Here is a 172,192-nt window from a genome sequence, read left to right as displayed (position 1 = left end):
TGATCCCGGCCGACCGACCGAACCCGACGGCGGCGTTGCCCCCTCTCATGCAAACCGAGGTGATCGGCTTCGGGCTACTCGGCGCGCTGCTGGTCAGCGCGCTGGTCTTCGTGACAACCCGGCGCGGTCTCGGAGTGCAACTACTCGAAGCCAAAGCCGCCGCGGAAAAACTGGCGGCCGGCGACTTGACCGCCCAGGTGCACGTCAGCCGGCGCGACGAGTTGGGCCAGTTGATGCAGGCAATGAACGGCATCAGTGTCGGTCTCGCCTCGGTAGTCGGTAACGTGCGACGTGCCTCCGACATGATCGCGCTGGGCGCACGCGAAATTGCTGCCGGCAACGCGGAGCTTTCGTCGCGCACCGAGGCGCAGGCTGGCTCGCTCGAGGAAACCGCTTCGACGATGGAGCAATTGACCGCGATGGTCCGCGCCAATGCTGAGCGCGCTACGCACGCCAACCAACACATCGCCTCGGCTTCCGAGCTCGCGGTCAAAGGCGGCAACGTGGTGGGCCATGTGGTCACGACCATGTCGTTGATCCGCGGCAGTTCACACAAGATCGTCGACATCATTAGCATGATCGATGCAATTGCCTTTCAGACCAATATTCTGGCTTTGAACGCGGCCGTCGAGGCCGCACGCGCCGGCGACCAGGGACGCGGCTTTGCGGTAGTCGCCGCCGAGGTGCGCAGCCTGGCCCAGCGCAGCGCCATGGCCGCCAAGGAAATCAAGGCGCTGATCACTGATTCGGTCGGCAACGTCAATGCAGGCGGCGAACTGGTCGACCAGGCCGGTCGGGACATGACCGAAATCGTCACGGCCGTCGATAGTGTGGTTTCCCTGATGGGTGAGATGACTCACGCGAGCAACGAGCAGAGTACCGGCATCGGCGAAGTCAATCGCGCGATCGGGCAGATGGATGAAATGACCCAGCAAAACGTTGCGCTGGTAGAGCAGCTGGCGGCCGCGGCAGCCAGCATGCAAGAACAGGCGAGCACGCTGGAAGATGCCGTGCAGGTATTTCGCCTGGTAAGCGACGTAAGCGACGCGCCAAACTGACATTCCGCTGAGTGAGCACGAGTCGTCATTCGAACAGATTCATTCAAAGGGAGCTTCATCGCGGCACGCGTGCGCTGAGGCAGAGCATCCCGCGTGAGACGTTCTCACGACGCGGTATTTTGTATTTCCGTCGCGAGGCTTGCCGCGAAGGCCGGAATGTTCGCCGCTGGCTGCGCCGCGGCGAAGTAATATCCCTGAACGACCTCGCAGCCGGCCTCGGCAAGAAAAGCCAATTGCTCTGCTCGCTCGACGCCTTCCGCGACGACTTCGAAGCGCAGGTTGCGTGCAAGTGCGATGATCGCGCCGATAATGGTCTCATCCGCAAGACTGCTGCCAATGCCCTGGATGAACGACATATCGATCTTCAAACGGTCCGCGTGGAAGGTGCGCAGGTAAGACAGGCTCGAGTAACCGGCGCCGAAGTCGTCGATCGCGATGGACACACCCAGGTCGTGCAGAGCGCGCAGGGTGGGCAGGGCGCCCGGTGCAACCAACCCGCCTTCGGTAATCTCCAGTTCCAGCCGGTCCGCGGCCAATTGCGATGCGGCAAGAGCGCGACGCACGACGGTGCCGAAATCGCTCGAAGCAAGCTGGCTGGGCGACACGTTGACCGACATGCGCAGCCCCGGCAGCACTCCCTCCCAGCGCTTTGCCTGCGCACAGGCCGTTTGCAGCACCCATTCTCCAATTGATGCAATCAAACCAATGTCTTCGGCCAAGGGTATAAACGTCGTTGGGCTGACTGTCCCGAAGTCCGCGTCGTGCCAACGGATCAGCGCCTCGACTCCAGTCAGACGGCAGCTGCGTATGTTCACCTGCGGCTGGTACGCCAGCTCAAAGCTGTTCTGCTCGACGGCGTTGCGTAGCTTGTGCGATAGCGCGATGCGCTGAGCCGCTGCATTCGCGAGCGCAGGGGCAAATCGTTCGACGCCGTTGCGCCCGGCTGCCTTCACCCGATACATCGCAAGGTCGGCGTGTTTCAGCAAGGTTTCGCAGTCCGTGCCGTCTTGCGGATAGCAGCTGACGCCAATGCTCATCTGGACTCGGAGTTGCATGTCGTCGATTTGCACGGGCTCTTCCAGCGTTTGCGTCACGCGCGCCAACAGCGCGGAAAGTTCTACATCGTCGGTTGAACCCTTGAACATCATCACGAACTCGTCGCCGCCATAGCGGGTCACCACGCCATCCGATCCGACTGACGCCGATAGCCGCCGCGCAACTTCCTGCAACAGGCGATCGCCTGCGCCGTGGCCCAGGCTGTCGTTGATATCCTTGAAATGATCAAGATCGATGAAGAGCAGCGCAAATTCACGACTCTCGATAATCGCCGTGTCGATCAGCTCACGCAGCGTCACGCGGTTCGGCAAATCCGTCAGCGCATCGCGGCGCGCCTGCCTGACCAGAAGATCGCGTGACTCAATGAGCTCCGTGAGGTCGCTAACCACGCTGATGTGATGCGTAAGCTTTTCCGACTCGTCGCTTACCGGCGCAACGTACAGCTGATACCAGAACTCTGTGCCGTTCGCGCGCCGGCTTTTCGTCAGCGTGGTTGCATCGCGTTTGTGGGCAATAGCCGTGCTGATCTGTTCCCACAATTCCGATGTTTCCGGCCATGCGAAGTGAGGACCTGCGATGTGCCGGCGCGCATAGCCGGTTATCTTTTCGAATGCCGGGTTCGCGTATTCGACCACGTCGCCGTTCGGATCGGGTCGCGTGATGAGCACGCCGTTCCCGATTGCGTCGAGTGCACGGCTTCGCAGCAATAACGCGAGCTCGGCCTTCTTTCTCCCGGTTACGTCGACGGCCGTGATGAAGCACGCCCGACAGCGGGCATAGCTGAGGAAGTGGTACGACAGTTCAACGTAGACGGGCGTGCCGTCGCGGTGTCGATGCCGGCACACACCGGCCGAGCCGCTCGTGGTGGCGGTGGCCAGCAGGGCGTGCAGATCGTCCAGAAATGACGGCAAGTCGGCGGGCGTGTACAGAGAGGCCATGTCGATCGAACATAGCTCACGGCGCGTACGTCCGTATTGCGATGCGGCGGCGCGGTTCGCCGCGAGAATCGATAATGTGTCGACGTCAAAAATCAACATCGGAAGTGGATGATGATCAAAGTACTGACGGAACCGCCGCTCGCTTTCTGAAGCAATGACGCGTGCGCGCTGCCGTGCGAGACGGGCACGATGGTGAGCAAGCAGTGCATAGCACAACAGAAAACATGCGACCAGCGCCGTGATTGCAAGCACGGTCCGCTCTATCACCAGGTGGCGCGTCGCGCTGTCGGATGCAGCCCTTAGGGAAGCGGTCTGCGCGTCGCGGAGGGTCACCAATTGGGCGACGATGTTCGCCAGCATACGGTTCGCTTCGAGCAGCTCGGGGCTATCGACCGAGGCGCGGCCATCCGCCACGCGCGCACGCACCGCGATGTCGGCCAGAAGCCACGCCCAGCGAACCGTCTCACCGCGCAGATGCCGTACCGCCCGTTCGCTTCCCGGATCGCTTGCGTAACTTTGTTCGAGGCGGTCGAAGCAGGTAGCGGCCAAAACTACGCGCGGCACCGGCCACGCGAAAGATGCCACCCGTGCACTGTCGAGCCCCAACAGGAAGTCGGCGTTCGCCTGGATGTGCACCGCTTGCAGTGTCTCGATGTCATCGCGGGCGCGCAGAGCGTGAATGCGCTGCGCGTCGGACCGCTCGTGCCATATCAGCGTGTAACCCATGCCGAGAGCGAAGATGACGAGGCCCGTCAGCACCAGTACGACGGTGATGATCAGTTGCCGGTCCACGCCATGTCGCCGCCTCCAGCGGTCAATGGCACCGGCGATGCGTAAGCTCGAAATATATTGCATCGATTCAAATCAGCGCGCGCGTGAGCACGGAACATGGATACTCGACGGCGGCATGGCGGTGCATCAGCATCTTTTACCTGCGCGCGGTAACCGGGGGGTATTGTCTCCTTGATGGAATATCGGCAGAAACGCGAAGGACTTGAGGAACTGATGGTGTGTCGCTCGCCGGACACACCGACACGTCCAATACTTGCTGATTCGCATTAAAATATCATCATGTGATGGAAGTTTTTGCTAGGGACCCATCACGGAGTAAGCCTGCGACTCAGGAGCACTTATAGGCGATTTTCTGGCGAGATCCCGGCTCGGTCGCAGCCCGATTTCGGCATAAATTTTGCATGACTTACGCATTGGGTCAGAAAGGATGGACGCGCTTCGGCGATCCGTCAAAGAACGCAGACCCTTCAATAGGAGACGATGATGAATCATCCTGAAAATAGCCACCCGCAGGAGGTCATCAAAGAGGACGTGGATGCATTGAGCGGGATTTATACACCGTCCTATCAGTTGCTCATGCACGAGCCAACTGTGTTGCTGGCCGGCAATCCCTACGACAGAACTGACGTCGCAACCGCGGCGATTCTGGGCTACAACTGACAGCGGCGCATCCCGTTGATTTGAAGTTGGGCAGGGTTGAATAACACGCGCGTTTTCACGGGCGGAGCCATCGTTCGGGCGTTGGCAGAAGATAGCGCCGCGCAACTTACTACCCAGGCCGCGCGGGCATGCGTGCTGTGCACAAGCTACGCATCATCGCCGCAGACCGCAACGGCACGGGCTGAACGACGATGTTGCTCAGCAACGGCTACCGGTGGCTGTTCGCCCCTGCGGTCGACCATTTACGTGTCGAGGTGCCGACGGTATCATGAGGTATCATCAGTTTTAATACTTTTCATTTTTGATGAAACCACATGAAACGCTGGAGCCGGACCCATGGCATTTCGCCCGGCCCGAACTCGCCGAAGCCTATCTTCAGGCCTTCAGCCTGAAGCTCTCATCGGCGCGCGGCCTGTTTGCGCGCCGGCGCATGGGCAAGACGGAGTTTCTGCGGCGTGACCTGCTGCCGGCGGCACTCGAGCGCGGGTACCTCGTGGCCTATACGAACCTGTGGGACAACCGCTCTTCGCCGGACGCCGCGCTCATCGCCGCACTGACAGAGGCGCTCGCGCCGCAAGGGGTCAAGGCGGTGCTCACGAAAATCGGCAAGCCGGTCCGCAAGCTCAAGGCGAGCGCGAAGGTCCCAGGCGTGGAAGGCTCGCTGCAGGCGGAACTCGGGTCGGCCGACGCGGACAGCGCGACCGCGCTGCGAGCGGTGCTCCGCCAGCTCGACAAGCAGAAAAGGTCGCTGCTTCTCGTCATCGACGAGGCGCAGGTTCTCGCGCGCGCAGACCACGGTGATTTCGCGCATGCGCTGCGTGCGGCGCTCGACATCCGCAAGGACCGCATCAAGGTGATATTCGCGGGTAGCTCTGAGACAACACTGCGCGAGATGTTTGCGCGCGCGTCCGAACCGTTCTACAACTGGGCTGCACTCGAGCCGTTCCCGCTGCTGGGAGACGAATTCGTCGCCTTCACCATCAAGTTGATGAACAGCATGGCGCGTCAACGGCTGACGCTGGAGCAGGGCAAGCTCGCGTTCGACGAACTGCATCGTACGCCTGAATTTTTCAAGCGCTTTGTCGAGCGATACATGCTCTACCAGCCGCACGGCAATGAAGCCGCGCTTGCCCATACCAAAGCGTCCGTCTTCTCGGATGACCATTTTCTGCGGCAATGGAGCGAGTTGAATCTGGCGGACCAGGCGGTGATCACCATGCTCGCGCGTGGCGAAACGGACCTGCACGGCGCGGCGGGCCTCGCGCGGCTGTCCGCGGCAACCGGTAAGTCCGCCACGAAAAACACGGCCGCCCAGGCGCTGCGGCGACTGCAATCGCAGAGCTTCGTCACGCGGCTCGCCGTCGGCGATTACCGTATCGAAGACGAAGCCTTCGCGGAATGGGTACGCCGCCGGAAAACGTCGTAGCCGGCAGCGGCGGCCATTGTCGACGGAAAAAGTGCCATGCGCTGCGCGTTGGCTCCGCTGGGATTTTTTGTCACCGCGCTGTGAGAAAAAATCGCAGTGACGCGGTGTTTACGCCTATGTCGTCGCGCCCGCTCACGATGGTCTACTCATCACACCAGTTTGACCATCCAGCACAGCGGGAGGACACGTGAGCGTTGCAGATCCGGCGGCCATCGAACGGTCGGCCATTCGAAAGGTGTCGTGGCGACTCGTACCGTTCGTCGCTCTGATGTTCTTCATCAACTTTCTCGACCGGACCGCGATCTCGTTCGCCGGACCCAACGGGATGAGCAAGGATCTCGGCCTGAGTGCTGCGCAGTTCGGTCTCGCGGCGGGCGTGTTCTTCATCGGCTATATCGTGCTGGAGATTCCCAGCAATCTCGCGCTGCACAAGTTCGGCGCCCGGCGCTGGCTCGCCCGCATCATGGTGACGTGGGGCATCGTGTCGTTGCTGTTCACATGGGTCAGCAGCGTGAACGGTCTGTATGCGCTGCGCTTTCTGCTCGGCGTGGCCGAAGCGGGCTTTTTCCCGGGCGCGATCCTGTTCCTGAGCATGTGGGTGCCGGCCAGGCACCGCAGCCATATCCTCGCGCTGTTCTATCTCGCCCAGCCGCTGACGATCGTGATCGGCGCGCCGGTCGCGGCCTTGCTGATCGATGCACACGGTCTGTTCGGACTGGCCGGCTGGCGCATCATGTTCTTCGGCGTCGCGATCCCCGCGATTCTGATTGGCGTGCTCGCGTGGTTCTATCTGACCGACAAGCCGTCGCAGGCTAGCTGGCTGAGCGCCGCCGAGCGCGACTGGCTCAGCACGGAACTCGAAGCCGAGGAACAGCAGAAAGGCGCAAGAGCCGCGCTCGCGCGGCACGGCAGTCCGCTCGCCGCGCTGACCGACGGCCGCGTGTGGATGTTCTCGCTGATGTACTTCGGCCTGATCTACGGCCTGTATGCGCTGGCGTTCTTCCTGCCGACCATCATCGGCGGCTTCGAGACGCGCTTCGGCACGCACTTCAACGTGTTCCAGAAGGGCTTGATCACCGCGATTCCGTATCTGCCGGCGGCGTTCGTGCTGTTCCTGTGGAGCCGTGACGCGACCCGGCGCGGCGTGCGCTCGTGGCACATCTCGCTGCCGTCGCTGATCGGCGCAGTGAGCGTGCCGCTCGCGCTGCAGATGGGCTCGCCGAGCGCGAGCATCGCGGTCATCACCGTCACGGCGTGTGCGATTTTCGCCGCGCTGCCGAATTTCTGGGCGTTGCCCGCGCGCTTCCTGTCGGGTGCGGCGGCCGCAGCCGGCATCGCGCTGATCAATACGGTCGGCAACGTCGCGGGCTTTGTCGCGCCGTACGTCACGGGCGTCGCGAAGGACGCGAGCGGCTCGTATCAACTGCCGATGCTGATCGTCGGCGCGATGATGCTGATGTCCGCCGTGCTCGCGCTGGCGATCGGCCACACGAGTACCCGCGCGTCGCTCGAGCCGGCGCAAGCGCACTGACGTTGCACCCATCGAGATTCGCCGATCCACGTTGCCGGGGCCACGGGTTCCGGCTTGCATCGACTGCTGAAGGAGAGCTGGCATGAAGGAGAAAATCGCATTGTTTGGCGCGGGCGGGAAGATGGGCGTGCGCCTGTCGAGTAACCTGCTGAAGTCGGACTACCGTGTCGCGCACGTCGAGCCAGGCGCGGCGGGGCAGAAGCGTCTGAAGGACGAACTCGGCATCGACGTGGTTGCGGCTGACGCCGCGCTGGACGGCGCCGACGTCGTGATTCTCGCGGTGCCCGACACGCTGATTGGCAAGCTGAGCCATGAAATCGCGCCGAAGCTGCGCCCCGGCACGATGGTGATGACGCTCGACGCGGCCGCGCCGTTCGCCGGCCATCTGCCGGATCGCAAGGATCTGACGTACTTCGTCGCTCATCCGTGCCATCCGATCATCTTCAATTACGACACCGACGAGAAGTCGCTGCACGACCACTTCGGTGGCGCGCACGCGAAGCAGTCGGTCGTGAGCGCGCTGATGCAAGGCCCGGAGGAGGCGTTCGATCTCGGCGAAGCGGTCGCGAAGGTGATCTACGCGCCGATTCTGCGTTCGTATCGCTTGAGCGTCGATCAGATGGCGATTCTCGAACCCGGTCTGTCGGAAACGATTTGCGCGACGCTGCTGCACGTGATGCGCGAGGCGATGGATGAAACCGTGAAACGCGGCGTGCCCGAGCAGGCCGCGCGCGACTTCCTGCTCGGCCATATGAACATTCTGGCCGCGGTGATCTTCAACGAGATTCCCGGCGCGTTCTCCGATGCATGCAACAAGGCGATCGAGTTCGGCAAACCGCGTCTGATGCGCGATGACTGGAAGAACGTGTTCGACCGCGCCGAGATCGCCGACAGCATTCGCCGCATCACGTGATGAGCGAAGGCACCGACGCCCGCTGGCCGGACGGCCTGCTGCTCGCCTACTACGGCGACGATTTCACCGGCTCGACCGACGCGATGGAAGCCATGAGCGCTGCCGGCGTGCCCACGCTGCTGTGCTTCGAGGTTCCGACGCCCGAGTTGCTCGCGCGCTTTCCCGGCGTGCGCTGCGTGGGGCTCGCGGGATCGTCGCGCGGGCGCAGCCTGCAATGGATGGACGACGAGTTGCCGCGCGAGTTCGCGAGCCTCGCCGCGCTCGGTGCGCCGATCCTGCAATACAAGGTGTGCTCGACGTTCGATTCGTCGCCGGAAACCGGCTCGATCGGGCGCGCGATCGATATCGGCGTGCGGCAGATGCCGGGCAGGTGGTCGCCGATGGTGGTCGGCGCGCCGCGTCTGAAGCGCTATCAGGCGTTCGGCAACCTGTTCGCGGCGGTCGACGGCACCGGCTATCGGCTCGATCGTCATCCGACGATGTCGCGCCATCCGGTCACGCCGATGAACGAAGCGGACCTGCGCGTGCATCTGGCGCGGCAGACGCCACGCGAGATCGGACTGATCGACTTCGTGCAACTCGCGTCGCCCGATGCCGCCGCCAGGCTGCACACGCTGCAGCGCGACGATCCACCGGTCGTGCTGATCGACGTGCTCGACGAAGCGTCGCTCGCCGCCGCCGGACGGCTCGTCTGGGAGCAGCGCGGCGCGGGCGTGTTCAGTGCGTCGTCGTCGGGCTTGCAGTATGCGTTGACTGCGCACTGGCGCGCGCTCGGACTCGTGCCCGCATCGCCGAGTCTGCCAGTGGCCGGTCCCGTCGAAGCGATCGCCGCGGTCAGCGGCAGCTGCTCGCCGGTGACGGCCGGGCAGATCCGCTGGGCGCGTGACAACGGCTTTCGAGTCGAGCGGCTCGAACTGCGGCGTGCGCTGGACGCGGACACGCGCGAGGCCGAAGTCGAGCGCGCGGTGCAGGTGAGCATCGACGCGCTATCGCGCGCTCAGAGTTCGCTCGTGTTCAGCGCGGAAGGCCCGGACGACCCGGACGTGCTCGGTTTCGACGACATCGCCGCGCGCGCGCGGCTCACCCGCGCGCAGGCCGCGCGCCGCGTCGGTGAGGCGCTCGCCGACGTGATGCTGCGCACGCTCGAACGCACGGCGGTGCCGCGCGTGGTGGTGGCGGGTGGCGACAGCTCGGGCGAAGTGGCGAGCCGGCTCGGCATCGCGGCACTGAGCGTCGCCGCGGGCATGGCGCCCGGCTCGCCGCTGTGCCGCGCATGGTCGGACGATCCGGCGCGCGATGGCCTCGAAATCGCGCTGAAGGGCGGTCAGGTCGGCGCGGCGTCGTTCTTCGGCTCGGTGCGCGCGGGGCGGCTTCTGGAATAATGTCGGTTTATTCGACGCGAGTCATTGACGCGAGCAACAGGAATGGCCGAAACGATTCAGCGGCGCAAGCTATATCAGGAAGTGCTGGACCGGCTGATGGAGCGCATCCAGTCGGGCCAGGTCGCGCCCGGCGAGCAACTGCCCTCGGAGCGCGAGCTGATGGAAACCTACGGCGTGGGCCGGCCGGCTATCCGCGAGGCGCTGCAAACGCTCGAACGCGCGGGCATCGTCGAAATCGCGCATGGCGAGCGCGCGCGGGTCGTCGTGCCGACCGCGCAAAGCCTGATCGCGCAGATCGCGGTCGGCACGATGCATCTGCTGCGCACGCAGCCGGACATGCTCGATCACTTGAAATCAGCGCGGCTCTTTCTCGAAACCGGCACGGCCAGGATGGCCGCCGGGTGCGCGAGCGACGCCGATATCGAACGCCTGCGCGCGAAGGTGCGGGAACAACGCGCGGCGCTCGCGGACCGCGATGCGTTTGTCGATTGCGATATGGCGTTTCATCGTGAGATCGCGTCGATTACCGGTAATCCGATCTATCCGTCCATCGTCGAATCGATTTTCCGCTGGGCCGCTGAATACTACCGGCCGATGGTGCGCGCGCCCGGCGCCGAGCAACTGACGCTCGCGGAGCACGAACGTATCGTCGAGGCCATCGCGCGCCATGACGGCGAGGCCGCCGCGCAGGCGATGCACGCCCATCTGAGCCGCGCGAACGCGTTGTACGGCAAGCTGATCCTGTCGTAACGCGGCGCGCTCGGCGCCGCGCTAATCCGACGCTCGACCCGCCGCGTGCCAGTGCGCGTCGCCTCGCGCGTCAGCGTTGTCTGTCGTCGCCAGAAACGCGGTCATCTCTTTCAGACTTTCGTTCATCTCCGCAATTCAGCCATTGCTCCAGCTGCTTGACCTCCGCGTGCGCGCGCAGATGCGGCGCGACCCATAGCACCAGCTGACGCGGCCCACGGACGAAGCCGAACGGCGCGCACAACTTGCCCGAGATCAGGTCGTTCATCACCAGCATCTGCGGCACGAGCGCGATGCCGAGGCCGCACACGGCCGCCTGAATCAGCAGATAAAAGTGATCGTAAGCGCCGGCCGCTTCCTGAGGCACCGCATCGAGTCCGGTCGCGCTGAACCAGTCGGACCACGCTTCCGGGCGCGTCCTGGTCGACAGCAGCGCGGCGCGTTCGAGATCACGCGGGGTCGCGAGGCCATGCGCCTGCGCATACGCGGGCGAGCAGACCGGGCCGATCCACTCGTCCATCAATTGGCGCGTGAGCGCGTCTTTCGGCGGTTCGATCGTGTTCGCGCGGATCGCCACGCTGATCTTGTCACGCACGAAATCGATCTGGTCGTAGTTCATGTTGAACTGCAATTCGGTCTGCGGATAACGCTGATGAAAGCCCGCAATGCGCGGAATCAGCCAGTACATCATCACCGACGTCGAGCACGACAGCGTCAGCGGCTCGGGCTTCAACTGCTCGATGCTCGCATCGATCAGGTTGAACGCGGCGCTCAGCCCCTCGGCGAAGCGCGCGCCTTCGGGTGTCGGATCGGATGCTTGCGCGGAGCGCACGATCAGCGTGAGGCCGAGCGTTTCTTCCAGCGTTTTGATCTGCCGGCTGATCGCGCCGTGCGTCACGCACAGCTCGTGCGCGGCGAGCGTCATGCTGCGCAGCCGGGCAACGGCTTCGAACGCGCGCAACGCGTTCAGGGAGGGGCGCGGGGTGTGCATGAATGTCTCCTTGTCCGTCGAGGAAAGCCCTGTCGGCACGGAACCCGAGTACGGGGTTTTCTCTGTCGCGTATGAGATTTTCTCACAGCTTGCCGAGAACAAATCGATTGTCCCACCGTTCCCGCGTGACTAAAGTGCATTCACAAACAAGACGAATGCACACATTCGAACAGTTCTCGCCGGGCATCGCCGACGGATCGAAAATCAGGAGACAGACATGCAACTCAGAACGCTCGCCGCCTCGCTCGGCGCACTCGCGCTCGTGTCAACGCTCGCGCCGAACGCCGTCGCGTCACCGGACAAACCGGTGATCGCGCTGGCCAATGCGTACTATGGCAACACCTGGCGGCATCAGATGGTCGACTCGTTCGACGCGGCCGCGAAGCAGGCGAAACAGGAAGGCAAGATCGCCGACTACATCGTCGTCAACGGCGACGGCTCGGTCGCGCAGCAGAACAGTCAGATCGCCGAACTGATTCTCAAGAAAGTCGATGCGATCGCCGTCGACGCGGCCTCCGAGACCGCGGTGAACGGGATGATCCAGAAGGCCTGTCAGGCCGGCATCAAGGTCGTGTCGTTCGACTCGGTCGCAAGCTCGCCGTGCAACTACCAACTGAACTTCGACTTCACCGGCTACAAGAAGCAGGAAGCCGAGTGGGTGATGAAAAAGATCGGCGGCAAGGGCAACGTGATCCAGGTGCGCGGCGTGAAGGGCTCGGCACCGGACAACGACATGTACAACGCGCAGGTCGAGGTGCTGAAGCACTATCCGGGCGTCAAGGTCGTCGCGACCGTGTACGGGCAGGCGACCGCTTCGGTCGCGCAGTCGGCGATCGCCAACGTGCTGCCGAGTCTGCCGCACGTCGATGCGGTGCTCGGCCAGGGCGGCAGTGACGACTTCGGCATCGCCCAGGCGTTCGAGCAGTACGGCGGCCAGTATCGCGACAAGATGCCGGTGATCGAAGGCGGCGGCAGCACCGACTTCATCAAATGGTGGGACGCGCAGAACAGGAAGAACGGCTACACGACGATCTCGATGAACACGACGCCCGGCATCGGCGCGGCGGCGTTCTATCTGAGCCTGTCGCTCGTGAAGGGCGCGCAGCCGCCGAAGAAGATGATCATGCCGGTGGCCACCGTCACCCAGGACAACCTGAAGGACTTCGTGAACAGCCCGTCGGGGATGATCATCAGCCCCACTTACACCCAGATCTGGGTCGACAAGAATCTGCTGGCCAGCAAGTAACGCGGAGCAAGCGTGATGAACCGCGAAGACACGGTGCAGTTGCAGAACCGCGCGCGGCTCATCGTCCGCGCCAGCAATCTGACCAAGGTTTATGGGCCGACGCGCGCCAACGACGACATTTCGCTCGCGGTGAGCTGCGGCGACGTGATCGGCCTGGTCGGCGGCAACGGCGCCGGCAAGAGCACCCTGATGCGCATGCTGTGCGGCACCACGCCGCCCGACTCGGGCACGATCGACTTCGGCGACGAAGCGTCGGCGGGCGGCGCCTACGATGCGGGAATTGCGCAGCAGCGCGGGATTCGCATCGTGCATCAGGAGCTGTCGCTGTGCTCGAACCTGACGGTGGCGGAGAACTTCTATCTGGAAGCGCCCGAAGCGGCGAAGCCGCGGCCCGGCTGGCGCCGCGTCTATCGTGAGCGGGCGCGCGCCGCGCTCGACGCGGTGTTCCCCGGCCACGGCATCGACGTGGACGCCGAAGCGGGGCAACTGCCGATCGGCGAGCGGCAGATGGTCGAGATCGCCCGCACGGTCGCCGCGCCTCACGTGAAGCTCGTGATCCTCGACGAGCCGACCTCTTCGCTCGGACTGGAGCGCAGCCGGCAACTGCGGGCATTCATTCATGCGAAGGCGGTCGAAGGGCTCGCGTTTATTTTTATCAGCCACAAGCTGCACGAAATCGTCGACGTCGCGACGCGCGTGGTGCTGTTGCGCAATGGCCGGCTCGAATGGCAAGGCCCTGTCGCCGATGCATCGGTGCCGGTGCTGATGCGCTTGATGGGCGGCGAAGCCGCCGCCGCGCTGCGCGAGGCGAGCGACGCGCAGCCCGCTGAGGGCACCACGGGTACGACCGCCGATGTCTGCCTGCGCCTTGCCGGCGGCGCGGCCGGCAGCAACACGATCGCGCTGCGTCGCGGCCAGATCGTCGGGCTCGCGGGTCTCGAAGGCAGCGGCCAGAAAGAGGTGTTGCACCAGATTTTCGCGGCCGCGCGACGCGATGCGCTGAAGGTCGAGCGCATCGGCGCGGTCAGCTTCGTGTCGGGCGACCGCCAGCGCGAGGGCGTGTTTCCGCTATGGACGGTGCTCTCCAACATTTCGATCGGCAGTCTTGCGGCGGGCTCGCCGTTTCGCCTCGTCACGCCGGCGGGCGAGCGCGATATCGCAGCTAACGCCGCGGCGCAGTTGCGGCTGGACGCGAGCCGTCTCGCGTCGGGCATCCTCGATCTGAGCGGCGGCAATCAGCAAAAGGCGCTGATGGCCCGCGCGCTGGTGTCCGACGCACCGATCGTGCTGCTCGACGATCCGACACGCGGTGTCGACGTCGCGGCCAAGCGCGACTTCTACCGGCTCGTCGCCGAGGTCGCGCGCTCTGGCCGGCTGGTGCTGTGGCACTCGACCGAAGACCTCGAGTTTCTCGAATGCGACCGGGTGCTGGTGTTCGCCGGCGGCCGCGTGGTGCGCGAGCTGGACGGCACGGCCATCAGCGAACAGGCAATCGTCGATGCATCGTTCGTGCAGCCGTCCGGCACGGCCGCCGCGTCCGCCACCTCGCGCGTGGGGACTGGCGCGCTCGCTCGCCGCGTCGTGCAGATGGCGCCGTTCATCAGTCTCGCGATCGTATTCGCCGCGATGATGCTCGCGAACCCGGCCACCGCCGGTGTGTTCGGCCTCGATCTGCTGCTCGGCCCGGCGTTGCCGCTGGTGCTGGTCGCGCTCGGGCAGATGTTCGTGGTCGGCGGCAGTGAGATCGACCTCGGCGCGGGCGCGTTCGCGGGGCTCGTCAATGTATTGAGCGCGACGCTGCTGTTCGACCAGCCGGCGCTCGGCGTGGTCAGCCTCGTCGCCGCGATGGCGACCTACAGCGCGCTCGGCTGGCTGATTCAGGCGCGGCGGATTCCGGCCATCGTGATCACGCTCGGTGCGTCGTTCATCTGGATGGGTATCGGCCACACGCTGCAACCGACGCCGGGCGGTGCGAGCCCTGAGTGGCTGTCGGCGCTGTTCACGTGGCAGGTGCCGGGCGTGCCGACTTCGCTGGTGCTGATCGTCGTCGCCGGTCTCGCCGCCTGGATGCTCGATCGCTCGCCGCTGGGCGTCACGCTGCGGGCGTTCGGCAACAACCCGGTCGCGATGGCGCGTGCCGGCTGGTCCGCGCCGCGCAATGCGGCGGTGCGTTACGTGCTCGCCGCCGCCTTCATCGTCACCGCGGGCCTCGCGCTCACCGCGATCAACACCGCGAGCGACGTCAATGCCGGGTCGAGCTATACGCTGCTCGGCGTCGCGGGTGTCGTGATCGGCGGCTGCAGCCTGATGGGCGGACGCATTTCGCCAGCCGGCGTGGTGGCCGGCTCGGTCGCGCTCGCACTGATCGGCGCGCTGCTCGGCACGCTGAACGTCAGCTCCGATTTCAACGCGGCGGTGCAGGGTGCGCTGCTGGTCGTGATTCTCGCGCTGCGTGCTCTGGTCAGCCGGAACGGGAGTGAAGAATGAAGCGCTCGACTTCGATACAACTGGCGGAGTGGACCGCGCGCAACCGCTGGGCATGGGCCGCGCTTGCCGTCGTGCTGCTGTGGCTGACGCTGTCGGTCGTGACCAGAAATTTCAGCGTCAGCTCGCTGTCGGGCGTCGCGGTGTCGAGTTCCTTTCTCGCGCTGTGCGCGCTCGGCCAGATGGCGGTGGTGACCACTGGGCGCGGCAACATCGATCTGTCGATTGCGAGCGTGATGACGCTGTCCGCCTATCTCGCGCTGATCGTGATGCGCGGCAGCGACGCGCAGCTGCTGGTCGGCGTCGCGGCGACGTTCGGACTCGGTCTCGCGGTGGGCGCCGTGAACGCGGCGCTGGTCGTGCTATGCCGGATTCCCGCGATCATCGCGACGCTGGCCACCGGCTATATCCTCGCGACCGCGACGCTGCTCGCCAATCGCGCGATCCCCGGCTTCAAGGTCGCGCCCGCGATTCACTTCATCGCGACAGGCCGGATCGGCGCGATGCCGGTGATCGTGCTGGTCGCGATAGGCGTGACCGCGCTGTTTTGCGTGACCCTCAGATACACCGCGTACGGCCGCATGTTGTCCGCGGTCGGACAGAACGTGCGCGCCGCGCGGCTCGCCGGCGTCCGCACGGCGCGGGTGACCGCGAGCGCGTTCTTGACCAGTTCGGTGCTGGCCGCGGTGGCGGGTCTGCTGCTGGGCGGCTATGTGGGCGGCGCGTTCCTCGAAATGGGCCAGCCTTATCTGTTGCAATCGCTCGGCGCGGTGGTGCTCGGCGGCACGCTGATCTTCGGCGGCTCGGCGACGCCGCTCGGCACGCTGATCGGCAGCATGCTGCTGGTGCTGGTCGTCACGACGATGCAGATCGCGGGTCTGCCGCCTGGCATCCAGGATGTGGTGCAGGGCGTCGTGATCATCACCGTGCTCGCGCTGGCGGGTGGCGGCGCGCTGCGCCGCTCGATCCGCAAAGCCCGCTCGGCCACGCCGCCGGCGAGTGGCGGCGTGACGCGTCCGGCGGCGTGAGCGGCACAACGGAGCGATCAGGCTATGTCAGAGCGTGACTTTGTCGAACTCGACGAACGCTTCAGCCGCTGCGTGCGGCGCAGCGAGAACGTGCATCAGCTATACAGCGGCTGCCGTTGGGCTGAAGGACCGGTGTACGTGCCGGCGGGCCGCTATCTGCTGTGGAGCGATATTCCGAATGATCGGGTGTTGCGCTGGGACGAAACCGACGGCAGCGTCAGCGTATTCGTCACGCCAGCGCGCTATGCGAACGGCCACACGCTCGATCGCGAAGGGCGTGTGCTGCGCTGCGAACACGGCTCGCGCTCGCTCACACGCACCGAGCACGACGGTAGTGTGACGACGCTCGCGTCTCACTGTCAGGGCAAGCGGCTGAACAGCCCGAACGACGTGGTCGTGAAGTCGGACGGTTCGATCTGGTTCTCCGATCCGGCCTACGGCATCGACGACGATTTCGAAGGCCATGCCGCGCCGTCGGAAATCGGCGCGTGCCACGTGTACCGGATCGACGCGCACAGCGGCGAATGCGCGATCGTCGCCGATGACTTCATCCGCCCGAACGGGCTCGCGTTCAGCCCGGACGAAGAGCGGCTGTATATCGTCGACAGCGGCGTCACCCATGTGAAGGACGGTCCGCGTCATATCCGCGCTTTCGATGTGAGTGGGCACGCGCTGCGCGGCGGTGAGGTGTTCGCCAACTGCACGAACGGCATGTTCGACGGATTGCGCGTCGATAGCGCGGGGCGGCTGTGGGCAGGCGCGGCGGACGGCGTGCATTGCTACGACCCGGACGGCACGCTGCTCGGCAAGATTCTCACGCCCGAACCCGTCGCGAACGTCGCGTTCGGCGGCCCGCAACACAATCAGCTTTTCATTTGCGCGACCACCTCGCTTTATGCGGTCAGGCTGCCTGTCACCGGGGCACGCAGACCAGCCGCTCCATCCGAACACGAATCATCAAGGAGCACATCGTGACCGAACGCATCCACGCGACCTACTGGCTGGAAACCGGCGTCGACCCGCAACAGGCCGCCGACGTGATCGCCGGCGAGCAGTCGAGCGGCACCTTTGTCGCGCTGCCCAACGAAACGCCGGAACTGAAAGCGCGCGCCGGGGCTCGGGTAGAGCGTCTGCAGGTGCTCGGTCACAGCGACACGCCCAGTCTGCCCGGTGGCGTGCAGGCGAAACGCTATACGCAGTGCATGCTCGAGTTGTCGTGGCCGATCGAAAACGTCGGCGCGTCGCTGCCGAACCTGATGTCGACGATCGCGGGCAATCTGTTCGAGTTGCGCCAGGTGTCGGGCTTGCGGCTCAAGGATCTGCAACTGCCGGCGCCGTTCGCTGCCGCCTATCCGGGGCCTGCGTTCGGTATCGACGGCACTCGCCGGCTGTCGGGTGTCACGCGCGGCCCGCTGATCGGCACGATCATCAAGCCGAGCGTGGGCTTATCGCCGCAGGAAACCGCCGAGCAGGTGAAGCAGCTGGTCGCGGGCGGCATCGATTTCATCAAGGACGACGAACTGCAGGGCGATGGTCCGCATTGCCCGTTCGACGAGCGCGTGCGCGCGGTGATGCGGGTCGTCAACGAGCACGCGGAGCGAACCGGCAAGAAGGTGATGGTTGCGTTCAACCTGACCGGCGAGCTCGACCAGATGAAGCGCCGTCACGATCTCGTGCTGGCCGAAGGCGGCACCTGCGTGATGGCGGTGCTCAATTCGATCGGCCTCGTCGGGCTGCACGAATTGCGACGTCATAGCCAGTTGCCGATTCACGCGCATCGCGCGGGCTGGGGTTATCTGACCCGATGTGAAGCGTTGGGATGGGACTACGCGCCATGGCAAAAGCTATGGCGTCTGGCGGGCGCCGATCATTTGCACGTGAACGGCCTGCGCAACAAGTTCAGCGAATCGGACGACAGCGTGATCGCGGCAGCGCGCGCGGTGCTCGCGCCGGCGCTGGACGCAGCGCCGATGCGCGCGATGCCGGTGTTCAGTTCGGGGCAGACCGGATTGCAAGCAGCGAACACGTATGCGGCAATCGGCTGCGCGGATCTGATCCATACGGCGGGCGGCGGCATCTTCGGTCATCCACACGGCGTGGCCGCGGGCGTCGAGGCATTGCGCGAAGCGTGGATCGCGGCGATGGAAGGCGTGCCGCTCGAGCGTCATGCGGAGCGCAGCCGCGCGCTGGCGGGTGCGCTGGAATTCTGGAAGTGAGCAGATGAGCAAGATGCAGTGCTTGATGTAGCTGTACCCGATAACGAAGTACACAGGAGACAGACCATGAAAGCATCGAAGCGGTTGTTCGCCCAGGCGTTGGTTGCGCTGGCGGTCGTCGGTACGACGAGCGCGCAGGCGGCCGGCCTGATCGCCATCATCACGCCGTCGCACGACAATCCGTTCTTCAAGGCCGAAGCCGATACCGCGGATGCCCGCGCGAAGGCGCTCGGCTACAGCACCATCGTGCTGGTTCACGACGACGACGCGAACAAGCAGTCGCAACTCGTCGACACCGCGATTGCGCGCGGCGCGAAGGCGATCGTGCTCGACAACGCCGGTTCCGAGGCGTCGATCTCTGCGGTCAGGAAAGCGAAGGACGCAGGTATTCCGGCTTTCCTGATCGACCGCGAAATCAACGCGACCGGCATCGCGGTCGCGCAGATCGTGTCGAACAACTATCAGGGCGCGCAACTTGGCGGCCGCGCGTTCGTCAAGGCCTTGGGCGAGAAGGGCAATTACGTCGAACTGGTCGGACGCGAGTCCGATATCAACGCGGGCATCCGCTCGAAGGGCTATCACGACGTGATCGATCAGTTCCCGAACCTGAAGATGGTCGAGCGGCAATCGGCGAACTGGAGCCAAACGGAAGCGTACCGGGTGATGGAAACGATTCTGCAGAGCCATCCGGACATCAAGGGCGTGATCGCCGGCAACGACACGATGGCGATGGGCGCATCGGCTGCACTGAAGGCGGCCAGGCGGCCGGACGTGATCGTGGTCGGCTTCGACGGCAGCAATGACGTGCGCGACGCGATCAAGCGCGACGAAATCCGCGCGACCGTGCTGCAACCGGCCGCGCTGGCCGCCAACGAAGCGGTCGAACAGGCGGACAAGTATCTGAAAACGGGCGCGACCGGCAAGCCCGAAAAGCAGCTGATCAACTGCACGCTGATCACCAAGTCGAACGCCGGCAAGCTCGACCTGTTCGCGCTGCGCTGATCGCGGAGCGCCGTGAGGATGCGGGTGAGCATCCCTCGCGGCGCGACATGCTGTTCCATCGGTGTGGCATGAGGTGAACCATGAGAGGTTGCATCCGCGGCGCGCTCATCGTGATCGCAATGAGCGGTGCCCTGACCGGTTGCAAGCTGGTCAAGCATGACGCGCAGGCGTCGAAACATTCGCGCGATGCGTACGCATCCGCGGGCTACGATCCGACCGCGATGGTCGCGTCGATGTGGTCCAGCAAGATCGTGCCCGATGTCGAGAAGCGCGCGACCGACTACCCGACGTTGCGCGACGCGATCAAGGCGGACCCGGACGCGGCGGGCCGCAAGTACGGCTATCGCGGCAAGGACGACAGCGCGCCGTGGAATTTTCCGACCAAGCTGCACGGCAAGATCGTCGAAGTGGACACGCAATCGAGCCAGGGTACCGTCGGCGTCGATGTCGATGGCGGCGGCAAGGTCGACGTGATCGTCGACATCGGCCCGACGGTACTCGGCACCACGCTGCGCGACACGCTCGATTTCCTCTCGTTCGAGAGCTTTCGCAATCAGATCGAATATGCGCAGTTCGGCACCGCGCTCAACAGCTATGCCGCGGCGCATGTGATGAAACCGCTATCGCGCGACGGCCTGAAGGGCAAGGAAATCACCGTGACGGGTGCGTTCTCGTACGACTCATCGGCGGAACAGCCGGAAGTCGTGCCGCTCGCCATTGCCGTCGGAGACAAGCCATGAGCGCGACGCAAACGCAGGACGAGGTGATTCTGCAAGTCGAGGCGGTGACGAAGGTCTATCCGGGCACGATCGCGCTAAAGGAAGTGAACTTCGCGGTGCGGCGCGCGGCAGTGAACGTGCTGGTCGGCGAAAACGGCGCAGGCAAGTCCACGCTGATGAAGATCATCGCGGGCGCCGAGAAGCCAACGTCGGGACGGCTGATGCTCGACGGCGCGCCGATCGAGCTGGAAAACAGCGCACACGCATTGCAGCGAGGCATCGGCATTGTTTATCAGGAGCTGAATCTGTTTCCGAATCTGTCGATTGCCGAGAATGTCTTCATCGCACACGAACTCACGCGTGCCGGTGTGCACATCGACATCGACGCACAACGACAGCGTGTGCGCGAGCTGCTCGCGCGTCTCGAACTCGACCTGAGTCCGGATACGCTGGTCGAGGATCTGCGCATCGGCCAGCAGCAACTCGTCGAAATCGCGAAGGCGCTCGCGTACGACGCGCGTGTGCTGATTCTCGACGAACCGACTTCGGCGCTGAGCGCGGCCGAAGTCGACGTGCTGTTCCGGGTCATCGCCGAACTGAAAGCGCAGGGCGTGGCGATCGTCTACATCTCGCATCGGCTGGAGGAGCTGGTCCGGATCGGCGACTACATCACGGTGCTGCGCGATGGCCGTATCACCGGCCATCAACCGATGGCACAGGTCGACGTGCCGTGGATCGTGCGCCAGATGGTGGGCCGCGACACCAAGGATTTCTCGCGGCCGATCGGACACGCGCGCGGCGACGAGGTGCTGTGCGTGCGAGACGTGTCGCTGCCGGGCAAGACCCACGGCTTCACGGTCGATCATGTGTCGCTGACGCTGCATGCCGGTGAAATCGTCGGCATTTATGGGCTGATGGGCGCCGGGCGCTCCGAGCTGTTCGAGTGCATTCTCGGCTGTCACCGCCAGGCGAGCGGCGAGGTCGTGCTCAACGGTAAGCCGCTGCAACGCACGCCGGTGGCGGGCCGGGTCGCGGCGGGCATCGCGCTGATTCCCGAGGATCGCAAGACCGATGCGCTGTTACCGGTGCTGTCGATCGGCGAGAACATGACGATCGCGAGCCTCGCCGAGTTTGCGCGCGGCTTTCATATCAATTCCGCGCGCGAGCAGCGCTCGATCGGCCAGTACATCCGCGAGCTCGCGATCAAGGTCGCGGACTGGCGACTGCCGGTCAGCTCGCTGTCGGGCGGCAATCAGCAGAAGGTGGTGATCGCACGGGCGCTGATGACCACACCCACCGTGCTGCTGATGGACGAGCCGAGCCGCGGCATCGACGTCGGCGCGAAGGCCGACATCTTCAAGGTGATGCGCGATCTGGCCGTGAAAGGGCTCGGCATTCTCTTCGTCACGTCGGATCTGGAAGAGGTGATGGCGCTGTCCGACCGCATTCTGGTGATGTCGAACGGGCGCCTGACCGCCGGGTTCGACGCCGCCGACGCGACCCAGCACGCGCTCGTCGCCGCCTCGTCGATCGGGCATCGTACCGCTCACGTCAGCGCATCCAACCACACAATCACTGCATGAGGGAGAACCGGATGGCGATCATCTTGAAGGGCGAGGTTTCGGGCGCGAGCCTGAGCGAGGCGCCGCTCCTGTTGCTGTTGAAACTGCGCACCTTCATCGCGTTGTTCGCGGTGGTGATTTTCTTCTCGTTCGCGGCGCACAACTTCGTGAGCTGGGAAAACCTGCTGATCATGTCGCGCCACGTCGCGCTCAATGCCTTTCTCGCGATCGGCATGACCTTCGTGATCGTGGCGGGCGGCATCGATCTGTCGGTCGGGTCGATCGTCGGCCTGTCGGGCATGGTGGCCGGCGGGCTGATTCTGCACGGCATTGCGCTCGGCGACGAATACACGCTTTACCTGAGCGTGCCCGAAGTGGTCATCGTCGCGCTGCTGACGGGTGTCGCGCTCGGCGCGATCAACGGGCTGCTGATCACGCGGCTGAACGTCGCGCCGTTCATCGCGACGCTCGGCACGTTGTATATCGCGCGCGGCGCCGCGTTGCTGTCGTCGAACGGCGAGACGTTCCCGAATCTGACCGGCGATCCGGACTATGGCACCACCGGCTTTCCGATCCTCGGCTCGGCGACGATCCTGGGGATTCCGTTGACGATCTGGCTGCTCGTTGCGCTCGGCACGATCGCCGCCTACATCGCCGGGCGCACGCCACTCGGCCGTCAGATCTACGCGGTCGGCAGCAACGAGCGCGCTGCGCAGTTGTCCGGCGTGCGAGTCAATCGCGTGAAGATGTTCGTTTATATGTTCTCGGGGCTGTGTGCGGCGATCGTCGGCTTGATCATCGCGTCGGAACTGGTCGCCTCGCATCCGATGAGCGGCGAAACCTTCGAACTCAACGCGATCGCGGCGGCCGTGCTCGGCGGCACCTCGATGTCCGGCGGGCGCGGCAAGATCGGCGGCACGATCATCGGCGCGTTCGTGATCGGGATCCTGTCGGACGGGCTCGTGATGATGGGCGTCAGTGCGTTCTGGCAGACCGTGATCAAGGGCGTCGTGATCGTCGCGGCAGTAGTCGTCGACCAGATCCAGCGGCGTGTGCAGCAGCGCTTCGCGTTGCAGAAGCAGGCGGCGACGGGGGCCTGAGCGATGAGCGCAGCGAGCATGCGGACCGTTTCCAACGGGGAGCAGACAGTGTTCAAAGGTGCGTTGATCGGCTGTGGGTTTTTCTCGCGAAATCATCTGCACGCGTGGCGCGAAATCGGGGAGGCGCGCATCGTCGCGCTGTGCGACGCGGACCAAACGCGGCTTCAGGCGGCCGGCCGCGAGTTCGGCATCGAGCGTCTTTACACCGATGCGGCCGCGATGCTGACAGCAGAGCAGTTGGATTTCGTCGATATCGCGACCACGGTGGCGAGCCATAAAGCGCTTGTCGAACTCGCCGCGCGGGCAAAGCTCGCAGTGATCTGTCAGAAGCCATTCGCGCGCACGCTCGACGATGCCCGCGCGATGGTCGAAGCGTGCAACGAGGCGGGCGTAGCACTGATGGTTCACGAGAACTTCCGCTGGCAAAGCGCGATTCAGTCGGTCGGCGCGGCCTTGCAGCGCGGCGAGATCGGCAAGCCGTTCTGGGGACGCGTGTCGTTCCGCTCGGGATTCGACGTGTTCAGCGGCCAACCGTATCTGGCCGAAGGCGAGCGCTTTATCGTCGAGGATCTCGGCATTCATGTGCTCGATATCGCGCGGTTTCTGTTCGGCGACGTGAAGCGGCTCTATGCGAGCACATCGCGCGTGAATCCGGCGATCAGAGGCGAGGACGTCGCGACGATCATGCTGAGCCACGAGCAGGGCGTGACCAGTATCGTCGATTGCAGTTACGCGACACGGCTGCCGCGCGAGCTGTTTCCGCAAACGCTGGTCGAAGTGGATGGTTCGACGGGCACGCTACGTCTGTCCGCGGACTATCGGTTGCAGATTCATACCGCGGCAGGAACCGAAATGCGCGATGCGACACCGCCGACCCTTTCGTGGGCGAGCGCGCCGTGGGAGGCGATCCAGGGCAGCGTTGCGAGCATTCAATCGCACTGGATCGACTGCCTGCGCCGCGGTGTCGAGCCCGCGACCAGCGGGCGCGACAATCTCGCGACGCTCGCGCTCGTCGAGGCGACTTATGTTTCAGCGCGGCAAGGACGCAGCATCGAGATGACGGAGATGCTCGGCGCCGCCGCGAAGGAGGCGCAATGAGCGTGGACGTCGCGATAGCCCGCTATGGCACGACGCAGAGCAGGGAACAGGAGCGGTGTGTGCGGGCCGGCCCGTGGTCGGCGCTGCTGGTCGACGGTGCGTTGCGCGAAATCCGCTATTGCGATGTCGAAGTGATCCGCTCGGTCGCGTTGCTGGTTCGCGACAAGGACTGGGGCACCTGCCGTCCGAAACTGGAGGGCGTCGAACTCGACGAGGACGAGCACGGCTTTCGCATCGCTTATCGGGCGCAGTGTGCGAATCCCGATGGACAGGTGCTGAACTACGACCTGCGCATCGTCTGCTCGGCTGATGCCGCGCTGCGCTTCGATGCGTCCGTGACCGCCCAAAATGATTTTCTGACGGCCCGCTGCGGATTCTGCGTGCTGCATCCGATCGATGGTGTGGCGGGCGCGCCCGCACGCGTCGAGCATGGAGACGGAACGCAAGAGCAATCGGCATTTCCAGAGCTGATCGATCCGTGGCAGCCGTTCAAGGACATCTGCGCGATCGAACACGATCTCGCCTGCGGGCTCACTGTGCGCTGCGCATTCACCGGCGACGTGTTCGAGATGGAAGACCAGCGCAACTGGTCCGATGCGTCATTCAAGACTTATTCGCGGCCGCTCGCGTTGCCGTGGCCTTACACGCTCCGGGCAGGGGCCGCGGAGCACCAGAGCGTGACGCTGAGTGTCGGAGCGCGCAGCGGGGCGGTATCGGGCAGCGCGGGTGTGCCGTCGATCCAGGCGCAAGACGATACTGCGACGATCACACTTGACCTGACTCAGGAAACGAACGAAACGATGCCGGCCCTCGGCATCGCGATTGCCGCTAGCGAGATCGACGCAGCGCTTGCGCATCCCGGATTGCTTGCCGAGCTGGCCCCTCAGCAACTCACGTTGAGCTTCGATCCCGTGGCGGGACACGGCATGGCCGAACTGGAACGGTTCGCGGCATTGCAGCGGCGCACGGGTATCGCGGCCGTGCTCGAATACGCGCTGCCCGGCATCGATGAACCGCGGTGCGAACTCGACGCGCTGGCCGCGCTGATCGAGGCGGCAAAACTGCCTATCGACGGGATCATCGTCAGCCCCTCCGTGCACCGGCAGTCGAATCCGCCGGGCAGCATCAGCCCGCCGTGCCCGGCGCTCGACGACGTGTATCGCGCCGCGCGCGCCGCCTTTCCGGGACGCAGGATCGGCGGCGGGATGCTGAGCTATTTCACCGAGCTCAATCGTAAGCGCCCGCCGCTCGCGCTTGTCGATTGGGTCACGCATGCGACGTGTCCGATTGTCCACGCGGCCGACGATCGTAGCGTGATGCAGACGCTCGAAGCCATTCCACACATCACCCGATCATGTCGCTCGCTGGTCGGCGCGCAACCTTACTCGATCGGGCCGGTGTCGATCGGCATGCGCCAGAATCCGTACGGCTCGCGCGTGATGCCCAACCCGCACCGCGAACGGATTGCGATGGCCGGCCTCGATCCGCGGCAGACCTCGCTGTTCGGCGGCGCGTGGCTCGCGGGTTACGCGGCGGCGCTCGAAGGTGCGCAGATCGACACCTTGACGCTAGGTGCGTTGACGGGAGAGCGAGGTCTCGCAGACGTCAGCGATGGCGTGACGCGATATCCGATGTTTGCAGTGGCCCGCGTGCTCGCTGCCATGTCGGGGTCGGACAGGCTTCCTGTCGCCGTCGCAGCGGCGCAGCGGTCCGCGATCGCATGCATCGCCGCCCGCGACACGCAAGGGCGCATTCGAGTCGTGGTAGCCAATCTGACTGACCGCGCGCACACGGTGCGACTGACGCTTGTTGGGGGGACCGCATCTTTCCACGCGTCTATCCTTGATGAAGAGACGGTGCGAGACACGGACGTCATGCCGTGTCCCGCGCGGGCGGAGCTTATTCGCCCGGTGTTGCTGCGTCCGTATGCTTTGGTTATCGCGGTGGCTGTTTGACTTTCGTGCATTGACTCGACGTGATGACGGAAATTGCGCGGTAGCGCGTCAAACATGTAGCCGCCTTGGACAACAGCGCGCGCGTCGCTGATTGCGCTCAGCCGGTTATCCCTTCTTGCGATCGAAAAGCGACGATTTTTGTCGCTCAGCCAGAGTCAGATATCTGCGCTCGCGCGCATTTGCCGCTGCTCCAGCCGTAACTTTTCGATACAACTCCCTACGGTCTTGGGCGCCAATGTCGAACAAATGTCTTTCCGCTTCTCTCTAACTGATAGGAGGTGAAAGTGGTGTCGGTGTCGGCTTCAGTGGCCACGGCGAGCACGGTGGACATGGCGGCCACGGCAGGTAACTTTAGGTAGCCCCGCGGTGAGATATTTGCCTGGAAGGTCATGCCGCACCTGCAGCATTCCGGCCGGAACAGGCATCGAACCGCACGTATTGAGCGCCTCCACTGTTGGACCGATGGAGAGGACGATGACTATGATCAGATGGACCCTGGCGGTTGGCCTGGTATGCGGATGCAGCCTGGCCGGTACGGGCAACGCGGGAACAAACGACCGGGCTTTAAAGCTGCTGCAGTTGCAAACCTTAAATCGTATAGCGTCGGAGAGCGCGCCGACGAAGAAGAACGCTTCGAGCGACAACAGTGCGCGCCAGGATCGTGGGGCAGGCCGTCCAGGGGGCCAGCCACAGCCAGACAATCGAGGCGCTTCCGGCAACGTGCCGGCGCGAAAGCCATAACGGATCGGCCGGGTACAGCGCTTGCTGCTGGTAGCGCACTCTGTCCGTGCTCCGCGAGGGATGAACAACCACGATGGTACGAGGATAGCTCCTTGCATAAGCTGACATTCCTCCGTTAAATCTTATGGAAATCTGAAGCACGACATCTACTACCTGGGAAAACGATAAGGACCGCTGTTTAACGAAATGCCTAAGCTATAGCAGCGTCCCTTTCTTCCGGCACGCGCTTGAGCCAGGTCTATTCCGACGACGATGATGGGAGGTGTACGATGCGGAGATACGTGTGGACGAATGCATTGGCGACTTCTGCGGCTATCGCGATTGCAGGTTGTGGTGGTGGGGATCATCTCAACACTAGCGGACCGCATCATGTATCGGACATCGCCATCCCAAACATCGCGGCAGGCGTCAACTTCTCATTCGATATCGGCACCGTTTCGGGTAGCCAATACTATTTCACCGACAGGAATAACGCATCTCTGGATCAAATCGACATACTGTCGAAGACCTTCGTCAAGTCCATCAAGGGAAGCGGCCCGCTCGCGTTCACGGGGCTTGGCCCGGGGCCGAATTCACAGGCCGGTCCGGACGGCGCGACCCCTGTCGGCGACCTCATCTACGTGGGCGACGTGAACTCCGTGAAGGTGGTCGATCCCGCTGCTGGCGTCGTGACAAGCAAAATCACGGTGAGCACGACGGGCCTGCGCGCGGATGAAGGTTGTCTGGATCCCACGCACGGCATCTTTATGATATCGAGCCCGGAAGAGACGCCGCCGTTCGCCACCTTCATCAACACGGCCACGCAGACCGTCGTCGCCAAAGTGACGTTCACCGACAGCGCAGGCAAGCCCACCGCGGGCCTCGAAGCCTGCCGGTACGATTCCGCCAGCGACAACTTCTATGTGAACGTCGACGGAAGCACGGCGAATCCTCATGGCGAACTGGTGAAATTGCCTGGGGCGTCCATTCGCGCGATACCGAAGGGTGGCACGCAGAACTACGCGACCCTTGCGGGCGTCGCGATGTACCCCGAAGGCAATTGTGATCCTACTGGGCTGGCACTCGGACCCGGAAACGATATCGCGGTCGGGTGCAGGGAAGGGACGACTGGCGCGCCCTTGCTCATGCAGATTTTTGACCGTTCGAACGGCGCGCTTCTGGCGTCCCTGAACGCAGGCGGCGGCGATCAACTCGAATATGATCCGTCCACCAATCGCTACTACAACGCAGCGAGCCGGTGGACGTCTTCTGGCAATGCGTCGACGAACGGCGCCTGCTCGACGGCATCTCCATGCACGCCTGTGTTGACTATCGTCGATGCCGGCAATCGCAGTGTCGTTACCCGCCTGAACGCGGGCAATAACGCGCATTCGGTTGCGATCGACCCGGCGAGCGGGCTCATCTTCGTTCCATACTCTTCAGCGACAGCGCCGGCGGGGTGTCCGAGTTGCGCGGCAAACGGGTTCGTCAACGGCGGGGTGTCGGTATTCGCCGCTAAGTGAGGCGCGGCACAACTTCGGGGTTCACTTGCGTGACATCTTGACGCGCATGTAATAGTAAGCTGGAAGGCGGCGCGCCGGCCTGGAGGTACGGGTCGCCGCCCAACCAGTCCCATCCGCACTCGTCGTATAAGGTCTCGAACCAGCCGGCGCACACGCGCCATTCCATCTCACATCATCCGACCTTAGCGGATCCCGCGTTTGATCAGTCGAGAGGACCGTATTCCAAACAATAAGGGCTTCCGCCCCTCTGCGCTGTCGAACTCAATCCTCACCGGCGTCATGGGAGCCCAAGCTATCGCTCTTCCCGATCAACTTTCTCGCGATGGTCTCCGCGCGCGTCATGTCATCGTCAGGCGCTGGTGCCGCGTTTGCATCCGCCCGCGCGGTGGCGCTGGTGCTTAGCGCTCCGTCGCGTTGATGCGTATCGACCGACACTGTCATCGAGAGGCCGACTCGCAACGGATGCGCGGCCAGTTCCTCGGGGTTCAGCGAAATGATGACGGGCACGCGCTGAACGACCTTGATCCAGTTGCCGGCCGCGTTCTGCGGCGGCAACATGGAAAAGGCGCTGCCGGTTCCCGGTGACAGTCCGCCAACCCGGCCATGAAATACCACGTTCGATCCGTAGAGGTCGGCGACCGCGGAAACTGGCTGGCCGATACGCAGGTTGCGGACTTGTCCTTCCTTGAAGTTGGCCTCGATCCACAACTGCTTGACGGGCACGACCGTCATCAGCTGTGCGCCGGCCGCAACCGGCTGGCCGATTTGCACCGAACGCAGGGCAACGGCGCCTTCGACCGGCGCAACGAGTGTCGTTCGCGCGTTTCGGACATACGCAAGCTCCACTTGCTGTACGGCCTGCATCACGGCCGGGTCGTCTTCGATTCGGCCCGAGCCGCTCGCGGCGAGTCCGCTGGCAAGCTGACTGCGGGCCGATGCAAGATTGGCCCGCGCAACTTTCACCGCTTCCTCGGCTCGTGCATACTCTTCCGCGGAGACCACTTCCACCGTTGCGCCCGAGCGCGCTTTCAGGCTCTGTTCGGCAAGCGCGAGCTCCGCGGCGCGCGCGTCGACGGCAGCCCGGTACATGGCGTTGGAGAATCTGGCGCTGCGCGCCTGCCTCACCGCGCGGATCAACTGTCCCTCGGCCTCTTGCAGCGCGATGCGCGCCTCGGTGTCGTCGAGCCGGACAAGTGGTTGACCGGCCTTGACGTACTGCGTATTGCCGACCAGCACTTCGCGCGCCGTGCCTGCAATCCGCGCGGCGATCGGCACCACGTTGCCGCTGATATACGCATTGTCCGTTTCCTCGACGTAACGCCCAGAGACGAACCAGTGCACGCCCGCCGCAACCGCCGCCACCGACACGACGCCGAACAGCAGCGCGAGCCGGCGGTTCCGGCGGCTGACCTTCGTTGTATCGCGCTCCGTCATCGGCACGCGTTCGCCAAGCAGATTTTCTGTACTCATGAGGCCTGGCTGGAGGAGGGAAGGAAAGAAGAGCGGCGATCGCGGCGGCTATCGCTGATGTTTTCGTGCGACCCCTGATTCGCGCGGCTGGCCGGCGAAGCGGCCGAGGGGCTGCTTGCGGTCGCATCGAACCCACCGCCGAGCGCCCGGATCAACGCGATACGAGCATCGCGTCGTTGCCCGTTGAGTTCGAGCAGACGCAACTGATCATCGAGCCGCATGTCACGCAGCGCCAGCACGTCCGCCTGCTGGACGAGGCCACGGCGTTGCCGTTCGGTGGCGACGGTGAGCATCCTGTCGCGCGCCGCGGCTATCTGTGTCTGTGCGTCGATGAGTGCGGTGACGTTGCGCATTGTCGCGATGGAATGGGCGACCTCGGCCAGCGCGCCGTCAAGCGTCTTGTTGTACAGCGCGATCATTTCGTCGGCTTGCGCGTAGTCGCCATGCAGTTGTGAGCGCAGCCGCGAGCGTTCGAAGACCGGCAACGAAACGGCAGGGCCCAATGCGAAGAAGAGCGACGCGCTCGAAAACAGCGAGCCGAGGCTAAGGGAGGCCACGCCGCCCGCCGCGGACAGATTGATGTTCGGATAGAACGCCGCGCGCGTTGCCGCGATTTTTGCGGTCGCGGCCTGCACGCGCAACTTTGCGGCGACGACGTCCGGGCGCCGGCCGAGCAGGTCGAATGGCAGATTCGCGGGCACGGAGATAGTAGCGGCGTCGGCGTTGGCAAGCGTGGGGCGCCGCAATGCGAGGCCGCGTTCCGGTCCCTCGCCAGTCAGGACGCCGATCTGCAATTGCGTTTGCGTGATCGCGTCGTCGGTCGTCTGCAATTGCATGCGCAGCGTGGCCTGCTCGATACGTGCCTGCTGCGCGGCGTAGGTGCTGTCGATTCCCCTTGCCTCGCGCGTGCGCCGGATCTCATCGAGTTGGTCCGCTTGTTGCCGCTTCGCCGCAACAAGATCCCGCTTTGCGTATTCGTCGGCAAGACGGCCGTATAGCGTGACCAGCGACGTGGTGATGATCAGGCGGGCCTGCTGTTCTTCGACATGCGCAGCGTCGCGTGCGGACACGAGCTCCTGGGTCACGGCACGGTTCCTGCCCCACAGATCCAGGTCGTAGTTCGCACCGGCGATAACGCTCGCGGGCGAGACCCACGGATCGCTGAAGAGATTGATGGGAACCGTGGTGCCCGCCACATTCACGTCCGCCGCGCCGTTGATGGCGGGCATGCGCGCTTTGTATGCCGCGGCCGCGACGCCGCCCGTGAGTCCCGTGCCCGAAGCGAACTGGTCGAGTTGCGATTGCGCCTCGGCCAGACGCGCGCCGACGGCCTGGATGTCCGGATTGCCGGCGCACGCCTCGGCGATCAATGCATCGAGCTGCTTGTCGTGAAACGACTCGAACCATTGCGCTTGCGGCCATGCGCCGTTTGCGGTCTGCGCATCCTGCGCGGTCCGCGCGAGCGCCTCGGGGCCCGGCGAATGCATCGCAAGCGGATGGTAAGAGCTGTTGTCCGCGCAACCCGCGACTGCGCACAGCGCGCATAGCGAAGCGGTGGACACGAACGCCGTCCATAGGCGCTTTCGTGCGAAGCCGATGCGGCAAGAATCGGTCGTCATCGGTCAGCCGTGTTGGAGGCGCGCCGCAAGCCGCGGGCGCGCCGTTTCGAGCGGACCGAGCCGGCCGAGAAGGCCGTCGACGATCCCGCAACCGATACTGGAGAGTTTCGCCAGCTTGCCGGACTCGAACAGCAGCACCTGGAAGACTTGCAGCAGCGTGATGAAATTGGGCACGAGCGCGACCGGCAGGGACGGGACATATTGAACGCACAGGTGCATGCCGTTACGCGCCATGTAATAGCGTCGAAAAGCCGGGTGATTCATCGACGTGATGCGCACCGGGCCGAGACGATGTTGCCGTTTGTGGCCGATGCGATGTAACAGCGTGAGCCGCGGCTCGACATAGAACTGGACGCCGCGCAGCAGTGCGCGCAATGAATATTCGGTGTCGACGTGATCGATGAACAGCGCTTCCGCGAACGCACCGAGGCGCTCGTACGCGAGGCGCGAGATCACGCAACCGGAGGACAGCAGAAAGGAGCACGGCTGCAAGGATGCGTCCGCTTCGAACACCAGCGTGCGGATCGAAAAGCCGTTGCTAACCATCTGCGGCAGGAAGTGCCTGACGTTCTCGTCGTAAATGCGCGGTCCGATCGCGAAAGCTCGTGGGCCGAGCGCCTTGCATGACTCGAGCATCAACCGGAAGTAATCGGTGCTCACCTGCGAATCCTGATCCAATAGCGCGACGGCGCCGAGGCCGCGTTCGAACATCCGCGCAAGGCCCCGGTTATAAGCACCGGCAATGCCGCCACGATTCGCGTTGCACAGATACTCCGCGCCGTGCGCGTTCAGCGCATCAGCCAACGCGCCGGAGGCCGCCGGCGAATTATCGACGACCAGCAACGGCGTGCCGTGCGCGCAGAGTTCCAGCAGATGAGTCAGGTGCTCCGAAGTTGGGCGGTGCAACACCACCAGCGCACCGAGCAGCGGCACTGCGTAACCGGCGCTGGCCGCAGCGCCGGAAGAGGAGATCGTCTGGCTCATGATCGTCACCCTGTCAGGAGTATTAATGTCCGGCGCGCTGGGCCGATACGCCGCGCCAGGGTTTGGTGGCCCACATCAGCGCCGCGAGCGCGAGGCACACGAGGCTCGCCACGTAAAACAGGTCGTTGGTCGCCATCATGTACGCCTGTTGTTGAACGACATCGCGGATGGCCGCTAATGGGTTGGCGCCGAATCCGAGCGTTTGCAGCGACCGCGTGAAAAGGCCGGTGCCCTCGGATGCCTGCGTGACAGATTGCGCGAGTGTGCCGTAGTGATGTGCCGCGCGGTTGTCCCACCAGGTCACGCTGAGGGCGGTGCCGAGCGCGGCGGACAGCGTGCGCAGGAAGTTCGACAGGCCCGATGCGGCAGCGAGCTTCTCGTTGGGAATGCGCGACAGAATCGCTGCGCTCAGCGGAATGAAAAAGCAAGGCAGGCCGATACCTTGAATAAACGTCGGCGTGACGATTTGCCAGAAAGACATCGTCAGCGTGAAGTGCGCGTCCCATGCCAGCACCGCGAAAAACACGAGAAAGCCGAACGATGTCACGACGCGGGCATCGAACCGGTCCAGAAAAATCCCTATCAGCATGGAAAAGACGAGGGCGAGGATGCCGAGCGGCGCAACGCTCAGTCCGGCCTGAAACGCGGAGTAGCCCATCACGGTTTGCAGCCACAGCGGAAAGATGACGCCGATCACCGAAAAGCTCACCATCCCGAGACAAATGATCGCGACGCCGAAAGAGAAAGTGCGGTCGCGAAACAGGTCGAGGTCGATGACGGGAAAAGGTTCAGCCGACTCCCAGATCAACAGGCAAACCAGCGCGAGCGCGGCGATCAACGACAGCGCAACGATCAGCGGCGAGTCGAACCAGCCGTGGTCGCGCCCGAGGTCGAGCACAGCCTGTAGTGCGCCCACGCCGACGACGAGCAGCACGATACCCATCATGTCGATCGGCGGCTGCCGGGTATCCGGACGCTCGCGCGGCAATAGCGCGGCGCAGGCCGCGAAGGCGAACAGGCCGATCGGCAGATTGATGAAGAAGATCCACGGCCAGGAGAATTGATCGATGATCCAGCCACCAAGCACCGGACCGAAGATCGGCGCGAGCAGAACCGTCATTGCCCACAGTGCAAGCGCGAGCACCCGCTTGTGCGGCGGAAACGAGCGCAACAGGATGGCCTGCGACAGCGGCACCATCGGACCTGAACAGAGTCCCTGCATGGCGCGGCATAGAACGAGCAGTTCCAGGTTGCCGGCGATGCCGCACAGCAGCGACGTCAGCGTGAACAGCAGCACTGACCAGACGAAAAGGCGTGCTTCGCCAATCCTCTGTGACAGCCATCCCGTCAGCGGAACCGCGATAGCCGCCGCGACCGAATAGGAACTGATGACCCACGTCGCCTGGGAATTCGACACGGCGAGGCTGCCGGCGATGGACGGCACGGCGACGTTCGTGACCGTCGAGTCGAGCACCTCGATGAAGGTGGCGAGCGAGAGCGCGAAGGTCAGCAACGCGAGCCACGCGCCGCGCAGTGGCGGCGCGTCGCGGCCGCCGACGTCCTGTATGACCATGCCGCTTGAAGTACTCATGTGGACGATATTTCCCGAAGCCGTTCAGGCGACCGAACGGATGCTGAGGTCGCCGCGCTGATCTGCGCAGCGTTCGATATATCGCGCGGCCGCCTCGCAGGCGTCGGGCGCCGCATCGATGAGCCGTTTGACGATCGAGCAACGGGCTGTCACGAGCTCGTCCGTGGTGACGCGCACGAGTGCCGAGGCCTGTGCCTTGCCGCTTGCGGGACTGTCGATGCGAAGGCCGCAGCCGCTTTTCGCCACGCGCTGCGCATTGTCGAACTGGTCGTGCGCGAACGGGGTGACGACCTGTGGAATGCCTGCCGCGTATGCGAGTGCCGCCGTGCCGATGCCGCCGTGATGGACCATGGCTGCGCAGTGCGGCAGCAGCATTCGCAAGGGTACGAAGTCGCGCACCAGCACGTCGCGGCGCGCGAGCGCCCGCGCTGCGGCGGTGCCGGCGAGCACGATCGCGCGGGCACCCGTGCGGCGCACGGCTTCGTCGACGGCGCTCAAATAGGTCCGCTCGTCGATCAGCGAGGAGCCTGGCGTGAACACGACCGGACGTTCGCCCGCGGCGATGTAGGCGCGCAGTTCGTCGTCGAAGGCGTTCGGCGCTACATCGTTGAAGAGGGGAAAGCCCGCCATGAAATGATTGCGCGGCCAGTCGGGTTGAGCAGGGGCAAACCAGTCCGGGAACAGACACAGCACGCCGTCGGGCGAGTGCAGCCACTCACCGAGTATACGGTTCGCGGGCGCAAGCCCAAGCTTTTCCCGGACGTCGTTCAGAGCAGGTCCGCACGCCTTGTCGAGCACGCCTTTTTCGATCATTTCCATGCACTTTGCCCTGACGCGTAGCGGCAGCCACATCGGCACGGTCAGACGCTTGTGCGTGGGAGGAGCGCTTGCGGAAAGCAGCGTCGAAGGCGACACCTGGACCGATACGTAGGGCGTGCCATGAACCTCTTGCATCAGACGCGCGGCGAACGCCCACAGCGAGCCGACCAGTATGGTGTCGGAGGTCGCTATCGCGGCGAGCGCATCGAAGTGAGGACGGATGGTCGGCGCGATGACGGTCCATAGCGTGCGAAACGAGGTCCGCGGATTCCACAGCGCCGGGCTTGCAATCGCCCGCGCATACTCGTCCCACGTTCCGATCGGCACGAACGCGAAGCCGTGTTGTGCCGCGAGCGCGGCGAACTGCGGATGCGTGCAGAACACGATCCGATGTCCGCGTTCTGCCAGCGTTCGCGCAATGCCGATGAACGGATGAACGTCGCCTGCCGAGCCGATTGCAGTAATGACGATTTGTGCCATGGTTTGCTCGTGGCTCCTCAATAGAGCCACGGCACGAGCGCCCGTACCTCCTCGCGATAGGCACGGTACGGCGTACCGAAATGCTCGGATAACCACTGTTCCTCGACGCGCACCTTATACGCGAGCGAAGCGAAGATCAGTATGAAGCCGATCACGCCGCGCCATTGTTCGTTGACGAGCGCGGCGCCGGCAATCGCCAGCAGGCAACCTGAGTAGATCGGATGACGCACGAGCGCGTAAGGGCCACTGCGGACGAGTTCGTGGTCGGCTTTCAGCGTGACCGACACGCTCCAGTTAGGCCCGAGATGGCGACGGCCCCACACTGAGAAAGCGAGACCGGCCACGACGATCGCGAGGCCGATCCATTGCTGCAAATCGAATTGAGCAGCCGCCGGACTCGAGACGGTGACGCCGTCCGGCAACACAACCAGCGCGCAGCCGACGATCAGCGGGATCGACTGAAGCGTGCGTGAAAGTCGATCCTCGCGTCTTAGGGTTTTCTTCACACCGGACGATGCTTTCATCCAGTAGGCGACCCAGACGGCCCATGGGCCGAGAACGGCAAGCGTGTGATAGATCGTCATTTTCCGCTCCCGAATTCGACGTTCAGTCCCGAGTGAGCAAACGTTTGCGCTTCTGCCGCGGACGACAGCGCGTCGAGCCGTGAACGATCGAACTCCTGGTTGACGCCGAAGAAGCCGAGAATCTCTTCGCGCATCGTGGAGGCCTGCGCCCGTCCTTCGAGTTCAAGGAAATGCCCGGTGTTCGGTGCGGTCGCGAAATGCGCGTGACGGACATAGCGCGCCATGGTGCGAATGTCGTGCGCAGTGGTGTATTCGTCGAGCTCGCCGTTGATGAACTTGACCCGGCAGCGAATGTTCGCCAACTGATCCAGATAGGTTTCGGGCCTTAACGTCAGTATCTGCTCGACGTGAAAGGCGACCTGGCTTTGCTCTTCCTTCGGCAGGCTCGTCAGATAGCGGTAATTCAGGAGTTTCAGTATGCGCGGCAGATGTTTGCCCACGGTGTCGTTCAGCAGTTGCGCGGCTTGCAGATTCTCGCCCGTATCGAGCAGATGCCTCGCTTGCGTCACATAGGCGACCATCGCATCGTTGAGAAACGGTGAGAAGGAGCCGATTACCGCCCGCTCGATAGAAGCAGGCTGCCGCGCCAGCGCGAGCAATGACGCGAGTCCTCCCCATGACACGGAATACAGGAAGCGGGGTTCGAAGTGTTGAATCAGGCGCAGCAGGATTTCGACTTCGTCCTCTTTCGTCAGGAGGGATCCGGCCCGATTGTGCTGCTTTGATTGCCCCGCATACGGCAAGTCGAAGCAAATGACGTTGTATCGCTCACCGAGATACTTGATTGTCTGTCCGAACGATGCCGTTGTTGCTAAAGCGCCATTGACCAATATTACGCTTTTACGACCGACTTCAAAAATGTGCGATTCGACTTGTACTTTAAGCGAGTTGGGTAAGCGAAAGATAATTTTCTCGACAGACATAGGTCCCCCTGCATTTGAAAATGCATGACGAATTGACGTTTATATGACGGCGACAATGCGGCAGACACGACGGGACACAGCGAGATAAGCTGCTGAAATCAATCGCATTTAACGGTGGTTCGGCGCAATGTCCGGCGAATGGATATTGTCTTAACAAATGTGAAAAATCAAGCATGTTTTTTCTGATTTTTTACACAAGCAAATTGAGTAAAAAATACTGCCTCATGCTTAATGGATTATTCTTCCAGTGATCGCCGATAAGCACCATTAGCGTGAAAATTCACGGCATCAGAAAAGCAAGGTCGGCCGCAGCGTACGCATCGACTCCGTTCAAGAGGCGCGAATGTCTGGAAACCAACCCCTGGGCTTCTCATACCTTCTGCGCGAGCAGATCAATCTGAAGCACCGGCTGGTGCGTCTGGCCGATCTGATCAACTGGGATCGGCTGAGTGTGTCGATGAGCGAAAGATTCGTGTCGCGCAAGGGTCGAAGGCAGCGGCACGGCATGGCCTGAAGCTGCGGCAGAACTACAACCGAGAGGCGCCGCGTCTGGGGCTGCAGATTGGCCGCTACGCTCACGCGAAGCAGTACAAACGCATGAGGAAAGCGTTGCGCACGCTACGCTCGCGCGTTGGGCGGGTGATGCGTGACGTGGAGCGACGGTCGCCCAGGTGGCAGAGTCAGGCCGTGCTGCATTAACGGAGTTGATTGGACGCACGAAGCGCATCCTGGCGCAGAAGCCGAAAGACAGGAACAAGCTTTACGCGCTGCATGCGCCGGAAGTCGAGTGCCTGGCCAAGGGCAAAGCCCGCACACCCTACGAATTCGGCGTGAAGGTTGTCGATCACGACGACCCACAAGGAAGGACTGGTCGTTCGCATGCGCTCGATGCCGGGCAATCCGTATGACGGTCATACGCTGGCTGAAGCGCTGGAACAGGGCGCGATCCTGAGTGACGCGAAGCCCGAGGTGGCAATCGTGGATCGTGGTTACAAGGGTGTCACTGTCGACGGCGTGAAGATCTTCCACCCGGGCTTGCGCCGGGGTATCACACGCGGACTACGCGCAATGAACAAACGACGCGGCGCAATCGAGCCGGCCATCGGTCACATGAAGACAGAGGGAAAACTTGATCGCAACTGGCTCAAAGGCGCGCTCGGCGCCTGTTCAACTGCTGCATTGCCGCTGACGTGCCGGCGTGACGCCGGCGGCACGTGAAGCGAATTGTTCAGGGGCGACCAAATAGTCGCCCGTATTACCTCGTCCAAACCACCAAGCAACGAACCGACGTCAACAAGGCAAAGAGAACAGACCGCCATAGCCGGCGCTCCGTTCATTCATGGGTTACAGCAGGCAGGCTTACTTGATCGCAGTCAGATAAGAGCCCGACAGGAAGCGTTGCGAACGCGGAATGCTCGCCGTGTAGGCCTGAATCGCGGCTGCCAGCTGCGGACGAATCAGGTTACGGTTGTAGTCGTAAATCGAATAGCCGTCGCCTTCGCCATTGCTCGGATCGCCGTTACGCACGACATACCAGAACGCCTTTGCCACCGAACCGTTGTTCATCAGGACCTTCAACTGGTTGAATGCGGCCGTTTGTCCAGCGTCCGTACCGCTGGTGCCATTGTTGGTCTCGGTCAGCCAGATCGGCTTTGCGCCACTGCTGGAGAGGTTGGACACCGTGGTCATGAATGCCTGCACCAGCATGTCGTAGTCGGCGCTGCTGAAGTACGGGTGAACGTCGACGACGTCGATCGTGGTGTTCAACGGGCTGGAAGCACTCTTCGTGTTGTTACCCATTGCCTTGATGTAGTCGGTCGCCTGGATCAGCTCGTTTCCTGCGGGCGGTTTCCAGCCGTTATTCGGGTACGCCGAGTTGTAGAAGTACGAAATGCCCTGAGTGTGCAGAACCGTTTTGTAGCCCGACTGGCTTTTCGTGTTCAGGATCTGCTTGGTTTCCGAATAGAGCGTCTTGCTGCGATTCAGAATGTATCCGGAGATACCGTTCGGATCGCCGTAAGACGGGTCCGAAGCGGAGAACGACCAGTTGGTCTCATTGAACAGTTCGATGTCAGCCGTAAAGGGCAGAACGACGTCCATGAGCGAGCCGAGATACTTCGTGAACGTCGCGTCGCAGAAGTCGAGCCGCGGTGACGATGCGCTCGGCGGATTCCGGGTGGCCGAGCATTGGTATGCGCTAGACGGCGCGTACATGCCCACCTGGAAAAGAATCTTCATGCCGCGCGTGCGTGCGGCGTTCAGAAGCGACTTCAGGAAAGCCACTTTGTTGGGGTCCAGTGTGCTGCCGTCGGCCAGCGTCATGAAGTCCCACGAAGCGCCGAGGCGAACCGTACCGACGCCCAATCCGGCAATCAGATCCAGGTCCTTTGAGCATTCGCTGAGCGCCGTCTGATTCGCACTCCAGAGATTGCAGTTCACGTCCATTGCAAAACGGTCGTTTCCGCTTCCGGTGGGCGGCGGCTGCAGCGCTGCTAGTTGCTGGGCCGAACTTGTCTGGGAGAACGCTGACATCGATTGCCCGCACAACAGGGCTAAAACGGCGAATAAGGAGAAGAGTCTTAGTTTCATGGCTTAGCTATAAGTTGCTACTGACTGGGGATGGTCCGAGAACGTTGAAGTTACGTGTGCCGATGAACATCAGTTGCTGAAGCGATGGCATTCGTAACGCAGATATGTCAAACGTGATATCAACTGTCGTTGACATCACATTGCGATTGCTCTTGCACTGCATATGCAGGCGTCGTATGCATCGTCGCGAAACCGATTCAGTCGCCTTGTCCCGCCCGTTGCACCACGGCGCGGCTATAAGGCTGACCGTTCGCTTGAACCGGCGGCGAACCATTGTCGGTAGGCACGACGCCGTTGCTATACGCATCCGTAGCCGCGTTCGCGACTGCGTCGACTGAGGGGGAGTTGGCGGTCACGGACGACGTGCTGCCATCATCGGTTGTTTCACCGCCACAACCTGCAAGCATTAGCACTCCTGCGCTAACTGCAAGCGCTGTGGCAGTCTTTGCAACCTGAGGGAACTGACGAAATGACGTTTCGAGTCTTGGAGGGAGTCTGCTGAAAAAGGACATCTGTCTGTGAAAGCCGATGGAACCTGGCCGCTAAAAAACGAACAAGTTTCGCGTGATAAGGACGTCGCCACGAAATAACTACGCAACAACACGAAGTAGAACGAATTAATGGTCCGGTCTTGTCAAGAGCGCCTGTTGCCGGGCCGGGCACTAATCGCGTTTAATCCTCATATTTAACGCGATGTACCAGAAATCCGCTTTCATCATTTAAATCGGGAGATTCGCTAATTAGTCGCAAATTGCGAAGTTTCGCCGATCAGAAACAAAATCCACCAAAGGTTTTCCCTGAGTGATCTGAGGAATACGAATGATACAGAGCTGAAACAAATCTTGCGACATTGGGCGTAACTAAGCGTAACGATGAGATTTGTGATAAGGGAGCCTACCGGTAATGTGTCGCGACTCCCTTCCTAGCCTTGCCCAGAGGCCTTCCGAGGCTGTAGTTCTGAATTCACAAAACAGCAAAATAACCGTTACAAAGTTGTTACGTGGCGCGTTTAGACAGGTCGAGCGCTTATTTCCTGCCAATGTATCGTTCTTGGCGGATGGCTGAGGACGTAATTAAATGCTTTAGTATGGTTTTAAAGAGAAAGGCCGTGCTGTCTAGGCATTTATTTGCGCCGCACCGGGCGCATCAAATAAATCGCGGAATGCGAATTTTGCCACGTTTCGCTTTTGCGCTTTGGAACAAAGGAGACGGCCGGGAGCTAGAGGCGCGGAACCTGCATATCATCGCCAGCGAAACACGGAACGCGTGCATTTCGCGGAACCGATGCGCCGGAGGCCGTCGCAACCAAGATTTTCGACTACACCATCACGAGTCTCGACTGGGCGCGCAAGAAGCTCGATTTCGAGGCGATCGGGCGGGCCATCGATCTGCTTGCAGCCGCCTCGCGAATTGAGTTTTTCGGCTTTGGCGCATCGGGCATCGTCGCGCTCGACGCCCAGCAGAAGTTTCCGCTCTTCGGCGTGCCGTGCATCGCGCATCAGGATTCGCATCAGCAGTTCATCTCCGCTTCGATGCTCAAGCCCCGGTGACGCCGTGGTCGCCATTTCGAATACGGGCGCGACCCGGTCGCTGATCGAGGTGGTGCGCACCGCGAAGGAGCGGGCCGCGTGCGTGGTCCTCATCACGGGCACGCACGGGCCGCTCCGTTACTGCGACGTGGCGGTCGTGACCGAAACGCTCGAGAACACGGACGTCTATACGCCCATCACATCGCGGCTCGCGGCGCTCGTGATCGTCGACATTCTCTCGACGAGTGTCGCGCTAAGGAAGGGCGAGTCTCACGTGCGCGATGTGCAGGGACATGAAGCGCCACCTGGCCGATATGTGCACGTCAGGCGTGATCTAAGCGCGGGGTTCGCCTGCGCGTTCAGGCTGTCCTAAGCCGACCGTTGGCGCCGGCGAGCTTGCTGTCGCTGAGCGGGCGCCAACGGGTTCTCTGGTGTCAGTCAAATCCCTCGCGATCGAAGGTGTGTGGTCTCCCGATTCGAAGCCATTCTCAACCGTCAATCTGGCGCACTCGCTAGCAATACGCCACCTGCGGCCCCGTTCGACCGCCTTAACGAAACACTCGACCCCGCGGCGCTTGAATTCAATAGTCCAAGTACTTACCCCTGAAATACCAGGGTCGCTGCCGCAGGAAATGCGCAGCGCTTTCTCAACGTTAGAGGGATACGAAAATGAAACTGACGACCAAGACCATCATCGTCGCCGCAACCGTCATGATTCCGGCACTCGCGTCCGCCGAAACGAATGGGCCGCTCGCGCGCGCGCAGGTTCGCGCACAACTCGTCGAGCTCGAACAGGCTGGCTACAATCCCGGCGCTGATTGCCCGGCCAATTGTCCGGAGAGTCTCCAGCACGCGGAGGCCGTTGTCGCGCAACAACAGGCCAACGCAAACGCAGCTTACGGTCCGGCTTTCAGCGGCACCGTGCAAGCCGGCAAACGAGTCGGTCACAGTTGGATCGGCCCGCGAAGAAGCCGTACCGGCCGATCCCTGTGCCGGCACGGGGCAACCGTCCTTTAACCAACCAGTCAAGCACCAGGCAAAATTTCTCAATAGACCGGTGGCCACGCGATAGTAAGAATCCCGCTGCATTATAAGAAAAACCAGCGAGACAACTCAATCCACCACCGGTGGCGAGATCGTCGAAGCCTGTGACGGAAAGTTGCCCGGGAATGGCGATACCCAACTCTTCCGCTTCCCGCAGAACGCCAAGCGCAATATGATCGTTGCCGCAGATGATCGCTGTCGGACGCGGCCCCGGCTGTTGCCAGAGCGAGCGCAACGCGCGCCGGCCAAAATCGAGCGTGGATTCACCTTCGACGAGATGCTCCGGCCGCACCGCGAGGCCATGACGCTCGAGCGCGATGCGGATGCCCGCGAGCCGCGCCTGCACACGGTCGTTGTCGCGCGTCGGTTGGATGCAGACTGCGAACGGGGAAACTCCCTAAACGATTCATCGGACCGGCGATCGCGCTCCGCTCGCCCGCAGGATCATGCTCACCACTTCTTCCGTCGTAGCCTCGAAGCGCTTCGTCGAGAGCGCGCGTTTGCCCGAGAGTGCGCATATTTGAGCCTCGAAATCCGCGTAGTGCTGCGTGGTCGCCCAGATCATGAAGAGGAGCGTCCGAGGGTCGACGGGCGCGAGCAACCCTTTGGCTATCCATCGCTCGATCAGCTTCACGCGTGTGTCCATCCACGGCTTCACGCGTTCGAGCAGGATCTCTTGCATGTGCAGCGCCCCGCTGATTATTTCGTTGGCCCACACCTTCGAGCCAAGTGGGCGGCGCCGTGACAGGGCCATCTTGGCGCGCACGTAGCCGCCAATCGCCTCGACCGGATCGTCGCTTGCATCGAACAGGTTGGCGGCGGCGTTCCATTCCTCGAACACATCGTCGAGTACGCGCCAGTACAGCGCCAGCTTGGTCGGGAAATAGTAGTGCAGATTCGCCTTCGGTAAGCCCGCGCGCTCTGCGATCAGCGCCGTGCTCGCGCCTTCGAATCCGCGTTCGGCGAACACGGCTTCGGCACAGGCGAGTAGATGGGATTCATTCGACGCACGAATGGAGGCTTTGCGCCGATGTGGCTTGTGCGATGTGTCGGCGGCTCGTTGCGCCTGCGCGGTGCCGCGCGTCGCGAGGGGCGCGGCTCGCGTGGTGGGTTCGTCGTCGCGCATGTTCGGTCCATTCGGAAGAGAAAAGGAGCGCGGCGGCCGCGCGCATGCCGGAACCATTGTAGCCACGATGCAAGTGCGCCGCGAATTCACCGACATCCGGACAAACGCGCAGCACGGACGCCTTGTTTTTTTCACGCACTGCAGCATCAATGGCACGCTTCTCGCTGGTAACTCCGCATTGAATTCGCGAGGTTTCTCGTCTAAAACCTGTCCAATCGGACAGGATTCGAAGGGCTGGGTTTCAGGGGCCGCGCAGTGCCATCGAGACGTGCACCGTCGTGATTCTTCGCGCCCCACACGGTGGCATGCATGCACGTTTGACAAGCACGGACAGGAGAACACGCATGAACGCAGTAAGCGAAGCCGCGCTGACGACCGCGATCCACGTGAACGGTCAGCGATTGTGGGACAGCCTGATGGAGATGGCCAGGATTGGCGCCACGCCCAAAGGCGGCGTGTGCCGTCTTGCGCTGACCGACCTCGACAAGCAGGGCCGCGATCTCATCGTGCAATGGGCGAAAGAGGCGCGCTGCACGATCACGGTCGATCAGATGGGCAACGTGTTCATGCGCCGCGCGGGGCGCAACAACGACCTGCCGCCCGTGATGACCGGCTCGCACGCCGACTCGCAGCCAACGGGTGGGCGCTTCGACGGTATCTATGGGGTGCTAGGCGGCCTCGAAGTGATTCGCTCGCTCAATGATTACGGCATCGAAACCGAGCGCCCTGTTGAAACGGTGATCTGGACCAACGAAGAAGGCTCGCGCTTCGCGCCGGCGATGGTCGCCTCGGGCGTATTTGCGGGTGTGTTTGCGCTCGAGTACGGGCTGTCTCGCAAGGACGTCGACGGCAAGACCATCGGCGAGGAATTGCAGCGCATCGGCTACGCGGGCGCGTTGCCGTGCGGCGGCCGCAAGATTCACGCGGCGTTCGAACTGCACATCGAACAGGGGCCAATACTCGAGGCCGAAAACAGGACGATCGGCGTGGTCACCGACGCGCAAGGTCAGCGCTGGTACGAAGTCGTGCTCACGGGTCAGGAGGCGCACGCGGGGCCTACGCCCATGCCGCGCCGCCGCGATGCGCTGCTGGGCGCCTCGCGCGTCGTGCAGCTCGTCAACGAAATCGGCCTGCGTCATGCGCCGCTCGCGTGCGCGACGGTCGGCATGATGCAGGTGCATCCGAACTCGCGCAACGTGATTCCGGGCCGCGTGTTCTTCACCATCGATTTTCGCCATCCGCAGGACGAGGTGCTGGCGCAGATGAACGCCGAGCTGCGCGAAGGCATCGAGAAGATCGCGGAACAGGGCAAGCTCGAAGCCGACGTCGAGCAGATTTTCTACTACGCGCCCGTGCCGTTCGACGAGGCGTGCGTGAAGTCCGTGCGCGCGGCGGCCGAGCGCTTCGGCTATTCGAATCGCGACATCGTTTCGGGCGCAGGTCACGACGCGTGCTATCTCGCGACGGTCGCGCCGACCTCGATGGTGTTCGTACCGTGCATCGACGGCATCAGCCACAACGAAGTCGAGGACGCGACGATCGAATGGATCGAAGCCGGCGCGAACGTGTTGCTGCACGCCATGCTCGAACGCGCGAGCGAGCCCGGCTGACGCAATTTCGATCGAACGCAAGCGGTCTCAGCGCCGCGCCGTCTTTCCAACGATTCCCCACGTACCGGCCGCGCACGTCACGCACACGGCCGGCGGACCCGTGTTTTGCCTCGCAAGGAGCATCCGGATGTCCCAGACCACCTCGAATGCCGCCAACGGCATCGCGCCAGGCCGTCTCAGTGCCGAGCAACTCGGCTGCAATTTCGCCGACGTCGCGCCGCCGCTTTCCGCGAATGCGGCCGTGATCGCCGCCGACCGCTGTCATTACTGTTACGACGCGCCTTGCGTGAACGCGTGCCCCACGGGCATCGACATTCCCGGTTTCATCCGCAAGATCGGCAACGGCAATCTCAAGGGCGCGGCGCGCGATATCCTCAGCGCGAACCCGCTGGGCGGCATGTGCGCACGCGTGTGCCCGACCGAGATTCTCTGCGAAGGCGCCTGCGTGAGAAATCATCAGGATGGCGAGCCCGTTAAGATCGGCGCGCTGCAACGTCATGCCACCGACTTCCAGATGGCGCGCGAAGCCGCCGGTGCCCCCGCGCTGTTCACGCGGGCCAGCGAAACAGGCCGTCGTGTTGCCGTGGCCGGAGCGGGTCCCGCGGGTCTCGCTTGCGCGCACACGCTCGCGCTTGCCGGGCATCGCGTGTGCGTATTCGACGCGCGCGAACAGCCGGGCGGCCTGAACGAGTACGGCATAGCCGCGTACAAGACTGTCGACGGCTACGCGCAGCGCGAAGTGCAGTGGCTTCTTTCCGTTGGCGGGATAGAACTGCGCCAAGGCCAGCGACTGGGGCATGACGTGATGCTAGCGGAGCTACGCGCGGCGTATGACGCAGTGTTCATCGGCGTTGGCCTCGGCGGCACACGTTCGCTGTCCATCGAAGGCGAACTGCTCGACGGCGTGCTCGATGCGGTGGATTTCATCGCGCGCGTGCGCGAAGCCGACGATCTTTCCAACCTGCCCGTGGGCCGCAACGTGGTGGTGCTCGGAGGCGGCAATACGGCAATCGACGCAGCCGTGCAAAGCCGCAAGTTGGGCGCGCAGCAGGTGACGCTCGCCTACCGTCGCGGCGCGGCACAGATGAGCGCCACCTGGGCCGAAAAAGAATTCGCGCGCAGCCAGGGTGTGGTGTTTGCCGAGTGGATGAAGCCGCTGCGAATCGTCGGCGACACGCAGTTGCGGGCCGTGGAGTTCGAGCGCACCGAGCTCGATATGAGCGGCGCATTGCGCGGCACTAGGGAGATCGTGCGCGTGGAGGCCGATATGGTGCTGAAGGCAATTGGCCAAACGCTGTTGCCCGAAGGCCTCGACGGGTTGCTACTCACCGAGGAAGGCGGGCGTGTCGCGGTGGATGCGAACGGCGCCACGTCCCTTGCGGGCGTTTTCGCAGGCGGCGACTGTGCCGGCCACGGCGCCACCGATCTGACCGTCCAGGCCGTGCAGGACGGCAAGCTCGCCGCGCACGCTATCGACCGCTTTCTTGCGAATCAGTCTGCCAGGGCCGCCTGAGCCGCTCGATAGCCACACCGAATCCAGATAAAACCAGGGAGTCGCATCATGGCCGACTTGCGCTGCACGATTGCCGGCGTTCAATCGCCTAATCCGTTCTGGCTCGCTTCCGCGCCGCCCACCGACAAGGCCTACAACGTCAACCGTGCCTTCGAGGCGGGTTGGGGCGGCGTGGTCTGGAAAACGCTCGGGCTCGACCCGCACGTGGTGAACGTAAGCTCGCGCTATGGCGCCACCACCTGGCGCGGCCAGCGCATGGCGGGTCTGAACAACATCGAGCTCATCACCGACCGGCCGCTCGACGTGAACCTGAAGGAAATCGCACAGGTGAAGCGGGACTGGCCCGACCGGGCGCTCGTCGTCTCGCTGATGGTCCCTTGCAACGAGCATGACTGGAAGTGGATTCTGCCTCAGGTGGCAGACACTGGCGCGGACGCCGTGGAACTGAACTTCGGCTGTCCGCACGGCATGAGCGAGCGCGGCATGGGCGCAGCGGTGGGTCAGGTGCCCGAGTACATCGAAATGGTCACCCGCTGGGTGAAAGAAGGCACGCGGCTGCCTTGCCTCGTGAAGCTCACACCGAACGTCACCGACATTCGTCACGGCGCACGCGCGGCGATGAAGGGTGGTGCGGACGGCGTCTCGCTGATCAACACCATCAATTCGATCGTCGGTGTCGATCTCGACGTGATGGCGCCGCTGCCCACCGTGGACGGCAAGGGCACGCATGGCGGCTATTGCGGTCCTGCCGCGAAGCCCATTGCGCTGCACATGGTCGCGGAGATCGCGCGCGACCCGCAAACGCACGGCCTGCCCATCTCTGGCATCGGGGGCATTTCCGACTGGCGCGACGCCGCGGAATTCATCGTGCTGGGAGCGGGCAGCGTGCAGGTATGCACCGCGGCGATGCACTACGGTTTCCGGATCGTCAGCGACATGATCGACGGCCTTTCCAACTGGATGGACGACAAAGGGTACGCGAGCCTCGACGCGATTCGCGGCCGCGCCGTGCCGAACGTCACCGACTGGCAATACCTGAACCTCAACTACGACATCAAGGCGCGTATCGATCAGGACCGCTGCATCCAGTGCGGGCTCTGCCATGTCGCCTGTGAAGACACCTCGCATCAGGCGATCACCGCCACGCGCGACGGCAAGCGCCACTTCGAGGTGGTCGATGCGAACTGCGTCGGGTGCAATCTGTGCATGCATGTCTGCCCGGTCGATCAATGCATCACGATGGAGCGAGTCGATTCGGGCGAGCGCTACGAGAACTGGACCACGCACCCGAACAACCCGGCGCGAGTCGCCGACCCGAAAGCCGCCTGACACTTTGAAGCTCGGATCGATCCAGACCCACGACAAGCACGGAGAACCCACGACATGAGCCAGCCCTTTGCAGTCGACGCAAATGCGCGCCGCGCGGAAAGCGAGCTATACAACGATGATCTCGCGCCCACTGGCGCTGCGCAGCGCACATGGCGCTGGTACCACTTCGCGGCACTATGGGTAGGCATGGTGATGAACATCGCCTCCTATATGCTCGCCGCCGGCCTCACCGAACAGGGCATGGCGCCATGGCAAGCCGTGCTCACCGTGCTGCTCGGCAATCTGATCGTGCTCATGCCGATGCTGCTGATCGGTCATGCAGGTACGAAGTACGGCATTCCTTATGCGGTGCTCGTGCGAGCGTCGTTCGGCACCCAGGGCGCGAAGCTGCCAGCCATGCTGCGCGCCGTCGTGGCGTGCGGCTGGTACGGCATTCAATCATGGCTTGGCGGCAGCGCCATCTATACGCTCATCAACATCCTCACGCACAACGCGCTGGTGGGCGACGCACTGCCGTGGCTCGGCATTTCGATCGGACAGGCTAGCTGCTTCCTGGTCTTCTGGGTATTCCAGCTGTACTTCATCCTGCACGGCACCGATTCGATCCGCTGGCTCGAAAGCTGGTCCGCGCCCATCAAGGTCGTGATGTGCGCAGTGCTCGTGTGGTGGGCATGTTCGAAGGCAGGCGGCGTGGGCTCGATGCTGTCGCAACCGTCACAGTTCGCTGCCGGCGGCAAGAAGGCGGGCCTCTTCTGGGCGACGTTCTGGCCGAGCCTCACGGCCATGGTGGGTTTCTGGGCCACGCTCGCGCTCAACATTCCCGACTTCACGCGTTTCGCAAAAACGCAAAAGGACCAGTTCGTGGGCCAGGCCATCGGCCTGCCCATTCCGATGGCGTTGCTCTCGGTGGTGTCCGTGGTCGTGACCTCGGCAACGGTTGTGATTTACGGAAGGGCGATCTGGGACCCGATCGACCTCACGAGTCGCATGGAGGGCGTCGGTGTGGGCATCGCGCTCATCATCCTCACACTGGACACGATGTGCTGCAATCTCGCCGCGAATCTCGTCGGGCCAGCTTATGACTTCTCGAGCCTCTGGCCCAAGGGTATCTCGTACAAGACGGGCGGTCTCATCACCGCGGGTATCGCCATCGTGATGATGCCGTGGAAGATCCTTGCCACCACGCAGGGCTACATCTTCACGTGGCTCGTCGGTTATTCGGCGCTGCTTGGGCCTGTGGCCGGCATCCTGATGGTCGACTACTTTCTGGTTCGCGGCACACGCCTCGACACGGCCCAGCTGTTCGAGGAAAACGGCGAATACGCCTACTCGAACGGCTGGAATCCGGCTGCCGTGATCGCGCTGATCGCAGGTGTGCTGCCGAACCTGCCGGGCTTTCTCAATGTCGCGTTCCCGAATGCGTTTGCCACCGTGCCCGATGCGTTCAAAAGCATTTACACCTATGCCTGGTTCGTGGGGCTCGCCATTGCGGCGCTCGTCTATGGCGTGATGATGAAGCTCGGTAAGAGCCGGCGCCCGCATGTTGCGAGCGCGTGAGCGTTTCAAGCGTGAATGTTCAACTGAAGGAGACTTGGCATCATGGCGATCCTGATTCGAGGCGGCACCGTCGTCAATGCAGACAAGAGCTGGCGTGCGGACGTGCTCTGCGAAAACGGCGTGATCCAGAGCGTTGGCGAGAACCTCGACGCGCCTGCGGGCGCGACCGTGGTCGATGCCGGTGGCCAATATGTGATGCCTGGCGGCATCGATCCGCACACGCATATGGAACTGCCCTTCATGGGCACGACCGCCAGCGACGACTTTTACACGGGCACGGCGGCGGGGCTTGCGGGCGGCACGACATCGATCATCGACTTCGTCATCCCTAACCCGAAGCAACCGCTGATGGACGCCTTTCGCGAGTGGCGCGGCTGGGCCGAAAAAGCCGCTTCCGACTATGGCTTTCACGTGGCGGTGACGTGGTGGGATGAAAGCGTGTATCGGGACATGGGGCTCCTCGTGAACGAGCATGGCGTATCGAGCTTCAAGCACTTCATGGCCTACAAGAACGCCATCATGGCCGACGACGAGATTCTCGTGAACAGCTTTGCGCGCTCACTCGAACTGGGCGCGCTGCCTACCGTGCATGCTGAAAACGGCGAGCTCGTATTCCAGTTGCAACGCCAGTTGCTTGCGCGCGGTTTCACGGGGCCCGAGGCGCATCCGCTTTCACGGCCACCCGAAGTCGAAGGCGAGGCAGCGAATCGCGCCATCCGCATCGCGCAGGTGCTCGGAGTGCCGGTGTACATCGTGCATGTCTCGGCGAAAGACGCACTCGAGGCAATCACGCGCGCGCGCAGCGAAGGGCAGCGCGTATTCGGTGAAGTGCTGGCGGGGCATCTCGTGATCGATGAGTCGGTCTATCGCGACCCGGACTGGACCCGCGCCGCCGCCCACGTGATGAGTCCGCCGTTCCGTACCCAGGAGCATCGCGACGCGCTCTGGCGCGGGCTTCAAGGCGGCCTGCTGCACACCACCGCAACCGACCACTGCGTGTTCTGCGCTTCGCAGAAAGCCATGGGCCGCCATGATTTCACGAGAATTCCGAATGGTTGCGGCGGCGTGGAAGATCGCATGGCGGTGTTGTGGGATCAAGGTGTAAACACCGGCCGGCTCACGCCGAACGAATTTGTGCGCGTCACCTCCACCAATGCGGCGCAAATCTTCAACCTGTACCCGCGCAAGGGCACGGTGGCCGTGGGTGCCGACGCCGATCTCGTCGTCTGGGATCCCGAGGCCACGCGCACGATATCAGTCAAGACGCATCATCAGAACGTGGACTTCAACGTGTTCGAAGGGATGACGGTTCGCGGCGTGCCAACACACACCGTCTCACAAGGCGAACTCGTGTGGGCGGGCGGCGACCTGCGCGCGCGGCGCGGCGCCGGGCGTTATCTGAAGCGGCCCGCGAATCCCGGCTATCTGCAGGCGTCGCGCCTCGCGAAGAGCCTGAAGCAGACGCAGCCGGTGCATCGCGAAGGTGACGCACCACAATAAACACGGCAACGCGTGGAGGCACTGCAGCGGATATCGGGGGCTCGACGCGACAGGATTCGCGTTGCGCCCCGGTAGTTCGAGTGCAAACCGGTCGGCGTTTTTTATCTGTGTCGGAGCTCGCCATTGCGCGATCAGATACAAGAAAAGCGCGAGCGATCCATGCGCTATCCGGTCGCTGTTCCAGTCAGCGATTCGCAGACCTGCCAGAGGCGTCTTGCATCGGTTCCGTTTCTTGCCTGACTGGCGACGTTCGCTGGTCCCACGACTCGACCACGTGTTTCGAACAATCCGAGCGGACCATAGTAGCCATTGGACTACGGTTGCGCCGCGCCGGGCGTCAGCAACGCTGAGCCGGGTCCATGGCACGCAGCGCAGGCGCCGCAACGAGTCGATGAACTCGTGCGCGGTTTGCGGCCCGTGCGTGGCAAGTGTCTCTTTTAGCAACACATCCGCGTTCGACTGCGCCAGCGTGCAACAACGGTGCTCACGTGACGCAGACCGCTTATCCGCACCGCCGCTCCGGTCCTTCCGGGTCTGCTGCGGCTCGCGGCGATCCGGCGGCCAATGGCATGCGATTTGCCTTGAATGGTCAGCAGCCAGACTGCGTTCACCAGACGATGGCGCCGCCGCACGGCCTCGCGTCGATAACTCAACAGGAGACAAGGATGAAAGCACGTTCAAGTTCGGTGACGCGGCCAAAAGCGCTTGCGATGAGCGTTGCCGCGGCCGTCGGTTTGATACTCGGGTCGGCTGCTGTAGCCGACGATTATCCGCCCGTCACATACGAGCGCCTGACGGCGGCGCAAAGCGATCCTGGCTGGCTCACGTACTACCGCACCTATAACGGTCAGGCACATTCGCCGCTCAAGCAGATCGACGCGGCCAATGTCAGGAACCTCAAACAGGTATGGAGCTACAAGTTTCCAGCGGACCTGCAGCAGGGTTTCGAAGCCACGCCGATCGTCAATGGCCGCTACCTGTTCGTGACCACGCCGAAGGACAATGTGTATGCGTTCGATGCGGCGAGCGGCAAGCAACTGTGGAAGTTCGAACCCAAGCTTGACGCCGAATCGTTCAAGACGGCATGTTGCGACGTGATCAATCGCGGTGTGGCCTTGTATGGCAAGCACGTCTACGTCGCAATGCTGAGCGGCGACGTCGTCGCGCTCGATGCGCAAACAGGCGCGCTGGCGTGGCGCAAGCAGATGTTCGAGCCCGGACTGGGTTATGCGTTTTCACTTGCGCCGCTCGCGCTCGACGGCGCGTTGGTGGTGGGCAGTGCGGGCGGGGAATACGGCGCACGCGGCTTTATCGCGGCGTTGAACCCAGACAACGGCAACGTGCTGTGGAAGCGGTTCACCGTGCCGGCGGCCGGCGAGAAGGGCGGCGAGACATGGCCGAACGGCATGCAGGAGCATGGCGGTGCGCCAGCCTGGCTGACGGGCACCTATGACGCCGCATCGAAAACGCTCTACTGGGGTGTCGGCAACCCCGGACCGTGGCTCGCCGATCTGCGGCCGGGCGACAACCTCTACTCGGACTCGCTGCTCGCGCTCGATCCGAAAACCGGCAATCTCAAGTGGCACTATCAGTACACGAAACACGACACATGGGACTACGACGGCGTCAACACGCCGGTGCTTGCCACGATCAAGTATCAGGACAAGGAATACGACGCCATCATCCATGCCGACCGCAACGGCTTCTTTCACGCGATCGACCGCGGTACGGGCAAGCTGATCTATGCGAAGCCCTTCGTCACAGCAAGCTCGGTAACGGGCTATACGGCGGACGGCTCGCCGATCCAGGATGCGTCGAAATACCCGAAGGCAGGCACGACCATCGAAACCTGTCCAAGCTTCCTCGGCGGCAAGAACTGGTGGTCGGTTTCGTACGACCCGGACAAGCATCTCGCGATCGTCCCCGCGTTGCATGCGTGCATGTCGCTGTCCGGCAAGTCGGTGAACTATATGGAGGGGCTGCCTTACCTCGGTGAAGGATTCGAGATCAAGCCGGAACCCGGCAGCAAGGGCTATGGCGAACTGCAGGCAATCGACGTCGACACCGGCAAGAAAGTCTGGAGTCACTGGAGCAAGCTGCCGTGGAACGGCGGCGTCGCGACGACCGCGGGTGGCCTCGCCTTTAGCGGCTCCCTCGACGGCCACCTGTATGCGTTCGATGAGGCGACCGGCAAGGTGTTGTGGCAGAGCCCGAAACTCGCCAGCGGGATCGTGGCTCAACCGTCGGTGTTCGAAGTCGACGGCAAGGAGTATGTCGCCATTCTCGCCGGCTACGGCGGCGCGAACCCCATCTGGGGCGGCCCGATGGCGAAGGCTGCGGACAAAGTTCCTCGCGGCGGCACGCTGTACGTGTTCGCACTCAACCACGGCTGATGTTCACGCGGTTGCCACGCCGGCCTGCTCAACGCGCATTCGCGTAAGAAGACGGATTGTGGCGGCCCCGCCTTTCCGGAAGCAAGACCATGAAGACTCGACTCAATTCGATTGCTCTCGCCAGTGTGTTGCTGGCCACTGGCGCGATCACGCCTGGCTTCGCTAGCGCTGGCGTGCGCGTCTGTACGTTTCCCGGCAGTCCGTCGACCGTGCTCGACGAGGCGGTGACGCGCGAGGCGTTTCGCACGGCGGGTATCGCGCTGTCGCTCGCACCGGGCGGTTTCGACGGTAGTGACGACGATGGCGTGTCGCTCAAAGAACTCAACAAGGCGCTCGCTCGCAAATGCGACGTCATCGCCGGCTTTCCGCGCTCGACGGTTGCCGATGGCTCGGGCAGCAAGCTAACTTTCTCGCGTGGCTACCTGCACTCTGGCTACGTGAGCGTGACTCTGCGCGAGCCGTCGGCACACCCCGGCAGTGCGGAAATCGTCGCGGCAACTTATGCGAGCCCCGCGCAGTTGATCGCCGTGCAGCAGCCCAACGTGAAGCTCGACCTGGAGAATACGGCGGAACTCACGGTGGATGCCGTCGCAAGCGGGCATGCGCAACGCGCGATCGTCTGGTATCCGGCAGTCGTGGCTTATACGTTCACGCATCCGGAGCAGCACTTCCAGATCGCGGACGCCGCCTCGGCGTATGCGGACTGGCATCTGGTGTTCGCGTTCGGGAAGAGCGGCGCGACGTTGCAGCCGCGTATCGACGCCGCATTGGCGAAGATGGCGTCCGACGGCAGACTGGCAGCGTTGACGCGCCGCTGGGCTTTGCCCGAGCCATCTCAGGCGGCTCGGCCGACCGGAGCCACGTTTGCCTATCGCGACGGCCCAGGCCGATCTGATTCAGCGTGGCAAATGACGCTGGCCGGCAGCCGGCAGCCACGGCAAGGCGGCTTCATCAAGGTCGATGCGAGCGCGCCAGCCGATGCTCCTGGCTTCGACCGCGCGCAGGTGGCGCACGGCAAGACCCTGTATTCGAGTTCGTGCGCGAAATGCCATGGTCCCGAACTGCAAGGGCTGAATGCGCCCGCCTTGCGCGGTCCGGCCTTCGCGCCGGCGGCCAACGCGAAACTCACCATCGGCGGCGTGTACGGATACATGGCGAACAATATGCCGGCGGACCGTCCCGGCAAGATGAAGCCGCAGGATTATGCGGACATCATGGCGTTCCTGTTGTATTCGAACGGCTACAGCGCCGGTGCGACCAAGCTGACCGACGACAACGCGAAAGCGTCCTCGACGCCATTGACCGCGCGGATGCCGAAGTAGTCAAAAAATAGCTAGCGACATAACAAGCGGCCCGGTGATCCCTCTTCGTTCATGAGGATCGCCGGGCGGGCGTTAGGGCGCTGGTAAGACACCGCGCTGGTAAGTCTTTGCACACACAGGGTCAGCGGCTGCGTCGTCTCCGGTCAGCAGATATGCCTGGCAGCGGCATCCTCCATGATCGGTCTCGCGCTCGTCGCAGGTCTTGCAGGGCCCGCCTCGAAGTAATCGGGGACCACGAACAGAATGCGGCAGCGATCGCCGACACGTTCGCGGTATCGGTTGACCGTCGCCTCGGCTTCCTGCAACTGTTCGCTGGTCGGCATCAACTGGTCGCGGTTGAGCATGGCCCAGCCGTAGTACTGCGTGTTCGCGAGTTCGAGGTAGTCGGCGCCGATCTCGAGCGCCATCTCGATGATCTGCCCGACGTGCGGCAGGTTATAACGATGCAGGACGCAATTGAGCACCATTGGATAACCGAGCGCCTTGATCAGGCGCGCCACGCGCTGTTTCAGTTCGAAGGTCTTCGTGCTGGATACGAAATCGTTCAGCTCGCGCGTCGAATCCTGAAACGAGAGCTGGATATGATCCAGGCCCGCCTCTTTCAGGCGGGCAATGCGCGTCTCATTGAGCCCGACACCCGAGGTGATCAGGTTCGTATAGAAGCCAAGGCCACGGGCATGCGCGACCAGCGTTTCGAGGTCGTCGCGCACCAGCGGTTCGCCGCCAGAGAAGCCGATTTGCGCGGCGCCCATGCTGCGCGCCTGCGTGATCACGTCGCGCCAGGTCTGAGTGTCGAGCTCCGCGCCATGGCTGGCGAAGTCGACCGGGTTGTGGCAGAACGCGCAGTGCAGCGGGCAGCGATACGTGAGTTCCGCCAGCAGCCACAACGGCGGGGAAGCGCGAGCGCGAGGGGCGCCGGTCACAGTGTCCATGTCAATCCAGCCAGCCGCGTTGCCGCGCATGGTCGATAAAACGATAAACGTCGGCGGCGAGATTCGACGCACTGAACAGATCTTCCAGTTCGTCGATGATGTCGTCGAGTTCGCGGGTTCCGTCGCAGCGCTTGAGAATTTCTCCCGCACTCGGATTGAGCTTGACCATTCCTTCTGGATACAACAAGACGTAGGCATCTTGCGCCACTTCCCATTGCAGGCGGAACAGGGAGCGCAAACGCGGCCGCAGGCTGGCGTAGTGGTCGGTGTTCGGGGCGTTCATAAGGGGTACGCCTTTTCGATGTCGATGGCATCGAGCGTCGACCACAGAATGTCGAGCTTGAAGCGCAGTATGTCGAGTGCGCGCTGTTGCGCGTCCGGTGTCCTGAAGTGGTTAAGCGTGACGTCGAGCCCGTGCTCGACATCGCGCTGGGCAAGCGGAATGCGGCTGCGAAAGTATTGCAGCCCTTGCGCGTCGATCCAGGGATATCTATCCGGCCAGCCAGCCGGTCTCGAAGAATCTGCGGCGCGAACATCTCCGTGAGCGAGGAGCAGACTGCCTCCTGCCATGGCGCCCGCCGCGCGAAGTTTACGTACGCGTCGACTGCGAAGCGCACGCCCGGCAGTACGTGTTCGAGCGACCACAGTTCCGCACGGGGTGCGGCTTCATCGTTGTTTCACCGATTGGCGATGTACATCGTGATTTCAAAGCCGAAACGCAGATTGGTATAGGCGGGGGTGGTCCATTGCATGGCTGTCTCCTTGGATACGACATGTGATTGAGGAACCGCATCGAGGAAGCGGTCACAGCATTCAAATGCAAGCTCCATGCCGATCGTGTCGTGCAGCGCTTGGGGCTCTGTCGAAGCGCGACGGGAGCGTTGTCTCCCGGCACGAGGCGACGTTGGACCGTCGTTGCACGTGAGCGCGCGTTTTACAGTGCGGTTACTGATCACCCGAGTGGCGCGAGCGTCCGCATGCTGTTCAATTGGAGAACACCGCTGTTGCAAAATGGAGCACTGCGGCACAGGCACGACACAGGCAGTCAGGCTGCGTCTTCAGAATTGTCGAGACCGCGCGCGGGCAGCTTGCGGTAGATCGTATTGCGCGAAATGCCGAGCGCGCGAGCGGCTGCCGACACGTTGCCACCATGCTGTGCAACGGCGTTGGCGATGACGCTGGTGGCGACGTCCTCGAGCCGCCCGCTGGGAAGCGGCACGGCTTCAATGATCCGGGCGGACGTTGTGGCGGTGCTGCGCAAGTCGTCGAAGAAGTCGTCGGGTAAATGCTCGCATCGGATCTGGCCGTCCGCATCGACCATGGCGGCGGCGGTGCGCAGAAGGTTGCCGAGCTGGCGAAAATTGCCGGGCCATGCGTATTGCTCAAACAGTCTCATCACGTCGTCCGCAACGCTGAGTCGTTGGCCGTCAGCGCTTTCAGACGACGCGCATTGCAGCATCTTTTGAATCACGGCGGACAAATCGGTGCGCTCGCGCAACGGCGGCAATTTCACCACCAGTCCGTTGAGGCGGTAGTACAGGTCCTCGCGAAAGCGGTTCTGCGCGATCATTCCACGCAGATCGCGATGGGTTGCGCAAATGATCGCGACATCTACCGAAATCGACTTCGAGGAGCCGAGCGGGTTAACCAGACGCTCCTGCAGCACGCGCAGCAGCCGCACCTGCAGCGGATAGGGCATGTCGCCGATTTCGTCCAGAAAGAGCGTGCCGCCATTGGCCTGCAGCAATTTACCGGCGGCGCCCTTGCGCCGCGCGCCGGTGAAGGCGCCTTCTTCATAGCCGAACAGCTCGGATTCGATCAGCGTTTCCGGTATCGATGCGCAGTTGACCGCAACGAACGCACCTGCGCGGCGCGGCGAGTCGTTGTGGATCGCCTGGGCGAGCAGCTCTTTGCCGGTGCCGGTTTCGCCCGTGATCAGAATCGGGATGTCCCTGCCGATCACCTTACGGACTTTGACGATCACTGCCGCGATCTGTGGATCGCCGGTATCAAGGTAGCTCAGTCTCGACAGCGAACTGGCGGCGGGTGAGGGTAGCTCGCCGCGGTGCGCCGGTCCTGGCTCGGGACGCACCTCCGGCGGCCGTCCGTCGTCAGCGAGCGTGGCGCGCCGGAACGCTACATGTGCGCACACCACCGCGCCGTTGCTCAGATTCAGCGACAGATGCCGGTCGCGGTTCGTGCGTAGGCGGTCGATCAGTTGCGCGCTGGTCAGGCCGAACAGGGATGACAGGGTATGGGCCCGCAAGCCGGTGAGCGGCAGGCCCAACTGGAACTGCGCACTGCGATTGGCTGACAGGAAGCGGCCATCGCAGGTGAACGCGACAATGCCTTCCATCAAGGTGCCGAGAAACTCGGGGCGGCCGTGAAAGACAATTTGCAAGGTCTCGCGGAAGGTATTGGCAAACAGATGATTCTCGATCATCTGGACGGACATCCTGGCAAGCGCCATGGTGTGCTGATGGTAGCTGCGATGGTCTCCGGTAACGTCGAGCACGCCGATCGGATCGCCGTACGGATCGAGAATCGGCACGCTGGAGCAGGTGAGAAAGCGGTTGGCTGCGAGATAGTGCTGCGGGCCATGCACGACGGTCGGGCAGCGCTCGGCGAGCGCCGTGCCGATCGCATTGGTACCTTGCCGCGCTTCAGCCCAGTTGGCGCCCGGACGCAGCGCGACTCTCTCGGCTCGCCGCAGAAAGTCATCGTCGCCGATCGAATGAAGAACCAAACCGTCGGCGTCGGTCAGCACGATCATGCTGTGCGTGTTGACGATCTGCTCGTGCAACGTTTCCATCACCGGCGTGGCATGCGCGCACAGGACGCGGCTTTGTTCCAGCTTCAGCGCAAGTTCGGCGGCCGGCAGCACGTCATAGTCCGGGCGCATCGAAGCACTCAAGCCAAAGATTTCCGAGCGTTCGTGGGATTTCTGAATCGACGGGGTGAGCCAGCCATCCTCACGAGGCGCCATTGGCCTTATAGCGTGATAGGCGTCATCGTGCATTGTCTCCTCCTGGTCGGGCCCCGGTCGTTTCGCCGGGATCGTGCTGGTACGGCAGCAAGCAGATTCCGCGCCAGGCTGTCGCGTCGACGAGAACGAGATGCCGGTAGCCGTTCAGCTGTTTGCCTTCCAGGATTTCTCAGACGCAAGACTGGCACAGCATGGCCACGCGCCTCGCGTAGTCACAAGCAAGCCGTGAGGGCAAAGCATTCGACGTGCCGCCACTTGCAACGCGCGCGACGACGACCCTTTGACCCACGCCAGGATTTCTACTCGCTGCAATTTGCCCGCCGCTTCCCTATAAATAAAAGAGGACGAGCGAGCAAACCGTTCGCGTCCTGATGGCCCATTGCTGGCAAACATGCTGCAGCCGAATCTCAAGCCGACTTTGATTCACGCGAGATCGTGTATCGGGTCGATCGCATCCCTGCGCGCGGAAACGCTGGAACGCTCGGCGCTACCACACGCGCGAAATATTTTCTTCACAGTGCAACGCATATTGGGGGGCGCTGTGTCTGACCTGACTCAATCGATCCGCTCAACTCGGGCTCGCATCTGGTTTTACGCTGCCGTGACAACGGCATGTCTGATCGGTTGTTCCTGCGCGGACGCAGCCGCAGTCGTCACTTCTCCGGCAACCGCTTCCGCGGTTGCGCCTGCATCGGCGCCACCATCGGCGCCTGCCACCGCGCCAGCGAAGGGCAAGCGCGCTGCAACCGGCAGCACGGCCGCGCCAATCGACTTTCCCGCGGTCGTCGAGCGTTATGGGCCGGCTGTCGTGAATATCCGCGCGACAGTGCCGGTGAATGCGCCCGCCAGCGCGATGCCCGCTTTGGGTCCCAGCGCCGAAGCGGTCGACCGCGACGATCCCATCTTCTCGTTCTTCAAGCAGGTCTTGCCACAATCGCAAAACGGTCAGGGCGCTACGCCGCGCGCGATGTCCGGCGTCGGATCGGGCTTCATCGTGAGCCCGAACGGTCTCATTCTGACAACGGCGCATGTCGTCGATCAGTCCGATGACGTGACCGTGCGTCTGACCGACCGGCGCGAGTTCAAGGCAAAAATCGTGGCCGTCGATACGCAAAGCGACATCGCCGTGATCCAGATCGACGCGACGGAACTGCCTACCGTCAAGCTCGGCGATTCGGCGCGCGTGCGCGTGGGCGAGCAGGTGCTGACGATCGGTTCGCCAGACAGCTATCAGAATACGGTCACGGCGGGCATCATCAGCGCGACGTCGCGCACGCTCGCCGATGGCAGCACCTTTCCGTTCTTCCAGACGGACGTGTCGCTGAACCCCGACAACTCGGGCGGCCCCGTGTTCAACCGCGCGGGCGAAGTGGTCGGCATCGACGTGCAGGTGTATGCCGATAGCGATCGCTTGCAGAGCCTGACGTTCGCAATCCCCATCAATATGGCGAACAAGGTGCGCTCGCAGTTGCAAGACGGGCAAGCCTCGCAGGACCAGCAAAGCGCGCAAAACGATGCGCGCAGCAATCTGGGCATTCAGGTACAGGACGTCGATGCGAATCTGGCTGGCGCGTTCGGCCTGCCGCGCGCGGCGGGCGCGCTGGTGACGTTGGTCGATCCGGGCAGTCCGGCGGCGGCGAGCAATCTGAAAACGGGCGACGTGATCGTGCAACTCGCCGACAAGCCTATCGACCGCGCGGCCGATCTAACCGAACAGAACCCAGCATTGCAGACCGGAACGAAAGTCCCGCTGAAGCTGATCCGCGATCGCAAGCCGATGACGGTGATGGTGAATGTCGGGCCAGCGTCGCAACAGGCGAACGCAGCTGCGGGCGGGGTTGCAGGCCCAAGCTCTGACGCAGGCTCGCGGCAGTTTCACGCGCTCGATCATCTTGGCCTCACGATGCATTCTTTGACCGACCAGGAGCGGCGCAGCATGGACCTTCCTCAAGGTCTGATGGTCGATGGCGTGTCGGGGACAGCGGCCGCTGCCGGCATCAAGCCGGGCGATGTCGTGCTGTCGTTGAACGGCACGCTGGTCGCGTCGCAGGATGAACTGGCGTCGCTTGCGGCAAGGGCTGGCAAGAAAGCAGCGTTGCTGATTCAGCGCAATCACGCACGAAGCTTCGTCACGGTCGAGCTCAAATAAAAAAGCGAGCAAGCGTCAGGCGCAGGCGGTGTTTCGCGAAGCACAAATTCGTCGTGACAACGGGATCGAGGAGATACGCGTGCGACGCGGATGACTCGACGAAAAATCAACGAACAAGCCGAAGCGCCTCGTTTAACCCAGAAGGAAATCCTGACACGCGAATCAGCCATTTCCGATGACACAATCCGTCGACACCGATGGAAGTCGGATCCACGGCTGCCTACGATGTCTTCAACAAGCGGCAGCGGCAATGGTGGAACTGAGTTCTTTGCGCGCAGCCGTCGGAAAGTGGCCATGACACACCCGCAGCACGGCTCGCTTGCTAACTGTGTATCGCTCCAGGTGCGTGGCCGCAGACGGCGGAAAGCCCCGGATGCGCTGCTTTTTTCAACGATGCCGATTGCGGCTGACAGATTGACACCTGAAGAGAGGGCGCGTGTGCTCTTTGGCGTCGTCCATTGAACGCACGCGATTCGGAAAAATGATCCGGATGATGCGATCAAGATCTGACGGAAGGGAATTGCAGCCCGCGGCAAGAAAAGATGGGTGCATAGTATGTCCGCATTTATACCACTGAGCGACGCGGACTGGGCGCGTATCGTCGACCTCTTCCGGTTCGATGAAGCAAGGCGTTTTGGAAAGAAACGCAGGCATCCGCGCGAAATATTGAACGCGATACTTTGGGTCTTGACCGAGCAAAAGACATGGAACTGTTTGCCGCCTGACATGCCACCTGCTCAGACCTGCTACATAAAGTGCCTTCAATGGCGCCGCGACGGGACCTTGAAACAAGTGGAAGCCATACTCGGGCTGCGCATGGATTTCCACTAACACTGGACCGTCGGCCGGAAGCTTGGATCAAGAACCCGCTGTTCGGCCATGCTCGTACCTACGCATTCCGCTCATGACTGCACGCCCGGCTACCACCACCACCTATTTCGGCGACCGCGATACGCGCGAGCACCGCTTCCGCATGATTGGCGGAATCGACATTGCCCTGTTCTATTAGAACCGACTCCTGATCAGGCCCGACGAGTATGGCGCCAAACGGGTGACGGCCCAACAGCATCGCACGTTCTGCGATAACGCTTGCATGACGCAAATGGCGGGCGATCTGCTCGCGTGTCGGCGCGAGCCCCTGCTCAGGGAACGCCGACGCGTTCTGTTTCGGTGAAATGGTAAGGCTCAACGTGTATCTCTTCCACGTTGGCTGAGTTACTTCGGTAACGTGCCCTCGACCCCTTGCACGAACCAGTTGAGCCGCAGCAATTCGGCGTCGGGCAGCGACGTGCCGGCTGCCACCTTGATCGCGCCATTCTGATCCCTGATCGGTCCGGAGAACGGATCGAATCTGCCAGCGATAATGTCGTCGCGCTTTTGCACCAGCGCCTTTTGCGCGGCAGGCGATACGGCTGCAGTGTTGATGTCAGCGAGGTCGATTGCTTTTTCCTTGAGACCCCACCACGTCGGCGCGTTGGTCCACGTGCCGGATTGCACCTGTTCGACCAGGTGAGAGTAGTAGACGCCCCAGTAGCTCACGCATGCGCCCAATTGGGCATTCGGGCCGAACTTCTTCATGTCCGAGTCCCAGCCGAACGCGTGCACTTTCTTCTGCTCGGCAGTCTGCATTGTCGCCGTCGAATCGGTGTTCTGGATCAGCACGTCGGCTCCCTGGCCAATCAGCGTTTCGGCCGCCTGTTTCTCCTTGCCTGGATCGAACCAGCTATTGATCCATATGACCTTTACCTTCGCATTCGGATTGATCGAACGCGCACCCATTGTGAAGGCGTTGATGTTGCGTACCACTTCCGGGACCGGCACCGAGGCGACGAAGCCGAGCGTATTCGTCTTCGTCGTATAGCCGCCGACGAGCCCAGCCAGATAGGCGCTCTGGTACGTGCGCACGTCATAGGTCGCAAAGTTCGTGGCCTTCTTGTATCCGGTCGCATGCTCGAAGACGACGTCGGGATAATCCTTTGCAGTCTTCAGTTCGAAGTCCTGGAATCCGAAGCTCGAGCCCACGATAATCTTGTTGCCCTTGTTCGCGAGGTCGCGAAACACGCGCTCCGAGTCAGCGGATTCGGGTACGTTCTCGACGCGCGTGACCTTGATCTTGTCACCGAACCTCGCTTCGATCGCCTTCACACCCTGTTCGTGTGCGTAGGTCCAGCCAGCGTCACCGGGGTTGCCGAGGTAGACGAACGCGACGCCCATCGGCACCGCGGCGGCGGCAGCGGGGCTCAACGCGACATAGATGCCAAGCGCGGCTAAAAGCGTAACCGCAGGGCGCAGTGAGCGCACCGCCGCGCGAGCGAAGTTTGTTCTCATGGAGTCTCCGAAGATGGGGAACCGGAAGGAGACGACGCCAGTCGGCGGACGACTGGCTGCGTCGCGTCAGCGATGATGGTGGTGAGTCAATATCAAGGCCGAAATTTTGATTCGTTATGTGTTGTATAACGGAATTGATATGAAGCCATTGGGAAATTGGCCTGCGGATCGCGGAGTTCGAATAGGAGACCGCGCCAAAACAGGGGCACTACGCCGCGGTATGGCGATCGCTATTGTTGGCCCCGAGCGTCGGATACCATCGCTCGAAGCATGATCGCAACGGTTCATTCAGGCCGGGTGGCCGCCTGCAATCGATCGAGACACCGGTTGGTCGGATGACGAACCGTCAACGCCTCCCATACTGTTTTCGCTGATCTACTCCGCGTGCCCGAAGTAGGTGCGATGCACCAACAGCAGGCGCATCAGGCACGTCAAAGGGGCCGGGCGTTTGAGCGCAGGCGCCCTGACTATTCGTCGTCACCGAGCGCAGTCTCGCGGAGCGCCGATGGCACATGTATTGCTCTCTTGAAAGTGTCGGGCCAACGGTGGCCCAATCAAACGAAGACCCCGCACAAAACGGCGGGTAGAGTTGATCATGCGGGGCAACGGCGTCCCGAAGTGACACTATGGGCATGGTTTCCATGTCCGGTGCGCTTCGGGACGCTTTTTTGTTTGCCCGAAGGGGGCACCACGCTTCGCCTCGCATATCGGACCATTCTCGGGATCGGGTGCGTTACTCATGATGAACAAGCGGGACCTTACAGATACGGTATCGGGGGAAATCGTTGGTGAACTCATCAACCTCGCGGGCCGGCAGCGCATGCTCTCGCAGCGCATCGTGCTGCACGTTCTGCTGAGCGTCCGTGGCGAAGCGGCGGCGCTTGCCGTCGCACGGACGTGCCTCGCGACGTTTGCGCAGGCGCACGCCCAGCTAGTCGACGGCGACGATCGTTTACCCGGCGCGTTCTCGGACGCGCTACGCGCCCTCTATTTTGGCTCGCAGAGGGCCGATGAGCGCATTCGTGGCTTCATGAGACTCGCAGCGGACGCCATCGAAGCGCTCGAACGGAATCCCCAACCGGTTTGTGTACTCCGCGACGAAGCCGTTGGCCGGCTCACCGACGAAGCCTCTCCGCTGCTGGATCTTCTGCAGGCCATTACGCAGGCGTATCAGGACGAAATGCAGAGTGTCGAGACGGCGGCGCGCCGGCGTCAGTTAGCCGTCGTCGACGAACTGGCAGCGATCTCCATGCGTGCAAACATCGTCGCGCTGAATGCGCGCGTTGCTGCCGCGCGCGCTGGGCAGTTCGGACGCGAATTCGCTGTGATTACGGGGGAACTGGCGCACGTGATCGGCGAAATGGACAACCTGGTGCAAAGCGCCGTCGGCGCACCCAGAGGTGTCGATGCCAGGGACGGCGCGGTAGCGCTTCGTCGAGGGCGAATCGACGGAGCCGGAATTCAACGGTTACATAGCCGTTACACGGGTTGAAATCCATTTACCCGGAGAGCCTTGTTCTTGTCGATGCACCGTTCAACCATTGACGTCGCCGACCAAGCGAGGATATGGCCACTGCCAGCCGACCGCCAGCCGAGCCGGATGGTTGGCTCTTTGTGACGCATTGACTCAGATTATTTGTTACCAGGCCGGGGTTGTTGCCTCATGTAATTTGCTACCTTCCAGATGTCTGGCGGGTGCGGCTTGAATATGCCGCGTCTTGCCCGCGCAGCGCGTATCACTCAGATCGGCTAGGCGGATTATCATGGTAGAAGCTGCATTCATCAGCGCAGGAGCACATCATGACCTCCAATCCATCCGCTGAGCCGACCGGCACCTCTCTCGACCCCGCGCAAACTTCCGCCGGCACGACTCGCCAGCCCGATCCGAAGGGCCTGCAAAATCCGGCCCGAGACGACCTTCCTAACGCAGACGCGGCAGAGCCCGAGCCTCACGAGCATCTCCCGTCCAGAAGCGACGACAACTGACTCAACACCGCAGGTGCCGACGTCGTCCGCATGACAATTTCGCATGCTTTCGCGCCGACGCCGTGAAGTCGGGGAGCACTCGCGGTTCACGCAAATGGCTCGATGCATTTCGTCAGACAAGGTCACGGCCCGGTTTGAACCGCACAGGAGCAGATCATGCAGAACGTGCTGGTAGGTTATGACGGGTCGGCGTCCGCGCAATATGCCGTTGCTTTCGCGGTCGATCTCGCGAAGCGTTTCGACGCGCACTTGCATGTACTCGTCGTCGCGCGCACGCCGGACTGGGGCGCGATAGAAGTTGAGCGAAAAAATCTGATCGATCTGGAAGTGCGCCATGCCACCGCGATCCTCGACGACATCAAGGCGAAGCTCGCCGCTTCGATCGGGGCCGTGGAGTTCGATCTCGTGGTCGGCCCGCCGGCGAAGGAGATCGTGCTGTACGCGGAGCGGCAAGCTATCGACCATCTCGTGGTGGGGCATCGCGGACATACGCCGTTCGATCGCTGGCTGATAGGTTCGGTCGCCCGCCAGGTGCTCGCCTACGCGCCGTGCGCGGTCACCATCGTGCGCGATCCGGCGACGATGAAAAAATCGCGGCATGAGAACTGAACACCATCGGCATAAAATCCGCACCTGGCCAATCACGCACACGGCCCGCGCGATTGCGACCACATATCTCGAGCACGGCACAGTCAGTCCGGCGATGCCATGCGGCGAGGCGTTCTTTGAGTATGACGCGATGAGGTGCCGCGTTCATCTGATAAGCCTCTCCGGACACGGACCAGGCCCTAATGCCGTTCAGTTAAGCAACTGAACGGCATTTTTGTTGTCTGCGCAAAGTGGTTGTAAACGAGGCGTGGCGATGTTAGCTTCCATCGCCATACTGGTCGATGATTTGCGCCTCCTCGTTGAATCACAGCCGCCGCTCGAATGGCGACGGCTGGGTCAGCATCTGCCGTACGAATGGAGCGCATTTAATGTGGTCGACGTGTATTTTCTGGACGCGGAAGGGGGTGAGGTCCAGATTACTGCGGTCATCCGGCATCCATCACAATGCACGTTTTGTCCGGGTGAACGTCGTCTCTGTCCATTGAGGGGAACGCGGCTCAGGCTCTAAATTGGCGTCATTAAATCCACCGGGCGCTTGCGAGAAACAAGGGCATCTTGCGCGCCACCCCGCCCGAGCAAGCCGCCAGCGCAGCGGTATGTTCGGGCGGCTCTAGAGGAGACACCGCCATGGCCCATCAGATAGCCCTCCGTTTTGAGGACGAAGTGACCCGCTTCATCGAGTGCGAGGAGGGCGAGCGCGTCACCGACGCCGCCATTCGCGCGAAGATCAATATTCCACTCGATTGCCGTGATGGCGTGTGTGGCACCTGCAAGGCGGACTGCGAGTCCGGCGAGTACGTTCTGGGCGACTGCGTGGAAGATGCGCTTAGCCCGGAGGAGGCGAGCGCCCGCAAGGTTCTCACCTGCCAGATGAGCCCACGTTCCGACTGCGTGATCCAGATCGCCACGAACTCCGATGTCTCGGGTACCGGCCCCTCCTCCCACAGGGGACGGATCGTCGCCTGCCAACGAGCGTCGGACACCACGATCGCCTTTTCGGTCGAGCTCGAGAACCGCGCGGATCTCGGCTTTCTTCCTGGGCAGTATGTCAACGTCCAGGTGCCCGGCACCGACCAGACACGGTCCTACTCCTTCAGCTCGGGGCCCTCCGAGCCGCACGTGTCCTTTCTTGTGCGCAATGTGCGTCAAGGGGTGATGTCGACCTGGCTCTGCGAAACCGCCAAAGTAGGCGACCCAATCGAGTTTCGCGGCCCGATGGGAAGCTTCTACCTGCGCGCCATTGAACGGCCGGTGCTGTTTCTGGCGGGTGGCACGGGCCTCGCGCCGTTCCTCTCGATGCTGGACAAGATCGTCGAGGACGGCGGCAGCCCGTATCCGATCCACATGATCCTTGGTGTGAACACCGATGAGGATCTGGTTCGCATCGACCGGCTCGAAACCTATGCGCAGCGCCTGCCGAACTTCACCTATGCCTGCACCGTCTCCAGCCCCGACAGTGCCTATCCCAACAAGGGCTATGTAACCCACCACATCAGCGCTTCCCAGCTCAACGGTGGCGATGCGGATGTCTACCTCTGCGGCCCGCCGCCGATGGTCGATGCGGTACGCGATTTTCTGTCGTCCGAAGGGCTGACGCCGCGCCATTTCTATTATGAGAAGTTCGCCGGTACAGGCCTGGTGGTCCAGACCGGCGAGGAGCGCATCGCTCCTGTCGATGTCGATGAAGCCTTCGACCTGCGCATGGCTCTCGAACTGGGGGCGGCTCAGCTGACCATGGGCCGGCTGTCGAGCGAGCAATTGATCACCTTCCGCCAGCTCGCCGAGGCGACGGCGCCGTTCGTGCGCGGGCGGCACTTTACGGACGTTCCACGCTACATCGAGGCGAACCACGCCTTCCACATGTTCACGATCGAAGCTTCCGGGAACGCACAGTTGATCGCGCTCTACCGGCAACTGGCCGTGCAGGACTACATCGCTCGCGCGCTGACCGACCAGATCGAGATCGTCGGCGATATCGTCCAGCAGCACCGGGACATTGTCGCCGCCTTCGAACTGGGCGACCTGAACGCGGCGCGGGACGTGATTGCGCTGCATGCGCTCCATTCCAAGGCTACGATGAGCCGGGCGCTGGAGCGCATGGCGATGGGCAAGCAGGCACCCGTTGCCGCGGCGGCCCCCGCTCTCCCGTCTGCCGTGCCGCAGAGCGCGCCGCAAGTCTGCCCATACACGGGCAGCACGCTTCCGTCCTATTCACACGAACTGGACTGGCCCGAGGGGTTGGAGCCATTCAAGGTGGTCGATGACGGCTCGCAAGGCGATCCTTACGAGCACTACCGCTGGATGCGGGAGCATGCGCCAGTGCTGCGTTGCCAGTCGTCGACTTCGGACGTGTGGTTCCTGTCGCGCTATGACGATGTCTACCAGGCGATCCGCAACCCGAAGCTGTTTTCTTCCGAGGTCGTCAGCCCGCCACCGCTGACGTTCCTGACGCTGTTCGATGCACCCGACCATTCGCGGTTACGCAAGGTCGTCCAGCCGTCCTTCCTGCCCTTGGCGCTCGATCCCTTTATCGATCAGATCGCGCAAAGGGCGGAGGACCTCCTCGACGCGATGATTGCCAAAGGCGGCGGTGATGTCGTCAACGATTTCGCGATCCCGCTCAGCATCTCGACCATCTCCACGATGATCGACGTGCCGAACGAGGATGAGGAAAAGATGAAGTTCTGGTCGGACGAGACCTTTAGCTATTTCGGGCGCCTCGCCCGCAATGCGCCCGGGACCGGCACCGACGAGCAGAGCGCGCAAGCTTTCTTCGCCTACCTGAAGAAAGCACTGGAGCGGCTCGCTCTCACCGACAGCCAGTCGATCGGCGGACATATCGCGCGCATGTGGAAGGACGGGCTGCTTTCGGAAAAGGAAGCGAAGGAGCTGTGCGCGTTCGTCTTCATCGCCGGGCACGACACGACGACTATCCTTGTCGCCAACGCTTTTCGCATGTTTGCCGAGCAGCCGGATCTCCTGGGACGTATCCGCGAAAACCCCGCCGACGCTGACCGGTTCGTCGAGGAGGTGGCGCGCTATCGCGGTACCGTCCAGCGCGTGAGCCGAATCACCACCGAGGCGACCACTATCGCGGGCGTCGATCTGCCCAAGGGCGCGGTGGTGCGCTTGCTGCTGTCGGCTGCGAACCGCGACAGCCGCAAGTTCGCCGAAGGCGAGACGTTCGACATCGACCGCGATTCCAGCGGCCATCTGGGTTTCGGCAACGGCATGCACAAATGCCTTGGCGCGCCGCTCGCCAAGCTGGAGACGCTGATCGCGACGAAGGCTCTGGCCCGCAAGATTGGCGCTATTGCGCTCGATCCGGCAAGGCCGATCCAGTATGTGCGGGGCAACAATCTGACCAACTCCGGGCCGGAGCACCTGTTCGTGAGGCTAGGTGGCTTGTCGGCCTGAAGCGGATCAGGGGGCGAGGGCGAGTCAGCCCGCTCTCGCCTTTTCTGGCGGCAAGGATCGATCGTGGGCTGCGGAGCGATATTCGGTTGGCCGGAGTCCCGTCTGTTTGCGGAAGAAACGACCGAAATAGGCCTCGTCCTGAAAGCCCAGTTCACTGGCGATCTGCTTCACGCTGAGCGTCGAATAGCCGAGCAGCCGCTTGGCCTCGTGGATCGAGCGTGCATCGATCGCCTCGATTGCCGAGACCCCGAACGTAGCGCGGCAGATGCGGGAGAGCTGGCCGGTGGTCACGCCCATCGCGTCGGCATAGCTGGCGACCGGCCGCCGCTCACGGCAATGTCGGTCGAGCAGGGCGCGGAACCGCTCTATCCGCGCGGCCATTGTCCGCTGCTCGGAACTGGCAGAAAGCCGCGCGCTCTCGCTGAGGCGCCCGATCCTGACGAACAGGGCGATCGTCAGTGCTGCGCCTGCGGTGAACTGCCAGCGCTCGTGGCTCTCCGCCTCGTGCCCGATCGACTGAAACAGGGTGTCCAGAGGTGTGCCGCGCTCGACGTCGGGATCGATCGACAGCACGGTCGGCGTGCGGATGAATTCCAGCAGCTCGGGCGCGGCCGTCATCGCCAGCGATTCCAGCGCGGACTGCGCTGCGGTGATGACGTGACCGTCGATGTCGCTGCGGAAGTGAAAGCCGTGGACCGAGCGCGCTGGAACGACGATCAGGCATGGCGCAACGACCGCCCAGGTCTTGCCGTCGATGAAGGTTTCGCCGCCCCCGGCGGTGACGTAGAGCACCTGGATCAGCGCATCGTGGACGTGCGGCTCGATGTCGAAGTCGAAACGGCCGGCACGCAGGGGAATGCGTTCGTAATGGACCATGTCGACCCAGGGTTGGTCCGCTTCCGCGCCATAGAGCGCGAAATGCAGCACGGTCCGGCGGCGCTGCTGGTCAGAGGCCATGATGCACGTTATGTCCTGCTCTATGTAATCTCTGTCCATTGTTCCATATGCGCTCGAGGCGTTCAATGGCGATACGAATTTCAGAGAAGCGCAATCGCATACAAATTTCAGGAATGTAATGACATGAGACAGGAACTTGAAAATCGCGCAGCTGCGTCGACCCCGTACGCGCTGAACCTGCACGGAAAGGTCTGCGTGGTCACGGGTGCGGGCAGCGGCATTGGTGCCGGCATCGCACGCGCCTTCGCCGAAGTCGGAGCACATGTGGCGCTTGTGGATCGGAATCTTGCCGGCGCTGAAGCGCTCGCCGCCGAACTTCGGAAGGCCGGTGCGGTGGCGCAGGCGATCGGCTGCGACGTGTCGGACGAAGCCTCGGTTGCCGCAGCTGCTGACCAGGTTCGCGCAGAGCTGGGGCCGGCCAGCGTGCTCGTCAACAATGCCGGGCTTCTGCGCGCCGGAACTCTCGAGACGGTCTCGATCGAGGACTGGAACCAGGCCATCGCCGTTAACCTGACCGGCTATCTCCTGTGTGCTCGAGCTTTCGGGCGCGACATGCTGGCGGCGGGCAAGGGCAGTATCGTCCACGTTGCCTCGATTGCGGGGCTCAATCCGCAGACCAATAGCGGTTCCTATAGCCCGAGCAAGGCGGGCGTGTTGTTGCTTTCGCGGCAGTTGGCGGCGGAGTGGGGCCCACGCGGGGTGCGCAGCAACTGCGTGCTACCCGGCATGATCCGCACCGCGCTGTCCGCGAAGTTCTATGAGGAGCCCGGCTTCGAGGCTCGCCGCGCCGCCGCCACCGCGAGCCGCCGCATCGGCGAGCCAGAGGACCTCGCCGGCCCGGCTATGTTCCTCGCCTCTGACCTGGCTGCCTACGTCAATGGCGCGGAGGTGCTCGTCGACGGCGGGCTCGATTGCATGCTGATGGACATGGTCCCGCGCCCCGGTTTCAATGCCACCCCGGCCGCGTGAGCTGGATCACACCATAACGACAAGGAGATTGGATATGACCAAGGAGATCACTTGCGATCTGGTCGTGGTCGGATCGGGTGCCGCGGGCCTCGCCACTGCGATCACTGCACGCAAGCGCGGCCTCGATGTGATCGTGCTCGAAAAGGAGCCCGTGTTCGGTGGTACGACCGCGCTGTCGGGCGGGGTCTTATGGATTCCGCTGAGCAAATACGGCCGACAGCAGAACCCGGCTGACACCGTCGAGCGCGTGCGCGAATACATGATGAGCGAGACGGGCAACAACTTCGATGCCGCCGCGGTCCAGTGCTTTATCGACAACGGGCCGGCTATGGTCGAGTTCTTCGAGCGCGAGACCGAGATGAAGTTCGTGCCCACGCTCTATCCGGACTATCACCCGGATGCGCCCGGCGGCGTCGACATCGGCCGCTCGATCCTTGCCGCGCCCTATGACATTCGCGGGCTGGGCAAGGACATGCGCCGCCTCAAGCCGCCGCTCGAGACGATCACGTTCATGGGAATGATGTTCAATTCCTCGAATGCGGACCTCAAGCACTTCTTTCGCGCGACCAAGTCCCTTGTTTCGTTCCTCTATGTGGCCCGCCGTCTGGCAACGCACGTCAAGGAGTTGGCGCTCTACCGGCGGGGGATCAACGTCACGAGCGGCAACGCGCTCGCCGCGAGGCTCGCGAAGTCGGCACTGGCGATCGACATTCCGATCCTCACGTCGACGCGTGTGAAGGAACTGCTGAGCGAGGACGGCAAGGTGATCGGTGTGCGCGCGACCGTAGCGGACGGCGACCTTCGGATCACCGCGCGGCACGGCGTCGTGCTGGCTTGTGGTGGCTTCCCGCACGATCTCAAGCGTATCGCGCAGGTCTATCCGCATGTGAAGCGTGGGGGTGAGCATCTGTCGCCCACGCCCGTCGGCAATACCGGCGACGGGCTGACCATGGCGGAGAAGGTGGGTGGTGCCGTGAAGCTCGGCTTCGCCGATGCGTCGGCCTGGATGCCTGTCTCAAAGGTGCCCTTCGGCAAGGGCCGCACTGGCGTATTCCCGCATCTGCTCGACCGCTATAAGCCCGGCGTGATCGGCGTGTTGCTGAGCGGTCGGCGCTTCACCAATGAATCGAATTCCTATCACGATGTCGGCGCGGCGTTGATGCGCGCCTGCGAGGGTGAGCGGGAGACGGCGATGTGGCTGATCTGCGACAAGGTGGCGCTGGGCAAGTATGGACTGGGATATGCCAAGCCCGCCCCGATGCCAGTGGGGCCGTTGCTGCGCAAAGGCTACCTGATCAAGGGCGAGACGATCGGCGAGTTGGCGCGCAATTGCGGGATCGTTCCCGATGCGCTTGAGATGACGGTCCATGCCTACAATCTCGATGCGGAGCGCGGAGAAGACCCGTCGTTCCATCGCGGTCGCACATCGTTCAACCGTTATCTCGCCGATCCGGACAACAAGCCCAATCCCTGCGTTGCGCCTATTGCGACCGGCCCCTTCTATGCGGTGAAGGTCGTGATGGGCGATCTGGGCACGTTCGACGGCCTCGGGACTAGCGTCACCGGCGAGGTGCTGCGGGCCGACGGCAGCGAGATCGAGGGCCTTTACGCGGTCGGCAATGACCGGCGCAGCGTGATGGGCGGCAACTATCCGGGCGCCGGTATCACCCATGGGCCCAATATGACGTTCGGCTATGTCACCGGTAACGCCATCGCGACCAAAGCCATGGCCTGCAAAGAGAAGGTGCACGCATGAGTACCCACCCAATGTTTCTGGCGAAGCCCCTCGTGGACTTCCGGATCTACACGATCGCGCTGCGCAAGATGCCCGAGTTTCTCGACGTGTTTGACAGGCTCGCCATGCCAATCCTGCTCGAGACGCTTGGACATCCGCTCGGTTTTTGGACCAGTCTGGTCGGGCCGCAGAACCAGTTCACCCACCTGTGGGGATATGACGATCTGGCAGACTACGAACGACGGTGCCTTGCACGCGATACGCATCCGGACTTCCCCGCCTATCTCAAGGCATCGGGCCATCTGATCACGGCACAAGAGACACGGCTCATTCGTGCCGCCGCGCTGGATAGTGTCGCAGAGTAGGCCGATGTTCGAGAGTTCTGCTGTGAGTTGACAGCCGAGCGTCGGATCGCGCTGGTCTTTGATACCTGCAGAGATTGAAACGATAGTGCGTCGGCTGCGGTGAGCAGGCGAACAGGCATTGCGGGTCCGTGTCGACGAAGGATGCGGTGAGCGATTGTCGACGAACTGGGCAGCACAGTCGACCGTCTCTTCATGGCCGACACTACCCTGTCAATCGCAGAGCCAGATTGCTGCCTTTTGAAGACACCGATGTCAGCTCCGCAGAACGCTTACGGAACCGATGCTGTCGGTTAATTTCGGCTACTCGGCGGAGCCATGCGATGGTCACTCGAACGGCTGGTCTGCTCGGAATCCGGCCCAATGCCCGAAACACGCATGTCTGCCGAAGCGGGCTCCCTCAGTGAGCCCGCGTGCTTCATCAATTGAGGGACCGGCTCAGGTCTGGTTGCCCCACAGATCGTCAATCGCGCGGATCGCTAGCAAATATCCGTTCGCTCCTGCCCCGCAGATCACCGCAGTGGCCGCCACCGAGATCGTCGAGTGACGATATTCTTCCGAACGCTTGTGGAGGTTGGTGATATGCAATTCCACTACCGGCCGGCGGATGAACTTGACCGCTTCTCTTGACCTTGGCCTTTCAATGGATGCTGTTGTGGCGGATGGCGGGCGCTCGTAGTGCGGTCTTCCGCAAGCGGCGAAGAGCGGCCCCTTGGCGGCGGAGTTACGGTCTGCGTTGAAATTTGACTCGCACAATAACTCGTCGCAAGGCGTAGCGGCGGGTAGAGCCGTTAGGCGGCAACGGTCCTAGAAGGCATTGTCGACCGGTTCCGGTGCGCCGTCGTTGGCTACAGAGCGGTATCCTGCCTCGACGACAGCGATCGCATGCTCTGCCTCGCGCAACCCTGCAACGGGAGGACAATCATTCGCCAGATCGGCCCAGCTGCGCCTTAAGAACACCGAATAAAACTCGTCCGTGTGTATTCCACCTTCGTGGCGCGCCCCTGCTGTTGGCCCCGCGCTTTGATATAAAGCTGGTCCGCGTAACCCCGTGCGTAGGCGGAGGTATGTGAGATGGAAAACGCGAAATCTCGCTGATCTTCCGCTGTTGATGGATACAGGTAGCCCGTTTCAATTACTCCGATTTGGCCCGCAGCGTTCCGGCAGGTGAAGACGGCTTGCTCTTCAACGGTCACATCAGGCCGATACGTTCGCATCTGCGCCGAGACGTGGGTGATTGGGCCGTTTGTCAGAGTTGAGATCAGGTCGATGAAATGAACCCCGACATTTAACGTGGACCCTCCACCTGCATGCCGTTTATCAAGCATCCAGCTGCACCCGCCGCGCTCATATCGAGCTACCGGGCCAACGATGAACCTGAACGAGAGATGCTGGTATCCCTCCGGCGTAAATCCCTCCGCGGGGGAAAGACGGGTAGCCAGATCGCTCACACGCATGATGAAGGGAACACTGACGTAAACGCCGTGCTTCTCGGCGAGCTGCCGGACCCGGCGGACCTCCTGGAGGTTAAGTCCGCAAGGCTTCTCGATGAGAAACGGAATCCCGCGGGCGATTAGCCGCTCGGCCAGTCCCGCCATTTCCGAGTGGCGGCTGAATACCAGAGCAAAGTCGAAATCCTCGTTGAGGAGCTCTTCGTTGGAGCCGTACAGCTTGCACTTCAGCTGGTCCGCGACTGTTGATCCAGCAAACGAGGCAGTGTCTGAAATACCCACAACCTGGACACCAGGATCTCGCAACGCAGAGAGATACAGCGGAAAGTGCCAGTGGCTGACGTCGAAAACAGCAATTCTCATAAGGGGCTCCACAGCAGTGCGATCATCGAGGCCATCAATCCATGTAGGAGCCGCCATTCACACTGAGTGTCTCACCGAAGATATAGCTTGCATCATCCGAGACGAGGAAGGCAGCGGCCCGTGCAATCTCCTCGGGGCGCCCAAGGCGGCCCGCGGGAATGTTAGAGATGGTCGTCGCCTTCATCTCGGGGCTCATCTCATCGGTGAGTTCCGTCGCGACGAGGCCCGGCGCGATTGCATTGACATTGATGCCAAAGGGTGCCGCGTAGCGTGCGAGCGATTTTGTCAGGCCGATGATTCCAGCCTTCGCAGCGGTGTAATGTGCGTTTCCACTGAAGTCGCCACGCTTGCCGGCCACTGAACTCACGTTGACGATCTTTCCATACCTTTGCGCCTTCATCGACGCGAGAACAGCCTGGCAGCAGATGAACGCGCCCTTGAGATGGACGTTAATCATCCGATCCCATTTCTCCGGGCTAATCTCGGGAAAACTGACGAAGTCGCCAATTCCAGCGTTGTTAATCAGGATGTCGACACGGCCATGGTCCGCAAGGAGCCGGCGGAAGGCCGCCTCGACCTGGTCCGTATCAGCCACGTCGAAAGCGACGGCGCTGGCGCTTGCCCCTCTTCGTCGAATGTTTTCCGCCGCCTCGGTTGCGGGTTCAAGTGTGCGGTCGTTGACGATCACATGCGCACCACGGTCGGCGAGAACATCGGCGATGGCGATACCCAACCCGCGCCCTGCGCCCGTGACCACGGCGATCTTGCCCGACAGGTCCTGCTGATTTAACGTCATGATCATCCCCGGTGTTGTTGGCTCGCGAGAACCTCGGTGCGCAGATGGTTTGCGAAGTCCTGCGAGTCGGCCGTTTCGGTTGCTCCCACCATCATCTCGGCACGCAGGCGATCGTAGTCGCCTTTCGGTACGGGGACCGCGTTGCGGTTGCCGAGGTCGTGGAGGCGGATCCGGTACGTCTCGCGCGTGGTGAAAGCGGCAATCGCGGCCACGACACAGATGCCGAATGTCAGGGCTCCGATCTTCAGCGGAATATTCGCGGAGCCGGGGGGCGCGACCGCGACAAAGAATGCCGGGAGAAGCGCGGAAAGCGTCGTCCCGACGTTCTGCCCGATGGCCATCCCGGACACGCGCACGCGCGTGTGGAACAGTTCCGGGAAGAGGCTTGGGAATACGCCGTTGAAGCCCTGATAGGCAATGCCCCACATGAGTACCGAGAGAATCATCGCCAGCCACAGGTTATGGATGCTGATCGCGTACAGATACACAAACGAGAGCAGTCCGGCGCTGAGCGTGCCGACAAGAACTGGCGGCCTGCGGCCAATCCTGTCTGAGAGGTTGCCGACGAAGGGAATCAGGATCACCGCGCAGATATTTCCCAGAACAGGAATCCACAGATACACGCCGGAAGGGAAGCCGATGCCGTACGCCGGCTGAACCGCGTAGGCGGCACCGAACACCGCGGCGACCAGGGCGATCACGGCGGTAAGCGCCATGCAAACCACGCGCACGATATCGTCCCAGCTCTGCCGGAATACTTCGACGACCGGCGAGGCGGGAACTTCGCCGTGTGCGCGCTCCTCGGCGAAGGCCGGGGTCTCGTCGACTTCGCGGCGAATGATGTAAGCCACAATCATGACGACGATGCTGAGCAGGAACGGAATCCGCCAGGAGCTAACGTCAAGAGTGGTGTATGGGCAACTTGAAGGCAGGCGCTTTCAGGCGGCGAGTTTCTGCTGAACCCGTTGATCGTCTTTCACCTGTTCGCCGTCCTTGAAGGCAATGCCCTCCAGCAGCAGCTTGATCTGTGCAGGGCCGTTGATACGGCGCCAGGTTTTCTCGGCTTCCTCGATCAGCTTGAATGCCAGGCCCAGGAAGGTCGCTCGCGACACGCAGTTGCGCGTACGCGTGGTGCGGTGGCGCACGGTCGCGAACGTCGACTCGATCGCATTTGTCGTGCGCAGATGCTGCCAGTGTTCCGCCGGGTAATCGTAAAAGGCCAACAGGCTTTCCCGGTCCTTCTTCAACGTTTCGGTGGCTTTCGGATACTTCGCCGCGTAGACCGTCACGAAACGATCGAAGGCGGCGTATGCGTCAGCGCGCGTCGCGGCCATCCAGATCGCCTGCAGGTCTGCTTTGGCTTTGCCTTGCTGCGACTTCGGCAGCGCATTGAGCACGTTGCCCATCTTATGGAACCAGCAGCGCTGGCCTCGCGTCGCAGGAAACACTTCTTCCAGCGCGGCCCAGAAGCCCATCGCGCCGTCGCCGATCGCCAGCAGCGGACCAGCCTGCAGGCCTCTCGATTTCAGGTCGAGCAGCAGTTCCTGCCAGGACGCCTTTGACTCCCGGTACCCATCGCCGATCGCCACGCGCTCCTTGCGCCCATCCGGCCTCACGCCGATGATCACCAGCAGGCACTGGCCGTCCGAATTCTCGCTTCGCAGCCCCGTGTGGATCCCGTCGACCCACCAATACACGTAGTGCGATTTCGACAGATCACGTTGGCTCCAGCTGGCATGTTCGTCGGCCCACTGCGCCTTCAGGCGGCTCACCACATTGGCCGACAGACCCTTGGCATCTTCGCCTAGCAGGACGCTCAGAGCCTCGCTCATGTCGCCTGTCGAGATGCCTTTCAGATACAGCCACGGCAGCGCAGCACTCACGCGTGGCGACTTCCTCACATACGGCGGCACAATCGACGAATTGAACTTCACACCAGATCCTGATCGATCGCGAACCTTCGGGACCTTCACGGCAATTGGCCCAGCCGCCGTCAACACTTCGCGCTCAGGCAGATAGCCGTTGCGCACCACGGCGCGCTGGCCGTGCAAGGTCTTGACGTTCTCGAACCGCTCCAGCAGCGCCGCGAGCTCGGCTTCGATCGCCTGCTGGATCACCTGCCGGGCTCCGTGCCGCACCAGTTCGTCCAGACCCAGACCGGCTCCCGATAGACCAACGACTTCTTTTTCCGTAAACTTGTTCATGGTGGATGGTTTGTTGTTTGCTGGTTTCCGACTTCGACAATCAGATTCTCAGCTGAAACCTCCACCGCCTACAATCTCCCGCCTCAACTCCCCCGTACACCACTTCCGACTTTAGCTCAAAAATGATGGACGCGCCGTCCAGTGTCAAAAGTTCGCCAGACCGTCACCTTTGTGGACGATGGGCCGGACTGGACCTGCGCCCGATGTTGCATGAATCCGTCTACAGCGTGCTGTCGCGTTTTGCACAGCGGAATGTGCTGGATTTCGGGACGCTCAGCTCCATTTTGCAGATGCGAGCGGCGGAAACCCAGAAGAATTGTTTCTATCGCTCGTCTGCCGACATTGAAAGGCCTATAAACTGCCTGACAGGCTGGAACTGGCGTTCTCACGAAGCTCGACTCGCGCGGGTCTCGGCGGCCTTCATCCACAGCTTGTGGAGTCCGATGCTGCGGCATTGTCCAGTGTGTCTTGAAGCCGGATTTCATAGCGTCTGGTACCAAGTCGATACATTATTCTGTTGTCCCATTCACGGATGTGAACTGGTGACTGTCTGCCAGCATGCGGCGCGCCAACCGCGAGGTACGGATTTTCGGAGGCGCTTTTTCGCGATCCCTATTCATGCTGGTTCTGCCGTGGTCCCGTAGCGGGCGCTGAGTTTGCTCTTTCCGAGCACCTTCTCCTTCGGTCTGACCAGGCGCTTATCGACGCTCGTCTGCAAGCGTTCCGAGAATGGTTCGACAGCGGAACTGAACGGTTTCATTGCCTGAATCAAATTGCACGTCGCCAATTGCATCCGGAGTTCCCCGGTTGCGGTCCGCGTCGCTTGCTCCGTCATTTGATGTCTGTGGTTCAACCGTTCTTAGGTGACCCGCCCGCACATGACAGCATTACGATACTGACATGGCGCGTAGCTGCTGGATTCAGAGCGCCTGTGTTGCCGTTAACGATTAAGAGGCAGGGATGGGTTCGCTATGGTCAGGCGCAGGGTGCATATCGCGCAACGCTGCGTTTGCTGCGAAGAGCCATCAGCGCCGAATTGAACGGGGTCGACCCGACTGTCTCCCTAGCCAATACCAGTCGGACCGCAACGGAGGTCTTCGAGCTACATCCGTACGTATTGGCTTATCTTCTTCTTCGCTTTGCGTTCGAGCGTACGCGAACATGGAGGTTTGACTGGTGCTCAGACCTTGCTGCGATATCGGATGAGCCCATCGCCATTGGGAAAATCGGGGAGCGACTGAGTCGGCGCTGTGTCCGGGCGATCGTGCTTGGGGCGTACGTGGGCATGCTTAATTTGGTCAAGCGCACGCGAGCGCGTGGAGAGGTGAGTTTGGGGGCGTTTTGCGTTGATATCGATGAGCTGGTGTTCCACTGCATCGACCGATACGGTGGGGTTGACTACGGGTTTGTCATCTTTCCGAAAGTGTCTTGGCTACCAACTCGCGGTCTGCGCACAGACAGATCATCTGTACTTTGTTCTGTCGAAAGACTCATTTTGGCGACCTCAGACGCCACGGTCATTGATTGACGGAAGAGGAGAATTGTCCAAGTTGTTGACGTGACGCTTTATCGGGGCCACCTATTGCCGACGACAACAGGCAAACATAGTGGATGCTCGGCCGATTGCCGATGTGATTTGCGGCTATATCGAGGACGAAAAGGGCTAGTTTGATCCACGGTGCTTCGTACAGCGTCGGCGAGCGATGGTCGGCCGCGCTTGAGCGTCGCGAGCGTCCAGCGGCAATACAGCGAGTGCCCGAGCGCGTGGGCCAGATACTCGAGCGCGGCGTCGACGGCGCCGGGCAGACGCTGCGGGGGCCGGCAGCCGGTGTCGAGCCAGTCGGACGGGTTCATCGCACTTTCCTCGCGGAGGCCGGCCTTTGTCCAGACTGGCTGGAGTGACCGGCGTGGACAGCTTTCGCAGGGGGGACGCGGCGGCCGGAAGAGGAAGGTCTGTTCGTCATCGCGCTGCCTACCAGGGCCAGCGTCTGGCGTTGCTGCTCCACGACCGTCACAAGGGCGGTGCTTCGGCCGCCGCCTGCTGCTGTGCCTGGCGCTGTTCGGCCAGTTCCGTCACCAGCCGTGCTTCCCTGCAGGCGCGAGTTCGGCTTCGAGGCGCCGCCGTTCAACGTGGAAGGTCTCGCGCTGGTGCGCGGTTTCGCGCAGCAGCTGTCTGCACAGGCCGTCATAACGCGCGCGTTCGGTGGCCAGTTCGCCGGCGTGCGTCTTCGCCGCCTGCGTGGCCGTCTCGTCGGCGGTGGCAAGTTGCGACTGCAGCGCCGTGCTGGCGGATTCCAGCAGGCGCGTTCGCTCCTCGAGGGCGCGGCTTTCGAGTCGGCGCTCCAGCAGCTCCGCGTCGCGGGCGGCGAGCTGGGTGCGAAGATCGGTGAGTTCGGTGCGGAGCATATCGGTGCGCAGTTCCGCTTCGTGGCGTGCGGTGTCGGCCGCTTCCTGGCTGCGTGCCGCATCCTGGCGCAGGCGCATGACGCCGTCGAGCTGGGTGGCGACGGCCGCTTCCCACAGCGCGCGCATCTGCGCGGCGATCGCGGGCGGCACGTCGGGCATCGCGAAGCCGCTTAGTCCCGCCTGCACGACTTCCGCCTCGATCTCATTGAGATGCCGTGACAGCGTGGCGGGTCGCCGGCGCCGAGTCGTGCGCGCAGCTTGCGCACCGACACGATCTTGCGGAAGCGGGCGTCGGACCTGGGGGCGGTGTCGCCGGCCTCGGCGAGCATCGCGAGGACGGCCGTGCGGATCGTCTCGGGGGAAACCGCGGCGGGGCGGGCCATGGCGGACTCCGGAAAGCAGCACTGCAACACGGCAGCGCGCCGGGGCGACGGGCAGAAATCCGCGGCCCGGGGCGCAGGGCGGGATTTCCACATTAGATTACGCACGGGCCTGACGCAAGAAAACCCTTTTTGGCGCGGTTAAAAATTTCGTTGCGGCGATAAACGCCCTATGGGGTGTCCATTTAACCGGAGTTAAGCGTAAGCTGGGGCAATGGAACGCGCCCACGCCAGCATCCACTACCCGAAGTCCCTTGGGGAGTTTCAGGCCTGGTTCCCGACTGATGCAGACTGCCTGGACTACCTCGAATGGCTGCGATGGCCTTGCGGCTTCGTCTGCCCGTCCTGTGGGCATCACGGAGGATGGCGACTTGGGGACAATCGGTTCATGTGTACTGGATGCGGTAGCCGCACATCGGTGATGGCTGGCACCATCTTTGACCGGACACGTACTCCACTCACGGTTTGGTTTTCGGTCTGTTGGCATTTTGCTACCGCTAAAGATGGGATCTCCGCGCTGAGTTTGAAGCGGACCTTGGAGATCGGCTCCTACCAGACGGTGTGGGCTATTCTTCATCGCCTGCGGTCTGTTCTGATTCGCCCCGATCGGGAGCGCCTTTGCGGGACGGTCGCGGTGTATCCGTCAGCGTAACCCGTCAGAAGTTGGAATATAGTACGAGACCAACAACGCCGCGAGAGATCAGGACGAGGTGAGCGAGATCCCGCTGCGACAGTGCGACGGCTCTCTGGATGTCAGAACGCGTAACCTTGATCGTGCCAGTAGTGCCAGTCAGCGACGGCGAGTCGTGTCGGTTGATCGCTGTTCACCGGGACGATCTGAGCCAGGGGTGCCACCACGTCACGTTGGCCCCACCGCGCCCAGACGAAGATGCCAACCCGACATAGGTCTTCATGAGCGAGTCCGGTGACCGAAACGTGTTCCCCCGGGTGCAGTGGTGAAGAGGCCATTGCCTGGCGAATGCCGGCCTCGAATGGAAACGAGAGCTGCTCTTCCAGATAGCAGTACCACGACATCGCCCGCTCTTCCTCGGTATAGGCGTCGACCACCACTTCCATCTCAATGCGATGTTCACGTTTTGCGTCGATCTTGGGCTTGGCCATGATGTTGTCTTCCGACCAGAGTTGATAGGGCTATAGATCGACGATACGCCACAGCAGACCGTAGGAAACACGCCAGTGACCCTCGGAATCTGTCACGGCAATCGAGGCCGTTTTCGAGTTGAGTCTGACGATGGTGCCGACACGCTCGCTCAGGTGTTTGTCGGTGAAACCGACGGTGTCGCCGACGAGGAACTCGTCGCGTTGTGCGCGCGGTGGCGGTGCCGGTTCAGGATGAATCGGGGCTGCGCTATCGGGAACGATCGCCGCGTACGGTAGCGCCCAGCTGCGCCGGCTCGCATTGTCCTGAACGACCGCCTGTGTTTGCCGAAGCTCAACGACGGTTCCCTGCAATGGAGGGGCCAGCGGGTTGTCTGGGATATAACTGATAGCCATGCCGAGGTGCAGGCGCTGCCGTACTTCCAGGATGCGTCGGGGATCATCGAGCATTTTTCCGACGGCGAGATAAAGGCGATAGAGTTCGGCGCTGGGCGCCTGCCGGAGTGAGTCGAGAATGTCCATGAATGTGATGGCGTTTAACGGGCGAGCGGCAACAGTTCGTGCACGCGATTGACAGGATACGATGGCAGCTTCTCGAGCGTGTCCTTGAGCCACGCGTACGGCTCGAAACCGTTCAGGCGAGCCGTGCCGAGCAGCGAATACATCGTGGCGCTCGCGCGGGCGCCGCGCGGGGAGCCCGCGAAGAGCCAGTTCGCCCTTCCGAGGGCAATGGGTCTGATTTGCCGCTCGAGAGCGTTGTTGTCCGGCAGCAGGATACCGCTCTCAGTGTAGCGAACGAGCGCCGGCCAGTGACGTAACGCATAGCCGAAGGCCTTTGCAAGCGGCGCCTGAGCCGGCAAGCCGATGACGTTGCCTTCCAGCCATTGCCGGAACAGCACGAGTAGCGGCAGTGCCTCAGTTTGCCGCGCCGCATATTTGAGCTCAGGCGTCTGGTCCTTGATCCGCGACTCGATCGCATACAACTGCGTGATCCACTGCAGCGCCTGCGCTGCAAGTCCCGGTTTGCTTTGCGCCTTCGCGATTTCGAAGAAGCGTCGGCGGCAATGGGCCCAACATCCAACCTCGACGATATCTCCGGTTTCGTAGAGTGCGCCATGTCCACTGTATGCGTCGGCCTGCAGATAGCCTTTGTACTTTTGCAGGTAGCGCAGCGGATGCGAACCGGAGCGCGACTCAGCGAATTCGAACACGACCGCCGGCGGGTGGTCAACCCAGACACCGTTCTCCTCGCGCTGCCCCGCGCCCAGGTATCCCCATAATCGTGCGGTGCGCGTCGCCGTGCGACCCTTCTCGAGTAACGGCAGCGTTGTGTCGTCCACGTGCATGCGCGGGGCCTGCAACTGGTGAGCCCGTAGCGGCGGCAGCAGCACTTCGAGCAGCTCGGCTGCCGCCAGCTTCCATTCACACAGCGTTGCCCGGGGCAGGTACACACCACGGCGCGCGTAGCGCGTCTCCTGGCGATTCAAGGGAAGATGATCGACGTAGGTATTGACCAGGATGTTAGCCAGCAGGCTCGCGCTCGCATTGCTCTTCGGCAGCGGTGAAGGCTGGGCGCTCGCCGTCACGATGGTCGACTCACCATCCTTCTTCGCCGCGTATCTGAAGCGGATGTGCTCAATGACGGTGAGCCTGGAGGGCTCGTAGTGCAGCGTCTCGCTGCGCTCTTCGCCGATGCATTCGAGTGAATCGAATGCCGCCTTCTGTTCGTCGCTCAGATCGTATTCAATGCGCGTGCGCGGCAGGTCCTTCGGCAGGGCAGGACGTCCCTTGCGGGTGTGGCCTGCAACCGGAACCTCATCCGGCTCGGGCGGAACCGGTAACTCCGTAGCGACATCGAACAGATCCGCCTGGGCCGCCAGCCGCTCGGAGCTGACCCCGAAGTGCGCGCGGTTCGCCTGGGCAATCTGGTGCTGCAGGATTTCCAACTGCTCCCACAGCACGCATGCCAGCCTGTTCTGTTCGAGCGCGAAGGCTTGCAGCGCATCGGGCTCGACCGGCAAATCCGCGACAGTGATGGCGGTGGGCGGCATGCCTGTCATGATGCCCAACTCGCGCGACGTTTACAAGATCGGAGAGCGTTGTATCTGCGCAGGCAATAGCCAGTTCAGCTCACGCGCTTCACTGCGACGGCACGATGCGGCTCGCGCGCCGGGATCTCGATGCCTTCCAGCCAGGCGTTGAGTTCAGCGAGCGTGAAGCCACGTTGGGCGAGTGACGACGGTGATGGAAAATGTCCGTGTTCAAGCCGCTTGTACCAGAGCGCGAAACCGGTGCGATCCCAATATAAGCACTTGACCTTCGTGCGATCCCGACCAACGAACACGAACAGATTGCCAGAGGCCGGCTTCTGGGCCAGAAGCGGTTCGACCAGATACGACAGGGTGTCGATCGACTTGCGCATGTCGACCGGATCACGGCAGATGTAGGCACGAACGTCGGCGGCGATCAGCAACGCGCACCTCCAAGCTGCCCGAGCACGAAGCGCACGATGCGCTCGGCGTGCGCGCCCGTCAGTTCGATGCGAACGCCGGCGAGGGACAGCGTCACCCGATCACGCGTAGACGACGTGTCCACTGTCGGTGATGGCACCGCTGGCGGCGCCCCGATGCCCGCATGGGCAACGACGAACGCCGCGTCAGGGGTGACCGCCAGCGGACGCTCGCTTTCATCCTCCAGGTTCGACAGTTTCTTGCGCCACAGATCGAACGTACTGACGGCAAGTCCCTGCTCACGGCAGAAGTGACGCTCGCCAAGTCCGCTTCCTTTCCATGCCATGACCATCTCTCGCCAGAACGCCTCGCCCCGCCGAGGCCGCCGCGTGCCCGTCGATACAGTCTCTCCCGCGGTGTTCTCCATCGCATTGCTCCGTCGTTACGATGGCTACACCTTCGCACCGCGCGTACGTGCGTTCAAGACGGGATGCGCTGACGGATACTGTCATTTCATACTGGATGATATGGAAGGCCCGAATAAAGCTCAGATCCTCAGGCGCGTGCCCAGCATCAAGCGCGGCTTTGGCTATTTCCAGACGGATCAGGTTGTAGGCGACCAGGGCGCCCCAAAGCTCCTGGTAGACCCCTTGCACAGTCTGACTGCGAAGCGTCAGCTCCATGCCCAGCATCGACTGCTTCAATTCATGATCGCATCTGGCCGTCCGGCCGCCCATTCCTTTACAACATTGGTTGAAATCGCTCAGCGAATAACAAAATTATTGAGACTTCCATAATTCATGACGTCACCACAGCGTAGCCTGCATCCAGCAAGCGGCAATGATCGAAGGCCGCTTTTGAGCGCTCTTGAGCTTGTTGCGGGCGCTCGCGCGCAGTTCGCCGAGATCATTGGGGCAGTAGTTGGCCAGCGCGTGGCGCTTCAGCCAGGCCCACAGGTATTCGACCGGGTTCATGTCCGGCGCGTACGGCGGCAGGAACGCGATCTGGATGTGTCCGTCCAGGCTGTCCAGGTACTCGCGCACCAAACGACTGCGATGCGCCTTCAGGCCATCCCAGATCACCAGCAGCGGCTGCTTCAGGTGGGCCTTGAGCGCCTTGAGGAATTGGACGATCTCTTCCTTCTTGATGCTCCCCTCGTGCAGCCGGAACAAACAGTTGGTGCGCGTGAGCCCGGCGATGACCGAGACGTGACTCCAGTTGAAGTGAAACTGGATGATGGGCGTCTGTCCCTTGGGCGCCCAGGTGCGGACTCTGGTCGGGCGCTCGCTGATGCCGGACTCGTCCACGAAGACAATCAGCCGGTCTTCTCGTCGGGCTTTTTTTTAGGTTCTGTTGCAGTAAGGCCGGTCCGCTATGATGGGCGGAACGACACGAACGACTGAAAGCTCGATGAAGACGATGAATCCGGCGGTGGCCCGAGTGCTCAAACGCCTGCATTATCCGCTCGACGTGATTCTGACCTGCGTGCGCTGGTACGTGGCCTATCCGCTGAGCCTACGCCACCTTGAAGACACGATGGCTGAGCGCGGCGTTTCGGTCGATCATTCGACTGTGCACCGCTGGGCCATCAAGCTGTTGCCGGTGCTGGAGAAAGCGTTTCGCCGCCTCAAACGGCCGGTGGGTAAGAGCTGGCGGATGGACGAAACGTACATCCGCGTCAAGGGGGAATGGCGGTATCTTTACCGGGCCGTCGACAAGGACGGCAACACCATTGACTTTCTGCTACGCGCCCATCGGGACAAGACTGCGGCCCGGCGTTACTTTGAGAAATCGATCGCCCAGAACGGTATACCCGAAACGGTAACCATCGACAAAAGCGGCGCCAATCTCGCCGCGCTCGAAGCGATCAATGCCGATCGTGAAGCGCCCATCAGGATCCGCCAGGTCAAGGCAGTATGACTTTCCGTGAGGCAGGGGCTGGCCAGCCGTGACGAATCAGACGCGGGTTAGCATTGCTGCCAGAGCCGCACGGTGTGGACAGCGCCACACCCGGCGATTTCCGGCACGGAGGCCAGCATGGAAAACGATAGCACGGTGTACGTCGGTCTGGATGTTCACAAGGATTCGATCACGGTCGCCTACGCGATCGGCATGGGCGAGGTGGAACTGCTCGGCAAGATCGGTACGACGAAGGCCGATATCGACCGCCTGTGCAGGCGCCTGCAGTCAAAGGGGCGACACGTACGCATCGTCTACGAAGCGGGTCCGTGTGGTTATGGGCTTTACCGGCAGCTCGTCCAGAAGGGATTCGACTGCATCGTGTGTGCACCATCGCTGATTCCGAAGAAGCCCGGCGAGCGCGTGAAGACGGATCGGCGCGATGCGATCAAACTGGTGCGAGCGCTGCGCGCCGGTGACCTGTCAGCGGTCTATGTCCCGGGCGTCGAGGATGAGGCATTCCGGGATCTGGCGCGGGCATGGGCCGGTGCCAGAGACGATCTGAAGCAGGCGCGGCAGCGGCTGAAGTCGTTCCTGCTCTCGCATGGCGTGCACTATACCGGGAACGCGAACTGGGGCGCCGCCCATCGGCGCTGGCTCAGCGCATATTCATTCGGGCACCCGTGGCGGCAACTGGCGTTTGACGAACACCGGCGCACGATCGAGGACCGACTCGCGCAGTGTGATCGCCTCGAAGCAGCGCTACGCGAGGCAGTCGTCAACTGGCGGTTTTATCCAGCCCTGCTGGGACTGCAGGCGATGCGGGGCGTGCAGTTCGTCACGGCCGTCGGGATACTGTCGGAACTGGGCGACCTGTCACGCTTCGAACATCCACGTCAACTGATGGCATGGCTGGGGGTGACGCCGTCGGAACATTCCTCGGGCGACAAGCGACGTCGGGGTAGCATCACCAAGACCGGCAACAGCTACGCCAGAAAGCTGCTGGTCGAGGCGGCCTGGAGCTACCGGCATCCTGCGCGCGTGAGCCGCGACATCCAGCGTCGGCACGAAGGTATTCCGAAGGCCATTATCGATCGCGCCTGGGACGCGCAGGTCCGGTTGTGCCGGCGATACCGGAAGCTGGCAGTGCGCGGCAAACACGTCAATATCGCGACGGTCGCCGTCGCCCGTGAACTAGCGGGCTTCATCTGGGACATCAGCCGCCTGGCGATGTCGCTTGCCACGTCACGCAGCGCACAGACCGCGTAAGCCGCCCGCCACTCAACGCAAGACAACAAGTGGAGGAGTTTCCTGAAGGCGGCGTAGCCCGGCACTCGAGTAACCCGCGAAGATATTTCGCAACGGGCATCACCAATTTGCGGCCCAAGACAGCGGCAGGCTCATGAGGCGGACCTCTGTAATGCGGTAGCCAATCCGCGGATATCAGTGTGATCCACCGTCGACCTTACTGCTACGCCGCCCTCAGGGAATTCTCGCGCCTATGAAAAAGCGAAAAATCAACATCGCGATTGACATGGAAAGTCATATCAATATCTAAATAACCTGGTCGAGCAGGATCATCGGGCGATCAAGCGACGAACGCGGCCCATGCTGGGGTTCAAGAACTTTCGCTGTGCCCGGATCCTTCTGGCCGGCATTGAGATTATGCACATGATCGCCAAAGGACAGATGAAATGTGCTCGCGGAGCCCATCCGTCCGCCGCTGATCAATTCTACGAGCTCGCAATATAAGCAGTACTTCGCATATCGATCTCGCTCGCTCTTTGATCCTTACTGCGACAAAGCCGTGATGGGCGCCGGAACAGGCTTCCATGCCGATGAGGCAAGGCGGCAGCTGGGCGATGAGCAAAATGAGTTGGTCCCGCATGACGCGCGGCCTAACCAGCACAACCTTGCCGGACTCGTCCACTCCGTGAATCGCAAACACGTTCTTGGCCAGATCGATTCCCACGGTGACAACAGGCATGGACTTCCCCTCTTGTTGGTGTTGATGAAGCTTCGAGACTCCATCATGGCACTGTGATACCAATTCGCAGCTTCCACCGCAGCCTCGGGACGGGGGAAGTCCCTTTCATTCGCTGAACAAGCCGCGAATTTGGCAGCTTGTCAGCAATTGAACGTCGTCAAGTCATGAAGCCGAGCTTGCGCAATTGCTTTTCGGCCCTCGCGGGCCTTGTAGGCGGGCGCGTTGCCCGCCTTTCGCCCACTATGGGCGTACCGATGCCGTCAGTTGCCTGCGCGACAGATAGACGTTGGCCAGCGCGAGCGCGACGAACGCCCGGTTGGCGTTCTTTGCCAACCCGCGATAGCGCACCTTCGTAAATCCCCACAGTCGTTTTACGACCGAGAAGACATGTTCGACCCGGGCCCGGATCTTCGACTTGTTGCGGTTCTTGCCCCGTTGCATTTCGTCGACTTCGCCGCCCGCACGGCGGGTGCGCTGATTGGTGAAGTCGCGTGCCTTGGGCGCCTTGCTGTGGATCAGCGCTTTCTGGCTCGCATAGGCGCTATCGCCGTAAACGCGCCGCTCGTTTCCGTGCAGCAATTGCGGTAGCGGGTGTTTGTCATGCACGTTGGCCGGCGTGAGCACCGCGCTGTGCGCCAAGCCGCTTTGGCTGTCCACACCGATGTGCAGCTTGGCGCCGAAATACCATTGGCGACCCTTGCGCGTCTGATGCATCTCGGGGTCGCGCGCCTTCTGCTCATTCTTCGTCGAACCCGGCGCGCCGATGATCGTCGCGTCCACGATAGTGCCGCTTTTGAGCTTCATGCCGCTGGCCTGCAGCACCCGGCCGACTTCGGCAAACAATTGCTCGCCCAGTTTGTGCGTTTCCAGCAGGCGCCGGAATTTGAGCAGCGTCGTCGCGTCCGGTACGGCTTCACAACCCAGGTCAATTCCGACAAAGCGACGCAGGCTGGCGCTGTCGTAGAGCGCCTCTTCGCAAGCGAAGTCGGCCAGATTGAACCAGTGCTGCACGAAATGGATCCGCAGCATGCGCTCAAGACCAATAGGCGGGCGGCCATTGCCGCGCTTCGGATAATGCGGCTCGATCACCGCGCACAGCTGCGCCCATGGCACGATCGCATTCATCGTGTCGAGAAACTCGTCGCGCCGCGTGCGTTTGCGGCGGGTCTCGAAACCCGCTCCTTGATCGGCTGCCATCGCCAGCGTCTGCTGCTTCATCCTGTTTCGCCTTCCTCGTTCAATCCGAGTTCTATAACGCTTGAGGTGCCGGATCGGTGGACTTAATCAGCATTGCCCTTACACATCCTGCGCAGAGCGCTGGATGCATTTGCGAGGACGGATACCGTTGCCGCTGCATAGATTGTCCGGGATGACGAAGCCATCGATAACGAGTTCCGGGCATTCGTGCGCAAGCTCGTCACATACATGACGGAAGACCCTCGAACCATCTCGATTGGACTGGACTACCTGTTCATTGCGAAGGCCATCGAGCGTATCGGCGACCACGCGAAGAACATCGCCGAATATGTGGTCTATGTTGCGAAGGGTGCCGATGTTCGCCACGTATCCCTGGAACAGCTTGAGCGCGACGCCTCGGGTAGTTAAGCCTCGGGAAGGAGGCGCGACGCTGGCTAGCGTTCTGATTTGCGGTCGTGTGCGCCAGCGTGGCGGTGCATCTAAACTTCAATGCGCCCGCTGTGGAACTGGACAGCACGCGACGCTCGGCTCCCGTATTGCTGACGCAATTGCAGTGGACCGATTCTGTTTCGAAGACCCCAGCGTGCTATCGCTCGGATATGGAAGGCGACCGGAAGTAACCGCTCACTCTGCATTGGTCTGCGCACGTCGACCAGGTAAGAAGTCAACTTCGAAGCCGTAGTTGGGTTGAGGGTTCCGACCAAGGCGGTGCCTGCCGCAACGATGCTCGTCCAAACAGCGGAGGCAGCGTCCAGAGGAAGCGCCTTTAGCGTGAAGCTCATGAGCCAGACGCTCGCTACTTGCACGACATGCCTCGCAAAAAGCGGGTTCTGCACTACGTCCGTCGGCTCGCCGTGGAGCGTTGGGTTGCGAAGAGCATGGACCCGCCACGCGTACAGCACGTCCGCCTTCAAAGCACTGGGCGAAAATAAAGCGGCCGTCCAGATTTAAACGGAGACCATGTCTTGAGTAGTTTTTGTATTGGATGTTAGTTATTTTTTAATGAACTTGTTGCACTGCCGGTGAATTGAGGTGATTTCAGCATTTGTGTGCTGATTCAGAATAACTGCCTTCAAGTCGGATTCTGTTCTCCCGCTCCCGAACAAATCAATTTGATAACCCGCCTGTGCCGCATCGCCAACATCAACGCTATCACCATCTTTATCCGCCTTGGTAAAGACTATGGTTTTCATTACACCGTCGGTCTGAGGATTTGCCGTGTTCGTGCCGGGGCACAGCGTTCTAGAAAACTGACCACCGAGCAACTCGCCTTGCATAGTGTACCGGGTGCGCCCATTTGGCTTGAGGGTATCGCGGTCGCAACCGCAAAAAGTACCCTGCGAATCAAAAAAAGCATATTCGAGCGTGAGCGTTAATGGCGTGGGATTGAGGAAGACAAACTCTGTGTTATCAGTCACTATCGGTGGTGCCGGACTATTGAAGTCCGTAAAGCTGTCATTGAGCTTCCAATGCCCTACCAGATAAGGGCCTGAGTCTGCCGCTGTTGCCAATCCTCCATACAATAATGTCACCAATAGTCCAGCCACGACTGATAGCTTTTTCATTTTAACCTCCGCATCTCCAAGGTATACAACTAGACCCTTTGTCTTTTAACAAGACAAAGGATGTTCGAGTTTGTCGGAGCCACAACTGAAATTCGTAAAGACTTAGTCGCGTCGAGTTACACCGAGGCCGGTTACGCGCCGGAACTCCTGCACTGTCCTTGCCCGAAAATTGTTTGGCGGGTTTAGCATGCGCTCGACTTTCGCGAGAATTCGCTTAGCCCTTATCTTAGGCAGCTGCGAGACGCTTTTCAAGCGTTACAGGCGGGTCTGATTTTTGCCGAATTACTTAGCCCGGTGGCGAGCCGGGGTTGGGTGCCTTTCGTCACCGGGCCAACCGGCGCCACCCACGAGCGCTACCGACAACGCCAAATGCAATAAGCAGCATCACGGCCCGCCCACACGGAGATGACGACAAGCTCATATGACTGGTCTTGTGAACGTTTGATGACAAACGTCCTCTTTATGCATAACGACGTGCCGTCATGCAACGCTACATCACCAATCAGGAACTCGTCTGACGTAGACACGGCGCGATCAAATTTGAAGTGCAACACCTTGCTCGTGTAAGGTGTGCCAATGCAAAAAAGAAGTTACCAACAACTGCAGCCTGAAGAACGCATGACGATTGCAAGCATGAAGCAGCAGGGTTCGAGCGTTCAGGTCATCGCCCGAACACTCGGGCGCGCGGCGTCAACCGTGAGCCGCGAGCTGACCAGGAACACGTGTTCTGCCGTGGGCTATGCGTCTGCACCAGCGCAGGCGCTCAGCACGAGCCGACGCGAGGCTGCGCGCCCGTGTCCCAAGCTGCACCCTCAAAGCGTGTCGTGGCGCGTGGTACTCACCCTGCTGGAATGGAAGTGGTCGCCCCAGCAGATCTCAGGTACCCTCAAGCGCATGTGGCCCAACGATCCGACCCAGCATGTCTCGCACGAGACCATCTACACCGCCATCTATGCCCAGCCACGCGGCGAGCTGCGCCGCCAGCTTATCGCCTGTCTGCGCCACGGCCACAGCACGCGTATGTCACGCAAGCGGGGCACTGACCGGCGCGGCCAGATCCCCGACATGGTGAGCATCCATGTGCGCCCGCCTGAGGTCGATGACCGGGTGATGCCAGGCCATTGGGAAGGCGACTTTATCAAGGGTGCCGGCAACCAGTCTTCCGTCGGCGTGCTGGTTGAGCGCACCAGTCGCCTGGTGCTGCTGGCGAAGATGGACGACGCCACCGCCGCCTCGGCCCTGGCCGGCTTCACTGCGAAGCTGAATTCGATCGCTGCGCCCCTGCGCCAGAGCTTCACTTACGACCAGGGCAAGGAAATGACCCGCCATCAGGAGCTCAGCGCCGCCACCGGCGTGCGCGTGTACTTCTGCGATCCGCACAGCCCCTGGCAACGCGGCACCTGTGAGAACACCAACGGGCTGCTGCGTCAGTACTTGCCAAAAGGCACCGACCTCTCGATCTACAGCCAGGACGAACTCGATGCCATCGCCGACAGCCTCAACAGCCGACCGCGTGCTACGCATGCATTTCATTCGCCATTCGAGGTGTTCGAACGTATGCTCGCAACCGCTTCCATAACTTCAGCTTCCGTTCATTAACCCGCTGTTGCGCTTCACCTTTGAAACCGCCCACCTAATCAGTGACGTCGCGCGTTGGTGCAAATGGATATCCAGAAGCTCGCTGACCAGGTCGCGGGGGTTGTGGTGCAATTCCGCTGCGTCGGTCTGTTACGCTTGAGATTTTGACGACCATGAGCCAATGAGCAAGCTGAAAGATCTCGAATGGTTGTTCAACGGGCGTCATTTCGACCGCGAAGTCATCGTCCTTTGCGTGCGCTGGTATCTGCGCTACAAGCTCAGTCTGCGCGATCTAGTAGAGATGATGGCGGAACGCGGTCTGTCCCTCGCGCACACGACGATCCTGCGTTGGGTGAAGCGCTACACGCCGGAGTTCGTCAAACGCTGGAATCGGGTGGCCACGACAGCCGGTCAGTCGTGGCGAGTCGACGAGACCTACGTGAAGATTCGTGGCAAATGGGCCTATCTTTACCGCGCTGTTGACCGGGCGGGAAAGACGATCGATTTTCGCCTCAGCGCCAGGCGCGATGTGGCGGCAGCAAAGGCATTCTTCGCGAAGGCGATCAGAACTCAGGGGCGCGCTCCTGGAACGATCACGCTCGACGGCTACGCGGCATCTCATCGGGCGGTCCGCGAGATGAAGACTGACGGGTCGCTACCCAGGCGAACGAAATTGCGATCCTCGAAGTACCTGAACAACCTGATCGAACAGGATCACCGCCACATCAAATCGCGGGTGAACGTGATGCTCGGGTTCAAGCGGTTCCGGAACGCGGTCGTGACCCTCTCCGGCATCGAACTGGTGCATCGCATTCGCAAAGGCCAGTTTGATCTCACCGGCGTGCACCTCAAAGATACCACTTCGCCCTCGATCTGGATGGCGGTTCTTTCAGCTCGTTGAGGTCCATGAAAAATGGGCGATTTCTCGCCCGCCTGCCGAATTTGCACCACAACCCTTCGGGGTAGAGCATCAGCCTCTGCGTCAATTCGACGGCTGATTGATACAAGTCCCTGTGTTCTGCGATCATTTTTCCAGCGAAATTCTGGATGCTTCTTCTCTGGCTTCGGCTTAGCGCGAGGTTGCCCGCCTCGATTTCGGCTCGATTCGCGACCATGAGGATGGCGGCGATTTGCTGGTCAGTGTGTTGCGCGTGTACGTCATACATGCGCAGCGACAATGCAGCGAGTAACACCAGCGCGGCGGCTTTGCGGCTCGGGATCATCTTTCGCCTCCGGTTCGAACCATTGAACGGACACGTCTGCTGCGGTACTGCATTGACCGGTTGCCGTACCGTTGTAGCCGTTGCTTTCCAAGGTCCCATTTTGCGCCCGAGACGCGCGATCGAGTGGCCTGTCTCAACGGCGGAGCCGACGTTGGAACGTCCCGGTCGTAGGAAGGACGAACGCCTCTTGATGGCCGAACTGGGAAGCTGGCGATCGGTCCATCGACCCAGCCTCGCGAAAGCGGGCAACGGGAAGCATGATTGGGGTAATCTCGCTCCCGCCGCGTCTAGAAATCAACTCGCGCGTTCTCTGCAAAAGAGGATGGCCATACAGAGGACGCGAGCCGGCCTAACAGCATCTCGGTCCGTTGCGACAGTATTTCCGATCGACGGCCCAAGTGAAGAACTCGCCGCGCGACATCAGCGGATCGCACGGATGACGGGAGGCCATGTGCTCGACATAGCGTTCATAGTCAGGCATGCCGAACATCTGCATGCACGCTCCGCGCATGGTGCGCGCAAGTTCCGAGAGCCGTGTCGCAAGTGCAGTGCTGCCGGGACGGTTGTACGTGCCCTTTCCCGGCATCGCCACAAGTTTGCCATTGAAGATCGTTTTCATGGTCAGGTCCCCTGAGCGCGCACAACAGCAGGCGTCTCGACGACGGTGGGCTGCGCCTGCCGCCGCGCCTGCAAGCAGATCTTGACAGCGAAGACGCACATTGCGATTACCAGCACGACAAAGAAGCCGCAGACAATTGCGTCCAGGTAGTTGTTGAAGGCCACCCGCTCCATTTCCGCAAGCGACTTCGCGGGAGCAAGCACGGTCCGCTGTGCGGCGGCATCGCTGAACTTGTGCGCCAGCGCAAGGAAGCCGATGCGCGGATCGCTGTGGAAGATCTTCTGGATGCCGGCGGTGAGCGTTGTAATCAGGAGCCACATAGTGGGCACCAGTGTCACCCAGACGTAGCGCTCGCGTTTCATCTTGACCAGCACACTGGTGCAGAGCAGCAGAGCGATGCCAGCGAGCATCTGATTGCCCACGCCGAAAAGCTGCCAAAGGGTATTGATGCCACCCAGCGGGTCGACTACGCCCTGATAGAGAAAGTAGCCCCAGGCCGCCACGCAGATACCGGTGCACAGCAGGTTCGCGGGCAGTAACTGGGTGTTGCCCAGCGGCCGATAGACGTGGCCTAGCATGTCCTGAATCATGAAGCGGCCGACCCGCGTGCCGGCGTCCACGGCGGTCAGGATAAACAGCGCCTCGAACAGGATGGCGAAGTGATACCAGAAGGCCTCCATGGCCTGGCCGCCGAGGGCCTGGCCCAGAATCTGCGCCATGCCTACGGCGAGCGTCGGGGCACCGCCAGCGCGCGACAGGATGCTGGTTTCGCCGATGTTCACGGCTGTCTGGTTGATCAGTTCCGGCGTGATGACGAATCCCCACCCGGACACGACTTGCGCCGCCTGTGCGGCGGTGGTGCCGATAATTGCCGCCGGGGCGTTCATGGCGAAGTAGATGCCCGGGTGCAATACGCAGGCCGCCGTCAGCGCCATGACTGCGACGAATGACTCGGCGAGCATGCCACCGAAGCCGATCAGGCGCATATGCGACTCGCGCTCGATCATCTTCGGTGTGGTGCCGGAAGATATCAGCGCGTGAAACCCCGAGACCGCTCCGCAGGCGATCGTAATGAACAGAAACGGAAAGAGCGCGCCGGAGAAGACCGGGCCGGTGCCGTCGATGAAGCGTGTGGTCTGCGGCATCGAAAGAGCCGGGGCGACGACGTAAATGCCCACCGCGAGAGCCACGATCGTGCCGATCTTCAGGAACGTGCTGAGGTAGTCGCGCGGAGCGAGCATCAGCCACACCGGCAAGCTGGAGGCGATGGCGCCGTACAGAATCAGGGCCCACGCCAGTTGCGGGCCAGTCAACGTAAAGATCGGTGCCCAGGTGGGATCGTTGGCTACCGTCTTGCCCAGGACGATCGAGACGAGCAAAAGCACGACACCGAACAGGGAGGCTTCGCCCACGCGCCCCGGACGAACGAAGCGCATGTAAACGCCCATCAGCAGCGCGATCGGTATCGTCGCCGCAATGGTGAACAGGCCCCACGGGCTGGCCGTGAGCGCCTTCACCACCACCAGGCTCAGGACAGCAAGAATGATGATCATGATCGCGAGCACGCCGACCAGAGCCAGCGAGCCTGGAATCGGGCCCAGTTCCATCTTGATCATTTCGCCAAGGGATTTGCCGTCCCGGCGCACCGACGCGAAGAGCACGATGAAATCCTGCACCGCACCGGCTACCACGACGCCTGCGAGGATCCACAGCGTGCCGGGCAGGTAGCCCATCTGCGCTGCCAGCACCGGACCGACCAGAGGACCGGCGCCAGCGATTGCGGCGAAATGATGGCCGAACAGCACCCACCTGTTAGTCGGCACGTAGTCCATACCATCGTCGTGGCGCTCGGCCGGGGTCTGACGAGTATCGTCGAGCCGCAGCACGCGTTCGGCAATGAACTTGCTATAAAAGCGGTATGCGATGAAATAAACGATGAGGGCTGCGGTCACCAGCCACACCGCGTTCACACTTTCACCGCGCCCAAGCGCGAGCCTGGCGAAAGCGAGAGCGCCAACAGCGGCCAGCACACCCCACACGAGAATGGACGCAAGCTTGTTCATGACGTTTCCCTCTTTCGAACAATGCGTGGCGAAACCGATGACGCGCAACTTTATGTACCGGCGCGCTTCAATGTTCCGCCGCTGAGCAGCAGGCCTGCTTCCCCGTTTTACCGGAAAACAGGCTACACCCAGCCCCGAGGTGGCCGCAATGCGCGATTCCCCGCTCGTGCCACGCCGTGCGGCACCGCGGGTGCGTCGCTCATATCGGGGTGCCAGATCTGTTACCGCGATTTTTTCCCAGCATTTGTCCAAACGTCCGCTCATCCGCCGCCCACTGCCTATCGTGACTGGCAACGGCTAAACTGGAACGGTCATCCTGAATCTTGACCCCGCAAGTCTGCGGTGCATAGGCGACAAAATGCGCAGTACGTTTGCGCCATAACCATTCCCGAATGGCGACCGCCACTTCACTTTCTTCGAACATCATGGCTCGAAGACCTTTACCTCGGGGCTATCTTCGATGATATCGAGCACGGTTATGAACTGTGCCCAGTTCCTGCTGCCGCCGCACTCGCGCGAGGGAGTGGCGACTCAAGTCTGCTGGTCTGTGTAAAAGCATTGCTGTCGCCGCTCTTGGGCGCTCGCTGCCTACCACGATGGGCAGCACCCGACCCACAAGAGTCAGTCGCCGCGTATCGGCGAATGTCCGAAGACGATCACATGAGAGTCAACTGGCGGGATTCGAAGCCTCCGCCTCAATCTTCCTTGCGCCCGTATGGTAATCGCGATCGACGATCATGTTGCCCCAAAGCGGCGAGTACAGATTGATAGCGCCCGGGCTACGTAGGGATAGACCTTAAAGAAAACCTGCCGTTGTGAAAGCTAACAGAAGGATTCAGCACACTAAGATCGTAGCGTCGATACGGAAGTGGCGGCAGATCGCTGCCACAACCGATGCGCGCCTAATTCTGCTATCGCGAGTGTCATGAGGTAGAAATTCGCATACAAACCTCTCTCCATGGTCGCAATCGATACAGTGTCGCAACGACACCCTATGAACCGTGCAAAAAAGTGATGTCCTCACGGCCTACTGTTTCTAGTTCTACGTAAATGTCTACATCAACGAGACAGAGGTTGAAGGAGACGGCGATGGGCGATGGATTCGGTGGACAGGTCTTCTTTGCGTTTGCTGATCGAAAAATGGATTGGACCGACTCCGGCGGCGCCGGTTCGGGTAAGCGGTTCGGTCGCATACCCTCGAGTCGGCGACGCTATGGATACGTCGAGGCATTGCTGCCGGCAGGCGCGTTGGCAATTTATTTCTTCCTCCACGATGACGGTACATGGTGTGTATTTCCGCCTGCGGTGGAACGTCCGGCGATGAGCGTTTTACGGCTTGCAGCCTGATAGCGGTACCTGTTGGCGAAAGCAAGCGACAACCCTTGGTTATGTATTGAATTTTTAACTCACTATTAGAGTGCAACCGCCTGATCGCTGCCGCACCGATCGAAGCTGACACTTCGCACTACATCGAGGGCGAGACTGTCGTGCTGGCAAAGACCGTTCCGCTTCTCAATACGTACCTGCCATCCTCATCGGATGACTTTTCCTCGGTCGCTCACCATTCGGGCACAACGTCGCGCCGCGCATGACAGGGTGATCCGCTACCACGCACCAATTGAACATGTGAACGATCCCACCAATACGGGCAACAGAGGTCACAACTATGTCGTGCATTGAGGGATCGATCATGAATCGACCTGTTGCGGATCACGCCCTTTCCACAGGTAGCAGCCTACAAAGCAGCCCACCTCCCTCCTTGTATAGCGGGCAGTGCAGTTTCGCGATCCAGTCGGTCTTCACGCATCGGATTTCATAGAGCGCACCCGAGCGCCGCATAGAGCGCGCGCCAACGACCGCGCATCTGTTCTGCACATACGGCGCCCGATCAATGGCTCGGCCGGCGGTTTGCCAATACCGGCGCCACACGAGCCGTTTTCCTTTTTATATCGCAATGAATTTCAGGAGACATTTCGATGCAAATTACCGGTATGTTGCACGGCGCGCGCCTGTTGCAATTCGTCGGATTCCCGGCGAGCGAGATATTGGCCCCGAGCGCCAGCGAGGACGAAATCAAGGCCTTGATCGACCGTCATCGCCAGATCTTCATCAAGCCCGTCTTCAAGGGCGGAGTCGGCAAGAAGGGGAAGGCGGGCTTACTGGGTCGCGCGACCGACCTCAAGACAGCGTTGGCCGAAAAGGAGCGTTTGTACTTCGCCGAGCATGCCGTCGGCCACATCAAGGCGAAGGCGAATGGCGTCACCTTCGAAGCCGGTGTGCCGGCCACGCACGAAGTCTACTTCTCGATCACGGATTCCACCCGCTTTCGTGCGCCGACCATGACGCTTTCGCACGCGGGCGGCATGGACATCGAGGAAGTCGACCCGAAGCAGGTGGCGATGGTGCCGTTCGATGCGCTGACCGGGTTGAAGGCGTTCGTCGTAGCGAATGCACTGAGCGAGATCGGCGCGCCGAAGGAGATCATTTCGCCGCTCGTGCAGCAGTTGCCGAAACTCTGGGAGCTCTTTCACGACTTCGGCATGACGACGCTCGAGTTGAACCCGATCCGCATGCGCGAGGACAGGCACGGTCGCCTTACGCCGGTTGCGTGCGACTTCAAGTGCGGCTTCGATCGCGACGATCCGCGCTGGGCGCGTCTTGGCCTGCCGCCTCATCTGTTCGCCGCCGATTACTCGGATTTCGAGCAGGAGATCAACCAGCTTCGCACCCACCAGGGCCAGAGCGACGTGTATGTCATCAACGAGAAGGGGACGATCCTCGCCCCCACCTTCGGCGGCGGCGCCAACTCGCTCGTCACCGAAATGCTGGGCGACGCCGCGATCATCTCGTCGGATTTCGGCGGCAATCCGCCTTACGCGAAGATGAAGGAAGTGGCGCGCATCTGCTTCAGGCACTGGCTCGAACAGGCGAACGTGCTCTTCATCATTGGCGGCAAGTCCAATAACACGGACATCTACGAGACGCTGCGCGCCATGGCCGACGCCCTGCGCGAGCACTTCAGCGAACACGGAGCGACGCCGCTCTATGTCGTGCTGGGCCGTGGAGGTCCGAACCTCGTGCGGGGCATGTCGGCGCTGAGGGACACATGCGACTCGCTGGGCCTGCCTTATCGGCTGTTCGGCTTCGACTCTGACATCAGCGAAGTGATTCAGTACGCACGCCGGGCGGACGCCTGGATGCGCGCCGGCGGCCGCGCCGAGATCGCTGCAAGGATCGGCGCGTCGGCGATGCAAACCGAGACGGCTCGTGCCTGAGGAGATCGACATGTACAAGCAAGGCAGCAATACGTTCAAGTATTTCGTTGGCGTCAACTCACTCGCACAGATCGCCACGCGCGAGGATCGCGTGTGCGTGCTCAATATCCTGGGCGGTGAATCGTCGGACGTGACGCCCGTGAGTCACGCATTCTCGGGCGGTAACGTCGTATTCGGCACGGCGCCGGGCAAGGGCGGGCAAGTGCTCGCGACGCCGGCCGGCGATATCCCCGTGTACAACAACGTCCGTGAGGGGCTGCAGGCGGGACACCGGTTCAACTGCGGCGTCGTTTACCTGCCGCCGTCCGCGGCCCGCGACGGCGTCGCTGAACTGATTCGCGTGAATCCCGAGTTGCGGAAGATTTTCATCATCACCGAAAAGATCGCGGTCCACGACGCCCGCGAAATTCGCGCGATGGGCCAGCAGGCGGGCATCGACATCTTCGGCGCGAACGGGCTCGGCGTCGCCGATTCGTGGAATCGCGTGAGGATCGGCGGAGCGCTCGGCGGCGACAATCCTGACGATTCGTTGCGCAAGGGCTCGATCGCGATCTTCTCCAACTCCGGCGGCTTCAGCACGACGATTGCGCAATACCTGCGCATGGGTGGCTGGGGCACATCGACGGTCATCTCGAGCGGCAAGGACGTCTATATCCACTATGCCGCGCCGGAATTCGCGTTCGCACTCGCCAACGATGTGCGCAGCAAGGCTGCGGTACTTTACTGCGAACCGGGTGGCTATTACGAGGCCGATGCGGTCTTCACGAAGCCAGTCGTCGCGTGCGTCGTGGGACGGTGGAAGAGCCGCCTCACGCGGGCAGTCGGTCACGCCGGCGCGATGGCCGGCGGCAACGACGATGCGCAAGCCAAGGAACGCTGGTTCATGCAGAAGTTCGGCGTCGAGCGCCTCTTCACGCCGGATGATCCATGCTGCTCGACGAAGGGTGCCGTGGTGACGAACATCGCGCACATCCCGGCCGCGCTGAGCGCCGTGATGCGCGCCAACGCGACGATGCCCGATTTCGAGTCGGAGGGCAGTCTCGCACTCAAGCCGTGGTTCGGCTCCGATCAGGGCATCGCGCTGCCGGACGGCCTCGCCATTCCGGTCGTGGAAGCTATTGCGCCGTATAACGAGCAGGTCCATCAGGTCAATCGCCAGATCGGCGTGATCGCTCCGCGCCAGGCGCTCAAAGACGCATCGGGCGCGTCGCAGATGGACGCGAAGACGCAAGTGAGCAGCCTGCACGGCGCGTCGATGCTGGAGGCCGCGACGCGTTCGCTCGAAGCGAACGTCGGCCTTGCCCTGCTGCACGAATTCGGCGGCGAGAATGACGAAAAACTCATCGATGTCGCGATCGCCGCATTCGTCAATCTGCACGGCAGGCCGGAACTCGCGGCGGCGCAGGCAGCACGCGAAGCGGACAACGCCCCGAATGCAATTCTCGCGGCTGCGGCGTCGATCGTCGGGCCGAAACGTCAGCGCGCGGCGCGGGACGTCACCAAGTGGCTGATCGATCGTTTTGCGGCCGCTGGTCTTGCCGACGCGCTGAATGAAACCTTCGACGTCGCACGCATCGACGCAAGCGGCTGTGAACAGTGCTTCGCCGACTCTCGCGATCCGCTCGCCGAAGCAATGCTCGCGGGACTCGCCGCGCGCGGCGCGAAATCGGCGTTCGTCCGCTGGCTGACGTCGCAGCCCGCTCACCCGACCGGCGACGCGGTGCTGGCCGCGATCACGACGACGCTGGCGTGGGGCCCGCTCATGCGCAAGCGTATCTCGCGCGTGACCGCCGAAAGCCTGCCCTGGTGGAGCATGCTATTTGGGACGCTCATCGGTGCATCGGCCGATGCGTCTCGGCATGGCCCGGACGGTTTCTGCGGCTTCTCCACCGACGAATTGCTGAACGAGCGCAGTCTCACCGAAATCGGCTTCGCCGCGCTGCTCAACCTGAGGCCCGGCCCCGACGACCTGTTCGCCTTCAAAACGCTCGTCGGCCTGCTGCTCACCAACGGTCCGGGTGCGATCTCGGCGCAGGGGGCGAAGGGCGCGGTATCCGCCGACGGTCCGGAAGGCCCCGAGCGCGTGCAGCTCAACAAGGCGCTTGTCGGCTTTCTCTCGCATACCGGCTACACGCACGGCGGGAACGGGTACGAGGGCATCGCGTTCCTGATGGATGCTTTCAAGGAAACCGCGCTGGACGATCCGTCGAAGCCCGGCCACGGCGTGGACCTGCGCTCGCTCGCCGAGCGCTCCGTCGAGCGATACGCGCAGTACAAGGCGCGGCAGAAGCATGCGGGCAGCCTCGACATCGCGAAGCTTCCGGGCGTGAATCATCCGGTGTTCAAGGACAGACCGGTCAACCACGACCCGCGCGAGGTGTTCATTGCGGACCTGTGCGAAAAGCGTGGGGAATACAACGTGTTCCATGCGTTCTATCGCGAGCTGGTGCAGGCGTTGTTCGAGGCAGGCGTCTCGCGCAACGTCTATTGCGTCAATGTCGATGCGGTGATCGCCGCATTGCTGCTGAAGATGCTGTGGCAGCCGCTGCGACGCGGTGAATTGAGCGAGTCCGATCTGGAGACTGCCGCGTTCACGATCTTCCTTTATCCGCGCATGCTCGGCTGCGCGGCGGAAATCGACGATCACCTCAACCGCGGTCGCAACATGGACACGCGCACGCCCGCGTCCCAGTGCCGCTTCGTGGCCTGAGCACGGGTCTTACCGGCGCGGGGCAAGGCAACCACGTGGCTGCTGTGCTTTAGGGCAGTTGCGGGCTTTCGCCCGCGTCCATTGATAACCAGCGGACATCGATCGTTCCGAAGACAACGCTCGCTCGAAATGCCGCACGCGGATTGCGTGCTCGAGCTTGTCGAAAGGGCGGCTCAGCGCCGGCCACAAGCTGACCGCCTCGACGGCCTTCCGGAAGCCGCCCAACAATACGACGGCTCGAAACGCCTGCAAATCATTCAGGTCGAAGTTGACGCCCACAGGCCATCCTCTGCGTAGTACAGCGGCTATTGTGGATGGTGCTGGCCAAAGTGCCCATCGGGACCAACGTTGGAGAGCGCCGACAATTGCTGCTGATTTGTCCGGTCGGATTGAGGACGTGGTGGATGTAACCGCGGGTAAATCTGAGCCTGGATTGGCACGATCGTGGCAGCGACACGGCGGCGGGTCGCTATCGGGTGGTTTGGCGAACGCCAAACCGCCCGTTTGAAGCGATAGGCGCAGGCGTCTCCTATTGGCTCTCGTTGCCGCAGAGCCGACAGTCGGTTTGTACATACTGACGCGATGGCCTTCGCGCGCAGCCTCGCTCCAGAGGTGGTGCGCGTATAGGCATTCCCCTTGCACGTACATCCATGCCGTTCGCAACGGCACCCTTTACGAGGAGGTACTCATGTATTACGCATTGATGGAAGTTCAGAGGGCAAACGCCGAGGCTTTGTCGCAGTAAGGATCAAAGAGCGAGCGAGATCGATATGCGAAGTACTGCTTATATTGCGAGCTCGTAGAATTGATCAGCGGCGGACGGATGGGCTCCGCGAGCACATTTCATCTGCCCCTTGGCGGTCATATGCATGAGTTCAACGCCGCTCAACAAGATGCGGGCACAACGGAAATCCTTGAATCCCAACATGGGTCGGGTATGGCGCTTGATCGCCCGATGGTCTTGTTCCACGATATTGTTGAGATACTGATATGACTTTCCATGTCAATCGCGATGTTGATTTTTCGCTTTTTCATAGGCGCGAGAATTCCCTGAGGGCGGCGTAGCAGTAAGGTCGACGGTGGATCACACTGATATCCGCGGATTGGCTACCGCATTACAGAGGTCCGCCTCATGAGCCTGCCGCTGTCTTGGGCCGCAAATTGGTGATGCCCGTTGCGAAATATCTTCGCGGGTTACTCGAGTGCCGGGCTACGCCGCCTTCAGGAAACTCCTCCACTTGTTGTCTTGCGTTGAGTGGCGGGCGGCTTACGCGGTCTGTGCGCTGCGTGACGTGGCAAGCGACATCGCCAGGCGGCTGATGTCCCAGATGAAGCCCGCTAGTTCACGGGCGACGGCGACCGTCGCGATATTGACGTGTTTGCCGCGCACTGCCAGCTTCCGGTATCGCCGGCACAACCGGACCTGCGCGTCCCAGGCGCGATCGATAATGGCCTTCGGAATACCTTCGTGCCGACGCTGGATGTCGCGGCTCACGCGCGCAGGATGCCGGTAGCTCCAGGCCGCCTCGACCAGCAGCTTTCTGGCGTAGCTGTTGCCGGTCTTGGTGATGCTACCCCGACGTCGCTTGTCGCCCGAGGAATGTTCCGACGGCGTCACCCCCAGCCATGCCATCAGTTGACGTGGATGTTCGAAGCGTGACAGGTCGCCCAGTTCCGACAGTATCCCGACGGCCGTGACGAACTGCACGCCCCGCATCGCCTGCAGTCCCAGCAGGGCTGGATAAAACCGCCAGTTGACGACTGCCTCGCGTAGCGCTGCTTCGAGGCGATCACACTGCGCGAGTCGGTCCTCGATCGTGCGCCGGTGTTCGTCAAACGCCAGTTGCCGCCACGGGTGCCCGAATGAATATGCGCTGAGCCAGCGCCGATGGGCGGCGCCCCAGTTCGCGTTCCCGGTATAGTGCACGCCATGCGAGAGCAGGAACGACTTCAGCCGCTGCCGCGCCTGCTTCAGATCGTCTCTGGCACCGGCCCATGCCCGCGCCAGATCCCGGAATGCCTCATCCTCGACGCCCGGGACATAGACCGCTGACAGGTCACCGGCGCGCAGCGCTCGCACCAGTTTGATCGCATCGCGCCGATCCGTCTTCACGCGCTCGCCGGGCTTCTTCGGAATCAGCGATGGTGCACACACGATGCAGTCGAATCCCTTCTGGACGAGCTGCCGGTAAAGCCCATAACCACACGGACCCGCTTCGTAGACGATGTGCACGTGTGGCCCCTTTGACTGCAGGCGCCTGCACAGGCGGTCGATATCGGCCTTCGTCGTACCGATCTTGCCGAGCAGTTCCACGTCGCCCATGCCGATCGCGTAGGCGACCGTGATCGAATCCTTGTGAACATCCAGACCGACGTACACCGTGCTATCGTTTTCCATGCTGGCCTCCGTGCCGGAAATCGCCGGGTGTGGCGCTGTCCACACCGTGCGGCTCTGGCAGCAATGCTAACCCGCGTCTGATTCGTCACGGCTGGCCAGCCCCTGCCTCACGGAAAGTCATACTGCCTTGGACTGGCGGATCCTGATGGGCGCTTCACGATCGGCATTGATCGCTTCGAGCGCGGCGAGATTGGCGCCGCTTTTGTCGATGGTTACCGTTTCGGGTATACCGTTCTGGGCGATCGATTTCTCAAAGTAACGCCGGGCCGCAGTCTTGTCCCGATGGGCGCGTAGCAGAAAGTCAATGGTGTTGCCGTCCTTGTCGACGGCCCGGTAAAGATACCGCCATTCCCCCTTGACGCGGATGTACGTTTCGTCCATCCGCCAGCTCTTACCCACCGGCCGTTTGAGGCGGCGAAACGCTTTCTCCAGCACCGGCAACAGCTTGATGGCCCAGCGGTGCACAGTCGAATGATCGACCGAAACGCCACGCTCAGCCATCATGTCTTCAAGGTGGCGTAGGCTCAGCGGATAGGCCACGTACCAGCGCACGCAGGTCAGAATCACGTCGAGCGGATAATGCAGGCGTTTGAGCACTCGGGCCACCGCCGGATTCATCGTCTTCATCGAGCTTTCAGTCGTTCGTGTCGTTCCGCCCATCATAGCGGACCGGCCTTACTGCAACAGAACCGTCCGCGACAAACTGCCAAAAAAACGCCATTCTCCATCTCCTCAGGAATGACTATACTGAAAGCAATATGTAATTACATCGTGTTTTCCATAACCGGCCGATGCTGTGGGCGGTTGAACGCGCGTCGGATTGACTGGGCACGCCCAGCAAGGAGAGGCGTCATGTTCAAGCATCTGCTGGTGCCGACCGACGGCTCGGCGCTCTCTGAAGCCGCCATCCAGATGGCGGTGATACTCGCCAGTGAAAGCGGCGCCAAGGTCACGGGACTGCACGTGATGCCGGAATTTCACGTCTTCGCGTATGGAACCGAAATGCTCGCGGATACCGAGGAGCAATTCATTCGGGTCAACCAGCAGCATGCAGATGACTTTCTCGCCGCAGTTACAAGGGCAGCTGCGCAGGTTGGCGTCGAATGCGAAACGGTTGCCGCGACCCGTGCTCACCCGTATGAAGCGATTATTAGCACCGCAGCCCAGCGAAATTGCGACCTGATTGTCATGGCATCTCACGGCCGCAGCGGTGTGCGTGCGCTGCTGATCGGCAGCGAAACGCAGAAGGTCCTGACACACAGCGCAATTCCCGTTCTCGTCGTGCGCCAGTCGACCCAAACGGGCGTGGGCCGCGAAGTGGAATCCGGCACGCCATCAACCACATCGAAGTCTTCGTCGCCTCAGGGGTACATCATCGGGCGAACTTCGCTCGCAGTTGCTCCGGTGCGCGTCTCATCGCCGGCGCCAGTACTGCCACGAGGGCGGCAACGCTAAGCTGTCGTTTAGCTTTAGCGTGCGTGCGGAACATGGGGCCGACGGCACCGATGCCGAACGTGTTCGGTCCTCAGTCCGCGCGCTCGCTGCCCAGTACCCACACCGCCACAATCACGAGAAAGATCGAGCAGGAGCCCCACTGGGTCAGGACACTCGGCCATGCCAGTGTCGAATTCGATGTTGGATGGCCCGCGAGATGCAGGAGCACACCCGGTGCAAGCTGCAGCTGCTTTTCTACGGTCCACCACTTCAGCGTCAGGGCAATCGATGCCAGTCCGCTGCCGATCAGCACTGCGCCCAGTAACGGGTCATGAGCGCGGCGGGACGGCTGGGATGCGAAGCATTGCGCGAGGTATGTCACTGCCGCACCGTTGACGGTGGCCGAGAGCATCACAAACCACAATGGGAAGCGCACGCTGATCGCCACCATGAAGACGATTATCGTCAGCACCTGCGGCCATGCCCTGCGGATCAAGGCGCTGACGAGATCTCCCAGATTGATCAATTGCTCAATCATCGCTATTGTCCTCGAACGCATCGACGTGGCACATGAGGTAGTCATCATGCGTGGGTCCGGCACGAAGCTTGTGCCATGAGCTCCGTTAGCGGCGCATGCCGACGGGGACGTTCAGGGCGGGAAGGTCGTACGTTTCACACGAAGCGCGGTGAGAATACCTGTCAGGATATCGACGGGAGGTGGAGGACACCCTGGTATCGTGACGTCGACAGGCAGGAGGTTCGACAGCGGTCCACACACGGCGTAGCTGTCCTTGAAGATGCCGCCCGTGCACGCGCACTCGCCGGCCGCGACCACCAGTTTCGGATGTGGCGTCGCTTCATACGCTTGCCGCACTGCTTCCTTCATGTTCAGCGTGAGCGGGCCCGTGACCAGCAGCATGTCCGCATGCCGGGGGCTCGCGACAAACCTGATACCCAGACCTTCGATGTTGTAGTACGGATTGTTGAGCGCATGGATTTCCAGTTCACAGCCGTTGCAGGAGCCCGCGTCGATCTCGCGAATGCACAGCGCCCGCCCGAGCACGTCGAGGATTTCCTGCTGGATTCGCTGCCCTTCGGCGCGCCATGCGTCATCGCCCTCGGGCAGGCGCTGGGTCGGCGCGTCGGTCCTGGCGATCTGTGTGAGAAGTTGCCACATTACAGGTCGTGTCCGGCGTAGTTCAGATTAACAGCTTGTGAAGCATCCGGTAAGGCTGCCAGATGCTCGGCGCGCGGCGGTTCTGCAACCGGGCACGGCACATGTTGACCCAACCCGTCAGCAAAGGCGCGGCCGCGAGTGCGAGCAGGATTTCGAGCCCCTGCGAGAGCAATCCGGAGAACGTGATCATCGTCTCACCAGCATCAGCAGTACGATCAGCACAAGGAAGCTGTGCATCAGATAGACGGCGATGCGGCCGGTCTGAAGCCGCCCCGCCAGTGCCGCGATGCGCATGATCAGCCGTTCCAGCGGCCGATAGATCAGGCTCCACGTACGATCCGTCACGACAACGCTGTACACGGGTTTTTTGTCGAAAGGAGAGGGAAGCTGCCGCTCGATGCTGAACAGGGGCGCGAAGATCTCGCGAATCGGCTGCCCGAACCCTTCGGCTGTGTCCTGCATGCGCGCGTTGACGAATGGATAGCCACAGGCCCATGGCGCGGCTCGCCGCAGACGCCCGTGATAGAGGCGGCGGACCAGCAGCCACGCGAGCCCGCAACAGGCGAAGAAGAACAGCAGGAAAACCGCTGGCATGTAGCTGGCCCGCTCGACGCTGATGGGTGCGAGCAGCAGCCAGCCATGCCGTGCCACCGCGGGTCCGATGCCTGCCCCCACCAGCAACTGCGTGACGCGATCCAGAACGACCACAAACTGCACCGGCAACAGACCGAGCAGCACGCATATCGCTGCCAGCCACACGAACCCGGCGCGTTCCCACGGGCTCGCGTCGCGTGCTTCGCGAAGCTTTGTCTCGCGAGGCTGGCCAAGAAAGACGATGCCGAAAAACTTGACCATCGTGTAGCCCGCGAGCGCGGCTACCAGCGCTATCAGGGCGGCGACGAGCGGCACCACCATATTCAGGAATGGGTCCGGCAAGCCCGGCGTGAACAGGAAGCTTTGCAGCAGCAGCCATTCGGAGACAAAACCGCTCAAGGGCGGCAGGCCTGCACTAGTCAGCGCGCCCACGAGAGCCGCCCATGCGGTCCACGGCATGAAGCGGATCAGGCCGCCCAGGCGCCCGAGATTGCGTTCTCCCGTCGCATGCAGTACCGAACCCGTTCCGAGGAAAAGCAGGCTCTTGAATGTGGCATGGCTGGCGATCTGGTAGAGCAGCGCCGTCAAGGACAACGCCGCCAGCGCGTTCATGCCGTACGCGCGAAACAGGATCGCCAGTCCCATGCTGACGAACATCAGGCCGATGTTGTCGATTGATGAATACGCGAGCAGCCCGCTTCATGTCCGTCTGGATGGCGCTGAACACGACCCCGAACAGGGCGGTAAAGAGCCCGAGCATCAGCATGAGCACGCCCCACCAGGCAATCTGCACGTGCAGCAGGTCGAACACCGTGCGCAGCACGCCGTACAGGCCGGCTTTCAGGACGAAGCCGCTCATGAGGGCCGATACCGGTGAGGGTGCCGCCGGGTGCGCTTCCGGCAACCAGACATGCAGCGGAAAGATGCCGGCCTTCGTGCCGAAACCGAACAGCGCCAGCAGGAACGCAATGGATGCCCAGACCATGTCCAGATGCTGCTGACGCATGCTGGCGAACGTATAGTCGCCGGTATTGGCCTGCAGCAGGCCGAAGCACAGCAGGAGCGCCAGCGCGCCGACGTGGGAGATCAGGAAGTAGAGCCAGGCGGCCCGGCGAATCTCCGCAATGCGGTGATTGGTCATGACCAGGAAGGTGGCCGACAGTGTCATCGTCTCCCACGCGACCATAAAGCAATAGGCATCGTCTGCGAGCAGCAGCACCGCCATGCTCGCGAGGCACACGTGATACTCAAAGCAGATGAGTCCGGGAGGCGTGCCCTCACCCTTGCGGAAATAGCCGGCGGAGAACGCGCTTACCCCCGTGCTCACCACGCCGAGGACAGAGAGGAAATAGGCTGACAGGCCGTCAAGCCGCAGATGAAACGGCAGGCCCGGCAACCCGAGCGGCAGGACGGCTTCCTGCGGGCCCGCGAACACGCCAGTCAGGCCCAGTCCGGACAGGAACAGGCCGAACACGGCACCCACTGGGAACAGGCCATGCGCCACCACGCGGGTCCGACGAAGGGCGACAAGCCCAAGCATTCCAACGACCAGCCAGCCCGCGACGACCAGCAGCACGTAATGGACGACCAGCAAATGTGCCATCGGCGTTGTCTCCAGTGCCGTCAGATGTCTTGTTCAACGGCCAGTGTGGCGGACGAAGGGTATCCCGAAACCGGTTCTACCCGGTGGTGACGTTCCATTTTTTTGACATACCGGCACAGGTCAAGCCCCATCGATTTCGTGATGGCTTCGGCGCGGACATAGAGGTCCTGCCATCCGGGTACGATCGCCTGTCTGACGCCGATGGCAATCGTGTTGCCTTCGCGTTGCGCCATGGTGCGGAACAGTTTTCCGTCGCACGCACGGCGTATCCGGTCGAGGTGGGTGGGTAGCTGCGAGTCGTTGTTGAGCAGGTTGGCAACCAGCACGCCTTCTTCACGCAGCGCAGCATGGCAGCAGTCGTAAAAGTATTGACTCGACAGGCTGGCAGGCAGACCAGAGGCGTTAAAACCGTCGAGCAGGATTACATCCGCGATGCCAGTTCTGTCCGGGAGATATTCGGCGGCGTCGGCGTGCACGATCCGGAATCGTTCCGAATCAGGCGGAATGTAAAACCACTCGCGTAGTGAGATCACTCGCTCGTCGATTTCCACCGTGGTTACCCGTGCCGACGGAAACTTGCGGAAGCAGTATTTCGACAGTGATCCTCCGCCCAGACCCACGATCAGGATATCCCTGGGTTGGGGGTGAAAGAGCTGGAACGACATCATGGCCCGCGTGTACGACAGATCCAGTTCGAACGGATCACGCCTGCGCATTGAGCTTTGTATTCCGCAGGCATCGAAACACAGCGACCGCGTGCGCCGCCCCTCGTGTACTACGGGTTTTCCATACGCCTTTCCCCACCGCTCCTCCAGGGCCTGCCTGAACTGATTGTGATCGGCCGACAAGTCAATGTTCTCCTGAAACTGCGCAGATGAGTTGCCACGAAACGCGGTCACACGGCGCCCGGGTTGTCACGTCAACCTTAATGTATAAGGCCGTGGGATGCGGGCGTGAATGCGGGCGCGGCACCCACGCCCTGGCACTTTTCAAACACGACAGCGCGTGCGCGAGCATGCGCGTCGCGCTATCGAACAGACGGTCAGGCTCAAGCATAGCGGACGCGTTTCCCTGCCTGCTACTGACCTCGTGGATGCTTCGTCAGGAGCATCAAGTTACCAGTTAATGATAATTGCGTTATCATCCTAGCAGCTTTGTTGATCTGATTCCATACGCGATGGTTACCAAGCTGTCGGGCGCGGAAATCCGTACCACCCACATGACCGGCATCGTGACGGATATCGGCATCGAGCTCGGCAAACTTTTCTGCTGGAATTCCTCCAGGGTCGATGCCACAGAGCCGTTTGTGCTCGCGAATCGAACGAGGCTGAAAGTTCACGGGACGATGCTGGCCATGTTCTTCGTCGGTGGCGTCACGGGGGCAATGGGATTCAAGCACATTGGATACGCATCGACGGTGCCGCTTGCGGGCGTGCTGATCGTGCTGGCCATCGTTCCTCTCATCGATGACCTGCGCGCGCAGATCTATCGACTTGATCGTTAGGCTGCAGGCACAAACCGCACGGCAGACGACCGTTCGGCCCCGGCATACGCTGTCGTACACACGCGAATCGGCAGCTCCGATTCGAGTCGTCCGTACGCTGCCGTACGCCGTCAATCGAGAGTCACGCGAGTTACTGCATCGCGGCTACCTCCGGGGTCACCGCACCTGTGCATTGAAGAACCGGCAAACAGGCCGGCCGGATCCTTCAGGGCGAGTAGTGCAAAAATATGATAATATAATTATCATTAATTTATGCTGCTATGGTAATGGTATGGTGGCTATGGGCCAGAATCCTGCTGATCATGTTGGAGGGCGGGCATGCGCGAAACTCGGCGAATGTCCGGGCGCGACAGGGAGGTCGACGTGATTGATGCAAGTGTTCCGCTGCTGTCCCACGATTACACGCACCGGTATCTGAGGGACGTAATGGGTCGTCGCGGACTGATCGTCATCGGCGTGGGCAAGGCGGGTGAACGCGGATTCCAGATGCTGTACCGGTTTTCCGATATCTGTGACCGCCTGGAAGCATGCGGAGTGAACGTCATCTTCGTCTATCAGAAGCAATCGGCTCGCCACGTCCAGGACGCGAACTCGCTGTCCGGAGCGCGATACAGGCAGAGGCCATGTCTGTTTCTGGACGATGACGGTCAGTTCTTTGTCGGTTCACCGCATCCGAAATCGCTGCTCGTGGTGTATCTGGACCAGGACATGCGGCGGCTCGATACGGCCGAAATTGCAGTACGGGATGAAACGTGGGACCCACTGTTGCGTGCTTTCTTTGCTCAGGTTATTGCAAGCGTGATGCACTGAACGCGACTGCGTGGGGACATGGGGCGCTGGGTCACTGTTTGCGTACAAAGGGGAGCGGGGTTGGTCGAGGCATTGATTCAGATTGGTGGCCGATGGGGTTTAAACGGGCGTGAGTCAGCGAGGCTTGCCGTTAGCGCCGCCCGGTTTGCGAGCGACATCGTCTGTATCGCGAACGGCCGGTCCGTCAATGCCAAGGATGTCATGTCGGTCATGTCGCTTCGCGCGAAGCCGGGCACGCAGATGCGCATTCTCGCGGCCGGTCCCGACGAGACTGCAGCGCTTGACGCGCTTGCGGCCATTCTTCATGTGCAGGAATCTTTCTGACGGACCGATGCAGGAGTCTGGCTCATGCCTGTCGATCGGCCCTGCATGCGAACTACTCAATCACGCACATGAAAAGAAAGAGGAAGGTGAGCAAGCCGGTCTCCCCGCGACGGGCACTTGAGCGTCTGGCCCAGCAGCGTTACGGCCGCGACGCGCCCACGTTTAACTGGTCGGTTACGCAGGAGCTGCGTAACGCCGGGTTGGTATCCGTCCCCGCGAATGGGCGGGGCGGTGTGTCGATTACCCGGGCTGGGCAGGATTTTCTGCGTGCCAGGGCGGAGATCTAGCGTACTGTCGCCGTGCGCTGCACGTCTTTGGCTTCCTGGCCGCCGAGCTGGTGGACATCGGCGATGCATGCGGGAATCGACGGCCATCGTGTGAGCCTGGCGCCACGAAGATGACTCGCGCCATACGATGTATTATAATTTAATTAACATACTTGGACTTCGCCCCCGTCATGGAAACGAAAAGCGCTCGACTCACGATTCTGATCGATCCTGTGAAGAAGGAAGCGTTCGAAAAACTTTGCGCGGCGCAGGACCTGACTCCCTCACAGGTGGTACGGCAACTGATCCGCGACTACCTCGATCAGCATGGCGTCAGCTACCGGACCAAAAGCGCAATCGGCGCGCGTCCACGCCGAAAAACGGCCTGAGGTACGCCTGCCCCAGGTGAGCGACGTGATCCCACGCAGGCATCACGCTGGGCCCTGGTTTCACGGCACCGCAGGTCTCTTCGGCAGCCTGCTTCCGTGCACATCGGAAAGATCGCACGATGAGAGTAACGTGACGATGTCCGGCCGTCGCGGGCCGCAACGCTATGACAGGTCGCAGGATGCACCGACTTGAGACTAACGCAGAGTTGCTGTGCTTTCTCACGTTATCCGAGATATTTGCCTTTCGCACCACCGGAGAGTGGCTGCAGCCCGATCATCTTGTTGAGAGCACGAGGACCTGCTCGACCGGGAGCGCAACATCTCTGGGGTCATCGTTGGACAGGGTCGCACCGTTCAGTCGTCCGCCGTCCCAGTACAGCACTGAGTCGCCAGTGAGGTCGGCGGTTGTGCCGGGCGGGCGGTCGCGAAGAAGCATACTGATATTCGCACAGTACTTCTCTAGTTCAGCGTCGAGTCCGGCGCTCCTATACTGACGCCGGCTCAGGCCTGCCGTCACGTACTCCAGTCTCACAAAAGCAAAGGCTCGCGGACCAAGGTCCTGCTCACTGCAGCCTCGGTGGCGCAGAAGTGTTCGAAATCGTCCAACGGCGTGTGACCTGGATCATTTTTTGGAAGCTCGCGCCCGCCGATGACGAGTTCCAATAATCGGTCGGGTTCTCCGTAGCACATGACCTTTCTCGCGTTAGTGACAGGAGTTGAAGAGCAAAACGAGTTCCAGCCCGCGCCCGTCAGTGGCTTGCGGAAACGCCGGGACCTAGAAGTGAAAAATCAGCGCGGGCGCCAGAGACGCGGTGAGACGAGCGGCGTTACCCGCCAGAACTCGCCGTCCTGACGATGCGGGGCGGTCGTCGTTGGGGTAGGACGGGACGGCGGGAGCGCAGATCATCTGCAGCAGCCGGTCGCCGAACTGTCCGCTGGACGAGACCTCAGCCAGCACTTTCCTCCTCCATCTGATGAAGCAGCTTCCAGATCAGGGCGCCCTTCGTGCGGTGCCGTGCAACAACGCGCGCCACGACTTCCTCAGCGGCGGCCTGGGCGTCAAACAGGACGTAATAGTTCGTCATCGACAGATTTCCTCGTTAAGTCAGTGAAAATTGCGGCTCGCCGTTGGTAGCTCGCCAAGCAGGTGCGACACGTCGACGAGCCGCTGCGCGACCAGATGCTTCACGTCGCCTTCGCGCTGCCATACTCCATAGACAGCGAGAAGCGATGCGCCCAACGCTTCTCGCCGCTGCCGCTCCAGGGCCGACTGCCAGACGATGACATTGACCGACCCGGTTCGTCGACGAACAATGCGACCGGCCGCTTGTTCTTCTTGACCAGCTCACGCAGGTCGCGCTCGCGCTTCTCGCCCTGCATCGGATGCGGACCTGCTTTTCAGTCGAGAGGTCATAGAACAGCGCCGCAATGAACGTCGCCAGCTTGATGCGATGCTTCTCGATCGCGAGCGACTTGGAGACGGTGACGCGCTTCTCATCCTCGAGCGCCTGCTGAAGCCGGCGCAGCATCATCGTCTTGCCGCTGCCGATGACACCGCACACGGCGATCAACCGTCCTTCGAAGATTGCCCCCTTGGAGCCAGCGATGCGCTTTGTGATGTTCGGTTAGCGGGGCGGCCCGTCTGTGTCGCCTGGTTCGATGCGGGGTTGCACGAGGCGGTGCGCACACGGTTCGCGGCCGGATATCGCGCCGAGGATCAGTTCCGCGATGGCCTCGCCGGACGCGTGCCCGGTCGGCTGCACGACCGCCGTCACCGTGCGAGGGAACGCCACGTCGGCTGGTACGCCGTCGTAGACGATCAGGGAGAGATCCGCGCCGACTGTTTTGCCGCTGTCGCCGATCGCCCGGAATGCGCCCGTTCCAGCGATATTGTTATCGACCAGCACAGCCGACGGCGGTTCGGCGAGCTTGAGCAGGCTCCGGACCGCTTCGTAGCCGCCCGTTCTGTCGAAAGGGCATTCGATCACCAGTTGCGCCTCGGGCTCGATGCCGGCCTCACGCAGAGCCGTCAAAAAACCCGCGCGCCGTTGCGCCGCGAAGTTGAGCGTCTGTGGCGCGCTCACCATGCCGATTCTTCGATGCCCGAAGCCGATCAGGCGTTGAGTCGCCGCGCGAGCACCCGCCTCGTTGTCGAAGTCGAACCATCCGTATGGCTGCTCGCTGTTTGTACGTCCGTACGCGATGAACGGGAAGTCGCGCTCCTGGAGAAACCGGACGCGCGGATCATCTACCAGCGTGCGCGCCACGATCAGACCATCCACCAGCTTGCCGTCGACGAGTCGCCGGTACGTTTCGAGTTCCGCATTCGGCCGCGCCGAAACAATGAAAAGGTCCAGGCCGCCTGCTCCCAGCCCCTCCGTCACGCCAGCGACGACTTCGCCGAACCTGGGGTCGCCGAGCGCATTGGCACCGAATGGATACACCAGTCCCACGGCCTCCGCGCGGCCTGTGGCAAGCCGGCGAGCCGTGGGGTCGGCGTGATAGCCGAGTTCCTGGGCGGCCTGCCTGACTCGCGCCCGGGTGGCTTCGCTTACATCGTCGTATCCGTTTAGCGCCCGGCTCACGGTCGTTCGCGAAAGACCAAGCGAGCTCGATAGCGTTTTCAAGTTCACCTTCACTGTGCCACCTCTGGACTCCCCGTTTCCAATCCACCGGCGCCGTCGCTGAAAACGGCCGGCATGCCGAAGTACGCACATCCTACACGTCCACGCAAACGTTTGACGTCCAAACCGGTTTGGATTAGCATTCAAACCGGTTTGGACGTGGCCTTTAAATATCTTGCTCAGCTACTTTTTTCGACCCTTTCAGGAAGCGAACCCTATGAATTCACTTCGATCCCCGCAAAAGATCTCGAACCGTGCCCGCCTGCGGACCAGCCTCATCTCCGGCTCGCTACTCGCAGCGGCTGCGGTACCGGCGCTCGCCCAATCCACCGGCGCGGGATTTCCCGCACCGACCCCGCACTCGCAGCAGGCCTACGACCCGGAGGATAGTTTCACTATGCGCTGGACGCGCGCCGACATCCGTCAGATCAAGGCGCAGTCCCACACCGCGACGGCTGCGGACAAGAACTCATTGCCCGCCTCGCTGACCATGCCGGACATCGCCCAGGACTTCCCGCTGATCAATCCGAACGTATGGGTCTGGGATACGTGGCCGCTGGCCGACCTGCGCGCGAACCAGTTGAGTTACAACGGCTGGGAAGTGATCTTTTCGCTGACGGCGGATCCGCACGCGGGCTATACGTTCGACGACCGCCACGTGCACGCGCGTATCGGCTTCTTCTATCGGCCGGCGGGGATTCCGGCGTCGCAGCGTCCGGCGGATGGCGGCTGGACGTGGGGCGGCCATCTCTTTCCGGACGGGGCAAGCGCCAAGGTCTTCGGCACCGCGCCGATGACAAACAATGCGGAATGGTCCGGCTCCGCGCGTTTGATGAACGGTAACAACGTGAGCCTCTACTACACGGCGCTGTCGTTCAACCGCTCGGGCGCGGGCGGGCAGGACATCACGCCGCCAATCGCGATCATCACGCGCACGGACGGCCACATTCATGCAGACGATAAACACGTCTGGTTCGATGGTTTCGACAACCACCAGGCGCTGCTGCAGCCCGACGGCCAGATGTATCAAACGGGGCAGCAGAACACCTACTATTCGTTCCGCGATCCCTTCGTTTTCACCGATCCGGCTCATCCGGGCAAGACGTACATGGTGTTCGAAGGCAACACGGGCGGGCCGCGCGGCGCACGCACCTGCACCGAAGCGGATCTGGGTTATGCGCCCAACGATCCATATCGTGAAGACCTGAATACCGTGATGAACTCGGGCGCTGTCTACCAGAAGGCGAACGTCGGTCTTGCAGTCGCGACCGACAAAAACCTCACGCAGTGGAAGTTCCTGCCGCCGCTCCTGTCGGCGAACTGCGTGGACGATCAGACCGAGCGCCCGCAGATCTATATGAAGGACGGCAAGTACTACCTGTTCACGATCAGTCACCGGGGAACGATGGCCGCGGGTGTGGACGGTCCGGACGGCGTGTACGGTTTCGTCGGCAACGGCATCCGCAGCGACTTCCTGCCGCTGAACCAGGGCAGCGGTCTTGTGCTCGGCAATCCGACCGACTTCGATATGCCGGTCGGCGCGCCTTATGCGCAGGACCCGAACCAGAATCCGCGCGCGTTCCAGTCGTACTCGCACTACGTCATGCCAGGCGGCCTCGTCGAGTCGTTCATCGACGCGATCGGCCCGCGCCGCGGCGGCACGCTCGCGCCGACTGCGAAGATCAGCATCAGCGGCATCTCGACCTCTGTCGACCGGTCGTACGGCAAGGGCGGGCTGGGCGGCTATGGCGATATTCCGGCGAACCTGCCGGCGAACGGCAACGGCAACGGCAACGGCAACGGCAACGGCAACGGCAACGGCAACGGCAACGGCAACGGCAACGGCAACGGCAACGGCAACGGCGCCCAGTAAGTCTGTCTATCGTCCGTGGGCGGATGGCGGTCCGATCTGCCATCCGCCCACGAAATCACCAACGCGAGTATGAGCGAGGCGCCATGAGCAGATGGATTCCGGATCTGTCCGCGCACGGCGGCCCCGCGTATCTCGCCATAGCGGATGAAATCGAAACGGCGATACGCGCCGGGGGCTTCAAGGCCGGCGACCGCTTGCCGTCGCAGCGCATGCTCGCCGATTTCCTCGGCCTGCACTTGAACACGGTGAACCGCGCCATGCGCGAGACGGCGCGCCGCGGGTTGACCACGGGCAGCGCCCGCCGCGGCACCATCATTCGCGGGTCGTCGCTCCACGAGGCGCATCGATCGCGCTTTCCGGAGGCGGCATGACGCTACGTCTTCCGTCTTCCGCCTTGTAGCACCGAGGAAACGACCACTCATGCATGAACTGCTGTATCCCTTCTTTCTTTTCCAACGCTCGCTGGCGGCCTGGCTTTTTGGCGCGCTGGCCGTTTCAGCCGCGGCCTGCGCCGCATCGCCGACTCCATCCGCCACGGCACAAGCCGCCGATGTCGGCACGCCGCAATGGCGTTCGGTGCTTCACTACACGCCGCAGCGCAACTGGATGAACGATCCAAACGGGCTGGTGTACTACAAGGGCCTTTATCATCTGTTCTATCAGTACAATCCGAACGGCAATTTCTGGGGCGATATGTCGTGGGGACATGCCACCAGTCGCGACCTGATGCACTGGCATGAACAACCGGTTGCCATGCGCGCGGAGGAAACGGAAGAGATCTTCTCGGGTTCGATTGTCGTAGACGCGCACAATACGTCGGGTTTGGGCGCGGCGAATTCGCCGCCTCTGGTGGCGCTTTACACGAGCATGTACAAAGCCGGCTCCGGGCATGAGGCCGGCACCCAGGCGCAATCGCTTGCATACAGTACTGACGACGGCAAGACATGGCGACAGTATTCGCGCAATCCCGTGCTGACGCTCGATCCGGAATCCAAAAACTTTCGTGATCCTAAGGTGTCGTGGTACGCGCAGGGCGGCTACTGGCTGATGACCACCGTTGTCGCGGACGCGCACGTGGTCAAGATCTACCGCTCGAATAACCTGATCGACTGGACATTCCTGAGCGACTTCAGTCTTCTCGGCGTTCCTCATCGAGAAGCGCTCTGGGAAATGCCGGATCTATTTCCGCTTCTGCTCGACGGCGATAGTCGCCAGCAGAAGTGGGTCATGATTCTCAACGTCAATCCATGGTCGATTGCCGGTGGATCCGGCGCGATGTATTTCGTCGGCAACTTCGACGGTAAGACGTTCACGCCGGAGCATGTGCCGACGGCAGGTGCGGATCCCGCGGACTATCAGTGGCTCGATCACGGCGCCGACTATTACGCAGCCGGGACCATCACCAACGCTCCGGGCGGCGACGCAATCACGCTAGGCTGGATGAGCAACTGGGACTACGCCCAGCAGGTGCCCACCACACCATGGAAGGGAGCGATGGCGCTGCCGCGCTTGCTCGCACTCAAGACCGTCGGCGGCGTGCCGCGACTCATCTCTACGCCAATCGAGCAATACGCGCGCCTCTTGCGCGAAGATAAGACCCCGCGCGTGAACACATTCAGCGTGTCGTCGGCGACGCAGCAGCTTGCTGTATCCACGCGAGGCATCGTGCAGAACATCGCTTTGACGATTAGCCCACATTCCGCCCGGCGTGCCGGCATCATCGTAAGGGGCTCGGAGAATGGAGAGGTCGGCACCCGTATTTTCTACGACACGACTAGCCGGACATTGACACTCGACCGTTCGAAGTCTGGAGAGACCGGTTTTTCGAACGCATTCAGCAAGCAGCACATCGTCAATCTGCCGTTGGAGAACGGCAAGCTGCCGCTCACCATCGTAGTCGACAGGAACTCGGTGGAAGTATTCGCCGATCACGGCCGCAGAGTCATCACCGATCTCATCTTTCCGGCGTCGACCGACAACCGGATCTCGGTATTTGCCGACGACGGCGAAGCGACGTTCAGCGACATCGCCGTGACGAATCTTCTTTAGTCGGCGATCGGTATCAGCGCGCAGCGTCTACGCGTTGTGGAAATATGCTGATGAGGGGCTCGAGCAATTGACATGTTTAATTCGCGTCCCGGAATCCATTGCCCAGCAAGCTTTCAGGGCATTTAATGCAGTGGGGTCCTGCGAGTTGACAATTTTAATGTCCCAACGTTGACAACTTTATTGCGCTCTACGCCTGCGGACCCGCTCACGCTGCCAGCGCGTAAGCACGCATCGCAGGCCGTGCCGATGAGGGCGGGAACACGCACCAAAATCCGTCATCATGACGGAAAAAGAAGAGTGTCAGCGAGCCCGTGTCGCGCAACGACTCAACCCGTACGCAACGACCGTGGCCCGACTTCGCACGACTGTACCGAGTCAGGCGAACCGGCGCGGACGGAGTTGGCGCAACCCATTTTTCGATGAGCCAACGCAACGATTTCTCCTGGGTGTCCATCACTACTGCTCCTTCAACCAACTTGCCGTTGATGCCGCCCGTCTGTCTGCGATGTTTTATTGGTCTCATGACCAAATACTAGCGGTCAAATGACCAATATTCAAGCTCGATTTTTTGAAAGGGAAAGTACTGATAAGTAAGATGATCTAGCGCCTGTGAAGTAACTACCACATTGCAACTCTGCGCCTTAGGCCTGCCTAACGATCATTCTGTCTATGCTTAATTGGTTTTTTGACCTACGATGAATAGGTCATGTGACAGAGAGCGATAGCCGCGAGGGCTCGCAATCGATACTGAAGGAATGGAGCGGGGATGAAGGACATCACCATTACATCGGCACAGATGCTTGGCACGGATTCAGCAACTGAGCTCAAGCATCGAGGCAATCGAGTGACGCGCGTGCCGGAGATCATCGAAGTTTCGATGAACGTCTTCGCGACCTTGGGGAACGCGGGGTTCACCCAACGCAAGGTCGCGAGCGATGCGGGCATTCGCTTGAGTACATTGCAGCACTACTTCGGTACTCGGGAAGACCTGCTAAGAGCCACGCTGAAGGCAATGGCGGACCGTTACATCGAGCTTTTTCGCGCCCTTGCGAAAGACAAGCTGCTATCGCCTGAAGCCCGCCTTGATGCGATCATGGATGAGACGTTCGCCGGAATCATGGCACCCGATGCCAGAACCGCCGCGTTCGCTCTCGAACACTGGAGTCTCGCTGAGCGTGAGGATTTTGCGCGCAAGCTTTCGGCGGAAATCACCGCTGAATTCCAGGACATATTCACGGGCCTCGTTGCGAAAATCAACCCTGCGCTGACGTCGGGGGAATGTGCGCTTCGCGGCGCGCTGCTCGTATCGCAATTGCAAGGTTTGCTCGTTTTCCTTCGGCGCGCCGGGGACAACGCACCCGATCCGAACGCATTTCTGGCGGCGGCTAAAGTCGTTTGGAAGGCATTGAGCAAGGCGCCGCAGTAGCGTCTTGTTCGCTACCGCTTGGCGAGTGTCGCCATCATTTCATTCAACTAGTACTACTGTATTAACAACCAGGCGGTTTTCCGGCCGCAGCACGGGCACCGTTCAAGGCAAGCAAGTAAGGCGGCGGCAAGTTCCAATCGCGACGTTGTGATGGAATCCGCCACGTGTCGCTGCTTACGTAGGGGCGGCCCGGGGCCGGAAGCCTTCGGGTAAGGAAGACACCTCGCCGAGTAACCGATGAACTCGAGTTTTTTGCACCACCAAACGTTCGGTGACGAGAAAGCCGTAGGTCGCGATGCACTGCGTCGCGTGGTGGTGAAAGCCGCGCCAGCCGCGTCCCTCGAAATGCTCCAAGCCGAGTTCCTGCTTGAGCTCCTGGTAATCGCGCTCAATACGCCAGCGCAGTTTTGCGAGTCGCACGAGTTCCTTGATAGGCGTATCAGCCGGCAACGTACTGAGGAAGTACGTGGTCGGCTCGACTTCTGCTTTGGGCCACTCGATGAGCAACCATTGCGCCGCGCTGGTCTCGCCTGATCGGGCTGCGCGGGAGGCGCAATACACCCGTATCGCCGCAAAGCACGACGACAGGGCGGCGTTGGCGCCTTGCTGCCAACCATCCTAAGTGATACGGATAACCGTTTGCTTCGCGTCGAGAGCGCTAGTTCGCTCATGCGGGAAACTGCCGTCCGGCTGCTTAACGCCGCCGCCGTCAGCAATCCTCGACATTACTGACGTAAGCCCCGGTCCGCCCGAATGTCGGCAAAGGTCGACGGGACTGGCAAGTTACCGGGCAGGTTTCCGATGCGAACCAGCCATTCGAGTGGCTGCTTCGTGGGTTGGGCGAACGGCAGAAACTGGCCGTCTTTTGCCTGTCGTTGCCCAGCATCCGATCCCTTTCAAGAGCGAGCACAAGCACCCTGCCATTACGGCTTTCGGGGTCACAATGGAGCTACACTGAAAGAGCAATCGAAGCGGGAGAAAGCCATGGCAAACTCTGACCCTACAAGCACCTTCCGAGGGCTGCCGCTTACCGCGGAACAGGACGCGGAAGTAAGGCACTACATAAAGGTCCGAACGCAGCGTGGCCTGCCGTGGGATACAGCAGAACTGAACGCGATGCTCAAAGACATGCTGCAGCCCCCAAACGACGGCAACGACGAATTCGATGCCCCGGCAGACGAAATGAAAGCTGCCGCCGAGCGCGCAATGGCGTCGGTCGACGAAGCGATGGAACCCATCGAGGCGGGCGAGGAACGGAATGCGGCCATGGAGTCGGAAAGCATGAAAGGGCCCAGGCGATTAAACGGCAAGCAATGGTGACGCTCGCTTCCTGGCAGCACCGATACAGGGGCGATTACGACGCGTACCTCATGGGTGCGGTGCGCGGATCTTCACAGTCTGATCGCTTACGGTTCGCAACTGCCCGGTGGTGGAATAATCCTTCACTGAGCGGCAATGGAAACACCCACTCAGATTCGGGATATCGCCGCTGATTTATTTTTCCGGTGCAATAGTCTTCGTTCTCATGTGACTGGCGCATATAGGTAGGGCACTCTCGGGGGACATGAGGTCCTTGGCCGCCGTGCGCTTGGGCATCACCTACCATCTTTGAAGAGGGGTTATGCCTGATTTCGCAATCTGTTCACGTTCGGTATTCCGCGGCCACGCTGCGCGCGTTAGCGGACCTGATTGCCTCACATGAATTCCTGGCGGCGTATAGCGACAGCCAGGTTGGGTGAAAGCGCCGCTAGCCCGCGTGGAGAGTCGATCGACGTCAATGACTCGAACCGTCTGGACGGTGATTCCCGAAGCTTTGCATGTCGCGCGCCGCGTTTCTCGGAATGTCGAACAGGAAGCAGACAACGGTAACGGCGTGCGCATTGCGCCGAGCAAAAATCTGCAGCATCTCAACAACCATCCGGCGCTCGGAACGTCAAATCCAGTATCCCGCTTGTATCCTCAAGTCAGAATAAGTTTCGGGTAACGGCGCGGTTCACGGCCTTCGAGGACATCACGCCCCCGCGCTGTATCTGCGTATATGCAGCCATAAGTTATTTTGCCGTCATCGCTCACTTTGAAGAGGAAAAGATGCTCGTTCTCCATTGAGAACCCCGTCTTTGTTTTCGCGCGTGCAACCACAGGCACGAAGATGTAGCCGTCAGCCTCAACGACCGTCCTCAGGTCATAATTGAAGTACTCGTATTCTTTGTACACGTGCGCCCAGAATGAGAGAAATTCCTCCTTTCCCGTGTACTTTCCCCCATACGGCCGCGAATCTGAAAATTCGAACTCGACATCATCGGCTAACGCGGCAACCAGGTCAGTTCTGTCGTTACGCTCGAATCCGGTGAATGCCTTCCTGCATGCATCAACAAGGTGTTGCTCGCTCATTCTCGTCTCCAGTAAATATGTTGATACGCTTCTGTCAATCCAAAAGGTCCGACACGTCTACCGGCCGCAAGATTGTCCGCTTTCGTATCTCAGGCCGTACTACGCTTGAGCGTCGACTGAACTGTCTGCCCAAGGGTCAAACCCACTGTCCAGCACCGCTCGCAAGGCATCTCGAAGACGTGCAGCAGGTGACGCGCCGTACGCACCCTCGAACTTCGACTGAGCTTCGCTCCACAGCGGCAGGGCCATTTTGTATCTTGCGAGCCCCGCCTTCGTCACGACCGCCTGCTTCGAGCGCCGGTCCTCGCCCGGAACGATATCGATCAATCCGTCCCGCTCTAACGGTTTCAGGTTCGAGGTCAGTGTCGTCCGATCCATGGCCATTTTTCCGGCCAACTCGCCCATCGCGAGCGGGCCACCTTTGACGAGCTTGTGAAGAATCGAAAATTGCGTGATCCGAAGCTCGACGGGACTCAACGCCCGGTCATACACCGCGGTCAGATAGCGCGAAGCTTGCCTCGCGGCGAGACAATTGCACCGGCCGTCTATGTTGGGAAGCTTGCCTTCTGTCCTTGTCATTTGCATATTCTCGATAGTTCCTGATTGCGAAAATATACGCCCATATGCTCCTATTGCAACCGAACGTGACCTACGTGACCTACGCGACCTGCGGAAGCATCACCGCTACACTTCCAATAAAAAGTCACATATCGCAGCCGCGGTATCGCCCGGTTGTTCGAGATGCGGCCAATGCCCCGATTGCGCGATCCGCACTAGCCTTGCGGCGGGGAAACAGGCATGAGCCATCGCGTCAATCGCATCAATCGGCACTACCGGATCCTCTTGAGCGCCGAAGGAGTACAGGACCGGCGTAGCCGCACGGACCATTGCCCAAGGGATCCCCGCCGCTGAACGAACACGAAGATGAACAAGCGCAGAGACATCGAATTCAAAACCCGGGACGGTCTAACATTGCGAGGCTGGCTGTTTGTGCCTGAAGGAGACGGAACACGCTTCCCTGCGATTTCAATGTCGCATGGATTTGCCGCAGTCAAGGAACACGGACTCGCGCCGTTCGCCGAGGCTTTCGCCGATGCCGGATTTGTTGTGCTGGTCCATGACCATCGCAACTTTGGGGCAAGCGATGGTCTCCCGCGTCAGGACATCGACCCGTGGGTACAGGTTAACGACTGGCGTTGCGCGATCTCCTGGCTGGAGACTCGCCCCGAAGTCGATGCCGATCGGATTGGCATTTGGGGAAGCAGTTACAGCGGGGGACACGCTCTCGTTCTGGGCGCCACTGATCGACGGTTGAAGTGCGTCGTATCGCAGGTGCCGACAATCAGCGGATATGAACAGGGCCGGCGTCGGGTTTCGCCGGACGCTTTACCCGCATTTGAACAACTGCAGTTGGATGATCTGCGCGCACGGCATCGCGGCGAATCGCCCCGGATACAAGCCGTCGTCAGCGGCAATCCAGCCGAACTCGCGGCCTACCGCGCGCCCGACTCGGTCGCATTCTACACGCAAGCACTTCCAGAAGGCGCATGGAGCAACACCGTCACGCTGCGCTCGACATTTGCCGCGCGCATGTATGAGCCGGGTATATGGGCCGAGCGTATTTCGCCTACGCCGCTACTCATGATTGTCGCGACGCACGATGGTGTAACGATGACGGATCTCGAGTTGCAAGCCTACGAGCGTGCGCTACAACCTAAGCGCCTGAAACTGATTCCCGGCGGGCACTTCGATCCTTACGGGGCGAGTTTGGACGAAGCCCGTTTAGCGGCGACCGCGTGGTTTCTTGAACATCTTGATCATTGAATTCGCTCCAGACATTTTTCGACCCGGCTACAGCTACTCTGCCGGCATCTAAACGGCTACTAACGCTTCAATCAGTCAACGCTTCAATCAGCCGTATTCATGGCGGCGCCTGGATACGGCATCAACTCCACGGAGACATCATGCCAGTTTTTCACGCCCACATTCCCACCGGTCGATTTTCGAAGGAGAGAATTTCTCTTTTGGTCGGGGCATATCACAACTGGCGGAAGGTGCGCCGCGCTGGTAACCGCCCCGGCCAGCGAGACGCGACGACAGAGACCATACCGCAGTCGCAGGGAAGGGCGGTATGGCCAATACAAGGTCGACGCCAATTGTCAGAGAACTGGCGATGTCTATAGGCGACGGAACAACGTTCAACGGCTCTGTCAGGAAAGGATGTAGAACACCTGCGCATCGCCCGAGCGATACCTTCGAGTTTGTGAACGGCTTCGTCCGTTGGATCCTTTGTATAGAGCTCGCCACGCTCCGCGCTGTACCAAAGCGGAAACGTTGTGCCTTTGACCGTTACGGCAAACTCCATTGGCCCGTTCGCAGGATCGCTCGCCACTTGCGGGTCGACGCGCGGTGCGTGGACAGGCAGCGCATGAGCAACGGCAAGGGCGAGGGCAATACCAGAAACGCCACTCCATACCTGTGCTGGGCATTCATCGAGGCGGCCAACTTCGCGATGCAATTTAGCACCGAAGCCCGGCAATTCTACGAGCGCAAGAAAGCCAGGACAAATCCGGTGGTCGCGCGCAAGGCACTGGCACACAAGCTGGCGCGTGCGTGCTTCCACATGCTGAAGGAGCGAAAGCCATTTGATGTGAACCGCTGCTTCGCGTAAAAGTTGCGACGGCGACCGGCAAGCCCTGATCGTTGACTGGCGAGCAGCCACCCAATTGAATGGAATACCGTGCCGCCGTCCCCCGAAGTGCAGCAAAGCGGATCGCCCGCAACGTGAGCCAGCCCTGGATTGGTGCCGGACGTTTGGCAACCACGAGTATTGTGCGAACCCAGTGGACGCGTTGCGGCACCAACGTTCTTCTGGGGCGGCAGAGCCGCCAGGGCGACAGGCAACCGATGTCTCTTCATGGCCATCCAACCTCGACAGCCAGCGATCGGCGGCACGCGACGGCTATATCGGTCATCCACATAAGCCGCCTATCCGGTCCAGATGCGCGGTGGCGCTCGCATACCCATTGCCCCCGAAATCCGTCATGTACTGGTTAATTGGCTTGGCCGAATCCAATCCGGGCTCCGTGAGGGCCAAAGGCGTTCCTTGACAGTGCGCCCATGCCCCACGATTGGGCGCCGCTGCCCCTGTATCGCCGGCTCGGACAGGCTTGCAACGACACGAGGTACGCCAGTCCGGCAACGAACGTCTGGCATGGATATCGCTTAAAGCGTTGCAGAGTATAAGCAACTAGCGTCGGCGTATCTGACCGGCGTGGGGCATTGCTCTTGGGGCGCATCGCGCGCCTACGTCGACCAGCCTCGACGTTCGAACGGAATCGTCCGGATTCCGTCGACAGGAAGCGTTGCGTTAATCGCCCCGAATCTTCCTCGATCGTCATCCGGCACGCCGGGCGCATCGTGCCCGACACGTTCTTACGTCCGCATGGTCTTCCTACGTTCTAACAGGGGAGCCCTTTTCATGCGCGTATTGCATCGCATCCTGAGCAGCATCGTTCTGGCCGCGAGTATCGGTTCGACGACATCGGCGCATGCCGACGATCACATCATCATCCTGACGAGCTGGTATGCGCAGGCCGAGCACGGCGGCTTCTATCAGGCGCAGGCCACGGGCCTCTACAAGAAAGCCGGGCTCGACGTCACGATCAAGATGGGCGGCCCGCAGGTCAACGGCATGCAGTTGCTCGTCGGCGGCCAGGCCGACTTCATTCTCGGCTACGACTTCCAGGTGCTGTCGAGCGTCGAGGCGGGAATTCCGGTGACGACGGTCGCCGCCTCGTTCCAGTTCGACCCGCAAGGCATGCTCACGCACGACGACGTGAAGAGCCTCGCGGACCTCAAAGGCAAGACGATCCTCGTCGCGGGCTCGGGCCGCGCGTCGTGGTGGCCCTGGCTCAAGGAGAAGTATGGCTATAGCGACGGTCAGACGCGTCCCTATACGTTCAACCTCCAGCCGTTCTTCGCTGATGCGAACGTCGCGATGCAGGCGTATCCGTCATCCGAGACGTTCCAGGCCGATCGCGCGAAGGTGAAGACGCACTTTTTCCTTTTTGCCGACGCCGGCTATCCGCCCTACAACACCACCATCGTCGGCATGAAGAAGACTCTTGCCGAGAAGCCCGATGTCGTCGCGCGCTTCGTGAAGGCATCGATGGAAGGCTGGAAAAGCTATCTCGCCGATCCGGCGCCGGGCAACGCGCTCATCAAGAAGGACAATCCCGAGATGACCGATGCGCAGCTCGCGTTCGGCGTGGCGCAACTGAAGAAACTGAAGCTCGTGACGGGCGGAGATGCATCGACGCTCGGCATCGGCGCCATGACCGACACGCGCTGGAAGAAGACCTACGACTACATGGTCGGCGCGAAGCTGCTCAAGGCGAGCACCGACTACAAGAGCGCCTATACGCTGCAGTACATCCAGAACGCGAAGGTCATGCCCTGAGCGGGCGTCACGGGATCAAGGAGTCCGATCATGCTGGTCACACGTCAGAAAGTCCTGCGCCGCTTCTGGTACGCGGTCATGCCGATCTCGCAACTGGACCAAGGTCCGCAGCCGTTCACGCTGCTTAACGAACCGATCGTCCTGTGGAAAGGCGCGGGCGGCAAGCCGCATGCGCTGCGCGACCGCTGTTGCCATCGCACGGCGAAGCTGTCGAAGGGATTCGTCGATGCCGATGGCAACATCGCCTGCGGCTATCACGGCTGGACCTACGACTGCAGCGGCAAGTGCGTGCGCATTCCGCAAAACGCAGGCGGCGAGATTCCCTCGCGCGCGATCGTGCAGTCGTATCACTGCGAGGAGCGCTACGGTTACGCGTGGGTTGCGCTCGACGATCCGCTGCAGCCGATTCCCGAATTTGCCGAGGAAGCCGCACCGGGCTACCGGCGCATCCTGCAGTTCTACGAACAGTGGAACACGAGCGCGCTGCGCATGATGGAGAATTCGTTCGACAACTCGCACTTCAGCTTCGTGCACAAGTCGAACTTCGGTCTCTTCGACGATCCGAAGCCATCGAAGTACGAGTTCCGTCCGAACGAATGGGGCTTTGAGGCCGAGACGCGCGTGCCGATCCGCAATCCGCAAGCGAGCTTCCGCATCACGGGCACCACCGACGGCATCACAGAGCGCCATCTGATGAACCGATGGTACATGCCGTTCGCGCGGCGCTTCGGCTGCATGTATCCGGCAAGCGGCATGCATCACATCATCTACAACTGCGCGACGCCGATCGACGACAGGACGATGATGCTCGTGCAATGGCTCTATCGCAACGACACCGAAGCGCAATGTTCGACCCAGGAGCTGATCGACTGGGACCGGCCGATCACCGATGAAGACCGCGAGATTCTCGAAGCTACCGACTACGACGCGTGCATCGACGTGCGCCGCCAGCAGGAATGCCACATGGCGTCCGATCAGCCGGGACTGCTGATGCGCCGCATGCTGCTCAAGCTACTCGAAGAGCATGGCGAGCGCGAAGTGTTCCGCATCGATACAGAGGAGGCATGAAGCCATGAGCGATGACAGCAAGGACACGGCGCTCGCCGTCCAGCGTGTCGACAAGGTCTATCCGAACGGCACGATCGCACTGGACGATGTGCGCTTCACCATCGGCGCGGGAGAATTCGTCTCGCTGCTCGGACCGTCGGGTTGTGGCAAGAGCACGCTGCTCAAGATGTTCGCCGGCATCGAGACACCCACGCACGGTCACATGCGGTGGTGGGGCCAGCCGTTCAGTGTCGTCGGATCAGTCGGGCGGCGCATGTCGATGGTGTTCCAGGAAGCCACGCTGATGCCTTGGGCGTCGATTGCCGACAACGTGCGCCTGCCGCTCGACCTCGCGCACGTACCGCGACGCGAAGCCGATGCGCGGGTCGCCGTTGCGCTTGCGAACGTCGGTCTTGGCGGCTTCGGCAACGTGCGTCCGCGCGAGCTGTCGGGCGGGATGCAGATGCGCGCGTCGCTGGCACGGGCGCTCGTCACGGAACCCGACCTGCTGCTGCTCGACGAGCCATTCGGCGCGCTCGACGAATTCACGCGCAACAAGCTCGATGCCGATCTGCGCGCGCTCTGGAGGAAGCGCGGCATGACCGTGGTGTTCGTCACGCACAGCATCTATGAGGCGGTGTCTCTGTCGGGACGCGTGGTCGTGATGCAGGCGCGGCCCGGGCGTATCATCGCCGACGTGCCGATCGGCGGCCCGGCCGAACGCGACGAAGCGTATCGCGTGTCGGCGCCCTTCATGCAGCATTGCAAGACGCTGTCGGACCTGATCACCGACGCGCATCTGGCATCGAGTGAAGACAGGCAGGTCGATACACAAGGAGCGCAATCATGACCAGTCAGACGCTTGCAACGAAGCCTGCGATGCATCCGAAAGCCGAGCGCCGGCGCAGCCCGCCGCTGTTACAGCGGCCCGGCGTGGCGAAGGCGCTGGCCCCCTGCGTCGTCGGCATATTGATGCTGCTGGTCTGGGAAGGCTGGTGCGCACTCTTCAAGGTGCCGGTGTATCTCGTGCCCGCGCCGCATGACATCGCGCTGCAATTGGTCGCCGATGGTCCGATGCTCGTCATGAGTCTTCTCGCGACGCTCAAGATCACGCTGCTCGCCTTCGCACTCGCGACAGTCCTGGGCGTGGCGGTCGCACTGCTGTTCGCGCAGAGTCCGCTGATCGAGGCGAGCTTTTTTCCTTACGCGATCTTGCTGCAGGTCACGCCGGTTGTCGCGATTGCGCCGCTCATCATCATCTGGGTGAAGGACACGACGTTCGCGCTCGTGATCTGCGCGACGCTCGTCGCGTTGTTCCCTATCATCTCGAACACCGCACTCGGCTTGCGCAGCGTTAATCCGGGCCTTGTCAGCCTGTTTCGCATCAATCGCGCGACACGCTGGCAGACGCTTGTGCGTCTGCGCATCCCGAGCGCGCTGCCGTATTTCTTCGGCGGCTTGCGGATTTCGAGCGGACTTTCGTTGATCGGTGCGGTCGTTGCGGAGTTCGTCGCGGGAACCGGCGGCAGCGGTTCGGGTCTGGCTTATCAGATTCTGCAGGCGGGATTCCAGTTGAACATTCCGCGCCTTTTTGCGGCGCTTTTTCTGATCACGCTGACGGGCGTGGTGCTGTTCGGCATCACCGTGTGGGTCGCGCGCATCGGCTTGCGCGGCTGGCACGAGAGCGAACTCTGAGACCATCGATATGAGCATACTGATTCGCAACGCAGCCGCCATCATGACCGGCGGCGACGGCAGCGCCGAAGAACCGGCGCGCGTCGACGGACCGGACATCCGCATCGAAGGCGAGACGATCGCAGCGATTGGCAGGCTCGCGCCGCGCGAAGGCGAGACGATCGTCGATGCCACCGATTGCGTGGTCTATCCGGCGTGGGTCAACACGCATCATCATCTTTTCCAGTCGCTGCTCAAGGGCGATCCTGCGGGACTCAACGCCTCCCTCACGCCATGGCTCGCCGCGACGCCATATCGCTTTCGCGCGCTCTTCGATGAGAAGCGCTTCCGCCTCGCTGCCCGCATCGGGTTGATCGAACTGATGCGCTCGGGATGCACGACGGTCGCGGACCACAACTATCTGTACTACCCGGGCATGCCGTTCGACAGTTCGGCGATCCTCTTCGACGAAGCGGGCAAGCTCGGCCTGCGCTTCGTGCTGCTGCGCGGCGGTGCGACGCGCACGCGCCAGCTCGAAGCCGAGTTGCCGACCGCGCTTCGGCCCGAATCGCTCGATGCATATATCGCCGATATCGAGCGGCTGGCATCGACTTATCACGATGCCTCGCCGCGCGCGATGCGTCGTGTCGCGATGGCGCCGACCACCGTGCTCTATTCGATCTCGCCGCACGAGATGCGCGAGATCGCCCGCGTCGCGCGCAGGCTCGGCTTGAGGATGCACAGTCATCTGTCGGAGACGGTTGGCTATCAGGACAGCGCGAAGGCGATGCATGGCGCGACGCCCGTCGAGTTCTGCGGCGAATACGACTGGCTCGGCGACGATGTCTGGTACGCGCATCTCGTCAAGCTCGATGCGCGCGAGATCGCGCTGCTCGCCGAGACCGGGACCGGGGTCGCGCATTGTCCGCAATCGAACGGGCGGCTCGGCAGCGGCATTGCGCCGGTGCGCCAGATGGCGGACGCGGGCGTGCCGGTGTCGATCGGCGTCGATGGCGCGGCGTCCAACGAAGCCGCCGACATGATCTCCGAGGTCCACATGGCGTGGCTCGCGCAGCGCGCGCGGCGCGGCATGGCGGCGCAACCTGTCTATCGCGGCGGCACGTTCGAAGGCGGCGCCGACGTCGCTTCGGTGGAAGAGGTCGTGCACTGGGGGACGGCGGGTGGCGCGCGCGTGCTTGGGCTCCAAGGCGTCGGGCGGATTGCGCCGGGCTACTCGGCCGATATCGCCGTGTACCGGCTCGACGATCCCCGCTACTTCGGCCTGCACGATCCGGCGATCGGACCGGTTGCGTCGGGTGGACGGCCGACGGTCGCGGCACTATTCTCGGCCGGACGCTGCGTGGTGGAGGACGATGCCGTGGCGAATGTCGATCTCGGCGAACTGCGACGGCAAGCGCTGGCCGAGGTCAGCGGGATGCTGGCAGAAGTGGCGTAACGGCGGCCCCCGACTGCATCAAGAACTCCCGGAACGCGTTAGCGACGTGAGGCAGGCGCCGCTCCGACATATGCGCGACATGCCACCCTCGCTCAATCGGTGTGGACGGCACGGAAAGCCTCGTTAGGAGTCCAGCCTGGCGCCAATGCGCAACGTGCCGCCCAGTTCGCCGCGCAGCGCCGCCACTTGCTCGCCTGTGACGCGTCGAGCCATCAGATCGACTACGCCTTTCATGCGAAATAGAACCACATCCGTTTCGAGCAGGGCGCGCTATCGATATCGAGCATCGATCGCGGCAGCCGCGAGATCGTCATAGCCGGGACGACAGACGGCCGCCCAATTCTGCCGCGCAGGACGCTCGCATCCGATACGCTCGTGCTCGCGCCTGGCAGCGCTTATGATCAGTTTTATCGTGGTTAGATGAGTCAAGGTCGGCGACGTCTCTGTTTGACCCTGACGTTCCCTTCGATCAGCGGTGACCTCTACGGCCGTTTCTAAGGACGACTCGACGTCTGAATGTCCGAGCGACGGTGCGAGCGAATGGCGCCTCCTGGCCGCATGCCGCCCCAGAGAAATATCGGCAAGTCAATCCTTCTTTCGTCTTTCGATTTCCTGTCTCACACGTTCGATTTCAAGCCGTTTGGCTTCCTTTGTTCCCCATCGTGGCGCTCTGTTCTGGGTGGCTTCGGCGGCTGCACGAATGCGTGCTTTGGCAGCAAGTTGATTGGCTCTGCGGTCGTCCAACTCCCTCATTTTGACCGCTTGCCGCTCGGCGAAGCGTTCAGCCGCGATGGGTGTGGTTCGTTCAGGTAGTCCGGCAAGGACCACAAGCTTGTCGATATTGTTCCAGGTGCTGATCCAGCCGTCGTTGTAGGCAAACTCACTAATCAACGGGAGGTTGAGTGCCGTGTAGATCGGGACCCAGTTTTCTTCTTCGCCCTGGCGGCGACGCACAGCGAGTTTGGGATTGAACTGGTACCGCCCGGTGGATACGCGCAGAAACAGGGATCTATTGTAGGCATAGTCCCTGTCGATTTCGTTCCTCGCCAGCACGCCAGAAAGATGCTGGCGCTTGTTGCGCTCTGGCCGCGCGATGTTAGCGGGTAAGTGTTGCCAGGCATCGAGGATGATTTGGGTCTGGAACGCGCTGTCTGCATTGCCTCGTATCTTGCTGAATCGGGCTTTGAACAATACCCACAGGGTCTGGAACAGAAAGTATTCAGATAGATGCCGGTCGATGCGGACCAAGCGATCACCCGCTCTGACATCAATGCAGGGCGGAGCCAGGCAATCATAGATTGCCGCCAGCGGGCCAGCAGCGAACTTTGCATCGCCAAATGCCTGACGCAAAGCCCAGTGCAGGGCATTGTGACCATAGTGATCGACGGCATCGCGGTCGGCACCGCGCTCCAGCAGGGCTTCCACCAGCGCCACATTTCCTGCAGCAGCTGCGGCCATCAGCGGCGTCTGGTTCATTGGCAGACGATGATCGACGCCATGGTGGTCACACTGCCTGAGAATGTCCTTGAAGCGGTTGGCGAAGAAAGGGACGTAGCTCTTGCGGGCGAACACCGCGCGCTGTTGATCAAAGGTTCGTGCCTGCTCGAATTTCGCCTCGACTGCCAGCCACTGGGCGAGCTGCGGTTCATCGAAGCAGGTGGCATAGTCAAAGAGTTGCTGCTTGCCCTTGTTGCCCGGAGACTGCTCGCGGAAGACCTTGATCAGCAGTTCCCTGACCTTGGCCTCATCGAACACCGGCCACGGCACCGGGACCTGCTTCAAGATGGTGCGGCGGATGGCCTCCGCCTGCTCCTGCTTGCCCTGCAGGTCGAGTTTGCGTGCTTCCTTCTGCCAGTCTTCGAGCGTGGATTGCTTGGCCTCGATCCTGGTCTGGCCGACGATCAGATCCAGCAACCCGAACAGATCATGCCCTGTGTCCGACTCGATCATGTAGATGTTCTTGATGGCGCGCGTCAGCGCTACATACAGGGCATTAACGAAGAATTTATAGACTTCGAGCGACTTGTCACTCTTGTCTTTGGCGCGTTTGTAATCCAGTGTCTCGACCGCCAGATCGGTCTTGGCGATGCCCTCGGCAATGTCGTTGAACTCGCCCCGGTGATCCGATATGAAACGGTAGAGCACGATGTTCTCGTATTCGAGACCCTTGGCTTCGTGGATCGAGAACAACAGCGGCGTGGCAAAGTGCTTGCGGGCGTCGGCCTTGTCCTCATCGCGCATTACCAGGACGGCGAACTGGGCGGATTGGCGAATTTTCTGGTCCAGCTCGCGCTTGGTGGCGTCCTTGTCGGGTATCAGCGTAACCTGGCCGGTCTCGCCGCCGACGGCCTGGACCAGGAAGTTGCTCTCGCGGTCGATGGAGCCGAAGCGCCGCTGCTTGATCTTGAGCAACTGATTGGCGACGCGAGTGGCCTCCAGGCCGTTGCGAAAGTTGGCCATTAGCACGCGCAATTCCTGCCGCTCGGCCATTTTCGGGTCCTTCCAGAACAGGCTCTTGACTTGGCTCCAGGAAAAGAAATTGGGGTGGACAATCTGGTTGGAATCCCCGCAGAGCATGAAATGGCCAGGCTTCTTCATGGTTTTCAGCACGAGCGCGAGTTGCACGGTGGTGATGTCCTGCACCTCGTCAATAACCACGAAGTCGTAGCGCGGCGCAGCCAGCGCTTGCCAGTCCTGGGCGACCAGATTCAGGTCGTAGAGCTTTGCCTCGGCCAGCCAGGCGCGATACTTCTCAAACAGATTGTAGAGTTGGTCGCGCCGTTCTGCGGGAAAGATCGATTGACGCACCCCCAGTGCTTGATACTCGTCGCGCGACAGGACACCGCCCGACCCGGCAGCAATCACGCCGCGAATCTCCTCGAAAGCCTGGTGGGCATCGACATCCTTGAAGTTCTGCCGTATACGGGAGTACCAGCCCGCAAAGTCGCGCCAGCTAGCCTCGCGTCCTGCCGGAACGCGGATCGACTCGACAAACTCCCGGTAGGACAGAAATACGGCATCCTGACCGCTATGCTCGAAACCGTTGGCGTAATAAAGGTCGCGAGCGCTCTGCGCCAGGAAGGCGGAGTGAGTGACGTAGAGGACCTCACCTTCGGCATGCTTCAGCTTTTCAAGCGTCAGTGCGGTCTTGCCGCTGCCAGCGCTGCCGACGACAACCAAGGGAGGTGGCTGTCGGTAAATGGTCTCCTGCGTGTCATCAAACGAGATCGGTTTGTCGAGCAGGTGAATGCCGGTACGCTCGGGATGAAGGTAGCGTAGAGCTTGCGCCTCCCTGATGGCGTCATCAGCGCTGATGTCTGGAATTTTGCTCTCGTCAATCGCCGCGCCGCGCAGGAAACGCGACTTATCGTAGGCGTGATTGGCGATCACTTCCAGCATCAGTGCGCAGACTTCATCTCCGTGGCGCACCAGCGAGAACAACAGCCGGTCGGCGTCATCCAGCTTCGCCCGGTAGAACTTGCCGTGGCTCAGATTGGCGAGCTTCTTGACTTGGGCAGCACGGAAGTCGTGGCGAGCGATGGCCGCGGACACCTTGTCGTAGCTGGCCTTGACGCGTGAGGTGTCGAGGCCTGTGTATTCGAGGATCTTCATGACGCGATGCGGACAAGTACAGGAGCAAGATTCTCTCACAGCCGCCTGGGCTGCCAACCTCTCTAGCAAGTTTCCGGTCATTCTCGAACGGCAGCTATCTGACGGCGGACGCGCTATGGCAGAGTATTTCTTCATGCTGAATGACGGGTTTTGGCGGCGGATTCAAGCGGTCGATGCAACACAATGAACGTCGGTCAGCGCCGGGACTCCTGGCCACGGCCGTGGGAAGAGGGCCCAGTAAGGAGGCTCATCTATCACCTCAAAGTCGTACTCCTGCGGTTTGTCAAAGATGTCGTCGAACATCTCGTTCAGTTCCTGCTGCATGCACTCCAGGTCTCGCACGCTCATGTAGCGCCATTCCTTACAGAAGCGGTGCTCCCCGGCGATGACTTTCCGGGCCGGAAGGTCGATGAGTATCCGATGTGACATGTACGGCTGGCTCGCCCACAGGGACCCCCAGCGACCGACGGCGTACCGGCGAAGCGGCGCACTCATCGAAGCATCCGCGCGACGCCGGCGCTTGATCGTCCTGTGTCGAGATCGTCCACGGTCAGCGCGCTGAGTTCGGCCGCCGTGATGCCAGTGGCAAGCAGCAGCGCGACGATCGTTCGCCGTCGAGCGAACGGTGAGCTTTTCCAGGAAGGGACCGGGTGTGTCAACCGACCGGCTGGCCGCTGCCCCTATAATTCTGCGACAAACGGGAAGAATGGCGGTTTGGCGTTAGGCGCCATTACGAACAACAGCGCGCAAGATGTTCACTGTGCCGTAGACGCGGACCAAGGAAAGGAAGGCGGCGCACTCGGCGGAGAGTGATGAGATGAACCCGGTTTGGTTTGGCGTTGTACAGCAATTCGACTGGCAGGACACGCTAAGGGTCGTCCTCCCTTCGAATGTGATCAGCTCAATCGTGACGATCGCCTGGAATTCCCACAGGGATTGGCGCGACTATCGTCGGGGACGTGGCGTTGTTGCGCTGGAGGTGGCGCTCTCGCTGGAAAAATACGCCCGCACCTGCCGTGCCATGATGCACAAGGCGGGTTGGGCATCGGACGAAGCGATTCGCACGGATAGCAGTCAGCCGATCCGAGCCGAGCCGAGCGTTGGGCGAATACGGCAGTGCGACGGGGTTGTCGCCAGTCGATGCCTTCCAGCAACATCGACAGCTGCGCAGACGTCAGATAGATCTTCCCGCCGTCAGCGTGGGGCCAGATAAACCGCCCGCGCGAAAGCCGCTTCGCGAGAAGCCATAGTCCGTCATCGGTTGCCCATAGAGTTTTTACGAGATCGCCGCGACGCCCGCGAAAAATGAACACGTCGCCGCCGAGCGGATTCTCTTCGAGTGCCGTTTGCACCTTCGCGGCAAGAGCCGGGAAACCACTGCACATGTCGGTTACGCCCGCCGCGATCCACACGCGCGTACCCGTTGGCAGGCCGATGACGATCGCACACTCTTGAGCACCGTGCGCAGCGTTTCGGCGTCAACCGCGCCATCGACCTTCACTACCGCCCGGCCGATCCGAACTTCAATTGTGCCGACGGTCGCGGTGGGCTTCACGATCTCCTGTTCGACCGACGATGTCGGCGTGACGTTGACGGGCGCTTCGCTTACGACCGTCACCGGAACAAGCTCGGTTGTCGTCAGGGCAGAGCGCATTTTGCCCTCACTTCTGGCCTGACGAACCAGTTACGACGAGCCGTCCGAATCCACTTTGGCCACGTTGGATGCCCTGCGGTCCAGTTTCATGTACATGTCCGCCGCTACGATACCAAAGACAATGTGAACGAGCGCGTTGACCCAGTTCCGCGCCTCCGCGAACCACGGAAAAAATTGGGTCATGCCATAGAAATTGATTATGTAGACGATCACGCCGAAAACGGCACCTGCGAGCGTTGCCATCCCCACGCTCGAGTCGAGACTGAACGACACCGCGATCAGGCTGAGGATGAGCGCGAGAACGATTGCAAGGGCAAAATGGACGATGAAGGCTGCAAGGACAATGCCGACAGAGAACGCATGCGGCGATCGCAATGCGCCACGCCCCAAAATGATAGCGGCGATCATGCGTGGAGGTTCCGTCAGGCTCTGGCCGGTCACGAGCGTCATCAGAAAAACCCCCAATATGAGGAATATCGCTCCGGCGATAACCCCGCCAGGGCGGCTGCCCGCCAGTCGGGCTGACGGTGCGTGAAATGATGGGAATCCAGGTGAAGTTCCACAATTTCTCTCCCAATCGATCCGGAGAATTCATTTTAGGTCGAGCAGTCGATCCTGCCGGATGCAAGCGCATGGGCCTGCCAAAGCGGTTCCACCGTTTGACGAACTCCCGGCGCGAAGCGCCGCACCCAGCGGAGGAGAGCGGTCCGTCACGAAAACCAACACGCTGACAAGGTTATATATACAGGTCTAGAATGAAATTGGCGTTGGGCCGTTCGCGAAATACTTCTCCCGGAACGAAAAGCGATTCGCGACGTGGCCAGAAATCCCCACACAGAACAGTGTCGCTCACTCCGAACGTGCGGATTTCGTTTCGATGTAATCTGGACCAAACGGGTCCTGATTAAAACGGGAGATGTTCCGATGTTGCGCATGAGCAAACTTGCCGATTACGGCACGGTGATCATGACCGCGATGGCGCGCGATCCCGATGCCGTCCACAGCGCAAGCAGTATTGCGGCGGCGACCGGGGTCGCGATGCCTACGGTGTCAAAGGTGCTGAAAGTGCTGACGCGGGGTGGTGTCGTGGAGTCGCTGCGTGGCACAAACGGCGGTTACCTGCTGCCGCGGCCGCCCGCGCGGATCACGCTGGCGGAGGTGATCGCCGTCGTCGACGGCCCGATCGGGATGACCGAATGCAGCACTACGCCCGGCCTGTGTATCCAGGAGGCGGCGTGCGCGGTGCGCGCCAACTGGCAGAAGGTCAATCGCCTGATCTACGAAGCGTTGCAGCAGGTCACGCTGGCGGACATGGCGGGCCCCACCTTGCGCGCGGTCGATATCAGCGCGATCCGCGCGCGTAGTATCCCCACCCATCGCGCGGGCGCGATGCCTGTGCGCAAGTCGACTGATGGAGGCCACGCATGAGCGCATCCGCAACCGGTTTCGATGAACTGATCAGACGCGAATACCAGCACGGTTTCGTGACTGATCTGCAGGCCGATGCGCTTCCGCGCGGGCTGAGCGAGGACGTGGTCTGGCTCATCTCGGTGAAGAAAGAAGAGCCGGCGTTCATGCTCGAATGGCGACTCGCGGCCTATCGCCACTGGCTCACGATGACCGAGCCGCATTGGGCGACGGTCGAACACCCGCCGATTGATTATCAGAACATCATCTATTATTCCGCGCCGATGACGCAGAAGAATCGTCCGAAGAGTCTCGATGAAGTCGATCCGGAACTGCTGCGTACCTACGAAAAGCTGGGTGTGCCGCTGAGGGAACGCGAATTGCTAGCGGGCGTAGCGGTGGATGCGGTATTCGACAGCGTGTCGGTAGCGACTACGTTCCGCGAAAAGCTGGCGGAACTCGGCATTGTGTTCTGTTCGTTCTCGGATGCCATACAGCATCACCCCGAACTGGTGCGAAAGTATCTCGGCTCGGTCGTGCCGCACACCGACAATTTCTTCGCTGCGCTTAATTCCGCCGTGTTCAGCGATGGGTCGTTCTGCTATATCCCGCCGGGCGTGCGCTGCCCGATGGAACTGTCGACCTACTTTCGTATCAATGCCCAGAACACCGGGCAGTTCGAACGCACGCTGATCGTCGCGGACAGAGGCGCGTATGTGAGCTATCTGGAAGGCTGCACCGCGCCGATGCGCGACGAAAACCAGCTGCATGCCGCTGTGGTCGAGCTGGTCGCGCTGGAAGGTGCACAGATCCGCTATTCGACGGTGCAGAACTGGTATCCGGGCGATGCGTCGGGCAAGGGCGGCATCTACAACTTCGTGACCAAACGTGGCGACTGCCGCGAGGCGAATTCGAAGATTTCATGGACTCAGGTGGAAACCGGCTCGGCAATTACGTGGAAGTATCCGAGCGTGATCCTGCAGGGCGATGACTCGGTCGGTGAATTCTATTCGGTGGCGCTGACCAACCACTATCAACAGGCCGATACCGGGACGAAGATGGTTCACCTCGGCCGCAATACGCGCAGCACAATTCTGTCGAAAGGCATTTCGGCTGGCCGCGGAAAGAACGCGTATCGCGGCCTCGTGAAGGTCGGCCGGGCGGCGGAAGGCGCGCGCAACTACACGCAGTGCGATTCGCTTTTGCTCGGCGACCGTTGCAGCGCTCACACATTCCCCTACATCGAGGTCAAGAACCCGACCGCGAAGGTCGAACACGAAGCATCGACGTCACGCATCGGCGAAGACCAGTTGTTCTATTGCCGGCAGCGTGGGTTGTCGCAGGAAGATGCGGTGTCGATGATCGTGAACGGCTTCTGCAAGGAGGTCTTCAAGGAGCTGCCGATGGAGTTTGCTGTCGAGGCGCAAAAGCTGCTCGGCGTGAGCCTGGAAGGCGCCGTCGGATAACCCACAGCGATTCGCGAGGGATTCGGACCATGCTTGAAATCAGCAATCTGCAGGTCGAAGTCGACGGCAAGAAAATTCTGCGTGGCATCGATCTGGGTGTAAAGGCCGGCGAGGTGCACGCGATCATGGGCCCGAACGGCTCGGGCAAGAGCACGCTTGCCCAGGTGCTGGCCGGGCGCGAGGACTTTGCTGTTACGGGCGGCGAGGTCTCGTATCTCGGCCGCGACCTGCTGGCGCTCGCGCCCGAGGAGCGCGCGCACCAAGGACTGTTTCTCGCGTTCCAGTATCCCGTCGAGATACCGGGCGTGAGCAACGTTTATCTGCTGAAGGCGGCGCTGAACGCGCAGCGGCGGTATCGTGGCGAGCCGGAGCTCGATGCGATGGAGTTTCTTCAACGGGTCAAGGAGAGGATGACGCTGATGCAGATGGACGAGAGTCTGCTGTATCGCGCCGTGAACGAAGGTTTTTCGGGCGGAGAGAAGAAACGCAACGAGATTCTGCAGATGGTCGTGCTGGAGCCCCGGCTCGCCATTCTGGACGAAACGGATTCCGGACTCGACATCGACGCATTGCAGATTGTCGCGCAGGGCGTTAACAGCATGCGCAGCCCCGAACGGGCGATCGTGCTCGTGACGCACTATCAGCGGCTATTGGACTACGTCGTGCCGGATCGCGTGCATGTGCTGGCGAATGGCCGGATCGTGAAGTCGGGGTCCCGAGAACTGGCGCTGGAGCTGGAGCGCAAGGGCTATGGTTGGATCGACGATGAAGCGGTGCAACCAGAAAATAGAGCAAGCCAGGAAAGTGCGGGGCATCCATGAAAAACGAATCTCTCGACTATTTCCATCAGTTTGGGCAACTCGCGAAGACGTTGCCCGGCGCTGAGTTTCCATGGCTGCGCGCCGCGCGCCGAAGCGCGTTCGACCAGTTCGACGCGCTGGGTTTGCCGACCACGCGGCACGAGGACTGGAAATACACGAACGTGTCGGCGATTGGCAAGCGTCCCTGGCATTTCAGGGCGCAACGCACCGACGATAGCGACGTGCGGCACGTCGTCGATGAACTCAAGCTGGACCCTGCCGGGCATCGACTGGTCTTTGTCAACGGTCGGCATGTGCCGCGGCCGTCGAAGCTGGATGGCTTGCCGCATGGGGTATTTGTAGGCTCGCTCACGCGGGCGTTGAGAGAAATGCCGCAACGGCTTGAGGCGGCGATCGCCTCGCACGCATATACAGATGGCTTTGCCGCGCTGAACACGGCGTTTATGGCGGATGGGTTTGCCATCGTGCTGCCGCCTGGCGAGGTCATCGATCAACCGCTGCAGATCCTGTTCCTGACCGACGAAGCGGGCCTTGCGGTGCAGCCGTTCAATGTCGTGCTTGCAGGAGCACGCTCGGGCTGCACGATCGTCGAACATTTTGTAGGGCTGAGCGACGACGCGTACTGGACCAACGCCGTTACCCGCATCGTCGCAGACGAGCAGGCGGACGTGCAGCACTATCGGTTGCAGCAAGAGGGCCCGAAAGCTTTTCATATCGCGTCGGTCGCAGCTGCGCAGCAACGCGGCAGCTGTTTTACCTCACATGCATTCGCGTTCGGCGCCGCGTTGTCGCGCACTGGTATCGGCACAAGCCTGAACGCCGCGAACGCGCAAGCGACGTTGAACGGTCTCTATTTCGTCGGGGGTCGGCAGCACGTCGATCACCACACGCGCATCGATCATACAGAGCCTCATGGCACGAGTCGCGAACATTACCGCGGCGTGCTCGACGGCGCTGCGCGCGGCGTGTTCAACGGACGCGTCATCGTGCATCGCGATGCGCAGCAAACGGACACGCATCAGGCGAATCACAACCTGCTGCTGTCACGCGATGCGGAGATCGACACAAAGCCGCAACTCGAGATCTACGCCGACGACGTGAAATGCACACACGGCGCGACGGTCGGTCAACTGGACGAGAACCAGCTGTTCTATTTACGTGCACGAGGTGTCGAAGAGCGCATGGCGCGGGCGCTACTGACCTACGCATTTGCACGCGACATTGTCGAAGGTGTGCGCATCGATTCGCTGCGTGGCCGGCTCGAAAACCTGCTGTTCGCGCGCACCCCGGAAGGCGAGCGCATCAGGGAGTTGCTATGAAGCCGATCGAACAGATGCAGACGCCCGATCCGCGCAATGTCGAGCACTGGCGAGCCGATTTTCCAATTCTGGGCGAGCGCGTGCATGGACGGCCATTGGTCTATCTCGACAATGGCGCAACGACGCAAAAGCCCGCCTCGGTCATCTACGCAGAAAACGCTTACTACCGGCATAGCAACGCCAATGTGCACCGCGGCGTGCATCTGCTGTCGCAGCGCGCGACCGATTCATTCGAGGCCGCACGCGCGAAGATTGCACGCTTCATCAATGCGCAGCGTCCGGAGGAGATCGTGTTCGTGCGTGGCACGACCGAAGCGATCAATCTCGTCGCCCAGAGCTATGCTCGCCCGCAGATCAAACCCGGCGACGAAATCGTGATTAGCGCGATGGAGCACCATTCGAACATTGTGCCGTGGCAGCTCGTCTGCGAGCAGACGGGCGCGGCGCTGAAAGTCGTGCCGATCGACGATACGGGCGCACTCGATGCTGACGCGTACGAGCGCTTGTTAAGTGAACGTACGCGGCTGGTCGCGGTGACGCACCTGGCCAACGCGCTCGGCAGCATCAATCCGGTGGAGCGCATCGTTGCAGCGGCACGCGCGCGGGGCGTGCCGGTGCTGCTGGATGGCGCACAGGCAATCGCGCATCTGCCGGTCGACGTCCGTGCGATAGATTGCGATTTCTACGCGTTTTCCGGGCATAAGGTGTATGGACCGACTGGCATTGGCGCGCTATACGCCAAGGCCGCACTGCTTGAGGCGATGCCGCCGTGGCAGGGCGGCGGCGACATGATCCGCTCGGTGACGTTCGAGAAAACGGAATACAACGCGATTCCGTGGAAGTTCGAGGCGGGTACGCCGAACATTGCCGGCGCGATTGCGCTGGGCGCGGCGCTCGACTATGTCGACAGCCTCGGCATGGAGGTCATCGCCGCGCACGAGAACGAACTGCTCGCCTATGCAACGGATGCGCTGCGGGTGATACCGGGTTTGCGTTTCATCGGTAGCGCACGCGACAAGGCAAGCATTCTGTCGTTCGTGCTCGACGGCGTGCATGCCCATGATGTCGGTACGATTCTCGATCATCACGGCATCGCCGTGCGTGCGGGCCATCATTGCGCGATGCCGGTGATGCAGCGCTTCGGCGTACCGGCGACCGTGCGCGCGTCGCTCGCCCTCTACAACACGCAGCAGGATATCGACGCGCTGATCGAAGGTCTCGGCAAGGTCAGGGAGATATTCGGAACATGAGCGATCTGCGCGATCTGTATCAGGAAGTCATCTTCGACCACTACCGGCGGCCGCGCAACTGTCATGGACTGTCCGGTGCCAATCACATGGCTGAGGGCTATAACCCGCTGTGCGGCGACCGGATTACGCTTTATCTGCGAATCGAGGACGGCATCGTCAAAGAGGCGAGTTTCGAAGGCGCAGGCTGTGCAATTGCGACAGCATCAGCGTCGCTGATGACCGAGGCGCTGAAAGGAAAAACGGAAGCAGAGGCCGAAGCGCTGTTCGGGCGCTTTCACGACATGGTGACAACGGCCGCTGCAGCGCAGGCCGCAGCCGCGCCGGAGATGGGCAAGCTGGCGGTGCTGTCCGGTGTACGTGAATTTCCCGAGCGTGTGAAGTGCGCGACGCTGGCCTGGCATACGCTGCACGCCGCGCTGCACGACGAGGATCGCCCCGTTTCGACAGAGTGAGGCAGACGATGAGCACATTCGACTGGCTAAAGCGCGCTGAGGTCGCACAACCCGGCAGAGGCACAACGACAGAACGTCTTGAAGAGCGCGTGATCGACGCGCTGCGCACCGTGTTCGACCCGGAGATTCCGGTCAACATCTACGATTTGGGGCTTGTTTATGGTCTTGACGTGGACGAAGCCGAAGGCCGCGTTGGGATCCGCATGACGCTGACCGCGCCCGGCTGCCCGGTTGCGCAGTCCTTCCCGGCGACGGTAGAGGATGCGGTGTTTCCGGTGAGCGGAGTGAACGACGTGCACGTTGAACTGGTGTGGGATCCGCCGTGGTCGAGAGACCGGATGTCGGATGCGGCGCGCCTGCAATTGGGGATGCTTTGACATGTCCGACTGGGTCGATGTCGCCGCGATCGGGGATTTTCCGGTCGGGTCTGTTCGCAGCGTCGAAGTCGATGGCGCACAGGTTGCTGTGTTCAACGTCGACGGCACCTGTTACGCAATCGAGGATGTCTGCCCGCACGACGGCGGCATCCTGACGGGCGGTGTGGTGGAAGGCGACGTGGTCGTCTGTCCGCGCCACGGTGCACGATTTTGCATCAGGACCGGAAAGGTGCTGGCGCCGCCGGCATATGAGGATGTGGTGGCGTTTCCGGTGCGGATCGAGGCGGGCGTCGTGCAGGTGCGTGACGAGCGGTGGGATTGAGGTGCGCTGTCGACCGGCTCTCGTTCTCACGACAGCGCCGTCACGACGCCCCAGCCCCCTGATGCAGCTCGCCGCCTTGCATCAAGCGCCGGGCGATGTCGGCCGTTTGCAGTGTCCCGCGTTCAGTCGGTGAATGGGCGGCGAGATAGCGGGCGACCGCAATGAGAATATGCCGGCCCTCGTCGGTATTGCCCCGCACGGCAAACGGCCGGGCCCCGGCCTCCAGCATCTGATCGGCGTGGAAGCCTGCATCTTCGCGCAGCACTGCAAGTGCAAGCGTGGCGATGAGCGCCTGTGGCGGATGGCCGAGCGTGAGATGCCGCGCTACCAGCCGTGCTGCAAGATCAACATGTCGCTGCCGGTCGAAGGCGTCGAGCAAGGCAGTGCGGATCGTCTCCGCATCGGTAGGGAGGTCGTCGAGCTGGCCGTTGCCATCGCCCGGCATGCGGGCCGCCGGCACATTCAGATAGCGGGCAAGGTAGAGCGCCATGGCTCCGTGCATGATGCCGCGCACTGCCGTGACGTAACCGTCCATGTCCGCGGTCCCGATCCGCCTGAGCATCTGGTGGAGCGCGTTAGCGTAGGTAAAGACGTCGTGCGCCGTCTCCCAGTCGGCATGCTCGTTGGCATTGCCGAAGCGAGCCACCCGCAGCGCCGCGCCCTAAGCGAGGGACCGACCGAGATCGGCAGGAGCGGCGCCTGCGCGGATCGCTACCTTTAGCGCGTCAATGATCTTCGCTGGCTCGTCACCGAGCAGCTCCCGGGCGAGCGCTGCGTGCTTCGACCAGCGTTGCAAGTTGCGCCACGCAGCGAAAAGTTCCGATATCTGGCTGGCCGATTCATCGCACAGCGCGACAAGATCAACGGGCTGGCGCCAGGCGGTCGATTCCTCGGCGCTAGGGGCCGCCACCATCTGGCCGACGGTAGTAGGCAGCAAAGCTGGCGCGTGCTCCCAGCCGATCAGGTCGAGGCACTCCAAAATCGTCGTTGAACACTCGAGCATCGGGGTTATATCTAGGACTACGTCGTGTCGAGGCCAGATTCAGGTGTCGCCGGCGGCCGGTCAGCTTACGCTGCGAAAAAGCGGACATCTGAACTTGGCTAAAAGCGGACATCGCAACTTAGCCTCTACACCGTAACAACTTAATTGTTAAATTGATATTATGTCAAATAAATGGCGGCGAAATTGCGTCGCCGGGTTGCCTCCGGACCGTTAATGGTTTAAATTCAGTCCTCAACCCCTTCTACCCGGAGCGCCAAATGCATCTCGCGGACCATGTGAAGCCAATCAGCTACCTTAAAAGCGAAGCTGCGCAAATCGTCAAAGACCTGACTGATTCGGGCGAACCACTCATCATCACGCAGAATGGCGAAGCGAAGCTCGTCGTCCAGGATCTACGAACCTACGAATCGACGCAGCAAACCCTCGCGCTCCTGAAAATTCTCGCGATTGGCCAGAAGCAGATCGAGCGTGGTGATCACATCGATGGCGACGAGTTCTTCGCAGAGCTAAACGAGCTCGACCGTCAAGAAAAGCTCCGCTGATGGCGGGACCCTTGCTGAAATACCGGATTCTCCCTACCGCGCGAATCGGCATCGACGAACTGAGAAGCTATGTCGTCCGCACGTTTGGTTGGGAAACATGGCGTCAGACATCCGCGCAACTGCAGGAAACGATCAACCACATTCGCCAGTTGCCCGCTAGCGGTTATGCGCCTGCCGAGCTTGAGGGCTTCTTCGAGGATGGTTTCCGACAGGCTCTTTCCGGCAAGAACCGGATCATCTACCAGATCCGCGACGATACCGTCTTTGTTCATCTAGTGGTCGACGTGCGACGCGACCTGCCCTCCCTGCTTCAGAGGATCGTGCTTCGCATGATGTAAAAGGTCTGGACTCGACAACTGGGTCGCTTCAGACCGGACCGGCTCGCAGCCCAACCACGCGGCACGCCGCGAGCGTTTCGTTGAATTCAACCTCGAAGCAGAGCAAAGTACGCAGAGACGCGGCGCGTACCGCGTACACTTTCTTTCCATCGGGCGTCGGATGCAGGACGCCTCCAAAGGTCGAGAGCCCGCTACCGCCTGCGCGCCGATAGGACAGGCGCGGGTGGCACCCACCGATGCTCCTTTGGAGGGCGGTCAAACATCAAGTCAAAATCGGTGAATCCGTTGCTCCGTCGCTGCCGCGGGGGCCACCGTATTTGTGAGGAGCGTCCTCGGTGACGCCAACGCGCGGGAAAGTCCTATTTTGCCCCACGTGGCTGGACGTCTTTGCGAGAAAAGCTGGGAACGGGAAGGCCAGCGAGCACCCCCGTGGCCCGTGCGGCGCGGCAGCCAGCAACCGGATGTTCATGCTGTGCGGCCCGGTGCGGCACGCGGCACGACTGTCACCCGATGCGCCACATTCGCTCGAGGTGTTCCCGCAAAGGCCCACCTCATCCGTGGACGTTGCGGCCGACGCGACGATCCAGACAGCGTTCGCGCATCTTGCACAGGATCCACCGTGGACGAAGATGATTGCTGCGGCAATTCGCGAGCAGTTCGGACAAGGACGCAAGGTGCCGGTTCTCACCGAACGGACGGATCATGGTTCTGTCGCGGTAAGGCGATGTGAGCGAACGATAGCGATATGATGAGGATTGCTTACATCACCAGCGAGTAGAATTGCCGGGCGGCCGATGGCTTGAGTTTGGCTGCGTCCTTCATCTGCCCCTTGGCGATCATATGGATGAGTTCAATGTCGCTCAACAAGATGCGGGCACAACGAAAAGCCTTGAATCCCAACATGGGTCGGATACGGCGCTTGATCGCCCGATGGTCTTGTTCCACGATATTGTTGAGATACTGATATGACTTTCCATGTCAATCGCGATGTTGATTTTTCGCTTTTTCATAGGCGCGAGAATTCCCTGAGGGCGGCGTAGCAGTAAGGTCGACGGTGGGTCACACTGATATCCGCGGATTGGCTACCGCATTACAGAGGTCCGCCTCATGAGCCTGCCGCTGTCTTGGGCCGCAAATTGGTGATGCCCGTTGCGAAATATCTTCGCGGGTTACTCGAGTGCCGGGCTACGCCGCCTTCAGGAAACTCCTCCACTTGTTGTCTTGCGTTGAGTGGCGGGCGGCTTACGCGGTCTGTGCGCTGCGTGACGTGGCAAGCGACATCGCCAGGCGGCTGATGTCCCAGATGAAGCCCGCTAGTTCACGGGCGACGGCGACCGTCGCGATATTGACGTGTTTGCCGCGCACTGCCAGCTTCCGGTATCGCCGGCACAACCGGACCTGCGCGTCCCAGGCGCGATCGATAATGGCCTTCGGAATACCTTCGTGCCGACGCTGGATGTCGCGGCTCACGCGCGCAGGATGCCGGTAGCTCCAGGCCGCCTCGACCAGCAGCTTTCTGGCGTAGCTGTTGCCGGTCTTGGTGATGCTACCCCGACGTCGCTTGTCGCCCGAGGAATGTTCCGACGGCGTCACCCCCAGCCATGCCATCAGTTGACGTGGATGTTCGAAGCGTGACAGGTCGCCCAGTTCCGACAGTATCCCGACGGCCGTGACGAACTGCACGCCCCGCATCGCCTGCAGTCCCAGCAGGGCTGGATAAAACCGCCAGTTGACGACTGCCTCGCGTAGCGCTGCTTCGAGGCGATCACACTGCGCGAGTCGGTCCTCGATCGTGCGCCGGTGTTCGTCAAACGCCAGTTGCCGCCACGGGTGCCCGAATGAATATGCGCTGAGCCAGCGCCGATGGGCGGCGCCCCAGTTCGCGTTCCCGGTATAGTGCACGCCATGCGAGAGCAGGAACGACTTCAGCCGCTGCCGCGCCTGCTTCAGATCGTCTCTGGCACCGGCCCATGCCCGCGCCAGATCCCGGAATGCCTCATCCTCGACGCCCGGGACATAGACCGCTGACAGGTCACCGGCGCGCAGCGCCCGCACCAGTTTGATCGCATCGCGCCGATCCGTCTTCACGCGCTCGCCGGGCTTCTTCGGAATCAGCGATGGTGCACACACGATGCAGTCGAATCCCTTCTGGACGAGCTGCCGGTAAAGCCCATAACCACACGGACCCGCTTCGTAGACGATGTGCACGTGTGGCCCCTTTGACTGCAGGCGCCTGCACAGGCGGTCGATATCGGCCTTCGTCGTACCGATCTTGCCGAGCAGTTCCACGTCGCCCATGCCGATCGCGTAGGCGACCGTGATCGAATCCTTGTGAACATCCAGACCGACGTACACCGTGCTATCGTTTTCCATGCTGGCCTCCGTGCCGGAAATCGCCGGGTGTGGCGCTGTCCACACCGTGCGGCTCTGGCAGCAATGCTAACCCGCGTCTGATTCGTCACGGCTGGCCAGCCCCTGCCTCACGGAAAGTCATACTGCCTTGGACTGGCGGATCTTGATGGGCGTTTCGCGCTCGGCGTTCACGGCGTGCAGCGCGGCCGGATTGGCACGGCTTTTGTCGATGGTTACGGTTTCGGGCGCGCCATTCTGATCGATGGCCTTCTCGAAGTACCGTCGGGCGGCTTCCTTGTCCCGCCTGGCTCGCAGCAGGAAGTCAACCGTGTTGCCGGCCTTGTCGACGGCGCGGTAGAGATACTTCCATGTGCCCCGGACCTTCACATAGGTTTCGTCCATCCGCCAGCTCTTGCCGACCGGGCGCTTGCAGCGGCGGAACGCCTTTTCAAGCACCAGCAGAAGCTTGACGGCCCACCGATGCACGGTCGAATGATCGACCGCGATCCCGCGTTCGGCCATCATCTCCTCGAGATTGCGCAAGCTCAGCGGGTAGGCCACGTACCAACGCACGCACACCAACATTACCTCAAGCGGATAGTGCAACCGCTTCAGCACTTTGGCTACCGCCGGACTCAGCGCTTTCATTGCCGTTCACATCATTCTGTTAGGTCCCGCAGCATACCAGCCTCCGCTATTGCAACGGAACCGGAAATAGTCCATTTCGCCCCTTAAACGGAACTTATTTAAGTGTTATAAAATCGCAAATAAAGCGGCTCCAATGCCGCATATAAAATAGAAAAGGCGGCTTTCGTAGCCGGTAAGAACACTTCCAAACTGGCGACGAATTAAATAGCGCCCGAGGCGACGAATACTCTATTGCGTGAATCGATGTGAATTCGAGTTCATCCAGCAAGCTCTTTTAGACTTTCGCAGTAAGGCAGGTTGAAAGCCGTCGCGCGCCGGCAACAACACCATAAGCTGCAATGCGGCGCTTTATTCGCCCGCGATTGCGATTTCGCCTTTATTTTTGCGTACTTACGCCACCTAAATCGCTTCGTTACGAATCCAGGAAATGACTGTTGCGCCATTCACGCGATTGGATAAACGAATACGGGGAATACACTTCGCAGCGGATCGTCACGCGGCCGGCGCAATCAGCGCAATGGACGGCCCGCCCCGAATGCGATTCTCGATGCATTGTCCCTGGAGTCATGAAATGAAAAGAACCCTCATCGCAGCAGGTCTCATGGGCGCGTTTGCGCTCAACGCACACGCACAAAGCAGCGTCACGTTGTACGGCACGCTCGACGCCGGCCTCGTGTATTCGAACAACCAGGGCGGCCACAACAACTGGCAGCAAGGTAGCGGTTCGGTGTCGAACACGTACTTCGGCCTGCGCGGCAGCGAAGACCTGGGCGGCGGTCTGCACGCCATCTTCACGTTGGAGAGCGGCTTCAATCTGAACAACGGCCAGTTCTCCGAAGGCAACACCATGTTCAACCGCCAGGCTTTCGTCGGCCTGAAGAGCGACCAGTTCGGTACGCTGACGCTCGGCCGTCAATACGATTCCGTCGTCGACTATCTCGCGCCGCTGTCGGAGGCGGGCGCGGGCTACGGCAACAATCTCGCGGCCCACCCGTTCGACAACGACAACCTGGACAACTCGTTCTCGATCAAGAACGCGGTCAAATACACGAGCGCGAACTACGCGGGCCTGAAGTTCGGCGGCCTGTACGGCTTCAGCAATTCGGCCGGCCAGTTCTCGAACAATCGCGCGTGGAGCGCGGGCGCTTCGTACGACAACGGCCCGCTGAGCGTCGCAGCGGCTTACCTGCAACTGAACAAGTCGGGCAGCTCGAATCTGAGCGGCGCGGTCTCGCAAGGCGACGGCACCGCGCAGGTCGCGGCTAACCTGCAGCGCACGTTCGGTGCGGGCATCAACTACTCGTACGGTCCGGCAACGGCGGGCTTCGTGTACACGCATACGCAACTGGACGGCATCACCGGCATCGACGTCGGCGGCGCGACACTGCCCGGCATCGCCGGCACTAACCTGCATCTGGACAACTTCGAAGTAAACGGCCGTTACGCGCTGACGCCGGCCATGAGCCTCGCGGCTTCGTACACGTTCACGGACGGCAAGATGTCGGGCGCTAACGGCTCGGGTGATCCGAAGTGGCATACGGTGTCGCTGCAAGGCGACTACTCGCTGAGCAAGCGTACCGACGTCTACGTCGAAGGCGTGTATCAGCATGCATCGGGCGAACTCGGCAACTTCGGTTCGAACGTGGCGGCGATCAACACGCTCGCGCCGTCGTCGACCGGTAACCAGGTCGCCGCGGCTGTCGGCTTGCGTCACCGCTTCTAGATCTCCACGCACTGCTTGCAGCGCGGGCCTGCCTATTCGCGCTGCCTTCGAACCCGCACGTGACACGGTGACGTCGCGGGTTTTTTCATGGACGCGACGTTTCAGCTTGTAACGAAGGTGACTGCGCGAGCTTGTGCTCGCTATACTCGGGCATCCGCTTTTTTTTCATCGCGATTGAGCGCGCTGCTGCCTGGTTTGCTGTGTGTCCTTGCAGCGCGAACGCAACGCGCGTGAAAGGCGGCTCTGTCGCGAAGCATGGCATTGCGCCGATCGCTGTGTGGGTCGGTGCATTGATCGCGCCACGCTTCGCCCGTACAAGATTCCTGCAAATGACCGGGGACGCCGACGACCTCACCAGGAAACGAACTTTCCTGCTTGCTCCTGCCGCCGTGGCGATCGCCACTCTCGCGGCTTGCGGTTCCTCCAACGGGCCTTCCGCACGCGACGCGTCGAAGCCCATGATCTACGTGTCGTCGCAGCGCGCCCGTGTGTATATCGCCAGTTGCCTGGAAAGCCGCTTGTCGAGAGTGCGCCTGTCGCGCGTGGGCAGCGCGACCGAGATTGCGGTCGGCTTCCAGCGCTTCGCGCTGCGTTCGACACTCGCGCATCCGCGCAACTGGTTCGGACAGGCGACTTGTGGAGGTTCGACGAACACGCAGGTGCTATTGCACCTGGTTTCTGGATCAACTTCGCACATTGGGGTATGAGGCGCGAAACGACTGGCCATTTAACACGTCCAGCTTGTGCTATTTCTCGATTTGCCGTTACGTTGATAGCTTGCTCGCAGCCAAGCCGCGGTCGCTGGCAGCGGTGACCGGTGGCGTCGACCTTGTCGCGAAGCTCTAGTCGGGGGAGGGGACGCGACGCCCGGCCCTGAAATTCATGCAGCGCGTCGAGATGGACGCGAAACATACTCGACGGGCGTTTCTGCGTTTCACTTCCACTTGTGAACGGTGGCTTTCGGGAGAAGATTGTCCATCGTCTCTGGGCTGTCGTCATCATTGAAGTCGTCTCATGTGTCGTAGTCGGCTACTACTTCAGCGTGAGGCGCGAGGTATCGACGGACGACGTTTTGCGAGCCGTTAAACGAGCATTGGACCGGGACATGCTGTTGATGTTCGTTAATTCTGCTAGCCACGTCCACACCTTGCGCTAGCGGAACAAAGGTCCACAAGCCATGCTAAGCAGGCCTTAGCGTCAAAATTCGTCCTTTTAACGCGTTGCGTTCCGGCAACGGATGCACGTCCGTTTGTCCGTTAGTTTTGCTGGCGGGTTCGACGTGTCCTTTAATTCCGCTAATGCGTTCAACGGAAGTCGATGAGGTGCTGCGATGACGGATGCGACCGTGACAGACGACCGTGCTGCGAAAGTAGCATCAGTGCTTCGGCCATTGGGGCGGGGACCGCTTTCACGAGAACAGGCCGTTCTTGCCGGGCGCCTGCTCGGCGTGCATTGAACAACGGTGTATCGTCTGCGCCGGAGATTTTTAACCGATCCTGTAGCGAGTTCCGTCGCTCCGCATCGCCGAGGCCCATCGATGGGCGGCGGTCGGTTGGGGGACGACGTCGATAAGGTGATCGACGAAGTAGTGCATGTCTGGCTCCCTAAGCAGCGACAGCTGGCCCACCCTGCAACGGATCTTGTGCTGGAGGTTCGACGCAGATGTGCACTCGCGGGACTGCAACTGCCAAGCCGAACGACCATCGGGCGGCGATGGGCGAGGCATCGCGAGTTGGACGCTTTGAAGCGCGCGGCGCTGCCCGACGCGCTCAAATCGCCGGGGTCGCTTGCTGCCAAGTACCCCTTGGAGATCGTTCAGGTCGACCATACACAAGCGGATGTGCTGCTGGTCAGCGAGTACGATGGCTTGCGAAGATAGAGGCGGACGCGGATTGGCCGATGCGTGGAATTCCGGAAGTTCTGCATCTCGACAACGCTGCCGAGTTTAAAAGCAGGGCGCTTCGCAGTGGGTGCCGCGAATACGGCATCGACCTATCGGCCTGTGGGACGTCCCCATTTCGGTGGCCATATAGAGCGCCTGAACCGGACTCTCATGGAACGGGTGCGGGGCCTGCCGGGGGCGACCGGATCGTCCCCGAAAGGTCGCAAAGCGCGGCAGTCTGAAAAGACGGCCGCACTAACGCTGCGTGAGTTTGAGCAATGGCTCGCGATTGAAGTCGCCAGACGATACCACCATGCGGCACATCGGGGGCTGCTTGGCGCAGCGCCAGCCGACATGTGGAGAATGCTCGGCCGGAGTTCTGACCCGCGGCAATTGTCGGGGGCTAGGGACGCTGAGTTGCAGTTCCTGATCCGTTTCTTGCCTGCGGCGTCGAGGACCATCCAGGCGTATGGACCGACGCTTTTCCATACTCGTTACTGGCATCCGATATTCGTTGCATGGCGCGAGTCCCGGCGCACGGTCACCATTCGATACCATCCGGAGGATCTCTCCCGCGTGTTCGTGACCGCCGGTACCCGTGACTATCTCGAAGTCCGATATGCGGATATGCGGCGGCCGGCGATTTCGCTTTTCGAACAGCGAACCGCGCTAAAGCGATCCGGTCGGAAGGACAACGCACCATCTCTGAGGCGCTAATTTTCCGAACCGTAGAAGAGCATCCCCGTGCCGCCGAACATCGAGACGCTGGGCGAACTGCTGTACGCGCCGGTGTATATGCGACTGTTGCTCGGCAATGGCCCGCTCGACGACCATTTCGCGCATGAGCACATCAGTTACGTCTATACGCTGCTGGGCGTCGCGGTGCCGGATGTGGCGAAGCTACGTGAGAAAATGAAGTCGAAAAGATCTGCCAGAAACACGGCGGCAAGCTCGCGCTGACATGGAGTCATGGCACCGAACGCGAACGAAAAGGGACACCCGTGCGTTCATTTGCGTGTTCCTACGAAGAAACCGGATGACGGGTCCGCTTTACTCCACCTCACGAGGGCGCTCGTGGACGAGCGCGCAAAGCGGGTCCGCGCGCTCGTCATGACGGTCGTTACACTGACCGGCGAGCATGCTACCGGGCGTGCTCGGCACGTCTGCTGACATCGACCGCGTTCGATGGGCTCCGGCGCAGAACCGACGGTCTGTCGGTCCAACTGGTGCGGTCCGTCGCGTTGGGCAATCACGCCGATAAGTAAAGCGCTCATCAGAGTAAGTGAGCGGTAAGTCTGCCAGTCCTAAAGTCAATTCTGTCTCATCACACGACTTTAGGACCGACAGTGAATAAAAGATTTCGCCGTAGACATCATTTGCTTCTGGCCGTCGCATCGGTCGCCCTGTATTCGGGCTCCGTCCGGGCCGATGACGACGGCGCGGAGCCGCCCAACCCGGACGACTCGGGACTGACCGTTCTGAGCAAGGCGACGAACGTCACACATTGGGGCCTCGGTGCCGCCGCTGGAATCGAAGCGGCGCCTTATAAGGGCTATGGCACGAAGTACACGCCGATTCCGCTGCTTTTCTTCGACAACAAATGGGTGCACGCTTTCGGCACGTCGGTCGATCTCAAGCTCGGCAACTGGGCAGGCGTCAGTGTCGCGCTGCGTGGACATTTCGCGATTGGCGACGGCTATAAAGGGTCCGATGCGCCCATCCTGAACGGCATGCAGGACCGCAACTGGGCTTTCTGGTATGGTCCCGCGCTGGCGTGGCATACCGCATTTGGCACATTGTCCGGCGACTTTCTCGAAGGCGGCAACAAAGGCCAGAGGGCCACGATTGACTTCGGCAAAGCATTTGACTACGGCAGATTCTCAATCGAGCCGCACGCAAGTGTGGAATGGTTGAGCAGCAAATATGTCGACTACTATTACGGCGTGCGACAGTCCGAAGTGCGCGCCGGCCGCCCCGCCTACACCGGGAAGTCGACCTACGACATGTCCATCGGCACGCGAGTGGATTATCACTTCACCCAGCATCAAGGCATGATACTCGACGTCGGTGTATCGCATCTCGGCGGCGGCATTACCGACAGCCCGCTGGTCGGAAAGCGCTATGTCCCTGAGGTCAAGATCGGGTACCTCTATCAATTCAACTGAGCACGATACTATGTCGCGAGTTGCACTGATCGAAGACCATGCACGCCTCGCCGCGATGGTTCGCCAGGCCCTGTCGTCCGCCGGAATCGAGACTGATCTGTTCGCCACACTATCCGAGGCCCGGTACGGCGCCACCCGGGCCGAGTATGCAGTGCTGATCATCGACCGTGGCTTGCCCGACGGCGACGGCCTGACCTTTCTGCGAAACCTGCGGGCAGCCGGCCAGATGACGCCCTGTCTGATGCTGACCGCCCGAGACGCGCTGCACGACCGCGTGGATGGACTGGAAAGCGGCGCCGACGACTACGTGACCAAACCGTTCGCGATGAGCGAACTGATCGCGCGAGTGCGCACGCTGATGCGCCGGCCTGTCGTGCTGACGGCGTTGTGCGCGTCGTTCGCCGATATCGAGATCGATCCACAGGAACGCGCGATCCGCTGCGGCGAGCAAACGCTGCCGCTCGCCCCCGCCGAACTGCAGATCATTCTGCATCTCGTCAGGTCCAAAGGCGGCACCGTTCGCCATTCCGCGCTCGAACATGCCGCCTGGGGACTCGGTGAAGCCGTCACCCCGAATGCACTGGAAGTGACCGTACACCGCCTGCGCAAGAAACTGGCCGCGATCGGTGCGGCGACGCGCATCGTCAACGTGCGGGGCGCGGGGTTTTCGTTGCACCATACCTCGGCATCCGCCAACGTTCCTCGCCATCCGGCGTCTGGAGGGAGCGACTGATGAAACCCCGGATTCTCGTCGTCGACGACGACCCCGACTGCCGCGACGCGTTGCGCACGTGCTTACAGTCGAACGGTTTCGACGTGGCCGTCCTGTACGAGCCCGCGCGCGTGCTGGAGCGCCTTGAGGTCGAACGCCCCGCGTTGATCGTGATGAAAAGCGGTCCGTCGTTCGGCGGCGGCCTCGGCACATTGCGCATGCTGCGCGAACATCGCGACGATATGCCGGTCATCCTGCTCGCCGAACAGGACGACGTCATCGAACGGGTTGTGGCGCTGGAATGTGGCGCCGACGATGTCCTGTCGCGACCGTTCAATGTGAAGGAAGTGCTGGTCAGGATCCGTTGCGTACTCAGGCGTGTCATGTATGAACAGCTGCACAGCCCGGTCCACCGCCAGCCGTTCCGCTTCGGCGGCTTTGAGTTGAACTTCGCTTTGCGCACGCTCTCGTATGAAGGCCGTCTGGTTCCGCTGCAGCAAACAGAGTACGCAGTGCTTCGCCTTTTTACGACCGCGCCGGACCGGGTGCTGTCGAGAGAATTCATTGCACACTGCATTCACTCCAATGCGCGGGACCAGCTTCCCGTCGTGAGTCTCTGGATACACCGTCTGCGTCGAAGGATCGAAACGGACTCGTCGTGCCCGAAGCTGATCCAGACGGTGCGCGCAAAAGGCTATGTTTTCCACCCTTGGGCCACGGACGATGCCACGACGGGCGCGCTTGTCTCGCCGCCTTACCGCACGCTACAGCGCTCGGCTGATACCCGGACCGACTATCCGCCTGCCACCCACCAGCCGGCCAGCAGACCCCGGCAAGCCTGAACCCCTCTCTACCATGCTCAATCGATGGCTTCGAAGTTTGTCAGTCCGTGTCTGGGTGACGAGCGTTGCCGCGCTCGCTGTCAGCCTTGCGGTGCTGGCCGCCGTCGTCGCCTACGCATTCAATCACTTTCCCGAACAGATGCTCGGGAGGCACGAGCAGATCGAAAACGCCGTCAAGATTGCGGACGGCCTGAAGTTTGACGCGTCTGGTCGACCGGTATCGATACGGCTTCCAGATAAGACTGCGTGGCTTTTCGAGGTCGTGCCGGCTGAGCTCAAGTACCGCGTACTGGATGCCCAGGGGAACGTGCTGCTTTCATCGGATTCTGCTGAGCACGACACGCCCTGGAGCGTGGCTGATCTGGAGACGATCGCCGGCGGCGTTCAACGTGTTCACATCGACGGGAAACCGTACGACATCATGACGCTACGCGTCCCCCATGGCAACGCTGTGCTCTACGTTCAGACCGCAATGAGCACCCGTCTTCTCAATGCCATCATCAGCCAGAAAATCACACCAATCCAAATCATTGTCCCGGTGACGATTCTCGTGGCGATGGTTACCTTCGGCCTCACGCTGACATTTACGGTCTATTGCGTGCTCCGCCCGCTGCGGGAAGCATCAAAGGCTGCAGCGTCAATCACGCCGCGCAACCTCAAGACACGTCTTTCGCTGTCAGGAATACCGAGTGAAATCTCCCCTCTTATTCGTGCATTCAATGACGCGCTAGGCAGATTGGAGAATGGTTTTTCCGTTCAACAACAGTTTCTCGCATCTGCCGCCCATGAACTTCAAACGCCGCTCACGCTGATTCGCGGGCAGATAGAGCTGCAACCGGACATTGAAGACAAGGATCTACTGCTACGCGAGATCGACATGATGGCGCGTCAGGTGCGACAACTCCTGCATCTGGCGGAGGTAAGCGAATCGCAGAACTTCGCGTTCGGTAACGTCAATAGCCTTGACGTCGCGCAGGACGTGGTGGCCTATCTTTCGCGCAAGGCCGACGCACGACAGATCAAGCTAGAACTCGATTCGGCGGGCAATGGACCATCGATCTGGGCGGACCGCAGCGCCCTGTTCATCCTGATCAAGAACATTCTTGAGAATGCGATTAACGTAACTCCAGCGTACAGCACCGTGTCGGTCCTCGTCGACGACGTTTCCGTCCAGATTCGCGACGAGGGACCCGGGATCAAGGAGGAGTATTTGCCGTTTCTTTTCAAGCGTTTCTGGCGCGCGCCCGATTCGCGGCACGATGGCGCTGGGCTGGGTCTGGCCATCTGCAAGGAGATCGCTTTGGCCCACGACTGGCGGCTAAGTGTCAGTCGCCTGCGCGTCGGCACCTGTTTTGTCGTCCGGTTCTGCTGACCCGATGCTACGAGTTGACAAAACCCCTGTTGCGTATCCGCCGCACGCAGGGCCGAGGATGGCGACATCGGCGCGGCCACACGGATGCAAGCCGGTCTGCCCGGAAGCTCAGAAGCTATGGCGCATACCCACACTGACTTGCGTCTGGCTGTTAGTACCCGAAGGAATGCCGGTGTCCGCTATTTCCGCGTAGGAAAGGCTGAGGCCGTTGCCTCCGGAGACGTGTTGATAGGCTGCCTCGGTATACAGCAGCGTCCTCCTGCCCAGGTTGTAATCGACCTCCATCGTGACCTGCTGATTGTGCAACGTTGCACTCGTAGCACCGGAAAGGTGCTCAGTCGTCAAAGTGTAGCCGGCGCCAAGGCTCAGCACATGCGTGAGCGGGTAACGTCCGTAAGCGCTGTAGTTATCGAAGCGGAGGTCTTCTCCGGCACTCACACCGAGCAAGTTCCCGCTTGCGAGCGAGAGGTACGTGGAATGTGTATACAACAGACCGGCCGTCCCGCCGCCGATGTCGAAACGGGCACCCGCGCCCCACACGGTCTGATCGCTCGCGGCGATGGCGTACCCCATGTTCGAATTCACCGCACCGGCGGCGTTCGCGCTCGCGGGATTCATTGCGCTCATATAAGCCGCTGCTACATGGACCGGACCGTGGTCATAGCCCGTGCCGGCGCTCACGAGACGGTTGTTCTGAAACTGGCCAGCCGCGTTGGAGAAGGCATACATGCCGCCGAAATGCCACCCGCCAATCAACGGACTTTCATATTTCACGGCGTTGCTGACCGTGTAGCTGCCGCCCACCGTATCGTTGTCGTACACGTGTGCCGATGTGTTTCCACCAAACGTGCAGTAGGCCGAGACAGGGCATAGATAATCGGTGACGGACGCGTACTGCTTGCCGAGAGTCAATGTACCCCAGCGGTCATCCTTGAGGCCAACCCATGACTGCCGTGAGAACATGTAGCCGCTGATGGAACTCGCGCCGTTATTGATGCCGAATTGCTCTTCGAGATCGAAGATGGCGTGCGTGCCGCCGCCAAGATCCTCGCTGCCTTTGATGCCCCAGACCGTGGTGTTGTTTGCGGAATTCGCCAGCGCCCATGCGGGGCCGGCTTTACCGCCTGCGGTCTTTTCGCTGTTGGTGAACTGGACGCTTTCGTCCAGCACACCGTACAGCGTCACGCTGCTTTGGGCATGAGCGACGGATACGAGTGCGCTCGCAACGGCGGTCGCCGCCAAATGTTTGATTTTGATGCACATGACTAGCGTAATTAGGTTTTAATTAATAAGGAATACGGTGTAAATGGGGCCGGCATTGACTTAAATCTCACGATTCTTCGATCATTCGTCGCACCAACGATCTATCGGTGGCGCGGCGCCTTCCCGGTGCCAGGCTTTAGCTTGCGAGCAGCTCACGCAGTGCGTTGTGGAGCACCTCGATGTCGACGGGGCTGGTGCCCGGGCCGCCAGCAAAGTGCCCCCAGATCGAATCGACCACGACCAGCTTTGCATGTGGCATATGCTTGACTTCAAATTCGCTGTCTTCTGGCGGGAAGTAAAGATCGGTCTTGCAAGGCATGACGATTGCCTTTGCACGAATCGACGAAAGGGCCTTGACAAGGTCGCCTTGGTAAAATTCGTTATTACTGATATCGCCGTTTTGCCACGTCCACAGCATGCCGAGCAGATTGTTTGCGTCCTTCGACAGCAGCCAACCCTCCCAAAAACCGACGAGAAAGTCTTCCAGGGAGGAATAGCCGAGCTTCTCGAGATCGAGCTTCTCGCGGTAAAACGCTTGCGACAACCCCCAACCCGCATAAACTCGTGCCGCCGCGCGCAGACCTTTGTCGGGCTGCGTTTCGTACCAGCCGTCAAGAAAGGCGGCGTCGGCGGTCAGCGCGGCCTTGACGCCTTCGAGGAATACAAAATTGTGCCTTGAGCATTTCGACGATCCCTGGAACGGCAGGATTCGCTCGACCATGTCCGGATACATCGCACCCCAATGGAACGTTTGCAATGCACCCATCGACCAGCCAGTGACGAGCGCGATCTTTTCGATGCCGAACAGCTCTGTGACCAGCCGCCATTGCATGCGCACGTTGTCATACGCGGTCACGTTCGGGAAGCGCGCCTTACTGTATGGAGCAGGGGTATTGCTCGGGGACGATGAAAGTCCGTTGCAGAACATGTTAGGCACGATGATGAAGTACTTGCGCGGATCAAGCCCCTTATCCTCGCCAATCAGCCATTCATTCTCGTAATGCTGCCCCGAATACCACGTGGGGTAGATAATCACATTGTCTTTCGCAGCGTTGAGCGTCCCATAAGTCTTATAGGCCAGTTTGGCGTCGGGGACACGTAACCCGCATTGGAGCTCGATATCGCCGAGAGAATAGGTCTCGTAGTCCGACATGTTGATACATCCCTTATGAAAGATACATTGAGATGAGCGCAGCCAAGCGTCCGCTCAGGGCTTATCGTGCCGATAATCGTCAAGCGCGATCGGCAGCCACGCCCGCTTTCTTCGAAACCTGCGCGATCAAGCCGTAGACGATTGCGCTCACTACGAATGCCGATACAGCTGTCGAGAATTCGGGGATCTGTTTTTCGACCGCATACGCTGCCACCGATCCTATCGCCCACGCCGCGAACGCTTGCACGCGCCACTTGTGGTCAATGCCGGAGCCAGGGCGGGCCAAATACAGATCGACGATCACGATTGCACCGATCGGCGGGACGATGATGCCCAGCAGAGAGAGCCATGGAATGAACAGCGCCCAGACGTTGGTTGTGGCCACGGCAATTCCGATTGCGGCCAGGATGACTGCGGCCGTGCGCATCTTGATGCCGACGATCCTCGACCAGCCGACGGCGGAGTTATAAAGACAGTGAGCGCAAACGGAGCCGAGGCTGCAAAAGAGGAAAACGACTGCAACCGCGCTCAGCCACGTGTGATGCTGATTCAGCATGTATCCAAACATGTTGTCCGTCGCGAACGGCTGGGGATCCGGCAACGCGATGGCCGCCGTCATGATGCCGCCCATCAGCATCGCGTAGCAGTTCGCGAACGGAAAGGCCGTGAACGTCGCGATCCATGAGTCGCGACCATTCTTTGCCCAGCGATTGAAGTCGGGCGAGACTGTGCCGGCATCGACGAAGAGACTGATCACGATTGTCAGTCCAACGCCGAATGCCATCGACGATGCCGGGTTGGTGCCGGTATAAGTAGACACCGCATGCCATCCCGCATGTCGGGCCGCATCGATTGCCACCCAGGTCCCGAGCACTAGAAAGAGCGGCACCGAAATCATGCCGAGCCAGTGAAGCCCGCGGATTCCTACGAAGGTGACCGCAAGATAGAGCAAGCCCGCGATAAACGTCATGGCGAGATAGTTCGCGCCAGACGATGAGTGAATAAGATTACCCGTAATGCCGGTCTGTACCGCGTACCAGCCGAGCAGCAGGCTGGAAAGCAAGCCCGAAGCCAATGCATAGCCCTTGCGCCCGAAGACCTGGCTTGCCAACAGCGCGAAGTTGAATCCGTGCTTCGCTCCCAGGCCGCCAAGCAAGCCAACATAAGCGAACATCAGGAGGTTGCCCGTGATCATCGCGCTCAGCGCACGCCCGAACCCCATTCCCGCGACCAGAATCGAGCCAGTCATCGCACTCGTGATGATCATCGGAAAACTGACCCACACGGTTGCAACCGAGGTAACACTGCGCCGCGCAGTTTTGGGGACGGGAGCGTGCTCGTACTCTTCGCCGAGCACGTGGTCAAGCGCCGTTTCTCTGCCGATGCCTACTGATTGTGGAGATGACATGACGTAGTTCCCAATGGGGCCAAGCCGCCGTCGCGCGAGCCTGAGCCGTGACCAAAAAAAAAAGCCCACCACGCGCCTTTGCAGGCTGCGCGGTGGGCTCTGTTGCCTCTTGCATTCGTCGCTGTTGACGAAAGGATGTATTGCTGGTTCGAAGGATCTAGCAACGAAAAAGGACTGTCAAGTCATTTACCATTTCATCACGTTTCATTCAACGAGTAGCCTGCATCGCGTTTAGCAACCGTCACGTTGCAGCGAAGGTGAGAGACGAATTCTGATTCCTTGACAAGCGTTCGCTTGTTTCGTACGCTTGAGCGCAATGAATGTATCTCCTTGTCGCCAACATTGTCGGCAAGAGCGAAATGGCAATAAGGCCCGAACAGACTGATGAGTCTGCTCGGGCTTTTTTTTTGTTTCCCGACTCAACCCGGAGAGAAAGCAATGCGTCATGGTGATATTTCGAGCAGCAACGACTGCGTTGGTGTAGCAGTCGTCAACTACAAAATGCCGCGCCTTCATTCGAAGGCTGAAGTACTCGAGAACGCGCGCAAGATCGCCGACATGGTGGTCGGCATGAAGCAGGGTCTGCCCGGTATGGATCTTGTCATCTTCCCCGAGTATTCGACGCACGGGATCATGTACGACCCGAAGGAAATGTATGAAACGGCTGCCACCGTACCCGGTGCCGAGACTGAGATTTTCAGTGCGGCGTGCCGGAAAGCCAATGTGTGGGGCGTGTTCTCGCTGACCGGAGAGCAGCACGAAGAACATCCACGCAAGGCGCCGTATAACACGCTTCTGCTCATTAATAACCGTGGCGAGATCGTCCAGAAGTATCGGAAGATCATGCCCTGGACACCGATCGAAGGCTGGTATCCCGGCGACCGCACGTATGTGTCGGAAGGACCGAAGGGGATGAAGATCAGCCTCATCATTTGCGACGACGGCAACTACCCGGAAATTTGGCGTGACTGCGCGATGCGTGGCGCAGAACTGGTCGTGCGCTGCCAGGGTTATATGTATCCGGCGAAAGAGCAGCAGGTGATGGCCGCAAAGACGATGGCGTGGATGAACAATGTCTACGTCGCAGTGGCAAACGCCACCGGTTTTGATGGTGTCTATTCGTACTTCGGCCATTCGGCGATCGTCGGTTTCGACGGTCGCACGCTTGGAGAGTGCGGAACGGAAGAAATGGGTATCCAGTATGGCGAACTGTCTGTCAGCCTGTTGCGCGACGCACGCAAGAACATGCAGTCGCAAAACCATCTCTACAAGCTGGTGCATCGCGGCTATACCGGAAAGATCAATTCGGGCGAGGACGTCCACGGCGTAGCGGCATGTCCTTACGAGTTCTACACCAAGTGGATCAATGACCCTGAAGGCACGCGCCGCGAGGTCGAAGCAATCACGCGCTCCATGCCCGGGACCCCGGAGTGTCCGATCGAAGGCATTCCGCACGCCGATCCGGAACACCGCTAAGACTCCTGGCGCCGGGAAACCGGCGCACCGATTGACAAGGAACGATGCCAATGAAGGATATCCTCGCGCAATACAGATTGGCGACGGAGCGTTATTATCGGCCAATTGGACGGGAGATCGAACTATTCGCCGCGGCACACGCGCGGCGAATGCCGATAATCCTGAAAGGCCCGACCGGGTGCGGCAAAACGCGCTTCGTCGAGCACATGGCGGCAAGCCTGAACAGGCCGCTCATTACGGTGGCATGTAACGAAGATACGACCGCTTCTGATCTCACCGGACGCTTTCTGCTGCGCGGCGATAGCACTGAATGGCATGACGGCCCGCTAACCACGGCGGTCCGTTATGGTGCGATCTGCTACCTTGATGAAGTCGTCGAGGCGCGTCCCGATACGCTGGTTGTCATTCATCCACTGGCGGATGATCGCCGGGTTCTGCCGCTCGACAAGCGTGGCGAATTGATTCACGCCCATCCCGACTTTCAGTTAGTCGTGTCATACAACCCCGGATATCAGTCGTTCGGCAAGGACCTTAAGGCTTCGACGCGGCAGCGCTTCGGCGCGATCGAGTTTCAGTACCCTGACGAGGCGGCCGAGACCGATGTCGTCGCTCATGAGGGCGAAGTCGATCGCGACATCGCGATCAAACTCGTGCGTATTGCAACTCAATCGCGCAAGCTTCGCGGTCGAGGCCTGGCTGAGGGCATATCGACGCGCATGCTCGTGCACGCATGCGGCCTGATTCGAGGCGGAATCGACGCTCATGCAGCCTGTGCGCTCGCTATGACGCGCCCGCTCAGCGATGACGACGAATTGCAGACCGCGCTCGACGGCTTTGTCCGCGCGCAATTCGGAGCTTGATCCCGATGCCTGCGGAACGTATGGGCAACGAAAGCTGCTCGGCAATGCAAGGCGTCGTCGATGCATCGTTCACCTCAGCGACGCGGATGCTTGAATGCTATGCAGCCGGATTCGGGCAGTGGGATGTCGACGGGATGGAGGCGCGAAAAGAACGTGCGCCGACACGCGTCTGTGTGCACGCCGACCAGCTCGACGAACTCGGCGGCGGCGCATTACGAACGTCGATCGGCGAAGGTGGCGTGATACGCCTTGCGCCAGCCATCGATGAGGGCAGCGACCGCTCTGGCGCGGCGCGCCAATATCAAGCTTCGGTGGCGCATGCGCTTGCCCATTTGCGCTATTCGCGTCCCGCTTCGCCGGTCGGCAAGCGGGGCGCGTTAAGGATTGCGGTGGCGTCGTTGATCGAGGATGCTCGTGTCGAACGCTTGTTGATGCGCGATTACCCGGGCCTGCACAGCTTGTGGGGTGCGTTTCATGCGGCATCGGGCGAACGCGGTATGTTGACCTTCTCGTCACTGGCGGCTCGCCTGGCGCGCGCGTTGCATGATTTCAGCTACGAGGATCCGAACGAATGGGTCTGTAAAGGGCGGAGACTTTTCGACGCAATTGCCGCGCATCACGAAGATATCGCCGCCTGTCACGAAGTTGCCGACATACTGGCCGTTGACCTTGCGCAGATGCGAGTGAGGTTCGATGTATCGTCGTACCGCGCTGAGCCGCGGTACCGCGACGACAATACTTATTTGTGGACGATCGAGTCCGAACCGGTGCATGCACGAATGGAATGGGCCCCGGATGCGACCGACCAGACCACGGCGCGGCCGAACGTGGTGGACAGCATGCGCCTACTCGACAATCCGCCCATCGAGACAGAAGCGTGGCGTGCTTATAGGTATCCAGAGTGGCACTCACGAGTAGGGCTCCTTTTACTCGATTGGACGTGCGTATATGACCGTGCGCCGGCCGCAGAACGCGAGCGTGTCGACGCCGGACTACTCGCCGTCCGGCAAGCGTTGCCATCTGGGTGGCAGCGACCGCCCAGGCGCCTTCGCCGCCAATCCGAAGGTCCTGAGCTCGATCTCGACGCGGTCATCGATGATGGCATCGCCCGACGCATGGGTGTGGCCGGCGATGGAAGAATCTTCGAACAAAAGCGGCGCACGCCGCCAAGCATGTCGGTACTGTTTCTGCTCGATTTGTCCACGTCGACAAACGACAGGATCGGCGTAACACAACAGACCGTGCTCGATATCGAAAAAGAGGCCGCTGCGACGATTGCGTCCGCGCTGGAGCCGACGGCCACACGCGTTGCGCTGCACGGGTTTTCGTCAAACGGGCGTCACGATGTCCGATACACGCGTGTCAAGGATTTCGACGAACCGTTTGGCAAAGCGCAGCGAGAGCGGCTGCTAGCACAGAAAGGCACATTGTCGACACGCATGGGCGCGGCTTTGCGACATGCGACAGCGCAGTTCGATGGAGAGCAAAGCGAGGCGAAGCTATTGGTGCTCGTCACTGACGGCGAGCCGTCGGACGTGGATGTCCACGACTCCATGCATCTGATCGAAGACGCCCGCGACGCGGTATCGGCTCTATCATCGCGCGGGATCTTGCCGTTTTGCTTCGCATTCGATCGCGATGCGGACCGGTATGTCCGGACCATCTTCGGTCACGGCCATTACCTCGTACTGAATGGCGCCGGGAACCTCGCCCAGGAGGTCAGTAAGGTACTCGCAAGCTTGAGGTGAGCGGCCGATGCTACGGGGCCCGTACCGAACATATGCCGGTTTTTTTTTGGCCGGAGACAATGACGTATCGGGTCGCGCGGCGCCCGGTTATTCTGGATCAGGCGAACCAGGCAATTACAGGCGCGTAAAAACGTGGCAAATACCGAAACGATCAAAGTAGGCGTTCTGTTTTCCGAGACGGGTATTATGTCGGCGATCGAGTCGTCGCAGCTTTACGGAACGCTTTTCGCAATACGCGAGATCAATGAGGCTGGGGGCATCGGAGGACGCGAAATAGTGCCGATCCACCATGACCCCGCCTCCGATCCAGCGAAATATCGCATGTTTGCGGAACGGCTCATTCTGGCAGAAGATGTTCAGGTAATTTTCGGCTGCTATATGTCGAGCGCGCGAAAGGCCGTACTGCCGATTGTGGAGCGCTGCAATCGGCTGCTTTTCTACGCCACGCTCTACGAAGGCTTCGAGTTCTCCGATAACGTCATCTATACCGGTGCAGCGCCCAATCAGAACAGCGTGCAGTTGGCCGATTTTATGACGTCCAACTTTGGTGCGCGTGTCTATCTCGTCGGGTCGAATTACATCTATCCCTACGAGTCGAACCGCATCATGTCTGACCTCGTCTCGCAGTACCGGAGTGGAGTGAAGTTAGGCGAACGGTACGTCCGCCTTGGTGCCACGGAGGACGACTTCGCCGCAATTGTCGAAGACATTCGCGCGGCCCGGCCTGACTTCATTTTCTCCACGGTGGTCGGCGACGCAACGCGGCACTTTTATAGCGCCTATGCACGAGCCGGCCTCGATCCGGCATCGATGCCGATCGCGAGCCTGACGACCTCAGAAGTTGAAGTCGCACAAATGGGCGCGGATGTCGCCGAAGGTCACTTTACTGCGGCGCCTTACTTTCGCTCGATCAACTCTCCGGGCAATCTTGCCTGTCTGGAGAAATTCGAGCGGATGTTCGGCTCCGAAACGATTCCTAACGCGAGCTGGGAAGCGGCGTACTTTCAAGTTCATCTCTTTGCGCAGGCCATGCGGGCGGCCGGCTCGAACGACCTTGAAACGCTCATGCCGGAATTGCTGCGCTGCGAATTGGACGCGCCGCAGGGACGCGTCAGGATCGATCCGTCGACTCACCACACGCATCTCAATCCGCGTATCGGCCGGGTCAACCGGGATGGACAATTCGACGTTGTGTGGCAAGCCGTCGCCCCTGTACGGCCGGACCCGTATCTCGTCGCGCATACGCTAGGCGACTGGATGGTTCAACGATGAGCTGGAGCAGTGAATGAACGACGAAGAGGAAGCCGGGCCAGGAGTGCCGGCGCCGGCCCTCCCCATCTCTCACTTGCTAATGGATTTGCGGTCATTGCGCGTGTGCGTGTTTCATCCGCACGACCGCGACGGTGCGCAGCTTACCCAGCAGCTGCAGCGCATCGGCTGCCACGTGCAAGCGTTTTGGCCGCCGCTGCCTTCTGCGCCGGCAGGCACCGACGTCGTTTTCTTCGCCCTCTTTCCGGACATCCTGGACCTCGTTGACGATTGGTGCGCGGACGACGACACACCACCGTCGATTGCGGTTCTCAACTATGAGAACCCGACGCTCATCGAGGCGATGCTGCACATCGACGCAAAAGCCGTCGTTACATCGCCCATCCGGTCGTTCGGTCTTCTAAGTGCGATCGTCCTTGCACGCGAGCTCGGCCGGGAGCGCAGGAAACTGCGCAAGCGCATTATGCGTCTCGAGGAAAAGCTCGGTAGCGCGCGCAAAGTTGCGGAAGCACAGGAGATACTCTGTCGCCAGCGCGGCGTCAACAAGGTCGAAGCGTATCGCATCATGCGCGAGCAGGCGATGGCCAAGCGGATGACGGTAGAGGACATCGCCTCCGCGCTTATCAACGCGAACGACATTCTGTCGTCAGGCCGCTGACGCAGCACCTGACGCGGCTGTGGAATTCCGCCCTGGCGTGCTCCTTCGCTAGATCGCTCTGCGCACAGCCGTCCCCGAGGGTGCAATCCGTCAGTCGTCATTTCGCGCACCGCGCGGTAAGACGCCGTGTAGCCAGAGCCCTTCAGCCGACGCTTTACCTTTACTGCGTGGTCTGCGGTGTCACCAGATTCAACGCCATGCGCGCAGCCGTGGTACGAGTCTCCACACCCAGCTTTTCGAAGACGTGTTCCAGGTGTTTGTTGGCCGTGCGCGGGCTCATACCGAGGATATCGGCGATATCGCGATTGGTCTTGCCGACAGCGACCCAATACAGCACATCGGCTTCGCGAGGGGTCAGCCGGAACGCCTGCATCAACGCGGCGGGTCCGGGCGAACCGGGCTTGCACTGGATCACCAGCAGTTCCTCGCCGTGAGCGCCGCGACGCGGCCGGCTGACTATCAGTTGTTCCCTTGCGGTCTGCAACTCGAACGGTTTGACCTCGGGCGCCCGCAGCGCATCCTGGAGCCAACTGCACAATGCCGCCGGCAGGCGACCCTGGGCGTCGAGCGAGCCGCGTAGCCGCGACTGGGCAAGCGGTGTCAGCCATAGCACTTCGCCGCTGGGGCCAACGGCGACCACCGCCTGGCCGGCCGCATCCATCGCCGCACGGGTCTGCACGACCAGGCGCGAATTGCGCAGATGCGAAGCGATGCGCACCATCACTTCTGCGGGACGGATCGGCTTCGTGATGTAATCGACACCACCCGCCTGGAAGCCCTGCAGAACATGCTCAGTCTCCGCCAGCCCAGTCATGAATATCACCGGAATCGGACGGGTCTGGAGGTCTTCCTTGAGCCGTCGGCAGGTCTCGAAGCCGTCTATGCCGGGCATCAGCGCATCGAGGAGGATCAGATCCGGCGGCAAGCGGCGTGCCCGGTCCAATGCCCCGGCGCCGTCGGTTGCCACCAGCACCGTATAGCCCGATTTGTCGAGCAGGCTATGCAGGATAGACAGGTTTTCGGGCGCGTCATCAACAATCAGAACGACATCGCGAAGCGGATCGGGGCGTAGCATCGGAGTTGGCCTGCAGGGTTCGGTCAAGGTGTCGCAAATATTCAGCCAGATCGAAGCGCTCGACGTGCGAGCGCAAAACGCCGGTGAAAACGCCACAGGACGGGTCGAGCTGGTCGATTTCCCCAAGCTTGTCGAGGATGCCGCGCACGTACCCAAGGCTGCCCAACTCGTGCAGACTGCGCAGCAGTTCGGGGCCGGGCAGCGCCGCCTTGGCCGGCAGGGTCGAGGGCGCGGCGGCGAGTGACGGGTCAACCGACGGTGTCTGCGCCGCAATAACGGGCGTTGCCGGGACCCATCGCAGGTCAAGGCGCTCGCGGATCAATTCGAGCAGTTCAACGACATTGACAGGCTTCACGAGAAAATCCTCGTTGCGAATGCCCGCGGCGTTTTTCCGGCCCTTGTCGAAGGCATTGGCCGAGACGACGATGATCGGCGCATTGCTCATCAAGTTGGCGCGAAAGAGGCGCGCGGTTTCCCAGCCGTCCAGCAGCGGCATGCCAATATCGAGCAGAATCAGGTCGGGCGCGAACGACGAGACGGCCTTCAGTGCCTCCAGCCCGGAGCTTGCTTCCTGAACCTCGAAGCCTAGCGGTTCGAGCAACTTGACGTGCAGCTCGCGGTCCACCCGTTCGTTGTCTACCACCAGCACCCGGCGCGTCGGACCGGCGTAGCCGCCTATGGGCAGTTTCGGGAGGGCTTGAACCGGCTGCGGCTCGCGTACTTCCGGTAAGAACAGCTGGACGCGAAACGTGCTTCCGCGGCCGGTCTCGCTGTCGACGGTGAGGGTGCCTCCCATTACGTCAGCGAGCATTCTGGCGATGGTCAGGCCTAGCCCCGTGCCATTTTCCGAACCGCCCGGGACATTGCCGCCGCGCTGGAACGGCAAAAAGATGCGAGTCAGGTCATCGGCATCGATGCCCATGCCTGAATCGATGATTTCGAAGACCGCCATCTCCCGGCGGTATTGCAACCGCAGCGTAACGTTGCCGCGATCGGTGAACTTCACCGCGTTGCCCAGAACGTTGATGAGGATCTGGCCCACCCGCTTTTTATCGGCGCGCACCGCGCAGGGCAAGTTGGGGGGAGCTTCGTAATGGAAGGCGATGCCCTTTGCGCTTGCCTGTAAGCTCACCATGTCGGCTAACTGCGAGACGAATTCTGGAAAACGGACTTCCTCGAATTCCAGCGTCATTTTGCCGGTCTCGATTTTGGCGATATCGAGCAACCCGTCGATCAACGATACAAGGTGTTCGCCGCTGCGGCGGATCACCGCCAGCGCGAGATGGTGGTGTGGGGGAATGGACGTATCCTGCTCGAGCATCTGCGCATAGCCGAGAATGCTGTTTAGCGGCGTGCGCAGTTCGTGGCTGATGCCGGTAACGTAGCGGCTCTTCGCCAGATTGGCTTTTTCAGCTGTCTGCTTTGCACGCTGCAACTGCGCATCGGTGCGCTGATGGGCGTCGATTTCCTCGAGCAGCAGATGCGTCTGCCGATTCGATTCCTCTTGCGCAACGCGCCGGCTTTCGGACGTCAGCACGCTCCACCAGCAACCAATCCCGCCCGCGAGCGCCAGTACCGCAAACAGTTTCAGGAATGCCGTGCGCAGCAGCACATCAACGGCCGGCGAAAGTTGGTCGACAAGCACCGACTCCTGTGTATAGATCAGGCCGAGAATGGCGGCCATGATCATGGTCACCAGCACGAACAGCAGCAGGTATTGGCCGATGCGGGTATTGAAACGGGTTGACAGGGCCTTGGGCAAAAGCCAGCGTATCGTCGCATTGGTTTGCTCGGATAGCCGTGCACCCGGTTTGCATAGGTCATGGCAGCGCGCATCCACCGTGCAGCATAAAGAGCAGATGGAACCTTCATAAGCCGGGCAGTGCGCCATGTCTTCGGTTTCGTACGCCTTGTCGCAAATGCAGCAACGAATCGACTGATAGCCTTTGCCCAGTGGAACCCCGGCCAACGCAACCGGTTGGCGCGCGATGTAGTATTTGCCACTGGTGGCCCAGGCAATCGTCGGCGCGGCAATCAGAGCGGTGGCGAGCGCGATCAGCGCCGAAAACGCGTGGGCGATCTCTCCCAGCACGTGAGTAAACGCCAGCACCGACAGCGACGAGGCAATCAGTGTCGCGCCGACGCCCACCGGATTGACATCGTACAAATGCGCGCGCTTGAACTCGATGCCCTTCGGGCTCAGGCCAAGCGGTTTGTTGATCACCAGATCGGCCACTACCGCACCGACCCAGCTGATCGCGATATTCGCATAGAGCCCGAGTACCTGTTCGAGCGCGCGGAACACTCCCAGCTCCATGAGCATGAACGCGATCAGCACATTGAACACAAGCCACACCACGCGACCGGGGTGGCTATGCGTCAGCCGCGCGAAGAAGTTCGACCATGCGAGCGATCCCGCGTAGGCGTTGGTCACATTGATCTTGAGTTGCGACAGGACAATGAAGAACGTGGTGACCAACAGCGCGCATTCCGGCGAGCCGAACAGATACTTGTACGCAACGAGGTACATCTGGGTCGGCTCGACCGCGCGGTCGGGCAACACGCCATGCTGAATCGCGAGCACGGCGAGGAAAGAACCGCCGAGCAGCTTGGCCACGCCAAGAACGATCCAGCCTGGGCCGGCGCTCAGCATGCTCAAAGTCCAGCGGCGCTTGTTGAGCGAGGTCCGCTCGGGCAGAAAGCGAAGAAAGTCGACCTGTTCTCCTACCTGCGCGATCATCGAAGTGAGCACCGTCGTGGCGGTGCCGAACATCAGCAGGTCGAAGTGTCCATGCCCGCCGGCGTTGCCGACGAAGTTGGGCAACTCTCGCAGTAAGCCCGGCTCTTTCCAGATCACAGCCGCATAAGGCAGCATCAGCAACACGAGCCACAGTGGCTGGGTGAACGCCTGCAGGCGGCTGATCAGCGTAATGCCGTGTGTGACGAGCGGGATCACGATTACTGCGCAAATCAGATAACTCAGTGAAAGGGGAATCCCAAAGTACAACTGCAACGCCATCGCCATGATGGTGGCTTCGAGCGCGAAGAAAATAAAAGTAAACGACGCGTAGATCAGCGATGTGACGGTCGAGCCGATATACCCGAACCCGGCGCCGCGGGTCAGCAGATCCATGTCGACGCCGAACTTCGCTGCGTAATAGCTGATCGGCAGGCTCGTCAGAAAAATGATCGCGCCGACAAGCACGATTGCCCAGAGCGCGTTGGTGAAGCCGAAACTGACGGTGATCGAGCCGCCAACTGCTTCGAGCGCCAAGAACGAGATCGCGCCAAACGCCGTATTGGCTACCCGGAACTCGGACCACTTGCGAAACGTGCGTGGCGTGAAACGCAGCGCATAGTCTTCGATGGTTTCGTCGGCGACCCAGGTGTTGTAATCGCGCCGCACCTTGATGATGCGCTGCACGGGTATTGCACGGGGGACCGCAGGTTCGGGAGACTGGTTCACCAAAATTGTCCGGAATCGGGCTGTGGTTAAAGCGAAGCAGCCAATAGTTGCAAGGCGCATGCCACACATACGCAGCGCGTGATGCAGTCATAAGCGTGCAGCACTCCGCGCGAGCGGGCATGCGCGGCGCAGACTCAAAGCGGTGCGCGACGCGTCCCGAATGTGGCATTGCCGCACCGCCACAGCGCACCCCCTCAGGTTGGTCGACAGGC

At 61.5% G+C, this 172,192-nt stretch carries 143 protein-coding genes, 25 pseudogenes and 1 riboswitch; of the genes and pseudogenes, 94 read left to right on the top strand and 74 right to left on the bottom strand.

Going from position 1 to position 172,192, the window contains the following annotated elements; all coding sequences use genetic code 11:
- Positions 1–1,058 (top strand): methyl-accepting chemotaxis protein (locus tag OKW43_RS42075; protein ID WP_429454711.1); only part of this gene is annotated, 1,058 nt, incomplete at its 5' end.
- A 104-nt stretch (positions 1,059–1,162) separates the two neighbouring features.
- Here the strand turns inward: OKW43_RS42075 and OKW43_RS42070 are convergent.
- Positions 1,163–3,151, bottom strand: coding sequence for a putative bifunctional diguanylate cyclase/phosphodiesterase (locus OKW43_RS42070; protein ID WP_312892664.1), 1,989 nt, complete (start codon positions 3,149–3,151; stop codon positions 1,163–1,165).
- Positions 3,152–3,388: 237 nt separating this feature from the next.
- On the opposite strand from OKW43_RS42070, the gene OKW43_RS42065 reads away from it, so the two are divergent.
- The 7 genes from OKW43_RS42065 (at position 3,389) to OKW43_RS42035 (ending at position 10,506) form a co-directional block, all read left to right on the top strand.
- A complete protein-coding gene (locus tag OKW43_RS42065) occupies positions 3,389–3,889 on the top strand; it encodes a hypothetical protein (RefSeq protein WP_429454785.1) in 501 nt (166 codons plus the stop codon).
- A 438-nt stretch (positions 3,890–4,327) separates the two neighbouring features.
- Positions 4,328–4,504 carry a hypothetical protein gene (locus OKW43_RS42060; RefSeq protein ID WP_187637497.1) on the top strand — a complete coding sequence of 59 codons (177 nt, stop codon included), beginning with the start codon at positions 4,328–4,330 and terminating at the stop codon, positions 4,502–4,504.
- A 304-nt stretch (positions 4,505–4,808) separates the two neighbouring features.
- Positions 4,809–5,930: a hypothetical protein gene (locus tag OKW43_RS42055; RefSeq protein WP_429454710.1), complete on the top strand. Its 1,122-nt coding sequence runs from the start codon at positions 4,809–4,811 to the stop codon at positions 5,928–5,930.
- 187 nt (positions 5,931–6,117) lie between these two features.
- The gene (locus tag OKW43_RS42050; protein ID WP_429454709.1) at positions 6,118–7,461 is read left to right on the top strand and encodes an MFS transporter; all 1,344 of its coding nucleotides are present in this window, start codon (positions 6,118–6,120) and stop codon (positions 7,459–7,461) included.
- A gap of 82 nt (positions 7,462–7,543) precedes the next feature.
- Positions 7,544–8,374, top strand: a complete 831-nt coding sequence (locus OKW43_RS42045; protein ID WP_429454708.1) for a phosphogluconate dehydrogenase C-terminal domain-containing protein — start codon at positions 7,544–7,546, stop codon at positions 8,372–8,374.
- On the top strand, positions 8,374–9,756 hold the full coding sequence (oiaK, locus tag OKW43_RS42040; RefSeq protein WP_429454707.1) for a 3-oxo-isoapionate kinase OiaK: 1,383 nt from the start codon (positions 8,374–8,376) through the stop codon (positions 9,754–9,756). Before OKW43_RS42045 ends, oiaK begins: the two co-directional genes overlap by 1 nt.
- 42 nt (positions 9,757–9,798) lie before the next feature.
- Positions 9,799–10,506, top strand: coding sequence for a transcriptional regulator NanR (locus OKW43_RS42035; RefSeq protein ID WP_187637492.1), 708 nt, complete (start codon positions 9,799–9,801; stop codon positions 10,504–10,506).
- A gap of 70 nt (positions 10,507–10,576) precedes the next feature.
- On the opposite strand, the gene OKW43_RS42030 is transcribed toward OKW43_RS42035, so the two are convergent.
- The gene (locus OKW43_RS42030; protein WP_429454706.1) at positions 10,577–11,494 is read right to left on the bottom strand and encodes a LysR substrate-binding domain-containing protein; all 918 of its coding nucleotides are present in this window, start codon (positions 11,492–11,494) and stop codon (positions 10,577–10,579) included.
- Positions 11,495–11,711: 217 nt separating this feature from the next.
- On the opposite strand from OKW43_RS42030, the gene OKW43_RS42025 reads away from it, so the two are divergent.
- From OKW43_RS42025 to OKW43_RS41970, 12 genes are all read left to right on the top strand, one after another.
- Complete coding sequence (locus OKW43_RS42025; protein WP_187637490.1) at positions 11,712–12,740, top strand: ABC transporter substrate-binding protein; 1,029 nt, start codon at positions 11,712–11,714, stop codon at positions 12,738–12,740.
- A gap of 15 nt (positions 12,741–12,755) precedes the next feature.
- Complete coding sequence (locus OKW43_RS42020) at positions 12,756–15,227, top strand: ATP-binding cassette domain-containing protein (RefSeq protein WP_429454705.1); 2,472 nt, start codon at positions 12,756–12,758, stop codon at positions 15,225–15,227.
- Positions 15,224–16,252 carry an ABC transporter permease gene (locus tag OKW43_RS42015; protein ID WP_429454704.1) on the top strand — a complete coding sequence of 343 codons (1,029 nt, stop codon included), beginning with the start codon at positions 15,224–15,226 and terminating at the stop codon, positions 16,250–16,252. The genes OKW43_RS42020 and OKW43_RS42015 overlap by 4 nt, the downstream gene beginning before the upstream one ends.
- A 24-nt stretch (positions 16,253–16,276) precedes the next feature.
- A complete protein-coding gene (locus OKW43_RS42010) occupies positions 16,277–17,227 on the top strand; it encodes an SMP-30/gluconolactonase/LRE family protein (protein ID WP_429454703.1) in 951 nt (316 codons plus the stop codon).
- On the top strand, positions 17,224–18,468 hold the full coding sequence (locus OKW43_RS42005; RefSeq protein WP_429454702.1) for a ribulose-bisphosphate carboxylase large subunit family protein: 1,245 nt from the start codon (positions 17,224–17,226) through the stop codon (positions 18,466–18,468). Before OKW43_RS42010 ends, OKW43_RS42005 begins: the two co-directional genes overlap by 4 nt.
- 66 nt (positions 18,469–18,534) lie before the next feature.
- Entirely contained in the window at positions 18,535–19,470 is a 936-nt protein-coding gene (locus OKW43_RS42000) for a D-ribose ABC transporter substrate-binding protein (protein WP_429454701.1), read from the top strand.
- A gap of 80 nt (positions 19,471–19,550) precedes the next feature.
- Positions 19,551–20,210, top strand: a complete 660-nt coding sequence (locus OKW43_RS41995) for a DUF2291 family protein (protein ID WP_429454700.1) — start codon at positions 19,551–19,553, stop codon at positions 20,208–20,210.
- Positions 20,207–21,772, top strand: coding sequence for a sugar ABC transporter ATP-binding protein (locus OKW43_RS41990; RefSeq protein ID WP_429454699.1), 1,566 nt, complete (start codon positions 20,207–20,209; stop codon positions 21,770–21,772). The genes OKW43_RS41995 and OKW43_RS41990 overlap by 4 nt, the downstream gene beginning before the upstream one ends.
- A gap of 11 nt (positions 21,773–21,783) precedes the next feature.
- Positions 21,784–22,851 carry an ABC transporter permease gene (locus OKW43_RS41985; RefSeq protein WP_429454698.1) on the top strand — a complete coding sequence of 356 codons (1,068 nt, stop codon included), beginning with the start codon at positions 21,784–21,786 and terminating at the stop codon, positions 22,849–22,851.
- Between the two features lie 18 nt (positions 22,852–22,869).
- Positions 22,870–23,949, top strand: a complete 1,080-nt coding sequence (locus OKW43_RS41980; RefSeq protein ID WP_429454697.1) for a Gfo/Idh/MocA family protein — start codon at positions 22,870–22,872, stop codon at positions 23,947–23,949.
- Positions 23,946–25,904, top strand: a complete 1,959-nt coding sequence (gene apnL, locus OKW43_RS41975) for a D-apionate lactonase (RefSeq protein ID WP_429454696.1) — start codon at positions 23,946–23,948, stop codon at positions 25,902–25,904. The genes OKW43_RS41980 and apnL overlap by 4 nt, the downstream gene beginning before the upstream one ends.
- Positions 25,905–26,926: 1,022 nt before the next feature.
- The gene (locus OKW43_RS41970) at positions 26,927–28,147 is read left to right on the top strand and encodes a YncE family protein (RefSeq protein WP_429454695.1); all 1,221 of its coding nucleotides are present in this window, start codon (positions 26,927–26,929) and stop codon (positions 28,145–28,147) included.
- A 261-nt stretch (positions 28,148–28,408) separates the two neighbouring features.
- On the opposite strand, the gene OKW43_RS41965 is transcribed toward OKW43_RS41970, so the two are convergent.
- The 7 genes from OKW43_RS41965 to OKW43_RS41935 are packed head-to-tail and all read right to left on the bottom strand — an operon-like array spanning position 28,409 to position 36,617.
- Positions 28,409–29,617, bottom strand: coding sequence for an HlyD family efflux transporter periplasmic adaptor subunit (locus OKW43_RS41965; protein ID WP_429454694.1), 1,209 nt, complete (start codon positions 29,615–29,617; stop codon positions 28,409–28,411).
- Complete coding sequence (locus tag OKW43_RS41960) at positions 29,614–31,236, bottom strand: efflux transporter outer membrane subunit (protein WP_429454693.1); 1,623 nt, start codon at positions 31,234–31,236, stop codon at positions 29,614–29,616. The genes OKW43_RS41965 and OKW43_RS41960 overlap by 4 nt, the downstream gene beginning before the upstream one ends.
- A 3-nt stretch (positions 31,237–31,239) precedes the next feature.
- Positions 31,240–32,220 carry a glycosyltransferase family 2 protein gene (locus OKW43_RS41955; protein ID WP_429454692.1) on the bottom strand — a complete coding sequence of 327 codons (981 nt, stop codon included), beginning with the start codon at positions 32,218–32,220 and terminating at the stop codon, positions 31,240–31,242.
- Between the two features lie 22 nt (positions 32,221–32,242).
- Positions 32,243–33,811: a DHA2 family efflux MFS transporter permease subunit gene (locus tag OKW43_RS41950; RefSeq protein ID WP_429454691.1), complete on the bottom strand. Its 1,569-nt coding sequence runs from the start codon at positions 33,809–33,811 to the stop codon at positions 32,243–32,245.
- A 24-nt stretch (positions 33,812–33,835) separates the two neighbouring features.
- Complete coding sequence (locus OKW43_RS41945; RefSeq protein WP_429454690.1) at positions 33,836–35,110, bottom strand: glycosyltransferase; 1,275 nt, start codon at positions 35,108–35,110, stop codon at positions 33,836–33,838.
- A gap of 17 nt (positions 35,111–35,127) precedes the next feature.
- Positions 35,128–35,694 carry a methyltransferase family protein gene (locus tag OKW43_RS41940; protein ID WP_429454689.1) on the bottom strand — a complete coding sequence of 189 codons (567 nt, stop codon included), beginning with the start codon at positions 35,692–35,694 and terminating at the stop codon, positions 35,128–35,130.
- A complete protein-coding gene (locus tag OKW43_RS41935) occupies positions 35,691–36,617 on the bottom strand; it encodes an alpha/beta fold hydrolase (protein ID WP_429454688.1) in 927 nt (308 codons plus the stop codon). The genes OKW43_RS41940 and OKW43_RS41935 overlap by 4 nt, the downstream gene beginning before the upstream one ends.
- Positions 36,618–36,960: 343 nt before the next feature.
- On the opposite strand from OKW43_RS41935, the gene OKW43_RS41930 reads away from it, so the two are divergent.
- Together OKW43_RS41930 and OKW43_RS41925 are read left to right on the top strand one after the other, a co-directional pair.
- Positions 36,961–37,131: a hypothetical protein gene (locus tag OKW43_RS41930; protein WP_429454687.1), complete on the top strand. Its 171-nt coding sequence runs from the start codon at positions 36,961–36,963 to the stop codon at positions 37,129–37,131.
- A pseudogene (locus OKW43_RS41925) lies at positions 37,107–37,799 on the top strand (transposase); the annotation flags it as partial. The gene OKW43_RS41930 and the pseudogene OKW43_RS41925, both read left to right, overlap by 25 nt.
- A gap of 177 nt (positions 37,800–37,976) precedes the next feature.
- Here the strand turns inward: OKW43_RS41925 and OKW43_RS41920 are convergent.
- A complete protein-coding gene (locus OKW43_RS41920) occupies positions 37,977–39,062 on the bottom strand; it encodes a glycosyl hydrolase (protein WP_429454686.1) in 1,086 nt (361 codons plus the stop codon).
- A gap of 1,385 nt (positions 39,063–40,447) precedes the next feature.
- Positions 40,448–40,771, bottom strand: coding sequence for a hypothetical protein (locus OKW43_RS41915; RefSeq protein ID WP_429454685.1), 324 nt, complete (start codon positions 40,769–40,771; stop codon positions 40,448–40,450).
- On the opposite strand from OKW43_RS41915, the gene OKW43_RS41910 reads away from it, so the two are divergent.
- A complete protein-coding gene (locus OKW43_RS41910) occupies positions 40,761–41,108 on the top strand; it encodes a hypothetical protein (RefSeq protein WP_222945760.1) in 348 nt (115 codons plus the stop codon). The genes OKW43_RS41915 and OKW43_RS41910 overlap by 11 nt on opposite strands.
- A 296-nt stretch (positions 41,109–41,404) precedes the next feature.
- Positions 41,405–41,752 carry a DUF4148 domain-containing protein gene (locus OKW43_RS41905; protein WP_187637470.1) on the top strand — a complete coding sequence of 116 codons (348 nt, stop codon included), beginning with the start codon at positions 41,405–41,407 and terminating at the stop codon, positions 41,750–41,752.
- Between the two features lie 112 nt (positions 41,753–41,864).
- Here the strand turns inward: OKW43_RS41905 and OKW43_RS41900 are convergent.
- Positions 41,865–42,176: pseudogene (locus tag OKW43_RS41900) on the bottom strand (substrate-binding domain-containing protein); the annotation flags it as partial.
- A 9-nt stretch (positions 42,177–42,185) separates the two neighbouring features.
- Positions 42,186–42,905 (bottom strand): TetR/AcrR family transcriptional regulator, encoded by a 720-nt coding sequence (locus OKW43_RS41895; protein ID WP_187637469.1) that lies wholly within the window; start codon positions 42,903–42,905, stop codon positions 42,186–42,188.
- Positions 42,906–43,249: 344 nt separating this feature from the next.
- Between OKW43_RS41895 and OKW43_RS41890 the strand changes: the two genes are divergently transcribed.
- The 7 genes from OKW43_RS41890 (at position 43,250) to OKW43_RS41860 (ending at position 54,129) form a co-directional block, all read left to right on the top strand.
- Positions 43,250–44,515 carry a Zn-dependent hydrolase gene (locus tag OKW43_RS41890; RefSeq protein ID WP_187637468.1) on the top strand — a complete coding sequence of 422 codons (1,266 nt, stop codon included), beginning with the start codon at positions 43,250–43,252 and terminating at the stop codon, positions 44,513–44,515.
- A gap of 127 nt (positions 44,516–44,642) precedes the next feature.
- Entirely contained in the window at positions 44,643–46,028 is a 1,386-nt protein-coding gene (locus tag OKW43_RS41885) for an NAD(P)-dependent oxidoreductase (RefSeq protein ID WP_187637467.1), read from the top strand.
- Between the two features lie 48 nt (positions 46,029–46,076).
- Positions 46,077–47,357, top strand: coding sequence for an NAD-dependent dihydropyrimidine dehydrogenase subunit PreA (gene preA, locus OKW43_RS41880; protein ID WP_187637466.1), 1,281 nt, complete (start codon positions 46,077–46,079; stop codon positions 47,355–47,357).
- Positions 47,358–47,411: 54 nt separating this feature from the next.
- Positions 47,412–48,914 carry an NCS1 family nucleobase:cation symporter-1 gene (locus tag OKW43_RS41875; RefSeq protein WP_187637465.1) on the top strand — a complete coding sequence of 501 codons (1,503 nt, stop codon included), beginning with the start codon at positions 47,412–47,414 and terminating at the stop codon, positions 48,912–48,914.
- Between the two features lie 42 nt (positions 48,915–48,956).
- Entirely contained in the window at positions 48,957–50,414 is a 1,458-nt protein-coding gene (gene hydA, locus OKW43_RS41870; RefSeq protein ID WP_187637464.1) for a dihydropyrimidinase, read from the top strand.
- A gap of 665 nt (positions 50,415–51,079) precedes the next feature.
- Positions 51,080–52,807: a methanol/ethanol family PQQ-dependent dehydrogenase gene (locus OKW43_RS41865; protein WP_429454684.1), complete on the top strand. Its 1,728-nt coding sequence runs from the start codon at positions 51,080–51,082 to the stop codon at positions 52,805–52,807.
- A gap of 89 nt (positions 52,808–52,896) precedes the next feature.
- On the top strand, positions 52,897–54,129 hold the full coding sequence (locus OKW43_RS41860; RefSeq protein WP_429454683.1) for a c-type cytochrome: 1,233 nt from the start codon (positions 52,897–52,899) through the stop codon (positions 54,127–54,129).
- Between the two features lie 90 nt (positions 54,130–54,219).
- Here OKW43_RS41860 and OKW43_RS41855 read toward each other — a convergent pair.
- The 5 genes and pseudogenes from OKW43_RS41855 to OKW43_RS41835 all read right to left on the bottom strand — a co-directional run.
- A pseudogene (locus tag OKW43_RS41855) lies at positions 54,220–55,061 on the bottom strand (radical SAM protein); the annotation flags it as partial.
- A gap of 1 nt (position 55,062) precedes the next feature.
- On the bottom strand, positions 55,063–55,344 hold the full coding sequence (pqqD, locus tag OKW43_RS41850; protein ID WP_187637461.1) for a pyrroloquinoline quinone biosynthesis peptide chaperone PqqD: 282 nt from the start codon (positions 55,342–55,344) through the stop codon (positions 55,063–55,065).
- Positions 55,341–55,717, bottom strand: a pseudogene (locus OKW43_RS41845) (pyrroloquinoline-quinone synthase PqqC); the annotation flags it as partial. The pseudogene OKW43_RS41845 and the gene pqqD, both read right to left, overlap by 4 nt.
- A 21-nt stretch (positions 55,718–55,738) precedes the next feature.
- The gene (pqqA, locus tag OKW43_RS41840) at positions 55,739–55,813 is read right to left on the bottom strand and encodes a pyrroloquinoline quinone precursor peptide PqqA (RefSeq protein WP_187637499.1); all 75 of its coding nucleotides are present in this window, start codon (positions 55,811–55,813) and stop codon (positions 55,739–55,741) included.
- A gap of 293 nt (positions 55,814–56,106) precedes the next feature.
- On the bottom strand, positions 56,107–58,080 hold the full coding sequence (locus OKW43_RS41835; RefSeq protein ID WP_429454682.1) for a sigma-54-dependent Fis family transcriptional regulator: 1,974 nt from the start codon (positions 58,078–58,080) through the stop codon (positions 56,107–56,109).
- Between the two features lie 775 nt (positions 58,081–58,855).
- Here OKW43_RS41835 and OKW43_RS41830 point away from each other — a divergent pair.
- Together OKW43_RS41830 and OKW43_RS41825 are read left to right on the top strand one after the other, a co-directional pair.
- Entirely contained in the window at positions 58,856–60,196 is a 1,341-nt protein-coding gene (locus OKW43_RS41830; RefSeq protein ID WP_429454681.1) for a trypsin-like peptidase domain-containing protein, read from the top strand.
- Between the two features lie 555 nt (positions 60,197–60,751).
- On the top strand, positions 60,752–61,027 hold the full coding sequence (locus OKW43_RS41825) for a transposase (protein WP_187637458.1): 276 nt from the start codon (positions 60,752–60,754) through the stop codon (positions 61,025–61,027).
- A 115-nt stretch (positions 61,028–61,142) separates the two neighbouring features.
- Here OKW43_RS41825 and OKW43_RS41820 read toward each other — a convergent pair.
- Together OKW43_RS41820 and OKW43_RS41815 are read right to left on the bottom strand one after the other, a co-directional pair.
- Positions 61,143–61,385: pseudogene (locus tag OKW43_RS41820) on the bottom strand (nucleoside deaminase); the annotation flags it as partial.
- A gap of 26 nt (positions 61,386–61,411) precedes the next feature.
- Positions 61,412–62,524, bottom strand: coding sequence for a BMP family ABC transporter substrate-binding protein (locus tag OKW43_RS41815; protein ID WP_429454680.1), 1,113 nt, complete (start codon positions 62,522–62,524; stop codon positions 61,412–61,414).
- 739 nt (positions 62,525–63,263) lie between these two features.
- On the opposite strand from OKW43_RS41815, the gene OKW43_RS41810 reads away from it, so the two are divergent.
- The 5 genes from OKW43_RS41810 (at position 63,264) to benC (ending at position 68,536) form a co-directional block, all read left to right on the top strand.
- Complete coding sequence (locus OKW43_RS41810) at positions 63,264–64,016, top strand: type IV pili methyl-accepting chemotaxis transducer N-terminal domain-containing protein (RefSeq protein WP_429454679.1); 753 nt, start codon at positions 63,264–63,266, stop codon at positions 64,014–64,016.
- 308 nt (positions 64,017–64,324) lie between these two features.
- Positions 64,325–64,510 (top strand): hypothetical protein, encoded by a 186-nt coding sequence (locus tag OKW43_RS41805; RefSeq protein ID WP_429454678.1) that lies wholly within the window; start codon positions 64,325–64,327, stop codon positions 64,508–64,510.
- Between the two features lie 156 nt (positions 64,511–64,666).
- Positions 64,667–65,119: a universal stress protein gene (locus OKW43_RS41800; RefSeq protein WP_187637454.1), complete on the top strand. Its 453-nt coding sequence runs from the start codon at positions 64,667–64,669 to the stop codon at positions 65,117–65,119.
- Positions 65,120–65,372: 253 nt separating this feature from the next.
- Positions 65,373–65,627, top strand: a complete 255-nt coding sequence (locus tag OKW43_RS41795; RefSeq protein ID WP_246530264.1) for a hypothetical protein — start codon at positions 65,373–65,375, stop codon at positions 65,625–65,627.
- Positions 65,628–65,746: 119 nt separating this feature from the next.
- On the top strand, positions 65,747–68,536 hold the full coding sequence (gene benC / locus OKW43_RS41790) for a benzoate 1,2-dioxygenase electron transfer component BenC (RefSeq protein ID WP_429454677.1): 2,790 nt from the start codon (positions 65,747–65,749) through the stop codon (positions 68,534–68,536).
- 24 nt (positions 68,537–68,560) lie between these two features.
- On the opposite strand, the gene OKW43_RS41785 is transcribed toward benC, so the two are convergent.
- On the bottom strand, positions 68,561–69,493 hold the full coding sequence (locus tag OKW43_RS41785; protein WP_429454676.1) for a helix-turn-helix domain-containing protein: 933 nt from the start codon (positions 69,491–69,493) through the stop codon (positions 68,561–68,563).
- A 123-nt stretch (positions 69,494–69,616) separates the two neighbouring features.
- Between OKW43_RS41785 and OKW43_RS41780 the strand changes: the two genes are divergently transcribed.
- From OKW43_RS41780 to OKW43_RS41770, 3 genes are read left to right on the top strand one after another with little or no spacing between them, the layout of a single operon-like run.
- Positions 69,617–70,462, top strand: coding sequence for an SDR family NAD(P)-dependent oxidoreductase (locus OKW43_RS41780; protein WP_429454675.1), 846 nt, complete (start codon positions 69,617–69,619; stop codon positions 70,460–70,462).
- A gap of 34 nt (positions 70,463–70,496) precedes the next feature.
- On the top strand, positions 70,497–72,218 hold the full coding sequence (locus OKW43_RS41775) for an FAD-dependent oxidoreductase (RefSeq protein ID WP_429454674.1): 1,722 nt from the start codon (positions 70,497–70,499) through the stop codon (positions 72,216–72,218).
- Positions 72,215–72,562, top strand: a complete 348-nt coding sequence (locus tag OKW43_RS41770; RefSeq protein WP_429454673.1) for an NIPSNAP family protein — start codon at positions 72,215–72,217, stop codon at positions 72,560–72,562. The genes OKW43_RS41775 and OKW43_RS41770 overlap by 4 nt, the downstream gene beginning before the upstream one ends.
- Before the next feature lie 435 nt (positions 72,563–72,997).
- Here OKW43_RS41770 and OKW43_RS41765 read toward each other — a convergent pair.
- From OKW43_RS41765 to OKW43_RS41745, 5 genes and pseudogenes are all read right to left on the bottom strand, one after another.
- A pseudogene (locus OKW43_RS41765) lies at positions 72,998–73,183 on the bottom strand (type II 3-dehydroquinate dehydratase); the annotation flags it as partial.
- Positions 73,184–73,509: 326 nt separating this feature from the next.
- Positions 73,510–74,373, bottom strand: a complete 864-nt coding sequence (locus tag OKW43_RS41760; RefSeq protein ID WP_429454672.1) for a Gfo/Idh/MocA family protein — start codon at positions 74,371–74,373, stop codon at positions 73,510–73,512.
- A gap of 34 nt (positions 74,374–74,407) precedes the next feature.
- Positions 74,408–75,169, bottom strand: a complete 762-nt coding sequence (locus OKW43_RS41755) for an SDR family oxidoreductase (protein WP_429454671.1) — start codon at positions 75,167–75,169, stop codon at positions 74,408–74,410.
- Between the two features lie 2 nt (positions 75,170–75,171).
- Positions 75,172–76,059 (bottom strand): annotated as a pseudogene (locus tag OKW43_RS41750) (MFS transporter); the annotation flags it as partial.
- Positions 76,060–76,107: 48 nt separating this feature from the next.
- Entirely contained in the window at positions 76,108–77,373 is a 1,266-nt protein-coding gene (locus OKW43_RS41745) for an IS256 family transposase (RefSeq protein ID WP_429444807.1), read from the bottom strand.
- Between the two features lie 122 nt (positions 77,374–77,495).
- Here OKW43_RS41745 and OKW43_RS41740 point away from each other — a divergent pair, with 122 nt between their 5' ends.
- Positions 77,496–78,017 carry a TniQ family protein gene (locus tag OKW43_RS41740; RefSeq protein WP_429454670.1) on the top strand — a complete coding sequence of 174 codons (522 nt, stop codon included), beginning with the start codon at positions 77,496–77,498 and terminating at the stop codon, positions 78,015–78,017.
- A 922-nt stretch (positions 78,018–78,939) separates the two neighbouring features.
- Here OKW43_RS41740 and OKW43_RS41735 read toward each other — a convergent pair.
- The 3 genes from OKW43_RS41735 to OKW43_RS41725 all read right to left on the bottom strand — a co-directional run bounded on the left by OKW43_RS41735 (position 78,940) and on the right by OKW43_RS41725 (position 80,162).
- A complete protein-coding gene (locus tag OKW43_RS41735; protein WP_429454669.1) occupies positions 78,940–79,227 on the bottom strand; it encodes a hypothetical protein in 288 nt (95 codons plus the stop codon).
- Between the two features lie 219 nt (positions 79,228–79,446).
- Positions 79,447–79,965, bottom strand: a complete 519-nt coding sequence (locus tag OKW43_RS41730) for a DNA-binding protein (protein WP_429454668.1) — start codon at positions 79,963–79,965, stop codon at positions 79,447–79,449.
- On the bottom strand, positions 79,950–80,162 hold the full coding sequence (locus OKW43_RS41725; protein WP_429454667.1) for a hypothetical protein: 213 nt from the start codon (positions 80,160–80,162) through the stop codon (positions 79,950–79,952). Before OKW43_RS41725 ends, OKW43_RS41730 begins: the two co-directional genes overlap by 16 nt.
- 211 nt (positions 80,163–80,373) lie before the next feature.
- On the opposite strand from OKW43_RS41725, the gene OKW43_RS41720 reads away from it, so the two are divergent.
- Entirely contained in the window at positions 80,374–80,811 is a 438-nt protein-coding gene (locus OKW43_RS41720) for a transposase (RefSeq protein WP_429454666.1), read from the top strand.
- A 101-nt stretch (positions 80,812–80,912) separates the two neighbouring features.
- Here the strand turns inward: OKW43_RS41720 and OKW43_RS41715 are convergent, their stop codons facing one another.
- From OKW43_RS41715 to OKW43_RS41685, 7 genes and pseudogenes are all read right to left on the bottom strand, one after another.
- Positions 80,913–81,281 (bottom strand): calcium-binding protein, encoded by a 369-nt coding sequence (locus tag OKW43_RS41715; protein ID WP_429454665.1) that lies wholly within the window; start codon positions 81,279–81,281, stop codon positions 80,913–80,915.
- Between the two features lie 30 nt (positions 81,282–81,311).
- Positions 81,312–81,800 carry a hypothetical protein gene (locus OKW43_RS41710; protein ID WP_429454664.1) on the bottom strand — a complete coding sequence of 163 codons (489 nt, stop codon included), beginning with the start codon at positions 81,798–81,800 and terminating at the stop codon, positions 81,312–81,314.
- A 14-nt stretch (positions 81,801–81,814) separates the two neighbouring features.
- Positions 81,815–83,338: an IS66 family transposase gene (gene tnpC / locus OKW43_RS41705; RefSeq protein WP_429454663.1), complete on the bottom strand. Its 1,524-nt coding sequence runs from the start codon at positions 83,336–83,338 to the stop codon at positions 81,815–81,817.
- A gap of 65 nt (positions 83,339–83,403) precedes the next feature.
- Positions 83,404–83,751, bottom strand: a complete 348-nt coding sequence (tnpB, locus tag OKW43_RS41700; protein ID WP_147394152.1) for an IS66 family insertion sequence element accessory protein TnpB — start codon at positions 83,749–83,751, stop codon at positions 83,404–83,406.
- On the bottom strand, positions 83,745–84,074 hold the full coding sequence (gene tnpA / locus OKW43_RS41695; RefSeq protein ID WP_429454662.1) for an IS66 family insertion sequence element accessory protein TnpA: 330 nt from the start codon (positions 84,072–84,074) through the stop codon (positions 83,745–83,747). Before tnpA ends, tnpB (OKW43_RS41700) begins: the two co-directional genes overlap by 7 nt.
- Positions 84,075–84,237: 163 nt before the next feature.
- A pseudogene (locus OKW43_RS41690) lies at positions 84,238–84,435 on the bottom strand (IS4 family transposase); the annotation flags it as partial.
- Between the two features lie 99 nt (positions 84,436–84,534).
- A pseudogene (locus OKW43_RS41685) lies at positions 84,535–85,071 on the bottom strand (IS630 family transposase); the annotation flags it as partial.
- 67 nt (positions 85,072–85,138) lie between these two features.
- Here OKW43_RS41685 and OKW43_RS41680 point away from each other — a divergent pair.
- From OKW43_RS41680 to OKW43_RS41670, 3 genes and pseudogenes are all read left to right on the top strand, one after another.
- A pseudogene (locus OKW43_RS41680) lies at positions 85,139–85,639 on the top strand (IS6 family transposase); the annotation flags it as partial.
- A gap of 126 nt (positions 85,640–85,765) precedes the next feature.
- Positions 85,766–86,896 (top strand): IS110 family transposase, encoded by a 1,131-nt coding sequence (locus OKW43_RS41675; protein WP_429448269.1) that lies wholly within the window; start codon positions 85,766–85,768, stop codon positions 86,894–86,896.
- Between the two features lie 279 nt (positions 86,897–87,175).
- Positions 87,176–87,379 (top strand): annotated as a pseudogene (locus OKW43_RS41670) (DDE-type integrase/transposase/recombinase); the annotation flags it as partial.
- 55 nt (positions 87,380–87,434) lie between these two features.
- Here OKW43_RS41670 and OKW43_RS41665 read toward each other — a convergent pair.
- A pseudogene (locus OKW43_RS41665) lies at positions 87,435–87,614 on the bottom strand (IS110 family transposase); the annotation flags it as partial.
- Between the two features lie 240 nt (positions 87,615–87,854).
- The gene (locus OKW43_RS41660; protein WP_429454661.1) at positions 87,855–88,832 is read right to left on the bottom strand and encodes an IS5 family transposase; all 978 of its coding nucleotides are present in this window, start codon (positions 88,830–88,832) and stop codon (positions 87,855–87,857) included.
- A gap of 72 nt (positions 88,833–88,904) precedes the next feature.
- On the opposite strand from OKW43_RS41660, the pseudogene OKW43_RS41655 reads away from it, so the two are divergent.
- Positions 88,905–89,219 (top strand): annotated as a pseudogene (locus OKW43_RS41655) (PhoU domain-containing protein); the annotation flags it as partial.
- 584 nt (positions 89,220–89,803) lie between these two features.
- Here OKW43_RS41655 and OKW43_RS41650 read toward each other — a convergent pair.
- On the bottom strand, positions 89,804–90,376 hold the full coding sequence (locus tag OKW43_RS41650) for a hypothetical protein (RefSeq protein ID WP_429454660.1): 573 nt from the start codon (positions 90,374–90,376) through the stop codon (positions 89,804–89,806).
- A gap of 576 nt (positions 90,377–90,952) precedes the next feature.
- Here OKW43_RS41650 and OKW43_RS41645 point away from each other — a divergent pair.
- Positions 90,953–91,975: an IS30 family transposase gene (locus tag OKW43_RS41645; RefSeq protein ID WP_429445436.1), complete on the top strand. Its 1,023-nt coding sequence runs from the start codon at positions 90,953–90,955 to the stop codon at positions 91,973–91,975.
- A 160-nt stretch (positions 91,976–92,135) separates the two neighbouring features.
- The gene (locus OKW43_RS41640; RefSeq protein ID WP_187639503.1) at positions 92,136–92,855 is read left to right on the top strand and encodes an IS6 family transposase; all 720 of its coding nucleotides are present in this window, start codon (positions 92,136–92,138) and stop codon (positions 92,853–92,855) included.
- Here the strand turns inward: OKW43_RS41640 and OKW43_RS41635 are convergent.
- The 4 genes from OKW43_RS41635 to OKW43_RS41620 all read right to left on the bottom strand — a co-directional run bounded on the left by OKW43_RS41635 (position 92,803) and on the right by OKW43_RS41620 (position 96,286).
- Positions 92,803–93,177: a DUF4142 domain-containing protein gene (locus tag OKW43_RS41635; protein WP_429454659.1), complete on the bottom strand. Its 375-nt coding sequence runs from the start codon at positions 93,175–93,177 to the stop codon at positions 92,803–92,805. The two genes, OKW43_RS41640 and OKW43_RS41635, sit on opposite strands and share 53 nt — an antisense overlap.
- Before the next feature lie 349 nt (positions 93,178–93,526).
- A complete protein-coding gene (locus OKW43_RS41630; RefSeq protein WP_187639504.1) occupies positions 93,527–93,796 on the bottom strand; it encodes a YbdD/YjiX family protein in 270 nt (89 codons plus the stop codon).
- Positions 93,797–93,798: 2 nt separating this feature from the next.
- Positions 93,799–95,859 (bottom strand): carbon starvation CstA family protein, encoded by a 2,061-nt coding sequence (locus OKW43_RS41625; protein WP_187639505.1) that lies wholly within the window; start codon positions 95,857–95,859, stop codon positions 93,799–93,801.
- A 199-nt stretch (positions 95,860–96,058) separates the two neighbouring features.
- On the bottom strand, positions 96,059–96,286 hold the full coding sequence (locus OKW43_RS41620) for a hypothetical protein (protein WP_187639506.1): 228 nt from the start codon (positions 96,284–96,286) through the stop codon (positions 96,059–96,061).
- A gap of 662 nt (positions 96,287–96,948) precedes the next feature.
- Between OKW43_RS41620 and OKW43_RS41615 the strand changes: the two genes are divergently transcribed.
- From OKW43_RS41615 to OKW43_RS41605, 3 genes are all read left to right on the top strand, one after another.
- Positions 96,949–97,206: a hypothetical protein gene (locus OKW43_RS41615; RefSeq protein ID WP_312893021.1), complete on the top strand. Its 258-nt coding sequence runs from the start codon at positions 96,949–96,951 to the stop codon at positions 97,204–97,206.
- 629 nt (positions 97,207–97,835) lie between these two features.
- Entirely contained in the window at positions 97,836–99,134 is a 1,299-nt protein-coding gene (locus tag OKW43_RS41610) for an ATP citrate lyase citrate-binding domain-containing protein (RefSeq protein ID WP_429454658.1), read from the top strand.
- A 10-nt stretch (positions 99,135–99,144) separates the two neighbouring features.
- Positions 99,145–101,844, top strand: coding sequence for a CoA-binding protein (locus OKW43_RS41605; protein WP_429454656.1), 2,700 nt, complete (start codon positions 99,145–99,147; stop codon positions 101,842–101,844).
- Positions 101,845–101,931: 87 nt separating this feature from the next.
- Here the strand turns inward: OKW43_RS41605 and OKW43_RS41600 are convergent.
- The 4 genes and pseudogenes from OKW43_RS41600 to OKW43_RS41585 all read right to left on the bottom strand — a co-directional run.
- A pseudogene (locus OKW43_RS41600) lies at positions 101,932–102,123 on the bottom strand (helix-turn-helix domain-containing protein); the annotation flags it as partial.
- 505 nt (positions 102,124–102,628) lie between these two features.
- A pseudogene (locus tag OKW43_RS41595) lies at positions 102,629–102,832 on the bottom strand (DDE-type integrase/transposase/recombinase); the annotation flags it as partial.
- Positions 102,833–103,111: 279 nt separating this feature from the next.
- Positions 103,112–104,242 (bottom strand): IS110 family transposase, encoded by a 1,131-nt coding sequence (locus OKW43_RS41590; RefSeq protein WP_429453608.1) that lies wholly within the window; start codon positions 104,240–104,242, stop codon positions 103,112–103,114.
- 126 nt (positions 104,243–104,368) lie between these two features.
- Positions 104,369–104,869 (bottom strand): annotated as a pseudogene (locus OKW43_RS41585) (IS6 family transposase); the annotation flags it as partial.
- 225 nt (positions 104,870–105,094) lie between these two features.
- Here OKW43_RS41585 and OKW43_RS41580 point away from each other — a divergent pair.
- Positions 105,095–105,697, top strand: coding sequence for a universal stress protein (locus tag OKW43_RS41580; RefSeq protein ID WP_429454654.1), 603 nt, complete (start codon positions 105,095–105,097; stop codon positions 105,695–105,697).
- A 70-nt stretch (positions 105,698–105,767) separates the two neighbouring features.
- On the opposite strand, the gene OKW43_RS41575 is transcribed toward OKW43_RS41580, so the two are convergent.
- The 5 genes and pseudogenes from OKW43_RS41575 to OKW43_RS41555 form a co-directional block, all read right to left on the bottom strand.
- Complete coding sequence (locus tag OKW43_RS41575; protein WP_429454652.1) at positions 105,768–106,214, bottom strand: hypothetical protein; 447 nt, start codon at positions 106,212–106,214, stop codon at positions 105,768–105,770.
- 111 nt (positions 106,215–106,325) lie between these two features.
- A complete protein-coding gene (locus tag OKW43_RS41570; protein WP_429454650.1) occupies positions 106,326–106,853 on the bottom strand; it encodes an NADH-quinone oxidoreductase subunit B family protein in 528 nt (175 codons plus the stop codon).
- A gap of 31 nt (positions 106,854–106,884) precedes the next feature.
- Positions 106,885–107,043 (bottom strand): annotated as a pseudogene (locus OKW43_RS41565) (formate hydrogenlyase); the annotation flags it as partial.
- Positions 107,040–109,050, bottom strand: a pseudogene (gene hyfB / locus OKW43_RS41560) (hydrogenase 4 subunit B). The pseudogenes OKW43_RS41565 and hyfB, both read right to left, overlap by 4 nt.
- 20 nt (positions 109,051–109,070) lie before the next feature.
- Positions 109,071–109,898, bottom strand: a complete 828-nt coding sequence (locus tag OKW43_RS41555) for a fused MFS/spermidine synthase (RefSeq protein WP_429454648.1) — start codon at positions 109,896–109,898, stop codon at positions 109,071–109,073.
- A 326-nt stretch (positions 109,899–110,224) separates the two neighbouring features.
- Here OKW43_RS41555 and OKW43_RS41550 point away from each other — a divergent pair.
- The 5 genes and pseudogenes from OKW43_RS41550 to OKW43_RS41530 form a co-directional block, all read left to right on the top strand.
- Positions 110,225–110,554: pseudogene (locus OKW43_RS41550) on the top strand (YoaK family protein); the annotation flags it as partial.
- A gap of 363 nt (positions 110,555–110,917) precedes the next feature.
- Complete coding sequence (locus OKW43_RS41545; RefSeq protein ID WP_429454779.1) at positions 110,918–111,364, top strand: hypothetical protein; 447 nt, start codon at positions 110,918–110,920, stop codon at positions 111,362–111,364.
- A 60-nt stretch (positions 111,365–111,424) separates the two neighbouring features.
- Entirely contained in the window at positions 111,425–111,688 is a 264-nt protein-coding gene (locus tag OKW43_RS41540; RefSeq protein WP_187639779.1) for an HPr family phosphocarrier protein, read from the top strand.
- A gap of 68 nt (positions 111,689–111,756) precedes the next feature.
- Complete coding sequence (locus OKW43_RS41535; RefSeq protein ID WP_246530570.1) at positions 111,757–111,975, top strand: hypothetical protein; 219 nt, start codon at positions 111,757–111,759, stop codon at positions 111,973–111,975.
- Between the two features lie 170 nt (positions 111,976–112,145).
- Positions 112,146–112,343, top strand: coding sequence for a ribbon-helix-helix protein, CopG family (locus OKW43_RS41530; RefSeq protein ID WP_011493367.1), 198 nt, complete (start codon positions 112,146–112,148; stop codon positions 112,341–112,343).
- Positions 112,344–113,290: 947 nt separating this feature from the next.
- Here OKW43_RS41530 and OKW43_RS41525 read toward each other — a convergent pair.
- The 3 genes and pseudogenes from OKW43_RS41525 to OKW43_RS41515 all read right to left on the bottom strand — a co-directional run bounded on the left by OKW43_RS41525 (position 113,291) and on the right by OKW43_RS41515 (position 114,982).
- Positions 113,291–113,428 (bottom strand): hypothetical protein, encoded by a 138-nt coding sequence (locus OKW43_RS41525; RefSeq protein ID WP_187638499.1) that lies wholly within the window; start codon positions 113,426–113,428, stop codon positions 113,291–113,293.
- A gap of 20 nt (positions 113,429–113,448) precedes the next feature.
- Positions 113,449–113,643: pseudogene (locus OKW43_RS41520) on the bottom strand (hypothetical protein); the annotation flags it as partial.
- A gap of 325 nt (positions 113,644–113,968) precedes the next feature.
- Positions 113,969–114,982 carry a substrate-binding domain-containing protein gene (locus tag OKW43_RS41515; RefSeq protein ID WP_429454644.1) on the bottom strand — a complete coding sequence of 338 codons (1,014 nt, stop codon included), beginning with the start codon at positions 114,980–114,982 and terminating at the stop codon, positions 113,969–113,971.
- A gap of 202 nt (positions 114,983–115,184) precedes the next feature.
- On the opposite strand from OKW43_RS41515, the gene OKW43_RS41510 reads away from it, so the two are divergent.
- From OKW43_RS41510 to OKW43_RS41495, 4 genes are all read left to right on the top strand, one after another.
- Complete coding sequence (locus tag OKW43_RS41510; RefSeq protein ID WP_429454642.1) at positions 115,185–116,840, top strand: glycoside hydrolase family 68 protein; 1,656 nt, start codon at positions 115,185–115,187, stop codon at positions 116,838–116,840.
- An 83-nt stretch (positions 116,841–116,923) separates the two neighbouring features.
- Positions 116,924–117,211 carry a GntR family transcriptional regulator gene (locus OKW43_RS41505; RefSeq protein ID WP_429454640.1) on the top strand — a complete coding sequence of 96 codons (288 nt, stop codon included), beginning with the start codon at positions 116,924–116,926 and terminating at the stop codon, positions 117,209–117,211.
- Positions 117,212–117,260: 49 nt separating this feature from the next.
- Positions 117,261–118,889, top strand: a complete 1,629-nt coding sequence (locus OKW43_RS41500) for a glycoside hydrolase family 32 protein (RefSeq protein WP_429454638.1) — start codon at positions 117,261–117,263, stop codon at positions 118,887–118,889.
- 766 nt (positions 118,890–119,655) lie between these two features.
- Complete coding sequence (locus tag OKW43_RS41495; RefSeq protein WP_187638504.1) at positions 119,656–120,315, top strand: TetR/AcrR family transcriptional regulator; 660 nt, start codon at positions 119,656–119,658, stop codon at positions 120,313–120,315.
- A 174-nt stretch (positions 120,316–120,489) separates the two neighbouring features.
- On the opposite strand, the pseudogene OKW43_RS41490 reads toward OKW43_RS41495, so the two are convergent.
- Positions 120,490–120,927 (bottom strand): annotated as a pseudogene (locus OKW43_RS41490) (transposase); the annotation flags it as partial.
- A 372-nt stretch (positions 120,928–121,299) separates the two neighbouring features.
- On the opposite strand from OKW43_RS41490, the gene OKW43_RS41485 reads away from it, so the two are divergent.
- A complete protein-coding gene (locus tag OKW43_RS41485; protein WP_187638506.1) occupies positions 121,300–121,635 on the top strand; it encodes a hypothetical protein in 336 nt (111 codons plus the stop codon).
- A 197-nt stretch (positions 121,636–121,832) separates the two neighbouring features.
- A riboswitch (ZMP/ZTP riboswitch) is annotated at positions 121,833–121,916 on the top strand.
- Positions 121,917–122,274: 358 nt separating this feature from the next.
- Here the strand turns inward: OKW43_RS41485 and OKW43_RS41480 are convergent.
- From OKW43_RS41480 to OKW43_RS41470, 3 genes are all read right to left on the bottom strand, one after another.
- Complete coding sequence (locus tag OKW43_RS41480) at positions 122,275–122,706, bottom strand: nuclear transport factor 2 family protein (protein WP_429454635.1); 432 nt, start codon at positions 122,704–122,706, stop codon at positions 122,275–122,277.
- Between the two features lie 99 nt (positions 122,707–122,805).
- Positions 122,806–123,285 (bottom strand): MarR family winged helix-turn-helix transcriptional regulator, encoded by a 480-nt coding sequence (locus OKW43_RS41475; RefSeq protein ID WP_187638508.1) that lies wholly within the window; start codon positions 123,283–123,285, stop codon positions 122,806–122,808.
- Between the two features lie 105 nt (positions 123,286–123,390).
- Positions 123,391–123,594 (bottom strand): alpha/beta fold hydrolase, encoded by a 204-nt coding sequence (locus tag OKW43_RS41470; RefSeq protein WP_376776493.1) that lies wholly within the window; start codon positions 123,592–123,594, stop codon positions 123,391–123,393.
- Positions 123,595–123,630: 36 nt separating this feature from the next.
- On the opposite strand from OKW43_RS41470, the gene OKW43_RS41465 reads away from it, so the two are divergent.
- The 7 genes and pseudogenes from OKW43_RS41465 (at position 123,631) to OKW43_RS41435 (ending at position 131,345) form a co-directional block, all read left to right on the top strand.
- Complete coding sequence (locus OKW43_RS41465; protein WP_429454633.1) at positions 123,631–124,530, top strand: alpha/beta hydrolase; 900 nt, start codon at positions 123,631–123,633, stop codon at positions 124,528–124,530.
- A 580-nt stretch (positions 124,531–125,110) separates the two neighbouring features.
- Positions 125,111–125,377 (top strand): annotated as a pseudogene (locus OKW43_RS41460) (IS110 family transposase); the annotation flags it as partial.
- 810 nt (positions 125,378–126,187) lie between these two features.
- Positions 126,188–127,168 carry an ABC transporter substrate-binding protein gene (locus tag OKW43_RS41455; RefSeq protein WP_187638511.1) on the top strand — a complete coding sequence of 327 codons (981 nt, stop codon included), beginning with the start codon at positions 126,188–126,190 and terminating at the stop codon, positions 127,166–127,168.
- A 30-nt stretch (positions 127,169–127,198) separates the two neighbouring features.
- Positions 127,199–128,236 carry a Rieske 2Fe-2S domain-containing protein gene (locus OKW43_RS41450; RefSeq protein ID WP_429454630.1) on the top strand — a complete coding sequence of 346 codons (1,038 nt, stop codon included), beginning with the start codon at positions 127,199–127,201 and terminating at the stop codon, positions 128,234–128,236.
- 4 nt (positions 128,237–128,240) lie between these two features.
- Positions 128,241–129,065 carry an ABC transporter ATP-binding protein gene (locus OKW43_RS41445; protein ID WP_187638513.1) on the top strand — a complete coding sequence of 275 codons (825 nt, stop codon included), beginning with the start codon at positions 128,241–128,243 and terminating at the stop codon, positions 129,063–129,065.
- Positions 129,066–129,094: 29 nt separating this feature from the next.
- A complete protein-coding gene (locus OKW43_RS41440) occupies positions 129,095–129,910 on the top strand; it encodes an ABC transporter permease (protein WP_187638527.1) in 816 nt (271 codons plus the stop codon).
- Between the two features lie 10 nt (positions 129,911–129,920).
- Positions 129,921–131,345 (top strand): amidohydrolase family protein, encoded by a 1,425-nt coding sequence (locus OKW43_RS41435; RefSeq protein ID WP_429454628.1) that lies wholly within the window; start codon positions 129,921–129,923, stop codon positions 131,343–131,345.
- 585 nt (positions 131,346–131,930) lie between these two features.
- Here the strand turns inward: OKW43_RS41435 and OKW43_RS41430 are convergent.
- The 5 genes and pseudogenes from OKW43_RS41430 to OKW43_RS41410 form a co-directional block, all read right to left on the bottom strand.
- The gene (locus OKW43_RS41430) at positions 131,931–134,957 is read right to left on the bottom strand and encodes an ankyrin repeat domain-containing protein (protein WP_429454626.1); all 3,027 of its coding nucleotides are present in this window, start codon (positions 134,955–134,957) and stop codon (positions 131,931–131,933) included.
- A 162-nt stretch (positions 134,958–135,119) separates the two neighbouring features.
- Positions 135,120–135,452 carry a hypothetical protein gene (locus tag OKW43_RS41425; RefSeq protein ID WP_187638516.1) on the bottom strand — a complete coding sequence of 111 codons (333 nt, stop codon included), beginning with the start codon at positions 135,450–135,452 and terminating at the stop codon, positions 135,120–135,122.
- Between the two features lie 401 nt (positions 135,453–135,853).
- Positions 135,854–136,342, bottom strand: a complete 489-nt coding sequence (gene tnpB, locus OKW43_RS41420) for an IS66 family insertion sequence element accessory protein TnpB (RefSeq protein ID WP_429454778.1) — start codon at positions 136,340–136,342, stop codon at positions 135,854–135,856.
- Between the two features lie 5 nt (positions 136,343–136,347).
- On the bottom strand, positions 136,348–136,611 hold the full coding sequence (locus OKW43_RS41415) for an IS66 family insertion sequence element accessory protein TnpB (protein WP_429454624.1): 264 nt from the start codon (positions 136,609–136,611) through the stop codon (positions 136,348–136,350).
- A gap of 30 nt (positions 136,612–136,641) precedes the next feature.
- Positions 136,642–137,174 (bottom strand): annotated as a pseudogene (locus OKW43_RS41410) (hypothetical protein).
- A gap of 361 nt (positions 137,175–137,535) precedes the next feature.
- On the opposite strand from OKW43_RS41410, the gene OKW43_RS41405 reads away from it, so the two are divergent.
- The 8 genes from OKW43_RS41405 to OKW43_RS41370 are packed head-to-tail and all read left to right on the top strand — an operon-like array spanning position 137,536 to position 144,025.
- The gene (locus OKW43_RS41405) at positions 137,536–138,039 is read left to right on the top strand and encodes an SUF system Fe-S cluster assembly regulator (RefSeq protein WP_429454622.1); all 504 of its coding nucleotides are present in this window, start codon (positions 137,536–137,538) and stop codon (positions 138,037–138,039) included.
- Positions 138,036–139,484, top strand: a complete 1,449-nt coding sequence (gene sufB / locus OKW43_RS41400; protein ID WP_429454620.1) for a Fe-S cluster assembly protein SufB — start codon at positions 138,036–138,038, stop codon at positions 139,482–139,484. The genes OKW43_RS41405 and sufB overlap by 4 nt, the downstream gene beginning before the upstream one ends.
- A gap of 29 nt (positions 139,485–139,513) precedes the next feature.
- Entirely contained in the window at positions 139,514–140,305 is a 792-nt protein-coding gene (gene sufC, locus OKW43_RS41395) for a Fe-S cluster assembly ATPase SufC (RefSeq protein ID WP_187638519.1), read from the top strand.
- On the top strand, positions 140,302–141,624 hold the full coding sequence (gene sufD / locus OKW43_RS41390) for a Fe-S cluster assembly protein SufD (protein ID WP_429454618.1): 1,323 nt from the start codon (positions 140,302–140,304) through the stop codon (positions 141,622–141,624). Before sufC ends, sufD begins: the two co-directional genes overlap by 4 nt.
- Positions 141,621–142,874 carry a SufS family cysteine desulfurase gene (locus OKW43_RS41385; RefSeq protein WP_429454616.1) on the top strand — a complete coding sequence of 418 codons (1,254 nt, stop codon included), beginning with the start codon at positions 141,621–141,623 and terminating at the stop codon, positions 142,872–142,874. Before sufD ends, OKW43_RS41385 begins: the two co-directional genes overlap by 4 nt.
- Positions 142,871–143,326, top strand: coding sequence for a Fe-S cluster assembly sulfur transfer protein SufU (sufU, locus tag OKW43_RS41380; RefSeq protein ID WP_429454614.1), 456 nt, complete (start codon positions 142,871–142,873; stop codon positions 143,324–143,326). The genes OKW43_RS41385 and sufU overlap by 4 nt, the downstream gene beginning before the upstream one ends.
- Before the next feature lie 8 nt (positions 143,327–143,334).
- Positions 143,335–143,703 (top strand): SUF system Fe-S cluster assembly protein, encoded by a 369-nt coding sequence (locus OKW43_RS41375; RefSeq protein ID WP_187638523.1) that lies wholly within the window; start codon positions 143,335–143,337, stop codon positions 143,701–143,703.
- A 1-nt stretch (position 143,704) separates the two neighbouring features.
- Positions 143,705–144,025, top strand: coding sequence for a Rieske (2Fe-2S) protein (locus OKW43_RS41370; RefSeq protein WP_429454612.1), 321 nt, complete (start codon positions 143,705–143,707; stop codon positions 144,023–144,025).
- A gap of 40 nt (positions 144,026–144,065) precedes the next feature.
- On the opposite strand, the gene OKW43_RS41365 is transcribed toward OKW43_RS41370, so the two are convergent.
- Positions 144,066–144,671 (bottom strand): hypothetical protein, encoded by a 606-nt coding sequence (locus tag OKW43_RS41365; protein ID WP_429454610.1) that lies wholly within the window; start codon positions 144,669–144,671, stop codon positions 144,066–144,068.
- A gap of 15 nt (positions 144,672–144,686) precedes the next feature.
- Complete coding sequence (locus OKW43_RS41360; RefSeq protein ID WP_246530369.1) at positions 144,687–145,028, bottom strand: hypothetical protein; 342 nt, start codon at positions 145,026–145,028, stop codon at positions 144,687–144,689.
- A gap of 257 nt (positions 145,029–145,285) precedes the next feature.
- Here OKW43_RS41360 and OKW43_RS41355 point away from each other — a divergent pair, with 257 nt between their 5' ends.
- The gene (locus tag OKW43_RS41355) at positions 145,286–145,570 is read left to right on the top strand and encodes a type II toxin-antitoxin system Phd/YefM family antitoxin (RefSeq protein ID WP_027193673.1); all 285 of its coding nucleotides are present in this window, start codon (positions 145,286–145,288) and stop codon (positions 145,568–145,570) included.
- A gap of 11 nt (positions 145,571–145,581) precedes the next feature.
- Complete coding sequence (locus tag OKW43_RS41350; protein WP_429454607.1) at positions 145,582–145,908, top strand: type II toxin-antitoxin system RelE/ParE family toxin; 327 nt, start codon at positions 145,582–145,584, stop codon at positions 145,906–145,908.
- 759 nt (positions 145,909–146,667) lie between these two features.
- On the opposite strand, the pseudogene OKW43_RS41345 reads toward OKW43_RS41350, so the two are convergent.
- The 3 genes and pseudogenes from OKW43_RS41345 to OKW43_RS41335 form a co-directional block, all read right to left on the bottom strand.
- Positions 146,668–146,871, bottom strand: a pseudogene (locus OKW43_RS41345) (DDE-type integrase/transposase/recombinase); the annotation flags it as partial.
- A gap of 279 nt (positions 146,872–147,150) precedes the next feature.
- Entirely contained in the window at positions 147,151–148,281 is a 1,131-nt protein-coding gene (locus tag OKW43_RS41340) for an IS110 family transposase (RefSeq protein WP_429453608.1), read from the bottom strand.
- A gap of 126 nt (positions 148,282–148,407) precedes the next feature.
- Positions 148,408–148,908, bottom strand: a pseudogene (locus OKW43_RS41335) (IS6 family transposase); the annotation flags it as partial.
- Positions 148,909–149,479: 571 nt separating this feature from the next.
- On the opposite strand from OKW43_RS41335, the gene OKW43_RS41330 reads away from it, so the two are divergent.
- From OKW43_RS41330 to OKW43_RS41290, 9 genes are all read left to right on the top strand, one after another.
- Entirely contained in the window at positions 149,480–150,631 is a 1,152-nt protein-coding gene (locus OKW43_RS41330; protein ID WP_429454605.1) for a porin, read from the top strand.
- A 230-nt stretch (positions 150,632–150,861) separates the two neighbouring features.
- The gene (locus OKW43_RS41325; RefSeq protein ID WP_312892982.1) at positions 150,862–151,338 is read left to right on the top strand and encodes a hypothetical protein; all 477 of its coding nucleotides are present in this window, start codon (positions 150,862–150,864) and stop codon (positions 151,336–151,338) included.
- Between the two features lie 830 nt (positions 151,339–152,168).
- Positions 152,169–152,510 (top strand): hypothetical protein, encoded by a 342-nt coding sequence (locus OKW43_RS41320; RefSeq protein WP_429454603.1) that lies wholly within the window; start codon positions 152,169–152,171, stop codon positions 152,508–152,510.
- Positions 152,511–152,684: 174 nt separating this feature from the next.
- Positions 152,685–153,230, top strand: coding sequence for a Mu transposase C-terminal domain-containing protein (locus tag OKW43_RS41315; protein WP_429454777.1), 546 nt, complete (start codon positions 152,685–152,687; stop codon positions 153,228–153,230).
- 27 nt (positions 153,231–153,257) lie between these two features.
- Positions 153,258–153,473 carry a hypothetical protein gene (locus OKW43_RS41310; RefSeq protein WP_187638756.1) on the top strand — a complete coding sequence of 72 codons (216 nt, stop codon included), beginning with the start codon at positions 153,258–153,260 and terminating at the stop codon, positions 153,471–153,473.
- A gap of 386 nt (positions 153,474–153,859) precedes the next feature.
- Positions 153,860–154,678 (top strand): MipA/OmpV family protein, encoded by an 819-nt coding sequence (locus OKW43_RS41305; protein ID WP_187638753.1) that lies wholly within the window; start codon positions 153,860–153,862, stop codon positions 154,676–154,678.
- Between the two features lie 10 nt (positions 154,679–154,688).
- Entirely contained in the window at positions 154,689–155,411 is a 723-nt protein-coding gene (locus tag OKW43_RS41300; protein ID WP_429454776.1) for a response regulator transcription factor, read from the top strand.
- Positions 155,411–156,232 (top strand): response regulator transcription factor, encoded by an 822-nt coding sequence (locus tag OKW43_RS41295; RefSeq protein WP_429454600.1) that lies wholly within the window; start codon positions 155,411–155,413, stop codon positions 156,230–156,232. The genes OKW43_RS41300 and OKW43_RS41295 overlap by 1 nt, the downstream gene beginning before the upstream one ends.
- Positions 156,233–156,287: 55 nt before the next feature.
- Complete coding sequence (locus OKW43_RS41290; RefSeq protein ID WP_429454598.1) at positions 156,288–157,604, top strand: sensor histidine kinase; 1,317 nt, start codon at positions 156,288–156,290, stop codon at positions 157,602–157,604.
- A gap of 108 nt (positions 157,605–157,712) precedes the next feature.
- Here OKW43_RS41290 and OKW43_RS41285 read toward each other — a convergent pair whose 3' ends face one another.
- The 3 genes from OKW43_RS41285 to OKW43_RS41275 all read right to left on the bottom strand — a co-directional run bounded on the left by OKW43_RS41285 (position 157,713) and on the right by OKW43_RS41275 (position 161,428).
- Positions 157,713–158,867 carry a porin gene (locus OKW43_RS41285; protein ID WP_429454596.1) on the bottom strand — a complete coding sequence of 385 codons (1,155 nt, stop codon included), beginning with the start codon at positions 158,865–158,867 and terminating at the stop codon, positions 157,713–157,715.
- A 136-nt stretch (positions 158,868–159,003) separates the two neighbouring features.
- Positions 159,004–160,020, bottom strand: coding sequence for an alpha/beta fold hydrolase (locus OKW43_RS41280; protein ID WP_187638749.1), 1,017 nt, complete (start codon positions 160,018–160,020; stop codon positions 159,004–159,006).
- A 79-nt stretch (positions 160,021–160,099) separates the two neighbouring features.
- Positions 160,100–161,428, bottom strand: coding sequence for a purine-cytosine permease family protein (locus OKW43_RS41275; protein ID WP_429454594.1), 1,329 nt, complete (start codon positions 161,426–161,428; stop codon positions 160,100–160,102).
- Positions 161,429–161,866: 438 nt separating this feature from the next.
- Between OKW43_RS41275 and OKW43_RS41270 the strand changes: the two genes are divergently transcribed.
- From OKW43_RS41270 to OKW43_RS41250, 5 genes are all read left to right on the top strand, one after another.
- Positions 161,867–162,904 (top strand): aliphatic amidase, encoded by a 1,038-nt coding sequence (locus tag OKW43_RS41270; protein ID WP_187638755.1) that lies wholly within the window; start codon positions 161,867–161,869, stop codon positions 162,902–162,904.
- A 50-nt stretch (positions 162,905–162,954) separates the two neighbouring features.
- Positions 162,955–163,764 (top strand): CbbQ/NirQ/NorQ/GpvN family protein, encoded by an 810-nt coding sequence (locus tag OKW43_RS41265; protein WP_187638747.1) that lies wholly within the window; start codon positions 162,955–162,957, stop codon positions 163,762–163,764.
- Positions 163,765–163,784: 20 nt separating this feature from the next.
- Positions 163,785–165,512, top strand: a complete 1,728-nt coding sequence (locus tag OKW43_RS41260; protein WP_429454591.1) for a nitric oxide reductase activation protein NorD — start codon at positions 163,785–163,787, stop codon at positions 165,510–165,512.
- 132 nt (positions 165,513–165,644) lie between these two features.
- A complete protein-coding gene (locus OKW43_RS41255) occupies positions 165,645–166,784 on the top strand; it encodes a transporter substrate-binding domain-containing protein (RefSeq protein ID WP_187638745.1) in 1,140 nt (379 codons plus the stop codon).
- Positions 166,785–166,797: 13 nt separating this feature from the next.
- Complete coding sequence (locus tag OKW43_RS41250; protein WP_187638744.1) at positions 166,798–167,439, top strand: ANTAR domain-containing response regulator; 642 nt, start codon at positions 166,798–166,800, stop codon at positions 167,437–167,439.
- A gap of 160 nt (positions 167,440–167,599) precedes the next feature.
- On the opposite strand, the gene OKW43_RS41245 is transcribed toward OKW43_RS41250, so the two are convergent.
- Together OKW43_RS41245 and OKW43_RS41240 are read right to left on the bottom strand one after the other, a co-directional pair.
- On the bottom strand, positions 167,600–168,514 hold the full coding sequence (locus OKW43_RS41245) for a response regulator (protein WP_429454588.1): 915 nt from the start codon (positions 168,512–168,514) through the stop codon (positions 167,600–167,602).
- On the bottom strand, positions 168,471–171,983 hold the full coding sequence (locus OKW43_RS41240) for an ATP-binding protein (RefSeq protein ID WP_429454775.1): 3,513 nt from the start codon (positions 171,981–171,983) through the stop codon (positions 168,471–168,473). Before OKW43_RS41240 ends, OKW43_RS41245 begins: the two co-directional genes overlap by 44 nt.
- Positions 171,984–172,192 lie beyond the last annotated feature (209 nt).

The sequence above is a fragment of the Paraburkholderia sp. WC7.3g genome (assembly GCF_050436345.1).
Taxonomy (GTDB): Bacteria; Pseudomonadota; Gammaproteobacteria; order Burkholderiales; family Burkholderiaceae; genus Paraburkholderia; species Paraburkholderia podalyriae.
Note: the sequence above shows the minus strand (reverse complement) of the source record. Positions and strands in the feature narration are given on the sequence as shown.

Coding starts and splice junctions, on each gene's coding strand:
- pqqD (WP_187637461.1), bottom strand. CDS start 55,344: ATGAACGCCCCGAACACCGACCACTACGCCAGCCTGCGGCCGCGTTTG.
- OKW43_RS41930 (WP_429454687.1), top strand. CDS start 36,961: ATGTCTGGAAACCAACCCCTGGGCTTCTCATACCTTCTGCGCGAGCAG.
- OKW43_RS41945 (WP_429454690.1), bottom strand. CDS start 35,110: ATGGCACAAATCGTCATTACTGCAATCGGCTCGGCAGGCGACGTTCAT.
- OKW43_RS41810 (WP_429454679.1), top strand. CDS start 63,264: ATGATGAACAAGCGGGACCTTACAGATACGGTATCGGGGGAAATCGTT.
- OKW43_RS41580 (WP_429454654.1), top strand. CDS start 105,095: ATGTTCAAGCATCTGCTGGTGCCGACCGACGGCTCGGCGCTCTCTGAA.
- OKW43_RS41250 (WP_187638744.1), top strand. CDS start 166,798: ATGAACGACGAAGAGGAAGCCGGGCCAGGAGTGCCGGCGCCGGCCCTC.
- OKW43_RS41610 (WP_429454658.1), top strand. CDS start 97,836: ATGCAAATTACCGGTATGTTGCACGGCGCGCGCCTGTTGCAATTCGTC.
- OKW43_RS41405 (WP_429454622.1), top strand. CDS start 137,536: ATGTTGCGCATGAGCAAACTTGCCGATTACGGCACGGTGATCATGACC.
- sufU (WP_429454614.1), top strand. CDS start 142,871: ATGAGCGATCTGCGCGATCTGTATCAGGAAGTCATCTTCGACCACTAC.
- OKW43_RS41965 (WP_429454694.1), bottom strand. CDS start 29,617: ATGAGTACAGAAAATCTGCTTGGCGAACGCGTGCCGATGACGGAGCGC.
- OKW43_RS41985 (WP_429454698.1), top strand. CDS start 21,784: ATGGCGATCATCTTGAAGGGCGAGGTTTCGGGCGCGAGCCTGAGCGAG.
- OKW43_RS41455 (WP_187638511.1), top strand. CDS start 126,188: ATGCGCGTATTGCATCGCATCCTGAGCAGCATCGTTCTGGCCGCGAGT.
- OKW43_RS41995 (WP_429454700.1), top strand. CDS start 19,551: ATGAGAGGTTGCATCCGCGGCGCGCTCATCGTGATCGCAATGAGCGGT.
- OKW43_RS42000 (WP_429454701.1), top strand. CDS start 18,535: ATGAAAGCATCGAAGCGGTTGTTCGCCCAGGCGTTGGTTGCGCTGGCG.
- OKW43_RS41330 (WP_429454605.1), top strand. CDS start 149,480: ATGAAAAGAACCCTCATCGCAGCAGGTCTCATGGGCGCGTTTGCGCTC.
- OKW43_RS41280 (WP_187638749.1), bottom strand. CDS start 160,020: ATGTCGGACTACGAGACCTATTCTCTCGGCGATATCGAGCTCCAATGC.
- OKW43_RS41295 (WP_429454600.1), top strand. CDS start 155,411: ATGAAACCCCGGATTCTCGTCGTCGACGACGACCCCGACTGCCGCGAC.
- OKW43_RS41895 (WP_187637469.1), bottom strand. CDS start 42,905: ATGCGCGACGACGAACCCACCACGCGAGCCGCGCCCCTCGCGACGCGC.
- OKW43_RS41955 (WP_429454692.1), bottom strand. CDS start 32,220: ATGAGCCAGACGATCTCCTCTTCCGGCGCTGCGGCCAGCGCCGGTTAC.
- sufB (WP_429454620.1), top strand. CDS start 138,036: ATGAGCGCATCCGCAACCGGTTTCGATGAACTGATCAGACGCGAATAC.
- sufC (WP_187638519.1), top strand. CDS start 139,514: ATGCTTGAAATCAGCAATCTGCAGGTCGAAGTCGACGGCAAGAAAATT.
- OKW43_RS42025 (WP_187637490.1), top strand. CDS start 11,712: ATGCAACTCAGAACGCTCGCCGCCTCGCTCGGCGCACTCGCGCTCGTG.
- OKW43_RS41710 (WP_429454664.1), bottom strand. CDS start 81,800: ATGGACATTCTCGACTCACTCCGGCAGGCGCCCAGCGCCGAACTCTAT.
- OKW43_RS41575 (WP_429454652.1), bottom strand. CDS start 106,214: ATGATTGAGCAATTGATCAATCTGGGAGATCTCGTCAGCGCCTTGATC.
- OKW43_RS42010 (WP_429454703.1), top strand. CDS start 16,277: ATGTCAGAGCGTGACTTTGTCGAACTCGACGAACGCTTCAGCCGCTGC.
- OKW43_RS42060 (WP_187637497.1), top strand. CDS start 4,328: ATGAATCATCCTGAAAATAGCCACCCGCAGGAGGTCATCAAAGAGGAC.
- OKW43_RS41825 (WP_187637458.1), top strand. CDS start 60,752: ATGTCCGCATTTATACCACTGAGCGACGCGGACTGGGCGCGTATCGTC.
- OKW43_RS41355 (WP_027193673.1), top strand. CDS start 145,286: ATGCATCTCGCGGACCATGTGAAGCCAATCAGCTACCTTAAAAGCGAA.
- OKW43_RS41915 (WP_429454685.1), bottom strand. CDS start 40,771: ATGGCGACCACGGCGTCACCGGGGCTTGAGCATCGAAGCGGAGATGAA.
- sufD (WP_429454618.1), top strand. CDS start 140,302: ATGAAAAACGAATCTCTCGACTATTTCCATCAGTTTGGGCAACTCGCG.
- OKW43_RS41725 (WP_429454667.1), bottom strand. CDS start 80,162: ATGGCCCGCCCCGCCGCGGTTTCCCCCGAGACGATCCGCACGGCCGTC.
- OKW43_RS41615 (WP_312893021.1), top strand. CDS start 96,949: ATGGGCGATGGATTCGGTGGACAGGTCTTCTTTGCGTTTGCTGATCGA.
- OKW43_RS41800 (WP_187637454.1), top strand. CDS start 64,667: ATGCAGAACGTGCTGGTAGGTTATGACGGGTCGGCGTCCGCGCAATAT.
- OKW43_RS41300 (WP_429454776.1), top strand. CDS start 154,689: ATGTCGCGAGTTGCACTGATCGAAGACCATGCACGCCTCGCCGCGATG.
- OKW43_RS41645 (WP_429445436.1), top strand. CDS start 90,953: ATGCAAAAAAGAAGTTACCAACAACTGCAGCCTGAAGAACGCATGACG.
- OKW43_RS41605 (WP_429454656.1), top strand. CDS start 99,145: ATGTACAAGCAAGGCAGCAATACGTTCAAGTATTTCGTTGGCGTCAAC.
- OKW43_RS41440 (WP_187638527.1), top strand. CDS start 129,095: ATGCATCCGAAAGCCGAGCGCCGGCGCAGCCCGCCGCTGTTACAGCGG.
- benC (WP_429454677.1), top strand. CDS start 65,747: ATGGCCCATCAGATAGCCCTCCGTTTTGAGGACGAAGTGACCCGCTTC.
- OKW43_RS42055 (WP_429454710.1), top strand. CDS start 4,809: ATGAAACCACATGAAACGCTGGAGCCGGACCCATGGCATTTCGCCCGG.
- OKW43_RS41720 (WP_429454666.1), top strand. CDS start 80,374: ATGGAACGCGCCCACGCCAGCATCCACTACCCGAAGTCCCTTGGGGAG.
- tnpA (WP_429454662.1), bottom strand. CDS start 84,074: ATGGCATGGAAAGGAAGCGGACTTGGCGAGCGTCACTTCTGCCGTGAG.
- OKW43_RS41745 (WP_429444807.1), bottom strand. CDS start 77,373: ATGAACAAGTTTACGGAAAAAGAAGTCGTTGGTCTATCGGGAGCCGGT.
- OKW43_RS41620 (WP_187639506.1), bottom strand. CDS start 96,286: ATGATGTTCGAAGAAAGTGAAGTGGCGGTCGCCATTCGGGAATGGTTA.
- OKW43_RS42045 (WP_429454708.1), top strand. CDS start 7,544: ATGAAGGAGAAAATCGCATTGTTTGGCGCGGGCGGGAAGATGGGCGTG.
- OKW43_RS41795 (WP_246530264.1), top strand. CDS start 65,373: ATGTTAGCTTCCATCGCCATACTGGTCGATGATTTGCGCCTCCTCGTT.
- OKW43_RS41265 (WP_187638747.1), top strand. CDS start 162,955: ATGAAGGATATCCTCGCGCAATACAGATTGGCGACGGAGCGTTATTAT.
- OKW43_RS41535 (WP_246530570.1), top strand. CDS start 111,757: ATGAAAAGAAAGAGGAAGGTGAGCAAGCCGGTCTCCCCGCGACGGGCA.
- oiaK (WP_429454707.1), top strand. CDS start 8,374: ATGAGCGAAGGCACCGACGCCCGCTGGCCGGACGGCCTGCTGCTCGCC.
- OKW43_RS42070 (WP_312892664.1), bottom strand. CDS start 3,151: ATGTTGATTTTTGACGTCGACACATTATCGATTCTCGCGGCGAACCGC.
- OKW43_RS42030 (WP_429454706.1), bottom strand. CDS start 11,494: ATGCACACCCCGCGCCCCTCCCTGAACGCGTTGCGCGCGTTCGAAGCC.
- OKW43_RS41735 (WP_429454669.1), bottom strand. CDS start 79,227: ATGAACCCGTCCGACTGGCTCGACACCGGCTGCCGGCCCCCGCAGCGT.
- OKW43_RS41445 (WP_187638513.1), top strand. CDS start 128,241: ATGAGCGATGACAGCAAGGACACGGCGCTCGCCGTCCAGCGTGTCGAC.
- OKW43_RS41760 (WP_429454672.1), bottom strand. CDS start 74,373: ATGAGAATTGCTGTTTTCGACGTCAGCCACTGGCACTTTCCGCTGTAT.
- OKW43_RS41435 (WP_429454628.1), top strand. CDS start 129,921: ATGAGCATACTGATTCGCAACGCAGCCGCCATCATGACCGGCGGCGAC.
- OKW43_RS41625 (WP_187639505.1), bottom strand. CDS start 95,859: ATGAACAAGCTTGCGTCCATTCTCGTGTGGGGTGTGCTGGCCGCTGTT.
- OKW43_RS41675 (WP_429448269.1), top strand. CDS start 85,766: ATGGAAAACGATAGCACGGTGTACGTCGGTCTGGATGTTCACAAGGAT.
- OKW43_RS41465 (WP_429454633.1), top strand. CDS start 123,631: ATGAACAAGCGCAGAGACATCGAATTCAAAACCCGGGACGGTCTAACA.
- OKW43_RS41860 (WP_429454683.1), top strand. CDS start 52,897: ATGAAGACTCGACTCAATTCGATTGCTCTCGCCAGTGTGTTGCTGGCC.
- OKW43_RS41285 (WP_429454596.1), bottom strand. CDS start 158,867: ATGTGCATCAAAATCAAACATTTGGCGGCGACCGCCGTTGCGAGCGCA.
- OKW43_RS41770 (WP_429454673.1), top strand. CDS start 72,215: ATGAGTACCCACCCAATGTTTCTGGCGAAGCCCCTCGTGGACTTCCGG.
- OKW43_RS41525 (WP_187638499.1), bottom strand. CDS start 113,428: ATGACGAACTATTACGTCCTGTTTGACGCCCAGGCCGCCGCTGAGGAA.
- OKW43_RS41375 (WP_187638523.1), top strand. CDS start 143,335: ATGAGCACATTCGACTGGCTAAAGCGCGCTGAGGTCGCACAACCCGGC.
- OKW43_RS41835 (WP_429454682.1), bottom strand. CDS start 58,080: ATGCACGATGACGCCTATCACGCTATAAGGCCAATGGCGCCTCGTGAG.
- OKW43_RS41950 (WP_429454691.1), bottom strand. CDS start 33,811: ATGAGTACTTCAAGCGGCATGGTCATACAGGACGTCGGCGGCCGCGAC.
- OKW43_RS41510 (WP_429454642.1), top strand. CDS start 115,185: ATGAATTCACTTCGATCCCCGCAAAAGATCTCGAACCGTGCCCGCCTG.
- OKW43_RS41740 (WP_429454670.1), top strand. CDS start 77,496: ATGATGGACGCGCCGTCCAGTGTCAAAAGTTCGCCAGACCGTCACCTT.
- OKW43_RS41775 (WP_429454674.1), top strand. CDS start 70,497: ATGACCAAGGAGATCACTTGCGATCTGGTCGTGGTCGGATCGGGTGCC.
- OKW43_RS41885 (WP_187637467.1), top strand. CDS start 44,643: ATGTCCCAGACCACCTCGAATGCCGCCAACGGCATCGCGCCAGGCCGT.
- OKW43_RS41425 (WP_187638516.1), bottom strand. CDS start 135,452: ATGAGTGCGCCGCTTCGCCGGTACGCCGTCGGTCGCTGGGGGTCCCTG.
- OKW43_RS41495 (WP_187638504.1), top strand. CDS start 119,656: ATGAAGGACATCACCATTACATCGGCACAGATGCTTGGCACGGATTCA.
- OKW43_RS41245 (WP_429454588.1), bottom strand. CDS start 168,514: ATGCTACGCCCCGATCCGCTTCGCGATGTCGTTCTGATTGTTGATGAC.
- OKW43_RS41650 (WP_429454660.1), bottom strand. CDS start 90,376: ATGAAAAAGCTATCAGTCGTGGCTGGACTATTGGTGACATTATTGTAT.
- OKW43_RS41500 (WP_429454638.1), top strand. CDS start 117,261: ATGCATGAACTGCTGTATCCCTTCTTTCTTTTCCAACGCTCGCTGGCG.
- OKW43_RS41450 (WP_429454630.1), top strand. CDS start 127,199: ATGCTGGTCACACGTCAGAAAGTCCTGCGCCGCTTCTGGTACGCGGTC.
- OKW43_RS41980 (WP_429454697.1), top strand. CDS start 22,870: ATGCGGACCGTTTCCAACGGGGAGCAGACAGTGTTCAAAGGTGCGTTG.
- OKW43_RS41430 (WP_429454626.1), bottom strand. CDS start 134,957: ATGAAGATCCTCGAATACACAGGCCTCGACACCTCACGCGTCAAGGCC.
- OKW43_RS41530 (WP_011493367.1), top strand. CDS start 112,146: ATGGAAACGAAAAGCGCTCGACTCACGATTCTGATCGATCCTGTGAAG.
- OKW43_RS41640 (WP_187639503.1), top strand. CDS start 92,136: ATGAGCAAGCTGAAAGATCTCGAATGGTTGTTCAACGGGCGTCATTTC.
- OKW43_RS41715 (WP_429454665.1), bottom strand. CDS start 81,281: ATGGCCAAGCCCAAGATCGACGCAAAACGTGAACATCGCATTGAGATG.
- OKW43_RS41360 (WP_246530369.1), bottom strand. CDS start 145,028: ATGCTCGAGTGTTCAACGACGATTTTGGAGTGCCTCGACCTGATCGGC.
- OKW43_RS41635 (WP_429454659.1), bottom strand. CDS start 93,177: ATGATCCCGAGCCGCAAAGCCGCCGCGCTGGTGTTACTCGCTGCATTG.
- OKW43_RS42020 (WP_429454705.1), top strand. CDS start 12,756: ATGAACCGCGAAGACACGGTGCAGTTGCAGAACCGCGCGCGGCTCATC.
- OKW43_RS41935 (WP_429454688.1), bottom strand. CDS start 36,617: ATGTCTGTCGAGAAAATTATCTTTCGCTTACCCAACTCGCTTAAAGTA.
- OKW43_RS41905 (WP_187637470.1), top strand. CDS start 41,405: ATGAAACTGACGACCAAGACCATCATCGTCGCCGCAACCGTCATGATT.
- OKW43_RS41590 (WP_429453608.1), bottom strand. CDS start 104,242: ATGGAAAACGATAGCACGGTGTACGTCGGTCTGGATGTTCACAAGGAT.
- OKW43_RS41785 (WP_429454676.1), bottom strand. CDS start 69,493: ATGGCCTCTGACCAGCAGCGCCGCCGGACCGTGCTGCATTTCGCGCTC.
- OKW43_RS41805 (WP_429454678.1), top strand. CDS start 64,325: ATGACCTCCAATCCATCCGCTGAGCCGACCGGCACCTCTCTCGACCCC.
- OKW43_RS41630 (WP_187639504.1), bottom strand. CDS start 93,796: ATGAAAACGATCTTCAATGGCAAACTTGTGGCGATGCCGGGAAAGGGC.
- OKW43_RS41480 (WP_429454635.1), bottom strand. CDS start 122,706: ATGAGCGAGCAACACCTTGTTGATGCATGCAGGAAGGCATTCACCGGA.
- apnL (WP_429454696.1), top strand. CDS start 23,946: ATGAGCGTGGACGTCGCGATAGCCCGCTATGGCACGACGCAGAGCAGG.
- OKW43_RS41990 (WP_429454699.1), top strand. CDS start 20,207: ATGAGCGCGACGCAAACGCAGGACGAGGTGATTCTGCAAGTCGAGGCG.
- OKW43_RS41780 (WP_429454675.1), top strand. CDS start 69,617: ATGAGACAGGAACTTGAAAATCGCGCAGCTGCGTCGACCCCGTACGCG.
- OKW43_RS41275 (WP_429454594.1), bottom strand. CDS start 161,428: ATGTCATCTCCACAATCAGTAGGCATCGGCAGAGAAACGGCGCTTGAC.
- OKW43_RS42015 (WP_429454704.1), top strand. CDS start 15,224: ATGAAGCGCTCGACTTCGATACAACTGGCGGAGTGGACCGCGCGCAAC.
- OKW43_RS41470 (WP_376776493.1), bottom strand. CDS start 123,594: ATGGTCCGTGCGGCTACGCCGGTCCTGTACTCCTTCGGCGCTCAAGAG.
- OKW43_RS41270 (WP_187638755.1), top strand. CDS start 161,867: ATGCGTCATGGTGATATTTCGAGCAGCAACGACTGCGTTGGTGTAGCA.
- OKW43_RS41660 (WP_429454661.1), bottom strand. CDS start 88,832: ATGAAGCAGCAGACGCTGGCGATGGCAGCCGATCAAGGAGCGGGTTTC.
- OKW43_RS41815 (WP_429454680.1), bottom strand. CDS start 62,524: ATGAGAACAAACTTCGCTCGCGCGGCGGTGCGCTCACTGCGCCCTGCG.
- OKW43_RS41475 (WP_187638508.1), bottom strand. CDS start 123,285: ATGACAAGGACAGAAGGCAAGCTTCCCAACATAGACGGCCGGTGCAAT.
- tnpC (WP_429454663.1), bottom strand. CDS start 83,338: ATGACAGGCATGCCGCCCACCGCCATCACTGTCGCGGATTTGCCGGTC.
- OKW43_RS41865 (WP_429454684.1), top strand. CDS start 51,080: ATGAAAGCACGTTCAAGTTCGGTGACGCGGCCAAAAGCGCTTGCGATG.
- OKW43_RS41890 (WP_187637468.1), top strand. CDS start 43,250: ATGAACGCAGTAAGCGAAGCCGCGCTGACGACCGCGATCCACGTGAAC.
- tnpB (WP_429454778.1), bottom strand. CDS start 136,342: ATGTGCAGTGGTTTCCCGGCTCTTGCCGCGAAGGTGCAAACGGCACTC.
- OKW43_RS41370 (WP_429454612.1), top strand. CDS start 143,705: ATGTCCGACTGGGTCGATGTCGCCGCGATCGGGGATTTTCCGGTCGGG.
- OKW43_RS41940 (WP_429454689.1), bottom strand. CDS start 35,694: ATGACGATCTATCACACGCTTGCCGTTCTCGGCCCATGGGCCGTCTGG.
- OKW43_RS41755 (WP_429454671.1), bottom strand. CDS start 75,169: ATGACGTTAAATCAGCAGGACCTGTCGGGCAAGATCGCCGTGGTCACG.
- OKW43_RS41485 (WP_187638506.1), top strand. CDS start 121,300: ATGGCAAACTCTGACCCTACAAGCACCTTCCGAGGGCTGCCGCTTACC.
- OKW43_RS41920 (WP_429454686.1), bottom strand. CDS start 39,062: ATGGACGTGAACTGCAATCTCTGGAGTGCGAATCAGACGGCGCTCAGC.
- OKW43_RS41340 (WP_429453608.1), bottom strand. CDS start 148,281: ATGGAAAACGATAGCACGGTGTACGTCGGTCTGGATGTTCACAAGGAT.
- OKW43_RS41260 (WP_429454591.1), top strand. CDS start 163,785: ATGGGCAACGAAAGCTGCTCGGCAATGCAAGGCGTCGTCGATGCATCG.
- OKW43_RS41320 (WP_429454603.1), top strand. CDS start 152,169: ATGGGCGGCGGTCGGTTGGGGGACGACGTCGATAAGGTGATCGACGAA.
- OKW43_RS41570 (WP_429454650.1), bottom strand. CDS start 106,853: ATGTGGCAACTTCTCACACAGATCGCCAGGACCGACGCGCCGACCCAG.
- OKW43_RS41960 (WP_429454693.1), bottom strand. CDS start 31,236: ATGACGACCGATTCTTGCCGCATCGGCTTCGCACGAAAGCGCCTATGG.
- OKW43_RS42035 (WP_187637492.1), top strand. CDS start 9,799: ATGGCCGAAACGATTCAGCGGCGCAAGCTATATCAGGAAGTGCTGGAC.
- OKW43_RS41385 (WP_429454616.1), top strand. CDS start 141,621: ATGAAGCCGATCGAACAGATGCAGACGCCCGATCCGCGCAATGTCGAG.
- hydA (WP_187637464.1), top strand. CDS start 48,957: ATGGCGATCCTGATTCGAGGCGGCACCGTCGTCAATGCAGACAAGAGC.
- OKW43_RS41415 (WP_429454624.1), bottom strand. CDS start 136,611: ATGCGCTCTGCCCTGACGACAACCGAGCTTGTTCCGGTGACGGTCGTA.
- OKW43_RS41315 (WP_429454777.1), top strand. CDS start 152,685: ATGGAACGGGTGCGGGGCCTGCCGGGGGCGACCGGATCGTCCCCGAAA.
- OKW43_RS41505 (WP_429454640.1), top strand. CDS start 116,924: ATGAGCAGATGGATTCCGGATCTGTCCGCGCACGGCGGCCCCGCGTAT.
- preA (WP_187637466.1), top strand. CDS start 46,077: ATGGCCGACTTGCGCTGCACGATTGCCGGCGTTCAATCGCCTAATCCG.
- OKW43_RS41875 (WP_187637465.1), top strand. CDS start 47,412: ATGAGCCAGCCCTTTGCAGTCGACGCAAATGCGCGCCGCGCGGAAAGC.